We start from the raw sequence: 226,694 nt of genomic DNA on the forward strand, positions 1-226,694 counted from the left end.
TTCGGTCAGATCGTCGAAGAGCCGAAGACCGAACCTGGTCTTTATTTCAAGATCCCGTTTGTTCAGAACGTCGTCTATCTGGACGAACGCATCTTGAATTTGAACATGCCGCCGCTTGAACCGATTTCCTCGGACAAGAAGCGGCTGATCGTGGATGCGTTTGCCCGCTACCGGATCTCCAATCCGGTTCTGTTCTATCAGCGTGTTCAGAACGTGCAGACGGCCAATCGGCGCCTGTCGACCCTGCTGCAGTCCTCGCTGCGTTCGGAAGTTGGCCGGACCAGTTTTGTGGCGCTGGTGCGCGATGACCGCTCCGGCGTGATGGAAAACATCCGCCGGGATGTCAGCGCCAATGCCAAGGAGCTGGGGATCGAGGTGATCGACGTGAAGATCCGCCGGGCGGATCTGCCTGATGCCAACTCACAGGCCATCTATGCCCGCATGCAGACGGAACGTCAGCGTGAGGCGACCGAAATCCGGGCGCAAGGGGAAGAGCAGTCCCGCCGGATCCGCTCCCGTGCGGACCGCGATGCGACGGTGATTGAAGCGGAAGCCAACCGGGATGCGGAAATCATCCGCGGTGACGGCGATGCAGAGCGGAACCGGATCTTTGCGGAAGCGTTTGGCAAGGATCCCGAGTTTTTCGCGTTCTACCGGTCCATGCAGGCCTATGAACAGGGTCTGAAGTCCGGGGATACCAGCCTGGTGCTGTCGCCGGATTCCAGCTTCTTCCGGTTCTTCAAGGACCCGACCGGCGAAAACGCCCCAGCGGTTGCGCCGGTACCGGGCGGTGAGGGCGTTTCGAGCGGGTCCGCCTCGCTCGCCGCCCAATGAATGACTTTGTGACCGCACTTGGTCTGGTCCTGGTGATTGAAGGAGTTCTCTACGCGCTGGTGCCCGGTGGCATGAAAGCCATGATGCGCAGCGCCCTTGAAACATCGGATCAGACCTTGCGCACAGCCGGTCTTGTTGTGGCCGCAATGGGGCTGATAATTGTGTGGATCATTCGCGGATAACGAAAAGTTTCCGGGCGGGAGGCGTTAAAATCTCCCGCCCGTTCTATATTTCGACGAAATGTCTTGAAAATCGCCGGCTGTTCGGGTTCGACCGGCAAGCCCTACCGGCAGGGATGAGGAGAAAGCCCCATGGCTCCAGATTTTGTTCGCCGCCGCATGTCCCGGGTCGCCTTTGCGGCGGCGGGTCTCGTGCTCGGTGGCCTTGTTGTGCTGCAGCCCTTTGAGAGCGCGCAGGCGCAGGGACCGGTCTCGGTCGCCGATCTTGCGGAAAACCTCGCAGATGCCGTTGTCAACATTTCGACAGCGCAGACCGTGCAGGGCCGCCGCTCCGTGCCGATGCCCCAGGTGCCCGACGGGTCGCCGTTCCAGGAATTTTTCGAAGAATTCTTCAACCGGCAGAACCGGGACAATGACCAGCCGCGCCGGGTGCAGTCCCTGGGCTCCGGCTTTGTCATTGATGGCACCGAAGGCATTATCATCACCAACAATCACGTGATTGAAGGGGCGGATGAAATCACCGCCAATTTCAATGACGGCACCAAGTTGAAGGCCGAGATCATCGGAACGGACGAAAAGACCGATCTGGCCGTGCTCAAGGTGGAGCCGGAAACCCCGCTCAAGGCGGTTGATTTCGGCAATTCGGATGCGATCCGGGTTGGCGACTGGGTGATGGCCATCGGCAACCCTTTTGGCCTTGGTGGCACCGTGACGGTCGGGATCGTTTCCGCCCGCAACCGGGACATCAACTCAGGACCGTACGACAATTTCATCCAGACCGATGCCTCCATAAACCGGGGCAATTCCGGTGGCCCGTTGTTTGACATGGACGGCAATGTGATCGGTATCAACACGGCGATCATCTCCCCGTCCGGCGGCTCTATCGGCATCGGCTTTGCGATTCCGGCGAAAACGGCCATGCGGGTGATCGGCCAGCTGCGCGAGTTCGGGGAAACCCGCCGGGGCTGGCTGGGCGTGCGCATTCAGGAAGTGACCGACGAAATTGCCGAGAGCCTGGCCATGGACGAAGCCATGGGCGCTCTTGTGGCTGGAGTAACCGACGATGGTCCGGCGGCAAAGGCGGAGATCGAGCCGGGTGATGTGATCGTCAAGTTCGATGGCAAGGAGGTCGAGGCCATGCGCGAATTGCCGCGTATGGTGGCAGAAACCGCGATCGGCAAGGAAGTGGAAGTCACGGTTCTGCGCAAGGGCAAGGAAGTGACAATCAATGTGATTCTGGAGCGGCTTGAGGAAAGCCCGGCGACGGAAGCCAGCCTCAAGGAAGAGGAACAGACCCAGGAAGCGCCGTCCGCCACCAGTGAAGTGCTTGGCATGATGCTGGCCGAACTGGATGATGAGCTGCGGGAAAAATTCTCCATTGAGGCCGATGTCACCGGTGTTGTCGTGACCGAGGTGAAGCCGGATTCCTCTGCGGCTGAAAAACGCGTCACAGCAGGCGATGTTATCAAGGAAGTCGCCCAGGAGCCGGTTGAAACCCCGGGTGATGTGGAGGCGGAGATCGGCAAGCTGAAAGATGACGGCCGCCGCTCGGCCTTGCTCCTGTTGTCCAACCCGACTGGAGATGTCCGCTTCGTTCCGGTCCGGATCGAGGACGAGTAACGAACTTTCACAATTGAAAACAAAGCATGAAGGGCGCTGACCACAGCGCCCTTTTTATTTGCGGGAAGCCCGCTCAGGCTCCTGCTTGACACCAATTCTTCCCGCAGGATTGGGCATGCCGCGTTGCAATGGTTTCAAACCGTTTGCTGCGTTGAAATCTCTGAGGTCAGTCAGCGAAAGGTGGAACTGACTCGTGCCGACACGTTCTGACCCGTTCTACCGATCAATGTTTGCCGCCGTTCTTTATCTCACGATGCTCTAATCCGGCTCTTCATTTTGGGCTTGCATAAAGAATAAGTATAAACTTATATATTGAAATGATCGAAGATACAATTTTCAAGGCTCTTGGAGATCCAACCCGCCGGGCGATCTTCGAGAAACTGGCAGCTGGACGCATGAATGCGAGCAGTCTCCGCCAAGGCATGAGCATCAGCCAGCCAGCCATGTCCCAGCATCTGGCCGTGTTGCGAGAGGCAAGGCTTGTGCGCGCGGAACGCAGCGGCCGTGTTGTCAACTATGAGGTCGATCCCAAGGGCATGGAGCACCTTGCCCGGTGGCTGGAACGATACCGCGAGTATTGGCCGAAGCGTGTCGATGTGCTGAAGGGCGTTGTGAAGGATATGGAAGAATGAACAAGCGGATACCGGGCCAAACATCTGCCAGGCTCGAATTTGAATACGATCTGGAGGCCCGTCCGGACACGGTCTGGCGCGCCTTGCTTGATAAGAAATTCAGAAAAAAATGGCTGCCAGAAGAAGATTTGGCGATGCCGGATGCCTTTTCTGTCAGGCCGGGGTGTGAGGTCTGTTACCGGATGCGGGCATCTGTGCCTCCTTTTTTGGAGAGCACCGTCATCTTCCGGATTTTTCCGAACGCGGATGGAGGAACAGTGCTGCGAATCATTCACGAGCCGCCAGCTGCCTGTTATCGCCGGAATTTAAGGGCGGACAACGCGAACTGCGTTTTGACCAGCCTTGCTGCATGAGCGTACCGGATTCATCCAGGCCCGGGATTTAAGAATGTTCCGAAGACGGGGAGACTGCCAATGAGCGAAACGATGCAGCTTGTTCCAATGGTTATCGAACAGTCGGGTTTTGGTGAACGCTCCTTCGACATTTATTCGCGATTGTTGCGCGAACGTATTGTTTTTCTGAACGGAGAAGTCAACGATACGGTTTCTGCCCTGGTTTGCGCACAGCTTCTTTTTCTTGAGTCGGAAAGTTCTAAAGAGCCGGTTCACCTTTATATCAATTCGCCCGGAGGTGTCGTGACCAGTGGGTTTGCAATGTATGACACAATGCGCCACATCCGGGCGCCGGTACATACTTTGTGCATGGGAACTGCGCGCTCCATGGGGTCTTTTCTTCTCATGGCAGGCGAGCCTGGGCAAAGGGCTGCTCTGCCAAATGCCAATATTCTGGTTCACCAGCCCTCCGGTGGTGTCCAGGGGCAAGCCTCCGACATTGCCATTCATGCAGAAGAAATTCAGAAAACGAAACACCGGATGACCCGGCTTTATGCTCAACATTGCGGCCAGGCGTTCGATGCGGTGGAACAGGCCTTGGACCGTGACCGTTTCATGTCAGCAGAAGACGCGCTGGAGTGGGGATTGATCGATCGGATTCTTGAGCCTCAGTGATCCTGTATATGCCGGGCCAATACCAAAGAGACTGTGTGTGAACCAAGATTCAGCTCAGCACAAAGTCCTGATCCGCATAGCCCTGTAGATAGAGAAGGGCGGTCAGGTCGCCATGGTCGACCCGGAAATCCGCAATCTCTGCCACAGCGGGTTTGGCGCGGTAGGCAATACCGGCACCGGCCCGCTCGATCATGGCCAGATCATTGGCCCCGTCGCCGACTGCCAGGGTCTGGGAAAAGTCCAGGCCTTGCTCTGCAACAAGCTCTTCGAGCCGGGCGCTTTTGGCGTCCCGGCCCAGAATGGGCTCTCCGACTTTGCCGGTCAGCTTGCCATTGTCTTCCAGAAGCGTGTTTGCGCGGTTCTCGTCAAAGCCGATCATGGCGGCAATGGCCTTGGTGAAGTGGGTAAAGCCGCCAGAGACCAAGGCACAGTAAGCCCCGTTTGCCTTCATGGTCTGCACCAGTGTGCGGCCGCCGGGCATCAGTGTGATCCGGGAGCTGAGTACTGTTTCAATGGCGGAGACCGGAAGACCGGCCAAGAGGGCGACACGCTCCCGCAGGGCCGGTTCGAAATCGATTTCACCGCGCATGGCCCGTTCGGTGATGCCGGAGATCCGGTCCTTGAGGCCGAGTTCGGCCGCCAGCTCATCAATACATTCCTGGCGGATCATGGTGGAATCCATGTCGGCAATCAGCAGGCGCTTGCGCCGTGAGGCCTGTGGCTGCACAAAGACATCCACCGGAGCAGATCCCACGATTTCTCTCAAAGCTGCCGAGGCCATGCTTGCATCTTGCCCTGCAAAAGGGATATCGGCTGCAACACCGGGGCTGAGAACGGCCGCCTGTCCGCCTGCGCCAAGGGCTGTTTGGGCCCGGCGGAGAAGATCCGTATCGACGGCGGGGGCAGTCGGGGTAGACACCAGAGTGGCAACAAGAGACATGAACAGATCCCAGGACAAAAAATGGACGCAGCCGCCAGGCCGCAGCGCCATTCTGATAGCCGGACCGACCGCCAGCGGCAAGTCCGCTTTGGCGCTGGACGTTGCGGCGGCCCTGGATGGTGTGATCGTCAATGCGGATTCCATGCAGCTTTACCGGGAGCTGCGGCTGGTCAGCGCCCGCCCGTCCGCTCAGGAAGAGGCGCGGGTGCCTCACCGGCTCTATGGCGTTCTGCCGGCCTCGACCGCCTTTTCCACCGGCGCCTGGCTGCGGCGGGCTCAGGAGGAGATCGAGACCATCTGGGCGGCGGCACAAACGCCGGTTCTGGTGGGCGGAACCGGCCTTTATTTCAAGGCCTTGACAGACGGCTTTGCCGACATGCCGCCGATCCCGCCTGCCATACGCGAAGAAGCCCGGAAGCTGGCCGAAGAGGAGGGCATCGCTGGTCTCAAGCAGGTGCTCAGCCAAGAAGGAGATGAACGGGCTGCAGCCGAGCTTGCCGATCCGCAGCGCCTTGCCCGGGCGCTGGAGGTGCTCAGGGCCACGGGTAAGCCATTGGCGCATTGGCAAGCCGCAGCCCAGTCCGGGCCGTTCCTGTCCCCAAAGGCTTGTATGTGTCTTGTTCTGGCGCCGCCAAGGGCTTGGTTGCACGACCGGATTGCCCAAAGAGCCAGGCTGATGCTGAGCGAAGACGGACTTGCCGAGGTGCGCGATCTTCTGGCCCAAAACCTGGACCCGGCCCTCCCGGCCATGCGGGCCATTGGTGTTGCGGAGATCGAGGCTTATCTCGCCGGGACTGCGGATCTTGAGGAAACGGCCGAGCGGCTGACTGTTGCGACGCGTCAGTATGCCAAGCGTCAGGAAACCTGGTTCCGCAACCAGATGTCCGCATGGCAACGGATTGATCCTTCTGGGGGAATCGATTTAGAAAACATTTTGGGGTCAAAGTGACACAAATCTGTCAACTTCTGGATGGTGCGGCGCAGCAGCGTATTTTTTCTTAACCTGTTGTTATTGCGTATATATTTTTGCCACTTTTCGGCATATACTTAAGATGGGTTTAAGGGTTATGCACTTTTAAATTGTGCTTTCCGTGGCCGGGATCAAGGAAATCAGGTGGTTTCCAGACAGGGATCGCCTGACCCGGTTGTAGCCTCATGAGGCTTGAGGGACAGACAAGCGCGGCCAGCAAGGCCGGCGGTCCGCAGAGGATGCCAAGTCAATAACTCTGAAGCTTGGGAGGAGTTCGGTGCAGACGATCTTTCTGGAATGCGGTTCCGTGCGTCTGGTTCCCTTGTCCAAGGGGGACATTGCTCTTGTAAAAAATCTTCACGCTGATCCCTTCGGCAACCGGTGTACAGATTTCTCCGGCGAGTGCCAGACGGCCGATGCCTCCGAGCTTGTGGCCTCGGCTCTTCAAACTCAGGCCGATTTGGGGTTCGCCAAATGGAAGGCTGTGTCTCAGGACGGTGCATTTCTGGGCTGGGCCGGGTTCACGCCGGTCAGCGAAACGTCTGAAATCAGCTTGAATTATTGCCTCTCGAACGAGGCACTGGAACAGGATGGGGACCTGGCCCCGCGCCTGTGCGCTGCCTTGACCGGCTGGTTTTTTGACAACACCTATTTCTCGCATCTTGTCGCTGTGGTGCGAACGGACAACCGGGATGTGCGCGAAGTGATGAAGGCGACCGGTTTTGCCCATCGGGAAAGCAAGGTGATTGAGGGCATGCAGGCGGATGTGTTCCAGCTGTTCAGCCCGTCCATGCAATCCTATCTGATGACGGCCTGATCCCAATCTCATTGGAGTGCGGACCGGTCCTCCGGCAATCGCAAAAATGTGCGGGCAGGGCTTGATCCTGCCCTCGGGCGCGGTATGGTTCTACGGCTTCCCTGTACCTTCCTTCCGGCGGTCCCCTTGACAGATATTCTCTTGAAAACCGCGCGGCTGCAGCTTGTGCCGTTCACGGCGGATGACTATCCGCTTTTGTCCAGATTGCACGCAGACCCGGAAGTCAACCGGTTCCTGTCGCCCGGCCGTTACCCGATGGCAGAGGATGAGGTGCACGAGCGCCTTGAAAAATATGTCGCCGATCATCTCCGGACAGGCTTCAGCAAATGGAAGGTTCTGACCCTGGGCGGGACCTTTCTCGGCCGGGCCGGGGTGACCTATATGGCGGATCTTCAGGTCTACGAACTTGGCTACACCCTCATGCAGTCCGCCTGGGGCAAAGGCTACGCAACGGAGATCGCCCGCGGGCTGGTGCCGTGGTTTTTTGACAAGACCGATGAGACCTGCCTGATCGCCTATGCCTATTCGGACAACACCGCCTCCCGGCATGTGATGGAAAAGGCAGGGTTCCAGCATTGGTATGATGCTGAGCGGCACGGTGTTGCCTGCAGCTTTTACCGGATATTCCGGAAGGAAGCTGAAGGTTGAAGCCTGCCGCAAAGCAGGTCCGCTCGCCAACTGCCGTGAAACGTCAAGGGCCGCACATGCGGCCCTTTTTGTTTTGTCAGTTTTTGCTCAGCCGGTCTGACCGGCTTCCGGCCGCCTTCAGACAGCTTTCAGGGCGCCCGGATTGCTGGTCTGCTGGCGCAGGGCCAGCTTGTTCATGGCCGAAACATAAGCGCGGGCGGAGGCGACCAGGGTGTCAGTGTCTGCGCCTTTGCCGGTGGCAATCCGGCCGTCGGCTTCCAGGCGTACGGAGACTTCCGCCTGAGCGTCCGTGCCTTCGGTCACCGCATGTACCTGATAGAGCGACAGGGTGGCCTCGTGGGGCGCGATGGCCTTGATGGCGTTGAAGGTTGCATCGACCGGGCCGTCGCCATTGGCTTCCTTGGTGATGTGCTGGCCGCCCACATCCATGGTCAGGATGGCTTTCTGCGGGCCGCCGGTACCCGCAATCACGGTCAGGGCAATGACCTTGGTGCTTTCGCCCAGAACGTTGATCTCATCCTCGACCAGCGCCTCGATATCCTCGTCATAGACGTGCTTCTTGCGGTCGGCGAGATCCTTGAAACGGCGGAAGGCATCCTGCAGGGCATTGTCGCCCAGCTCGTAGCCCAGTTCCTTCAATTTGTCGCGGAAGGCGTGACGGCCGGAATGTTTGCCCATGACCAGGGAGGTGGCTTTCACGCCGACATCTTCCGGCCGCATGATTTCATAGGTTTCGGCATTTTTCAGCATGCCGTCCTGGTGAATGCCGCTCTCATGGGCAAAGGCGTTCTTGCCGACAATCGCCTTGTTGTACTGGACGGCAAAGCCGGACGCACCTGCCACCATCTTCGAGGCGCGCACCATGAATTGCGGGTCGATCCCGGTGGTATATTGCAGCACATCCCCGCGGGTGCGGATCGCCATGACAATCTCCTCCAGCGCCGCATTGCCTGCGCGTTCCCCCAATCCGTTTATGGTGCATTCGATCTGACGGGCCCCCCCGGCGACACCGGCGAGCGAGTTGGCAACGGCCAGACCCAGGTCGTCGTGGCAGTGTACGGAGAAGACCGCCTGGTCGCTGTTGGGGACCCGGGCGCGAATCTCTTCGAACATGGTCTTGTATTCGTCCGGAGTGGCATAGCCGACCGTATCCGGCAGATTGATGGTGGTCGCCCCGCATTTGATGGCAGCTTCCACACAGCGGCACAGATATTCGATCGGCGTACGGGTGGCGTCCATGGCGGACCATTCCACATCCTCGATCAGGTTACGGGCACGGGTCACCGTGTCGGTGATGATGTCCAGCACCTCGTCTTCCGACTTGTTCATCTGGAATTTCAAATGGATCGGGGAGGTGGAGACAAAGGTGTGAATGCGGCCGCGCTCGGCATGTCTGACGGCCTCGCCGCAGCGGTCGATATCTGCGTGGATCGCGCGGGCCAGCCCGGCAATAACCGAGGTTTTCGCCCGTTTCGCAATGGTGCTGACAGCTTCAAAGTCGCCATTGGAGGCAATCGGGAAGCCGGCTTCGATGATGTCGACGCCCATATCGTCGAGAATTTCGGCAATCTGCAGCTTTTCTTCCAGCGTCATGGAGGCGCCGGGCGATTGCTCACCGTCGCGCAAGGTGGTGTCGAAGATGCGGATATGGTCGCTGGTGGTCGTCATGTCGTTTCGTCCCTGGCTTGGATCGGCATCCCTGGCCTTAGGGGCCATCGGTTTATGCGGCGCGATCCGGAATGCGTGATGCGTTTTTTTGAAGTCGCTCCCCTAAGTGCCCGTTCCGCGAAATCCATGCGGAGCAGCCGACGCTCAGGGGCATCTAAGAAGGAGGAGATCGCCAAGTAGAAGCAGCCCGCCGCGCAAGGACTGCGCGTCGAAATCAGAACCGGTAATGCCGCGTATCGCGATCATGGGTCTTGAACTGGGCCTTTGGTCGTCATCATGCCGTTTCAACCAGCCTAGACGCAAAAGCGTGAGCAGGTGGTTAACGGACCCTGTTCATACGGCAGGAGATGGCCCGTTGCAACAGGGATTTTAAGTTTGCCCCTGTGGCGCCGGATCCGTTTCTGTTGCTAGGGATTTCGCAGCACATCAGGCAGAACACCTCGGACGCGGCTAGAACGCACTATTGGCGAATGCCAAAAAGTCCTGCTCTCAAACAAACAACTCGCCCCTTGCCACCAGGGCGGCCTGGCCGCCGATGCGCACCGCGTGCAGGCCGCCATTTTCGATGTCGATTTCCAGATCGATCAGCGACGGGCGGCCCATTTCAAAGCCCTGTTCAATGCGGATGTGATGGGTTCCGGCGGTCAGGCCGTCATAAAAATGCACGACGCCGGCAAAGGCGGCGGCGGCCGATCCTGTGGCCGGATCTTCCGGAATGCCCATGTCGGGCGCAAACAGGCGGGCATGGAACGCACTGTCATGAGACCGCGTTTCCCGGCAATAGATATAGGCGTCGTTATGCGCGTCCTGACCAAATCCGGCTTTCCATCTGGACATTACCGGTTTGGCCCGGGCCAGCGCATCCAGATCGCGCACGGGCACGAAATTGAACGGAGGCCCGACCCGGAAACGGGACGGGGCGTGGTTTTCAAAGCCGATATCGGACGGTTCCAGATCAAGCGCGGCGGCGATCAAGTCAATATTGTGGGTGGGCCCAGCCGGTTCCGGCAGGCTCGGCACATCGAACTCGGCAAAAGCGGCGGCGTTCTCGCGCAGGATGACGGCACAGCGCACGGTGCCGATCTCCTGTTTCAGGACAACGACTGCATCCTGTTCGCCGCTGACCTTGCCGAAACGCTCGGTCGCCAGCAAAATGGCGGTCCCGACCGTGGGATGGCCGGCAAAGGGCAGCTCCAGCTTGGGCGTGAAGATGCGCATGCTGGCGGATTGGCCGGGATTTTCCGGCGGGAAGACAAAGACGGTTTCCGACAGATTGAATTCACCGGCAATCTTCTGCATCTGCTCATCGCTCAAACCTTCGCAGTCCAGCACCACCGCCAGAGGGTTTCCGGCCAGGATTTGATTGGTGAACACATCCAAGATCGCGTAGCGGCGGCCCATATGTCTCTCCCTGAAGAAGTCTGTCTCACAAGATGGTGAGGTGAGCGGACTTTTGCATTTTAACGCAGCTCCCGCCAGCCCTTAGTCGTATGGGTTGGTGAACAAAAGATTGATCAGGGCATGCGGGGGTTAATCGCCGTCCGGTCGCAAAAGATGCTCCGCCAGCTCGCGGGCGAAGGGGGCAATTGCCGGTGAGACAAGATCGTCCTTCCTGCGGAGAAGGACGATATCCGACAGCTCCTGTTCTTCCGACGCTTTGGAGTGGTCGAGGATCTTCTGGCGCAGGGCTGCGGCTGGTTCAGGACTGTCAAACACACGGGCAACGGAAATCCGGGCGCCGTCAAAGGCGATCAGCAACTGCCTCTTGCGCAGCCCGGCAGCGGTCTGACCGGTTTCTTCTTCCAGCTCCCGCTCGATTGCGCCGAGTATGTCGACCTTGCCGTCCGCCGTGACATCATTCAGATCTAGATTTCCCCCCGGCGGATAGATTTGACCGGCTGTCGCCGTATGGGGTGCCATCACGCCGTAAAGCAGGGCACCGTCCCGTGAGCGGATAATCGCAGAGCCGAAGAGATTGAAGGCTGTGGCGTCCGGCGCGCCCCAATCACGCCAGGTCAAGTGCGCCGCATAGCTGCTTTCGCTCAAAGTCCCCTCAAAGATCCCGTTCTCAAAGCGGTATCCCGTCAATTTCAGGGTGCGGCCGTTCCAAAGGAGAGCGATCTTTTTTTGCGCCTCGGCGAAATGGGCGGCAATTTCCGCTTCGTTGTCCTTCTCGAAGCGCCAGGGTGTATTCGTGCGGCGCAAGGTGATTTTGGAAAGGACATGGACGCCGCGCGTCAACAGCTTTTCCATCAGGGGAACGGCCTTGCCGGGCACCATCTCGCTGAGCCGGGTGGTGAGGGTCTGAAAGCCGTTCTGCTCATAAAAGCCGACCGCATGGGGATCGCTTTCCAGGGTCAGGCGGGCCAGCCTCTTGGCCCTCGCGGCATCTTCGGCCCTGGTGAGCAACAGATTGCCAATACCCCTGCCTTGAGCCTCAGGGGCAACAAACAGGAATTCAATGTGCAAGGTGCTCGCTTGCTGTTCGGCAACGCCGGAGAAGGCCACCGGATGCCCGTTCTGCTCGGCCACCGTCACCTCAAGGCTTTGCAGCGTGGCCGCTGTGATGCGCCAATCCGCCATGAACGCGGTCATCCTGTCCTCCGGATAGCCCCAGGAGGCTTTGGAGCGGCAAAGAATGTCCGTCAGACGCGGCGCATCGGCAAGGGTGGCAGGTCGAAGTTTGAGAGGCATGGGGAAACCGGATGTGACAGATGCCTAAGGCTTATCCGGAATATGTGAATGTTCCAAGGCAGAAAGAACGCCTGGGCCTTTGACACTGGACCGTTCCGAGCAGGCCGGTCCTTGCCAGTTTTAGGGCCAGTTTTAGGGCCAGTATTTAGGGCTGGTTTGAGAGCCTGTTTGAGGACACGTCTCGCAGGTCCGGCGCTTCTCAGGGCTTCGTGCGTAAACGTCCTGCGCGCAGTCCTTTCAGGACAACGCTTTAGCGGATGAAGGTGCCGTTCTGGAGTTCACTCACAGCCTGGATCAGTTCGTCGCGGGTGTTCATCACAATGGGGCCGTGCCAGGCAACGGGTTCCTTGATGGGGGCGCCTGAGACCAGCAGGAAACGGATGCCTTCGCTGCCCGCCTGGACCACGATCTCATCGCCGGTGCCGAAAATCACCAGCGTCCGGTCGCCGGTCTCGTCCCGGATCTTGAGCTCTTCGCCGCCAAATTCCTTCTCCGTCAACACGCCGAAGGGATTGGACGCGCCCTCAAAGGAGCCGGAGCCTTCAAAAATATAGGCGAAGGTCTGTTTGTAAGTGTCGACCTTGAAACGTTTTTTCTTGCCTGCCGGAACATGGATGTCGAGATATTGCGGCTCTGCGGCAATGCCGTCGACCGGGCCTCGCTTGCCCCAGAAATTGCCGCAGATGATCCTTGCCGAGGTGCCGTCATCGTCGGTCACGACGGGAATGTCCTTTGCCTCAACGTCCTGATAGCGCGGTTCGGTCATTTTCATGGAGGAGGGCAGATTGGCCCAGAGCTGAAAGCCATGCATGCGGCCACTGGCATCGCCCTTGGGCATTTCCTGATGCATGATGCCGCGCCCGGCGGTCATCCACTGGACGTCGCCCGCGCCCAGGTCGCCCTTGTTGCCGAGGCTGTCGCCATGTTCCACGGTTCCGGCCAGCACATAGGTGATGGTCTCAATGCCCCTATGGGGATGCCAGGGAAACCCGGCCAGATAGTCTTCGGGCCTCTCGTTGCGGAAATCGTCAAGCAGCAGAAACGGGTCCAGCATCTCCGGGTCCTGGAACCCGAAAACCCGTTCCAGCTTGACGCCGGCCCCTTCCAGGGTGGGCTGCGTAGCACCGATATGGGTGACCGGACGGATGGACATGGGCTTTGCTCTCGCTTGTGGAAGTCGTCGTTCAAAAGATAGCGTAACCCAGGTCAAAACCTAGCCGGGCCCCGACGAACGCAGTGTTTCGCCAGATGAAACAATGCCGTCTTGCCACAAGGGGCCGGATCTGCTTCGAAGACGGCCTTGCATCTTGCCGTCCGCCGGGCCACATGCGAGGTTGCCCGCCTGCTTGACCAGATGGTCGGTCAAACGCTTCAACCGGTTGATAGTTTATGGCTCCGATATTGTCTGTCACTGATCTGGAAAAAACCTATGACGGTGGGTTCCAGGCGCTGAAATCCGTGTCCCTGGACATTCATGAGGGGGAGGTGTTCGCGCTGCTCGGCCCGAACGGGGCGGGCAAGACCACGTTGATCAGCACCATTTGCGGTCTCGTGCAGCCCACCTCCGGCAGCATCACTGTGGGCGGATATGATGCGTTCAAGGAGTTCCGGGCCGCGCGCCGTCTGATCGGTCTGGTCCCCCAGGAAATGCCAACGGCTCCGTTTGAGATTGTCGGCGATACGGTTGCCTTCAGCAGGGGCCTGTTCGGGCTGCCGCCTGACCGCGAGCTGGTCGAGACTCTCCTCAAGGATTTGACGCTTTGGGACAAACGCAAGAACCCGATCATGTCCCTTTCCGGTGGCATGAAGCGCAGGCTGCTGGTGGCAAAAGCGCTGGCCCATGAACCGAAGATCCTGTTCCTGGATGAGCCGACTGCCGGTGTCGATGTGGAGCTGCGCCATGACATGTGGCGCATTGTGGGGGAACTGAAGGACAAGGGCGTCACCATCATCCTGACCACCCACTATATCGAGGAAGCCGAAGAGATGGCCGACCGGGTCGGGGTCATCAACAAGGGGGAGATCATTCTGGTCGAGAAGAAGGCGGAGCTGATGCGCAGTTTCGGACGCAAGGTGCTTCGCCTGCAGTTGACCGAGCCGCTAGACGGGCTTCCTGACAGCTTGTCAGCCTATGATCTGGCCCTGGAGGAGGCCGGCACCTGCCTGACCTATACCTATGACACCCGCGGGCCCCGCACCGGCATCACATCGTTACTGGGGGATCTGTCGGCGGCCGGGGTCCGGTTCCAGGATCTTCAAACCCAACAGTCGACCCTTGAGGATATTTTTGTCGATCTCGTGAAGCAGGGATAAAGCGCCATGCACAAGATTTATTCCATCCGCAATGCGGTGCTTGAGGACCGGGACAGGCTGACGGATCTGTGTCTGCGGTCGAAACAGTCCAATGGCTATGATGAGGCCTTCATGGCGCAATGTGTGGAGGAATTGCGGGTTCGGGACAGCTGGATCACCAAGGAAGATTTCTGGCTGGCCGAGTCGGGTGAGGGCGACATGATCGGCTGCCTGCGCTTTTCCTCTGACGGACAGGGAACGGGGGAGCTTGAAACCTGTTTTGTCGATCCAGACTGGAAAGGCAAAGGCGTTGCCGCCGCCCTCTTCAAGCGGCTGCACGCCCGGGCGCTTGAACTTCGTGTTGCCCGGGTAGGTGTGGACTCTGATCCCTTTGCCGAAGGGTTTTACAGCAAGATGGGCTTTGAGACAGTTGGGCGGGTGCCCTCCGGTTCCATCCCCGGGCGGACGCTGCCCAGAATGGAATTGATTTTGGAAGCCGGGCGGCCCACGTCGCCGGGCGACGCAAGGGGGCAAGGGCCGGAATGAATTTTGGAGCGATCAAGACCATCTACATTTCTGAAATGGCCCGGACCAAACGCACGATTATGCAAAGCGTAATTTCGCCGGTCATTTCCACGGTGCTATATTTTGTCGTGTTCGGTGCGGCCATTGGTTCGCGGATCTCCGAGGTGGACGGGGTCAGTTACGGTGCGTTTATCGTGCCGGGGCTGATCATGCTGTCGCTGATGACCCAGAGCCTGTCCAATGCGGCCTTCGGGATTTATTTTCCCCGCTTCACCGGCACGGTGTTTGAAGTCCTGTCGGCGCCGGTCTCGTATCTGGAAATCACGATCGCCTATGTGGGCGCAGCTGCGACCAAGTCTGTCCTGGTCGGGGTGATCATTCTCATTACAGCCACTTTCTTCGTTGACATAGAGATTCAACATCCGGTCTGGATGGCCGCCTTCTTCATGCTGACGGCGATTACCTTTGCCCTGCTCGGCTTTATCATCGGCATCTGGGCCGACAGTTTCGAAAAACTGCAATTCGTTCCTCTCCTGATTGTCACGCCGCTGGCCTTTCTTGGGGGCAGCTTCTATTCGATCAGAATGCTGCCGGAAATCTGGCAGACGGTGACAATGGCCAATCCGGTCGTCTATCTGATTTCCGGGTTCCGGTGGAGCTTCTACGGGCAGGCGGATGTGAGCCTTTGGCTGTCCTTGAGCGCGACCATGGTGTTTCTGGGCGGCTCGCTCGCCATTGTGCACTGGATTTTCAAGACGGGCTACCGGCTCAGGGCGTGAGTGTCTGCCAAGGGAAGTTTTATGGGGTCACAAACTTTATTGAATAAAATCTGTGCGGTGCTGCTGGCGGTGTCCCTTGCAGCCTGCCAAACTGTTCAGGCTCCGCAGACCGGCGTGCAGTCCCCGGCAGAAGGGGTAGAGACCGCGCAGGTGGATGCCGCTCCGCTGCCGGTTGTGGCCTATGCGCCGTCAACTGCTGTTGAGCAAGGCTTTTCAGCGCTTGTGCTCAATGCTTCCACCGGTGAAGAACTTTATGCCGTTGAGCCTGATGCGCCGCGGTTCCCGGCGTCCCTGACCAAGATGATGACGCTCTATCTTCTGTTTGAAGCGGTTGCGGCCGGGCGCTATCAGCTCTCCTCGCCTTTGACTGTGTCCGCCAAGGCGGCCTCGCAGCCTCCGGCAAAGCTTGGCCTTACCGCCGGGTCCACCCTGACCGTGGAACAGGCGGCACGGGCGCTTGCGGTGAAATCGGCCAATGATGTTGGGATCACGGTGGCGGAGAACCTTGCGGGCAGCGAAGCGGCGTTTGCCCGTCTCATGACCCAGAAGGCGAAAGCGCTAGGCCTGACCCGCACCCGGTTTGTGAATGCGACCGGATTGCCCGATCCGGCTCAGGTGACCACGGCGCGGGATATGGCGGAGATGGGTCTGGCGCTCAAACAACGCTTTCCTCAATATGGATCCTATTACAGGGCCACTTCCTTCACGTATAACGGCCGCACCTTCCGGGCGACCAACAATCTCTTAGGCAAGGTCGCCGGGGTCGACGGTCTGAAGACCGGCTATATCCGCATGTCCGGCTACAATCTTGTTGCGACCGCCAAACGGGGCGGCAAGCGGTTGATTGTGGTGGTCATGGGCGGAAAGAGCGAGGCAGCGCGGGACAGGGAAGTGACAAGGCTGATTGAAGCCTATTCCTGATGGGGCCCGTGTGAGATCAGGGTCGGTCTCCTTTGCCTGCTGACATCGTTGGATCGCATTTGTGGTTGGGAAACACCACGGCGTGCAATCTGCCTCCTCAGCAGACAAAGGAATTCCGGTCAAATAGCTCATCATCAAGTGCGATTGGTATTAGCTGGCCGCAGGCTGCGGAATGGCAAAGGTGATGCAGTTGCGGCCTTTGCTCTTTGACCGGTAGAGGCTCTCATCGACGATCTGCAGGAGGTCGTCCATGACCAGGTGATGGCCGTCGCCGTGGTAGATCCCGGCCGATGCGGTCAGGCGGAACTCTTCCGGGGCAAAGTCGAATTGCAGCTCGGAGATGCGCTCGCGCAGCCGGTCAGCCACTTTGGCGGCGTTCTCCCGGGAGATATCGGGCAGCAGCACGGCGAATTCTTCCCCGCCCAGCCTTGCAAAACAATCGTCTTTTCTCAGCTGGGCGCGGGCGGCGGCGACAACCTTGACCAATGCGGCATCGCCTGCCGGGTGGCCGAACCGGTCATTCACCTGCTTGAAGAAGTCCAGGTCAAAATGAACCAGGCCGAAGGTGCGCTTTTCCGGGCCGTGGAGCAGCTCTTCCAGGCGGAGCTGGAACTCCCGCCGGTTAAAGGCACCGGTCAGGGGATCGCGGCGGGCGGCTTCCTTATGGCGCTGGGCCACCTGCTCGAAGGACAGCGCTGCGGAAAAGGCACCGGTCAGGCTGACAAACAGCATGGCGCTCATCAGGTGCAGATCCTGCATGCTGTCATTGATCATGCCGGGACCTGCCATGGCATCGCCGAACAGGCCGTGGAACAGCCGCAGCCCGCTGGCCGCCGCCAGAAAAAAGAAGGCCAGGACAAGACCGATCACCGAGATCAGCCCGTGGAAGCTGCGGGAGGTATAGGCCCTGATGGTCGCAATGCACAGGATCAGGAAAATGATGTTGCCGCCCACATAGGCAAGCGTGGCATTTGACAGGAGATAGGCTAGGATGCCGACCAGAAGATAGGCCACTGCCGGGGCGGCCACATCACTCAAGCGGGCAGGCAGGTGAGCCAGGACCTTTGCGGCATAAAGGTGCAGTGCAAAGCCGAGCAGCAGCAGGCTGTTGGGCAGTATATAGGCTCCGGGGCCGGGCAGGACGCGCTCAAAGGCAAAGCAGACCAGGGCGGCCGCGAACAGTGCATTGGCACCCGCCCAGCTGCGCCAGTGAATGTTGGAGGTCGCGCGCAGGGACATCGCCTGAAAGGAGATGGCAAAGATCGACAGCAGAAGCAGATTTGCCGCAAAAAGCGTCAAGAGATCCATTGAGACGCACTCCACACACTATTCGTCGAATTCGACTGGTAGGTCAGAGCTTATGTAGAAAACTTTTTAGATGCGTTAGATTTGATGCTGAGTTTTTCATCAAATTGTATTTGTGAGCGGAATGGGGCGAAAGTATCCCGCTAAAAAATATATCTAAGCTCGAGATAGCCTCGGGCGCCTTAAAAAAGGTTGAACGTCACTTTAGAAACTCAAGGGTATTAGACGAATTCAAGCCAATTTTCTCTAAAATGTGAAAATAAAATGAGAGAATCGGCCGGAACACTTGTTCCGGCCGACTCGACTCTGTGCGCGTTGCGCGCTTTAGTTCTTGGTCTTGTCGACCAGCGCGTTGGACTTGATCCACGGCATCATGCCGCGCAGCTTTTCGCCAACTTCCTCGATCTGGTGCGCGTCGTTCAGGCGGCGGGTGGCTTTGAACTTGGCGGCGCCAGCCCGGTATTCCTGCATCCAGTCGGAGGTGAACTTGCCGGTCTGGATGTCAGCCAGAACCCGCTTCATTTCCGCTTTGGTTTCGTCGGTCACGATGCGCGGGCCAGTGACATACTCACCCCATTCTGCCGTGTTGGAGATGGAGTAGTTCATGTTGGCAATGCCGCCTTCGTAGATCAGGTCCACGATCAGCTTCACTTCGTGCAGGCACTCGAAATAGGCCATTTCCGGTGCATAGCCGGCTTCTACCAGGGTTTCGAACCCGGCGCGGATCAGTTCCACGAGACCGCCGCACAGAACAACCTGTTCGCCGAAGAGGTCGGTTTCGCACTCTTCCTTGAAGGTGGTTTCGATGATGCCGGACCGGCCGCCGCCAACACCGCTGGCATAGGACAGGCCGAGATCGAGGGCGTTGCCGGAGGCGTCCTGGTGGACGGCCACAAGGCAGGGGACACCGCCGCCTTTTTCATATTCGCCGCGCACCGTGTGCCCCGGGCCTTTCGGCGCGATCATCAGGACATCAACAGTGGATTTGGGTTCGATCAGGCCGTAATGCACGTTCAGGCCGTGGGCGAACGCAATGGCGGCGCCGTCGCGGATGTTGGCGGCAATGTGATCCTTGTAGATGTCGGCCTGCAGCTCGTCCGGCGTAGCCATCATCATCAGGTCGGCCCAGGCCGCAGCGTCGGCAACGGTCATCACCTTGAAACCGTCGGCTTCGGCCTTCAGGGCAGTGGTGGAGCCTTCGCGCAGGGCAACGGCAATCTCGGTGCAGCCGCTGTCCTTCAGGTTCATGGCATGGGCGCGGCCCTGGGAGCCGTAGCCGATGATGACAACTTTTTTGGATTTGATCAGGTTGAGATCAGCATCACGATCATAATAAACGCGCATGGGTTCCTTTCTCCCGTTTGCAGTCCGTTTCTTCTTGTCGCCCGTCCGGTCATTTGCGCCGGTCCGGTTGGCTCAAAGGGGCCAGCGGTCTGGCTGGCCCGAAAGGGGGCTAGGCGCCGAACAGCCGGTAAAAGCGGTTCACGGCGGTTTCAGCCTGGGACGCAAGATCCTGTTCGGCGGCGCTGGCGGTTTCTCCCAGCAGCAAACGCACATGCACATCGCGGATGGCGAGCCCGTACAACACCTGATAGGCGTCTTCGGCGTCCTCGAATTTCAAAAGGCCCCGGCGGCGGCCGCTTTCCAGCATGGCGCGGGCGCGGGCGGAAATCATGTGTTTGCCGCGCACAAGCAGCAGCTGACCCAGCCGGTTCGAATTGGTGTTCGATTGGCCGATGGACAGGCGGTTGAGCGCAAGCGACGTTTCGGAAAACAGAACGCCGAGCAGGGCTTCTGCGAAGGCGGTCACATGGGCGCGGAACGTGGCCGCATCCGCAGTCGCCCCGGCCTCGGAGGGAAACTGAACCTGGCTCGCCTGATAGGCAACAACGGCGGCCAGAAGGCCGTCCCGGTCACCGAACCATTTATAAAGGCTTTCCTTGGAACAGCTGGCAGTGCGGGCCAGCCCGGCCGTGGTCAGCGCCTTTTCCCCGCCTTCCACCAGCAGCGTCAATGCGTGTTGCAGCACCACCTGCTGGCGCGGCGAGAATTCCGGCGCAGCGTCATGGCGGGAGGTGGCAATGTCATAGGCGGCTGCTGGCATGGTCTTCCGGTTTGGTCGGGTCTGGATCTGAAAGCGTCTGAACCGTACGGTACGGTTCGGTCGAGGTTATGGCACCGGCGGGCAACGAGGTCAAGGGGGAAATGCCGGGAGGTACGTGTCTGGGCAAAGGGCTGGCCGCAGCGCATCTTTTTTCCATGTGAAAGGATGTGCAAAGGCGCGGACACCGGTTCGCATTGCCATCCGTTGTCAGGACGGTTCCAGTTCCAACGCGCTGTTGCTGCCTCTGCGCCGGACTTGTTTTTCCTGCAAAAGTTCAGTTCTTCGGGCGCGGGAGCGGGCGGATTGTTTCGCTGAACCGATCGGTATAAATACGGGCCTGTAGTATCTGCCTAATACCCAAACCATGCCATTGCCTGCTACAACCCTGTGATCGCGGTTGCAGAACGGGAGGTTTGGCATGGGCGCGAAGATCCTGATGATCACCGGGGATTTCACCGAGGACTACGAGACCATGGTGCCGTTTCAGGCGCTGATTGCCATGGGACACAGCGTGGATGCGGTTTGCCCGGGCAAGGCCGCAGGAGAAACAGTTGCGACCTGCATCCACGATTTTGAAGGCGACCAGACCTATACCGAAAAGCGCGGTCATAACTTCACGCTCAACGCGACCTTCGCCGATATGGACGTGGCCAGCTATGACGCATTGGTCATTCCCGGGGGCAGGGCTCCGGAATATCTACGACTTGAGGCCGGGGTTCTGGATGCGGTAAGACATTTCATGGAGACGGGCAAACCGGTGGCTGCCATCTGCCACGGTGCCCAGATCCTGACCGCAGCTGGTGGTCTTGAAGGCCGCACCGTGTCCGCCTATCCGGCTTGCCGCCCGGAAGTAGAACTGGCCGGTGCAACTTATGCAGAGATTGCGCTTGATGCGGCGGTGACGGATGGCAACCTGATCACCGCCCCGGCCTGGCCCGCACATCCGGCCTGGCTGGCCCAGTTTCAATCGGTCGTGGCCGGGGTACAGGCCAAGGCAGCAGCCTGACCGTTTAGATCTCACCGATCTGCCAGGACGAAGGTCTTCCCGCAATTCAGGCCTCTGGCAGGCTACGGTTCCCCACCCGAGACCATCTGATCTCGGGTGGGGTTTTTCTTTGGCGCCAGAGGGGCGCACGATGCGCTAAAGTTGAGGATTAAGGCATCGCAGCGCCTTTTGTGCCCTGTTGTGGTAAGACGGAACGTGGCATTGGATACTTAGAGTTGTCCTAAATGTGCAAAAACGCTGTTCCGGAGACCGAAATGTGCAAGTTATTTGTCGAAGCCGACCCGGGCTGGTGGGAAAGCAGCACGAAATCCGTCCGCATTGGCGGCATGGTAACCTCTGTCCGGTTGGAGGCCTTTTTCTGGAAAGTGCTGGAAGAGATTGGCGCGCGGGACAGCCTGAATGTGCCGCAGCTTATTGCCCGCCTGCACCAGGAAAGCATTGAGGCCGGGCACGATTTGGGCAATTTTGCCAGCTTCCTGCGCGTGTGCTGCGGACGCTTCCTGGCGCTTCAGCTCTCCGGTGATGTGCCGGCGGATTCCAGCCTGCCGATTGCCGGGCTGGATGCGGACAAGATCCTGGAGGCCGAACAGGCCATGCATTGAACCGGAACGCATTTCCGTGGCATTTCCGGTTTGAGTCTGTAAACCGGAAAGTAGGTCCTCCACGATCTGCTTCGACGGCTCTTCCCATGGCGCGGCCCCGGCCCGGGAAGGCATTTCTTGTCTGATGGTAGAATACTGTTCTTGAGCGCTCGAGCCTGCATCGAAGACGACAGAGGGCTCCAGATCTGCTGAGATCTTCACATGTCAAGCATGTCTGCCACATGCCTACCAAGGGCCAGAGCGGATGTGAGGCCCGGAGATTCGATGCCGTAAAGTGCGATCAGGCCACTAAGACCGTGGGTCTTGGGACCATCGATGCGGAAGTCGGCCGCACGGGTGCCGGGGCCGGTGATCTTGGGCCGCAGGCCGGAATAGTCGGGCATAAGAGAACCGTCCGGCAGATCCGGCCAATAGGTGCGGATAGCCGTATAAAACCTCTCTCCCCGGGCCGGATCAACGGCATAATCCGTGTCCTCGACCCATTCCACATCCGGGCCGAAGCGGGCTTGGTTCTGGAGATCCAGCGTTAGGTGAATGCCAAGGCCGCCAGGTTCAGGCGCGGGATAAATGAGATGGGAAAAGGGGGCCTTGCCCTGCAATTTGAAATAGTTGCCTTTTGCGCGCCAGGCACGCGGCGGCTCAGCGCCGGGAAGTTGCGCCATCAGACCCGGGGCGCCATGTCCGGCGGAGACGATCAGCTCGCGGCAGGTGAGGGCGGTTCTGACCCCGTCAGGGTTTGCAACAGTCAGGCGGTATCCGTCCGCATCCGCTTCCAGCCCGGTGACCGTGCTGTTCAGCACCACCTGTCCGCCATGGGCTTCCAGCCCCCCCTGAAGAGCCAGCATGAAGCCGTGGCTGTCGACAATCCCTGTTGAGGGGGACCATAATGCGCCGCAGCCGGACAGGGCCGGTTCACGCTCCGCCAGCCGGGCCTGGTCATGGAACTCCAGATCTGTCAGGCCATTGGCTTCAGCTTTCCGCTGGAGCTGCGCCAGCTCTGGTAACTGGCTCTGCGTTGCCGCTACGATCAGCTTGCCGATGCGTTTGTGGGCAACGCCGTTTTCCGCGCAGAAGGCATAAAGCTGGTGTTTGCCCTCCACGCAGAGCCGCGCCTTCAGGCTGCCTGCCGGATAATAGATCCCCGCATGGATGACTTCGGAATTGCGGGCACTGGTTTCCGAGCCGATCAGGCCGTGCTGTTCCAGCACCATGACCTCACGGCCGCGCAGGGCCAGGTCCCGGGCGATGGCAAGGCCCACCACGCCAGCGCCGATGATGAGAGTTTCAATATCAGGCATGTTCTGTGCCCGTGCTCAAAAGAGGGACATGGGTCAAGCCAGGGCAGCTTACACCCTGAGCACCGCCCCGGCCTTGCGCCGGGGTCTGCTTTGGCGCCGTCGCGCCAGGGTCCCGGATCAGGTCCGGGACGGCACGAAAAGTTCCCGGATCAGGTCCGGGACGGCACGGAAAGCTCCCGGATCAGGTCCGGGAGGCGGAGCGGGGGGCAAGCATTCTGCTTAGCCCCACCATTTTTCCGGTTCGAAGGCACCGGCTGCGTCCTCGATCACTTGCCCGGCCTGGAACAGGGTGCTTTCGTCAAAGGGTTTGCCGATGAGCTGCAGGCCGAGGGGCAGGCCGTCCTTGTCGAGACCGGCGGGCACGGAAATGCCCGGCAACCCGGCCATGTTGACTGTCACGGTGAAAATGTCGTTGAGATACATTTTTACCGGGTCCGCATGAAGATCCTGATCGGCAACGCCGAAGGCGGCCGAGGGGGTGGCCGGGGTCAGGATCGCATCGACCCCGTTCTGCCAGGCGAGCTCGAAGTCGCGCTTGATCAGGGTGCGCACCTTCTGGGCCTTCAGGTAATAGGCGTCATAATAGCCGGCGGACAGAACATAGGTTCCGATCATAACACGCCGTTTGACCTCGTCGCCAAAGCCTTCTGCGCGGGTGTTTTCATACATCTCGACAATGTCCTTGCCGGGCACGCGCAGGCCGTAGCGCACGCCGTCATAGCGGGCAAGGTTCGAAGAGGCTTCAGCCGGGGCCACGATGTAGTAGGCGGGCAGGGCGTATTTGGTGTGCGGCATGGTGATTTCGACGATCTCTGCCCCCGCATCCTTCAGCCAATCCATGCCCTTTTGCCAAAGGTCTTCGATTTCGCCGGGCATGCCATCCATCCGGTATTCCTTTGGAATGCCGATCTTCAGGCCTTTGACGGACTTGCCGATGGCAGCTTCATAGTCCGGCACCTCGATATCCACCGACGTCGTGTCTTTCGGATCGACGGAGGCCATTGATTTCAGAAGGATCGCGCTGTCGCGCACCGTGTGTGCAATCGGCCCAGCCTGATCGAGCGAGGAGGCAAAGGCGACAATGCCCCAGCGGGAGCAGCGGCCATAGGTGGGTTTGATACCGACCGTGCCGGTGAAGGCAGCTGGCTGGCGGATGGAACCTCCGGTGTCGGTGGCGGTGGCACCCATGCACAGGCGCGCTGCAACGGCCGTGGCAGACCCGCCAGAGGAACCGCCCGGCACCAGATCCTGATTGGAGCCGGTCTTGCGCCAGGGGTTGATCACATCACCATAATAGGAGGTCTCGTTGGAGGAGCCCATGGCGAACTCGTCCATGTTGAGCTTGCCGAGCATGACGGCCCCATCGGCAAACAGGTTGCTGGTGACTGTGGATTCATAGGCTGGTTTGAACCCGTCCAGAACGTGGCTGCAGGCCTGGGTGTGCACGCCCTTGGTGGCGAACAGGTCCTTGATGCCAAGCGGAATGCCCTCAAGCGCGCCGCCATCGCCCTTGGCTAGCTTCGCGTCGGAGGCCTTGGCCATGTTGCAGGCCTGATCCCCGGTGACCGCCACATAGGCGTTGAGCTGAGAATTGGCCGCCTCGATGTTGCCAAGAAAGGCCTCGGTCAGTTCAAGCGATGTGTAGTCCTTGTCTTTCAGGCCCTTCCGGGCCTCGGCGATGGTGAGTTTGGTCAGATCGGTCATGATGTGATCTCTTTGTCCGCGACAAGCGGTTTTGAATAGAAAATGGAATAGGGACTGTCTGGATAGTCAAGCACCGGGCCGCATCGGGTGAAACCTGCGCGCTCGTAAACCCGCCATGCGGCATGGAGCGTTGCACCGGTCTCAAGGACCGCTTGCCTGAAGTTCTCCTGCTCGGCTTGCAGCAGAAGCCTCTCCAGTATCCTGCTGGCTAGCCCGTTGCCCTGATAGCCGGGTCTGGTGAACATGCGTTTGACTTCGGCAATGCCACCGCCATGCCGGTGGAGAGCACCGCAAGCCGCTGCTTCTCCTTTGACACGGGCGACAAAAACGGTGGTCTGCTCGCCAGCCATTTCTTCTGCCGTCATCTGAAAGCAGAATTCTGGCGGCGAAGTCCCCGCAAGCGCCTCATTGAGTTCTGCAATCAGGGCGCGCACGTCCTCAGACAAAGGGCTTTCTATGGCTATGGTGGCGGCTGTGCCGGTCATGTGACTTCAGCTCATTCAACCACCTTCGGCACCATGAAGAAGTGGTCTTCTGAGGCCGGGGCGTTCAGGGTGATGTCATCGGCCTTGTTGCCGTCGGTGACCCCATCGGCGCGTTTTTTCATGGTCTGCTCGACCACGGAGGTCATCGGCTCGACGCCGGCAATGTCCACTTCGTCAAGCTGTTCGACAAAGCCTAAAATGGCATTCAGTTCGCCGGTCATACGGGTGGCGTCGTCGTCGCTCACCTTGATGCGGGCCAGCCGGGCAACACGTTTCACCGTATCGGTATCAACAGACATGTTTTCCTCATTTTCTGAAGGCGGCAGTGGTCATCCTGCAGAACGACATCTGCCGTGAAGATCGCTCCTCTTTGCCGCGCTCAAGCCGCAGATGCAACCCCGGTGGCTTGCCAGCGTCCCGCTTTTCAGATAATACGGTTATCACTAGTACCGTAATATGAGTGTCGCCATGACCCAGCATGTTTCTTCACCACGTCCCCTGCCTCTGGTGGCCATTGTCTATCTTGCTTTCGAGCCTGCCTGGCTGGCGCTGTCCAGGCCGGAGCGCACCCAATATGCGGCGGCGATCGCGGCGATCGTGGCGCGCCATCCGGAGGTCACCCTGGAATGGGTTGATGCCGATGCGATGTCCGGCCAGTTTTCCGATTTTGTGATTTGCCGCTTTTCCGATATGCGCGCCTATCATCACCTTTGGGAGGAACTGCGCGACACGGAGATCTTCGCACGGCCCTTTGCCCGGATCGTCAGAGTCTCCACTGGCATTACCGATGGCTTCAAGGACTATGAAGACGCACTTGCGGCGGCACATCCCGGCAATGCCTGAACACATGCGCGGGCTGGCGGGACGGCCACAAGAAGAACGGGTGACGGCAGCGCTGCTTGAAGCAACGCTTTCAGAACTTGCGGAGAAGGGTGTCGGCAAGACAACCATTGCCGCGATTGCAGCCAGGGCACACACCAGCAAACAGGCGGTCTACCGCCGGTTTTCGGACAAGGCCGCGTTGATCGCCGCCGCCGTCGAACAGGCGCTCGCCCGGGCCAATCCATCGCCCCCTCAACGTGGCAGCGTGGCGCAGGACCTGCGGCAGTGCCTTGCCAACACCGTCTCGGCCCTGCAGGAAACCCCGCTTGGCGGGGCCATCCGGGCGCTGGTGCCCTACCGGGAAGACCCGGCCTTTGCCGCCGTTCTGGACGAGGCGGAGGCGAACCGGCGGCTGATTTTGCGCCAGATCTTTATCGTTACGCCCTTTGAAGCGGATATGGAAACCCGGATCGACCTGCTGCTGGGGCTGATCTATTTCCGCCTGCTGCTGCGCTCCCAACCGGTGGAGGCGGGGGACATTGAGACGGCCGTCGATCTGGTTCTGGGGCTGGTGGCGCCGAGAGATCCGCTCCATTCCGGGTTTCCGGGCACATGAAGACAGTGGTGCCCAGGCTGTTCACGCAATCTATCGCAGCAGTTGCGCCTCTGTGATCAAAGGTTATTGGCACTGGGACCGTGCAATCGACATCTTCTCCATAGAAAGGGGCCGGTCGCGCCTCTGGGGTTCCAAAAAGGGAGTGTGTCATGCCGCTTTATACGTCCAAATCTGTTCTTCTCGGGCTTACCGTCCTGTTCTCCGTCACCGGCTTTGCCGTTCAGGCTGATGAAATCACCACCTTCACCAAAAGCGGGGCTGCCATTGGCGGCACGGATCCGGTGGCCTATTTCACGCAAGGCAAACCGGTTGCTGGTACCGATGCGTTCACGGTTCAGTATGATGATGTAACCTGGAAATTCTCCAGCGCTGAAAACCGCGACAAGTTCGCTGCCGATCCGGCCAAATATGCGCCCCAATATGGCGGTTTCTGCGCCTTTGGCGCGGCCATGGGTTTCAAGGTGCCGGTCGTTCCGGAAGCCTGGTCGATTGTGGATGGCAAGCTTTATCTCAACAACTCGCTCACCGTTCAGGAACGCTTCGAGCAGGATGTTCCCGGCCATATCAAAAACGCGACCTTGAATTGGGAAATCATCAAGGACAAGAAACCGGAAGATCTGAAAGAACCGATAATCCGCAACTGATCACGTGACTGACCGGGTTAAGGGCCCGCCCTTTGGACGGGCCCGTGGGCGGCGCTTCAGCGCCCGGGCCTGGCGTTCCGGTTGCGTCTTTCTCTCTTTTCTGCCGCCTCGGTCTTCCATTTTGGCCTCGTCATCGCTAAATCCTGAAGAACATCTTCAGATTTTGAAAGGGCTTTGCCGTGGCTGTCCGTCCGAAACGCCGTCCCCGCTTCCTGACCGTGAAGGAAGCCCGTTTTCTCAGCGCTCACATGATCCGGGTGACTTTTGCCGGGCCGGAGCTGGAAGGGTTTCCGCTGAAACATGAAGGGGCGAATTGCAAATTGATCCTGCCCCGGGATGGGGAAAGCCGGGAGGATTTCGAGGCCTATTGGGCCCCTGAAGGCCCGGAAGCGAAGGTGCATCCGGTGCGTACCTACACCGTCCGCTCCTTCCGGCCGGAAACGCTGGAACTGGATATCGACTTTGTCGCCCATGGGGATGAAGGCCCGGCGACCCGCTGGGCGCAGCGGGCCAGGGCCGGCTCGTTTCTCGGCTTTCTCGGCCCAAGCCAGCCCAAACTCACCGAGTTTTATGCGGATTGGTATCTGGTTGCAGCGGATCTTTCCGCCATGCCGGTGGCTGAGGCAACCCTTGAAGCCTTGCCGGAGGATGCGTGCGGGGTTGCCGTTTTTGAGGTGCCGTCAGAAGGCGATATCCGCAGCATTGCCGCTCCGAAGGGCATTGAGATCTCATGGCTGATCCATGAGGAGGTGCATGAGCCATCCACAGCCCAGCTGGCATTTGTGGAGGCGCTGGACTGGCGTGACGGGGTGGTTCAGACCTGTATCGCAGGGGAAAGTTCGGTGATCCGGGCGCTGAGGGACCATCTTCACAATGACTGTAAGGTTCCCAAGAAGGACACCTATATTTCCGGCTACTGGAAAATCGGTCTTGTGGAAGACGAGCATCAGAAGATGAAACGGGCCGAGGCCGCTTGAGTGCGCGTGCGGCCATGTTCTGAACCGGTCCCTGTTCCTGAAACGAGCGGGGCAGGGATCCACGCGTGCGCCGGGGTCACACGGCGCGTTGCAACCCCTTGTCTGGAAGGCCTGGGGAGGTGAAGCGGCCCGGGTGCTTTTCAATGCCGCAGAAATAGACCATCAGACCCGTGCCCGCTGCAGGCAGAAGAAAACTCAAATACCAGAGCCCGCTTCTGCCCGACTCCCGCAGCCGGTTGAGACAGCTGCACAGGTTCATGTAGAGCATGGCCAGCAGGGTGGAGAAGATGCCCGCATTTTCCGCCGGACTGCGCCCGCCACTTGCAGCCACCGGGTCGGCAAAGAGAAACACGGTGACCATCAGTCCCAGAAATGCCGTCATAAAGATGACGATCTGAGAAAACCACCAGGTGCGGCGTCGAATTTTGCCATAGGCCGGATTGAGCAGTGCAAGCATAGGTGTCTCCCTCGCCTGTTCTCTATAATCCCTTGTGTTTAAATAGTCACTTAAATCTTATTGTTAATTTTACCATCGTCTGTATTGGTGGTGTTGCTTTTTACGTTGCTTGAGGTGCCGTCAGCGGCTTGCGGCCGCGAGTGCCGAGCCGAAGCCGACAAAGAGCCCGCCAGTGACCCGCCGGACCCAGCGGATGCGCCGGGCGGAGGTGAGAAACCGGCGCAGGTGGCTGCCCGCAAAGGCTATGGCCGCATGGTTGGCAAAACACAGGCTGGCATAGGTGAAGGACAGGATGGCGGTTTCGGTGAAGTCAATCGTCCGGGCGTGCATGAACTGAGGAAACAGCGCGGTGATCACCAAAATGGCTTTCGGGTTGGTGACCGATACAAGAAACGCTTCAAGGAAGAGTTTCCAGCTGCTCTTGCGCTGATTTGAGCCGGTTGCTGTGGCTTCAAAGCTGGATGCATCCCGCCAGACCTTGATGCCGAGATAGATCAGATAGGCCGCCCCGATGAATTTCAGCACAGTGAACGCCAGTGCCGAGGTGGCCATCAGGGCGCCGAAGCCGAACGCCACCGCATAGCCGATCACCACCAGCCCGGCCGCATTCCCGGTCGCGGAGGCGAGTGTTGCATTGCGGCCGAAGCGGAGCGTGTTGGAAATGGCCAGCATCACGCCTGGGCCAGGGCTGATCGCGGGCAGAAGAGACACGGCAACAAAGACGAGCCAAAGGTCGAAGGGCATGGATCGGCATCCTGAAACGGGCTGAGGATGGAGAGGGGAAACGTGGAAGGACCGGACTTTGACGGCGTGCTGGGCGGGGATGAGGCCCGGATCAGGAAGAGATCCCGTGAGGAAAGAGCTCAGATTTCTCCCATGGCTTGGCGGAACCGGGAGACGCTTGCGGCAAAGCCATGGATCAGCGCATCGGCGGTAAAGCCGTGGCCGATGGACATTTCTCGGATGAAGGGCACCTTGCCGATCAGCGCCGGAATGTTCTCAATCGTCAGGTCATGGCCTGCATTGACCCCAAGGCCGCAGGTCTGGGCAGCTTCTGCCGTTGCCACCACTTTGGCCAGTTCCTGTCCGGCCCGGGCCGTATCATCATGGCAGGCACCGTAGGGGCCGGTATAGATTTCGATCCGCTCGGCCCCGAGCCGGGCGGCCTGTTCCGGGGCGGCCGGGTCCGGATCACAAAAGAGCGAGACGGTCACCGCCCATTCCTTGGCAGCGGCGATGGCGGTTTCAAGCCTGGCGGTGTCCCCGGAAAAGTCCCAGCCATGATCGGACGTGCTCTGGTCCGGATCATCCGGGACGAACAGGACCTGTTCCGGCCTGGCCTCTTCTACCAGTTTTATGAAATCATCCGACGGATAGCCTTCCAGGCAGAGTTCCTTGTTGGGGAAACGCTCTTCGATCAGTTCCGACAGGTCGAAGACATCGGCTTTGCGGATGTGGCGCTCATCGGGCCGGGGGTGAACGGTAATGCCCTTTGCGCCCGCTTCCATAGCAAGTGCGGCAAGGCCGGTTACGCTCGGCCAGGGCAGGTCACGGCGGTTGCGCAGCATGGCGACAGCATTGACATTCACGGAAAGACGCGAGGCGGCAGACATGGCAAAGGGTCCGGTTGGGCGGTTTATTTTTTGAGTCAAGACGTTGGGTCAGGGTCGCAGAATTGAGAGAAAAGGCATTGAAGTCAAACAGGAAATTGTCACTAGGGACAATGTTTCCGGGTGCTCCAGCCTGGCAGGCGCGGACCGAATGTCAAACGGACGGTGGCTGGATCAGCCTCTTTGCTGCAGCTGGGGCGCCGGAAATTTACGGCGCAGATAAAGGGTCTGAAGGTGCAGGATCACAAGGCAAAGGAGCCAGATGAGCAGCGGCTGCCAATAGACAAAGCTGTGGAGGGCCAAATACGCCCCCAGTAAGGTGCCCACTACGGGAACAACAAGGGTTCCAGCAACGGCCCCTGCCAAAGGTGGGGACAGAAGCGATGCAAGAAGGGCATAGAGCCAACCGGCCTGTCCCGGGCGTCCGAACCATCCTGAAAAACAAAAACCGCACACCATACCGCCGATGGCGGACCGCAGCGCAACGAAGGTCGGGCTCAAGCTTGTAGGGGTGCCATCGGCTCCGATCCTAAGGCCATGTGCCAAGGCGAAGGCGACGAGGCCGCCCGCAAGGCCGATCTCAAAAGCGATGAGAAGCCGGAACCTGTCGTTCAAGAGCCAGGCTTTGGGCTGACCGTTTGTTTCTGGCATGGGGTCTCCTTTCAAAAGACCCTGTGTTGATAGCTGTCAGGTTGGGAGAGGGGGCGGAGAGGGGGTGCACTTTTTCTGCAAATGATGGAGGTGCCGTATCTTGCGTGGGGAGACAGCTTCCCCCGTGCCGTCCCGGCCCATGGGCCGGGACCTTCTGTGAAACTGTGTACGCCTGTGGGCGGTAGAAAATAGTCCGTCGTCCTTTTGGCCAAAACGCCCTACAGCGTGGGCGCCGCCCCCTCATCGGGGGCTTGCTCTGTCAGAAATCCCTGATAGCGCACCAGCTTGCCGATCATGGGCAGGGACAGCTGCACATCAAAGTGAAACCGGCCGTTTTTTTGAAATTCGCGCGCCTCGCTGACCGGAATCAGCCATTTGGGTAAGGGCACTCCGAGGGCGCGGCCCCGGGTCACCGGAAACGCCAGGCACCTGCCGTCAAAGGTGAGGTCAATGTCAAAGACAAGACCTCCAAATTGTTCGCTGATCTTGCCGTTTCCTGATCCGCGCCGGGCCAGGAGCGTGGACTTGAAGGTCTGGCTGCCGAAAACGCGGGTCCAGTGTTCCTTGCTGCCGCACCGCTCAAGTGTCACCTCAACGGGGACATCCTCGGTGGCGGGGGGGAAGCCGATCAGGTGGCAGATCAACTGGCCGAGGCGGGAAGTGCCGCGGCTGACCTTGGCCCGGCCGCGCCAACGGTGCAGGTCAAACGCGGTGTGCAGCTTTTGCACCTCTGGCGGAAGGTCCTGGAACGTGCGGCCAAGGGCGTGTTGAAACAGGCACGGGGCAGGGTGTGTCTCCGTCTTGGTATCGACTTGCAGGTGGGCGGTGGCTGCCTCAATATCGGACAGGCCAAAGGCGCCGAGGCATGGGCGGGCTCCCGGCGGTACGTTGCCATCCGCCAGTTTGCCGCACAGGATTGTGGCGGCGACGGCTGGAACATGGGGCCCGTCCCCGGCCCCGGCAATCAGTGTCCAGCTTTTGGCGAGCGGTTGCTGGTCCCGGCCGAGGCCGGAGAGGCGGACCTCCATGCCCCCTTTATCCGTGCCAAACGGCTCCAGCCTGTCGGCGATCCATTTCAAAGCGCCCGTAAAGGGAACGAGGGAGCGGAACAGGCGCAGGCGCACCAGCCAGCCGAGGACTGCAAGGCCCAGATGCATGAGGCTGAGTTCGAGCCCGGCCTTGAAGAGGACGGAGCGGGCGCCATAGTGATCCGGAAAGAGCTGGAGATCCGGTGCCCCGATCCAGCTGCACCAACGCAGCGGCAGGCTTTCCCGGTCCGTTGTCAGGCGGCGCCGGGCAAGGCCCGACCACCCCGGCACATGCCCCCAGCTCCCGTTCCGGTAGACCTGCATGGGCTGGCCGGTCTGGGCCAGAATGGCGCGGATCACCGCCAGCCCGCGCGGAGCCCGGTTGCCGGGCAGGATCACGGTGTCAATCGTGTCCAGACGGGAGAAGTCTCCCCGCAAGGCCTCCACGGCAGCCGAGGAAAGCGCCGGAACGCTGGAGACGCCGGACAGAACCGCGCGCCCTTTGGCCTTTGCCTGTTCGTCCAGTTGCACAATCCCCTTGGTGAAAGCAGCATCGTCGCACAGGTCCAGATAATGGCTGCCGGCCTCCAGCGCCGCGTGCGCGATCCGGTAGCCGTCTTGATCAAAAGCCTGAAATGGGCCTGTGGCGTCCACGGTGACAAAGGGAGACAGCGCTGCGAGCGCCGGGGCAGCCTCCGGCGATGATCTGTCCAGAACCGCAGGTGTGCCGCCATATGTGTCACAAAACGCTTCGGCTTTCGCCCGGCTGCGTCCGGCAATGATCACCTCATACTGGGGGCTGCGCAGCAGCGCCTGGGCCAGTTTGCCGCCGAACACCCCGTAGCCGCCAAGAATGAGCACGCGGGTCAAAGGTCTTCCGTCAGTCAATCAGCCGGTCCTTGAGCTCCCGGGAAGGCACGGGGCACTGGCTCTTGCCGAACACATAGCGGTTGCGGGCAATCCGGTCATAGATCCAGTCGGCCACTGGCCGGGGCAGGAGATCCAGCACACGGAGCCAGGACCATACGCCGCCGAGGCTGACCATGGCGGCGGTGAAGGCAGCCATCTTGAAATAGGTCTCGCCGTTCAGAACAACGATATTGGTCGAAAAATCCTGCGGATCGAGCTTGTTCCGGAGATAAAGCGACTGGCCGGTGGGAGAGGTGGCGCTGGTAAATCGGAACCGGGCTCGCTCGTCGCGTTTGGCGATAAAGCGGGCAAAGCCGGAGCAAAAGAGGCATGTGTCGTCAAAAACGATCAGATTGCGGGACTGTGGCACGTCCTTCACGCCTATCGCCATCCTTTGCTGTTTCAAGAACGGACCCTATTGCCCAAGTGGAGAATGCGCAACCGGGCCGGTCGGGTCCAGGCGCGTTTCGTCGCGCCGGGCATGCGTGCTGGCCGGTGCGAGCGTATTGGTGTGTCTTTCGAAGGGGGCTGGGACGGTTTGTTTTCGAAAAGGCCGGTGGATCACGCCTTGCACCGGCCGGAAAATGAGTTACATTAGTAATGTAATAACATAACAAATCTCAGATCCGGAGATCCCATGTCAGATACCCGATTGCCCGTGACCGTGTTGTCCGGCTTTCTTGGCGCGGGCAAGACCACATTGCTCAACCGCGTGCTCAACAACCGTGACGGTCTCAAGGTTGCGGTGATCGTCAACGATATGTCGGAAGTCAATATCGATGCCGATCTTGTCCGCTCCGGCGGGGCCGAACTCAGCAAAACCGACGAAACCCTCGTTGAGATGTCCAATGGCTGCATTTGCTGCACCCTGCGCGACGATCTTCTGATCGAGGTTCGCCGTCTCGCGCAGGAGCGCAAGTTTGACTATTTGCTGATTGAATCCACCGGCATTTCCGAACCACTGCCCGTGGCGGCAACCTTCGAATTCCGCGATGAAAACGGCCTCAGTCTGTCGGATGTGTCCCGGCTCGACACGATGGTCACCGTGGTGGATGCGGCCAATCTCCTGAAGGATTACGCGAGCCAGGACTTCCTGAGCGACCGCGGGGAAACCCTGGGCGAAGAAGATGAGCGCACCTTGGTGCATCTGTTGACCGACCAGATCGAATTTTCCGATATTGTTGTCCTCAACAAGGTGAGCAGCGCCACGCCTGCCGAGGTCGATGCGGCTCTCAAGATCATCCGCAGTCTCAATGCGGATGCGCGGATCATCGAAACGGACTATAGCGAGGTGCAGCCGTCAGACATTCTCAACACCGGCCTGTTTGATTTCGAAAAGGCCCATGAGCACCCGATGTGGGCCAAGGAGCTCTATGGTTTTGCGGACCATGTTCCCGAAACGGAAGAATATGGGGTGGCTTCCTTTGTCTATCGGGCGCGGCGGCCGTTTTATCCGGAGCGGATCCACGATCTTCTCAACGGGCCTCTGCCTGGGGTGATCCGCTCCAAGGGCCATTTCTGGATTGGCAGCCGCCCGGAATGGGTGCTGGAATTCTCCCTGGCCGGGGCGCTGTCCACCATTGGCCCGCTCGGCACCTGGTGGGCGTCTGTTCCGGTCAACCGCTGGCCGGATGATGAACGGGCCCATGCCTATGCGCGCTCGCGCTGGGCAGAGCCCTTTGGCGACCGCCGTCAGGAAATCGTTTTCATTGGTGCAGGGATCGACTGGCCGCAGCTAAAGAGCCGTCTGGATGCCTGCCTGATCGGAACGGAAGAGGGTGACGATCTGACGGCCTTTGCGGACTTGCCCGATCCATTCCCGCCGTTCCGCCGGGCGGATCAGGCCGCATGAGCCTCGCCCAGGTACGGGAGGGGGCTGGTCAGCCCCTGGCCCGGGACGTGCTCATGGGCCGGGAGCCGGATATCCTTGCCGATATCGGTTTGCCGGGCGTGGCCGCAGCCATCTGGACCCGCAGCGCCACGCCGGGGTTTCAGAGCTGGATCGACAGTCTTCCGGCAGACAAGCTGCCGGAACTGCGCACGGTCATTCCGGTGCATCTGGCCGAAGCGGCCGCCCGGGCGGCCTGTGAGAGGGCCGGTCTCGAGCCCTCAGAGGAGCTGGACCGGCTGGTGGGGGATATTGGCGCGCTTGCGCTGATGTGCGCCAAGTCTCTTGACGCTCGCCAGATCCGGCTGCGGCTGGATGTGTCTGACGAGGTGATGTGCCCGAAATTCCATGTCGATAATGTGCCCGCCCGGCTTTTGTGCACCTATCGCGGCGCCGGAACGGACTATGTGCCGCTGGGCCAGGAGGCGCAGTCCAACCGCATCCGCCAGGTCCGCCCCCACGCGGCGGCCCTGTTCCGTGGCGGTGCCTGGCCGGGAGCGGAGCGCACGGGCCTGTTGCACCGGTCCCCGGACCCGCAAGGCGCTGCGCGCCTGCTGCTGGTGATCGATCCGGTGGAATGACGGATTTGGTTATACGACACAGCCAAATAGCCGCGTCTGTTGTCAGACGCAGCTGTTTGTCTTAGTCCGGTTTCGCCAGCCTCGTCTTGCGGAAGACGGACGGACAGAATCAGACCCGGTTGAGTAGGCGGGCGCGGATCGTGTTGGGAAGGGCGCGGATTTCTTCCAGGATCTTCACCGGATCTTCCACCATGCTGTCCACGTCCAGAACCACATAGCCGATATCCTTGTGAGATTGCAGATACTGGGCCTGGATGTTCAGGTCATGCCGGGTGAAGAGATCGTTCAGGGTGCGCATGGCGCCCGGCGCGTTGTGATGCACCTGGATGAAACGGGTTGCCTCGGTGCCTTTGGGCAGCTGCACCTGGGGGAACTCGACGGCGCCCACAGTGGAGCCCACATCGGAATATTCCACCAGCCGCTTGGAGACTTCCTCGCCGATCCGGGCCTGGGCCTCTTCCGTTGAGCCGCCCACATGGGGGGTGAGGATGACATTGTCAAGGCCGCGCAGGGGAGAGAGGAACTCGTCCTTGTTGGATTTCGGCTCCACCGGGAACACGTCAATGGCCGCGCCGGCCAGATGGCCGGAGGTCAGCGCGGCGGCCAGCGCCTCGATGTCGACCACCTTGCCGCGGGCATTGTTGATCAGATAGGCGCCCTTTTTCATCTTGGCGATCTGCTCGGCCCGGAACATGTTGCGGGTTTCCAGCGTGTCCGGAACATGGAGGGAGACCACGTCGGCTTCCCCCAAAAGCGTGTCCAGGCTGTCGGTGGGCGCTACATTGCCGTGCTGCAGCTTGTCAACCATGTCAAAATACATCACCCGCATGCCCATGGCTTCGGCAAGATTCGAGAGCTGGGTGCCGATATTGCCGTAGCCGACAATGCCGAGCGTCTTGCCGCGCACCTCGTGGGAGCCGGCGGCGCTCTTCATCCAGCGGCCTTCATGGGCGGCGCTGGATTTGGAGAAGACGCCGCGCATCAGCATGACGATTTCGGCAACGGTCAGCTCGGCCACCGAGCGGGTGTTGGAGAACGGCGCATTGAAGACCGGAATGCCCCGGGTCAGCGTGCCCGTCAGGTCCACCTGATTGGTGCCGACGGAAAAACAGCCAACCGCCACGAGGCTCTTGGCTGCCTCCAGCACCTCTTCGGTCAGCTGGGTGCGGGAGCGGATGCCGACAATCTGCACATTCTGCAGCTTTTCAATCAGGGCATCCTTTTCCAGCGCCCCGGCCAGAACCTCCACATTGGTATAGCCATTCTTTTCAAGAACCGCCTTTGCGGTCGGCGAGATGCCTTCCAGCAGGAGCCAGCGGATTTGATTTTTCGGCCGGGAGAGACCGTGGATCATGAGTTTGAAGCCTTTTTTCTTGGAATGCATTGGCGCGGGGCGGCGCGCAGGTGTCGTATACGCGCTGATCCGCGTCGCGTCTAGGCCGTTCGCCGGGAGGGGATCTTTCTTTCCCGCACCGCACGCAGCGCTTTCAGAAAGAGGCGTTGAGGGCGCGCGCCGGTGCCGCACTGGTGCCCTCATCACCTGTCAGAAAGAGAGGCAGGTCAGGAAAACCAACAGGTGCAGATGATCAGGGGTCATATGAAACGTCTTTTTCAGATTTTGGCATCCGGTATGCTGTTTGCAGCAGTCTTTGTATGGCCAACAGGACCGTCTCTTGCCTTTTCACAAGCAACACAGTTTTTGATGGCACAAGCCATTGCCGACGGCTGCGGCGGCCGCGGCGGGCATTTTACCCAGGAAGGGGTGTTTGAGTTCGATCTCAACGGGGATGGCCGCAATGATCTTGTCCTCTCCCATCAGGGGATCGAGTGCAACGGCCAACCGGGGATGAGCATGATGTGCGGCACACAGGTCTGCTCGATCCAGATCTACTTGCGCAAGGGCGAGCTGCTGAAGCTGGAGGAAGAGTTTCTGGGGCGGATTGTCGGCGTCACCTGGCTGCCCGACCTCCGTTTTCAGATCATGAGCCATGGCGGCACGATCAGCGGCTGGCGTCCGGACTATCCGGGAACGCCCTGATCCTGCCTCCGTTGCCGTTCCGGCCCAAGAGCCGGGCCCCAGTATACAGTTGCCCTGGAACGATCAAAGCGGGCATTGTTTGCTGGGGCCCCATCTGCTTTTAAAGCCCATGGAAAGGGGCAGGTCTAAAGGCCTTCCGGGCCCCTTTGAACCGCAGCAACACCGGTGCGGGAGACTTCCACAAGGCCGAGCGGTTTCATGATGGCGATGAATTGCTCGATCTTGGAGGTGCGGCCGGTGATTTCGAACACGAAATGCTCCGTGGTTGCGTCAATCACCGTGGCGCGGAAGGCATCGCCCAGGCGCAGGGCCTCCAGGCGCTTGTCACCGGACCCGGCTACCTTGATCAGGGCCAGCTCCCGCTCAAGCGGCTTGTCCTGACTGGCCCGGCGGGCGCGCACGGTCAGGTCTGTCACCCGGTGCACCGGCACCAGCCGGTCCAGCTGGTGGCGGATCTGCTCGATGATCATCGGCGTGCCGGTGGTCACGATGGTGATCCGGGACAGGTGCCGCTCATGCTCGGTTTCCGACACGGTCAGGCTGTCAATATTGTAGCCGCGTCCGGAAAACAGCCCGATCACCCGGGCCAGCACGCCCGGTTCGTTGTCGACCAGAAGCGATAGGGTGTGGGTTTCGATTTCATTGCTCATCTCGGCCAGGAAATAGGCGGAGGGCGCATCGACATTCTGTGCGTTCATCTTTCAAATATCCTTAGCCGTGGCTCAAACGAGGGACTTGCCTTCAGCGCTGATCGCGTTGGCGACCGCCTCGTCATTGGCCTCGTCCGGCAGCAGCATTTCATTATGGGCCTTGCCCGAGGGGATCATCGGGAAACAGTTGGCGAGATTGGCCACCCGGCAGTCGAACAGGACCGGCTTGTCGATGGCGATCATCTCTTCAATCGCCCCGTCCAGATCCCCCGGCTTTTCCACCCGGATGCCGACACCGCCATAGGCTTCGGCCAGTTTGACAAAATCGGGCAGGCTGTCGGTGTAGGAATGGGACAGGCGGTTGCCATGGAGCAGCTGCTGCCACTGGCGCACCATGCCCATATACTGGTTGTTGAGGATGAACACCTTGACCGGCAGGCCGAACTGGACCGCCGTCGACATTTCCTGAATGTTCATCAGGATCGAGGCATCGCCTGCAATATCGACGCAGAGCGCGTCCCGGTGGGCCACCTGGGCGCCGATGGCGGCGGGCAGGCCATAGCCCATGGTGCCCAGGCCACCGGAGGTCAGCCAGCGGTTGGGCTCTTCAAAGCCGTAGAACTGCGCTGCCCACATCTGGTGCTGGCCCACTTCGGTGGAAATGAAGGTCTTGCGGTGTTTGGTCAGCTCATACAGCCGCTGGATCGCATATTGCGGCATGATGACATCGTCATTGGGCCTATAGGCCAGCGAGTTGCGGGCGCGCCACTGATCGATCAGGGTCCACCAGTCTTTCATGGCGGCCGCATCCGCCTTCATGGAGGAACTGCGCCAGATCCGCACGAGATCTTCCAGAATATGGCCGACATCGCCAATGATCGGCAGATCCACATTGATGGTCTTGTTGATGGATGAAGGATCAATGTCGATATGGATCTTGCGGGAATTGGGCGAAAACGCATCGGTCCGGCCGGTGATGCGGTCGTCGAAGCGGGCGCCGATACAGACCATCAGATCGCAGTCATGCATGGTCATGTTGGCTTCATAGGTACCGTGCATGCCCAGCATGCCCAGCCAGTTGTCGCCGGAGGCCGGGTAAGCGCCCAGGCCCATCAGGGTGGAGGTGATCGGAAAGCCGGTCAGCGAGACCAGTTCGCGCAGCAGTTGGCAGGCCTGCGGGCCGGAATTGATCACGCCGCCGCCTGTATAAAGCACCGGTTTTTTGGCCGCCGCCATCAGCTCTGCCGCCTGGCGGATGGAGGCCGCGTCCCCCTTCAGTTGCGGGCGGTAGCTCTTGTGGGAGGCCGCCGGGTTCGGGGTCGGGCCCTGATAGGTGCCGGTGGCGAACTGCACGTCCTTCGGAATGTCGACAACAACCGGGCCGGGGCGGCCGGATGTGGCCACATAAAATGCCTCATGCAGGACCCGGGCGAGATCTTCCACATCGCGCACCAGCCAGTTGTGCTTGGTGCAGGGTCGGGTGATGCCGACCGTGTCGCATTCCTGAAAGGCGTCATTGCCGATCAGATGGGTGGGCACCTGGCCGGAAATGCAGACAAGAGGAATGGAATCGAGCATCGCATCGGTCAAGGCCGTCACCATATTGGTGGCGCCGGGGCCGGAGGTGACCAGAGCAACGCCCGGCTTGCCGGTGGACCGGGCATAACCTTCCGCTGCGTGGCCGGCACCCTGTTCGTGTCGAACCAGGATATGCTCCAGCCCTTCCTGCTGAATGATCTCGTCATAAATGGGAAGCACAGCACCGCCCGGGTAGCCGAAGATCGTGTCAACTCCCTGGTCTTTCAGCGCCTGGATGACCATTTCGGCGCCGGTCATTTCCCGTGTCATTCTGTCTGTCCTTGCAGTTCGCGGCCCGGTTGCCGGGCCCTTGGCTCTTTAAGATCGTTTTTCTTGCGTCTTGTCCTGCGGCACGATAGGCGGGAGGGGAAGGGCGGCATCGTCAGGCGGCGGATACAAAAAAAGGCCCCTCGGGGAGCCTTGGTCGCGCGCCGTCTTGATCCGTACGGGGGCTATCCCGCGTCGGAGGCGCGCTTTCCTACCACTACTAGAATGAGCGACATCATCATGCCGTCCCGGTCCTTTGATGCTGCAGGCCGTCAAGACCTGTGTCCGGATATGGGGCGGTCAGTCCCAAAGGGCTGTCCTTTAAAGTCCGTCAGGCCCATCATATCCGCCGGTCCTGACGCCGCGCACACTAGTGAGGCGGCCGGGACCGGTCAAGTCCCAATTTCGATTATTGCGCAAAACAATGGCAAAGTTTTTAAAAGTTGCCTTTTGCCTCTGCGGAACCGCCCGTCCGGCCCTCTGGCGCACCAGAGCGATGGCTGCCGCGCAGAGGGCGCAAAGACGTCCCCCGGGCTCGAGGAAGACCCTGCGTGCGCCTTTTGCACGAGCAGGACACTATGCTGGGGAGGGGCATCCACGGCCCGGTGGACGCTCGGATCTCCGCCGATGCGGGCGGTGTTTCCCCGGCCTTGCGAAAAGCGCATGGCGGCCGTGACAGAAAAATGTCACAATAGGAGTTGCCAGCAGCCGGTGCGCCCTATATACGAAGCGCTCTCCGGCGGGCCACATAGGCACAGCGCTGGCAGGTTGGGTGTGTAGCTCAGTTGGTAGAGCAGCTGACTCTTAATCAGCGGGTCTGGGGTTCGAGCCCCCACTCACCCACCAATCACATCTCTTTGATTTTAAAGATGAAAATTCGCTAAGGCGCAATTATTGCGCCATGAACAAGGCGGGAACATACGAACGCGTGCGACGACTGTTCGCCGGCGCCCTGGTTCTCGGGGCGATCTATCTTGTCTACCGCCTGGAGCGTGAAAGGGGCGCCGGATGATCGGCCGGCTGCTCGACCTGTTCGCTGGCTGGAAGCTCAAGCTGGCCGCGCCCGGGGTGGTGCTGGCTGCGCGACAAGCGGTAACTTCTGTGATGTTGCCTCGCCGATCCTGCCCTCCGTTGAGGACCAGGTTACGGGCATGACCAAGGCTCAAATCACGGCGCATAACGAATACAGCGCCGCAGTGTGCGGGTGGACAAATTAATGGCGGATCAGAAGTTGGGCTGGATACAGCCGGGGATCTCCGTTGGCAACGTGATCGTGCTTGGCACTTTACTTGTAAGTCTGGCGGTCGGATGGACGGGCCTTGAAGCTCATGACGGCCGGATCGTGAAGCTGGAGCAAAGCGCCCAGACGCAGATCGCCGAGCGGGTGAAGCAGAGTAGCGACATGGCGGACATGAAGGCTGACATGCGCTGGACCCGGTTGACGCTGGAGAGACTGGAACGAGATCTGAAGGTGAATTGAAGAGGGGGTATCGTTGAATTGACTTCAGTGTGCTCGTTGCTAATCCTCACGGTACTAATCTTGGTACAACAGCGCTCAGGATTTATTGTTCATGTAAATCTCTAAATGCATTAAAATAACTCGAAAATTCAGACTGTATAAATTGATCAACATTAGATATTACATTGTGAATCGATCCACGTGTTTTAAGATCGGTTTCTTTTTTTATTTCTTCAAAGAAATTGTCCAACGCATACTCTCGTAGATATTTGCAGTTTCCATCGGTGGGGATATCCATGACTACCCGTAGAAATTGCTCTAATCTTTCAGCACGAAAACGCGTGGTCAGTTTTTCGTTTCTCAGCAATTCGCCCGTAGCTTGATAAAGGGTTCTGGTCGCCCAATAAGGAATATTTCCAGAGCTTTCAGCCTGTCCAGCTGTCTCTGGAGCCAAATGGATGTTTTCAGGGGGGAGACGTTTCGACAATCGCACCCAATCCCCTAAACAGAGTTGAGCTTCAAATATTAGCTTGCAACCAAGATTGGGAAATTCAGCGTTGATATCTATAACTTCAGAAGTACAATCTGAGTTTTTTGACAGTTCGCTGATTATATAGCCTAGGTACATTAGCCACATGTGGTGTTCTATACCTTTTTCGGCAGCACGTTTTACCAGAATGTCAAAGAAGCGAATGGTGCAAAAAATGGGGTCTGAGTTTGTTTTAGATTCGTCCATCGGTATTGCTGAGTTTAAGGTATCTCGATAGACTTTATCTTCCTGTATTATTCTAAGTGCTGCGTCGCCGATTGGTTTCCAAACTCCAATTCTCTCTGCGAAAGACATATCTTCAAGAAGGCCGTAGAGAAAAACATTCTTTTCGTCTAAATAATAATAATATTCGATGGTGTTATTTTTTTGTAGATCAATTCTGAGATGGCTCTCGCTCGTTGAGATAGAGTCGCGCAAAAAATGATCTATATAATCAGAGGTAGATACACTTGGAAGCTTGATGAACTCAATTGCAAATTTAGAACTTCTTGTAAGTAAGATTTTGCGAAATTCAGGTGAGTTTGTTAGCAATGATATGATTTCTTCGGCAATTTCTCTTTCGTTGTTAAGCGATGGAGTAATTGATATCATTCCTTTGTATAAGCGCCTGATTTGCTTTGAAGGTGATTTTTTGTTTGCGTTCGCCAATAGTTGCGCGAGACTTCCGATTCCTGCCTTGTTGGCGAGCCAAACATATGCTTGTTGCCTAACAAATTCTCGGGCAAGTAGTTTTCGAATTATGGGTAAATACGAGTCTACAAGAGAAATGATTTCGTGAAACTGTTTCTGGTCGGCGAGAGTGTAAACAAGAACCGAAAGACTTTTTATTTTTCTCAGACGCGGTTTGCTTGTTTTTATCATATAAAAAGATAAGATTCCCCAAAATATAACGACCAAAAATGCTAAGTCTTTATTATTCAACGGATCATCGATTCCACCGAATGGAAATTCGATGAATTTATTTTCCCACTCTTTTGGTAGTATCGATAAAATCGGTAATTGAGATTCGAGTAGAAAAATAAGTAAAGCGAAGGCCGCAGCGATAAATACTTGTAACTTAAGGTCAAGAGATAGGCGAAGTCGAGAAGTTCGGTCTGTAATTGCGTATGCTGCAATAATAAGTCCTATGAAAGTTAAAAATCCATCCAAGCTCATAATCAAAATTCCACAGAGTTGAACTTTCGAGGTATTTTTCCTCGTTCAGAGACAGATAGCACGATTCACGTAGCTACTTTAATAGTTGCAATTCTATCCCGCTGCGCGTCTATGTTTTGTTCTGCACAAATCATTGCGACGCAATTTCTTTTTGGCTTTAGGTGATTGAATTGATTTAGGAAATGTATAACTCTTAATCAGCGGGTCTGGGGTTCGAGTCCCCACTCACTCACCATCAACTTACCATTGATTTTACAGAATAAATTGCGATAAAGCGCAATTCGTGCGCCATGAGCAAGGCGGGAACATTCGACTGTATCCGACAACCATCCGACGTCGCACGCTTTGTTCTGTTCCTGTTCTGTCCGGGCAGGCGCGGCGGGGGAAGGGCGCGGTCCTCTCAGGTTCCCTGGCTGGCCTGATCGGCCAGATGCAGGACTTCCAGGGCGGATCTGGCAATAATGTCTGCGCCGATCCTTTGAAAGTCATTCGGGTGGGACACCACGGCGGCGCCGCCCAGGGCAATGATCGTCGGCCTGGTTCTGACATCCGACCGGCAGCGCTGGATGGCGTGTGCACAGTCCTGGATTTCCTCAAGCTGGCCGATGGACAGGCCGAGCAGCTGATAGGGCCGTTCCGACAGGCGCATGAACAGCGTGTCGCCTATTTCCAGATCCGCGCCGCCATCCACGATCCAGCCCATATCGCGGAAACACATGCGTACCAGTGTCACCCCCAACGTGTGCTGGGTGCCTTGGGAGCGGGCCAGCAGAACCCGTTTGGCGGACGGGTGCGGGTTGGCCAGCAGGCCGCCGGCATGGGTCACATGATTGACGATTGTGTTGAGGCGTGTCGAGGCGACGGTGACCTGTATGAAGTCGGTTTCATCATTGCACCAGTAAACGCCAAGTTGGGTGGCCACGGGGCAAAACAAATGGATCGCGAGGGTCTGCATGGGAATGCCCGCCTGCAGCAATTCCTCGATAATGTCCCGGTGATGCCGCGGGTCCGGGTCGATCAGGGAGGTCAGAAAGGCCTCCCGGAAGCCGATGGCCTGGTCGGCGGAGGGCAGGGCCCGGGCCCGCCGGTCATGTTCAGGATGCAGGCGCATGTCGATATCGGTTCCGGACAGCAGTGCCGGATCGGATGCGGCTGGATCGAGGTGCTGGGAGGAAACCAGTTTTGACACACGCTCCCGGATGACAGTCTCCAGAACACTCATATCCTGCGAGGTCAATTGGGTGTCTTTTTCAGGCTTTACAGTCTGGCCAGTGTCTAGGGTCGAAAACGGCGGCTCTGTTTTTATTGCCGTTGTCTCACCGGTGTCTTTATAGGCCAACTCCCCCTCCCGATAGCTCGGCCCAGGCGGTCAGGCGCTCCTCCGTTCCTCACCGTACTACACACGTGTGTGCGGGCCAAAGACGTTTCGTTCTTCCGTAGCGGCATAAATAGATTGGGATTTTTACCCTTGAAGCTTTCGACGCTGCGCTGTGGTCTCTTTCCGGGGACCGGCCTGAAGCGTGTCTAGCTGCCGCCTGCGCGATTCCCCCTTTCTTTCAGCGCTTCACAGACAACGCTGCTGATCTGGTTTGCAGTCAGCCCGGCGTCCTCATACATGTCCGCTGGTGACGCCTGATCAATGAAGCGGTCCGGCAAGGTCATGGTCCGGATGCCGCAGCGCCCATCCAGAAGGCTGCGCCCCGCCAGGTGGTGGAGAACCAGTGCGCCAAACCCGCCAGTCGCCCCTTCCTCGATTGTCACAAGAAGCCTGTGTGTGTTGAACAGGTGCTCGATCAGGCCGGCGTCCAGCGGTTTGGCAAAGCGGGCATCGGCGATGGCCGCCGATATGCCGAGCGTTTCAAGCTGGGCTCTGGCTTTGAAACATTCACTGAGGCGGGCGCCAAAGGACACAAGGGCAACCGTGGTGCCGTCCGCCATCATCCGGCCCTTGCCGATTGCAAGCGGCTCTGCCGTGCCCGGCAGGCTGACGCCTGTGCCTTCGCCGCGCGGATACCGGAGCGCAATCGGGCCGGTGTCAAAGCGCGCGGCCGTGGCGACCATGCGCACAAGTTCCGCTTCGTCGCTGGCGGCCATGACCGTGAAATTCGGCAAGTTCGCCAGATAGCCGATATCAAACGCGCCCGCATGGGTTGGCCCGTCCGCGCCCACCAGCCCGGCCCGGTCGATGGCAAAGCGCACCGGCAGGTTCTGCAGGGCAATGTCGTGCACGACCTGGTCGTAGCCCCGTTGCAGGAAGGTGGAATAGATTGCGCAGAATGGGCGCAAGCCTCTGGCGGCCAGGCCCCCGGCAAAGGTGACCGCATGCTGTTCGGCAATGCCGACATCGAAGGTCCGCTCCGGAAACTGCTTGCCGAAAATGTCGATGCCGGTGCCCGCCGGCATGGCCGCTGTAATGGCCACGATCCGGTCATCGGTTCTGGCTTCGTTGACGAGCGCATTGGCAAAAACCTTGGTGTAGCTGGGCGCCGTGGCGGCCGCTTTGGACTGCTTACCGGAAGAAATGTCGAATTTGGATACGCCGTGATACTTGTCGTGGGAGGTTTCGGCAAAGCTGTATCCGGCGCCCTTGCGCGTGAGCACATGCAGCAGAACCGGGCCGGTGCTGTCCTGCTTAAGGCTGTCCAGTGCCGCAATCAGCGCCTTCACGTCATGTCCGTCGACAGGACCGTGATAGGTAAAACCCATATGCTCAAACAGGCTCCGGTCCCTGGCACAGGAGCCCGAGCGGGCGGCCAGATCGTTCAGATGCCCCGACACGGCGCCGGTTGGGGGAGAAATCGACATGTTGTTGTCGTTCAGGATCACAAACAGGCGCCGGTTGAGCCCACCTGCATTGTTGAGCCCCTCGTAGGCCATGCCGGCGGTGAGGGCACCGTCGCCGACAACGCAAATCACGTCGTCCGTTTCCTCCAAAAGATCGCGGGCCACGGCAAATCCGAGCCCGGCTGACAGGGAGGTTGAGGAATGGGCTGCCCCGAACGGGTCATAGGGGCTCTCGCTGCGCTTGGTGAAGCCCGACAGCCCGTCTTTCTGGCGCAAGCTGCACATCCGGCTGCGGCGGCCGGTCAGAACCTTGTGGGGATAGCACTGGTGGCTGACATCCCAGATCAGCTTGTCATGCGGAGTGTTGAAGACGGCGTGCAGGGCGACTGTCAGTTCAACAACCCCCAGGCTGGAACCTAGATGGCCGCCTGTTTTGGAGACGATGGAAATGATCTCGGTCCTGAGTTCGTCCGCTAGGGCTGCGAGCGTGTCAGGGGACATGGCCTTCAGGTCCTGGGGGCCCTGCACCCTGTCCAGCAGGGGCGTCGAGGCAACTCTCTTTGATATGAAGCTCATATCATCTCCTCCCGCGCCAGCTGCCGCCCTTGCGGCACCGGATGGTCCATGCTGCCTGGCACCGGTCCCAGCGCGGTTCAGGAAGCAGATCCGGTTTCACCGAAAGGCGGCGAAGCGACTTTCATTCTTGACGATACGGAAGAAAGTGTAAACTTTTTTTTACACATTCTTCCGGAAAGAGGCCGGGCCGCTCCGTTATGTGCGGAGTCCGCGAGGTGGAAGGCCTTGCCTTTCCAGGAGGCGTTCTGACCGGTTTTGAGGGCAGGTGTGGTTCCGGAGGTGCGTTGGTGCGGGTTGCCTTGCGGCGCTGGCGGAGCATACTTGTGTTTGAGCTAATGTTCCCAGGTGCAGGATCTTGATGATGGCCGCCGTAATGATTGCAGTCCTTGTGTTGCTGACCGCCATGAGCGGCGCCGTTTTCAAACCCGGCCCCTGGTATGAAACCTTGAAAAAACCGAGCTGGACGCCGCCCAACTGGGCGTTTCCAACTGTGTGGACGCTTCTTTATATCATGATTGCCTATGCTGGCTGGGAGGTCTGGACCCAGGCCGGATGGTCTCTGGCCATGGCGGTCTGGGGGCTCCAGCTTGTCTTGAACGGCTGCTGGTCCTGGTTCTTTTTCGGACAGAGGCGTATGGATCTGGCGCTGGTTGATGTCAGTGTGCTCTGGCTGGCCATTGTCTGTTTTATGATCGTGGCCTGGCCCGTATCCACGCTCGCCGCGCTGCTGTTCGTGCCTTATTTTCTCTGGGTCAGTGCTGCTGGGGTGCTTAACCTGTCGGTGCTGCGCCTGAACCGGGCGGCGTGATCTCTCAGTCTGGTTGACACGTCAAACACATGGGAAATCAGCGACAGGGTGAGCAACAGGAGGATCCAGATCAGCGCGTCCCCGCGCAGCGCGAGGCCGAGGGCAGAAAGCAGGAACGTGCCTGCAAACGCGCCGCCCGCTAGGGCCTTGAACCGGGGCCATGGCCGCCTGGAGAGCGCGCAGAGAAGCCCCGTTTCGAGCCACAGGAAGGCCAGGGCAGCAAAGGCGAGCCAGCCGGTTTCCAGAAAGGCGAACAGGCTGCTCATTTCTGGTCCACCGGCAGCCGTAGCAAGTGGCCGAGATCCTTGAAAAAGACCCGCAGATGAGCCATCGGATCGCGCCGCACCAGTTTTTTGTTCAGGTAGGATTCCCAGGTCAGGCGCTGGATGTCGGGATCGGCGCACAGGGCGACAAATTTCTCCCGGAACCGGTCGTTGCGGTACCACACACGCTGCATGATCCCGAGAATGAGAAAGATCCTGCCATGGCGGCGCATGAACGCCCGCCGGGCCTCCTTGAGACAGGCGCCCTTGCCGGTGGCAAGACAGGCTGCGGCGGCCTCCGCGCCCAGCTGGCCGCACAGCATTGCATAATAGATACCTTCCCCAGAGGAGGGGGCGACCGTGCCGGCCGCATCTCCCAGCAGCAGCACATTGCGGCCATTGTCCCATCGCCGCATGGGTTTCAAAGGCAGCGGCGCACCTTCCCGGCGCACAATGCGCTGCCCTTCAAGAGCAGACGCCTGGCGCAGGGCGGCGGTTGCGGATCTGAGATTGTGGCCTTTTGCGGCGGAGCCGCAGCCCACCGAGGTCAGATGGCCATGGGGGAAGACCCATCCATAAAAATCGGGCGAAATCCGGCCGTCATAAACAACATCGCACCGGTTTGTCTGAAACCGGTCCGGGGCTGCCTGCTCAGGACTTTCGACAATCTCATGATAGGCAAACACATAAGGCGGTTTCTTGCGCTTGGGGAACATGAGGCGGCGCACGGTGGAATTTGCCCCGTCCGCGCCGATCACGAGGCGGGCGGTCCGGGTCACCGTGTCGGCTGCGCCCGCCAGTCCGGCTGCAGTGTCCGGTCCGGTGGGGGCGATTGTGAGCGCAATCCGGCCGTTTGCGGTTTCTTCCAGATGGATCAGTTTGCCCTGGAGGCGCTTTGCACCGGCATGCGCGGCGCGGGCACGTAAATAGGGATCGAAGGTCGCCCGGTCCACCATGCCCACAAAGCCAATGTCTCCGATACGCATCTCGACCGCGTGGCCGGAGGGGGCAATGATCCGGGCCGCGTTCGCCCTTGAGACGAGCATGTCTTCGGAAATGGCAAAGTCCTTCAGGGCTCTGGACGGAATGGCGCCGCCGCAGGGTTTGATGCGGTTGCCCGGATCAATGAGCACAACGGACCGCCCGGACCGGGCAAGGGCTTCCGCTGCAATTGCCCCGCACGGGCCACCGCCGATCACGGCAACATCGAATGTGGTTTCCATAGCAGGCCTCCTTGCTGTCCGGTCCTGTTCCGGCCGTTCTGTCTATTCTGCGGCCACCACCGGAGCGGTTGGACCTGGGGACTGTGTGTTCTGTGTGCCCGTGCGAATACCGATGCGAAGCGCGACCAGGGCGGATATCAGAAACAGCAGGGCTTCCAGGGCGAACACGAGGGTGAAGGCGGTGTCATCGCGGCCGGTCGACCAGCGGCCGAGGGTCAGAACAATGGTGCCGGCAACGCCGCCCAGGCCAAAAGAAAGCGCCTGGGCCGCCCCCCAGACCCCCATGCGCACGCCCTCGTTGGAGGCTTTGCCCGCGCCTGCCAGAACCATCATGGTTCCGACCGCGGCGACCGCGAAGGCGCCGTTCATGCCGCCAAGGGCGAAGATATTGGCCTCCAGCGGCCAGTTGGGCGCAAAGGAGGCCGACACCGCCAGAAGGGCAAGCGCCAGCCCTGAGCCAAGACAGCCGCAGACGATAAAGGCCTTGATCAGCCCGGGTCGACGCTTTGAAAAGAGCCCGCCAGCGATGCCGACAGCAGCCATGCCGAGGAAGACGCCTGCATGCTGTGTTCCCGACAATTTGGTCGTTTCGCCCGGTGTCATGGCGAACAGAAGACCGGCATAAGGCTCCAGCACCAGGTCCTGGGTGGAATAGGCAAGCATGGACAGGAAGATGAAGAGGGTCAGCAGGCGGGCCTCAGGATCGCTCCAGACCTCTTTGATGCTGTCTTTAAAACTGGCTGCGGGCGCTCGGTTCTGCGGGTTCAGAACCGTGGGGCGGCGTTCAAGGCCTGCAATCGCAAGGGCTGAGACAGCAAGGGCAGCGAGCCCGGTCAGCGCGGTGACCGCAACAAGCCGTGTGTGCGAATACGGATCCAGATTGTGGCCAGTAACGATCGACGTCACCACAATACCGGCAATCATCAGCATCCATGTGATTGTGGCTGCGGAGGCCCGGCGTTCCGGGGCTGTCTTGGCGGCCATCAGGGCCAGAAGGCAGGTTCCGCTGGCCCCGATTCCGGTCCCGATCAGGGTATAGGCGGCAACCGCTGCCAGGAGACCGGCCCAGACGTGGTGGTCAAACAGGAAGGTTGTTGCGGCGGCGGCCGTGCCGCTGAGGGCGAGCACGGCAAGACCTCCCAGGATCCAGCTTGTGCGGGAGCGGCCGACATCCGAGCGGTGGCCCCAAAGCGGCCGCGACAGCTGCACCCCATAATGAACACCGACCAGTAATCCGGGGATGATGGCTGCAAGGCCAAGTTCCACAACCATGACCCGGTTGAGCGTCGAATTGGTCAGCACCACAATCGAGCCGAGTGACGCCTGAACAAGGCCGAGCCTGACAATGGCCAACCAGCTGAGCCCCTGGACGGTGTGCCCTTGTGCCGGGCGGCTGGTAGCTTGGGCGGTCATGGGACAGCTTCCTCACAGGGTTTGAGAAACGGGGGCTGCAAGTGTCCGCAGGCCGAACGCGGCAATCATCATGCCGGTGACATAGAGCCCGACACCGATTGTCGAATACCAGACCGCAAGCCGGACGGGATCGCGGACGAAGCGCACCATGCAGCCGATCTGCAGGACGAGCAGGAATGCGACTACAAAAGCGGTGACCGGAAGCCCGAGATAGAGGAGCAGCCCGGCGACACCGGCCTGGGCGAGCGCCATGATCAGGCAGGCTATGGCTGCGGCGGGCCGGGCGCCGTGGAGAACGGGCAGGGTGCTGATGCCCATTTCCCTGTCCCCGGTGATCGCCTTGAAATCATTCAAGGTCAGGATGCCGTGGGCTCCGGCCCCGTAGAGCAGGGCGGCGATCCAGACAGGGGCCGCCGGGGCCGCGCCTGTCATGACCGTGGCAGCGGTCAGCCAGGGCAGGGTTTCGTAGCTGAAGCCGACAACACCGTTGCCGATCCAGCCATTTTGTTTGAAGCGCAGAGGCGGGGCGCTGTAGCACCAGGCAAAGCACAGTCCGATCAGCGCCGCCGCAAAGATCAGGGAGCCGAGCGCGGCCGCTATCAGCATGGACAGGGCGGACATGAGAAGGGCGACATAAAGCCCCCAGCGCCCGGGCATGCGTCCGGAAGGGATGACCCGGTCCGGTTCGTTGATCGCATCCACATGGCGGTCGAACCAGTCATTGACCGCCTGGCTTGTGCCGCAGAGCAGCGGACCGGCCAGCAGGACGCCGCACAGAACAAATCCCCAGCGGCTGGAAAAACCTCCGCCAGCGGACAGGGCACCACAGGCATAGGCCCACATTGGCGGAAACCAGGTGATGGGCTTGAGCAAGGCAATGAAAGCGCCCGGAGAGGGCCAGCTGGCTTGCGGTCTGTGCCGGATCAGTTCCATAGCTGGAGATGCTATGCCTGAGCCGGGAAAGTGTCAATTTAAATTGACACTTTCGGCTGGTGCCAGCCGTGCGTCATCGGATTTGGCTGCCGCTGTCTGAAATCCAGCATCTCATTGCAAAAGACAAAATGAATTGAACCCATGGGAAAATGGCGCTGAAGGACCGGCTCGGTCTGACAGGCGGCGTTATCAGCTGAGGCGGGTTTCAGGAGCCGGGGCGGTAGTTTTCAAGGCCGTGTCTGCGCAGCTTGATATAGAGGCTTTGCCGGGACAGCCCGAGCATTTCCGCAGCGCTGGCGCGGTTGTTGTTGGTCTGGTCGAGGGCGGCTTCAATGCAGATCTTCTCAACCACGTCCAGGGATTCCCTGATCAGCTCTTTCAGCGGCACCTTGCCGACGAGGGTTGCAAAACCTTCCGCCTGCTCTGGGGTGGCAGGGGACCGCAGCCCGAGGCTCTCCGTCTTCGTCTCCTGGGGAACCAGAAGCAGCTGGACGGTCTGGGATCCGGCCTCATGGCGTGCGGACACCGTGACGGGGTGCTCTCCGCCAATCGTGTCCGTCACTACGGTGGCGTATCCGCGAACGGTGGTTTCTTCCCGGGCGCGGGCATAAAGAACGGTCAGGTCAACGACCGACTTGCCAAGCCAGCTGCTGGCGTTTCTGCCGAGTACCTGATTGAGGGTTGGCGCCTGGACGAGGTCCAGAAAGAGCGCGTTGGCCGCAATCAATGCGCCGTCCTTGTCGGTCTGAAGGGCTGCTTCCGGCAGGGCGTCTAGATCGAGTGCGGGGGGCTGGGCGGCAGCTTCCCGGTCCGCGCGCACAGGTACGTCCGGGCCGCCTTCGGACCAGAAGGTCAGGATCAGGTTCGCAGCGCCATTGTCCCGGAAGGCCCGCAGTTTGGCCTCTAGGGCATGTCCCTTGGCGCTTTTCAGGGACTTGAGGCGTACGGGCTCGCCGCTGTGGCGGGCTTCGCCGATGGCATCTCCCAGCCGGTCCCGGTCCGGCTTGCTGACCAGATCGCGGACCGGCTTGTTGATCAAGGTGCCGGAGGCTCCGGAAAACAGGGCGATGGCCGCAGCATTGGCCTCAAGAATGGTCCGCTTTTCGCCGTCAAGGATGATGTCGGCGGTCTCGGCAAGTTTGAAGGCCACCCGGTATCTGGCTTCGGCCTGGCGCAAATCCCGGTAGTCGGCCTCCATGGCGATCTGGGCTTCGACCAGCCGTTGCTGATCGCGCATCTGTTGCTGCATCTCGCGCCCAATCACGATCGTGAAGGGCAGGTCCTTTGCGGAGAACGCCGCATAGGCAACCGGCAGATCCGGCTGTCCCGGCGCGCTGTGGTTCACCTGATACCCGCGAGGTGGCCGCTTTGGAGCGGGTTTCAGCATCGCGTCGATCTTGGCAATAGACTCGCTTGTCACGCAGTCCCGCAAGGGTTTGCCTGCGAAGTCCGGCAGGTTGTAAACTTCCAAATCGGGATTTTGAACGGATGTGTGGGTGACTGTTCCGTCTGTGCTGACGAGGAAAACTATATCTGCGCCCAGGCCGATCAGCGAGATCAGGTCATCTGCCTTGAGTGTTTTCTGTAATACACCGGCGACCTCAATACCTTGCTGTCCGCTTTTGGGGGCGCTTAGGGTCATGGGATTCGCCAATCAATCCTTTTTGAAACGCAGTTCGATATGCAGCCAGAAGAAGGCGCTTTAAAACTCATTTTTTCCAGTTTGGTGAAAATAACTGCGATCTTTACCGCTGAATACGCAGTATCGCAAACGCAGTCAATCCCCATTTCGACAAGGAAATCAACAGAATCGAGCGCTGCAAATCCGCCCGCTATCACAGGTTGTTTTCTTTCGGGTCTGTTCAACTTTATCTCGTCAAGAAGATGTCTGACCTGGGGTTTCAGGCGTGGAGTGCTCCAGCCGATGCAAACCGCATTTGCTCTGCGCATGGCCGTGGCAAAAGACTGAGCTGGAGCCTTGCGGTGGGAAAGCACCTGATGCTGCCAGCCGAAGGCGTTGAACAGTGCGCCCGTCAAATAGGGCATAAGAGTGTGTTGCTCACCTTCAGGTAGAAGGATGGCGGCAAACGGAGCATGGGGCGCGGTGCCCGGTGCAGCCGCTTCCTGCGCCAGTGCCTGGGCAAGCCCCTGCAACCGCGCGGCGGCTATAGCAACGTCAACGAAACTGGTTATGTCGTCGGACCATTCCCGGCCAAGCTGCCTGGCGGCGGCCTCCAGGATCAGGATCTTGACCAGAGGCGGAGATTTGGGGGGCAGGGTCTGCTCAAGGCTGGACAGCAGGTTCTCAAGACTGCTGCCGGTGTCCAGGACAAGCGAGCGGAGGTTCGCGATGGCCTTTGTACACCGGGGGTGCTTTTCAAGCCCCGTGTCCAGATCGGTGGACAATTGCACGGCCATCCTGGCGGCCACCGGCCCCTGGATCAGATGGCGGAGCGTGTCTCTTTCCGTGCTGAACAGCCGTTCCCGTTTTCGCATGCGCACCCCTGAAGAGGCAAAGGGGGCCTCACAAGCGGCAGGCGTGTGCTGGCCGTGCTTGTTTTTTGGGGCAAAAGCACTGGTGCCGGTCGTCCTCACTTTTCATCAAGCCTCCCTGACCGCTTCGGGTGGACACGTTCCAGAAGGCGGCCCGTGTTGCCTGTTGCACCTGAGGGCCGACCTAGCATGCCTCTCCTTTTGATAAGTGTAAATAAAAATATACGTCATGTTTAGTTGACACTTTTACGCCTGTGGCGTTACGCTTTCCTATCTGCCGTTTCCTGATGTCCAGGGGCGGGGGGAGGAACAAATGTCGTTTGGTAAGCCAAGGAAAACGGCAAAGGCCGGAGGTCTTTATACCGAGGACGAGCGGAAGCGGCGCGACTCCAGCCTCTGGACTGTGGTGCAGGGAATATTGGCCCCGGTCCAGTTTCTGGTTTTCCTGATCAGTCTTGGATTGATCCTGTCCTTCCTGGCCACCGGCACCGGGCAGGGGGCTGCCGAGATCTCGGTGATTCTGAAGACACTCACGCTCTATGCCATCATGGTCACCGGGTCGGTCTGGGAAAAGCATGTCTTTGGCTGCTATCTGTTTGCGCGCCCGTTCTTCTGGGAAGACGTGTTTTCGATTCTGGTGCTGGTGCTCCACACCGCCTATCTGGTGGCGCTTTTCAGCCGCAGTCTGGCACCGGAGGCGCTAATGGGGCTCGCTCTGGCCGCCTATGCGGCCTATGTGGTCAATGCGGGCCAGTTTGTCTGGAAATTGCGCCTGGCCCGTCTGGATCAGGCGTCCCGGGCCAGCCTGCTTGAAGACGGGGGCTTGCCTGCCGGGACTTCGGAGCTGCCCCCTGCGGAGGTGGCCCGATGAACCAGCCTCTCCCAACCTGCAGCCCCCCGGCAGCTCCGATCAAGGAACGCGGGCAACACGCGGTTTTCTGCGGGCTGACGTCGATTATCTGGTTGCACCGCAAGGTGCAGGACGCCTTTTTCCTGATTGTCGGCTCCAGGACCTGCGCCCATCTGATGCAGTCCGCGGCCGGGGTGATGATCTTTTCCGAGCCGCGGTTTGCCACCGCGATCATGGACGAGCGGGACCTGGCCGGTCTGGCCGACATGCATGATGAACTTGACGCCGTGGTGGAAAAGCTGCTGGCGCGCCGGCCGGACATCAAGATGCTGGTTCTGGTCGGCTCCTGCCCGTCCGAGGTGATCAAGTTTGACCTGGCCAAGGCCGCAGAGCGCCTGAACCGCCACCATGCGCCCCGGCACCGGGTGGTCTGTTATTCCGGCAGCGGGATCGAAACAACCTTCACACAAGGGGAAGACAATTTTCTGGCGGCACTTGTTGCCGAGGCGCCCAAGCTGACGGATGTGGGCAAAGAGCCCGCTCTCATTGTTGCCGGATGCCTGCCGGATATCGTTGAAGATCAGTTTCAGCGGCTGTTTGCCGATCTCGGCCTGCGGAATGTGCAGTTCCTGCCCGGGCGGACCAGCACTGCCTTGCCGCCTATAGGCCCCTCAGCACGGTTTGTGCTCGCCCAGCCCTATCTCGGGGCGACCGCGCAGGCGCTGGAAGCCCGCGGAGCCTGCAGGATCAACGCCCTCTATCCGCTTGGGGAAGAAGGAACCACGTCCTGGCTGAGGGCGATTGCGGCATCGTTCGGGGTTGCTGATGAGCGGTTTGATGCGGTGACGGCGGCCCCACGCAAGCGGGCGCGGGCGGCCCTTGCGCATTATCAGCCTCTGCTGCAGGGAAAACGCCTTTTTTTCTTCCCCGACAGTCAGCTTGAGCCGTCCCTGGCCCGGTTCCTGTCGCGGGAAGTCGATGCCGACATCATCGAGGTTGGCAGCCCCTATCTGCACCGTCAGCACGTTGCGGGCGAGCTGGCGCTGCTGCCGCCCGGCACAGCCCTCTGCGAAGGCCAGGATGTGGACCGGCAGATCGACCGGTGCCGTGCGGCGGACCCGGACCTGATCGTATGCGGCATGGGTCTGGCCAATCCGTTTGAAGCGGAAGGCCGGCTGACGAAATGGTCGATCGAGTTCGCCTTCACGCCGATCCAGGGATACGAGCAGGCCGGTGATCTGGCCGAATTGTTTGCGCGCCCTTTGGCGCGCAGACAGGCGCTCGGCGATGCACCTGCAGCGAAGGAGGGCGCGCCATGCAGTTGAGCATGTGGACCTATGAAGGCCCGCCCCATGTCGGCGCGATGCGTATTGCCGCCTCCATGGAGGGGCTCCACTATGTGCTGCACGCGCCCCAGGGGGACACGTATGCTGATCTTCTTTTCACCATGATCGAGCGGCGCCAGTCCCGGCCGCCTGTGACTTATACAACCTTTCAGGCCCGTGATCTCGGGGCTTCGACGGCTGATGTCTTCAAGGTGGCCTGCCGGGAGGCTGCCGCACGCTTCAAGCCCGAGGCCCTGATGGTGGGGGCGTCCTGCACGGCCGAATTGCTGCAGGATGACCCGGGCGGACTTGCCAGCACCCTCGATCTTGAGATCCCGGTGGTGCCGCTCGACTTGCCATCCTATCAGAAGAAGGAAACCTGGGGCGCGTCGGAAACCTTTTACCGCCTGGTGCGGACCTTTGCCGCCAACCGGACACGGCCGCAGACCCTCGCGCCCAACAGCTGCAACATTCTTGGACCAACATCCCTGGGGTTCCGCAACCGGGACGATATCCGCGAGATCACAACATTGCTTGAAGGCGCCGGTCTTGAGGTCCGTTGTGTTGCTCCTCTTGGGGCCCGGCCTGCAGATCTGGCACGGCTGCCGGAAGCGGCCTTCAATATTGTTCTTTATCCGGAAATTGCCGAACCGGCGGCCCGCTGGCTTCACAAAACCTATGGCATGCCGATCTTGTCGACCGTTCCGATCGGCGTGGAGGCGACGCGCCGTTTCCTCAGCGAAGCCCGTGCCCTGGCCGGTCTAGAGGACGGGCCTTCAGAGGCGGTGCCCTTCAGGGCGGCGCAGGCCGACCGGGCAAGCTGGTACGCAAAATCGATCGACAGCACTTATCTGACCGGCAAACGTGTCTTCATCTTCGGCGATGCCACCCATGCCCTGGCGGCTGCCCGCATCGCCAGCCGCGAACTTGGCTTTAAGGTTTGCGGCCTTGGCACTTATATGCGCGAGTTTGCGCGCGATGTGCGCGCTGCGGCCCGGGAGTACGGGGTCGAGCCTCTGATCACCGAGGATCACCTAGAGGTGGAATCGGCCCTTGTGGAGGCCCGGCCCGAGCTGGTTCTTGGCACCCAGATGGAGCGCCATATCGCCAAGCGGCTGCGGGTTCCGTGTGCGGTCATCTCGGCCCCGGTCCATGTGCAGGACTTTCCGGCCCGCTATTCGCCGCAAATGGGCTTTGAAGGCGCTAACGTGATTTTCGACAGCTGGGTGCATCCGCTGATGATGGGGCTGGAAGAACACCTTCTGTCGATGTTCCGTGATGACTTTGAGTTCAATGATGACGCAGCCGCCTCCCATCTGCATGCGCACAGTCCGGTGGCAGACCACAGCCAGTTCGTGGGGGCGGCGGAGCCTGCTCCAAATCCCGCCCCTGATGCATCAGGCAGGGCGGCGCAAGCGATGGCGCTCTGGACCGACGAGGCGGAGCGCGAGCTGAAGAAAGTGCCTTTCTTTGTGCGCGGGAAAGCCCGGCGCAACACGGAAAGCTTTGCTGCCGGCAAGGGCATTCATCCCATTACCGTGGAGACGTTGTACGATGCGAAAGCCCATTTCGCCCGATAGCGGCCACGCCATCCAGGTGGTCTTCATTACGCTGGACAATCATGTTGCCGCAGCTGTCGATGATGCGCGTGCCCTTTTGAAAAACGATCTTCCTGGCCTGACCCTCACCGTGCATGCGGCGACCGACTGGGCGGAGGACCCGGCAGCCCTGGCTGCGTGCCGGCAGGCGATCAGCACGGGCGACATCATCATTGTTTCGATGATCTTCGTGGAAGAGCACGTCAAGGCCATCGCCGATGCGCTCGAAGCGCGCCATCTGGACTGCGACGCCATGGTCTGCTGCATGTCGGCCGGCACCATCATGAAATACACGGCCATGGGCCGGTTCCGCATGAGCGGCGAGCAGAAAGGTCCGCTGGCGCTGTTGAAACGGCTGCGCGGCAGCAGTTCCCGCAAGGGCAAGGAGAGCGGGCGCACGGCCGGAGAACGGCAGCTCGCCATGCTGCGGCGCTTGCCGAAGCTCTTGAAATACATTCCCGGAACCGCCCAGGATGTGCGCAACTATTTTTTGACGTTGCAGTACCGGATCGCGGCCTCGGACGAAAATATTGCGAACATGGTCCGGCTGCTGGTCAGCAAATATGCCACCGGCAACCGCAAGCCTCTCAGATCTGCCATCTCCGCAAAGGCGCCGGAGGACTATCCGGAGGTGGGCCTTTATCATCCGCGTTCGCGCCCGCGGGTGATCACGCAGCCGCAGAAACTGGTCAGGGTCCGGGGCGCGCAGGGCACGGTCGGTTTGCTGTTGCTACGCACCTACATCCTGTCCGGTGACACGGGCCATTATGACAGCGTCATTGCCGCCCTTGAGGCGCGGGGCTTCAACGTGGTTCCCGTATTCTGCTCCGGACTCGACATGCGCGCGGCCATTGAGCGCTTCATGAGTGGCCAGAACGGGGGCGCGCAGATTGACGTGCTCTGCTCGCTGACGGGCTTCTCCCTGGTGGGCGGCCCTGCCTATAGCGATGCGGCGGCTGCGGCGGAAACGCTGCAAAAGCTGAACGTGCCTTATCTGTCGGCCTGTGTGACCGAATTCCAGACACGGGATGGCTGGCAGGCCTCCACGCAAGGGCTGACCCCCATAGAGACCACACTGATGGTGGCCATCCCCGAACTGGATGGCGCCATCGGCTCGATGGTTATTGGCGGGCGCAGCACGTCTGGGCCGCAGGCGAAGAGCTGCATTTGCGCCCGCCAGCTGGGCTCCTGTCCTTCGGGCCGGGCCTGCATGCGCCCGGATGATGAGCGCGTGGGGCTTCTTGCGGACCGGATTGCCTCCATGGCCCGTTTGCGCAGCACACCCCGGGCCGAACGCAAGATCGCCGCGACCCTGTTCAACTATCCGCCCAATGGCGGCAATATCGGCACCGCTGCTTTTCTGGCTGTCTTTGAGAGCCTGCTGGAAACCATGAAGCGGCTGAAGGCGGAAGGCTATGAGGTCGAGGTTCCGCCCGATGCCGAGACCTTGAGGGACATGCTTCTGTGCGGCAATGCGGACCGGTTCGGGACAGAGGCGAATGTGCATGAGACCGTATGCGCCGATGATCATGTGCGTCAGGAGGCGTTCCTTGCCGAGATCGAAGCCCAGTGGGGCCCGGCCCCCGGCCGCATCCTCAGCAATGGCCGCGGCATTCACATTCTCGGCCGCCGCTTCGGCAACCTGCTGATCGCGCTCCAGCCCCCCTTCGGCTATGAGGGCGACCCGATGCGGCTTCTGTTTGAAGGCGGCTTTGCGCCCAACCATGCCTTTGCCGCCTATTACACCTATCTGCGCGAGACGTTCGCAGCCGATGCGGTTCTTCACTTCGGCACCCATGGCGCGCTGGAATTCATGCCCGGCAAGCACACCGGCCTGTCGGGAACCTGCTGGCCCGACCGTCTTCTGGGATCTCTGCCGAATTTCTATTTCTATGCTTCGAATAACCCGTCCGAGGGCTCCATTGCCAAGCGCCGGTCAGCGGCCACTCTCATTTCCTATCTGACGCCGTCAATTACCGAGGCGGGGCTCTACAAGGGACTGCACAGCCTCAAGGCCAGTCTGGACCAGTACCGCTCGACCGCGCCGGAGGTCCGGACCGAGCGGGAACGGCTGCTGGAGGTCATCCGGACCCAGGCGGAGGCCCTGGATCTTGCCAGCGGTGCGGCCGGTCTTTCCACAGAGGGGTTCATCGAGCATCTGGTTTCGGCGATCACGGAAACGGAATATGCGCTGATCCCGCACGGTCTTCATGTGGCGGGCCGTGGCATGGGGCCGAGCGAGCGGGCAGAAACGCTGGCCCATATCGCCTCTGCCATGCCCAATAGCGGGTGTCTTGGTGATGCCGGTGCCCTCTGCCAGTTGATCGTTGCCGGTGACGGGAAGGTGCTGGCGGCGGCGGCTGCGGATCTGACGGCGGAGGGGCAGGAAACCGTCCGGCATCTTCAGGCGATCAACGCCAATCTCAGCTCCAACCAGGAACTGGATGGCCTGGTGCGGGCGCTGGATGCCCAGTTTGTTCCCCCGGCGCCCTCCGGCGACCTCTTGAGAACGCCGGATCTGCTGCCGACCGGGCGGAACCTGCATGGTTTCGACCCCTTTGGCATTCCAAGCCGTTTTGCGCTGGAGGACGGCGCCAGACAGGCCGCCCGGATTCTGGACAGGTATTTGCAGGGCGATGGCAAGCTGCCCGAAACGGTTGCCCTGGTGCTTTGGGGGACGGACAATCTGAAAACTGGGGGGGCGCCGCTCGCCCAGGCCCTGGCGCTCATGGGCGCCCGGCCAAGGCTGGATGCCTATAACAGGGTCTGCGGGGCGGAACTGATCCCGCTTGAGGATCTGAACCGGCCACGCATTGATGCGGTCATGACCCTGTCGGGTATCTTCCGCGACCTGCTGCCGATCCAGGCCAGCATGCTGGCTGAGGCCAGTTTTCTGGCCGCCACCGCAGACGAGCCGCCGGAGCAGAATTTCATCCGCAAACATGCGCTTGCCTATTGCAAGGCCAATGGCTGCGATCTGGAAGCTGCGGCCTACCGGGTCTTTTCCAATGCGGATGGGGCCTATGGCGCGAATGTCAACATGCTGATCGGCTCTTCGGCCTGGACCGATGACGAGGAAATTGCCGACACCTATACCAGCCGCAAAAGCTTTGCGATCAACCGCAAGGGCAAGGCCAGCCGCCAATCTGCACTGCTCGACGCCATTCTGGGTGATGTCGACATGGCCTATCAGAACCTGGAATCGGTCGAAATCGGCGTCACCACCATTGAACAGTATTTCGACACGCTGGGTGGGCTGTCCAAGGCGGTGTCGCGGGCCAAAGGTGGGAGCAGCCTGACGGTCTATATTTCGGACCAGACCCAGGGAGAGGCGAAAGTGCGCACCCTTGGCGAGCAGGTGGCGCTGGAAACCCGGACCCGCACCCTCAATCCGAAATGGTTCGAGGGCATGCTGCAGCATGGCTATGAAGGGGTGCGCCATATCGAGGCGAATGTGACCAACACGCTTGGCTGGTCGGCAACCACCGGAGGAGTGGCGCCCTGGGTCTATCAGAAAATCACTGAAACCTATGTGCTTGACGAAACCATGCGCCGCCGCCTGGCGGAGCTCAATCCGGCCTCGGCGGCCCGGGTCGCCGCCCGGCTGATGGAGGCGCAGGAGCGCGACTACTGGCAACCGGATGCCGAAACGCTTGAGGCCTTGCGGCAGGCCGGTGAGGAACTGGAGGACCGGCTGGAAGGCCTGGTGACGGAGGCGGCCGAATGAACATCTATACCCACCCGAAAACAGCCGAGAGCGAGGCCCGGACGGCGGCAAAACTGCTTGAACGCGCGCAGGACGATGGCAGTGTCCAGGTGCATCTGGATCCGGAAATGGACATTGATGGCGCCAAGGTCTTCGCCATTTATGGCAAGGGCGGGATCGGCAAGTCGACAACCTCGTCCAACCTGTCGGTGGCTTTTTCCAAGATTGGCAAGCGTGTCCTCCAGATCGGCTGCGATCCAAAACATGACAGCACCTTCACCTTGACCAAAAGCCTGATCCCGACCGTGATCGACATTCTGGAACAGGTAGACTTTCACACCGAAGAGCTTCGCCCTGAAGACTATATGGTCGAGGGCTTCAACGGGGTGCAGTGCATTGAGGCCGGCGGCCCGCCGGCGGGCACAGGCTGTGGCGGATATGTGGTTGGCCAGACCGTCAAACTGCTGAAGGAACATCACCTTCTGGATGATACCGACGTGGTGATCTTTGACGTGCTCGGGGATGTGGTCTGCGGCGGCTTTGCTTCGCCTCTGCAGCATGCCGAACGCGCGGTCGTGGTCGCGGCCAATGACTTTGATTCCATCTTCGCCATGAACCGCATTGTTGCCGCGATCAAGGCCAAGGCAAAAAACTACGAGGTCCGCCTGGGCGGGGTCATTGCCAACCGGTCTCGCGAAACCGACCAGATTGACCGTTACAACGCTTCCGTCGGTCTGAAACGCCTGGCCCATGTGCCCGACTCCGACCAGCTCCGTCTGAGCCGCCTGAAGAAATCCACCCTGTTTGAGATGGAGGGCACGGCGGAGATCACCGCAATTCAGAACGAATATCTCCAACTGGCCGAGCAGCTTTGGGCAGGCACCGAGGCCTTGAACGCCGAGCCGATGAAAGACCGGGAAATCTTTGAATTTCTCGGCTTTGAGTGACAGGAGCGCGACGGCCATGACACGCGGAACCTATCTGGAACGGACCGGGGAAATTGAACATTATTTCGACCGCACTGCGCTGGAAGCATGGAAAAGGCTGACGGGTGATCAGCCGGTGAGCGGGATCCGGGCAACTGTCCGTCAGGGCCGGGAAGACATGCGGGCGATCCTGTCCGGCTGGCTGCCGGAAGATCTTAAAGGCTGGCGCATTCTGGACGCGGGCTGCGGCTCGGGCGTGCTGTCGCTGGAGCTGATGGCCCGTGGGGCGGATGTGGTCGGCATTGATCTGTCCGCCCAGATGATCACCTTCGCCCGCCAAAGGGCCGCCGAACATGGTCCTGAAAAAGGGGAGGCGGGCGCCGGAACCGTGGAGTTCCGCAGCGGTGACATGCTGGACCCGCATTTGGGACGTTTTGATGCGGTTCTGGCCATGGATGTCCTGATCCATTACGCTCCGGAAGACGCCAGGCGGGTTCTGGAAGCCTTTGCCACCCGCACGCGCCGGGCACTTCTTTTCACGCTGGCGCCAAGTTCCCATCTGTTGCGCGCCATGCTGATGATCGGCAAGGCCTTTCCGCGCGCGGACAGGGCCCCGGCCATCTATCCGGCCAATCCGGAGCGGGTCGTGCATCAACTGGTGCAGCAGCCCCATATGATGGACTGGATCAGCGGCCGCACACACCGGATTTCAGTCGGGTTCTACACCTCCCAGGCCATGGAGGTGATCCGCTCATGACGCCTGGCGCCGCCAACCGGAAAATGATCCAGTTCTGGCAAAAGGCCGGACCGCGCTTCATGCCGTTTGCAGACGCGGCCTCCAGCCAGGTGCCGCTGTCCAGATTGCTGCGCCTGGCCCTGTTTCAGGTGTCCGCAGGCTGTGTTCTGGTGCTTTTGACGGGCACCTTGAACCGGGTCCTGATTGTGGAGCTGGGCGTCTCGGTGGCCCTTGTCTCGGCGGTGGTCGCCATTCCGGTGCTGGCAGCGCCCCTGCGTCTTTTCATCGGCCACAAGTCGGACACCTATAAGTCGGTTCTCGGCTGGCGTCGGGTTCCCTATATCTGGTTCGGCAGCCTGCTGCAGTTTGGCGGGCTGGCTATCATGCCCTTCGTCCTGCTGCTGCTCCATTCCCAAACGGTTGGCCCTGCTTGGGCAGGCCCGGCCGGCGCGGCGTTGGCGTTCCTGTTGACCGGGTTCGGGCTGCACACGGCCCAGACGGCAGGTCTTGCCCTGGCGACCGACATCGTGCCCGTTGACAAGCGCCCCCGCGTGGTGGCGCTGCTCTATGTGATGCTGCTGGCCGGGATGATTGCCGCCTCCGGCTTTTACAGCCTGGTCCTTGTCGATTTCTCCCACAAACAGCTCATCCAGGTGATCCAGGGCACCGCGCTGTTCACCCTTGTGATCAATGTGATTGCGATCTGGAAACAGGAGGCGCGGAATCCGGGCCGCACGGCCCTGGACCGCAAGGTGGCAAGCTTCTTCAGTGCTTTGAGGGAGTACCGTCAACATCCGGGCACCATGCGTCTGCTCCTGGCGGTCGCGGTCGGGTCGGCGGCCTTTTCCATGCAGGACATTTTGCTGGAACCTTATGGCGGAGAGATCCTGGGGCTGAGCGTTGCGCAGACAACGCTGCTGACCGGATTGTGGGCGGCCGGAACCATGACCGGGTTTGCATGGGCGGCCACCAGCCTGAACAGGGGCGCGCATATGTACCGTGTGGCGGCACGTGGCCTGCTGATTGGAATTGCGGCGTTTTCCGCCATTATTCTGGCCTCGCCCCTCGGGCTGCACAGCCTGTTTTTTGCAGGCGCGGCCGGGGTTGGCCTTGGGGGCGGGCTCTTTGCCGTCTGCACCATGCTGGCGGCCATGGGCATTTCGAAACAGGCCGATAGCGGACTTCTGGTCGGCGCCTGGGGCGCTGTTCAGGCCACGGCGGTCGGGGTCAGCCTGCTTTTGGGTGGCGTGATCAAAAATGCTGTGAACGCGCTGGCCCTGACCGGTGCGCTCGGTCCGGCAATGGACACGGTCGGAACCGGATATATCTTTGTTTATCATATTGAAATCGCTCTTCTTTTTCTCTGTTTGGCGGTGCTGGGGCCTTTGACCGGCGCCCGCTACAGCCAGACGGAGGACCGGGAAATGCGGTTTGGGTTGGCCGAATTGCCGGGCTGAGCCCGGTTGGCCGAGAACGGGAAGGAGAAAGTGTCATGACCGGTTCCCTCGGTGGCAGCCTGGATGTCGCACAGGTTGTGCTCTACGCATTCTGGATCTTTTTTGCAGGTCTGATCTGGTACATCCGCCAGGAGGACCGCAGGGAAGGCTATCCTCTGGAAGACGATGTCTCCGGCCGGTACAGCAAGGATCCCTGGCTCTTTGTTCCAGACAAGAAGACATTTGTGCTGCCCCATGGGCAAGGCACCAGGCAGGTCCCGGATCTCAAGCGGGATGAGCGCCCGCTCAACGCCAGGCGGATGTCCAAGTCCCCCGGATATCCGATCGAGCCGGAGGGAAATCCCTTGCTGGCCGGTGTCGGTCCCGGGTCCTGGGCCGAGCGCTCCGACACACCGGATCTGACCGCCCACGGCGAGGCCCGCATTGTTCCCATGCGCCTGGCGGACGGCTTTGCCATTGCTGAAGGGGAAACAAACCCGATTGGGCTCAAGGTGATGGGATGCGACGGCAAACCGGCTGGCACGGTCAAGGACGTTTGGGTCGACCGGGCCGAGCATCTGATCCGCTATTACGAAATCGACGTTGACGCTGGGTCGCACAGCTCTCTGCTACCGAATAATTTTGTTGTCATCAAGCGCCAGAACGACCGGGTCCGGCCATATCTCTATGTGCATGCGATCACGTCCGGCCAGTTCGCGGATGTGCCGTCGCGGGCCAAGGACGGGGTTGTAACGCTGCTGGAAGAGGACAAGATCGCCGCCTATTTCGGCGCCGGGCTTCTTTATGCGCTGCGCGACCGCAGGGAGGCGTTCCTGTGAAACAGTTTGTCACCCGCGAGCATGAGATCGAGCCTGTGCCGGGCCTGCCAGGGCATCTTCCCGATGGGGAGCAGATGGTGTGGCAGGGCCGTCCGTCCGCCCGGCTTGTGGCACGCCATGTACTGAAGAACCGCTGGATTGCCGGCTATTTCGGGCTGCTGGCGCTGTGGGCGGTTGCAGGCGGTCTCTATGACGGCCGGCCGGTGGCCGGCATCGTCTTTTCCGTTGCGGTGCTGACAGCGCTGGCGGCCATCGTGATCGGGATGCTGGAACTGTTCGCCTGGGGCGTTGAAAAGACGACGCTGTACACAATCACCTCAAAACGGATCGTGCTGCGCTTTGGTGTGGCCTTTGCGATCACGCTTAATCTGCCGTTCAGGCAGATCAGCGCGCTGGCGCTGGGGGATCAGGGCGGCGGCGCAGGAAATCTGGCCGTCCGGCTGTTGCCGGGGCACCGGCTGTCCTGGCTGGTTCAGTGGCCGCATGTGCGCGGATGGCGGTTTTCCAATGTGGAGCCGAGTCTGATCTGCCTGCCGGAGGCCAGACCGGTCGCCGATCTGCTGGCCCTGGCCATTAGCCAGTACACATCTGCCATGTCGGGCCATGCCCGGCTCAAAGAGGTCTCGCCAGAAGATGAACCAGCGGCGCCAAGCGCCGTCGCAGCTGCGGAATAGGAGCGGGGGAATGGGGACGGTATCCCATCTTGGATATTTCGGGTCGCGCGAGGGCAAACGCACCAACACGTTCCCGAAAGGCATTTTGATCGGAGCTGTCCTGCTCCTTGTGTTTGCCGCAGGCGCCGTTGTGTTCGGGCAGACAACCGGGATCGGGGTCATCAAGCACCGGGCCGGGGTGCCCGTCGCGATCCGGGACATCATCATCACCCGGTCCGGTGCAGACGAGGTGATTGTCGCCGACGCCCGCTCCGGGGTCCGCATAGCGGTTTTTGAAAAGGACACGGGCGGGTTCGTGCGCGGATCGCTGCGTGCGTTTGAGCGCATGCGCTTGGTCGCCAGGGTGCCGGAGGCCGCCCCGTACCGGATTATCAGATGGGAAGCGGGCACTGTCAGCCTGTCGGATACGGCGACGGGTGAGCGCATCTATCTGGAAGCCTTCGGCAAGGACAATGCCGCAGCTTTCGAACGACTGCTTGGTCAACAGGGAGGAGCAAGCCAATGAACCCGATTTTCGCACCCCTGCGGCGGACGGAAACCGTCAGCTGCACCGTGGAGATCAACAACACCTTTGATCAGCTCGGCGCGCATGTGCGCTTTGACAACGGCATTGTCGTGCAGCCGGGAGACGAGGTGTTTGTGCATGGAGCACCGATCTCGATCCCCTATGGCCAGAGCCAAAGCTTCCGGCGGCAGGCCACGATCCAGCGCGCAGGCGCGCTTGAACGTGCCTGGACCCGGGCCACGGGCGACTTTGAATTTATGGAACTGTGTGAGTTCAGCTTCACAGAAAGGGCACTGTCATGAACAAGACCGTCACACCGGCCAGCCTGGCCGCCAACGAACCGACCCTTGAAAAACGTACCGCGGCCCAGAACGACACGACGCGCAGCGCCCTAGTGTCCACCATGCTGACACCGCGCTTCTATACCACCGATTTTGACGAGATGGACAAGATCGATGTCGAACCGGTGCGTGCGGAATGGGACGCCCTGATCGCGCAAATGCGCAGCGATCCGAACAGGGGGCATTTCAAACGTAATCAAGACTGGGATGAAATCGATATCGGCGCGCTGCCGGAAGATTTGCGCGAGGAATTCATCGATTTTCTCGTCTCCTCCCTGACCTCGGAATTCTCAGGCTGTGTTCTTTACAAGGAGATGAAACGGCGGGGCAAGAACAAGGAAATCTGTGAGCTGTTCGGCTATATGAGCCGGGATGAATCGCGCCATGCGGGCTTCATCAACGATGCGCTGAAAGATTTCGGCATCGGCGTGAATATGGGCTTTCTCGCAAAGGCCAAGAAATACACCTATTTCAAGCCGAAATTCATCTATTACGCGACCTATCTTTCAGAGAAGATCGGCTATGCGCGCTACATCACCATCTTCCGGCATCTGGAAAAGCACCCCGATCAGCGGTTCCATCCGATTTTCAAGTGGTTCAAGCAGTGGTGCAATGACGAGTTCTCCCATGGAGAGGCGTTTTCGCTGATTATCCGTTCGGACCGGCGCCTGCTGGAGGGGCATAACAAGCTCTGGATCAAGTTTTTCCTGCTGGCAGTCTTTGCAACCATGTATGTGCGCGATCACATGCGCCCGGCCTTTCACAAGGCTCTGGGCGTTGAGATCGACGACTACGACATGAAGGTGTTCCGGTTGACGTCGGAAATCTCCCGTCAGTGTTTCCCGCTGGTGCTGGATCTGGACAATCCCGCGCTGGTGGAAGGCTTCCGGCGCATGGAGCGGATCAACCGGAACCTGCAGGCCGCTGGCGAAAGGGGCGGAGTGGCAGGCCGGCTGGGCAAGGCCTGGTGGGGGCTGGCGGCGGGAGTGAATTTTCTGCGCATGTATGCGATCCCGGCGAAAAAGAACACCTTGCCGGACACCTCCCGCCTGCAGCCCGTGTGGTGAGGAGCGTTCGATGACCCTTGCGAGCCCGCTCACGGCAATCCTGACCGCTATCGGCGTGTGGTGGCTGTCGACCGGGCTCGTGCTGGCTCTGGTGCACTGGTCCACACGGCGCCGTCTGGAGCCCTGGCAGCTTCTGCCCGTGGTCACGGTGATCGGGGTCGCTGGGTTTCTGCTTTTGTATTACGGCAGCCGCCACCTGACGCCGCTCGGTTCCTATGCGGGATTTTTCGGGGCGCTTCTGGTGTGGTCCTGGCACGAGACCACATTCCTCACCGGCATGGTCACGGGCCGCCGGAAGGAGGACTGCCCTCCCGGGCTCACCGGGTTTGCGCGCTTCAAGGCGGCCTGGAAAGCCGTGTGCGATCACGAGATCGCCCTGGCCGTGACCGGGCTTTTTCTGTGGCTGACGCTATCCGGCGGTGGCAATCTGTTCGGTTTTGCCACATTCGGGCTTTTGTGGGGGATGCGGATCTCCTCCAAGGTGCTGATCTTTCTGGGGGCACGCCATGCGGTCAGCGGGTTGATGCCGCCAGCAGTCCTGCATCTGAAGACCTATTTCAACACCGGGCGCACAACCCCGCTGTTTCCCGTCCTGCTGGCCATTGCCGTCGGCCTGTTCGGGGGACTGGCCATAGCGGCGGCACGGGCGGACCAGGACTATAGCGTGGTCGGCCATATTCTGCTGGCCACCTTCATGGCCCTTGCGATCCTGGAACATCTCATTCTGGTGCTTCCGCTCTCGGACATGGCGCTGTGGCGCTGGGCCCTGCCCAGGACACGGCCAGCCGGAGCGGTGTCCACGTCAGCCCATCGGGGACTGCCCCCAGTCGGCAGGGCAGCCAAGCGCCAGCCGGATGCACCTTAGCTGCAGATATTGAGGGAAGAGGAGAGACTGATGAACGTTTTTGAGCATATGGAGACTGCTCTCTCCGAATTGCACAGCGCAGGAAACTACCGTGTCTTTGCCGAACTGGAACGGCACTGCTCGGCCTTTCCGAAGGCGCGGTTCTACGGGGACGATGCCAGCACCCGGGAGGTCACCGTCTGGTGCTCAAATGATTATCTGGGTATGGGGCAGAACCCGGTTGTGACGGGGCGCATGACGGAGATCATCGCAAAATGCGGTGCTGGTGCCGGTGGCACGCGCAATATTTCCGGCACGAACCACTATCACGTTCTTCTGGAACGTGAACTTGCCGACCTTCATGCCAAGGAGGCTGCCCTGATCTTCACCTCCGGATATGTGTCCAATTGGGCCTCGCTCGGCACGCTGCTGGCGAAGATCCCCGGGATCATTGTCTATTCCGACGCGCTCAACCACGCCTCGATGATTGAAGGCATCCGCCATGCGCGCTGCCAGAAACGGGTGTTCCGGCACAATGATCCGGACCATCTGCGGGAGCTGATGGCAGCCGATGATCCGCGGGCCCCGAAACTTGTAGCGTTCGAAAGCGTCTACTCCATGGACGGGGACATCGCCCCGATCCGGGAGATCTGCGATGTGGCGGACCGGTTCGGAGCGATCACCTATCTGGATGAGGTGCATGCGGTTGGCATGTATGGTCCCCGGGGCGGTGGTGTCGCCGAGCGGGAAGGGCTCATGGACCGTCTGACCGTGATCGAGGGGACGCTTGGCAAGGCCTTCGGCGTTCTGGGGGGCTATATCACCGGCCCGGCCGTCCTGATCGATTTTGTCCGCTCCTTTGCCTCCGGTTTCATCTTCACCACGGCCCTGCCACCCGCGCTGGCCGCCGGGGCGGCTGCATCGATCCGCTATCTGAAGACCAGTTCGGCGGAACGGCATGCGCATCAGGAGAGGGTTGCCCAGGTGCGGGACGCCCTGGATGCACGCGGGATCCCTCATATGGACAATCCCAGCCACATCGTGCCGGTGATCGTGGGCAATGCGGCGAAATGCAAATGGATTTCCGATGTTCTTTTGAGCGATTTCGGCATATATGTGCAGCCGATCAACTATCCGACGGTGCCGGTGGGCACGGAACGGCTGCGCATCACGCCGACACCGCTGCACAGCGATGCGGACATAAGGGGCCTCTCAGAGGCGCTGTGCGCACTCTGGTCGCAATGCGCCCTGGCCCGCGCAGTTGCGTGACATGTGAAAACGGACGCTGCAATTCATGAACAGGCATATCATTATCCCGGCGGTGGCCGGTGACGGCTCTCTGTTTCCGGTCGAGAAAATGGCCGCGCATGTTCAAGGGGTCCTGCATCTGGCCGTCTCCGTTTTCGTCTTTGACGGGGACTGCCTGTTGATCCAGCAGCGGGCCAGATCGAAATACCATTGCGGCGGGCAGTGGGCCAACACCTGCTGCAGCCATCCCCATTGGGATGAAACTGTCGAAGCCTGTGCTGAAAGACGCCTTCAGGAAGAGCTCGGTTTCACCCTGCCGCTGACCCGGCACCGGACAGTGGACTACCAGGCCGATGTCGGCGGCGGGCTCCGCGAACATGAGCGTGTGACGCTGTTTTCCGCCCAGGTGGACCGGGCTGCGCTGTCCATCCGGCCAAACCCGGACGAGGTGGACGCCGTGCGTTGGATCCGCCCGGATGAGCTGCACCGCGAAGCCGCCGCAACACCGGACGCCTTTACCCCTTGGTTCCGTATCTATCTTGACCGTTTTCCACAATTGCGGGCCGACATCCGCTGACCGGCGGCAGCCGGCGGGAGACCGCCCCGTAACGGCCTCTGCCTGATCCGAAAAAGCTGTCCGCCTCTTCACGCAGACGATTTCAAAAAATGCCAAAAAACGGGAGCCCGAAAGGCTCCCGCTCAGTTTACGGTCCTGCCGGCCGTTGTCAGTCCTTTGCATCCGCAAGCTTGGTCTGGGGAGGGAGTGCGGATGAGGACGCTGGCAGGTCCGTTTCGAGAACCTGGGTTTCTCCGGGCACGTAGGTGGAGAAATCAGGCACACCGGCCGGCCCCTTCTTGTCGAGGGCATCGACGTAGTCCTGAAGCATGGAGACGCCATAGAGCGGCTTCTGCACGCCATTGTGGCAGGTGGAACAACCGATCTTGAAGACATCGCCTTCCGGCCCCAGGCGGTTGTCCGGGAAGACCGGGGTCAGCCCGACCATATAGTTGGTGTTGAGCGCGCGCGTCATCTTGATACCATGCCAGGCGGTGACCCGTTGCGGCGGGCTCTGATCCCAGTCGTTGAAGGCGCGCGAATTGTGGCAGGTCACGCAATTGACCCCAAGACCTTCCGACATGTGCATCATGAAGGCCCATGTGCTTTCGGTCTCCTTGGTTCCGGCTGGATTCGGGTTTGCCGGATCGGGCAGGGCCGTCAGCGAATGCACCCGGATCGGCTTGTCATCCAGCAGATAATCCATGAGGGCATTTTGCGGCATAGAGGTGTTGCCGACGAACTTGCCAACACCCCCATCGCGGCTCATGGCGCTGGCGGGTTTGGGTTCCTGGTCGTCATACCAGTAATTGACCGGAATATGCTGGCCCCGGTGACAGGTGTAGCAAGTCACCCCGACACCACCGACATGGTCCGCCCAGTCCACATTGATCGTCTGGTTCATCTGGATCATGCGCCGGGCGACGACTTTCGTATAGACCTCGTCGGAGGCGAAGTTCTCAGCATTGTGGCAATATTCGCAGCCTTCCTCCGGGGAGATCCATTCGGTGATGGCCGCCATGAACTGGTTGAACTGGTCGTCGGACAGATCCCCGAGCACCTGGACATTCTCGTAAAGCTCACTGGCCCGGTCCCCTTCAGGGTCGGCTTCCCAAGGCGCTTCGGGCACCTCGTTCGCGGCCCGGAGCGCCCGTTCCTTTTCAATGTCCTTTTCCAGATACATGCCGGTGCCGCGGTAGCCGATCTGGATCGATTCCACCGGTGGTGCATCCCAGTCGGTGCCGACAAAGCTCGCGATGGCAAGGAGGGTGCCAGCGGAGGCTGCAAATGGTATCCAAAGCTGCATTTTCCTTCTCCTTACTGAACGGCCGGGTCAACGACATCCGGATAAATGTCCGGCAAGGGAGCAACGATGCCGTGCTCTATGCCCCACAGGTACCAGTTGTCGACAACGGTGCCCGTCAACAGGATGCCGATGCCGCCGGTCAGGGGGGTCAGAATGGCGAACCACCAGGCCCATCTGTGGACAGATTCCATGGTGGCGTTGAAGCCCATGGTCCAGCGCCAGAACAGGGCCGCCCGTTCCGAGGCCGTGCCGCGGTCCGTGATCTGTTCCAGCTCCCGCTCGCCGCCATATTTGCCGACAGCCAGAATGGTGGCGCCGTGCATGGCAAACAGCAGCACCGAGCCATAGAGGAAGACAATGGAAAGGCAGTGGAACGGATTGTAGTAAAGGTTGCCGTAGCGGATCGAGAATGCTGCCGTCCAGTCCAGATGGGGGAAGATGCCGAAGGGCACGGCTTCCGAGAAATTGCCCATCAGGACCGGCCGGATGAACCCGAGCACCAGGAACAGCCAGATTGCGGAGGCAAAGGCCCAGGCCACATGGGTGCCCATTTCCAGCTGCCGGGCCCGGCGGTAAACGCGCACCCACCACAGCAGGATGGACAGGGTCAGGAAAAAGCCGGCAATCAGCCACCAGCCGCCCTCATTCAGGGGGGGCAGCACGGTCAGGCCATATTTGGCCGGGGGCGGTTCCAGCCCGAGCCAGAACAGCTGGCGCACGAACTGGATGGGGTCCCAGCCGACGGAGGCCCACATGTTGAGGCCGATGATCTCGAAGGCGATCAGGCCGAAGACCAGTGATAGCGTGCCGAGAAACCCCAGATAGATCGGGCCGATCTGCGCGTTGCCGATCCAGCCCAGCAGCCGGGACATGACTGGCGTGCCGGTGCGCTTGCTGTCATCCTTGGGCAGCGGCATGCCCTCCTCGGCAGGGCCGCTGATTTGAACGACAGTCAGAATGTTCTGGTATTGGGTCATTGCTTTTCCCCTCAGTTCCAGATCGGCAGGTTGAGCCACCAGTTCCACCATTGCGGCCAGCCCTGGTTCCAGAATGGCCCGCTGATGACGATGCAGACCGCGCTCCAGAAGCCTGCATTCAGGGCAAGGATCAGACCCAGTCTGTGAATGCCGAGCGTGCCGATGGAGTAGCCGATGATGTCCCTGAAAAACGTGTCTTCATATTCGGGGGTCTTCACCTCGGCCTGCTGGCCGTTGCCGTCCATGGAGGCACCGGGATTGGCCGCCGACAGGATGAGGCCGCCGTGCAGGGACAGGGCCAGCGTCGTCGTGAAGAAAAACGTCACGGCGATCATGTGGGCCGGATTGTAGTGGAAGTGCAGATACTGGTAGCCGACATTCGACACCCAGTCGAGATGGCTGAAAATCCCGTAGGGAAAGCCGTGGCCCCAGGCGCCCAGAAGCAGCGGGCGGATTACCACCAGGGTGACATAGGCGAAGATTGCGAAGGAGAAGGCGACCGGCACGTGATAGCCCATGCCGAGCTTGCGGCAGATCTCCACCTCGCGCAGCGCCCAGGAACCGAAGGCTCCGATCGCGCAGATGGTGATGATTTGCCACAAGCCGCCTTCCTTCATCGGCGCCAGGGCCAGGCCATAGGACAGGTCCGGCGGGGCAATGGAAATCTGCCAGATGTTCCAGGTGGGGCCGATTGCTGCGCCATACAGCACCAGCCCTGTGCCCAAAATGATGAAAAAGGCCCCGGTTATGCCAAAGAAGCCGACATAGAACGGACCGAACCAGAAATCGAAAAGATCTCCGCCAAGCAGTGTGCCGCCCCGTACACGGTATTTTCTCTCGAAGCTGAGCAAAGCCATGAAGTCCTCCCTAGCCGCCGCGGAGCGGTGCGTCTGCTGCTGCTGAGTTTATGAAGCAAGGCCTGGTGGCGGAGAGCGCCGGACTGTGCGCAAGCGGACGCCGGAACAAGGCCTCCGCCACCGGTGATGTTGAACCGTCCGGGCCGCTCAGGCCAAGGCGGTGGTCTGGCCCGGGTGATGCAGTTCGATCTGCAGTCCCGGTCCCCAAAGCGCGGCGTTGTCCAGCCAGTTGTACCTTTCCGAACTCAGCAGGATGAAGTGAATCAGCACTGCCAGGGTGAAAAGGAACACCGCGAGGCCGACGAGCGCCCGGCGTGGATCGAAGAGAAGCCAAACTCTCCACATGTCTTCACATCCTTGTTCTGCGTCGGCCCTAGAGCCACGGTTTGTAGAGCCACATCGAGATGTGGGCGAGGAAGGGGAAGAGCGACATCAGAATCGCGCTTTTGACGAAGTATCGATGAAACTCCTGTGCCTCCCCATGTGAAAGCCCGGTGAAGGACTCTTTGTCTGAAGCCATTGCAATGACCTCCAACGCTTGCCTTTCGGCGGTTACCGCGCACAACCCTCGCGGCGGGGGTCCAGAAAAGCCGGGGGACCGGCCTGCCTGGTCTTTGCCGGCGTAAAGCTCCGGCAAAACACGGGATCACACGTGAAATGCGTATCCCAAGGCGGCGTAGGCAGACGCCTTGGCTTCGGAAAACACCGAACCTTCCGCCCGCGCATCGCGCGCGCTGAACACCGTGCTCAGCCGGGTCAGGGCAATGGCTGTCAGGCAAAGCGGGTAAACGAGGAAAAACAGGCGCTTCATCATGAGGCGGTCGGCTTCCCGTTCCTGGTGGCGGCTGCGGGCCGCCGCATCCTGGGCTGTCATCAAAACCATGCGTTCCTCTCCTTGCTCACGTGAACCGGAATATGACGTCTTGAAGATCATGCGGGCGCTCCCGCCGTCTTTGAGGCGCGTGCGACATGGGCGAAGCTGACTTCACTGACATTGTCAGCCCAGGCCTCAAGCTCGGCCGCCTCCCGCAGACGTTTTGCGGCGGAAATGCGGGCCAGTACGGGTTCTCTGTTGATTCTGGCGTCGAGCGCGGCGAGCGCGTCCGGATGCCATTCCATCTCGGTGTGCCGGCGGGCGGCGGTCGCCTCGATCGCGTCCAGTTCCCCGGCGCGGGGCAGAATTTCAAACAGCACATCGAACAGCGCGTTGCAGATTTCCTGGATCAGCCAGCAGGCGCCGGAATACCCCATTACCGGCGTGCCTGTGTGGCGGCGGACCACGGCCCCCGGATAGGACAGCTGGATGAACTTGCCCCGCCCTCCGGCTTCGGCCATGTACATGCGCTCGTTGAAAGACCCGAACAGGACCATCGGCGCCTTGCTCGCGGTCAGCTCCGCAATTTCGCGATTGTCGGTCTTGGCCCCGGCCTTGCGGGCAACGGCAAAAGCGCAAGGCAGCCCCATCTCCTCTTCAAGGAAGTACTGCACGCCACGCACATAGGTTTCATTGGCGGCAATCGCGAAATTGGCCGTGGCAAAGAAATCCTGGGTCACCGAGCGCCACAGATCCCAGAGCGGTTTCAGCGTCGTGTGCTTCTCCTGTGCAATGAACGGCTGCGGGTCGAGGCCGAGCATTGCACCAAGGGTTTCCAGAAAGGCGGTGGTGGAGTGGATGCCGATGGGCGCCTGCAGATACGGCCGGTCCAGGGTTTCGCACAGGAGGCGGCCAAATTCGCGGTAGAGGCAGATATTGGCATCGGCATCGGCAAGCTTGCGCAGATCCGCAACATGGCTGCCAAGCGGAAAGACCATGTTGATTTCCGCGCCGATCCCTTCGACCAGCCGGCGGATTTCATGCAAGTCCGAGGGCATGTTGTAGGTGCCATAGACGGGGCCGATGATATTGACCCGGGGCTTGCAACCATCCTTGCGTTTGCGCGGTTTTGGGACCCGCTTGGGTCCGAATTCGCTCCAGAGCCATTTCAGGGCCCTGTCCGTGCTCTGCCACTGATCCTCGTCAATGGTGCGCGGCAGGAAACGTTTGATGTTGGAGCCTTCAGGCGTGACGCCGCCGCCGATCATTTCCGCGATGGAGCCGGTCACCACCACGGCGGGAAGATCCGGATCCAGCACCTGGCGGGCCCGTTTGATGGCACTTTCCGTACCGTGCTGGCCAAGCTCGTCTTCCGATAGGCCGCTGACCACGATGGGCAGTTCGTGCGGGGGCAGGGCATCCGTATAATGCAGGACCGAGGTCACCGGCAGGTTTTCGCAACCCACCGGCCCGTCAATGATGACCTGAAGCCCCTTGATGGCGGTGAAGGCGTAAACGCTGCCCCAATAACCGCCCGCCCTGTCGTGATCGAGGATCAGCATCCGACCGACTCCCCGTTGTCGACCGCATTTTGCGATCTTTTGAGGCGTGCTGCGTAGGCCTGCCGGTAGCCGGACTTGTCTTCGGGAACCCCTTGCCAGATCCCGGCGGTGTCGCCCTGGCCAACCCCTCGGAAAAAGTCCTGCATCTTCAGGAACCGGTCCTTGTTGGCAATGGCTGCTGAGAGAACGCCAGGCAAAGAGGCCGTTCCGGCCGGTCCCATCAGGGGCCGGGCCGAAATGAGGTTGGTGAAGTAAAGGGCGGGGGTCGCCGTTTCCTTGGCTTTCTGGACGATGGGGGTCGTGCCGATGGCCAGATCGGGCTCAAACGCCTCGAATGCCGCCAGATCCTCTTCAAGCGACGCGCGGAACCGGACATCGACCCCATGGGCCTCCAGCCAGTCCGCATCGGCTGCGCTGTAAGGTGTTTTGGGGCAGGCGGTGCCGACATAACGCAGATCCGCGCCCAGCTCGACCAGAAGCCGACCGACCAGAAGTTCCGAGCCTTCATAGCCCGACAGCGTGATGCGGCCGTTGATCCGGTTGCCGGTGAGGGCGGCGGATATGGCGCCGCGCATGGCATTACGGCTGATATTGGTTTTCCCGGCCGCAATTCCGCAGGCTTCGCCAATGGCTGAAAGCCAGGCATCCGTCCCGTCCAGCCCAATGGGGGCGGAGCCGACAATGTCGCGGCCTGCGGCTTTGAACTCCCGGAAACTGGCGGTGTAAAACGGATGCAGAGCAGCCACAACGGCGCAGTCGAGGGCCGAATAGAGCTCGCGCCATTCCCGGACCGGAACGGTGGGGCCGGCGGCCAGGCCCATGGGCTCCAGCATGCTGCCGATGACCACCGGATCGGCCGGGAAGACCTCTCCGGCGAGGGTGACGGTCGGCTTGTCCTTCAACCCGTCGCGCGGTGGCAGAACCGGTCCTTCCAGAGCTTCCTGGCGCGCATAGGCGAGCATGGCGCTGGACAGGACGTCCTTGGCTTCTGCGTGAGTGGGGACCCCGAACCCCGGCACGTCAATGCCAACAATGCGCACACCGTTGATCTGGCGCGGCAGCATTTGCAGCGGCACACCGGAGGCCGTGGGGACGCACAGATTGGTCACCACGACAGCGTCGAAGCTCTCCGGGTCCGCCATCTTGTGGACTGCGTCCACAATGTCTTCGAAGAGCTTGCCGGTCACCAGGGTTTCGGAGTTGAACGGCACATAGCCGACCGACCGTTTGGCTCCGTAGAAGTGGGAGGTGAAGGTGAGGCCATAGACGCAGCAGGCCGATCCAGACAGGATCGTCCCGACCCGGCGCATGCGCAGGCCAACTCTCAGTGAGCCAAAGGCCGGGCACATGGACTGGGGCTGGTCGTGGGGCCCTTTGGGATAATCCGCCTCCAGCCGGTCCATCAGCGCGCCGTTGCCGGAGGTGCGCGTGGCTGCTTTTGAAAAATCGGCCGTGTTGTGACACCCGGCGCTCTCGGCCTTGGGGGCAGCGGTCTGACCGGTGGGCGGCAGAGCGGCGGCGCCGGCGGGATCTGTCCCGCCGGTCTTGTCCGGCTCGCGTTCCTTATGATGCGTTTTCATCGTCCTGTCCGGTCGTTAAATGGTGTCGTAAACCACCTCAAGTGAGGGTTTGTCGGTGGCGCCAGCGGCGCACATGTCTTCCCGGGTGGCCGGCTGAAGCTGGATTCCGGCTCCGGTTTCACTGGCGGAAAAGAGGTTCAGCAGGCCGTCCTGGTCGAGCGGGGCGGGCAAGACCGGCGGCGCATCGGCCAGATTGACGGACAGGGACTGAAAGAGCGGTCCCCAGTCTCCGCCGGGCTGGCCGATGATCTGGTAATTTGCGCTTTTGCGGCGGATATCCTCATGCTGTGGGATCGAGGCAAGCACCGGAATGCCGACCGCCTTGGCAAAGGCTTGGGCTTCACCGGTGCCGTCATCCTTGTTGATCACCAGACCAGCGACGCCGACATTGCCGCCTAACTTGCGGAAATATTGAACGGCGGAGCAGACATTGTTGGCGACATAGAGCGACTGAAGGTCATTGGAGCCGACAACAACCACTTTCTGGCACATGTCCCTGGCAATCGGCAGGCCGAAGCCGCCACAGACGACGTCGCCCAGAAAGTCCAGCAGCACGTAGTCGAAATCCCAATCGTGAAAGCCAAGCTTTTCCAGGGTTTCGAAGCCGTGAATGATACCGCGGCCGCCGCAGCCGCGGCCGACTTCCGGTCCGCCTAGCTCCATGGCAAACACGCCATCCCGCTTGAAGCAGACGTCTGAAATCTCCACTTCCGCCCCGGCTTCCTTGCGAGCGGAAGCGGTCTGGATAATGGTGGGGCAGGCCCGGCCGCCAAACAGCAGCGATGTCGTGTCGCTCTTCGGATCACAGCCGATCAGCAGAACCTTCTTGCCGAGCTGAGCCAGCATGTAGGACAGGTTGGCCAGCGTGAAGCTTTTGCCGATGCCGCCCTTGCCATAGATCGCGATGATCTGTGTTTCCTTGGTCACCGGGCCTTTGGCCGGTGCGTCCGGCTCCATGGCTGCTTCCTCGCGGAGGAAGTCCTGCATCCGGTAGCTGTGTCCGGTGGGGTGTTCGCGGATCATGCGGCATTCCTCCAGTCGATGACCATTTTCAGGCAGCCGGGATCGCCGAAAGCGGTCTGATAGGCTTGCGCGGCGGCCGCCGGACCAGTGCGATGGGTGACGAGCCCCTTGAGCGACAGCCGGCCGCGGGCAACCAGGTCCAGCACGGCGTGGATGTCGTCCGGTTTGAATTCGGCGGACAGGGCGACGGAAATCTCGCGCATGAAAGCGGGCGGGAATGCAAAGCTGATGCGCTCGCCATAAAATCCGGCCAGTACCAGCTGCCCGTTGCGGGCCAGTTTTGCGGCCGCTTTGTCGAGGACGGACGGATCTCCGCTGGCGTCGATGATAGCGGTGCAGGCGGTTTGGGTCTCATCCTCTGACGGGTCGAGAACCGGATATCCGTCCGCGCCGCTGCGCCGTTTGGCCTGCGTTTCCAGAACACTTGGCGGCTTTTGGCCGAGGGCGATGGCAATGCGGGCGGCCAGGCGCCCCAGGACCCCGTGGCCGATGATCCGTTGCACCGGTTGCGCGCAGCGTTTCACGGCCCTATGGGCCGTTGCGGCCAGGGCCAGCAGAACGGCGTCCTCTGCCTGAACCGGGCCAAGGGGGATCGTGCGCTCGCCCGGCAGGACCAGCCGGCCGGCGGTGGCGCCGAACAGGCCGGCGGCGTCCGTGTAGCAGCTGGCGCCCGGAACAAACACCTTTTGTCCGATCGTGCGGCCGGAGTCCGGCCCGGCTTCCACCACTTCGGCAACGGATTCATAGCCTGGCACGAGTGGATAACCCAGGCCCGGAAACTGCGGCATAGACCCTTGAAACAGCATTTTCTCGGTGCCGGTGGAGATCCCGCTCAGGAGAGTTTTGACCACGACGTCGCGCGCGTCCGGGGCGGTCAGCGTCAGGCGCTTCACACCCAATCTTCCCGGTTGTTCGAATACGACTGCCGTGGTGTCCATCTGTGTGCCTCCCGCACATTGGATCCAGGTGGTAGGTATGTCATTTTAGATTGACACTATAAAGTGTCAATTATTATTTACATATATTTGCCGGTGCCGATCGCGGAATCAGCGGACCGCAACCACGAGTGTGGCCAGAAGCGGGGTGTGAGTCTTGACGGTGCGCGGCCGTTTGAACCCGGCTTTTGACAACAGGGCCTTGATCTCTTTGTCGCTGCGGCAGCGGCCGGATCCCATCGCGAGAAAGTAGAAACTGAAATAGACGGCCGCGAGCCGGGCGCCCTCGGACGGGCCGGCCATTGCTTCGGCGACCACAACCTGTGTGCCGGGTTTGAGCGCGGCATGAAGGTTGTTGAGAATCAGCACAACCCGGTCATCGTCATGGTCGCACAGAATGCGCACAAGGCAGGCGCAATCTGCCATGCCAGGCAGGGGGCTCGACACAAAGTCGCCTGCATGGATCCGGGCTCGGCCAGCAAGGCCCTTGTCTGCCAGGTTCTGGCGGGCCAGTCCGGCAACGGCCGGCAAGTCGAACAGGTGGAGGAAGAGGTCCGGATGGCGGCTGGCGCAGGCGGCCAGAAAACTGCCATCGCCGCCGCCGATATCCAGCACCGCCGTGTGGCGGCTGAAATCATGGGCATCCAGAATACAGTCTGCCAGCATGCTCTGGCTGGTCTGCATCAGCGCGGAATAGGTCTGGGCGGTGGCCTCATCCAGATCCATAGTGCGGTGCCCGTGGGCATAGGCCCAGAACGTCTTCAGAAGGGTGTCTTTGCCTGGGGCTTTCAGAAGCTCCAAGGGGGCCTCAAGATCCCGGTAGAACATGTCATGATGCAGGATCATCTGGGTGATGCCTGGATCTGCGGCTACAACCGCCCCGGCATCGGCAAGCATCCAGGCGTCCGGCCCGGTCTGGATCACCAGATCCAGGCGTTCAGCCTGCTCCAGCAGAAGCTGCATGGTTTCAGGGGCAATCCCCCTGGACCGGGCAAGCTGGTCTGCCGGAAGGGGGCCGTTCTTAAGCGCGTCAAACACTCCCAGCCGGACACAGGTGCTCAGCACCTGGCTGAAAACGAACCCGGCTGTCAGACGGAATAGTGCTGCCGCTTTTCTGTTGGAGAGGCGGCGCAGGAAGGGCAGCCGCATGGCCCATTTGCGAAAAGAGGCCGAGGCAATGATGCGGTTGCGCCAGGTGCGAAGCCTGGCCCGGGACCAGAACAACTGGGGTACGCCTTGCCGGGGAAAAGGGCTTCCGCTTGGCAGGGGCGTTTGCGGGAGTGTGCGCCGGTTGTTGCTGCTTGCCGCCATGTGGGTCCGCGTCCTTGAATGGGGTCAGGCGGCGCTGGCTGCCAGCTTTTTCGGCATCAGACGCTTGGCTTCCTTATGGATCATGGCCCTGAGCATGTCCGCGCCCCGGCAGTCCGGCACCGCGTCCGCCGCTTTCAGAACCAGGCTGTGCAATTGTTTCAAGGCGCCTTCCACGCCCCGTTCGGCAACCACGTTTGGCTTGCCGTTCAAGGCGTCCTGACCGGCGGGTTTGCCCATGCTGCTGGTCTCATCCAGGGCGTCATAAAGATCATCGGCCACCTGATAGGCTGCGCCGAGCGCATCTGCGAGTGCATACCAATCGAGCGGATTTCCCCGGGATGACAGGGCGCCTGATGCGACCGCGCCGGTAAAGAGCGAAGCTGTTTTGGCTCGGTGATAGGCGGAAATGTTGATCTCCGGTTCGCTCTCCCAGGCCTGGCCCGCAACAAGTCCATAAGGCGAGCCGACGGCCTTGGCGATGGTAGACATCAGCGGGGCTGCCAGGTCAGGGGCGTGCTGGGTCCCGCGTGCAAGGGTTTCAAAGGCATTGACAATGAGGCCGTCTCCCACAAGCAGGGCGATTTCCTCGCCGAATTCGATATGGACGGATGTCTTGCCACGCCGTGTCTGAGCGTTGTCGAAACAGGGCAGATCGTCATGCACCAGCGAGGCGCAGTGCAAAAGCTCAATGGCGCTTGCAGCTGCCGTGGCCGCTTTCGGGTCCCGGTCTCCGCAGGCAAGGGCAACGGCAATGCACAGTCTGGGGCGGATGCGGGCGCCGCCTGGAAAGACCGCATACCGGAACGCATTGGCAAGTTTTTGAGGGCAGCCATTCGCTGTGGCATAGCGAATGGCTGCTTGCATCCCGGTTTCGATACGCTCCGACAGGTCCATCGCGCCACTCCTCAATTTTGCATGGATGTCTATTTAAGTTGACGTTATACTGTCAATTAACAGTGACATATTGCGACAGAATGTCAACTTGAAGGAGCGCATTTGGGCACCCCGCCGCAAAATCGGATCATCATCATCGGCGCCGGCATGGGCGGGCTTGCGGCTGCGTTGCGTCTGGCTGGCGCTGGAGTTCCGGTGCTTGTGCTTGAGGCGGCCAAGACGCCGGGCGGCAAGCTGCGTGAGGTGCTTGCTGGCGGGCGCGCTTTTGATGCGGGGCCGACAGTCCTGACCATGAAATGGGTGTTTGACGACCTGCTGGCCGCCTTTAACACCTGTCTGGAGGATGAAGTCGCGCTGGAAAAGGCGGAGCATCTGGCAAGGCATTACTGGACCGGCGGCCTCTGCCTGGATCTTTATGCGGATCTTGATAGAAGCGCTGAGAAGATTGCCGCCACCTTCAGTGCGGGTGACGCCGCCGGTTTCCGGCGCTTTGCGGCGGACAGCCAGCGGGTCTTTGAAACGCTGAAGAACACGTTCATCTCCGCCCCAAAGCCAAATCCCCTGACCTTGTCCAAACGGATCGGCTTTAACAGGCTGGGGGACATGCTGGCCTTGCGCCCGTTCACAAGCCTGTGGAAGGCTCTGGGTGGATATTTCTGCGATCCGCGTCTGCGGCAGCTGTTTGCCCGCTATGCAACCTATTGCGGCTCTTCCCCCTTTGCCGCCCCTGCCACGCTCATGCTTGTGGCCCATGTGGAGCAGGCGGGTGTCTGGATTCCAAGCGGTGGGATGCACGCGATCGCTCGGCGGTTTCAGTCTCTTGCGCAGGAACGGGGCGCATCGTTCCGCTTCAACGCCCGTGTGGAGCATATCCAGACCGGAGAGGGCGGCCGTAAGGTGACCTCCGTGCGGCTGGAGACCGGGGAGGTGATTGCGGCGGATCAGATCATCTTTAACGGCGATGTCAGTGCGCTTCCGGCCCTTTTGGCGCCACGGGACGGGTCCGGCCAGACCAGAGCCCACAGGATCAGCCCCGGCCATGCCAGTACCGGCCATGCCAGTCGCTTTGGCACCCGGTCCCAGTCCGCGCTGGTCACCTGCGGCCTGGCCCGGGCCGAAGGCGTGCCGCTGGCGCACCACACGGTCTTTTTCTCAGATGATTATGAAGCCGAGTTCCGGGCTGTTTTTAACGAGTGCCGCGCTCCGGCCGACCCGACAGTCTATGTCTGCGCGCAGGACCGGGATGGGGGCGGGCGAATGCGTCCGGAAGGGGCGGGGCAGCCTCAGGAACGGCTCTATTGTCTGATGAACCTTCCGGCAGATGGCGACCGGCACCCATATACAACAAGCGAGTTGGATCGATGCCTCACAGCGATGGACCGCCGGCTGGCGGCAAACGGATTGCGGCTTCAGCGCGACCGGGAGGCACAGGTGCTGACGGCGCCGGACGGCTTCAACCGGCTTTTTCCGGCAACGGGCGGGGCGCTCTACGGTCAGGCCTCCCATGGCTGGATGGCCTCGTTCAAGCGCCCGGGAACACATCTGGGCACATACCTGGGTCCGGGCGCGGGCCCGAAGGGGCTCTATCTGGCGGGGGGCAGTGTACATCCGGGGCCGGGGCTCCCGATGGCGGCCCTGTCAGGGCGGCTGGCGGCGGACCAGATGCTGGCGGAATTGGCTATGACCGGCCAGTCCCGCCCGGTGGCTATCAGTGGTGGTATGTCGACGCAACAAGCGGCTGCGGGCAGTTCGCCCTCACGGTCATCGCCTTTATAGGCTCCGTCTTTTCCCCCTATTACCACTGGTCCGGCAGGCAACGGCCCGAGAACCACGTCGCCTTTAATGTCGCGCTTTATCAGCCATCTAAGAACATCTGGGCCATGACGGAGCGCGGAGCGCGCAGTCTGGTGCGCAAACCCAACGGGGTTTGGATCGGAAACAGCGGATTGACCTGGACCAGCGACGGATTGGAGCTTGAATTTGAGGAACTGGCGCTGCCTTGGCCCGGCCACCGCCTGTTTCCCAAACGCGTCCGGGGCCGTATCTTCTTGCAGCCGGATGCGGTGAACAGAACATCCTATCACCTGGATGCGGCGGGCCGCCATGTCTGGTGGCCGTTTGTGCCGCAGGCGCGGGTGACGGTGGAATGTGATCTTCTGCCTGGGGGCGGCTGGACCGGCGCAGGCTATCACGATCTCAATTGCGGTTCCCGCCCGCTGGAAACGGATTTCCAGGCTTGGGATTGGGCGCGCGGGCGCACGCGGGACGGCAGAACGCTGGTGCTTTATGACGCCCGAATGCGCGGGGGCGCGCGCACAACGCTCGGTCTTTCCTTTTCGGCAGATGGGGGCGCTGAAACCATTTCCCTACCGCCAAGCATGCCGCTGCCGCCGGGCGTCTGGGGTGTGCGCGGCGGGATACAGTGTGAGGAGGGAGAACGTCCGGCCCGGTTCAGATGTCTGGAAGACACGCCCTTCTACACCCGGTCCCTGGTGGACACAACGCTTCAGGGGCAGTGCGTGCACATGGTGCATGAGACCCTGGACTGCGACCGCCTGCAGAGCCCGGTCGTGCGGATGATGCTGCCCTTCAGGATGCCCCGGCGCGGCTGATCCGGGTGCCCTTGTTCTGTCTCACAGCAATCTGGCTGCCCGCTGGCGGGCCTCAAGTTTTTGAAAGCGCAGGTTCTGGCGGCTTTCGTTCTGCAATCGGATCAAGAGACACAATAGCCGTTCTGATGACGAGGTGGCAGGAGTCCCGTCTGCTGCCAGTTCAGCCTGCATTTGTGTCTGCGTTTGGCGCCTGGAGGTGGAAAACGAGCGCGCTGCGGCAGCCACAAGATCCGCTGCGGCCGGGTCTGCAGGCAGGTCTTTGCCGCGGTCCTCTTTCGGGGCTGGGAAACAGGCCGGGCGTCGCGCCCTGGCCAGAAGCGCGGCCTTGCGCCAAAGGCCCGTACGGGCTCTCCGGGTCACGCTGTCATAGCCATTGGCAGCGATCTCAGCGCCGATTTCTTCATAGACAAGCGCTGCGGAGCGGATGGCGTGGCGGCACCCGGCGGGAAGCGCGGCAATCCCGGCATGGCCGAGGCGGTAGTGGTGGTCTGCTTCGTGAAGCAGGCGCCGGACGACCCCGCCAAGTGCGGGTGAAAACCGGGGTGAGCGCAAGAACGGCTCTGGTTCGATCCCGGCCTGCGCCAGCCAGTCCAGCGGCAGATAGAGCCGGCCGTTTCTGGCATCTTCTCCCACATCCCGGGCGATATTGGTCAGCTGCATTGCGATGCCGAGATCAGCGGCCCGAGCCAGGTGCTGCGGCGCGCCGGTGCGCATGATCAGCGACATCATCAGGCCCACTGTGGCCGCAACCCCTGTCGCGTAGCATTTGAGATCGTTGAGGGTCTGGTAGCGCCGGTTGGCAATGTCCATGGCAAAGCCGTCCAGTAGTGCCAGGGGAATGCATTTGGGAATGGCGTGATCTGTCACCGTCTTTTGAAACGCCCGGTCACAGGCATAGTTTGCGGGCGTGCCCTGATAAATCAGATGAAGTCTTTGTTTTAACAGCTCCAGCGAATGCCTGTCTGAGCGCGGATCGTCAATCACGTCATCGGAATGGCGGCAAAAAGCATAAAGGGCAATCGCTGCCTTGCGGGTGTCCGCCGGGAGCAGCAGGGAGGCCAGGTGAAAGGATTTCGAGCCCTTGCGGATGGAGGCAGCGCAGGCTTTCAGATCCTGTTGGGGATCCGGCGGGGCGCCGGAGGCGCCTTGCGGCGGACGAGGCTGATCCGCGTGAAGGGCGAAAGGTTCAAAGCCGTCCAGGGACCGTTGGCTGACTTTTTTCATGAGGCTCCCTCCATGCTCCGGGATGTCTGTGCGAAGGTGGCGGGGTCTGGAACCAGATCCGCCACGATTTGCGCCGAGCACACAACCCCCGGTAAACCCGCGCCTGGATGGGTTCCGGCGCCGCACAGATACAGATTTTCAAGTTCCTCGCTCTTGTTGTGGGGACGGAACCAGGAACTTTGCAGCAGCTTCGGCTCAAAGGAAAACGCCGCACCTTGCCAGGACAGAAGGCGCTCGCGGAAATCGACCGGTGTCAGCACTCTGGAACTCACGATATGCCGGGACAGTCCGGGCAGCACGGTTGCTTCCAGCTGTGCGGCAATGGCCCGGCGATAAGTCTCTGCAAAGGCCTCCCAGTCAGTGCCGCTGGCCAGATTGGGGACGGGGCTGAGGACATAAAACGCATCGCAGCCTGGTGGGGCAACGGACGGGTCATTTGCCGTGGGACGGTGCAGGTAGAGGCTGAAATCCTCCGCCAGATGTTTTTTGATGAAGATATCGTCCAGCAGCCCCTTGTAGCGGGCCCCGAAGAGCATGGTGTGGTGGCCGAGATCGTCATATTGACGGTCGGTGCCGAAATACCAAACGAAAAGGCTCATGGAAAAATCGCCGCGCTTCAGCTTGCGGTCCGTCCAGCGTTTGCGCGGGTGATCCTTCAGCAGCGTGCCATAGGTCATTGCGGAATCGCAATTGGACACCACGATGTCGGCCGGAACGGTCTCACCGGAGGCAAGGCGCACTCCGGTTGCTTTTCTGCCGTCTGTCAGGATGGCGCTGACGGTTTCCTGCAAACGGATCGTGCCGTTGTTTTTCTCCACCAGGCGGGCGATGCCGCAAGCCAGTTTGTTGGTGCCACCCATGGCGTAGTGAACGCCGTGTTTGCTCTCCAGATGGGCGATCAGGCAGTAAAAGGAGGTGGTGGTGAACGGATTGCCGCCAATCAGGAGCGGGTGGAAGGAAAACACCGAGCGAAGTTTGTCATTCTTGAAGTGTTTTGAGACGACACTGTAGACCGAGCGGTAGCCGCCCAACTGGACCAATTTTGCGAAGGTTCCCAGCGTGAAGGCCAGACTGTGAAACGGTTTGTCGGCCAGTTGCAGAAAGGCATATTCATAGATCCGGCGGCTTTCTTCCATAAAGCTGCGGTATCCGGCCACGTCTGCAGGGTCAAACCGGGCAATCTCTGCTTCCATCGCTTCCGGGTCTGCGGAATAGGTGAAGACCGTACCGTCGGAAAAACGGATCTTGTAGAACGGGTCGTTGCCGCGGATGTCCAGATCGTCCGACAGGGTGCTGCCGCAGTCTTCCCAAAGTTTTTCGAACAGCCAGGGCGCTGTGATGATCGTCGGGCCCGCATCGAACACAAAGCCGTCCTGATGGTAGGCATAGGCGCGTCCCCCCGGCCGGTCGAGCGGGTCAAACACCGTGACCCGGTAACCGCGTGCGCCCAGCAAGGCTGCGGCCGCCAATCCGCCAACGCCTGCGCCGATCACCACGGCATGCGGCGCGCCGGCCCTAGCGGAATGGGTGATCGGGGATGGCATGTCCGGGGCAATGTTCACGCTCGTGCTCCTTTCCCCTTCAGGCGTCAGACCGGACGGCCCCCAGGCACGCATGTGGAGGCGGGAGGCGCTGACCGGGCCGGGCGTCAAATGAAGCTCTTCACTTGTGTAAAAATTAGTTTACACTTTTCCGCCTGAGAAAGAAGGCCTGTTTCAGATTATTCTGCGGCATCCAGGTCGAAAGGCCGTCTGCTGCGGGCATTTGCGGTCCGGGTCACAAAGCGGCGGCTGACTTGATGGCGATGGTAGAAGATCAATGCGAGACCGGTTGCAAGGGGAATGGCCCACAGGCCCGGCGCCAGGGCCAGCTCCGGCATCAGCCGAACCGCCCCGAAGGCGAAAAAAGCCGTGTAGACAGAGATGCCGGTGCCGACAATTGCCTTGATGTGTTCCAGCAGCCAGTCAACGGGCCCCGGGGCGCGTTTGAGCAGGAACCAGAGATTTGTTGCCACGGTGGCAAAGCCCACCATGGAGATACCGGTCATCATGGGCTGGGCAATCAGAACCCCTTGAAGGGCACAAGCGGACGAAGCGGCCAGAAGAGCGGCCTGCAGACCCCAGTTCAGGGGCGTCCGGTTCTTCAGGTGATCCCGCTTGTTGACGGCGCAACGCCAGCCATACCAGGCCAGATTGACCGTCAGCAGCCCGAGATAGACCATCATCCAGCCGAAGATCCCGCGCACCAGAACCGGATCGGAGAAGGTCTCATGCCCGGCAAGGTGTGGATGGGTCGCCATGGGAGCCACAAGCGTCAGCGCCGCCATCATCATGGCAACCGTGCCGGTGATCAGCATGGTCATCGCGAACAGGCGGCCCCACCATCTGTGCCGGCCGCCGCCCTTTTGCGCAAAGACCGGCACCCAGAAGCCGATGAGCCCGGGGGCTCCTGTCGCGATGTGAAGTGCAATCAGCACCTTGAAGAGGTCATGGACCGTCATGGGGGCAAGTCTCCGGGAAAAGGATTTGGCCTGATGCAGAGCGGAGGACGGAATGGCAGTGTCTGAGGTCTACGAACCCCCGCGCCCCTCGCGCTTGCCGCCCGTGATGGCGCTGCTGCGCACGGTCTGGCATGGGCAAGGGGATCTTTTGAGCCTGCTGCCCGGATCTGCATTTGCCATGCAAGCGGGCGAACTCGGGTACTCGCGCCGGTCGATCAAGCTGTTCAACGATCCGGACCTGGTGCGGCATATCCTCCATGATCAGGAGGGTATTTTCCCCAAAAGCGACTTGATGGTGGGCGCTCTGGAACCGCTGATCGGCGATTCCATGTTTGTATCCGATGGGGCGAAATGGCGCCGTCAGCGGGCGATGATCGATCCGGCCTTTTCCAAAATGCGCCTGACACATGCCTTCACCGCCATGCAGCAGGCCGTCGATGCCTGTCTGGAGCGGCTGCAGCTGAGTGCGGACCGGGGGGAACTGGTCTCCCTGGACCGGATCATGAGTGAGCTGACGGCGGATATCATTTGCCGGACGGTGTTTTCGACCTCCCTTGCCAGCCGGATCGCCCAGGATGTGTTTGACGATTTCGAGGTGTTTGAACGCGGTGTCGCGCAGGTGAAGATCTGGCGGCTGATCCTGGACCCGGCCTGGACGAGGGTGCCGCAAACCGAAGAGGTCCTGTCCGCCTGCAAGCGGATACGCCATCATCTGGGCGGCTTGATCGACACGCATACCGGACCGGGGGCGGGCCGGTTTGATGACATTGCCAGCGCGGTCATGGCCGCGCGCGACCCGGCGGATAGACAGCCCTTCACACGGGAGGAGCTGATTGACCAGCTTGGGGTTTTTTTCCTGGCAGGGCATGAAACAACCGCAAGCGCGCTGACCTGGGCGTTTTACATGCTCGCCATGTGCCCCGATGTGCTGGCACGGCTGCGTGCGGAAACCGGGCAGGCGATGGGGGGCGGAGAGCTGCCCTTTGAAGCGGCGCGCGGGCTGACCTATACCCGTGCGGTTTTCAAGGAAACACTGAGGCTTTATCCGCCGATCACCTTTCTGCCTCGGGTGGCGCTCAAGGCCACGCGGATCGGCCGCTACAAGGTGCGCAAGGGCGCGCTGTTGATGATCGCGCCCTGGACGCTGCACAGGCACACACGCTACTGGCGTGAGCCTGACCGCTTCGACCCGGAGCGGTTCCTGCCCGGGCGGGACCGGGACGTGGTGCCCGGGAGCTATATTCCCTTCGGCTCCGGCCCGCATACCTGTATTGGCGCCGGATTCGCTGCGGTTGAAAGCGCGCTGATCCTGGCGCGCCTGACGCGGGCCTTTGATTTTGTGCCGGAAGGAACAAGCAATGTGCGCCCGGCAGCGCGCCTGACCACGCGGCCCGCCGAGGAGATCAAGGTGCGTATCAAGAACAGGAGCCATGGACGTTCAACGGGTTAGCGGTCTGTGTTGAGGGGCTGGTTTGGGACTTTGCATCCGGTGGCCAGGCAATGTCGCGGGTTGCAGCTTCTCCAAAGCTGCGGCCCTGAAAAAGCACCTGTTTCAGAACTGGCCAGGAATAGGGCGTCATGAGCGGAAACGGCAGGCGATCGTCGCGGGACCACAAAACATCCTTTGAGGTCAGCATCGCCCGCAGATGCCGCAGGCTGGTTCCAGGCCGCAGGAGATTGCCGTAAACCTGCAAAAGGGTGGTGTGCCCCTCCTGAAAGCGGCGTTCTCGTTTCAGGCCGATGCTGGAGGCGTTTTTGAGATCCGTCACGGCCCGGGCGATGCCGTCCGCTGCCATAAAGTGAATGCCGCTGGTCAGGCGCGGATTGCATTCCAAGGGCCATGGGGTGCCCGTTTCGTCGACCATGAAGTCGAAGGCCAGAAAGTGGGAATAGCCGCCCGCGCGCACAAATTCCGATACCCACTCGTCCACCCGGGGCAGACCGTCCACCCGCTCAAAGCAGACCGCCACTGTTCCGGCAAAGATGAGCCCTTTATATGTCACATGGGCAAGCACTTCGCCGTTGCGGCACAGGGTCAAGGTGCTGACTTCCCGCCCGCGCACCCGCGACTGGACAAGTGTTTCAGGGCCTCCCAGGGGCGTTGTTGCGGCGGCTTCAGGCGACAGCAGGCGCAGGTGCTGACCGGAACAGCCCAACCTGGGTTTCAGGACCGTTTCCCGGGTTCTGGCCAGTTGCACGGCCCGTCTGTCCGAGGCCAGATAGGTCTCGGGGCAGTTCAGCCCGGCTGCTGTGACGATACGGGTAAAGGTGTATTTGTCGTGAAGACCCTGGAGGGTGCGGTTCGGGAGCGAGAACAATCTTGTTCCTTCCGGCAGCCTGTGCTCCAGAAGGCTTACATGCAGGGCTTCTTCAGAGACCGGCATGATCAGGTCGACCTTCTCGCGCGCGGCAAGATCAAGCAGACAGGACAGATAGAGCGCCTGGTCCTTGTGTGGTGAGGGCGTTTGAAACGATTTTTCAACGGCCTTGGAGGCACGGCAGAGATGCCACTTGAACGGGTCCGCCACCAGAACGCGGCAGTCCGCCGCCCGCAGCGCACGGGCAATTTCCAGAGCCTTCGGCAGGCGCCCGAGGGTCAGGAGGACTGTTTTGGGTTTGCCATCTTGCATGACACATGCTCCTGGCCCTTGTGGCTCAAAGCCAGCCGACGGCTGATCCGAAGGCCCTGAAAACGGGCTGACTGGTGCTTCATGCCGCGTCCATTCCGTTTGTCCGGTCCTTGCACACAACGCTTTCCATCCAGTCTTCAATGAGATCCGGAGACGTTTCATGGACCAGATGGCCGCCTGTTGCCGTCAAGGTCAGGCTGCTGTCGCGGGCAAGGCGCGCGGCTGTCTGCGAATGGGATGAAGGCACCATCGGGTCGTCCTGTGCGGCAAACAGATCCAGTGGTGCGGACAGGCGCCGGAGCATGGCGTTGAGATGGCTGAGATCCCAGGACGCCATCATGCCGAGGGCGCCGCGCACATGGCCGGAGGCCCCCAGCAACAGCCGGTACAGACGCTCTCCGTCCGCGTCGATCTGAGATCCGGTCGTTGCAAGGAGGTTGCTGCCGAGCGGTGTTGCCGTCGCCAGCAGGGAAAACAGGGAGGCCGATAGCGGATTGGCAAACAGCGCCTTGGCCATCGGCGATAAAATTCTGCTTCCCCGGATCGGTTTGAGGGCGCCATTGATCCCCAGAACGCGGCGGGGCGTTCCAAGCGGACTGGACGGCGACTTGAAGGCCGCGGACACCAGAGAGACGCCAATCACCGCTCCGGCGGAATGGCCCAGAACCCATTTGGGCTGGATTTCCATCTCGTGGAGCAGCCCCCTTAGCGACACCGTCATGCCTTCCAGCGACAAGTCAGGCGAAGCCAGCGGCTGCGTGAAGCCATGACAGGGCAGATCCGGCACGATCAGCCGGTAGCGGTCCATCAGGCGGGGGATCAGCGTGCGCCAGGAAAAGGACGCCGCCCCGGTCCCGTGGATCAGTAGCAGGGGGGGCGCGTTGCCGGGTCCCAGAAGCTGAACATGCCAGCGGTAGCCGGAGACTTTGACAAACCGGCTGGCTGCGCGATGGGGCCAGGTGCGGCCGACGGTGTCCCAGTCCAGCCAGTCGCCTGCGCGGGTCACCGGCCCGCCTCCTGAAGGGAAGCATGCACCACGCCGGCCATGGACCCGGCATCCGCATGCCGCAGGACATGCAGGTCCGCTCCCATTGTATCGGCCAGAAGAGCGACGCTTTCCCGTGGACGGCGGGCAATGTCGATGCAGATCGATCGCATCCGATGGGCCCGGTATTGACCGGCAATCTGAGTGAGTTCCGCCTGGGCGCGGGGCCGGTCCGGCTGCCCGTTGCGTGCAATGTTGCCGCGCCCGTCCGTCAGAAGCACAAGAACCGGCGTGCTGCCCTGCCTGCGCACGGACAGGGCAAGCGTCAGCCCCTTTTCCAGACCGGACACAAGCGGGGTTGGGCCACCGCCTGGAAGGCCCGCAAGTTTGCGCTTTGCAAGAACCAGCGAGCGGGTGGGGGGCAGCACGGTTTCCGCGCCGGTGCCGCGAAAGGCGATCATGGCCACTTCGTCCCGGCGCACATAGCATCTGGACAGCAGTTGCTCAATGGCGCCCTTGGTTTCCCCCAGCCGCTCCAGCGCTGTCGACCCTGAGGCATCCACCATGAAAATGGCCGTTGAAGGGGTTTCGTGGCGCAGCCGCTGAAAGCGGTAGTCGTCCCGCGTGATCAGTGCCTTTGGCTGCCGGATGGGGTCCTGGTCCCGACCGGACAGGCGGGACAGCAACAGGGCCCGGTTCCGGTTGCGGATACTCTGCCAGGGGGCGGCCGCCCGCAAGGTGGCAATCAGATGAGGCCGGGCGTCCGGGAACGGGGCTGTCCGGGAGATGGCAACGGGCCTGCCCCGGCGGGCATTCTTGTGCGCAGCACCGGCTTTACCGCTCCGGCTGGGGCTGGAACGTGCCGGGCTGCTGGCGGCGAGCTCGGGCAGACCGGTAATCGTCCCGGCTTCCACGGCGGCCAGCATGTCGGAAAGTGCCGCCAGATTTTGCTCAGGCCGCTGCGGGGTGTCTGTTCTGGTGTCCTGAGTGCCTGATTGGGGCGTGGGCGGTGCCTGGGCCGGATTTGGTGCCGGGGCTGGCGCGCTCTCGCCGCTGCCGTCCTTCACTGCCGTGTCTTCCGGCCGGGCGTGGGCCTCGGGCCTGATCCCAAGGCACAGACGGGCGGCTGCAAGAGCGTCCGCGCTGTCCACGCAGTCCCGGCCTTCCATGGCCGCCAGCAGGCGGCTGACAAGGGTCAGATGGCGCAGCCGCCGCAAAGACGTTGCGCCGGCCGCTTGAGCAATCCCGGACAAGAAGCGGGTCACGGGCGCGCTCAGGCTGACGCTTTGCCAGTCCGGTGCCGCGTGCTCATTCAGGGGCACTTCCACAACAGTGACCGCGCTCCAGGAGACTGCGTTCAGATCCACAATCAGTCCCAGACGGTCGGCAAGGGCAGGGGGCAGGGTCTCTTCGGGGGAGGCGGATTCATCCACCGCAATCAACTGAAACCGCGTGTTGCAACTGTCCTCACTGTCCTGTCTGGTCTGCCCGCATTGGGCGCCTGCGGCGGCTTGCGGGCGGGTTCGGCCCGTATCCATAACGGTGCCGATGAGGGCCGCCGTCGCAGGGTCTAGCCGTTCGGCCATGGGCACCTGAAGAGCCCCCTTGTCTGCGCGCGCCAAAAGGCCGGACCTGGTGACGATCCGTCCCATCCTGGCCGTGGCAGGAATATCAAGACTGCCCAGAAGCGTGGACGGACCGGCGGAGGCAGGCATCCGTATCCAGGGCGTTCTGCGACCAAACAGGCGCTCCAGGTGGGTAAGATAGGCCTCGCGCACACCGCCAGCCCGCGCTTTCAGCCATAGGCCGCCAAGGGCCGGGCCTGCGGCTTTCAACAGGCCCGCGGCCAGAAGAGCATCCTGCCAGACGTGCGCAGAGTGAGGATCGGGGGCAGGTGGCAGGAGAGAATTTTGTGCAGGGTCTTGCGCCCGGATCGGCACCGGGGTCGGGGCCGCATCGGCGGCCATCGCGTCGGCCTTGGAGGGACTGCAGACCTTTGTTGGTTTTACGTCATCCATAGCCGGCCCCGGCGCTGACGGCGGCAATGGCGCGTTCCACGCGCGGGACGCTGCCCGCATCGTCCAGCGGATCGCGGCGGAGGCGGTGGCACAGGACCAGAGGCGAAATGTCCGACACGTCGTTCCAACCGACACGCGCGCGTCCGGCAAGCGCGGCGGCGGCCCGGCAGGCGCGCATGAGGGTCAGTTCGCCACGCATTCCGTCAATGCCGAGCCCAAGGCACAATTGGGACATGCGGGTCAGCACATCCTCGGGAATGTCGATCTTGCGCAGCATCTTGCGGGCCTTGACGACCCGGTTGCGGATGGCGGCGTCTTTGCGGGCGTAGCTCTTGCAGAAGGCGTCAGGGTCCGCTTCATAGGCATCCCGGCGCCGGATCACCTCGATCCGCTGTTTCAGGTCCTCAAGTGTCCGGATTTCTACGGCAAGGCCAAACCTGTCGAGCAGTTGCGGGCGCAGGTCCCCTTCTTCCGGATTGCCGCTGCCCACAAGGGCAAAGCGGGCGGCATGACGGATGCTGAGGCCTTCGCGTTCGACCACATTCACTCCGGACGCGGCTGCGTCCAGCAAGAGATCAACCAGGTGGTCTTCCAACAGATTGACCTCGTCAATATAAAGAAAACCCCGGTTAGCGGCGGCCAGTAGCCCCGGTTCAAAATCCTTCTCACCGGCAACCAGCGCCTTTTCCAGATCAAGCGCGCCGCAGATCCTGTCTTCCGTGGCGCCAAGCGGCAGATCCACCATGGGGGTCCGGGTCTTGATCTTTTTTGCCTGGCTGGTCCCGTTCTGCGGCGAGCACACAGGGCAGGCGTCCTGCGGGTGGCCGGGGGCGCAATTGAACCGGCAGCCCTCACGGGTGTCAATCTTGGGGAGCAGTTCGGCGAGGGCGCGCACGGCCGTGGATTTACCGGTGCCCCGGTCGCCAAAAATGAGAACGCCGCCAAGAAGAGGTTCCACCGCAGCCATCAGCAGCGCTTTTTTCATGTCCTCCTGGGCGACGATGGCCGAAAAGGGAAACGGTGTGGACATGGGACCCGCCTGTTTTGAGTGTCAACATAAATTGACACATTTTCAGCGCGGTTTGAAGCCCATTCTTTCAAAAGCAGCGTCGGAGGACGGACGTCGGGTCTTGCCGAGCCAGAAAGGGGGTATTGGCCGCTCATGAGCGAGGACCGGCAAATCCACCTGGGGCATATCTTTCGCAGGAGCGTTTCCGCGCGGCGGTCTTCCGTGACAGCTCCTCTCAGTCCAGCCCGTCCCTCAGGTCCACAAAATACCTGTCCGTGCCGATCTGTCCCCCCTTGAGGGCAATGTCCAGACTGCCGCCATCTGTCCGGTGGGCCGTGCAGACCGGGGAACCGGGAGTGGCGGGCAGGGGCGCGCGCAAGGTGAGGGCGGCAATGGCAAGTTCGCTCAAGGCGTGGCTGGACGTGTCGCCCCCGGCCACGGCAATCCGGTCCAGAGCATGGCGTTTGGTGAGGGCCGCGAGCAGACGGCCGAGGGTCTGCCAAAGCCCGAGGTCGCGCCAGGAATAGAAATAGCCACGCACGATGGAGGCCGGCGGAAAGTCCTTTGGCAGCGCCCGTCACTGACAGCCGCTGCCCGCGATATAAAGGACCGCGTTCACAACTACCCGCATGTTGGTCGTCCGCGGACGTCCGCTGAACTTGGCCGGAGGGATCAAAGGCGCCAAAATCGCCCATTCCCCGTCCGTAAATCGCTTAGAAATCGAAGAGCGTCCCGGTTATGTTGCTTGCGAGTGATATCATTCCTGGGCATTCGACCCTCCATCTTCTCGACAATGACGGTTGCATCAAAAGCCCCACATTTCTGCTCTAATGTAAAATTTTGCCCAGATATATAAAACGGCAATTATTATAACAGTAAAAAGAAAGAAAGAATTTAAAATTTTACGTATTTTTACATTTTTAATGTTATTAATCTTTCTATCTATAATACTCACCATTACTTCAAAAATTTTCTCCTTGAACATCTGCGAGAAACCCTGCAAGAAAATAAATTCACCCTAAACTAGAGCGAAATGAAACTTTCGCTTCGATGTAATCGTTTGATCAAGCACTTAAATATTGCTCGAAATCTCAACATGGCTGCGAAGAGCATTCAATTGTACACACACACGGCAAAAGTGACAGATAGCTAACTAACTGACCTCAACATAATTCCCACCCAACTGTATTCATCCCAAAACGACGATTGCTTATCCCGTTCGCTCAGGGACATACAACATATAGCGATGGAGCATTGGTTTGGCTCTCCGACGCCAATTGCAGGAGAACAGATTCTTCTCCGATCTGACAGGTCGCTGTTGCGCCATCCCCATCAAACAAGATGGTCCCGTTATTGATCTGGTTTACCAGCTTGTCTTAGTGGCGAAGCTCCCTCAGCATGATGCAGATAGCAACGCCACTCAGCGGAAGTTCGAATTGACACATGTCGTAATTATCAATGGTCCGGCAGGGGTGGGAAAGACCTCTGTTTCTTCCAAGCTGGCAGAAATGCTCCCAGGGACTATAAATGTTTCGGGTGATGCCATTCGATGGTTTGCGCCACCTGATGTCGGTCAACACCTAGGCGCTGGTTCAACCTATCGCGCCGGGGCATCTTTGGCTTCTGCATACCTGGGGATGGGCGCACCGCGAATAATTTTCGAGTATGTTTTTGATGCTGCGGAAAAGGTATCGAGATTTTGCCAATGGCTTCCTCCGGACACCCCGGTTTACCTTTTTACGATCTGGGCGCCTATTGAAGCCGTGATCGAAAGAGAAGCCACCCGCAAAGGTCGAGAACCCTTGGGAGATCTTACGATCCAGACTTACCGCGCCGTCGAACGCAATCTGAGATCCCTTGGGTGTACGGTTCAGAACATCACTTCTCCGGAAGTCGCCGCTTCCGAGATTTTCGCACAAATCGCCGAAGCGGAAGGGAAGCCTGCTGCCGAGTTTGTCCGCTGTTAATTCGTGGAATGTTGGGTAGAGATCACAATTCATCCCTTACGCAGGGCGCATCATTTGTTGCTCCGCCCACCATGGCTTCGGTGGATGCGTATATCTCCGCGTCACCCGCCTTTGATCCTCCGGCCGTATTGCCAATATCGGCCGGGAGGGTGATTTCCGCTCATAGGCGCGCCTCTCCCGCGGAAGTTCCGCCAGAACGTCCAGCGCGTCCCTACGCTCAGCTTTCGCGATGAGCTTTGCCGCCTTGAGGCGTTCCGGATCGACGGCACGATAGATTTCTTTCCGGTGCAGGACCTTCCATTCGGAGGTGTCGCCGACGATGTCCCGGTAGGCGACGGGACGGTGCCGAACGCCCAGTCCGAGGAGCGTGTCCGCGCGGTGGACTGTCGCTGACATTCCCTTTCAGCCCAGCCCGTCCCTCAGATCCACAAAATACCTGTCCGTGCCGATCTGGCCGCCCTTGAGAGCAATGTCCAGAAGGGTGCCATCGGTCCGGTGGGCCGTGCAGACGGGCGAGCCGGGGCTGGCGGGAAGGGGGGTGCGCAAGGTCAGCGCGGCAATGGCAAGTTCGCTCAAGGCGTGGCTGGACGTGTCGCCCCCGGCAACGGCAATCCGGTCCAGAGCATGGCGTTTGGTGAGGGCTGCGAGCAGACGGCCGAGGGTCTGGCCGACCCGGTCCGGGTCTTCAGGCCCTGTGGTCGCGCCGGGCTGGGAAAGGGAGAGGGCCGGACCGCCAGTGCCATCTGCCGTATAAAGCAGTGGGCTCTGGCCCTTGGTGAGCGCCTTGCCCGCCAGATCAAGGGCCCGGCCGTATTCCGCTTCCAGACCCATGCCCCCGGCCAGGCTGGCATAGTCCAGCTTGATCCCGGCGAAATTGTTCTTAAGGGCGGTCTGGATCTGGGTGCCGGTTGTCGGCGAGCAGCTGCCTGAAACAACCGCGATGCGCTCCTTCGGCTCCAGGGGTGGCCGGGGCTCTGGCGGCTGGGCCAGCCCCTGCTGCTGCCAGGCGGTGAGCAAGGCATATTCAAGGCCGGAAGACCCGGCCACAAACGGGCCGAATGTGTCCTTGTGCTCTTCCAGAATGGCCCCGGCGGCGGCCTGGGAGGCCGCGTCGTAGACATCGATCAGCACCCCGGCCGGGGTGTTGGCTCCATCCAGTAAATTTCGGCAGACGCCGCTTTGGCGGTAGGTGTCCAGATCCTCAGGGGTGATACAGGCAAGCGGCAGGGCCGTCTGTTTCGAGAGGTGAATCAGAAGGTCAGCCTCGTCCATCGGCGTCGCCGGATGGTTCTGCATCACTGGATGCCGGTCGATCCGGTAAACCTTGCCTTGATAGGCAGCATAAAGGGTGCCGAAAGTGGTGAAGCGGCGCAGCTGGGGTGCGCCCACGACAAGCGCGGCCCGGTTTTGCGCAAAGGTTCTGAGGCCGATTTCCAGAGCGCGCCCGATCGAGCCCTTGTCGGGCGCACTGTCAAAGGTCGAGCAGACCTTGTAGTGGCAGAAGCGGGCGCCAAGATCTTTCAGCCAGGCGAAGATGCCGGGCAGTGTGTCAACCATCCAGGCTGCGTTCTGGCTGCGGCTGGTGCCTGCCAGCCCGATGGCCCGGCAGTGGGCAAACCGGGCGCGCAGGGCTTCGTCCGGCAGGCGCGTGAAGAGGACAGTCTCCACGCCCCCTGTGGTCAGCGCCTCCATCACATCAGTGGAGCCGGTGAAATCATCGCCATAATAGGACAGCAGCAGGGGCGCGCTCATGACGCGGGCTCTGCGCTGGCCTTATCCGCAAAGGCCGCAAGTGCGTCTGCGAGTTCTCCATGGTCTTTGGCATAGTCTTCCAGGGAGATGCCTTCTGCGGCGGCCTCGGCAGCCTGACGCAGGCTGGCAACCCCGCCCGCAACGCCGCCCGGATGCCCCATGATACCGCCGCCCGCGCAATAGATGAAATCCGTGTGGCCGATGGCCTTGTAGGTCGGGGCCATCTGAACGGCTGTCTGCCCGGAGGAAAAGACAGGCATGGCGGGAAAGGGATTGGGCCCCTTGAGCGGCTCACCAAGCGCACGGGCATTTTCCATCACGATATCATCTGCTTCGGTAAATTTGTTGGCAATTCCGTTGACGTGCAGATGGTCGGCCCCCGCCAGCCGCCACAGCTTTTGCCAGACCCGGAAGGCGATGCCGATATCAGGGGACCTGGATTGCAGGCCCCAGCCATTGCGGTGGCAGTGGAGCGGCAGGCTGACATGGCGGCGCATGGCGCTGAGGCCCACAAGCCCGAGGGAAAACAGGCTGACCATAAGGCAGGTACCGCCCGCCTGGGTCACCAGATCCGCATGGCGGCGCATCTCGTCCAGCTCGTCGGTGATGTTGAAGGCATACATGATCTTCTTGCCCGTACGGTCCGCATGGGCATCGATCACCCGCATGACCTTGCGCAGCCGCTCGTCAAACGGGCAATGGGGGCCGTTGGCCTGCAATTCATCATCCTTGATGAAGTCAATTCCACCCTCCGCCAGCTGGCTTACCAGGCGCGCCGTGTCGTCGGCCGTCAGGCCAACACTGGGTTTGACAATCGTGCCGATCAACGGGCGGCCGAACACGCCGGCAAGCTCCAGCGTACCGCTGCGACCGAAGGCCGGGCCAGGATAGGCATTTGAGAAAGTGTCCGGCAGGTCGAGGTCGATCAGACGTAGCGCGGAAACCTCGGCCAGTTCAAAGAGGTTGCCCGCGATCGTCGCCAGCAGATTGGGCAGGGACGGCCCCATATTGTCAACCGGCCAGGACAGGGTGATCTGCCCGCGCGTATAGGCCGGGCTACTGATCCGGCAGGGCAGGGCCGGCGTTGAACTGCGGCCGGTCTCGCGGACCTCTTCCACCCGGGCACCGGACCGTTCCTTCAGCGCATCGGTTTCGCCCGCCAGTTTCAGGAACGTGCCGGAGGATTGTTCGCCGGCAATCACGCTGGCGGTTACATCCAGTGCCAGCGGTGTTTCCAGCTCATAGGTTGCGTAAATCCTCCCCATTCCGGCTCCTCTCCTTGATGGGTACTCCCTTTGAACGGGATCGTCTTTCTCCGCCTCACCCGATCCCGGCTGGGCCATGGGTGGATCGATTTTGTATGAATATCAACTTATCATACCAGTTGACAACATGATTTTACTATGTGTTAATTCTGCCAGCCAATGGGGAGGAACCATGAAAATTGCGCTGATCGGTGCTGGAGGCAAAATGGGAGTGCGTCTCTCCCAGAACCTGAAAGGCTCCCGCTACACTGTTGCCCATGTGGAAGTAAGCGAAGCAGGCCAAGCCCGGCTGAAAGAGGCAGTGGGTGTGGACTGCGTGGACCCGGACGCGGCCCTTGAGGGCGCGGAAGCGGTTATTCTCGCTGTGCCGGACACGGCCATTCAAAAAGTGGCCCACGGGATTGCCGACAAGCTGGAGCCGGGCACGATCCTGATCGCGCTGGATGCGGCCGCGCCCTTTGCAGGCCATTTCCCCGAGCGGGATGACATCACCCTTTTTGTTACCCATCCCTGCCATCCCCCGATCTTCAATGATGAGACGGACATGTCCGCCAAGCGGGACTATTTCGGCGGGATCGCGGCCAAGCAGGCGATTGTCTCGGCGCTGATGCAGGGGCCGGAAGAGCATTATGCGGTTGGCGAGGAGATCGCCAGGACCATCTTTCAGCCGATCCTGAGGGCCCACCGGGTAACCGTTGACCAGATGGCGCTTTTGGAGCCGGGCCTGTCGGAAACGGTCTGCGCCACCCTTCTGGTGGTGATGAAGGAAGCCATGGACGAGGTTGTGCGCCGGGGTGTGGATCGGGAGGCGGCGCGGGACTTCCTGCTGGGCCACCTGAACATTCTGGGCGCGGTTGTTATGGAGGAAGTTGACGGCGTGTTCTCGGACGCCTGCAACAAGGCCATTACAAACGGAAAGACGCGCCTGATGCGCGACGACTGGATCGGCGTGTTCAAGCCGGAGGAGATTGCAGAGAGTATCCGGCAGATCACCTGATCCGGCTGCCTCTATGTGAAGACGTAGGCAGGCAGTACACCACGGGCCGTCAGATTCTGGGAGGGACTGGCGGCTGACTTGAGACTTTGTTGGGAGGACAACATGACTTTTACCCGTAGGACACTTCTGGCCGGGGCTGCGCTCGCGGCCACAGCTCTTGCCCCCGCCGCTGCTTCGGCGGCGGATCTGATCGCCATCATCACCCCGTCCCATGACAACCCGTTCTTCAAGGCGGAAGCCGAAGGGGCCCAGCAGCGGGCCGAGGAACTGGGCTATGAGACCCTTGTGCTGGTCCATGACGATGATCCGAACAAACAGAACCAGCTGTTCGACACCGCCATTGCCCGCGGGGCAAAGGCGATCATTCTGGACAATGCGGGCGCTGATGCCACGGTCGCCCCGGTTCGCCGGGCCAAGGAAGCGGGCATTCCGTCCTTCCTGATTGACCGGGAAATCAAGGAAACCGGCATTGCCGTTTCGCAGATCGTGTCCAACAACTATCAGGGGGCCCAGCTTGGCGCAGAGGAATTTGTCCGCCTGATGGGAGAAGAAGGCAAATATGCCGAGCTTCTGGGCCGTGAGGCCGACACCAATGCGGGCATTCGGTCAGCCGGATATCATGATGTGATCGATCAGTATCCTGATATGGAAATGGCCGCACAGCAATCGGCCAACTGGAGCCAGACGGAAGCCTATGAAAAGATGGAAACCATCTTGCAGGCCAATCCGGAAATCAAGGGCGTCATCTCCGGTAACGACACTATGGCGATGGGCGCCTGGGCGGCCTTGAAGGCTGCGGGCCGCACGGATGTGATCGTTGTGGGTTTTGACGGCAGCAATGATGTGCGCGACTCCATTTTGGAAGGTGGCATCAAGGCAACCGTTCTGCAGCCCGCCTACCGGCAGGCCCAGCTCGCTGTTGAGCAGGCGGACCAGTATCTGAAAACCGGATCCACCGGCCAGGATGAGAAGCAGCTGATGGACTGCATTCTGATCACTCCGGCCAATGCACCGCAGCTGGAAACCTTTGCACTGAAATAACCGCCGGGAGGCCGCACCTGCAGCATGCGCGGCCGCTCCCAAAACCGGCGGGGGCGGCTTGCCCTCAAGCCGCCCGCCCATTCTGCAAGGCGGTTTCTATCCAAAGCCTGTCCATTTTGAAATGGCATCAGGGAAACGCTCCAACCCGTTGTTTTCACGCGACTGCGGACGCAAACCGGTGTCTTCTTTTGCTGAAAATCTTTTGGAGCCGGCCGCATTCAGATGGAGCTAAAACTTTTGTCTTTTGTGCTGACATTTCTGGTGGCTGCCAGCGGAAGGCAAATCCAATGAAATGCGATTTGCGCAAATCGGTCTTTGAGACGATCCGGGAGGTTTAACGTGATCCGTGGTCCAGCCCCATCCCCGTTGGCCCCATTCCCGTTGGTATGCGCCGTTTTTGTCGCCGCGCTTGCCCTTGGGGCCTGCAAACTGGAAAAGAACGAGATTGCTGGCAAGGCGCAGGAGCAGACCACAGTCTCCAGCCAGCCGGGCGGCGACATGACCGCGCTGGTGGCTGGGATCTGGGACGAGCAGGTGCTGCCCCATCTTGCCGAGACGGCGACGGATATGAATACCCTTTATCCGGCTTTGCAGCAGGATGTGGACACGGCGGGGGAAAAGAGCGGCTACCGGCCGACCAGTGAAGGCAGCCCATGGAATTTTGCCACCCGGATTGAGGGCACGATCCTGTCTGCCAAGACTGACACACGGGCGGCGACGGCCGATGTGGATGTGACCGGGGATGGCACGGCAGATGTTATCTTGCAGCTTGGCCCGGTGATCCGGGGCACCGCCCTTCGGGATATTCTGCCCTTTGTCGATTTCTCCTCCTTCACGGATCAGATCGAATTTGCAAAACTCTCCCGCGCCCTCAACACCCGCGCCTATGACACGGTGCTCAAGGATGCCCCAAGGGACGCGCTTGCCGGCAAGCATGTGAGGGCGCTGGGCGCCTTCACTGTGCGCGGCAAGGGGCCGCCCTATCTGGTGACCCCGGTGGAGCTGGAGGTCCGGGAGCAATGACGGTGCAGGTTGACGGCAAAGCGGCCGGCGCCGCCTATGCGCCAGGCACGGAGCATCCTGTCGGCCTGTCCGTCAGGGGGGCAAACAAGGTCTATCCGGGTACTCAGGCGCTGAAGGATGTCGATTTTGATGTGCATCTGGGTGCGGTCAATGTGCTGGTGGGCGAGAATGGCGCCGGAAAATCGACCTTGATGAAGGTGATTGCCGGGGTCGAGCAGCTCACCTCTGGCCAGATCCTGATGGAGGGCGAGGTGCTGACCTTTCCCGATACCCGTGCCGCAGCGGCCCACGGGATCGGAATTGTCTTTCAGGAGTTGAACCTTTTTCCCAACCTGTCGGTGGCCGACAACATCTTCATTGCCCGGGAAAAGACAAGGGGCGGGATTGATATTGCCGCCCAGGACCAGCGCGCGGAAGCTGCCGCGCTGCTCAAGCGTCTGGAACATGATATTTCGCCCGACACCATTGTGTCGGATCTGAGGATAGGCGAGCAGCAGATTGTGGAGATCGCAAAGGCTCTGGCTCAGGATGCCCGCATCCTGATCATGGATGAGCCGACCTCTGCCTTGAGCGCTGCGGAAGTGGAGATCCTCTTCCGGGTGATTGATGATCTGCGCAAACGCGGCGTCGGCATTGTCTATATTTCCCACCGGCTGGAAGAGCTGATCCGGATCGGCGACTATATTACCGTGCTCAGGGATGGCCGGAAAACCGGCGCGCGCTCCATGGAGGGCGTGGATATTCCCTGGATCGTCCAGAACATGATCGGAGCGGCCTCCAAGGATTTCGCAAAGACGGTGGAGCATACCTATGGCGCCGAGGTGTTCCGCTGCGAGGACATCTGCCTGAGGGGCAAGGCGGGCGGCTATCTGGTTGACCATGTCTCCCTGTCCCTGAAGGCAGGGGAAATTGTCGGCATTTACGGGCTGATGGGCGCCGGTCGGTCGGAATTGTTTGAATGCATCATGGCTCAGCACCCGGCCTCGACCGGCGCGTTTTACGTGGACGGCAGGCGCCTCGACGAGCCGGATGTGGCCGGGCGGATCGGCCGGGGGCTGGCGCTGATCCCGGAGGACCGGAAGACGGAAGGGCTCGTGCAGATCCTGCCGATCCGGGAGAACATGTCCCTGTCCAGCCTGTGGAGCTTTGCAAAGGGCTTTCACCTGAACCTGAAGCAGGAGCGGTCCGCGGTGGGCCGGTTCGTCAAGGATCTCACCATCAAGATTGCCAGCATGGAGAACCCGGTCAGTTCCCTGTCCGGCGGCAACCAGCAGAAAGTGGTGATCGGCAAGGCGCTGATGACCGCGCCCAAAGTGCTGCTCATGGATGAGCCGAGCCGGGGAATTGATATCGGTGCCAAGGCGGAAGTGTTCCGCACCATGCGGCGGCTGGCGGCCGAGGGCCTCGGCATTCTGTTCGTGACCTCCGATCTGGAAGAGGTCATGTCGCTGTCCGACCGGATCATCGTCATGTCCAATGGGCGGATCACCGGGGAATTTGAGGGCAGCAGCGCAAAAGAAGAAGATCTAATCGCGGCCTCCGCGGTCGGCCATTCTCCAACGGGCGAGACCGGCCCGCTGAACGGGAGACACCAGGGATGACAACACTCACAGATACGCAGCGTCCGGTTGCGGGCGGCGGGCAGCCCTTGATCCTGCTCGTTCTGAAACTGCGGACCTTTATCGCGCTGATTGCGGTTTTTGCCTTCTTTTCCTTTGCGGCGCCCAATTTCTTGAGCACCGCCAACTTTGTCATCATGTCCAAACATGTGGCGCTGAATGCGTTTCTCGCCATCGGCATGACCTTTGTCATCATCACCGGCGGCATTGACCTTTCTGTCGGGTCCATAGTCGGCCTGTGTGGCATGGTGGCGGGCTATCTGATCCTCAATGGGGTTGATCTGGGCATCGGCTATTCGGTCTATTTCAATATTTTCGAGATCATCCTGATCACGCTGGTGGTTGGTGTCGTGGTGGGGGCGATAAACGGGCTCTTGATAACGCGGCTGAATGTGGCCCCGTTCATCGCTACACTTGGCACGCTCTATGTGGCGCGCGGCCTTGCCCTTCTGTCCTCGGACGGGGCAACCTTTCCCAATCTGGTTGGCAATGAAGCCTATGGCTCCACCGGCTTCAATTTTTTGGGCGCGGGCAGTGTTCTGGGCATTCCGGTCTCGATCTGGCTGCTGATCGCTGTCGGGTTCCTGGCCGCCTATATTGCCGGGCGGACGCCGCTCGGGCGGCACATCTATGCGGTGGGCGGCAATGAAAAGGCGGCGGCTCTGTCCGGGGTCAAGGTTAACCGGGTCAAGATGTTCGTCTATATGTTTTCAGGGTTCTGCGCGGCCATTGTCGGACTGGTGATCTCCTCCCAGCTCGTCGCGTCCCACCCGGCCACCGGAGAAACCTTCGAGCTCAACGCCATAGCGGCGGCGGTGCTCGGCGGTACATCCATGTCCGGTGGCCGGGGGCGGATTGGCGGCACCATTGTCGGCGCCTTTGTGATCGGGGTGCTGTCGGATGGTCTGGTGATGATGGGTGTCAGTTCGTTCTGGCAGACCGTGATCAAGGGGCTGGTGATCATTGCCGCCGTGGTGGTGGATCAGGCCCAGCAGAGATTACAGGCCCGGGTGGCCTTGCAGCAGCAGGCTGCGGCTGCGTGAACAGGACGTTGACAGGGGCATAGCCCCGGGAGGACTTATGAAACAAGGCGCTTTGATCGGATGCGGCTTCTTTGCCCAGAACCACCTGCATGGCTGGGCAGATGTGATGGGGGCAGAAATCACTGCCCTGTGCGACCGGGACCCGGAGCGGCTGGAGGCCACGGGGGCGAAATTCGGGATCACGCGCCTTTACCGGGATGCGGCCGCGCTGTTCAAGGCTGAAGCGCTTGACTTTGTTGACATCGCCACCACGGTTCAGACCCACCGCCCACTGGTAGAACAGGCGGCGGATGCCGGGCTGCATATCATCTGCCAGAAGCCCTTTGCCGATACCATGGAGGATGCCGGCAAGATGGTCGAGGCGGCAGGGCAGGCGGGCGTGACCTTGATGGTGCATGAGAATTTCCGCTGGCAGTTGGCCATCCGCACGGTGCGGGAGGTTCTGGACAGCGGTGCAATCGGCGCACCTTTCTGGGGGCGGGTCAGTTTCCGCTCCCATTACGACGTTTATTCGGGCCAACCCTATCTGGCGACCGACGAGCGCTTCATCATTCAGGATCTGGGCATTCACATGCTCGATATTGCCCGGTTTCTCTTCGGGGACGCAAAATCTCTCACGGCCAGCACGCGGCGGGTCAATCCTGCGATCCGGGCCGAGGATGTGGCCACGGTCTTGCTGGTGCATCAGAGCGGCGTGACCAGCATTGTGGATTGCAGCTACGCAACGGCGCTGCCCCGGGAAAACTTCCCCGAAACGCTGCTGGAGATCGACGGCAGTGCAGGCACGCTGCGTCTGATGCCGGATTACCAGCTGGTGGTGCATAGCCAGGGCAGAACCGGGGAGCGCCAGATTGCGCCGCCCCTGCTGCCCTGGGCCGAGCGGCCCTGGCACAATATTCAGGAAAGCGTCTTCAACATTCAGCAGCATTTCATCGATTGTCTTGAGACTGGCAAAGAGCCGGAAACCTCAGGCGCCGACAATTTGAAGACTCTGGATCTGGTGGAAAGCGCCTACCGTTCGGCGCAGGAAGGCAGCCTGACGATCGATCTGACCGGAGGCGTCTGATGGAGGCCGGGACCGCCTTTGATCTTTATGGCACGGCCGAGCCACCGGCCCCTTACCGTCTCCTGCGGGCGGGACCTCTGGAGGTCCGGTTCGAGGAAGGAAATCTGCGCTATGTGCGTTTTGAGGGACTGGAGGTTCTGCGCGCCATCTCCTATGTGGTGCGGGACCGGGACTGGGGCACTTTGGCGCCGGAGATCGACGAACCGGAAATCGTTGAAGAGGCAGAAGGGTTTCGGGTTGCCTATCGCGCCACCTTTGACCACGGGGGCGCGCGGCTCACGGTCGAGACAGAGATCCGCGGCGCTGCGTCCGGTCATCTCAGCTTTACTGCCAAAGCCTTTGCGAACGGGCCGTTTGAGACCAACCGCTGCGGCTTCACCATCTTGCATCCGATTGACGGGGTGGCCGGAGCGCCGGTGCTGGTGGAGCAGTGTGACGGAACCTTCAACGAGACGGAATTTCCCGACCTGATCGATCCCTGGCAGCCCTTCAAATCCATCCGGGCGCTGACCCACTCTCCGGGCAAGGGGCTGACGGCCTGCTGCCGGATGGAAGGTGACGCCTTTGAAATGGAGGATCAGCGCAACTGGTCCGATGCCTCCTACAAAACCTATGTCCGCCCGCTCGAATTGCCCTGGCCCTATATGTTGCCTGACAAGGAGAGCTTTGAGCAATCCGTCACGCTGACCCTCAAGAAAGACCCGTCCTTTTCCACTCCGCACGGGGCCAGGCTGCAGCAGGACGAAGAGGTGATCCAGGTGGCCCCAGGGGAGGACACCGGAGCGCTGTTTCCGAAAATCGGTCTGCTGGTGGATCCGGAAGACGTAGAGGCCGTTCTCCCCCATCTGGATCTGGTGCAGGAGGTCGCCCCGCAGGCGTTGCTCTGCCATCTGGACCCTTCGAAAGGACATGATGGGGAAGCGCTTAGCCGGTTCCTGACGCTTCAGGCAGCGGTTCCGGCCACCATCGATCTGGAATATGTGGTGGCCTGTGACGGGGATCTGAGGGAAGAGTTTTCGCGCCTGCGGGACTGGGTTGGCCAAAGCGGTCTCAAGCTGGCTTCGCTGATGGTCTGTCCCTCCGTTGACCGTCAATCGACGCCGCCGGGCAGCAAGTGGCCTGACTGTCCGCCCCTGAAGGACATTTACGCGGCCGCCCGGCAGGCCTTCCCTCAGATGGTTCTGGGGGGCGGTATGGTCAGCTATTTCACGGAGCTGAACCGCAAGCGCCCGCCGCTGGATCTGCTGGACTTTGTCTCCCACGGCACCAATCCGATCGTGCATGCGGCCGATGATGACAGCGTCATGGAAACCCTGGAAACCCTGCCGCATATCACCCGGTCTGTGCGGGCGGTCATCGGCCGGGATATGCCCTACCGGCTGGGGCTGACCAGCATTGGCATGCGCCAGAACCCATATGGGTCGCGCACATTCGCCAATCCGCATCAGAGCCGGATTTGTATGAGCCATGAGGATCCGCGACAGCACGGCCGCTTTGCCTCTGCCTGGACGCTTGGCTATGCGGCCCGGGTCGCTCCGGCCGGGATCTCCCAATGGGTTCCGGCCTCGGTTGCCGGGCCAAGAGGCGTGATTGGCGGACCCGGTGGCGGGTTGCTGCCGGTGGGCCAGACCGTGGCCGCTCTGGCAGGCCTGAGCGGGGCAAAGGTCCATGCGGTCACGAGCAGTGCGCCGGACAGGCTGGCGGTGCTGGCTGTGGACCGGGGCAGAGGGAGTGAACTTCTTGCCGCCAACCTTACTTGCGAAACACTGAAGGCCGCGTGGCGGGGGACTGTGGTTCTAAAGCCTTTTGAAATCCTGTGGCTTTAGGGGCGGGCCAACCGGAGCGCTCTCGCGGCGGAGCCGATCACGGGTATAGTGCGGCCAGACGGAAAGGGGGCGAATCGGCGGGTCATGGCAAACTGGAACGGCGCGGAAGCCGGTGACGATAAGATTGTCCGGCGCAAACTTTCCGATCAGGTGTTTGACCGCTTGCGCGAAATGATCGTTCGCGGGGAACTTGCCCCGGGCGATCCGATGCCGTCCGAGCGGGAATTGATGCAGCGCTTCGGAGTTGGCCGTCCGGCCGTGCGCGAAGCAATGCAGACTATGCACACCCAGGGCCTCATTTCGATTTCCCAGGGCGAGCGCTCGCGGGTCAGTGAGCTCTCCGCAGATCTTGCCTTCCGGCAGATGGATCTGGTCGCCAGAATGCTGCTGTCCTCGTCCTCCGACAATCTGGAACATCTGAAGGAAGCAAGGGGCTTTTTTGAAATCGGCATGATCCGGATTGCCGCTGAAGCGGCCACGCCGGACGACGTTGCAGAGCTCAAGCAACTGGTGGCGGATCAGGAAAATGTGCTGGGGTCGCCGCCGGACTTCATCAAGGCCGATATGGCCTTTCATCACAAGATCGCGTCCATGTCCGGCAACCCGATCTTTGCGGCTGTCAGCGACGCCATGCTGAAATGGCTGTTCACCTATCATATTGATCTGCTGATCTGGTCCGGGCGGGAAAACGTGACCCTGGAAGAGCATTCCAGGATCGTTGCCTGCATCGAAAGCGGCAATGTCCAGGATGCGGAAACCGCCATGCGCTCTCACCTGAACCGCTCACAGGACCTCTACCGCCACCATGTGTGATGCGGGACCAGCCGCTGGTCCACAGCAGCCGGCGGGGGGATCCAGCAGCGAAAACACAATGTAACATGTTAGAAAGTTGAGCCTTGGCCCTTGCTCCCGAAGCGCTGGCTTCGTAAGGATAAAGCGTGTTGTGGGGCTGTTCCGCACTCAGTGCTGTTCTGGAGGAGGGCCCGGAACAGGTTCTGTTGCAGCAGGCCCCGAGACCGGTCCCGCCTTTACGTCAGATCCGTCTCTTGTGAGGTGGCATCTTCTTGATTGAACACGACATCTAAGGTCCGGGCCGCGCGCGCCTTGATCCAGCACCTGCCGCCGTTCCGGCTGTCATTGCGGGCCGGAGCGTGGCGGGCGTCTTTCAGAATTGGAAAATGTGAGACAATGAGCACCGAATTGAACTTGCCCGGGGAGGGTGTTTTTGTTGTCCGGGTCTGGCGCCCGGATCTGGCAGGTCCGTCCGTTTGTGCCTTGCGCGGCGCGGATGTGGTGGATGTCACAAGTCCGGAGGTTGCCACCATGCGCGACCTTCTGGAGCTGGACAGCCCCGCCGGGTGGGTGCGTAGCGCACCCGGAGAGCGGGTCTGCTCCCTGGACGAACTGGTTGACAATTCCCGCGAAACCCCGGATCCGTCCCGGCCCTTTTTGCTGGCACCAGCCGATCTCCAGGCTATCAAGGCCTGCGGTGTAACCTTTGTGGCCTCCATGCTGGAACGTGTGATTGAGGAACAGGCCAAGGGAGACCCCAGCAAGGCAGAGACGATCCGCACGCGCTGCACCGCCATTATCGGCGACAGCCTCCGCTCTGTTGTGCCGGGCTCCGAAAAGGCGGCGCAGCTCAAGGAGGCCTTGATTACCGAAGGCGTCTGGTCCCAGTATCTGGAGGTCGGGATCGGCCCCGATGCGGAGGTTTTTACCAAGGCGCAGCCTCTGTCAGCAGTTGGCTGGGGGGCCTCTGTCGGGCTGCATCCGGTCTCCACCTGGAACAATCCGGAACCGGAAGTGGTGCTGGCCGTGGACAGTTCCGGGACGGTCAAGGGGGCAACCCTTGGCAATGACGTCAATCTGCGCGATGTGGAAGGCCGCTCCGCGCTGCTGCTCGGCAAGGCCAAGGACAACAATGGCTCGACGTCCATCGGTCCAGCGGTCCGCCTGTTTGACGGAACTTTTTCCATGGACGATGTGCGCGCACTGGAACTGGACCTGACCGTAACAGGGTCAGACGGTTACCGTCTGACCGGACAGTCCTCCATGTCGGAAATCAGCCGGGACCCGCAGGATCTGGTCCGTCAGGCCTGCGGCCGCCACCACCAGTATCCGGATGGGTTTTTCCTGTTTTTGGGCACACTGTTCGCGCCGACGGAGGACCGGGATACGCCCGGAGAAGGCTTCACCCACAAATTGGGGGATCTTGTTGCAATTTCGTGTCCTGAGCTGGGTACGCTTTCGAACACGGTCCGGCTCTCAACCGAGTGCCCGGAATGGACTTTCGGAACCCGCGCGCTTATGCGCAATCTTTCAACTCGCAAGCTGATCTAAAGGACAACAAGATGCTGAGCGGAAAAAACCTCATCGACGGGGAATGGATCTCAGGCGACGGAACTTTTCAGTCGCAGCCGGCGGACGGTCCGTCGCATAGCTTTTCTGAAGCGTCCGAAGCGGATGTGGACCGGGCCTGCCAGGCCGCAGAAGCGGCCTTTGCCGCCTATAGCACCACAAGCCGTGAGGAACGCGCCGCGTTCCTGCACAAGATCGCCGATGAAATCGAGGCGCGGGGCGACGCGCTGACTGAAGCCGGAACCCAGGAAACGGCTCTCCCCGCAGCCCGGCTTCAGGGCGAGCGCGGCCGCACCACCGGCCAGCTGCGCCTGTTTGCCGACTATATCCTCAAGGGCGATTATCTGGACAAGCGCCATGATGAAGCCTTGCCGGACCGCCAGCCCCTGCCGCGTCCGGAGCTTTACATGGTGCAACGGGCCGTTGGGCCCGTCGCCGTCTTTGGGGCGTCCAACTTCCCGCTGGCGTTTTCGACCGCGGGCGGGGATACCGCCTCAGCGCTGGCCGCCGGTTGTCCGGTTGTCGTCAAGGGCCATCCGGCCCATCCTGCCACAGGAGAGATCGTTGCCCAGGCGATCGACGCGGCTGTCAAGGCTTGCGGCCTGCCATCCGGCACATTCGGCTTCCTGCAGGGCACGACCCACGCGCTCGGCCAGGGCCTGGTTCAGCATCCGCTCATCAAGGCGGTCGGCTTTACCGGCTCGCTGCGCGGCGGACGTGCCCTGTTTGACCTGTGTGCCACCCGGCCGGAACCGATCCCCTTTTTCGGCGAACTGGGCAGTGTCAACCCGGTGTTCCTGCTGCCGGAGGCCATGGCGCAACGCGCGGCGGCCATTGGCGAAGGCTGGGCAGGTTCGCTCACCATGGGGGTGGGCCAGTTCTGTACCAATCCGGGGATCGTTGTGGTCAAGGCCGGGGCTGAATGTGAGGCCTTCACCGCAGCTGCACTGAAAGCGCTGGACGCCGTCGGGCCTCAGACCATGCTGACCGACGGTATCGCCGCCGCCTGCCGCTCCGGTCAGGAGCATCTGGGCAGCCAGGTGGGCGTTGAAACACTCTTTACCGGAACCGGCGAAGGCCGTGCGGCGGCGCCGTCCGTGTTCAAGACCGGCGCAGAAACGTTCCTGAGCAATGAAGCTCTGCAGGAAGAGGTCTTCGGGCCGGTTGGCCTGATTGTCACGGTGGCGGATGACGACGAGATGCGGAAGGTCGCGGCAAGCTTTGGCGGCCAGCTGACGGTTACCTTGCAGATGGAAGACGGTGATCTGGCAGTTGCCCAGTCCCTGCTGCCGATTGTGGAGCGGGTGGCCGGGCGCATTCTGGTCAACGGCTTTCCGACTGGTGTGGAAGTGGCGGAGGCCATGGTCCATGGCGGGCCGTACCCGGCCTCGACCAATTTCGGCGCGACTTCGGTCGGCACCATGGCGATCCGCCGCTGGTTGCGTCCGGTCTGCTATCAGAACCTCTCCGAAGCCCTGCTTCCGGCCGATCTGAAAGCCTGATCGCGGCGGCTCTCAGGGAAAACAAAAAGGCGGGGGCAGCCGCAGGGCTGCCCCCGCCTTTTTCTTTGAGGGCGCTGGCTCAGCCGCGCCCGACAAACGGCATCTTGGTGGCCATCACAGTCAGCGTCAGAACATTTGCATCCAGCGGCAGGCTGGCCATATAGACCACCGCATCGGCCACATGGGTGGCATCGATGGTCGGCTCGGGGGCCAGCTCCCCATTGGCTTGCGGCACACCGCCGCTCATTTTCGCAGTCATGTCGCTGGCCGCATTACCGATATCGATCTGGCCGCAGGCAATATCGAAAGGCCGCCCGTCCAGGGAGGTGGATTTTGTCAGGCCGGAAATGGCGTGTTTGGTCGCCGTGTAGGGCGCTGAATTCGGCCGCGGTGTGGTGGCCGAAATCGACCCGTTATTGATGATCCGGCCACCTTTCGGGCTCTGGGCCTTCATCAGGCGGAACGCCTGCTGGGTGCACAGAAACGCGCCGGTCAGGTTGGTGGCCACGACCCGGTTCCATTCCTCGAAGCTGATCTCTTCCAGAGGCACGGGCGAATTGCCGATCCCGGCATTGTTCACCAGAAGGTCAATCCGGCCGTGTTTCGACTGCAGGGTGTCGAACAGTACTTTCACCGAACCGGCATCGCCGACATCGCAGGTCAGCCAGCTGACCGCATTGCCGGTTTCGCCCGACAGCGCCTCGGCTGCCTGTTTCAGTACCGCTTCCCGGCGTCCGGTGATGACAACACTCCAGCCGGCAGAACTCAGCGCCCTGGAGACGGCCTTGCCAACTCCCGTGCCGCCGCCGGTCACCAGGGCGATCTTGCCTGTTCCGCTCTGTGTTTGTGTGCTCATGCGATGGTTCCTCCCAATTCGTCCTCGATATGAATGCGGATTATGTCGTCAAAGCTCTGTTCGGCCTGAAATCCAAGGGAAAGCGCCCGGCTGGCGTCAAAATCCCGGGGCCATCCGGCAACAATCTGGCGGATCTGCGCATCAGGCTCCCGGCGGATCAGCTTCACAGCTTTCTCTCCGGCGGTTCGCCGCAAAGCGTCGATTTGCTCGCCCACTGTGGCGGACAGTCCGGGCATGGACAGGGTGCGGCGGGCGCCAAGCGTGTCCGTTGCCAGCGTGGCGGCATGCACACAAAAGCCGACGGCTGCGCGCGGGCTGGCAAACCAGTGGCGCACATCCTCGTCCACCGGCAGGACCGCTTCCTGTCCGGCCAGTGGTTCGCGCAGGATGTTGGAGAAAAAGCCTGACGCGGCCTTGTTGGGCTTGCCCGGGCGGACGCAGATGGTCGGCAGGCGGAGGCCGATCCCATCCAGGAAACCCTTGCGGCTGTAATCGGCCAGAAGCAGTTCACAAATTGCCTTTTGCGTGCCGTAGCTGGTCAGCGGGGTGGTGAAGAACTCATCGTCAATCTTGTCCGGGAATGGCTCGCCAAATACGGCAATCGAGGAGGCGAAGACCACGCGCGGGCAATAGGGCGCGCTCTGGCCGTGGCGGCGGATCGTCTCGAACAGCTGGTGGGTGCCGGCCAGATTGATGGCATAGCCCTTGTCGAAATCTGCTTCTGCTTCCCCCGACACGATAGCGGCCAGGTGGAAAATCATGCCGGGCCGCTCTGCCAAAAGCGTTTCAATATCTTCCGCACGGGCCAGATCTAGGGTGAGGGCGGATGTGATGTCTTTCAGTGGCGGCGGAATCTGCGGGGCGATCACATCGGCCAGTGTGAGCCGGGTCAGCGGGGTGCCGAAAAGGTCCGGGTCCTGTGCCAGCCGCTCCACGAGCTTGCGGCCTATCATCCCGGCGGCGCCGGTCACGAGTAAATGCATCCTGGATGCTCCTCCCTGTTTTTCTCCCTGGGCATCAGCCCTAAGCTAGACAGGGGAAGGGCAGCAAGTCCATTTGCAACCTGGAAAGACCTGCCGGAAGACGAATTTGCGGGAGCGGGTTGAGCGGGCTCCGCCCATAATCAGGATCTTGAAGCCTCTTTGGCTGAGCACTGTCCCTCCCGTTTCGAAACGGGAGGGGTAAAAAAGTCCCCGCCGCAAAAGGCGGGGTCAGTCGGTTCGAGCGCCGCGCTTGGTGGCCTCAGGTCTTTTCAGCGGCCGTGACGCCGTAGACCGCTTCAGCGGCCGCTCCGTCAAGCAAGCCGTTTTTCACATCCAGGCGCACTTTTTCAGGATTACGGGTCTTTGGGTCGCCATAGCCCGCGCCGCTGGAAGTGACGACCCGGACCACGTCATCGGTTGTCAGAGGCAGCTCAGAGACGAAGGCATAACGCGTGGTTTCCCCGCCCTTGATCACCTCCACATAATTGCCGGATCCTTCCTGGCCGCCCGCAAGGCCCCAGGGCTTGATCTTCGAGCGGGTGTATCCGGCCGTGACAAAACCTTTGTGGGTACGGATGCGGTATTCCAGCAGCAGGCCCCGGCCGCCGGTGAAGGCGCCTTCACCGCCGGGGGCGGTGTTCAGCTCCATCCGGTCGATCAGAAGCCCGTTGCGGGCCTCTGAGATTTCCGCCGGGGTGTTGAACGTCTCCCCATGGGAGGAGGAAAAAACACAGGTATTGCCGTCTTTTTCCGGACTGCCGCCCCAGCCGCCAATCTGGGGTTCAATAATGGTATATTGTCGGCCAGTGTCCGGGTGAATGCCGCCGATGAATGTGCCGCAAATGGAGGAAAAGTGCCCGGCTGGCAGCCGGTCCGGCATATGCGGGGCAAGGCAGCGCCAGACGAGATCGGACACACGGATGCCGATCTCGTAATAGAAGCCGACCGGGGCGGGCGCCTCGGCATGGAACACGGAACCCGGCCGGGTCAGCACTTGCAAGGGCCGGTAGCAACCGTCATTGGCTGGGGTCTCGGACGAGATCATCGATTTGAACACGGTCTGGACCGAGGTCACCGCTTCATCGCGGCTGGTATTGGTGGGATTGTCGGCCTGGTCGGGATTGTCGCGCAGGTCGACAATGAAGGCCGTGTCGGAAATGGTGATCTTGACGTTGAAAAACCGCCCGTCATCCTGTTCCTCCGTCAATTCAAACGTGCCTTTGGGCAGCCGTTTCAATTCGGCAAGGGTCGTTTTTTCACCAAGGTCCAGAAAGTTTCCGACCGCATCGCAAAAGACATCCGCGCCATATTTTTCGGCCAGCGCCTCCAGACGGCGGGCGCCGACCCGGACAGAGGCAATGGCTGCCCAGACATCTCCATTCAGAAAGTCGGGCATCCGGCTGTTGCATAAAAGGATATCCATCACCGACTGATCGGTTTCCCCTGCCTTGATCAGCTTGATGGCCGGAAGGCGCAGGCCTTCCTGAAAGATCTCCGTCGCCTTTCCGGTCAGCGACCCGGGGGCCATGCCGCCCACATCGGAATTATGGGCGATATTCGCGGTCCAGGCGATCAGGCGGCCATCCACAAAGATGGGCATGGCCAGAACCAGATCGTTCAGGTGAGTGACACCGCCATGATAGGGATCGTTGGTTACAAAGACGTCGCCCGGGGCGACATCGTCACCAAACTTGCCGATCAGATAGGTTACCGCCTTGTCCAGAACCCCGACGAAATGGGGAATGCCTGCGCCGGAGGCCACGATCCGGCCTTCTGCGTCACAGACACCCGTGCCCATATCAAGCACTTCGTAGATGATCGAGCTCATGGCCGTCTTGCGCATGGCGGCGAACATTTCGTCCGCTGCGGCCTGAAGGGAATTCTGGATGATTTCCAGTGTGATGGGGTCCTGCGCGCTCATGACGGGTCTCCCAGCTCGATGTGAATGTTGCGGTAAGCGTCCAGAGTGACCCGGTTGCCCGGGTGAATGACGATGGTTGTTCCGGGATCTTCAATGATGGCCGGCCCCTGAAACGCCATGCCGGGCAGGAGTTTGTCCCCGTCATAGATCTGCGCTTCGTGGCGGCCTTCCAAAGCGTAGTCGACCATGCGCTCGCCTTTGAGTGCAGCGGAAGCGTCTTCCGGCCCGAGCTCCGCCGGTTCCATTTCCAGCTTGCCGATTTCCGCCCGGGCGACCAGATGAATACCGACCATTTCGACCGGGGCGTCCAGCCGGTAGGTGTATTCCTTTTCGTAAAAGACGTGGAAATCCTCCGCGATTCTGGCCAGTGCGGCATCGGTGACCTGCCCGGTCAAGGGCACTTCCGTTGTGTGTTCCTGGTTCTGGTAGCGGAATTTGCCATAGCGCAGGAAGGATAGTTTTTCAGGCTCAATCCCTTCGGCTTCAAAGGTGCTGCGGGCGGTGTTTTCTGCCTCTGCGAAAACCGCTTCAATCAGGCTGGCGCTGCCATCGGCCAGATCCGCAAGCTGGGTGACAAAATAGTCCCGCCGCAGGTCAGACATCATCATGCCCCAGGCGGAAAAGACGGAGGCGGCGGCCGGGACGACCACCTTGCGCACCTGGAGTTCCTGCCCAAGGGCAACCGCATGCATGGCCCCGCCGCCGCCAAACGCCAGCAGCGTGAAGTCGCGCGTATCATGCCCCCGGTTGAGGCTGACCAGCTTCAGCGCATTGACCATATTGTTGTTGGCGATGCGGATAATGCCCTTGGCCGCCTCATCGGCACTGATACCAAGCCCGTCGCCAACCTCCTTGAGGGCTTCTCCCGCGGCGGCCATATCGGCCGTGACCGTACCGCCGCAGAAATAGTCCTTGTTGATGCGTCCAAGCCAGAGATTGGCGTCCGTGGTGGTGGCTTTCTCGCCGCCCTTTCCATAGGCGGCCGGGCCGGGCAGGGCGCCTGCAGACTGGGGCCCCACATGCAATTTGCCGAAATCATCCACCCAGGCAATGGACCCGCCGCCATTGCCGATCTCCACCAGATCGACCACGGGCACCATGATCGGGTAGCCGGCTGAGCTCCGGCTGCGCTCGATCCAGTAATCGGTCATGATCCGGACTTCGCCATTTTCAATCAGCGAGCATTTGGCCGTGGTCCCGCCGATATCAAGGGCCAGGATGTTGGGTTCCCCGATCAGCTTGCCAAGTTCCGCTGCGCCCCAGAAGCCGGAGGCCGGGCCGCTTTCCACCATGTTGATCGGGACGGCAGAGGTCGCCTCCAGGCTGTCGACCCCGCAATTGGACTGCATGATATAGGGGCTCTGCCGGAGGCCTTTGCTTTTCAATCCCGCATCCAGCTTGCCGAGATAGCGGGCGGCCACTGGCTGGACATAGGCGGACAGGACAGCGGTGTTGGAGCGCTCGTATTCCCGCCATTCCCGGGTGATCTGGTGGGAGGCCACGGCAGACACCTCCGGCCAGAGAGAGCGGATTGCAGCCAGAAGAGCTGCTTCATGGGCCGTGTTGGCATAGGCATGCAGCAGGCTGACCGCCACTGCGGCTACGCCTTCGGCCTTGAACGTCTCCAGAATTCTGGCAAGGCCGCTCAGATCGAGCGGTTTGAGCTCCTTACCCTTGTAACTCATCCGGCCGGGAAGCTCGGCGCGCAAATGGCGCGGCACAAAAGGCGCTGGTTTGGTGTAGTGCAGATTGAAGAAGTCAGGCCGGTTGCCGCGGGCGATCTCCAAAGTGTCCCGGAAGCCTTCCGTGGTGATCAGACCGACCTTTACGCCCTTGCGCTCGGTCAGGGCGTTGATGACAACTGTGGTGCCATGGGCCATGAAGTCCACTTCTGCAGGCGGAATGCCGCCCTTTTCCAGGACGTTCAGCACGCCGTTTTCAAAATCTGGCGGCGTGGTATCGGATTTCGCGGTCACGATCCGGATTGCCCCGGTTTCCGCGTTTTTCTCAAAGGCAACGAGATCCGTGAAGGTGCCGCCGACGTCGGTCGCAACACGGCGTGTTGTGTGTGTCATGAGCAATGCTCCGCTTGAAGATAGCCGGCGGCGGCAAAGACTAGTGTGCCGGGGGCAATGAGAGAGCGGGCCCTTTCGATCCGTGGCGGGTCAAAATGGCCTGCCTTGTCGAGGCAGTTGAGCGTTGCACGCACCTTGCCACCGATGGTGACCGGGATGTTCAGGCAGCTTTCGCAGCCAAGGGACTGGATCAGCGCGTGGTCGGAAAAGACCTCGGTGATCTCATTGATTGTGTTGGCGACGAAGAATTCCCGCCGCTCCAGCACCGTTTTGCTCCAGCTGTCCTGATGGAGGGGTTTCTCACCGCTGACAGGGTAGGCCTCGGGCATGTTGGTGAAGCTGCGGCGGGCCACCTGACGGGGCCAGTTGATCTCCATGAAGGTGATCAGCCGGGTATCCAGGGTCTCTGCGACCAGCTGCGCGAGCGCATTATAGGCGGTTTCAGGCTGGCCTGTGCCTGCGGCAACGGCCTCCAGCAAAGGGCTCATGCGGTCTCCGTGAGTTTGTCCCGCAACGCCAGTTCCTCTGGATCAACCACAGGCACGGCCCCGATCAGGGTGCGGGTATAGGAATGTTCAGGGTGTTCGAAGATCTGCCGGACCGGGGCCAGTTCCACCAGCTCTCCGGCCTTGAAAACCGCCACGCGGTCGGCAACGTTGCGCACGACCGCCAGATCATGGGTGATGAAGATGTAGGTCAGCCCTTTGCTTTGGCGTAGATCGTTCAACAGATGCAGGACGCGGGCCTGGACCAGCACATCCAGCGCCGAGGTCGGCTCATCCAGGACGATCAGTTGCGACTGGCAGGCCAGGGCGCGGGCAATGCCGACCCGCTGGCGCTGTCCACCGGACAGGGCCGATGGGGGCCGGTGACGCATTTCCGGCTCCAGACCGACCTCCCGAAGGGCGGTTTCGACAAGGGACCAGCGCTCGGACGGTGCACCGATGCCATAGACATCCAGCCCCAGGCGGATCGACGCGCCGACACTGCGTTTGGGATTAAGCGCCGACAGCGGGTTCTGCTGGACCAGCTGGATGGCCCGGCGCTCCGCCTTGCTCCGCCGGGAGTGGAGCGGGGCGCCGGACAGGGTGATTTCACCGCTGGTCGGGGCAAGAATGCCCAGGATCATATTGGCCAGGGTTGTTTTGCCGGAGCCGCTTTCCCCGACCACCGCCAGGCATTCGCCGGGCTGCACATCCAGGTTCAGGCCCCGGACCGCGTGAACGTTGCCAGCGGGGCCGTGAAAGACCTTGGAAAGGGCCTTGAGGGACAAGAGCGCTGTCATGTGTCAGAGCCTCCGTGATGCACCGGCGCATCCAGAAAGGCGCGGTCAACCTCGGCAATGTCGGGCAGGCCTCCGCCGGTGATGCGCGGCACGGCTGCCAGCAGCGCCTTTGTGTAGGGATGGCGCGGGTCTTCGAACAGGGCGGCGGCAGGGCCGTCCTCCACGATCCGGCCGCGATAGATCACATAGATCCGGTCGGCAAATTCCCGTACTACGCCCAGATTGTGGGAAATGAACAGGACCGATGTTCCGGCGTCGTCGACAAGGGTTTTCATGAGTTTCAGGGTTTGGGCCTGAACCGTCACGTCGAGTGCGGTGCCTGGTTCATCGGCCAGCAGCAGCTTGGGGCGGTTGGCCAGCGCCATGGCAATCATCACCCGCTGGTTCATGCCGCCCGACAGCTGAAAGGAATAGCTGTTCAGAACCCGGGCCGGATCGCTGATGGCCACGAGGTCCAGCCACTGGGAGGCGGTGTCCAGCGCCTCCCGTTTTGGCAGGTTCGGCGTGCGCCGTCTCAGGACGTCGGTAAACTGGCTGCCTATCGGGAACACCGGATTGAGGGACGAGGTCGGGTCCTGAAAGATCATGGAGATGTCGGTGCCGCGCAGGGCCTGCCGCTCCTTGCGCGGCATGTGCAGGCTGTCGCGGCCGTCGAACTGTACCGTTCCGCTGAGCCGGGCGCTGCGCAGTTCCTGAATCAGGCCGAGAATGATACGGGCGGTGACCGATTTGCCCGAGCCGCTCTCGCCGACAAGGGCCACCCGTTCGCCCTTGTGGATCGCAAGGTCAATACCGTGCAGCACCTCGGTCAGACCGCGATGGGATTTGAAAGAGAGCTTGAGGTTGTCGATGTTCAAAAGAGGGGTCACTGCTCATCCACTCCCAGCACCGAGCGCAGTCCGTCGCCCAAAAGGTTGAAGCCGAAAACGGCCAGTAGGATGGCCAGGCCTGGAAAGACGGTCAGCCACCAGCTGTCGGGCAGGTAGCGGGCGCCTTCGGCCACCATGGAGCCCAGATCCGGGGTTGGCGGCTGGACGCCCAGGCCCAGGAAGGACAGGGAGGAGGCAATGATGATCACGAAGCCCATGTCGAGGGTCATCTTGGTGATGACTGCCGGCAGACAATTGGGCAGGATTTCACGGAAGGTGATGTGCACCGGTGAGGCGCCGATCACTTCGGCGGCCAGAACATAGCCTTCTTCGCGCTCTGAGCGGGCGATGTTGTAGACGAGCCGCGCATACCAGGGCCACCACATGACCGTGACTGCCAGCATGGCATTGGTGAGGGTCGGCTCAAGAACGCCCATCATGGCAATGGCCAGAACGAGCGGGGGGATCGACAGGAAAACATCGGTTAGCCGCATCAGGACAGCTCCGGTGAGCCCGCCGAAATACCCAGCGGTCAGGCCAATGATGGTGCCGATGGGGGTTGCGATGGCCAGAACCACAAGGCCGAGGCCCAGAGAGATCCGGTAGGCATACAGAATGCGGCTGAAGAGATCCCGGCCGACCAGGTCCGTGCCCATCCAGTTGCGGGCGGTCGGAGCCTGATTGGCATAGGCAAAATCCACCACGGCGCCGTTATGGTCCGGAAATGGGGCCAGAAGCGGCGCGAACAGGGCGGCCACAACAATGGCGGTCACCACGCCCAACCCGAACAGGGACAGGGGACTGGCGGCCAGAATACGGAGGCTGCGCGTCATGAGCCGGCCCTCGTGGAGTGGCGGATACGCGGGTTCAAAAAGGCGATCAACAGGTCCACAATGATGTTCACAATCAGGAAGGTGAGAGCGATGATCAGGACCGTGCCCATAATGGCATTCAGGTCCTTGCGCAGGATGACGGCAACGCCATAGCGCGACAGGCCTGGCCAGGCGAAGACCGCTTCCACCAGGAAGGCATTCCCCAGCATCGCTGCCAGATCCAGGCCGATAATGGTCAGAGAAGGGATCAGTGAGGGTTTGAAGGCGTAGTGATTGGCGATCCGGGAAGGGAAAAACCCATAGGCCTGAGCCATCTCGATATAGGGTTTGTGGTAGGTTTCCACCATGTTGGCCCGTGTCAGCCGGGCGGCCTGACCGATGCCGGACAGGGCCAGTGCAATCGCAGGCAGGACAATGTGCCAGAGCGCATCGGCAAAGGCAGTCAGGTCGCCGCGCAACAGCGTATCCACCAGAAGAAACCCGGTGACCGGTTCAATGGTGATGCTGTCGGACATCTGTCCGGCAATCGGGAAGAGCGGTAGATAATAGGCAAAGAGCAGCATGAGGATCACGGCCCAGACGAAGCTGGGAGCCGAGACGGTGAGCAGCGCCAGAAGCCTGATGGCGTGATCGGGCCAGCGGTCGCGGAACCGGGCCGACAGGATGCCGAGCGGCAGACCGCAGGCCACCATCACGATGCCGGCAACGATCACCAGTTCCAGGGTTGCGGGCAGGAACTCGGCAATGTCTCGGGTTACGGGCCGGTTGGTATAAAGCGAGATGCCCAGGTCGCCCTGGCTTATATCGCGCAGGAAATAGCCATATTGCACCACAAGCGGTTCATCAAGATGAAGCTCTGCGCGCAATTTGCCGATCTGCTCATCTGTTGCGTTCGGTCCAAGGGCAATGCGGGCCGGATCGCCGGGGATGACCCGGGCAATGCAGAAAATCAGTACGGAAACCCCCAGCAGAACGATCAGGGAGATGCCGAGCCGCTTGAGCAGAAGGCTGAGAATGGGAGACATGGATGGTCTTGCCGGATCCGGGGTGATGCTGGACAGGGCACCGGGCGTCTCCACCCGGTGCCGGTGCTGCGTGAGACAGGTTTATTCGCCGGTCATTTCCATCAGGCGGAAGGAAAAGCCCATGCCATCCAGACCGAAGGCCTTGGAGGGGTCGGACAGAGCCGGAACTTTCACCCGGTTGGAGGCGGCAAAGACCGACTGCCGGTCAAAGCCGTAGATGGTCGGGGCAAGGTCCAAAAGCCGCGTATTCAGCTTGGAATAGGCTTCGCTGCGGGCCGCGTCGGACGTTACTGTCCGGCCTTCATCAAGGTCGGTGTCGACCTCTTTGTCCTTCAGATATTCCGGGGACTGCCAGGTGCCCGCATTGGCTGAATAATACATACCGTAGAGCAGCGTGTCCGGATCGCCGGTGACGGCATTGACAAACAACTGGCTGATATGGAGCGTGTTTTCCGGCTTCGAGACCTGTTCGGCAAACAGGGCCCAAGGCAGCTTCTTGATATGGGATTTCACCCCAAGCTGCTGCAGATTGGACTGGAGCAACAGGGCAAAACGCTCTTCCAGCGGAACTTCAGCAATCCAGCTCACCTCGATATCGATGCCGGAGGGATCGTATTGGCAGGCGGCCAGGTAGTCCTTGGCCTTGGCCATGTCCTGCTTGAGGATCGCGTCTTTCGGGTTTGCGCCATACATGCCGACAGGAATGGCCCCGGTCGCAGGCGATCCGGCGGAGACCTTGTCGGTGATGGCGATCATCTTGATGGCGGTGGCATAATCGAACGCGCTGGAAATTGCGCGGCGGCAATTCACGTCATCAAGTGGCGCCTTGGTGGTGTTCATCTTGATGTAGAACCCGCCGGAGCCGCTTTCAGTCAGAAGCTGGGCCCCTTCCTTGGCCAGGGACTTGATCACTTCCGGCGGCAGCCATTGGGAGGCAATGTCATGTTCACCCCGGGACATCAGGGTGCGGACCGTGGCTGCTTCCAAACCATAGCGCAGGCGCACCGTATCAGGGGCAGCCTCCTGAATGCCAAGGAAATAGCCGCCATTCTTTGCCATGACGGTTTCTTCCTGCGGATTGTGCGCCGTCACGCTGTAGGCGCCGGATCCTGCTCCGTGGGCAGACAGGTAGCTTTCGCCCCATTCGTCATCGCCCTTGTTCGCTTCTACCAGCGCCTTGTCGATGATAGGCAGGCGCACCAGCGACGCCAGGAACGGCGCATATGGTTTGGCCAGGGTGAATTTCACGGTCAGGGGATCGGCCGCCTCTGCGCTCACATCCTGAAAGAGATAGGAAAGGCCCTGACCAAGTGCCTGCATGCGCTTGAGGGAATAGACAACGTCTTCAGCGGTCAGTTTGTTGCCACTCTGGAAGACAACGTCATCGCGCAGGGAGAAGGTGTAGGTCGTCCCGTCGGTCTCCCAGCTTTTCGCCAGATGAGGCACCTGTCCCGGTCCGCCCTGTCTAGGCAAAACCAGCGTATCATAAACGTTGAACATCAAAATGCTGTCGGCATAGTCGGAGGCTTTGGCGGGGTCGAGTTCGCCCACAGCCACTTCGTCGAGCCGCAATACGGTTTCGGCAAAGGTCTGCGTATTAAAGGCTGACATCGCGAGCAGCGCGGCAGCCACTGTTTTCATTCCAGCTTTCATGACTTACCCCTCTGGGATTGTATTTTTACTGACGTTTTTGTTGCTTGTTTTATGGGTTGGTGACGGATGGTCACCGCCGAAGACGTCCATGGTTCCGCACCACAGCATGCGGGTGAAGGCGGCGGTGTGGTTCCAGCTTGAATGGGTCTTGCGGGAATCGAAATGTACGGAGTCTCCTGCTTTGAGAACGTCACGGATGCCATCGATCTCCACCGTCAGTTCGCCTTCCAGAATGAAGAACATCTCTTCCCCCGCATGGCTGATCGGCTCGGATCTGTAGCCGGGCTCCTCATGCACGATCACCGAATGCAGAACACTTCCTGCAAAGGCGGAGGACAGGCGTTCATATTTTTGGACGGCGCCGGGCACCGCGAATCGCTTCCGGGTATCCTGGCGGGTGAGATGGGCCTCGTTCATGGACTGGTCCGGCGCGCTCAGGAAGCGTCCAAGCGGCAGGTCCAGCACCTCGGCGATCGAAACAAGCGAGGACAGGGAGGGAGCGGACAGGCCGCGCTCCACCTGACTGATAAAGCCGACGGAGAGCCCTGCGCGCTCGGCAACGCTCTGCATGGTCAGCTTGAGCGCCTTGCGCTGCTTGCGCAGGGCACTGCCAAGCTGTTCCGCGTCTGAAATGGAGCTGTCAGGTGTTTTTTTTAGCATGGCTAAAAAACAATCATACTGATCAGGCGGCGTCAATCTATTTTAGTCTGGCTAAAAAAATTCGGAGCGCACTCGAACATCACTGGTTTGCACGCTGTTGACCCTTCGCAGCGGGAATACGCAGTGCCTCATCTCGGGGGAATTGGGTCGGGCGGCTTGAGACGCAGCAAAAAAATCCTGTTTAACGTCGGTTGCACGGCCCCTTTTGCGGGGCTGACTCTGGTAGAGTTTCCAACGGATCGTACAACTTATCCACTCCTATAAGTTGTTGAGTGATGCGTAACGAGATGTTGCGGCTGGTGCAATCAGACGTCAATAAACAGGGTGGTCCATGCAGAGACTGGATTTCGAGCTGGATAAGGCACAGGTCAAGCGGGCCTGGGGCGTCATTGACCGGCAGTTTCAGGATCTGGGGCTTACGCTGCAGCGGGGCTCCGACTTTGATGTGGTCGAGGCTTTGGCCGAAGCCAGTGAGGCACCGCCTCTTGAGGGGCATTTCACGCCAACCCTCAACACCTACACACCTTCACAAGCCTTCTGGCTGATCTTGAGTGACCGGGAAGGGCAGATGGTTGGCCGGGTCTGTGCCAGGTTTGACCAGATGCAATATCCCATGACCTTAACGGATTTCTGGCGCAAATATTTCCACCGCTGTTATCCGAATGTGGAGGGCGGACAGGTTCATCTAACGCCCGAACAGCCCCGGGTCGGACGGCGGATCACCGGAGATGTGGTCTATCTGGGCGGAACCTTTGTCGCGCCCTATTGGCGGAGGCACGGTCTGGGCGGACTGTTGAACCAGCTGGCCCAGATTGAGGCGCTCGATGAATGGGGGGCGGGCTATTACTACGGCTGGATCCAGGGTCACAACTTCCTGGATGGCTTCTGGCGCGAATGCGGCTTTACAAGATGCTGCCACCATGCGCTGACATGGGCCGAGCCAATGCCTGATACGCTGGATGCCAACTTGATTTTTGCAGGCAATAGCGTGGATGACGTGTGCGATCTGATAGATCGCGTTGCTCGTGGACTTCCAATAGCTCCATCAGGCAGAAAATCCGGGCGATCCCGGCCCGAGTCTCAAACTTGACCAGAAGGCGCTGCAGCGTCATGTCGGGGACGGCCGGTCCCAGCCGGTCGCCCGTGCGTTGTATATCAAGCCAGGGCGTGCCGGAAAAGGCGGTGTGATAGGCTGTCGCAACGCCCGCACGATAGGCTTTGGGCAGAAAGCTGGTGGCCGGTTTCGGGGTCTCCGGGTCCAGGGCCTCGGGGAAGAACCGCCGAAAGGTGGTGCGGTTACCGGCAAAGGTGATTTTCGGAACTTCCCCCGGCTCGGCCGTGGGCAGGGTCAGAAGCAGCCACGGGCTGAGCTTGGTCATGCGGCTGTCGCGGATCATGATCCCGCTGTTTTCCTTCCAGGTGTCAAGCAGGAACTGGGCCCGTTCCCCAGCCAGCCCGTTTTCCACATTGGAAAGGGGGAGCGGCTCAACAAAGGTAGGTTTGCTCATCAATCTGTCCAAACGGTTCCGGGTTCGGCTGGAAGCCACGCTGGATTGCTTCAGCAAATATATCTGTTCGTGCCGCAACGGCAAGTTCAGCCCGTTCCGCGTCGCTCAACAAGCTGGTCTGTTCATGGTTGAACATGTTGAAACAATGAAAATCGAGCAGATAGAGGCAGTCATATCGCGCCGCGATTTCAAACAGCTCCAGAAATGCCAGCTGTTCTTTGGTAAAGTCCTGTTCGCTCATGCGTCTTGGGTCTCGCTTTTTCTCCAGGGAACCGGCGCAGTGCCTACAACACGCGGCCTCGGGATTACTTCTGTAGTTTCACCAGCGCTTCGTAAACAAAGAAGACGCTGTCCAGGAGTTCGAACTGGTTCATCTGCTTGTCTATGGGTCTGCGGCTGTTTTGTTCCACAACGCTTTCAAGGGCTTTCAGATAAAGCTCCTTGTCCAGGCTTTGTCGGTGGCCGGGGGCTTCAGGGGAGCCGCCGCCGGGCAGGGGCGCTCTCAGTTCCTGTGACAGAAGCAGCATATGCTCGGCGCTGAGGGCCTGTTTGCCCTTCCGGATCCGGGACACGGACGCAGGCGTCAGGCTCAGGAGATCGGCGATCTCCCTGTTTTTCAGGCCACTGGCTTCGATGGCGTCATTGGCCCAGCTGGTAACGTTGAATCGGGGCTCGCCCACGTTTGCCTGCATGTTGCATGTCCCGTAAGGATCTCTTGCCAATCTGCTAACGAAATTTACGCTTCCTGGCAGGTCATTGCAACCGTTACGGCAGATGAATTGGTCCAGGTGCAGGCCGGAATTATACCACCCGCAATAAATATGAGCCTATTCGACCGTGACATGAGAGCGTTCAGCAAGGAGCCTGCCACAGGGCGATGTGGGGCATCGTCCAAGTCGCGCGACACGGCGGAACGCTCTCATGTCGCGGCCTTCGGTGGCTTTTTCAGACCCGCCGGGCTGTGTCACGCCTCTGGCCCGGCCAACCAGGCCGACCTGAATGCCTTTCCTTGCCGGAGAAACTGAAAAACTCATCGAATAAGTTCTTGTTTGTTGAGGTTGGTATTCCGCTCTGGATTAAACATTCCTTCCGCAAGAATGACCGCGCTGCGGCGAGAGAAACAAGCACCCCCGGTTGCCGGGGGTGTTCCGATTTTCTGTCAGAGGACGGGCCCCTTATTTCATGCCAAGTTGAAGACGCAAGGTTTCGGCAAGATTTTTGACGGTTGTCTGCGTATCCGCACCTTCGGTGATTTCCACCAGAGCAGCTGCGATCAGGTCTGTCACGGCAACCCCTTCGGCGCCTGGATAAGCGTACCAGGGGCCCGCATAGTTGGCGACCTGGGTATGGGCGATGAGGGCGTTCGGGTTGTTTTGATAAAATGCGCCGAGATAAGCCTTGTCCTCAATGACCTTGGCATTGGCCGGAGCATAGCCGGTGTTTTCCACGATGATCTTCTGGCCTTCCGGACCGGTGACAAAGGAGATGTAGTCCCAGGCCGCTTTCTGTTTGGTGGCATCATCAGTCAGAAGCACGATGGCCGAACCGCCGGTCGGGAAATAGACCTTCTCCTTGTCGGCAGCAGCAACCGGCGTAGGCTTGACGGTGAGGTCAAAGGCATCACCGGCGCCATCTTCAAACCGCTTCTGCAGGGAAGAGCTTTCGAACATGATGCCAAGTGTACCGGCTGGAAGCGCCTGGCGGGCCTCGTTCTGGCCATAGGACTTCATGCCCGCTTCCTTTGCGAAGCGCTGGTAGAGATTGGCTGCGGCGATGCCTTCCTTGCTGTCGAAGGTAATGTCGGTTTCGTCCGCATTCATCGGCCGGCCGCCATAGGAGCCGAGCAGAGACTGGTAGCGCCAGTCGTGACGGCCGATCCAGATACCATCGATCGTGTCGCTCAGGGCATCGATTTTGGCCGCCAGCTCGATCACACCGTCAAAGGTGGTCGGGAAATTGTCCATGGAACCGCCAGCCTGTTCAACCAGGGACGGATTGACATACATGACCATGGTGGAGGTGGAAGTGCCAAGAGCGTATTGAGCGCCTTTATAAGAGCCGAGGGACAAAAGAGCCGGTGTGTAGCCCATCTCGTTGGCCTTGCCACCGATGAAGCTGTCGAGCGGATGGATCAGGCCCCGGTCTTCCAGAATGCGCCAGCGATTGAGGCCAACATAAGCTACGTCGGGAGTGTTGCCGGCAACGGCTTCACGCAGCAGACGCTGCACTCCGTCAGCATAGCTTTCCGCCGGTCCGTCCAAAGTGATCTTGATGTCCGGATGCTTTTCCATGAAAGCGGCGGCCAGCTTGTCCTGGGTTTCGGCCCAGATGGTCGGGATGGCGTAGTGGACACGGAGTTCTGTCTGTTCGGCGCTGGCGGCTGTTGCGGCCAGGCTGAACGCTGCTGCAATAAACAAGGTCTTCATGAGGAAAGCCTCCTGGGTGGATGAGAGAGGGCCCGGTTGGCTCCGGACTTGTCGGCATGCATTATTCGGCTCATCCCTTCAGGCCTCCAGTTGCGAGGCCCCGGGTGAATTGACGCTGGGCGGCGAGGAACGCGAGCACCAGCGGTGCAGTAATCAAGGTGGCGGCAGCCATGAGCGGACCGACGTCGTTTCCCGACTCCTCGTCGCGAAAATAAAGAATGCCGCGCGGCGGTGTCGCCAGATCCGGATCGGTGGTGGCGATCAGCGGCCAGAACAGATCATTCCAGTGGGCGGTGACGGAAAAGATCGCGAAGGCGGTTGCAGCGGGCAGGGCAAGGGGAAAGGCGATCCGCCAGACAATCGCGGTTTCGCTCAGCCCGTCGACCCGGGCTGCATCGAACAGCTCCGCTGGCACCTGGGCAAGAAACTGGCGGAACAGGAAAATGCCGAAGGCCGTTGGCACGAAAGGCAGGATCAGAGCCCAGTAGGAGTTTAGAAGGCCGAGTTTGGCAAAGCCCAGAAAAATGGGAATGGCGGTGACATGAAACGGCACCAGCAAGGCTGTGAGGACCAGGGAAAAGAGCACGGTCCGGCCCGTAAAGCTGCGCTGGGCAAGGGCATAGGCGCAAGGGACAGCAAACAGGATTTGGAACACCAGAATGCCGCACACAACGATGACCCCGTTCAGGAGATAGCGCGGCACATTGGTTTCGGTCAGCGCCTTGGTGAAATTGCCCCATTCAATATGGCTGGGGAGGAGCTGAAAGGAGGTCGTGAAAATCTCATCCGGGGGTTTGAGGGCCAGAGACAGCATCCAGAAAAACGGCAGCAGGATAAAAGCCGCGCCGATGAGCAAAAGGGCGAGCGACAGGGCTCTTGCAAACACGAGTTGGAGGGTCAACGGTAATGGACCCTCCGTTCCACGAGACGGAGCTGTATCAGCGTCAAGGTCAGCAAAAGGGCAAAGAACACCACGGTGATGGCGCTTGCGTAGCCCGCTTTGAAATAAACAAATCCTTCCCGGTAGAGCGCATAGACCAGTGTGTCGGAGGCAAAGGCCGGGCCGCCCTTTGTCAGGGTGGCCACGGTTTCAAACACACGGAAGGCATTTGTGGCCGTGACAACCAGAACAAACAGCGTCGTTGGACCGAGCATTGGCCATGTGATGGTCCAAAAGCGCGGCCAGCCACTGCCGGCCCCGTCGACTTCAGCCGCGTCATACAGCTCTGGCGGGATGGCGGCGAGGCCTGCCAGAAACAGGACCATATTGTAGCCGACGGTCTGCCAGATGCCGATCACGGCAAGGGTGTAGATCACGAGCCCCCGGTCGCTGAGCCAGTTCTGCGGCGCTTCGCCCAGAGCGGCAAGGGTCTGATTGACCACGCCGAGCGAAGGGTGCAAGACCATTTGCCAGGCAACCGACATGGCCACCAGGGTTGCTGCTACGGGCAGGAAATAGACGGAGCGCAGCACCGTGGAGAGTGAAGGAGCCCAGTCCGTCATCCGGTGCAAGCCAAGGGCCACCAGAAGGCCGAGTGCCAGAGCTCCGGGAATAACGATGGCTGCATAAATCAGTGTGTTGACGATCGCGCGCCGTCCGAGGGGTGACCCGAACAGGTTCTGGTAATTGTCCAGCCCGATCCAGGCAAAATGCGAGGCGCCGAACTGGTAGTCTGTAAAGGACAGGAGTGCGACAATCGCAACGGGTACGAAGATGAAGACCAGCAAGGCAAAGGCCGCCGGACCGACCAGCCAGGCAGTTGTCAGGGCCTCACGTAGGCGGATGGACAGAGAAGAGGACGGAGCAGGAAACCGGCTGGTCATGGCGCGGCCTGCTCTTCCAGGCGCTTGCCTGAGTGCGGGTCGAACAGGTGCAGCCGGTGTGCGGCAACGCCAAGGCGGATCTCGCTGCCCGGTGCAGGGACCTGAAAATCTCCTGGAGCGATTGCCTGAAGTGCTGTGCCTTTGACTGTGCGCAGGGCAAGGATGGTTTCGGACCCCAAAAACTCCGCCCCGTGGAGGCGGGCTGTCAACGCACCATCTGCAGCCGGGGCGAGATGTTCCGGGCGAATGCCGAACAGCGCCGGAGCCGTCTTTGCAACGTCCGGCGGCAGACCGTCTCCGGGTTCGAGAAAATTGATGGAGTTGGCGCCGATAAAGGCCGCAACCTCCGGGCTGGCCGGGCGGTTGTAAAGCTCTCTTGGGGTGCCGGACTGGGCTACCTCTCCCTTGATCATAACGATGATCCGGTCGGCCATGGCCATTGCTTCGGCCTGATCATGGGTGACGTAAACGAAGGGACGGCCGGTGCGCCGGTGCAGACTGGAGAGTTCGGCGCGCATACGCACCCGCAGTCTGGCATCAAGGTTTGAGAGAGGTTCGTCCAGAAGAAAAAGGGCCGGATCGCGCACAAGGGCACGTCCAAGGGCGACGCGCTGTTTCTGACCGCCGGAAAGACTACCAGGTTTTCTGGTCAGAAAGGGGGTCAGGTCCAGGCTCTCTGCCGTTTCCAGAACCTTCTTCCGGATCAGTTCCCGGGCTGAGCCGCTGCCCGGGACCAGACGGCCCAAGCCGGGCAGACGGCTGAAAGGTCCCAGATGGCGCATGGTGAGCGGCAGGGCAATGTTCTGAAACACCGTTAGATGCGGATAGAGCGCGTAAGACTGGAACACCATGGCAATGTTACGCTCATAGGCCGTACGGTGACCGACATCGGTTCCGTTCAGCAGCACCTGACCATGTGTGGGCCGGTCAAGGCCCGCCATGATCCGCAATGTAGTGGACTTGCCGCACCCGGATGCGCCTAAAAGCGCTGTAAAGCTGCCCTCGGCAATGCACACATGAATGCCGTTGAGAACCGTTGCAGGGCCGAAGCGTCTGGTGACGTCCTGCAATTCCAGTACGGTCTGTAAGGTCATGTTCAAGGGCGCCAGTTAATGTAAGATATCTTACATTAATACGCATGGCATGTAGTTATGATGACAGTTTGGCGCGCGCCAGAAGATGTGTGGCCAACCTGTTGACAGCATCTTCAGGTGACTGTGCCAACTCCAGTCCGTCCGCATGGGGGGCTCCGAGTAAACCGATTACGGGTTTGGAAAAGTGCAGACCGTAGGCTATCTCGCTCAAGGTGCCGTAGGACCCGCCGACGGCAATCAGAACTTCGCAGGATTTGGCAATGATCATGTTGCGGGCTTCATTGAGACCGGTGGCAATCGGCAGGCTGATATAGGGATTGGCCATGCGCCAGTCATGGTCGGGGACCATCCCAACTGTCAGGCCGCCAGCCTCCAGACATCCTTTGGCTGCAGCCTGCATGACTCCAGTTTTTCCACCGCACATCATGGTCAGGCCGAGCGCCCCGAGCTTGGCGCCAATGGTCTCTGCCGCCGCCAGCTGGCCGTCCGTTGCCTCGCGGGGACCGATCAGTCCGACGGGCAGGCGTCTGGCCCCGCCAGCCCCATTTAGACGGGTGAGGGCCTCAAGGGCTGTCACCTCACTGGCTTCAGCCGGCCGGGGGGCGGCCTTCCAGGTCCACGACCAGGGGTCCAGCCTGGCGTGAGCGTCGTAAAGTGTGCCCTGGTGGAAAAAATACTGTTTCTGGCCCATTGGCGACTTTCGCAAAATTCTGTAAGATAGTTTACAAACTTTGCATAGGAAGCTGACAGTTTCATGAACCGACTGCTACCGACCCCGGCCTTCAGTGAACGGCAGAACCGGATCATTGCCCTGACCGAGCAGCAGGGCTTTGTCACCATCGAGAAACTGGCCGAGGAGTTCGGGATGTCGGCCCAAACCGTGCGGCGGGACATTATCGCTTTGGCCGAGGCCGGCCGTTTGCAACGCTTCCATGGTGGGGCAGGGGCGATCGGGGAACTGGAGACGATCCGGCTGGATCATGGCCACAAGGAACGGATGGGGGTGGAGGCAAAGCTGGCGGTGGCCCGCCAGGCCAGCGGCTTGATCCCGGATGGAGCCAGCCTTTATCTCGATGTGGGCACGACCATTGAATATACGGCCCGTCAGCTGAATGGCGGCAGCGGCCTGAAGGTCTTCACCAACAGCATCCGGGCGGCCCTGAGCTTTGACCCCAAGCGGCATGATGTGACGGTTCTGGGCGGGCGTATGGCTGGGAAGGATGGTTCTCTCGTGGGAGAGGATATTGTTCTTCTGTTGAACGGACTGACGCTAGACTATGCGCTGATCGCCTGTTCTGCGATTGATGCACGGGACCGGGTGATGGATTTTGACCTGTCGAAAATCGCGGTCAAAAAGGCGGCAATGGCCGCTGCCAATTGCTCCATGCTACTGGCGACTCCGTCCAAATTCGGGCGCACGGCGCTGTCGACCCTAGCCAGTCTTGACGCGTTTGCAAAGGTTGTCACCGGCGAGGCGTGACATCTGCACACTCACCCCGGCTCCGGCCTGTTTGGCCTTTGAACGCCCTGGTCCTCTAAAGGGGCTGGTCAGCCGCTGCCCAAGAGCATGATCAGGGTGCCGACAAGGGTCAGCAGCACATTGGCCAGCGCGTAGGTGCCCGCATAGCCGAGGGCCGGAACCGTGCTGTTTGCGGCCTGCTGGACAATGCCAAGGGCGGGCGTGCTGGTCATGGCACCGGTCAGCGCGCCGAGCAAAAGAGCAGGGTTCATGCCCAGAAACAGCCTGCCGAAAGCATAGCCGCACAGGAGGGGCAGGCAGGTGACAACGATGCCGGACAGGAACAGCACCGGTCCGACGGAGCCCAGTGCGTCTGCTATGCCGCCGCCCGCATTGAGGCCGACACCGACCATGAACAGCAACAGGCCAAGTTCCATCAGGATGAAGCGGGCCGCAGCAGGCATGCGGCCGAAGGTCGGGCGGTTGGCACGCAGAAAGCCGACGCAGATCCCGGCCACCAGAAGACCGCCCGCCGTGCCGATGCCCACATCAATGGTGCCGACCTTGACGGTGATCTGGCCGAGCAGCAGGCCGAAGACTATCCCCGCGGCAAAGGTGAGCAGGTCCGTTTCAACTGCCTTGCGGTCCTCGGCACCGATTTCGGCAATGGCCCGGTCCAGCGCCCGGCGCTCCCCGGTCAGGATCATCACATCGCCCCGCTGCACCACGGTGCCAGGGGAAAGCGGCAGCTGGATCTGAGAGCGGGTTGTCCGGACCAGATAACAGCCGTGTTTTTCATAGATTGCCAGCTCTTCCAGGGTTTTGCCGACTGCACTTGGGTTGGTCACGACCACTTCAGCGACATCTGCCACAGCGTTAATCAGGTCGGCATCCAGGACTTCGGCGCCCAGGTGATACAGTTCGCGCGCCCTGGCGTGCTCGTCCGGGGTGGCAAAGACAGCGATCTTGTCGCCGCTTTCAATGACGGTCTCCGGCGTCGGTTTGATCAGCTCCGCGCCCCGCTTCAGCCGGTAGAGCGAGCGGAAGCTGACGGTTTTAGCGGCCCGGGCCGCCAGCGCCTGGGCGATGGTGAGCCCGTTCAGGTCCGGGGCGTCGATCAGATAGGCGCGCAGGATTGGCCGTTCGATCTTGTCTTCTGCAGCGTCTGCCCTGAAGCCACGCTCTTTGGCAAAGGTCTGTGCAGCACTGGCCAGGTCAACACGCAGCAGGCTGGGCAGCAGCTTGACCACAAGAAGCAGCCCGACCGTGCCGAAAATATAGGTGATCGCATAGGCAACGCTGATGCTTTCGATCAAACCGTTGGTGGTCTCGCCTGCGGGCAGGTCCACAAGGCCGGAGGCAACCGCGTTTTGCGCGCCCACGAGGGTAGGGGTGCTGGTCAGGCTGCCCGCCATCAGCCCGGCGGCAAAGGCATTGTCCAGGCCGGTCATCCAGGCCAGCGCGAGCACCAGAAGGAAGGAGCCAGCACCCATGAACACGGTCAGGACCAGATATCTGGGCCCGTCCTGGCGCAGAACGTTGAGGATCTGCGGTCCGGCCTGCCAGCCGACTGAATAGATGAACAGGGTAAAGCCGATGGATTGCACAACCGGGTCAATTGTGTAGCCGTAGTGACCGAAGACAAGGGCACAGAGCAGCACGCTGCCGGTCACGCCGATCTCGAAGCGGGCGAAACGGATGTTGCCGACAAGATAGCCGATTGCGATGATCGTGAATATCACAAGCACTGAATCTTGCCGGAAAATCTGCGAAAAGTCGATTGTCATTGGTTTTGTCTTGTGTCGCGGGCTTCGGGCCTCTGTCCGGCCGGATCTTAAGGGTGCACAGCCAGGACGTGTCCTGCTCAAGCTGAGTGAGGACCTTCTCTTGTCCTCTCCAAAGGGCGTCATCCCCTGGGCGATGGTTGCGTCAAAATCATGGCACAAGCAAGAATTTTGCCCGTCCGGCTATTGCGCAGCTTCCGCTGGGTAGTGTTGTTCCAGAAGGCTTCCGGTGCTGCGATAGTGGCTGAGCAGCAGTTTCCAGGTGGTATCCGCGTCCCGGTCAATGGCCGCGTTCATGATATCGGAATGTTCCCGGCCAATGTCACGGCCGGAATAGTCGAAGGTTTCCCCGGCCAGATACCGGTAGCGGAGCATCAAGTCGTAGAGCTGGTTGCAGAATTTCAGCAGCACCGGAGACGGACAGGCGGCGAGCAGGGCGATGTGAAAGTCTTTGTGCAGATCCTCGAAATACTCCATCTTGGCGCGCTGCTGGCGTGTCAATTGGTGATGGGCTATCACCAGCCGGTGTTCCCATTCTGCATCCGCATGGGCGATGCTTTCCCTAAGCGCCCGCTCTTCCAGCAGGTAACGAAGGGTCATGACTTCGGTGAAGTTGGCATTGCTGATCTCTGCGGTGCGGAAGCCGCGCTGGTCCAGCCGCTCGACAAGCTGGTCGGAGACCAGCAGGGACAGCGCTTCGCGGACCGGAGACCCCCCCATATCCAATAGGGCCCGCAAGTCTTCAATCTTCAGCTTTTTTCCCGGTTGCAATTCTCCAACCAGGATCATGCGGCGCAACGTGAGATAGGCCCTCTGGGTGGCAGAGGCTTCATGAGCGGAAGCTGACAGCGGTTTTGAAGTCATTCTAGGTGTATCGATTTTTTGCAGGTGGCTGCCTTTGATCGTTCTTTGTGGCGAGGTCCCGTTGGGACATCTGATAATTATTGCAATATATGAAATTGAAGGGAAAGAAATAATCAAACCCAAAATCTATTAATTTGATCAAATAATTTCCCGCGCCGGGAGCCAGCCGGTTCAGACCGGCGTCCGGTCCTTCTCTTTGACATGCGAGAAACTGCGGACTTTCAGAGCGGGGAAACAGGCTGTATAGAGACCCTTTGATCAACAGTCTTTGTCCTCCTGCCGATCAGGAGGCCGAAGGGGCGGGGCTGGTTCGATGCAGCGGCAGCCCAACAGCCCGGGAAAAAGAACGAAACCAATGAGTGATTTTCTGGTCGCGGCCCTATACCTGTTCACGCCGCTGGACGACTATGAAGAGATGCGCGGCGCGCTCAAGGCTTTTTGCGTCGAGCAGGATGTGCGCGGCAGCCTGCTGCTGGCCCGGGAGGGCATCAACGGCACGATCTGCGGCCCGGAAAAGGGTGTGCGGACCGTGCTGGCGCATTTGCGCGCCGATCCGCGCCTCAAGGATCTGACCCACAAGGAATCTTGGACCCATCGGCATGTGTTCAAGCGTATGAAAGTACGCCTGAAACAGGAAATCGTCCGGCTGGCGGTAGACGGCATCAACCCGAACGAGACCGTTGGGGAATATGTCAAACCGGAAGACTGGAACGCCCTGATTTCCGATCCGGATGTCGTCGTGATTGACACCCGCAACGACTACGAATTCGCCTTCGGGACCTTTGACAAGGCGCTGAACCCGCAAACCCAGTCTTTCCGGGAGTTTCCCGGCTGGGTGGAGGGGCAGGAGACATTGAAGGCAAAGCCGAAGGTCGCCATGTTCTGCACAGGCGGCATCCGCTGCGAAAAGGCGACTGCCTGGATGCTCAAAAACGGCTTTGAGGATGTCTATCATCTGGAAGGCGGCATTTTGAACTATCTGGAAAAGGTGCCCGAAGAGGAGAGCCTTTGGAAAGGCGAGTGTTTTGTCTTCGATGATCGGGTGTCGGTGGACCACCAGCTGAAAGCGTGCTGGGGCGAATGGGTTCCCGAAGAAGCCCGGCACATTATCAATGAAGACACGGATTATGAGCTGGGTGCGCGCGGCGACAGCACCGGTGCTCCGGCCGCACAGGCGTGTCCTCCCCAAAAGATTGCGTCTTAACGGGCGTTAACTTTTTGCTTTTCAGGTGCGGGTCACTGCCCCTAAGCTGACGACGCGGAGTTTTTCCGGGCCAGACCGGGGGAAAGGTCATGCGTCGCAGGTTCTGGAGCGCGCTTGGCGCGCTGTTAATTACACTTTTTTCGTCATTTTCCGTTTGGGCCGGCGGCCAGCCGCTGGCTTGCTACCAGCAGGCCACGGTGCCTGCGGTCTACAAGACCGTGCAGGAGCGTGTGCTGCTCAGGGCGGAAAGCAGCCACACGGTGCGTAAACCGGCGGTCTATGGATATCAGACCCGAAAGGTTCTGGTACAGCGGGAGCGGGTGAGCTACCGGGCAACACCGGCCGTCTATCGGACCCGCCACCGGCAGGTCATGGTGCAGCGGGCCAGTGTTGGCTGGGAATACCGGATCATCAGGGGGCGCAAGACCCTGTGCAAGGTCAAGCACCCTGCCGTCTATCAAACCGTGAGCGAACAGGTTCAGGTGCAGCCCGCCGGCCGGGTCAAGATCCGCCATCCTGCAGTCTACAGCCTGGTGAAGGAACGGGTTCTGGTGGAACCTGCCTCCAGCTATGTGGTGCGCGAACCGGCGGTCTACCGGACCGTTAGCCGCAAGGTCCTTGTGCAACCGGCCCGCACCGTCTGGAAGCCGGTGAAGCTTCGGGGCTGCCGGTAGGGCCTGACGGCCCCGGTCATGATCAATTGCGGTTGGAATAAAATGGTGTCTTGGGGTCAGGCTTCTGCAATGCGCCATATGCCGGCGGTGCTTGTTATGTTTGGAATGAACGCCCCGGAATCGAACGGCAGTCCAAACCCCGGGTGGGAAAACAAGTCGCCTTTTTCAAAGCTGGCCGCATGAAAACGCAGCACTGTGTCTTCTCCTCCTGAATCCCGGGAAGCGTGTTCAAACAGTCCAACACAATAGAATGCGACCATGCCCCGTGCCCAGTCGATGTCGTTGAGGCAAAAGGGCTGTTTGACCTGCAATTTCCAGTAAAGCTGTTCGGTGTCCGTGCTCATCGAAGCGATTCGGTCAGATACTTCCGCTGCCTTTTGCGCAACCTTGTATTTGCTGAGCTTCAATCCTCTGGAAATCGTCAATCCGGAGAACGTGAACCGTCCTGTCCAGTCGGCGCTTTTGCTGCGGAATTCAAACTCTGCTGTCTGTGACCAAACCGGCAAGACGGTGGCTGAGGCCGTTTTGAACCGGACTTCCCAATCATCGGCAACCGTGTTGAACACAGGGGGTCTCCCCTCGCTTCAGTCTCGTGTTGAAAAATCGTCCGCCAGGCAGGTTACTTTTGGAAGGCGGCCTGCGGCAAGTGGCATGGCGGGGTCGGCTCAAACCATTTGCGGTCTGGCAGGGTCACGGACGCAAAGGCATGCAAGTGGAGCTGTGCTGCATCCGCTGTGTCGCTGCATCCGCTCTGCCTGTACCGGGGTGCATAAATCGGGGTCTAAACCTTGAATCTATGCGTCTTCAGTCCGGTCCGGCCATGGCCTTCTACGAGGAACAGGCCGCCGGAGAGCGTGTCCGGTTCAAGAGCGGTCGGGTCCGAGGGCTGTTTGATGCTGGTGACGACAAGCTGATCCAGCTCCGGGCCGCAGAAACAGGGCATGGTCGGTTTGTCGACCGGCATTTTGATCGCCGCCAGCAGATTGCCGTCCGGGGCGAAACAGTTCAAAAGTCCGGCCGATACGCCCGCACTCCAGTAATTGCCGTCCGCATCGACCGTCGCCCCGTCCGGACGGCCGGTTTCGTTGGTCTGCTGGGCAAACAGCATTTTTGAGCCAAGGGCCCCCGTGGCCGCATCAAAGGCGTAACATTCGATCCAGCCGGGGGAGGAATCTGAATGATACATGTAGTTGCAATCCGGGCTCCAGGAGAGACCGTTGGAGCAGGACAGCTCGTCCCGGATTTCCTCGACCCGGCCGCTGCCATCGATCCGGTACAGTCCGGCAATCGGCTCGCGCGGGGACTGGATGTCCATGGTGCCGACCCAGAAGGCCCCATCCGGGCCGACCTTGCCGTCATTGAGGCGCGTGCGCGGCTGGTCCGTCTGGACGCTGGCCAGAGGTTCGCTGGCGCCGCTGGCCGGATCGAACAGGAGCACCTGGTCCCAGACACACACGATCAGCCGGTCATCCTCTGTCAGGCCAAATGAGCCGACCTCATTGTCGAAGGACCAGCTGGTGAGTGTCCGGCTGGCCCAGTCGAGGGACTGGATGGACCTGCCCTGAATGTCTGCCCAGAGCAGCCGGTTGTGTCTGTCGTCCCAGGTCAGGCTTTCGCCCAGCTGATAGGTCGTGTCGAGAAAACGGGTAATCGTGTGGGACACCGTGGCAGGTTCCTTGAAGGGCCAAGCAATTTGTGCCGGAAACGTTTTTCGCCGGCAGGGGTGGAAGCGGACTATATAGGCGCGGGCTTGCGGCGTCGAGACTTCAGCGCGGGCGGGTTGGCGGGACCGGAAAACGCCGGCGGCCCGCTTCTTACGGCGTCTCTTCCAGCGGGATGGCCGTGCGTTTGACGATCGGCCGGATGGCGAAGGAGGACTTCATTCTCAAGACCCCGGGCAACTGGGACAGGTGGTCCCGGTGGATGCGTTCAAAATCAATCGGGTCGGCGGCGGTCAGGCGCAGGATGTAATCCGCATCACCCGCCATCAGAAAGCACTCCATGATCTCGCCGGAGCGGGCAACGGCCCGTTCAAAACTCTCCAGGGTTTCCTTGGACTGCCCGGTCAGGGAAATTTCGACAAAGACGTCCATGCGGCGTCCGAGTTTGCGCTGGTCCAGAAGCGCAACGTAATTCTCGATGACCCCGGCATCTTCCAAGGCCCGCACCCGGCGCAGGCAGGCGGAGGCGGACAGGCCGACCCTGTCGGCCAGATCCGCATTGGCGATGCGCCCGTCCTTTTGCAATGTGTCGAGGATCTTCCGGTCGATCCGGTCGAGTTTCATCATGATGCACCGCACATATTGCTCTGGTTTCCTTATATTCTGGTGATATATGCGAGAAAACATCAAAGCGGCGCAATAAAATTGTGCGTGTTGGCGCTGCGCAGCCCTGGAACGCAAGCACATTCGATCAGCGAGGGGATAGACTGTTGGGCAATCAAAACCGCTTCCAGAGGAGTTACGGTTATGCGCATTGGTGTGCCGAAGGAAATCAAGAACCACGAATACCGGGTCGGCCTGACGCCGGACAGTGTCCATGAGATGATTGCACACGGCCACGAGGTGGTTGTGGAAACCAATGCCGGTGCCGGTATTGGCGCAAGCGATGCGGACTATGAAACGGCCGGAGCGAAGATTCTCGCAACTGCGAAGGATGTCTTTGATGCAGCGCAGATGATAGTGAAGGTCAAGGAACCGCAGGCGGTGGAGCGCGCCATGCTGCGCCCGGACCACATTCTGTTCACCTATCTGCATCTGGCGCCCGACGCGGATCAGGCCGCCGATCTGGTCAAATCCGGAGCAACCTGCATTGCCTATGAAACGGTCGTCGACGCCAAGGGCGGCCTGCCGCTGCTGGTGCCCATGTCCCAGGTTGCCGGACGCCTGTCCGTGATTGCCGGTGCCAAAGCGCTGGAAAAGGCGCAAGGAGGTTCCGGAACGCTTGTGGGCGGTGTGCCCGGTGTGGCGCCGGCCAAGGTGGTCGTGATCGGCGGCGGGGTTGTCGGCTCCCATGCCATCACCATGGCCCTGGGCCTCGGTGCTGATGTGACGGTTCTGGATCGGAACACCTCTGTTCTCGGCCAGTTGTCCCAGACCTTCGGTCCGGCGCTGAAAACCGTCTACTCCACCAAGTCCGCGCTGGAAAAGCACGTTCTGGAGGCTGACATGGTGGTTGGAGCCGTGCTGGTGGCCGGGGCAGCAGCGCCCAAGCTGGTGTCAAAAGATCTGGTCAATCGGATGAAAGCAGGGTCGGTTCTGGTGGATGTGGCCATTGACCAGGGCGGCTGCTTTGAAACCTCCAGGGCGACCACCCATTCCGACCCGACCTACATCATCGACGAGGTGGTGCATTATTGCGTGGCCAACATGCCGGGCGCCGTGCCGAAGACTTCCACTTATGCGCTGAACAACGCAACGCTGCCCTTCGCCCTGGCTCTGGCCGACAAGGGCGCAAGCCAAGCGCTTCTGGACGACCCGCATTTCCTTCCGGGCCTCAATGTCATTGGCGGTCAGGTAACCTGCCAGGCCGTCGCCGAGGCGCTCGGATATGACTATGTCGATCCCGCCGTGGCGCTGTCGCAAAAGGACGCCAGCCAGGCGGCCTGAGGCCAAGGGAATGGCAATGGTGTGATTTCCGAACATCGGAAGGGCTGTCATTTGGATCAGCAGATGGTCCAGGGATAGCCCTTTCAGTGCCAGTTTAGAGCCTCGTGCAGACTTATCGCACGAGGTTCTAAACTGGCGTCAAATCTGCCGGAGTTGCTCCGGCGTCTCTACTGGTTTGTTCCCGGAAGCGGAAGACAGACATCTTCTGCCGCGCTCACAGGGAAAGAACACAGTCCGATTCTCAAGAAACCTTAAGGGCAGCGGACCTTGTAAGGGGTGCCGTTCTGGTCGTGGGCAATGCAGTTGCGCGGTGTTGTGACAACGCCGACCAGGCCACCGCCAACGGCGCCCAGAGCTGCACCCGCCAGGGTCGCGTTGACCGTTGAACCGGCGACAGCGCCAATAGTCGCGCCGGTTGCAGCGCCAAGGCCTGCGCCGATCAGCATGCGGTCGCGCTGGCTTTCCGTGTTGACGCAGCCCGCTAGCAGCAGGGCGAGAACCGGGAAGGTGAGAATCGGTTTCATCCGCAGACCCTTGGATCAAGTAAGTTGTCCAAGGGTGCGGATCTATGGTTAACAGAACCTTACCAAACCCGGGTTATCCAAACCCGATCCGCCGGTTGATGCAGGCCGGACGCGCCGCGGAGCTGAATTTCCCGCAGGCCGAACCGTCACGGTGTGGTTGCGGCCCCGATCATGGCACCTGCGCCCGCGCCGATGGCTGCACCGGCCAGAACCGGGGCTGCGCCAGCTCCGACCGCCGCCCCGACAACCGCGCCGGTCGCAGCGCCGATGCCGCCGCCAATCAGGGCCCTGTCCGTTTGCCGGGTGGTGCTGCATCCGGCAAGAAGTGTGGCCGTCATGGCCACCACAAGAAGTTTTTTCATGCTATCCGCCTGTGAAACCCGATAGGCTTCCCATGTGCTCCGCAGAGGCCCAGAAGAAGCGCTAACATTCTGAGTGAGACCAACATTTCAATGCTTACTTCAATCTGATTAAGCATTTGTTGACCTTGTGGACAGCATTGCCTTTTGCACATTTTTTAAACGCAGCTCAGCCACGCCCAGGTCGGGTCTTTTTGATCCGGCCTGCTTTTCAATCTGTATCAGAGAGTTTTGAACGCCCTTAAGATGCGTTACGGGCAGGCGACCCGGTAGGGGTTGCCGTACCGGTCATAGGCGACGCAGTTTTTCGGCGTCGTAGCGGCCCCGACAATCGCACCACCTGCAGCACCAATGGCAGCGCCGGCCAGAGCCGGTCCGGCCCCGTTTCCGGCAGCAGCGCCGATGATGGCGCCAGTTGCTGCCCCAAGACCACCGCCCACAAGGGCGCGGTCCGTTTGGCTGTCAGACTGGCAACCGGCCAGAAAAGCGGCCAGTGCGGCAACAAATACAAGTTTCTTCATCGTCTCATCCATCCTGCCGGCCTGCTGCCGGATCAAGCTTTTTCGAGGCGGGCACAGCATATGCAGTGCCCATCTCAAACGTATCGTTTGGCCTTACGGGCAGGCGACCCGGTAGGGGTTGCCGTATCGGTCATAGGCGACGCAGTTTTTCGGAGTTGTGGCCGCACCGACCACCGCACCACCGGCTGCCCCGATTGCACCGCCGACAAGGGCGCCGCCGACGTCGCCCGTGGCAGCTGCGCCGATGGCCGCACCGGTGGCCGCACCGAGACCGCCGCCAATAAGAGCACGGTCCGTCTGACTGTCGGACTGGCAGCCGGCAAGGGCGCCTCCCAGTGCTGCAAGCAGAACAAGCTTCTTCATCAATGGTAACTCCCTTTGACGCCGTTTCCGTGGCGTGATCAATAGTTTAAAGTCTGCCCGAGACTAAGCTGCTTTGAATGCGGGGGCAATCTATCAATTTCCGCAGTCCGACGTGCAGCCTTGCAAAGGCTCATCCTGGCGACATCTGAGCCGCGATAGAGATCGTGTGCGTTGGGCAAAAATATGACGTTGGTGCGAGCAGGGAGCATGCAGGGGCCGCCGTCGTCCGCATCAGTGCCGGTTTATCCCTTGAGAACAGACAGCAATCCGCGGGTCGAGGCATCCTTACCATCCGTGGAGATCTCTCCCTTGACCATTGGCAGAAGCGCAGTGGCCAACTCCTTGCCGAGTTCAACACCCCATTGGTCGAAGGAATTGATTCCCCAGATCGCGCCTTCCACGAAAACCCGGTGTTCATAAAGCGCAATCAGGCGGCCGAGTGCGAACGGGGTCAGCTTGTCATAGGCAAGGGTGAGGGACGGCCGGTCGCCGGGAAACACTTTGTGCGGGGCCAGGCGCTCCACGTCCTCCTGAGACAGACCGGATGCACTCAAAAGCGCCTTGGCCTCGTCCAGCGTCCGGCCAAGCATCAGGGCTTCCGACTGGGCTAGACAATTTGCCATCAGAAGATCGTGATGATGGGCTAGATCGTCCTCATGCCCGTTGGCAGCGATCAGAAACTCGCACGGGATCACCGTCGTTCCCTGGTGAAGCAGCTGGTAGAACGCATGCTGGCCGTTGGTGCCGGGCTCGCCCCAGACCAGAGGTCCCGTCTCCTGGTCCACCGGGCTGCCGTCGAGACGCACCCGTTTGCCGTTGGATTCCATATCCAGCTGCTGCAGATAGGCGGGCAGGCGGGACAGGCGCTGGTCATAGGGCAGGACGGCGCGGGCGGTATAGCCCAGAACGTCCCGGTGCCAAATGCCGATCAAGGCCATCAGAACCGGCAGATTCTCCTCAAGCGGAGCTGTCTGGAAATGGGTGTCGAGGGCGTGGGCTCCCTCCAGAAAGTCGTTAAAGGCATCCGGGCCAACTGCGATCATCAGGGGCAGGCCGATGGCTGACCAGACCGAATAGCGTCCGCCGACCCAGTCCCAGAAGCCAAAGACACGGCTTTCCTCGATGCCGAAAGCGGCCACTTTATCGAGGGCGGTTGAAACGGCCGCAAAATGCGTACCGACCGCCTCTTCCCCCAATGCTCCCGCAATCCAGGCACGGGCGGTGGCCGCGTTGGTCATGGTCTCAATGGTGGTGAACGTCTTGGAGGCGACGATCACCAGCGTGGTGGCCGGGTCGAGCTTTTCCAGCGTATCGGCAATATGAGCGCCATCCACATTGGAGACGTAATGCAGTTCCGGCCCGTCGTGATAGGGGGCAAGGGCCAGGGTGGTCATGGCCGGGCCGAGATCCGAGCCGCCAATGCCGATATTGACCACGTCAGTAAAAGGGGCCCCGGTCGAGGAGGACAGGTCGCCGGAGCGGACCGCCTCGGCAAACGCTGCCATGTTGTCCAGAACAGCCCGGACATCGGGCATGACATCCTGCCCATCGACGAGAACGGGCGTGCCGGACACATTGCGCAGGGCTGTGTGCAGCACGGCACGCTGTTCCGTTCCGTTGATTTTTTCACCCGCGAACATCGCAGCCCGGCGGCCTTCCACATCGGCGCTTCTGGCAAGGTCCAGAAGGCCGGCCAGGGCCTTGGCGTCGATCTTGGTCTTGGAATAGTCGAGAACCAGATCATCCAGGCTAGCGGAAAAGCGGTCAAACCGGTTCGGGTCGCTGGCAAACAGGTCCCGGAGGGTGGTTGTGGTCAAATGCCCGGCCACCTGCTTGAGCGACACAAATGCTGCTTCATGCGCCATGAAAAGTCCCCTTGAAATCTATGTATAACCGCTTGAATTTCCGTCTATTGGCAGGTGGTGCCAAAGGCATTTGAGCCTCGGCTTCAGATACCACAGCCGCCGGACAGAAGGGAGAAGAAATTCCCGATGGGCCAAGTCCGGTCCGCAGTCTGTCGTATGTCCGGCCTCATATGGTTCTATCCTAAGATTCTGATGCATTTTCAGTATTGAATTGAGAAGATATTAGGGGTTTCAAGCGATGGTCAGTTTCCCTTTGCCGATGAAGACAAACGCCACAATAAACGCAATCAGGACCTCGACAGGACCTTTTCATGAGCCCATCAAAAACCCCTGAAAATCTGGTTCATCTTCTGGACAACCCGGACGCGCGGGAAGATGTGCTTGTTGTGGACTTCGACACACTCGCCGCCATTGAGGGAGTCTTGTCGAATGTAAATCGATGGGGCTGCTGTCTGACGTCGGACCATGTGGGCGATCTCTACAAGAATATCGGCATCAAGCTGGCCTCTTCCAGAAGCCTGACCAAGGCCCTCGTGACCTCGGTCAAGGGCAATGAGGCAGCCGTTGTGTTTTCAACGGCAGAAACGTCGTTCAGCGACAAGCGCCGGGAAAAGCGCAATGATGTCAAAATTTCCGCCAAGATCACCGATCTGGAAGGGTTGACGGAACTGTCGGTCGTGATCGTTGATGCCGCCAATAATGGTTGCAAGATCAAGGGTGAAGGGCTGACCAGCCTGCCGGATGAGATCCTGCTGGCAATGTCGAAATTCGAAAAACCGGTTGTTGCCGAATTCGCATGGCGTAACGACACTTCCGCTGGCCTGCGCCTCCTGTGGGACCGCACCCTGGAAGAAACCGAAAAGCAAGGCGCCGCCTGACGCGCAGGCGGGCGCTTATATGTCCGGCTTAAGCGCTCAGGGCGGCCGCTGCCTTGGCGCGCTCTTCAATGCCGCCCCAGTCCTCGGCGGCAATGGCTTTGGCATCTGCGATCCAGGACCCTCCGACACACAGCACATTCGGCAAGGCCAGATAGTCCGGAGCCTTGTTGAGGCTGACGCCGCCGGTCGGACAGAATTTTGCAGCGGCCAGCGGCGACGACAGGGACTTCAGGTAGGATGCGCCCCCTGCCTGCTCCGCCGGAAAGAATTTCAGCCGCTCATAGCCGCGTTCCAGAAGATACATCACCTCTGAAGCTGTTGCTGCGCCCGGCAGCAGCGGCACACTGTGATCGTCGGCGGCATCCAGCAGGGTTTCGGTTGCCCCGGGAGAGACAATGAACCGGGCTCCGGCGGAGACGGCAGCATCATATTGCTGGCCGTTCAAGACTGTGCCAGCCCCGACGATCGCCCCTTCCACATGCTCATTGACGGCATCAATCGCTTCCAGAGCATGCGGGGTGCGCAAGGTGATCTCAATGGCCGGCAGGCCGCCGCGCACCAGTGCCTTTGCCATCGGAACCGCTTTTTTGGGGTCTTCCACCACCAGCACCGGAATGACCGGTGCGGCGCACATGACGGTTTCGATCTTGGCTATGTCTTGGGCCATCTAAGTCTCCAAAGGTCAGTCAACAGAGCAAGCCGGGGAAACCGGACGACCGGTTTTGCCTGGCGAGCGGGAAATCAACAGGGCAGAGCCTTTCCTGGAAGCAGCGTAAAGGGAAAGGGCTCTCACGCCAGCAGGAAGGCCCGGGCCTGCCCGCCATCACAAGGTCTCAGGCGCCGAACACATGGGCGCCGGTATCGGCGGCGCCGACATTGGCCCGGAAGGCCGCGAAGAGGTCCCGGCCAACCCCGGCCTGATGGGCGCTCAGGTCGGCTGTGGCGGCTGGACGGGCGTTGAACTCGGCTTCGTCGACCAGAACGCTCAAGTCTCCGCTGACCGCATCAATGCGGATTATGTCTCCATCCCGGATCTTTGCGATCGGGCCGCCATTGGCGGCTTCCGGGGTTACATGGATTGCGGCCGGCACCTTGCCGGAGGCGCCCGACATACGCCCGTCGGTGATGAGGGCCACCTTGTAGCCCCGGTCCTGAAGAATGCCCAAGCATGGGGTAAGCTTGTGCAGCTCCGGCATGCCCATGGCCTTGGGACCCTGAAAGCGTACAACAGCAGCCACGTCCCCCTTCAGTTCCTTGTTGTTGAAGGCGGCCAGGAAATCATCCTGGGAGTGGAACACCCGGGCCGGGGCTTCCAGAATGTGCCGCTCCGGGGCAACCGCTGAAATCTTGATGACCGCCTTGCCGAAATTCCCGGTCAGCATTTTCAGGCCGCCGGTCGGCTGGAACGGTTTGGACAAGGGCGCCAGTACGGTCTCGTCGCCGGAGTTTTCCGGTGCATCTTCCCGGTGGATGTTGCCTGTGTCATCCAGCTTGGCCTCCACGGTGTATCCCGACAAGTCCGTGCCATAGACCGTCTTGACGTCCTGATGCAGATAGCCGTGAGATAGGAGTTCGCGGATCAGGAAGGCCAGCCCGCCGGCCGCCTGGAAGTGGTTCACATCCGCCTTGCCATTGGGATAGACCCGGGCGAGCAAAGGCACCACATCGGACAGGTCGGATATGTCGGTCCAGGTCAGCTTGATGCCGGCGGCTGCGGCAATGGCCACAAGATGCATGGTGTGGTTGGTAGAGCCGCCGGTGGCATGCAGGCCGACCACGCCGTTGACAATGGCCTTTTCGTCGATCACTTCCCCGGCCGGGGTGTAGTTGTTGCCAAGGGCCGAAATGGCAAGGGCCCGTTTGGCCGCTTCCTTGGTCAAGGCATCGCGCAAAGGCGTGCCCGGATTGACGAAGGAGGCGCCGGGCATGTGCAGGCCCATGATTTCCATCAGCATCTGGTTGGAATTGGCCGTGCCGTAGAATGTGCAGGTGCCGGGGGAGTGATAGGCCTTGGATTCGCTTTCCAGCAACGCGTCCCGGCCGACTTTGCCTTCCGCATACAGCTGGCGCACCTTGGCCTTGTCGTCATTGGAAATGCCCGTGGTCATCGGACCGGCAGGCACGAAGACAGCCGGAAGATGGCCGAAGGACAGGGCGGCAATGGCAAGGCCGGGCACGATCTTGTCGCAAATGCCTAAGAAAACCGCAGCGTCAAACATCTGATGGGAGAGGCCGACGGCGGCCGCCATGGCGATCACGTCGCGGGAAAACAGCGATAGTTCCATGCCGTCCTGTCCCTGGGTAACACCATCGCACATGGCCGGGACGCCCCCGGCCACCTGGGCGACCGCACCGATCTCATGGGCGGCCGTGCGGATCAGATCCGGATAGGTTTCGTAAGGCTGGTGGGCCGACAGCATGTCGTTATAGGCGGTGATGATCCCCAGATTGGCCACCACATCTCCGGACAGGGCCTGTTTGTCGGACAGGCCGCAGGCGGCAAAACCGTGGGCGAGATTGCCGCAGGACAGGCGCGAGCGCTGCGGGCCTTGGTCGGCCGCCTTGCCGATGCGCTCAAGATAGTGCGAGCGGCCGTCATGGCTGCGTTTGACGATCCGGTCTGTCACCTCGCCAATGCGATCCTGAATTGTCATGCTTCGGGTCCTTTCCTGGCCGGTTCCGGCTGGGTGGGGGAGGCCAAACTCTTCGGGTGTTCAGGCCCGGGGTTATGTTAATCGATTTAGGTGACAGGCAGCGCACAGGACATTGTCCTGTGGCCCGCTCTTGAGTCTTGTTCTCAATCGCCGTCGTCTTCCGCCCAGGTGCGGCCATCCCGCTCCACCAGGGCGATGGAGGCGGACGGGCCCCATGTTCCGGCGGTATAGCCTTTAGGGGTGTCCTTGGAGGCGGCCCAGGCCGCCTGGATCGGATCGATCCAGGCCCAGGCCGCATCCACTTCATCCCGGCGCATGAACAGGGTCTGGTTGCCCCGGATGACATCCATGATCAGACGCTCATAGGCATCCGGATTGCGCACCTTGAAGGCCTCGGCAAAGCTCATGTCAAGCGGCACCTGGCGCAGGCGCATGCCGCCGGGGCCTGGGTCCTTGATCATGATCTGCATCTGCACGCCCTCATCTGGCTGAAGGCGGATCAGCAGCCGGTTGGCGGTGATCTTACCAGCTTCCGTGCCAAAGATGGAATGGGGGATCGGGCGGAACTGGACAACGATTTCCGACACTCGCTGCGCCAGACGTTTGCCGGTACGCAGGTAAAACGGCACGCCGGACCAGCGCCAGTTGGCGATTTCTGCTTTCAGCGCAACAAAGGTTTCCGTGCGGCTGTCCGAATTGCCCAGCTCATCCAGATATCCGGGCACGGCGCCCCCGGCCGACGCTCCGGCCCGGTACTGGCCGCGTACGGTCAGCTTGTCCGCATTGTCCGCAGTGATCGGGGCGAGCGCCTTCAGCACTTTCAGCTTTTCGTCGCGCACACTGTCCGCATTCATGGATTCGGGTGGCTCCATGGCCACCAGGCAGAGCAGCTGCAACAGGTGGTTCTGGATCATATCGCGCAGAGCCCCGGCGGTATCATAATAGCCGGCGCGGCCGCCGACCCCGAGAGACTCGGCCACCGTGATCTGGACATGGTCGATATGGGCCGCATTCCAGAGCGGTTCAAAAAGTGCATTGGCAAAGCGCAGGGCCATCAGGTTCTGAACGGTTTCCTTGCCCAGATAGTGGTCGATCCGGAAGATCTGATGTTCCTTGAACACCGCCCCGACCGTGTCGTTGAGGGCTTTGGCGGACGCACCGTCCTTGCCGATGGGCTTTTCCATGACGACACGGGCGCAGTCATTGACGACACCGATCTTGCCCAGATTCTCGCAGATCGTGCCGAAGAGGTCTGGGCCGACAGCCAGATAGAAGGCCCGGATCACGCCGTCGCGTTCGTCCAGAACGGTCTTGAGGGTTTCAAAGCCTTCGCCGGTGGCAATATCGATCTTCACGTAGCGCAGGCGTTTCAGGAACCGGGTCAGATGGCTTTCATCCAGATCATTGACATGTTCCTCAAGCGCCTTTCGGGCCCAGTCCCGGTAGTCATCGTCGGAATAATCACGGCGCGCGCTGCAAATAATGCGGGCCTCTTCGGGCATCTGCCCGTCAGCATCGCGGTGGTAAAGAGCCGGCAGAAGTTTGCGGTGCGCCAAGTCGCCGGAGGCGCCGAACACCACCAGGTCAAATTCCTGAACTTCAATGACGCGTACCGCCATAAGACATCCTTCCAACAATGAGCCGTTCTACCGCACTGCCGAAGACCGGCCGTTCTGACGGGGTTTTAAATCGATTTAATTCCGTTGTCAGCCCTTCATTGAAGCGCTGACCACTCTTTTTCGAGTTCACCGAGCCGCGGCAGGTCGGCGCCTCTGCGCGAACAGGTGATCCCGGCGGCCGCGACGGCGAACTCAAGAAGGCGATTGAGGCGTGTTTCGTCAAGAGTGCTGAGCGAATTTCTGTCTGTCGCACCAAGTTTTTTCAAACCGGCCAAAAGCGCGGCCTGAAAGGTGTCTCCGGCGCCAACCGTATCTTCCAGCGAGACTCTTGTTCCCGGGCAGGTTGTCTGAAGTCCGGCGGCATAGGCGGTGGCGCCGTCGCCGCCCCGGGTGACGATGACAAGGCTCGCGCCGAGGCTCAGCCAGCGGCGGGCAATCGTATCGGACGAGGTGTCCGGGGCAATCAGATGAAGGTCTTCATCGCTCACTTTGACGATGTCGGTCAGGGGGATCAGCGCTTCTGTGTTGCGGTGCCACAATTCCATGTCCGGTTCAACGGTCGGGCGAATGTTCGGATCAAAGGAAATAAGTGTTTGGGCGTGCTCGCGTTCGATCAGGGCCTTGAGCGCGCCGGCCACCGGCTCCACCAGGGCCGTATAGGAACCGATATGGAGAAAGCCTGGCGGGGTGCTGAAAACCGGCAGGTCGGCGGGTGTCACCATCCGGTCGGCGGCATTGGCCCCGTAGAACGTATAGGCGGGCTGGCCCCTGGCATCCTTTTGCACCAGGCTGAGCGTGGTCAGATAGTCTGTGCGCAGGATGAACGCATCTGAAACGCCTTCCTTGCGGAATTTGGCAACCAGCCGCTCGCCAAGTGCGTCCCTTGAAATGCCGCCAAAAAAGGCGGCCTCTTCCCCGAGCCGGGCCAGCCCCATAGCCACGTTGAACGGCGAGCCGCCGATGCGGGCATCAAAGGAGACGCCGTCTTCAGCACCGTCACCGCCGAACAGGTCATAAAGGGCTTCGCCGCAGATCAGGAACATGAGAGGCCGGACTTTCTGTCTTGAGGGAGGTTGGAGCGGATCAGGCCGCCAGGCTGTCCGGCGGTTCCATGGCCCCGGTCATGATCGCGACCGCATCGGACATGGTGAAGTCGGATGGTTTGATCACGCAGGCGCGGCGGCCGAGCCGGTGAATGTGAATGCGGTCGGCCACCTCAAACACGTGAGGCATGTTGTGACTGATCAGAACGATTGGCAGGCCGCGGGCCTTCACGTCGTTGATCAGATCGAGCACCCGGCGGCTTTCCTTGACACCCAGGGCGGCTGTCGGCTCGTCCATGATCACCACCTTGGAGCCGAATGCGGCCGCACGCGCCACGGCAACGCCCTGGCGCTGGCCCCCCGACAGGGTTTCCACCGCCTGGTTGATGTTCTGGATGGTCAGCAGGCCGAGATCGCTCAGCTTCTGCCGGGCAATCTCCTCCATCTTGCGCCGGTCCAGCTGGCGGAACCAGGCGCCCATGAAGCCCGGCTTGCGCAATTCGCGGCCCATGAACATATTGTCGGCGATTGACAGGGCAGGGGACATGGCCAGGGTCTGGTAGACCGTTTCGATTCCCGCATCGCGGGCCTGGATCGGCGAGGCGAACTGCACCGGCTTGCCATCCAGCAGAATCTCGCCCTCATCGGGAATGACCGCGCCGCTCAGGGCCTTGATCAGGGTGGACTTGCCCGCCCCGTTGTCGCCGATCACGGCGAGGATTTCACCGGGATAGAGCTCGAAATCGGCATGGTCCATGGCCACCACTCGGCCGTAGCGCTTGACCAGTTTGCGCGCTTGCAAGACAGGTTCCATCAGACCGATACCTTTCTGATCCATTGGTCGACCGTTGTCGCCGCGATGATAAGGACGCCAATCAGCATGAAGGTCCATTGCGGGTCTGCCCCGGCCATTCTGAGGCCCAGTTCGAAAACGCCCACAATGAGGGCGCCGAAAAACGCTCCGAGAATGGAACCGCGGCCGCCAAAGAGAGAGATGCCGCCGATCACGACGGCAGTGATGGCCTGGATGTTGCCAATGACGCCTGTGGTCGCAGATGGGGACACGGAGCCGAACCGGCCGATCATGACCCAGCCAGCAAAGGCGCAGATAAGCCCGACCAGCGCATAGACCTGAATGATGGTCCGGTTGGTGTTGACGCCCGCCAGCTTGGCAGCTTCCGGGTCATCCCCGACCGCATAGACATGCCGTCCCCATGCGGTCTGGCGCAGGATATAGGCAAGCACGACCACGAGCACACACATGAAGACAACCCCCATGGTGAAGGTGGCGCCCCAAATTTGGAACTTGGTGCCGAAGAGATGCAGGAAAGGGGCATTGGCCTCAATGTCTTGAGAGCGGATCGTTTCGTTTTGCGAATAGATATAGTTGGCGGCAAGCACGATCTGCCACATGCCGAGAGTAACGATGAACGGGGGCAGCTTGACCTTGGCCACCAGCCAGCCGGATCCGGCCCCGATCAGCGTTCCAGCGATCAGGCCACAGGCAACGGCAACCGGAGCAGGCAGGCCATAGCGGAAGGTAAACTGGCCCATGATGACCGAGGTCAGCACCGCAATCGCCCCGACGGACAGGTCGATCCCGGCGGTCAGGATGACAAGGCTCTGGGCGGCGGCCAGAACCCCGACGATCTGGACCTGCTGCAGGATCAGCGTCATGGCGAAGGGGGAGAAGAATTTCGACCCGAGCAACGCTCCGAAAACGGCAATGGAGAGAACCAGAACGATCAGCGGCACCAGAAACGGGTGCAGGTGTAGCGTGTGCTGGATCTTGTGCCCGAACCCGTGTTGGTCATCTTCAAAGGAGGCGACTGCCTGCGGACTGGACGCAGCGGCGGCTTCGAAATCCGCCGGCCCGCCGGAGGGTCTGCTGTCTGAGGTCATGCCCGTGTTCCCGTTGGTGCGGTGTTGGATGCGTTTTTTCAAAGTTGAAGACTGGCAAAGGCGTCAGCGGTCCGGCGTCAGGCGCTGCTTTGGCAAAGCGCGGTTCCGGACCCTTGAGCGGCTCCAAAAAGGGGCAAGGTTGCCCATGCCCCTTCAGGTGTTTGACCGGATGCGGGCCTTAGCCCCAGCAAAGATCCGTGCCCTTGGCGGTGTCGATGGACTCAACCCCGTCGACCGGCTTGTCGGTCACCAGGGATACGCCCGTGTCGAAGAAGTTCTTGCCCGGGGTAGGTTCCGGCTTGGTGCCGCTGTCGGCCCAGGCCTTGATGGCTTCGATGCCGAGGGAGGCCATCAGCAGCGGATATTGCTGGGAGGTCGCGCCAATGACGCCATCCTTGACGTTCTGGATGCCCGGGCAGCCGCCATCGACTGAGACGATCAGCACGTCACTTTCCCGGCCAATCGCCTTGAGCGCTTCATAAGCACCTGCCGCCGCCGGTTCATTGATCGTGTAGACCACATTAATGAACGGGTCCTTGGCCAGAAGGTTTTCCATGGCCTTACGGCCGCCTTCTTCGTTGCCGGCCGTAACGTCATTGCCGACGATGCGCGCATCGGTCTCATCGCCCCATTTGTTCGGGTCGCCAAGATCAATGCCGAAGCCCTTCAGGAAGCCCTGGTCGCGCAGCACGCCAACTGTTGGCTGGCTGATGGCAAGATCCAGCATTGCGATCTTGGCGTCGGCCGCGTCATCGCCCAATGTGGCGGCTGCCCATTTGCCGATCAGCTCACCGGCCAGGAAATTGTCGGTCGCAAAGGTCGCGTCGGCCGCGTCAATCGGGCTCAGTGGCGTATCGAGGGCAATCACCAGAAGACCGTTGTCGCGGGCCTGCTGCACGGCTGGCACAATCGATGATGTGTCGGATGCGGTCAGCAGGATGCCCTTTGCACCGTCAGCGATGCAGGTTTCAATGGCTGCCACCTGGGTTTCATGATCGCCGTCGACCTTGCCGGCATAGGATTTCAGCTCGATGCCGAGTTCGGCGGCCTTGGCTGAAGCGCCTTCCTTCATTTTCACGAAGAAAGGGTTGGTATCCGTTTTCGTGATGAGGCAGGCGGAAATGTCGGCGGCAGCTGCAGGTGATGCCGCCATGGCGGCAAGAACTGAACCAGTCGCGAGTAGTTTGCGGATCATGTGTGTTACCTCCCTGGCCTTATGTCAATCGGTACGGTCGGGTGCGGCCAGATGTGACCCCAACCGTGCTGCTCTTGCCGGAAAGCTGGCTCGGTCCTCCGAAGTGCCAGCCCCAGCAGGTCCTTTTTCGCGGCCGCCGGTCAAAATGGCGGCCCTGGGTGAGAAGTTGAAAAATTGCGGCAGGCTTGCCGCACCGATGGCGCCCGCATCGTGACCGAAACTCCCGGTTTCAATGCGTGGCGAAATCCTTTTTTCCGGCGCCGCGCGTTCCACATCTGTCTGCAAGGCTTCGCGGAAGGTTTCCGGAAAAGTGCCCCGCAGATCGCTGTCGACCACGATCATCGGAATGTCGATCAGTGCATAGGCCGTGCGCACGGCAAGGGTCAGCGCCGAAACGCAGTCGCGCAGCCATTCGTGGTATTTCGGGTCGTTTGTGTCGGCCGCATGCTGGAGATCGGCGCGGCTTAGCTTGGCGAAATTCTCCGGGGACAGATGCCGTGCAAGCGACACGAGCGACGCCCGCGTGATCAACAGGTCCCATGGGTTTTTCGGTTCCGGGGAGGTGGCCAGACTGCTGGGCGGCACCGGGATCATGGCCACGTCCCCTGCATTGCCGAGCGTGCCGCCGACCACATCCCCCTTCAGGACAAGACCGCCGCCAATGGCGGGGCCCAGAAACATGTAGAGGAAATTGTCGTTCTGGCGGCCGTGTCCGTAAAAGAGCTCCGCAACGGCGGCTGCGGTGCCGTCATTTTCGCGGAAGACCGGCAGGCCCGTTGCCGCTTCCAGACCTTCGGAAATGTCGTAGTCTTCCCATTGCACGAAGTCGGCTTGCGGCAGGCCAAGCTCATGCAGCCAGGCGCCGAGGTTGAAAGGCTGGGCAACACCGATCCCGGTGATCCGGGACTGGCTGTCCGCGCTCAGCTGGCCTTTCAGGTCTTCAAGGTCCTGAGCCAGAAGGTTCAGGGTTTTGTCCGGTGCAGGCAGGATCATGTCGTGGACGCGCCGGTCGATGATCTGGCCGGAAAAATCCATCAGCACCGTTTCCAGAGCAGTCCGGTCCAGCCGGACCCCGAAAGAATAGGCGCCGTCATGAGCAAGTTTGAGGATCGTGGCGGGCTGGCCCCGGCTGCCGTCATGGCGCTTTCCGGCTTCAAAGATAAGGCCTTCTTCGATGAGATCCTGAATGATGGCGCCAATGGCAGCATTCGTGAGCTGGACCGCCCGGGCAAGTTCTGCCTTGGACGCTTCGCCGGCACGGCGCAGGATTTGTAAAACAATGCGCTCATTATAGCGCCGCAACTGGGCTGAATTCGACCCCCGGCCGGATGTGCGGTTGTCCTCCAATGTGATAGCTCCTCCCAAAGCTCTCCGCCGCGCCCATTCAGCAGATACAAAATAATTAATTATGGTGAAACTATTCGCGTGAGGAGGCGGTCTGTCAATTCTATTCTGTGTTGCGCCGCATGGATTCGATGTTGTGCTGCAGCATGATTAGTCTGTTTCAACGCACCGAATTCAAAAGGCTAACAGAAAAAATACCGGTGCGTCAGTTGTTTGTTTTGCCAGAGGCTCGGTCTGACGGAAAGCCAAAGCCTTCATGGTGGTTCAAGTGTTCACATATTCTTGAAGACGGGTTTCCACCCGCTGCGCCATTGCCTGATCGCATAGGAGCCGTATTGTCGGCCTTCAATGGAAGGAATCGGAGTGTCAGGTGATGCGGGTCAAGAAGAACGAGGCGTTTCTAGCGCGGGCCATCAGAACGGGAAGCGGGGAAGAGCCGGCGGATCTGGTTATCCGGAATGTGCATCTTTTGAATGTGATGAATGGCAGTCTTGTGGAGACCGATATTGCCATGACCGGCGACCGGATTGTCGGCACCTATGGCAGGTATTCGGGCAAGGAGACGCTCGACGGGAGCGGGCTGACCGCCGTTCCCGGTTTCATCGACACCCATCTTCATGTGGAATCTTCCCTTGTCACACCGTTTGAATTTGACCGCTGCGTCCTGCCCCACGGGGTGACCACCGCAATCTGCGATCCCCATGAGATCGCCAATGTGCTGGGGGCGGAAGGGATCCGCTACTTTCTGGACGCGTCACTGCAAACAGTGATGGATCTGAAGGTGAATCTGTCCTCCTGCGTTCCGGCGACGTCCTTCGAGACGGCAGGGGCCTGTCTGGAAATCGAAGACCTTCTGCCGTTACGTAACCATCCCCAGGTGATTGGTCTGGCCGAGTTCATGAATTTCCCCGGTGTTCTGGCACGCGATCCCAAGGTTCTGGCCAAGCTGGCCGCCTTTCAGGACGGCCATATTGACGGCCACGCGCCGCTGCTGTCGGGGCTGCCGCTGAACGGCTATCTGGCGGCGGGCATCCGCACCGACCATGAGGCCACCACGGCGGAAGAGGCGCTGGAAAAACTGGCCAAGGGCATGACGGTGCTGATGCGTGAAGGCTCGGTGTCCAAGGATCTGGAGGCGCTTGCTCCCATTCTGACGCCGGACGTCTCCGCCTTCATTGCCCTGTGCACCGATGACCGCAATCCGCTGGATATTGCCGAGGAAGGCCATCTGGACAGCATGATCCGGCGGTTGATTGCCAAGGGCATCCGGCCGCTTGATGCCTACCGGTCTGCCAGCTGGTCGGCGGCCAATGCCTTTGGTCTGAAGGACCGGGGGGTGATCGCGCCGGGAAGACGGGCCGATATCGCGCTTTTGAAGGATTTTGAGGACTGCCGGGTGGAGCAGGTGATCTGCGGCGGCGTTCCGGTCTCTGAGGCCGCCTTTGCAGCGCGCGGCAGCGTGGCGCCGGTCGGGCTCAAGAGTGTCCGTGTGGACAGTGTGTCTGCGGATGTTTTTGACGTCCCGGCCCGCAATGCGGAAACCCCGGTGATCCAGGTGATTCCGGGCAAGATCATCACCGCACATGTGAAGATGACGCTGCCGGTCACGGGCGGGAAGACCTTGGCGGATCTTGATCAGGATGCGCTGAAGGTCGCTGTGGTGGAGCGCCACAAGGGCACCGGGAATATCGGGCGGGGCTTTGTCAATGGCTTCGGTATGAAGGAGGGGGCCATTGCAAGCTCGGTCGGCCATGACAGTCACAATATCTGCGTGGTCGGGGCGGATGAGACGGCTATGGCCCATGCGGTCAACCGGGTGATTGCCATGCAGGGCGGCTTTGCGGTTGCCGGAAAGGACGGGGTGCAGGCCGAACTGGCTTTGCCTCTGGCCGGGCTTATGAGCCTGGAGCCGTTCGAGACCGTGCGCGCGGATCTTGTCGCCTTGCGCGCTGCGGCCAGGGCGCTGGGCTGCGTGCTTGAAGAACCGTTCCTTCAGGTGGCATTCCTGCCTTTGCCGGTGATCCCCCATCTGAAGATCACCGATCTTGGCCTGTTTGATGTGGACCGGTTTGAACTGGTGGATCAGGGGTCCTGAACGGTTTAAGCCGCCGGACCCCGGGTGCCGGGGCCGACATTGCAGCGTATCGCGATTGATCGGATTTGCCTTTCGCAGCCTGACATCAGAGATTTCAACGCAAAACACAAACCGGTTTGAAACGACTAGAACGCGACACGCATTAATACTGGCGCATCCGGGTGCGGAACCTAGACCATCTGCGCGCGCTTCTGACGGCAAGGAGGGCCACGATCAGTCCGATCAGCACGGACCAGAGGAGAACCTGCCCATCAAAGGCGAAATTCTGGAGGAAGCTGGCCGGATAGGCGATGGACGGGTTCATCGGCAGATAGGTGACGGGCATCTGGTCCTGAAGCTCGTCGATCTGAAAATTCTGCCCCGTCTTGAATGCCGTCTGAAGCGTGTCGCCAGCCTCAGTGGTGAATTGCACGGTGATGGTCGCCCCCTTCAGGAGCGCTATGTTTTTCAACGCTTCTCTTGGGTATTGCCGGGCCAGCTGCTTGAGTTCGGCCTCTGTGACCGGGGCCTGCTCGACATCGAGAAGAGTGGCTGTCGTTGTTTCGCCAAATTCCTTGAGCAACCAGTATTTCAAGCCGCTGTCATAGTGGAAATAGATCGATACAAGACAGGCAAATGCTGCAAAAAACAGGATCGCCAGGGACAGGGCATGACTGTCTTCGGCTGCTTCTTTGGGATGAAACATTGCCCCTCACTTTAATGTTGCTTGTTCAGACTATACATATAAAAATTGCAAGTGAACATTTCAAGAACATGGAGGCCGAATGATCCTGACCCTTGCCGTTTCCGGTTATCGCTCGCTCCGCGATCTTGTGCTGCCCCTTGACCGGGTCACCCTGGTGACAGGCGCAAATGGCAGTGGAAAATCAAGCCTTTACCGGTCGATCCGCTTGCTGGCGGATGTGGCGCAGGGGCGTGCTATTGCCTCGCTGGCAGCGGAAGGGGGGCTGCAATCCACGCTCTGGGCCGGGCCGGAAGCCTATTCGCGGGGCATGAAACAGGGGCAGGTGCCGGTTCAAGGAACGGTGCGCAAGGAGGTGGTCAGTCTGAAACTCGGCTTTGCCGATGAAGATTACGGCTACGCGATCGATCTTGGATTGCCCGCAGATGCAGGCATGTCGATGTTTTCAATGGATCCCGAAATCAAGGCAGAAGCCCTTTGGGCTGGCGAGGCCCTGTCGCGTTCCAACGAGATTGCAGGCCGGAATGGCCCCACCGCCAGAGTTTTGAATGCAAAGGGCCAGCGCGTGCCCGTTTATCAGGCCCTCGCGCGGTTCGATAGTATGATGACCCATGCGGCGGATCCCAAAGACGGTCTGGAACTGCTGGTGATGCGCGAGCGTATGCGTGCCTGGCGCTTTTATGATCATTTGCGCACCGACCGGGACGCCCCGGCCCGTGCCCCCAGGATCGGCACGCGCACACCGGTGCTGAGTGCCGATGGCGGTGATCTGGCAGCCGCCCTGCAGACCATCCTTGAAATCGGGGAAAATGCGGCGCTGGCCGAGACCATTGACGATGCCTTTCCCGGGGCCGCCATTGAGATCAGTGTGGCCGACGGCTATTTCGAACTGCTCATGCGCCAGAAGGGACTGTTGCGGCCGCTCCGGGCCAGTGAGCTCTCTGACGGAACCTTGCGCTACTTGCTGCTGACTGCGGCGCTGCTGTCGCCGCGTCCGGCGCCGCTGGTCGTCCTCAACGAACCGGAGACCAGCCTTCATCCCGCGCTGCTTGATCCGCTTGCCCGCCTTGTGGCCAAAGCGGCGGACACCACCCAGATCATCGTTGTGTCCCATGCCGCAGCACTTGTGAGCACCCTTGCAGATCTGCCGGGCTGTGTGCGCTACGAACTGCGCAAGGATCTGGGCGAAACCGTTATAGACGGGGCAGAGGATGTCAAATGGGTCTGGCCGAAGCGGTGATACCCGGCTTCTATAAAGAGCGTGTTAAGCTTCTGATTTCGTTTTTATATTGTCATTCCTTTGCACGGACTTATCTTAAGGGGAGAAGGGGTCTGCCGAAAAAGTTGGCAGGTGCCGTAGCGTCGCAAGTTGACGTGAACGGAAGGTTGCGTCATGTCAGAAGAGCGCAGGGGGCTTTCCCCAAGAGAGGCAGCGCCAGGAGGAAAGGCGGCCGGATCGCAAGACCGTGTTCATGAGCAGACTGTGCACTGATGAACACGGCTTGGAAAGACGCCCGGCGGTTTTGGCGGCAAGACCATGGTGGAGACCGTTATGACGAGTGTGGAGGAATGGAACGCGGCGTTTGAGCCCCGCCCGCTGCATGAATATCTGGAGGAGACCGTGTCCCGATTCGGGGACCGTCCTGCCGCGGATTTCATGGGCAAGGTCTGGACCTATGGGGAGATCGGGGCCCTAGTCGACAGCACGGCTGCCGGCCTGCAGAAAATGGGCGTTGGCCCTGGGGTGAATGTGGGTCTGTGTCTGCCCAACACGCCTTTTTACACGATTTTTTATTTTGCGGTTTTGAAGATTGGCGGCACCGTGGCCAATTTCAATCCGCTCTATGTGGAGCGGGAAATTGCGTTTCAGGCGCGTGATGCGGCTGTGCGCATCATGGTGACCATGGATCTGAAGATCATCTATGACAAGGTGGAGGAGGTGCGCCGGGAGCAGATCCTGGACAAGATCATCGTCTGCCCCATGAGCTTCTGCCTGCCTCCGGTCAAGAAACTTCTGTTCTCGCTGTTCAAACGCAAGGAACTGGCCGAGATCCCGCAGGACAGCGCCCATATTCCCTTTGAGCATTTGCAGCGCGCAGGGGCCACACCCAACCCGATCGCGGTCAATCCGGCCTCGGATATCGCGGTGCTGCAATATACTGGCGGAACCACGGGCGTGCCCAAGGGGGCCATGCTGACCCACAAGAACCTGTCGGCCAATATCGAGCAGATGCGCTGTGTGTTTGAAATGGCCCGGCCGGGGCAGGAAAAGCTGCTCTGTGTGCTGCCGTTCTTTCACGTCTTTGCCATGACGGTGGCGCAGAATCTGGCGGTCATTCTCGGGGCGGAGATGGTGCTGCAGCCGCGCTTTGACCTGGCGGCGCTGTTGAAGGTGATCAAGCGCAAGAAGGTGACCCTCTTCCCCGGGGTGCCGACCATCTACACCGCCATCAACAATTCACCCTTGACCGCGAAATATGATCTTTCCAGCATTTCGCTGTGCCTGTCCGGTGGTGCGCCCCTGCCGGTGGAGGTGAAGGACAGTTTCGAAAAGCTGACCGGATGTATCCTGGTCGAAGGCTATGGGTTGACCGAATCCTCGCCAGTCGCTGCCGTCAATCCGCTGGACGAGAACCGCCGGGCCGGATCCATTGGCCGCTTGGTGCCGGGAACATCGGCGCGTTTTGTCGATATCGAGGACCGGAAAACGGAGGTTCCCGAAGGCGAGAAGGGCGAGCTTCTGCTTAAAGGCCCCCAGATCATGAAAGGCTATTGGAAACGGGAGGAAGCGACGGCCGAGACGATCACGGGCGAGGGCTATCTGCACACCGGGGATGTCGGCTATCGGGATGCGGACGGCTTTATCTATCTTGTCGACCGGATCAAGGATCTGATCCTGTGTTCAGGCTATAATGTCTATCCGCGGGTGATCGAGGAGGCGATCTATCAGCATGAGGCGGTGGACGAAACAATCGTGATCGCCATCCCGGATGAATACCGGGGCCAATCGCCCAAAGCTTTCATCAAGCTGAAGGACGGTTGTTCCCTGAGCGGGCCGGAGATGAAGACCTTTCTAAAGGATCACCTCTCAACCATTGAAATGCCGAGGGAATTTGAATTCCGGGACACGCTGCCGAAAACCATGGTCGGCAAATTGTCCAAAAAAGAGCTGGTCGAGGAAGAAGCGCGGAAACGGGCGGAGGCCGATGTTCAGGCGAAAAGCGCCTGATCTGGTGGCAGCGAAAGACAAATCTCATCAAACGCGATTTGCGCCAAAGCATGCCGCGTTTTTCCGGGGGCAAACTGCTTTGTCTTTTGCGTTGAAATCTCTGATTTCAGGCAGCGAAAGACAAATCTCATCAAACGCGATTTGCGCTAGTGGGAGTCGCTGCGCCCTTCCGCTGTGCGGGCCAGCTGCCGCCCGCGCTTGGCTTCCCTGCGGACGGTGTAGATGGAGGCGGCGATAATGATGGCCGCACCGGCAAGCGTCTCGGCCCGTGGCCACTGGTGAAAGACCAGGGCGCCGAAGACGGTCGCATAGAGAAGGCGGGTATAGTCCAGCGAGGCGATGGCGGTGGCTTCCCCCGCCTTGAAGGCCTGGATATTGGCCATCTGCGCGGCCCAGGAGATGATGCCGATCACCAGCAGCATCCCCCATTCGAACAGTGTCGGTGCCTGCCAGGTCACAAGGGCCGGGACTGTCATGATCAGGCCGACCCCGAAGGCCTGATAGGTCAGGATGGTCACCGGCGTGTCGGTGCGGGTTAGAAGACGTACCACGATCATGACCATGCCGGCACAGGCCGCCCCTGCCAGGGCAAGCAGGGAATAGACTTCTACAACGCCGCCACCGCTTGGGCGCAGCATCAGCACAACACCCAAAAACCCGATAATCGTGGCGCCCCAGCGGTGCAGGCCAACGGTTTCGCCCAGGAACCAGATGGCGAAGATCGTGATGAAGAAGGTTTTGGAAAAGCTGATGGCGGTGGCATCGGCCAGGGGCAGATTGATGACGGCAGAAAACCCGCACAGCATGGCAGTGGCAGCGAACAGGACCCGGGTCAGCTGAAGGCCGGGGCGTTTGGTGGCCAGCGATGCAGGGAACCCGCGCGCGATGACCGGGGCGACAATGGCGAGCATGACAAATTGCCGGACAAACAGGATCTGAAAGACGCTCAGATCCTGGCCGACAAATTTGATCAGTGTGACCATAATCGTAAAGCCGAAGGCCGCCAGCAGGATCCACAGCGCGCCGACCGTGTTGGAGGGCAGGGTTGCCGTCAGATCGCTGATCTTGCGGGTGGCGCGCGCCACTTGGCCCCTGGGGGGCGGGGCAGGCGCACCGGCCGGAGCCGGGCCCTCTGCCGGATCTTTTCCTGGAGCATCCATGCTGTTTCCTGAAACATCCCCGGTGAGCGCCTCTCGCCAGGCCGGACGGAGCCGGGCGGAAGGCCAAACCAGAACCTGCGGGTGCGTGATAGGTGCAACCTAAGACGTTTGTCCTTGAAAGAAAAGCGGGTGCGGTATGGTTTGCCTCTCGCGCTGAAAGGGCTATATTTTGAGGAGCAGCGCGGCTGCGCCGAAGTGTCACCAAGAACAGATCCGCCGGATAATGCGGGCTTCGGGTTTCGATGGAGTGGGGCTTCCCATTGCCATTCATTGTCTGATTTTCCAGGGATTTTCTTCCCAGAACACAGGTCCAGTTTTATGAACCAGATGGTCACTCCGAAATTCGGTGTCGGTGCGCCCTTGCGCCGCAAGGAAGATGCGCCGCTGATAACCGGCACGGGTATCTATACGGCCGACTACCAGCCAGAAGGCTGCCTGCATGGCTTTGTCGTGCGCTCCGCCATGGCCCATGCCCGGATTTCGGTCGAAAATGCCGATGAGTTAAGTGCGCTGGACGGGGTGCATCTGGTCCTGACCGGTGAGGACCTGGCCGGGAAATCCATGCCGACCCTTGCCAGGATGAAGCAGATGGACGGCACGGAGCACTGGGCACCGGAGCAGCCGGTTCTGTGCAAGGATCTGGTGCGCTATGTGGGCGATGCGATTGCCTTTGTCGTTGCCGACGATCTCAACACGGCCAGGAGCGCAGCGGAAACGCTGGAGGTGGATTACGACCCTCTGGAGGTGGTGACCGGGATCGATGGTGCCCTGGCGCCGGGGGCGGTTCAGGTCTGGCCGGAGCATGGCTCCAACGTCGCCTTTACGCTTGGTCAGGGCGATGAGGCAAAAACGCAAGCGGCGTTTCAGGCCGCCGATAAGGTCGTGTCCATTGATGTGGTGAACAACCGCATCGTTGCGAATTACATGGAGCTGCGCGGCTGTGTGGCGGAGTTTGACACCGAAAGCGCCCGCTTCAAGCTGACCCTTGGAACCCAGGGCGGCCATGGCATGCGGGACGTTTTGTGCACCATTCTGGGGCTGGAAAAGGATGCCGTTCAGATCATTACACCCGAGGTTGGCGGCGGATTTGGAACCAAGATGTTCTGCTACCGGGAATACCCGCTGGCCATGATGGCGGCAAGGAAACTGGGCCGCCCGGTGCGCTGGGCCGGGGAGCGTATGGACCATTTTGTCACGGATGCCCACGGCCGGGACAATCTCACCCATGCGGAACTGGCCCTGGACAAGGATCACCGCATCACGGGTCTGAAGGTTCATGTGAAAGCGGCTATGGGGGCATATCTGCACCAGTTCGGCCCGTTCATTCCCTGGGTGGGCACCAGCATGTCCTCCGGCCTCTACGATATCCCCTCGGTGTTTGCGAAGGTCGAGGGCATCTATATGCACACCGTGCCGACGGATGCCTTCCGCGGCGCCGGGCGCCCGGAGGCCGCCTATCTGATCGAGCGGCTGATCGACAAGGCCGGGGAGGAAACCGGGCTCGGGCCGGTGGAGATCCGCAAGCGGAATTTTATTGCCAAGGAGCAATTGCCCTACACCACCCAGACCGGCCGGATGTATGACACGGGCGACTTTGCGGGCCATCTGGACAAGGCGCTTGAGGTGGCCGATTGGGCCGGCTTCAAGGCCCGGCAGGCGGAAAGCGCGCAATCGGGCAAATACCGCGGCATCGGCATCTGCTCTTATATCGAGGCCTGCGCCTTTCCCGGCGGTGAGGAAGCCACGCTGGAACTGGACCAGGAGGGCGGTCTGACCCTTCTGATTGGTACCCAGACCAATGGCCAGGGCCATGCCACGGCCTACAGTCAGGTGGTTGCGGAAAAATTCGGGGTGTCGATTGACGAGATTGAGGTGATCCAGGGCGATACCGACCGGGTGCGCAATGGCGGTGGCACGGGCGGCTCCCGCTCGATCCCGCTCGGCCTTCCTTCCGTGCGCAATGCCAGCGACAGCCTGGTCAAGAAGGTCAAGGAACTGGCCGCTGACCGGCTGGAAGCCGGGATTGAGGATCTGGAACTGGACAGCGGCGTGGTGCGTGTGGTCGGCACCGACCAGCAGGTCACCATGGCGGAAATCGCAGCCGGGGCGGGGGAAACCCTGGCGGCCTGTGAAGAGGTCAAGCAGGACGAGGCAACCTATCCGAATGGCACCCATATCTGTGAAGTGTCCGTCGACCCGGAAACCGGTGAGGTGGCGCTGGAAAACTATGTGATTGTCGACGATTTCGGCGTGACCGTGAACCCGCTGCTTCTGGCTGGCCAGGTGATCGGCGGGGCGGCTTCGGCTATCAGCCAGGCCATGTGCGAACATACGGTCTATGATGAGGATGGCCAGCTGCTGACCGCCTCGCTGCTCGATTATCAGATGATCCGCGCGGCCGATTTGCCTGATATTCATTTCGAGACCCGCAATGTGCCGTCCACCACCAATGCCATGGGCATCAAGGGCGCCGGGGAGGCAGGCACCATTGGCGGTTGCGCTGCGGTTATGAACGCGGTTCAAAACGCGCTGAAAGACGGGGCCGGAGTGACCGAGCTTCTGGACATGCCCGCGACCCCCCTGAGGGTCTGGGAGGCGATTGCAGACGCGCGCTAAACCGGGCGGGGAAGGGGGCGGACCTTCTTCCCCGTTTCTCCGGTCATGGGCTCCGTCTTCTTTTGCAAATGGCACTGCCCTTTGGGCAGGCAAGACGCTCCCCGGGGCAAACCGGGGGTGACTTCATCGGGCGCGGAGGTTTTTTCTTTCGCACGCTTTTGACAGCCCCTGTCTGAGTTGAACATGATCCGCGGGGCCGTTTTGTGTCAGCCGTGCCCGCTTTCCGCCTGCCGTCGGTTTGCTCAAGACTCTGATAGAATGGCCATTTTTCATACGTCCAAAGGCGGTTCCCAAGTTCTGAAACTGCATAGCCGCAGAAAAGCCATGTTCGATTGACACATGCGCTTTCGGCCATGTCCCCGGTTTTATCAAGAAATGGGGCTGATTTCGCTGGTGATTCTGAAAACCTGCGTTAAGACCGGAAGAGGCCCTGAGATGATACGAAACCAGAAACAGGAATGCCCCTGTGTTTAAGTCTTTCTTCCCGCATCCGAAGCTGTTTTTTTCCTCCGCCGTTGTCTGGTCTTTGACAGCTGTGCTCCTGTGGTATGGATTCGCGAAGGATCTCGCAGAGCCGCTTGGGTTCGGGGTGCCGTCCGAGGGGCCTCCACCCATTGATTTGCGCTTTTTTGTAACGCCCGATTTTCTGTGGTTCTATGTCTACTATGCGGCGTTTACGGCTGTTTTTGGCGGGTTCTGGTGGGTGTTCTCGCGAAATCACCGTTGGCAGCTCTGGTCCGTCTGGGGCACTTCCCTGATTATCTTCACAACTTATTTCTCGGTGCAGATTTCCGTTGCGATCAACAATTGGCGCAGGCCTTTTGGCGATACATTGCAAAATGCTCTGGAAGGCGACAAAGGGATCGGGGCGGCGGACTTCTATTCGCTAATGCTGATTTTCGCCCAGATTGCCGGGCTGTCCATGACGCTGTTCATTTTGAACAGGTTCTTCATCAGTCACTATATTTTCCGATGGCGGACGGCGATGAACGATTACTATGTCGCCAAGTGGCGCAATGTGCGGCACATTGAAGGGGCCTCGCAACGTATTCAGGAAGATACGATGCGCTTTGCCTCAATCATGGAAGGTCTTGGTGTGTCCATGATTGATTCCGTGATGACGTTGATCGCTTTCCTTCCTATCCTGTTCACGCTATCCAGCCATGTCACGGTTTTGCCGATCGTTGGCGAGATTCCGGCACCGTTGTTCACAGCTGCTATTGTCTGGTCGCTGTTTGGCACTTTCCTGCTCGCGGTCGTCGGGATGAAACTGCCTGGTCTTGAGTTCCACAATCAGCGGGTGGAAGCGGCCTACCGGAAGGAACTTGTCTACGGTGAAGATCATGAGCATCGTGCCACCCCACCGACGTTGACGGAGCTTTTTGCGAATGTCCGCAAAAACTATTTCAGATTGTATTTTCACTACGTGTATTTCAATCTGGCACGCGGTTTTTACCTTCAGGCAGACAATATGTTCACATATTTTATTCTCGTTCCGACGATGGTTGCGGGAAAGATCACCTATGGAATATTACAGCAGATCCTGACGGCTTTTGGTCAGGTCTCCAACTCTTTCCAGTATCTGGTGAATTCCTGGTCCACGATTATCGAGTTGCTGTCCATCTACAAACGTCTGAAAGGCTTTGAAGTGGCAATCGCTCAGCGTGAGTCCATGTCGCCGGAAGAACTGGCTGAACTGCTCGAAAAGCAGGAGAGCAAACTTTAGACCCTCCGGCAGCCCCTTGCGCTGTGGCGCGGAAGATGGACGTTGACCGGTTCATTCTGCACCCAAAAAAGGCAAAATTTGTCCGGAAAGATTGCAAATTGGTCAGGAACGCGGAAGAGTGTCCACCTGATCGTTTCTTTGTGTGATCCAGCCCTTACCGGTTTGAAAGCAGGGGGCCCTTGTCATGGGGCCCTGGTTTGGGGGCTTGTGTCTTGCGTCTTTCCCTGATCCTTCGGTCCGGTGCGTCGGGAAAGGCACGTCCTGCGCCGGTCCCGGATGTCCTTGATGGCCTTTAAAAGCCTTGCTTCCCGTTTTTCCGGCCCGCCCGCGCCGGCTGGTATGACCCGTCAGGCGCCGCTGCTGGGCATCGCCTTCAAGCTGTCGTCTACCATCGTTTTCTTCATCATGGTCACGGCGCTGAAGATTGCTGCGGAAACCGTGCCTATTGGCCAGCTTGTGTTTGCCAGGAACTTCTTTGGCCTGTTTCCTGTGTTGCTGATGGTGGGCCTGCGCGGCGAGCTGAGCCTGGCCTTTCGCACCACCAATCCCAAGGGGCACCTGTCGCGGGCCGCAATCGGCCTGACGGCCATGGTCTGTTCCTTCACCGCCTTCCATCTGTTGCCGCTTCCCGATGCCACCGCCATCGGCTTTGCAACGCCGCTTTTTGTGGTCGTGCTGGCCTTCTTTCTTCTTGGCGAACAGGTGCGGATCTACCGCTGGGGCGCGGTTGCCTTCGGCTTTCTGGGCATTGTGGTGGTGCTGTCGCCCCATCTGGGGGAAAGCGATCTGGACGCAGGCTCCACCGCCGGGGCCGTGCTTGGTGTGACGGCGGCCGGGTTTGCCGCACTGGCCATGATCACGGTGCGCAAATTGTGCGAGACCGAGCGCACCTCCACCATTGTGACCTGGTTTGCAGCCGCCTCTACGCTTCTGTCACTGCTGACCGTGCCGCTCGGTCTAGTGCTGCCCGGTCAGGCCTGGGTGGTGCCGGATCTTGAAACCGCCGGGCTGCTTGTGCTCATGGGGCTTGGCGGCGGTGCCGGGCAAATCCTCCTGACCCAGAGCTATCGTTATGCAGAAGCCTCCACAGTCGCACCCTTCGACTATGTCAACATGCTCTGGGCGATCCTGGTTGGCTGGCTGGTCTTTTCTGAAGTGCCGGTGCCGGCGGTTGTTGCCGGTGCGTTGATCGTGATTGCAGCAGGTGGTTTTGTGATTTACCGGGAACACAAGCTCGGCCTCGACCGGACCAAGGACCGCCGGGCCTCGACCCCGTCGCGCTCGTGACTGCGGAAAGTCCTGGGGCAGAACGCAACGCCTGCCCGGATCTGGAACCGGGGTCCTGTGAATTGCGGTTGGTCTGAGATGCCGTCAAAGAGCGCGGGGACAATGCCCCGCAACAAAGCGTGCGCAGCATCGCAAGACTTCTGCCCGGCAGGCTATTTCGGTGTGTACTGAAAAGTCTGCACCGGGCTTTTTGAGCCGTCCGGATAGATCAGTTGCACATCGATGCTCTCAACCGAGCCGGGTGGCAGCTCGAGATAGGGTTTGTCTTTCAGGACCGCATTGGGATTGTCCGGATCACACGGGGCCAGCTCCCAGATCTGATCCAGCGCTCCGCCATTTATTCCATAAAACACATAGTCGATGCCGCAGGTCCAGGATTCCAGATGGGTGAAATAGATCAGCTGCTTGCCCTGCCAGTCCCGGAACGACACCCAGTTCGCCTTGGTCATATCCAGAACAGTTTTGATCTGCTCCGGCGGCATGCCCTGGGCGAGGGCGGGCTGGGACAGGGTGGCGGCAAGGCTTGGCAGGGTGGCCGCAAAGGCCAGCAATTTAAAACAGCGCATGCTCATCCTCCAGGTCCGGCACATCGCAATGACGCAGCCAGAGCAAACCGCGTCTCATCTTGTCTGCGTTTCGCTGCCAGACATTCAGAGATGTCGACGCAGGCCGCAAAACGGTTTGAACCCGTTTGACCGTGGCGCCCCCTAGAACGCCTTGAACGTGATAATCGTCTTGGTGTCCTGAATTCCGTCGATCGGATGAACCTTTTCATTGACGAAATGGCCGATATCCGCGCTTTCTTCGACATAGAACTTCACCAGAAGATCATAGTCTCCGCTGGTTGAATAGACCTCGGAGGCGATTTCCGCGTCGGCAATGGCGTTGGCAACCTGGTAGGTCTTGCCCAGCTGGCATTTGATCATCACGAAAAACGGGACCATGGGGTGCTCCAGGATGTTGGCATGAACTGTTCCTGCAAGCACATGGCCGATCTGGCCGCCGCAGTCAATTGCCGCATGGCAGGTCTTCCGGCCGCAAGGCTTGCAATCTCCCTGGAGGCTTGTTAGCAGTGCGGTCTTCTCATGGGGGTGCCCGGCAGGTTTGATCGGGCTGAGAGGCTGCCGCCAACTCCTTGAACCTGATCCGGTTGATCCCGGCGGAGGGAGTTGAGATGAAGACCGTTCCGGCCTCCTGCCAAATGCCTTCCTTCCCTTCTCTCTGATTGGATCATCCGCCTGCTGGAGGCAAGTGCATGAGCCTGTCCGTTGCCGCATCCACACAGCCGCTTGCAGCGGATACCGTCTTCCGCTTGCTTGAGCGGGTGCGCGCGCGCAGCCCCCGTGTTCACACGGTGACCAATGCGGTTGCGCAGACCTTTACCGCCAATGTGCTTTTGGCCATCGGCGCGGTGCCATCCATAACAATTGCGCCGGAGGAAGTGGCCGGATTTGCCGCCAGCGCCGATGCGCTGTTGCTCAATCTGGGCACACTGGATGCGGACCGGCGGCAGGCCATTCCGCTGGCCTTTGACGCTGCCAGATCAGCGGGCCGCCCGGTCTGTATGGATCCTGTTTTTGTCAACCGCTCGCCGGTCCGCTGCGCCTTTGCCCGTGAACTTCTGGGCCGGGGGCCGGATCTGGTGCGCCTGAACGGGGCCGAACTGGAAGCTTTGTGTCCGGACCGGCAAGATGTGGACGCGGTTATTTCTGCTGGCACAGTGCTGGCAGTCACGGGGGCTGAAGACAAGGTGGAGAGCCTGAGCGGAGATTACCGCCTGCAGAACGGCCATCCGCTGCTGGCGCGGGTGACGGCGACCGGCTGCGCGGGCGGGGCGGTTCTGGCCGCCTTTGCCAGCGTGGAGGAGGACCGGGCGCTCGCGGCTGCGTGCGCTCTGTCCGTGTTCAACATTGCCGGGGACGTGGCGGCTGAGCGGGCGCGCGGCCCGGGCAGTCTGGTGCCGGAGCTGCTGGACGCGCTCTATGCTCTGTCGCTGCGCGATATCGAGAGATTGCTGAGAACCGCGTGAGCGGCGTTCCATTCACAAACTGTCAGGAGGGTGTCATGACCGCGATTGCGGTAACCATTGCAGGATCGGATTCAGGCGGTGGCGCGGGAATTCAGGCGGACTTGAAGACCTTTTCTGCCAATGGTGTCTATGGGGCCACTGTTCTGGCCGCGCTGACCGCCCAGAATACGCTCGGGGTCAGCGCCATTCATGAGGTCCCTGTGGAGTTTGTGCGCGCGCAGATGACGGCGGTCTATTCTGACCTCAAGGTGAGTGCGACCAAAATCGGCATGCTGTCGGGCACGGCCATCATCGAAGCTGTGGCGGCTGGTCTGGACGCGGCAGAAACGGGTGCCGTCGTTCTGGACCCGGTCATGGTGGCGGCCTCCGGCGATCCGTTGCTGTCTGACGGTGCGGTGGCGAGCCTGATCGAGTGTCTTTTGCCGCGTGCCGACATCATCACGCCCAATCTCCACGAAGCAGCCCGCATGCTGGAGACAGAAGTTGCGGCTGATGAAGAGGAGATGCGCGCTCAGGCGGAGCAGCTTCTGCGGCTGGGCGCTTGCTCCGTTCTGCTGAAGGGTGGCCACGGGGGGGGCGCTGAGAGTGCAGACCTGTTTGCCGACGGCACGGGCCGGGAGATCTGGCTGCGGGAGACGCGGCTTGAAACGCTAAACACCCATGGCACCGGCTGCACCCTGTCATCGGCCATTGCCGCAGGACTGGCCAAGGGCGAACCGCTGGAGCAGGCTCTTGCAGAGGCCAAACGCTATGTGCATGCGGCGATTGCCGCTGCCGACGATCTGAAGATCGGGGCCGGGCATGGACCGGTGCATCATTTTCACGCCCTTTGGAGCCAGTGACATGCCAGAAGACACCCGTTTATCCTCGAAGTCCTCTTTGAGCCGCCGGGCCTTCGTCGGCGCTGCGACTGGGGGCGCCGCAGCGGCCGGGGCAAGCCTGCTGCCGGCACCAGCGCTGGCACAAGGGGCAGCAGACGCAGTGACCTGGAAGATGGTGACCTCCTGGCCGAAGAACCTGCCGGGACCGGGCGTGACTGCACAGCGGATTGCCGATCAGGTGGCCCGCCTGTCCACAGGGCGTTTCCAGATCCATCTTTATGCGGCCGGAGAGCTGGTGCCTGCCCTTGGTGTCTTTGATGCGGTTTCGGCCGGTACCGCCGAAATGGGCCACTCGGCCTCCTTTTTCTGGCAAGGCAAGATCCCGGCCTCGGTGTTCTTTACGGCCGTGCCGTTTGGCCTGCTGCCCTTTGAGCACATAAGCTGGATCGAGCAGGGAGGCGGCCAGGCGTTGTGGGACGAACTCTATGCGCCTTTCGGGGTCAAGCCGGTCATGGCTGGCAATACCGGTGTTCAGATGGGCGGATGGTTCAAGAAAGAGATCACCTCCCTTGACGACCTGTCGGGACTGAAAATCCGCATGCCCGGGCTTGGCGGCGAAGTAATGCGCCGTCTGGGTGCGGCACCAGTGAGCCTGCCGCCCGGAGAATTGTTTCAGGCCCTTCAGTCCGGGGTCCTGGATGCGACCGAATTTCTCGGGCCCTGGTCCGACCGGGCCATGGGATTTCAAAAGGCCGCCAAATCCTATTATACCCCGGGCTTCCACGAGCCGAACGGCACCAGCGAGGCGCTTTTCAATCAGGCCGCCCTTGAGGCGCTGCCGGAGGACCTGCAGGCGATTCTTCTGGAAGCCTGCCGTGCGGAAAACGGGCGGGCATTGGCGGAAAGCGACTGGCAGAACGCGGGCAGCCTCAAGCTGCTGGTGGAGGAAGACGGTGTGAAGGTCCGGCCCTATCCGGACGCGGTGATGGCGGCCTTGCGGACAATGGCGGCTGAGGTCCTGGCAGACTTTGCCGAAAGGGACCCGCTCAGCCAGCGCATCTATGACAGCCACCGGGCCGCGAAAGAGCGGCTGGCGCCCTGGAGCGATGTGGCCATGCGCAGCTTCTTGTCCGCGCGGGAGGGGGGCGCCTGAGGCCAGTGATCTGTGCAGGAGAGCCGCCCCTTCGGGTGATGGACAGCAGCCCATCGGCAGCGTTGCGCTGCTTGGCCGTTTCACCGCATCGCTCTGCGCAATGCGCCTTGCCGAATAAGCTGTTTTCCAACATCAAAGGGCGCAGACTTATCGTCCGACGCTCTCGCAACGCGTGCCATCAGTTCCGAGTTTGAAAGAGGCTTGGCAAAAGCGCCACTGTTCAGAGCGCAGACTTGCTTCCAAAATCTTCGATTTCCCTATGGGAAGGTGTGACAATGGGGCAACGCTGGAAGAATTAGTGACGTTTGCGGAAGGTGGTGAGTTGTTGCATATTTTTTATGCAATCGAGTGGCCGCCATGTCAGACGTGTGACAAGTGAGCCTATCCGTAGAGTTTTTCAGAATTTTGGATGTGACTGAGTGAGTTTTTGCGGGTATCCGGCGGCTATTTTGCAATGCACAAAGAACTATGCATGCTCTTTGCCCAGAAAATCTATGCTTGAAACTCTGACCTGATTTCGGAAATCCTGTTTTTAGAAATCACGTTTCCTCCGAGGGGAGGGGGATGGGAGAAAACACCATGGTCAGGGCCAATAAAAATCACGCTCTATTTATTTCGACGGCGCTGGGGCTGTCCTTGCTTGCCACTGCGGCGCATGCCGGTGGCTTCGCGCTGCGTGAACAGAGCGCGTATTATCAGGGAACGTCTTTTGCCGGCTACGGCACATCTGGCGGGACGATCTCGTCCATGTACTGGAACCCAGCGTCCTTGATTGGCGCACAGCAGGGTTGGACCTTCGAAAGTCATGGCTCGCTTGTCATTCCCTATTCGGAAATTGATGGCACCTTGAGCGGGGGCGGCCTGGGGACCTCGTCCATCGGCAGCGGGGACATCGCGTCGGATGCGTTTGTGCCGTCAACCTATATTTCCTACCGGGCGGATGAGAAGTGGGTGTTCGGGATCGGCATCAATGCCCCCTTCGGGCTGACGACGAAGCCTGAGCAGAATTGGGCGGCGCAATTCTATTCCCGTTCCTCAAAGGTGTTTTCGGTCAATGTGAACCCAAATGTGGCCTATGAGATCAATGACATGATCGCTGTGGCCGTTGGCTTTCAGGTGCAATATCTCGATGTCAGCCTGAAATCCGCAGATGCGACCTCCGGGGCCGGGTTTCCGAGAAGCAATGAGATTTACGGCGACGGCTTTGGCGTCGGCGTCACGGCGGGCGTGACGATCAAGCCGGTCAAGGGCACGGAAATCGGCATTGGCTACCGGTCCGGCGTCGGGCATGAGCTGAGCGGTCAGCTGTTTTCCGGAGGATCGAGAGCGAATATCAATCTTGATGTTGTGACGCCGGACATGGTGAACATTTCCGCCAAGCAGAAAATCACCGATAAGTTCCGCTTGCTCGGCACTGTGGAATGGACCAACTGGAGCCGCTTGAAGTCACCGGTCGCGACCTCGACCGTGACGGGCAATGCGCTGACCACGCTGCATTTTAACTACGATGATGGCTGGTTCTTCTCGCTCGGCGGCGAATATGACTACAATGACAAGCTGACATTCCGGGCCGGGGTTGGGTATGAAATCTCGCCGATCGACGAGGAGATCCGCTCCACGCGCTTGCCTGACAACAACCGCTGGTGGCTGTCGGCGGGGGCGAGTTATGACTTCAACAAGCATCTGGCCTTTGATGTCGGCTACACGCATATCATCCCGGAATCAACCTCCATCAACATTGATTCCAGCCATCAGGACTTCAACGCGACCTTTGGCACCTTCGTGGCCGACGTGGACAGCAACGTGAATATTCTGTCCGCCGCGCTGCGCTACAAGTTCTAGGGCAAACCGCATTTCATCTTGTTTGCCTTGCGCTGCCTGGCATCGGCGAAATCAACGAAAAAGGCCGGGAGCATATCCCGGCCTTTGGATGGCCTGGGCAGGGCATTGCCGCTGTTGCGGGGCGGTGTCAGAAGGCCGCTGGATAAAGACCGCCATCCATGAGGATGTTCTGCCCGGTGATATACCCGGCGTGGCGGGAGCACAGGAAGGCACAGGTGTGGCCGAATTCAGCGGCGGTGCCGAAGCGCTGTGCCGGAATTTCCGCCGCCTGTTCCGCGCGGATCTCCGCCACGCTCTTGCCGGCTTGTTCGGCCGCGCGTTCAAATCCGCCCTTGAGCCGGTCGGTGTCCATTTTGCCCGGCAGCAGATTGTTGACGGTCACCCCATAAGGGGCGAGCTGGCGGCACACACCTGCCAGGAAGGCGGTCAGTCCTGCGCGGGCGCCGCTGGAAAGGTCAAGCCCTTCAATCGGCATCTTCACCGACAAGGAGGTGATGTTGACGATCCGTCCAAAGCCGCGCGCCTTCATGCCGGGAGCTACGGCCTGCAGCAGTTCAACCGGTGTCACGAAATTCTGTACCGCCCCTTCCAGCATGGCGGCCCGGTCCAGTTCCGTATAGTCGCGCCGGGGCGGGCCGCCATTGTTATTGACCAGGATATCCGGCTCCGGGCATGCGGCCAGCAGGGCTTTCTGGCCCTCAGGGGAGGATACGTCCGCTGCAACGCTTGTAACCGAAACGCCATATTTTGATTGAAGCGCGCTGCGCAGCTCCTCCAGCAGGGCTTCGTTGCGCCCGTTCAGAACGATGCCGCAGCCAGCTTCCGCAAGCGCTTCAGCGCAGCCTCGGCCAAGGCCGCGGCTGGACGCGCAGATGATTGCCTTTTTTCCTTCTAGGCCCAGATCCATGCATATTCTCCTCAGATGGGCAGGCCCGTTCCGGTCAAAAGTGCAAAGCCGCAAGCAGCTCCGCGGTCCATCTTATGATCCTGTTCAACTGGAACGTGGCCGGTACTCTAGACTTAGTCCGGATGACGCAAATTGGCCACAGGGGCAGGGCACCAAGCAGGACGCTTTCCACTTTGTCATAATAATGCAACTTGAATCGCGTCTATAGCGCCCCTAATAGGAATATGGAGAAATGCCATGTCTAGTGCAGAGGCATCGCGTCACTACCGAGCCTTGTTCATCTCAGATATTCATCTGGGCACGCGGGGATGTCAGGCCGATCTGGTTCTGGACTTCCTGAAGGAAAATGACGCTGAAACCATCTATCTTGTCGGTGACATTGTGGACGGTTGGCGCCTGAAACGCTCGTGGTACTGGCCGCAATTGCACAATGACGTGGTTCAGAAGATCCTGCGCAAGGGCCGCAAGGGCGCCCGGATTTTCTATATCCCGGGAAATCACGACGAATTCCTGCGTAACTTCCTCGGCACCCATTTCGGCGGTGTGGAAGTGACCGACAGCATTGTGCATGAATCCGCTTCCGGAAAACGCTATCTTGTCATTCACGGGGACCAGTTCGATGTGGTCATCCGCCATGCCAAGTGGCTGGCCTTTTTCGGGGACAAGGCCTATGTCACCGCGCTCGGGGTCAACACATGGCTCAATGTTGTGCGCCGCCGTCTCGGCCTGACCTACTGGTCCCTGTCAGCCTGGGCGAAGCTGAAGGTCAAGAATGCTGTCAGTTTCATCGGCAGGTTTGAGGAAACCCTGTCGGATGAAGCGCGCCGCCAGGGGGTGGATGGGGTCATTTGCGGCCATATTCACCATGCGGCTGATCAGGATATGAACGGCATCCACTATATCAACACCGGTGACTGGGTGGAGAGCTGCACGGCTGTCGCCGAACACCATGACGGGACGTTTGAGGTGATCCGATGGGTGGACAAGACCCAGGTGGGAACCGTGCCGGCCAAGTCCAAGGAAGCGCCGGTCGCCGCATGAGTTCCATCCTGATCGTAACGGATGCATGGCATCCCCAAATCAATGGTGTGGTCAGGTCCCTGGAGAGGACGGCAGAAGCGCTGGAAGCCATTGGCGTGCGCGTAGAATTCCTGACGCCCCAGGCGTTCAAAACCCTGCCATGCCCGACCTATCCGGAAATCCGCCTGTCGCTGACCCATCGCGGGATCGTGCGCAGGAAGATCCTTGAATTTGATTGCGAACATCTGCATGTCGCAACGGAAGGCCCGCTTGGCATTCTGGCAGCCAGTGTGGCCAAAAAGGCCGGAGAGCCTTTCACCACCAGTTATCACACCCGCTTTCCCGAATATGTGTCTGCGCGGCTGCCGGTGCCGCAATCCTGGTCCTATGCCTGGCTCCGCCGGTTCCACAATGGGGGCTGCGGCTGCATGGTAGCGACCAAATCGCTGGAAAACGATCTGAGAGCCCGGGGCTTCACCAACCTGATGCGCTGGTCCCGTGGCGTGGATGAGGACCTGTTCAAACCTTATGAAGGCTCGGTGCTGCCAGCGGATTTGCCGCGTCCGGTATTCATGTATGTGGGCCGGGTCGCGATTGAGAAAAACATCAGGGCTTTTTTGGATCTGAAACTGAGCGGCTCCAAGGTGGTCGTCGGCGATGGGCCGCAGCTGGACAGTCTGCGGCGGGAATATCCCGACACCTATTTCACCGGCGCCAAGGTCGGCGAAGATCTGGCGCGCCACTATTCAGACGCGGATGTGTTTGTTTTCCCCTCGCTCACAGATACGTTCGGCAATGTCATGCTTGAGGCGCTCGCCTGCGGCGTTCCGGTGGCGGCTTTTCCGGTCATGGGCCCGGTGGATGTGATTGGCGATACGGGGGCGGGGATTTTGTCGGAGGATCTGCGCGTGGCCTCGGAGGCCGCTCTCGATATCCCGCGGGAGCATTGCCGCAAGATCGCTATGAATTACACCTGGGCGGCCAGTGCCCAGCAGTTTCTGGACAATTGCATCGCAGCCCGGGATATTCACAACCGCCAGGAACTGGATGCGCGGGCGGCGGAATAGGCCAATCAGGCAGCCCCGTCCGCTCGAAGAGGCCGTTCCGTTGTGAAAGGCCGGGGCCAGCACCGGGGTAATACATAGCGTCATTCCGGCGGCCACTCTCCTTTTATGCCTCTTGGGGCGTGTGCTACGACCCCGCATCATAGGCTCAGGAGAGTGGCCGCCGGAATTACGCTATGTATAAGTCTACCCTTTCGAGCAAATCGCGTTTGATTGGTTTTGTCTGTCACTGCCTGACATCAGAGATTTCAACGCACAAGACACTGCAGTTTGTATCCGGATGAACACGATACGCTCCAGCCTCTGTCCCGGTGGTCTATTTCCATATTGATGTAGGGTGGAAAGCCCACTACTCCTTCGGGTGTTCCTGCCAGCCCAGAAGGTGTTCCCATGACCGACGCGTCCGTTCCATCTCCCGAAAGCAGAGCTGTTGCCTCAGGTAAGGCTGTGACCATTGAAGATGTGGAGCAGGCGGCCCGCCGGATTAAAGGCCAGGCCGTGTACACACCGCTTCTGAACCATCCCGCGCTGGATGAGCGGGCGGGGGCGACAGTCCTGATCAAGCCGGAAAACCTGCAGCGCAGCGGGTCCTTCAAATTCCGCGGGGCTTTCAATTGCCTGAGCCAGATCCCGGAAGAGGACAGGAACAAGGGGGTGGTTGCCTGTTCGTCCGGAAACCACGCCCAGGGCGTCGCCGCAAGCGCCAGGATCCTTGGTCTGTCGGCGACCATCGTCATGCCGGCCGACGCTCCGCAGATCAAGCTGGACCGCACACGGGACTTTGGGGCAAGCGTCGTGACCTATGACCGGGAGCGCGAAGACCGGGATGTGATTGCCGCTCAGATCTGTGCTCAGACCGGAGCGACTTTCGTTCATCCTTATAATGATCCGGCGGTGATTGCCGGACAGGGGACTATTGGGCTGGAAATCGCCCGGCAGGCGGAGGAGCTAGGGCACCGGCTGGACGATGTTCTGGCCTGTACCGGCGGGGGCGGTCTGTCCAGTGGTGTTGCGCTGGCTCTCGCGCACCGCACTCCGAAGGCCTTGTTTCATACGGTGGAGCCAGCCGGGTTCGATGATTACAAACGCTCGCTGGAAGCGGGCACCCTTCTGTCCAATTCCAGGAAATCCGGATCTGTCTGTGATGCCCTGCTTTCTCTGGCGCCGGGAGAGGTTGGTTTTTCGATCCTTAGGAAACTTGCAGCAGAGGGATTTGTTGTCACGGACCAGGAGGTTCTGGAGGCCGTGGCCTTTGCCTTTACCGAGCTGAAATTGGTGGTGGAGCCTGGCGGGGCCGCTGCACTTGCTGCGGTTTTGTCGGGAAAACTGCCCGTTGCAGGGAAAACCATCGCTCTTGTTCTGACCGGTGGGAACATCGATCCGCATATGCTGAACAAGGCTCTTCAAAGTTAACCTATCGTTAGCCTTCTGCCGGGTAATTACAAACCATAAGATGTGCTTGGTTGCAATGCTTGGAAGTCATTGTAAGCGGCGTCCGGCACGTCTTAGTGCTTTTGCGTTAAAGGTGTGCAGGCGGCCTGAGTTCTTTTTTGCCAAGAAATTTCCCTTGGGCATGAGATCAATGGGCAAGCATCCGGAAGCTGACCGGTTTGAGACCAGCCGGTTCTGTTTTCTTGAGACGGTTGAGCGCCAGATGCTCAAAGTCAGGTTCGGCGGAACACGCCGGAGACGCAAAGTACTCCTTTAGTCATGGGTTGTTTTCCCCGGCATCTTCTGCATTCGGGGCGTGCGGACTGATGGCATTTCATTGAAGAGAGGGCTGAAATGCAAAGCAGCGGTTTGAAGGACCGCCTTCGGTTTTTCAATTTTTCCGAAGACGACGGATCGCTTTCAAAATCAATTTGGCCGGTGCTCAAGGCAGAGCTGCCGCAGATTTTGGAGAGCTTTTACAAACATCTGAAAAGGGAGCCGCATCTGGCGGAGCTGATCGGGACCCAGCAGGACCGGTTGATTGCTGCGCAGGTGGCCCACTGGGAGGCCTTGTTCACCGAAGGGCCAACGGAGATCTACGTGGAGCGGGCGGAGCGGATTGGTCTGGCCCATGTACGGATCGGCCTGGAGCCGACCTGGTATATCGGCGGCTATTCCTTTGCACTTACACAATTGAACACGCTCTTGATTGGCAAGCGCTTTCAGTCCTCGGGCAAAAAGGTGCGGGTAGTCAATCTGGTCAACAGGCTGATCATGCTGGACATGGATATGGCGATCTCGACCTATCACAATCAGATGGTGGCCGAGGCGGTGGCGCGTGAAGAACAGATGAAAAGCGCGGTTGCCAGCTTCGAGCAGGCGCTTGGTGGGGCCGTCGGGGCTCTGGGCGAGGCGTCGCAGGAGCTGCAGGCCTCTTCCGGAGCGCTCAGCCAGGAGACGGGGGCTATCGGCGAGCGCATGTCCGTCATGGATGCATCATCCGCGGAAACGGCCAGCGGCGTCCAGTCCAGCGCAACGGCCACAGAAGAAATGTCCGCCTCCATTGCCGAAATCGGCCGTCAGGCCGGTCAATCGCGTGAAATGGCCCTGAAGGCCGTGGAAGGCGCGCGCAGCACCAACCAGTCAGTGACCAAACTGGCAGGCTTTGCCGATCAGGTCGGATCTGTGATCGGTCTGATTTCCGATATTGCGGGACAGACCAATCTGCTGGCGCTGAATGCCACCATTGAGGCGGCTCGTGCCGGGGAAATGGGCAAGGGCTTTGCCGTTGTGGCTGCGGAGGTCAAGGAATTGGCCAGCCAGACGACAAGGGCCACGGAAGATATCACGGAACAGGTTGCCAGCATTCAGCAGGCAACCCAGCAGTCGGTGAGCGATATTGAAGGTATCACTGCGCTGATCTCCGATCTGTCCGACATTGCTACCGGCATTGCCTCGGCCGTGGAGCAGCAGCGCGCTGCGACCGAAGAAATCACGGCCAACGTCCAGCTTGCCGCCACAGGCACACAGGCTTTCACGGACGAGATTTCAGCCGTGCGCGGGTCTGTGGGCAATGTGGAGGGAACCGCTGGAGCGATCGAAACCATGTCGGCAACCTTGAAAAACCAGGCCGACGGGCTTGGCCAGCAGGCGGAAGAGTTCTTCCGCAAAATCAACACGGTCTCTGCTGGGTGAAGCTGCTGCGGTCGTGCCAAACTCTTGCGTGTCGCGTTCAGATGGTTCCAAACCGTTTTGTCTTTGGCGGTGAAATCTCTGATGTCAGACAGGGGAAGACACAGCCGGTGAAAAACGGTTTGCTCTGGGGTGCGACGTGCTCCAGGGCGATCCCGCAAAAGGGAGCCTGATCAGCCTGCGGACATTGCTTTCAGTTCCCGCTGCAGGACGGGTGGCAGGGCGAGCCCGCTGCCCCTCTGGACAGGCCGGAGGGCGGGAATACCGGATACGAAAAAGGCGCAGCCGGTGACAGCTGCGCCTTATTTTAAGAACCAATCTGGAAACGTCAGTTGAAGAGGGCCTGACGCTCGGCTTCGGAGAGTTGCTCCAGCGGATCGGTTTCCGACGCGTCTTCAGTGGCGGTCTCTTCGGTCATTTCCCAGGCCGCATCCGCATCGGCTTCCGCGTCTGCAGCATCCTCTGCTTCAGCAGTCTCGATTTCTGCGTCTGAGTCACTGCTGGCCTCTGCTGCGCCCGCTTCCACTTCGCTGTCGAACAGTTTTTCAATGGCGGCTTCGTCCAGCGTTTCGTCGGTCTCAGGGCTGTCAAAGACATCGCTGTCCGCATCCGTGTTGTCGTCAGATGGCTGCGGAGCGATCGCTTCTTCCGGGGTGGAGGCGAACATGTCGTCAATGGCAGATGCATCCATCGGCTCGTTGCCGTCCGCCATAATGGCGTCCACATCGGCCTCGCTGGCAGACGCTTCGGTGCCGTCGGTTGCACCGGTCTCGTCCAGAGCAGCGTTGAAGACGTCGTCACTGACGGACATCAGTTCATCGACACTGTTCTGAGAGACTGCAAGCCCATCCTTCTGGGGCCCGTTGAGCAGATGAGCATCCGGGCGGCTGTCGACGGGACCGGCGGTCTCCTCGGCCTTCAACCCGTCAATGCCCCAGATGCCGATCATCAGGTTGATCCGGCTTTCCAGATAGCGGAGCACCTGCACAACCTTGTTGGTGCGCTGGCCGGTGAGATCCTGGAACGAGCAGGACATGAAGATTTCTGTGGCCTTGGCATCAATGTTGTCGCAGGCACCTTCGTCCGCGCCGTTTTCGCGCAGTATCCAGGCCTGTTCCTGGATCTGTTCAGCGGCTTCCAGAATGGACTGTGTAGCGCCTTCGGTCTGGGTCACAATGGCATCAAGCTCGTGGGAGGCATCGACGAACCGGTTGCTGTCGTCACCTTCATCGGCCTTGATATTGGCGATTTCAGCCTTCGTCCGCTCAATGGCTTCATGCATATCGGCAATGTCGAGGCGGATCTTGTCGAGATCTGGCACCTCACGCTGGCGGGTGACGACCTTTTCAAGCCGGTGAATCGCACCCAGAATCTCGGTCGTTTCCGGAGTCTTGTTGCGATTCAGAAACTCTTTCAGGAATCGCCGCCCGCGATCGGATTCCATCAGGGTCTGTTCTAGAGTGTGATATTCGGCCTCGCCGATCACCTCCGGTTCTGCCTGTCGTGCTTCCGCTTTCATATGGACGCGTTTCTCAACTTGCCTAAGGGACGTGTGGTGCCGTAACAAGGCCACCATCGCCTCTATCTTAGGATGAAAAACGTTAACATCCCTTTATAGCGGCCAGGCCTGAGGCCCGGACAATGCACATATGACAAAACTGCCAAGCAGTCTTAGCGCAAAAGTGGCTGCGCTGTTTGCCTGCCACTTTTTCGGGTTCGGTCTGTTTCTTCCGTTCTTTCCTCTTCTTCTGGAATTTCGAGGAGTGAGCGCAGCGGAAATTGGTTTTATTCTTGGGCTGGGCACAATGCTCCGTACGGCGGCCAGTCCGGTTTTCGCAAATATTTCAGATAGAACGGGCCAAAGGCGTCTGTCCGTCCTGGTGTATTCAGTCTTTGGGGGCGTCTTTGTTGCCTTGTTGTTTTTGCCCGGAGGCATTTGGCTCGCCGGGACGGCGGTGATTGGCTACATGGTGCTTAAGGGTCCCGTTCTTCCGCTAAGTGATGCCTACGCGCTGGACGCGGCCCGCAACACCGGCGCGGACTACGCGCGAATGCGGCTTTGGGGATCTGTGGGCTTTGTGCTGGCCAATTTTGCGGGGGGGAGTCTCGCAACGGAAAGCACGAGTTGGCTCCTGCTGGCATTAACCGTTCTGGCCTCCCTTGCAACCGGAGGTGTGGTCATGAGCCTGCCCCGGCAACCGCGCGGCAAGGCGGAAACGGCGCCATCAGGACCTGGCGGGGAGGCGCCGTTCAGGCGTCTGTGGTTTTGGCCGGTGCTGGCGGTTCTGGGTCTGTTTCAGGCCAGCCACGCCGCGCTCTACGGGTTCGGGACCATCTATTGGCAGTCAATCGGGGTGCCCGATGTGGCCGTCGGCGTGTTGTGGGCGGTTGGGGTTGGAGCCGAAATTGCCCTGTTTGCGGTCGCCGGATACCTGTCCAGACGTTTTGACCCGCCGGTTTTCCTGATGGCCGCCGGTCTTGCGTCTGTAGTGCGCTGGGGGTTGATGCCCTTTGCGGATAATCTTGTTTACATCGGTGCCTTGCAGCTTCTGCACGGCTTTACCTTTGGCGCGGCCCATCTGGGGGCTGTTGCGATTCTGGCCCGGGTTGTCCCTGCCCGATGGGCCGGAACAGGGCAGGGGCTTTTTTCTACCTCCATCGGACTTCAAATGTCTGCCGGTCTTGCTGTGTCCGGAGTTCTGTTCGAACGGGATCCCCAGTCGGCTTTTTACGTCATGGCCGCAGCGGCGGCCGTTGGAACGGCGGGCGTGCTCTTTCTGACGCCCCTGATTCGCCGTGAAATGCGGCACAGAGAGGCTGAAGTCACCGCGGCGCACTGAAAAACGCCCGGTACGGGACCGGGCGTTTGAAGGCGGGGCGAAGGATGTGACGCTGAAATCTCAAGTTTCAGCCCCACAGGGCCGCCTCAGGCGGATAAAGCGTGCTTCCCTCAAAGGTCAGGCCGGGCGAGCGGTCTTCTGACAGGAGCAACGGGCCGTCGAGATCGACAAACTCCGCCTTTTGCGCCAGCAGTACAGCCGGGGCCATGGCCAGAGACGTGCCGAGCATGCAGCCGGTCATCACCTTGAAACCGGCAGCCTGGGCGGCGGTCATGAGCGCAAGCGCTTCTGTCAGCCCACCTGCCTTGTCGAGCTTGATATTGACCGCGTCATATTTGTCCTTCAGCCCGTCCAGCCCCTTGCCGGGGGACAGGCTCTCATCGGCGCAGACCGTGACCGGCCGTGCCGTTGTGGCCAGCAACCCATCTTGCCCGGCGGGCAGGGGCTGCTCGACCAACTGGACACCGGTCTCCAGACAGGCAGTCATATTGATGTCAAAACAGCTGGTATCCCATGCCTCGTTGGCATCCACGATCAGGGTGCTGTCCGGGGCGGCTTTGCGTACAGCCCGGATGCGGGCATCGTCTCCGGCCCCGGCCAGTTTGACCTTCAAAAGGGGGCGGTGAGCAGCTTCGGCCGCCTTGGCGGCCATCGTCTCCGGTGTGCCGACGCTGATGGTGAAGGCGGTGGTCACAGGCTGCAGCGCTGCCAGTCCGGCAAGACTGGCTGCGGACGTGCCGGCGCGTTTGGCTTCCAGGTCCCAGAGCGCACAATCGACCGCGTTTCGGGCCGCCCCTGCAGGCATGGCGCCCTGCAGGTCTGCGCGGGACAGGCCCTCTTTCAAAAGCGGTGCGATCTCCTCGATCTGGGTCTGAACGCTTTCAAGGGATTCGCCATAACGCGGATAGGGTACACATTCCCCGCGGCCGCTCAGACCATCTTGCGAGACGGTGGCCATCACGACCTGCGCATGGGTTCTGGTTCCCCGGGAGATGCTGAAACCGCCCGCGATTTCAAATCTCTGAGCCTCGATGCTGACGGTCCGGTTCATGGCGCACCGAAGTCGGCGGCAACCTTGTCGACAATCGCTTCCATGCCGTAACGGACCGGATCGGTGGCTGGAAGCCCATGTTCCTCGCCCACCTTGGCCAGAAACGCCCGGGATTCGGCATCGTCCAGGGAGGATGTGTTTACGGCAATGCCGATGCAGCGGATATCCGGATTTGTCAGGCGGCCGCATTGCAGGGTCAGGTCGATCACCTGCTGAATGCTCGGCAGCGGGGTGTCAACGCCGCGCATCTTGGTGCGGGTCGGCTCGTGACACACTATGAAGCCGTCCGGCTGGGATCCGTGCAAGAGGCCAAGCGTCACACCGGCAAAGGAGGGGTGGAACAGGGAGCCCTGGCCTTCGACGATCTGCCAATGGTCGTCATCAGTGGCCGGGGAGATCCACTCGGCCGCCCCGGAAATGAAATCTGCGATTACGGCATCAAGGGCAACCCCGCGCCCGGAAATGAAGACACCTGTCTGGCCGGTGGCACAGAAGGAGCTTTTGTAGCCCCGCTCGGTCATGGCCTTATCCATGGCCAGTGCGGTGTATTTCTTGCCGACGGAACAGTCGGTCCCGACCGCCAGAATGCGTTTGCCGGAACGTTTGGTGCCCTTGCCGGTGGCAAAGGTCATGTCGTTCTGGCGCACATCAAAGAGTTGCCTGCTATTGCGCTCCGCCGCTTCGCGGATTTGCGGCACATCACCAAGGCGCACATGCAGCCCCGAGGCCACATCCAGACCCGAATCAAGGGCGTCCACGACGGAGGCAATCCAATGGTCGGGCAGGCGCCCGCCCGCATTCACGGCGCCGATGATCATGGTCTTGGCGCCTGCAGCCACCCCTTCCGCGATGGACATGTCGGCAAGGCCGGTATCGGCGGCGCATCCGGGCAAACGGACCTGGCCAATACACCAGTCCTTGCGCCAATCGACGATACCCGTGGCGGTCTTGGCCGCAAGGGCATCGGGAACGTCACCGAGGAACAGAAGGTAAGGGTGGGCAATTTCCATGGAGAGAGCTTTCAAGTGGCTGCTGGACGATAAACTTCTCCATCAGGTATACGGGGGATATAGAACCAGCGGCAAGAGGGCAGCCAGCCGGAATGGCATTCTTGGAAAAAAACATTGCGCCTGAAATGAAACTGCAGCCCGATGACGCGGGCCGGCAGTTTCTGGCCCTGTCCGGCGACTGGACCGTGAACACGGTTGGCGAAGCGGAAACCGGCCTCGACCGGCTGGATGTCGCACGGGACAGGCTGACTTGTATCGACGTTTCCGAAGTCGAGCATCTCGACACAAGCGGGGCCTGGTTGATCCACCGCACGCGCGGGCACCTGGAATTCGAGGGCCGTAAGGTGGGGCTGACCGGCGTCACACCGGTACGGCAGAAGCTGTTTGACGAAATCGAGCACCACCATCCGCCCAACTTCCGGCCGGAGCGGGGCGGGTTCACGATTGCTGCCTTCCTGGAAATTGCCGGCCGCCAGGTGGTCGAAGCCTACAAAGACGCTCAGGCGATGCTGCATATTCTGGGCTCGCTCGGCCTGGTTCTGGCAACGGTTCTGTTGCGGCCGCGCCGTCTGCGAAGCGCCTCCATTGCCGTCCAGTTCGACCGCAGCTGCATCGGCGCCGTACCGATTGTTGCCCTGATGAGCTTCCTGATCGGCGCAATCATCTCCCAGCAGGGTGGGTTCTACCTCAAACAGTTTGGCGCCGATATTTTCGTGGTCGATCTGGCGGGCATCCTGGTTCTGCGGGAAATCGGCGTCATTCTGACAGCCATCATGGTTGCGGGCCGGTCCGGTTCGGCCTTTACGGCTGAACTTGGTTCCATGCGCATGCAGGAGGAAGTGGACGCCCTCAATGTGATTGGCCTCAGTGTCACCGAAGTGCTGGTTCTGCCCCGTATCCTGGCGCTCATGATTGCGCTGCCCGTGCTCACCTTCATTTCCGACATGTCGGCGCTGTTCGGCGCCGGGCTGATCACCTGGATCTATCTGGACATTCCTCCGGCGGCCTTTCTGGCCCAGCTTCAGGCGGCCATCACCCCAAGCACACTGGCTGTGGGGATCATGAAAGCGCCCTTCATGGCCCTGATTGTCGGGCTGATTGCCTGTGTGGAAGGGCTGAAAGTGGAAGGCTCCTCCGAATCGCTCGGCCGCCATACCACCATGTCGGTGGTGAAGGCCATTTTCCTTGTTATTGTGGTGGACGGCTTCTTCGCCGTTTTCTTTGCCGCCATCGGAGTCTAACCGCCTATATGCAGCAGACCGCCCCTGTATTTCCCGACGGACAGAGCGCCGCGACCCATGAGGGGTCCAATCATGTTTTGTCCGTGCGCGGGGTAACTGTCGGATTTGGCGACAAGATCATCCTGCAAAATCTTGATCTGGATGTCCGGCGCGGGGAAGTGCTCGGATTTGTCGGCGGTTCGGGCACCGGGAAATCCGTGCTCATGCGCACGATTCTCGGTCTGACACGGCGGCGGGCTGGTGTGATTTCGGTATTCGGGTATGACCTGTCCACGGCCACGGAAAAGGAACGCACCAGCATTGAGCGCCGCTGGGGCGTTCTGTTTCAGCAGGGCGCGCTGTTCTCCTCGCTCACCGTGAAGCAGAACATCCAGGTGCCGATGCGCGAGCATCTGAGCCTGTCACCGCAATTGATGGATGAACTGGCAACCCTGAAACTCGAGCTTGTGGGCCTGCCCCAGGACGCGGCGGACAAGCTGCCGTCAGAGCTGTCGGGCGGCATGATCAAACGGGCCAGTCTGGCGCGCGCGCTTGCGCTGGATCCGGATCTGGTGTTTCTGGATGAGCCGACATCCGGGCTCGACCCGATTGGGGCGGCCGCCTTCGATTCGCTGATCGAAAACCTGAGCTCCACCTTGGGGCTGACCGTTTATATGGTCACGCATGATCTCGATAGCCTGCATTCTATCTGTGATCGCATTGCTGTTCTTGGGAAAAAGCGCGTTCTGGCCATTGGAACGCTGGACGACATGATGAAAAATGACGATCCCTGGATTAAAGATTACTTCAGGGGTGAACGGGCGTTGCGCCGAGTATAGGTTGGACTGAATGGAAACCCGGGCAAGTTATATTCTGATTGGGGCCTTTATGGTCGCCATCCTGTTCGGGGCGTTCGGGTTCGTTTTCTGGCTGGCGGCCACTGCGGAGTCCCGGCAAAATGTGCCGCTGAAGGTGGTGTATCCGGGACCGGTGACAGGCTTGCCGCTGGGCGGGTCGGTTCTGTTCAACGGCATTAAGGTGGGCGACGTGAAATCCCTGGATTTTCTGCCCAATGATCCGACCAAGGTGGTGGCGACGGTTGGCATCAAGCCGAGCACACCGCTGCGCAAGGACACCAAGGCCACATTGAATTTCACCGGCCTGACCGGCGTTGCCTATGTGGATCTGTCGGGCGGGACGTCCTCTTCTCCGCTGCTGCTGGAGACGGAAGACGGCAAGACGCCAACCATTTACGCGGAGCGGTCCTTCTTTGATGACATTGTTGATGGCGCGCGGGATGTGTTGAAGCGTGCCGACACGACCATGCAGACGATTGAAGAAGTGCTGGTTGAGAACAAACCCTATATCAACGACACCATCAGGAACGTGGACACGTTCTCTGCGGCTCTTGCGGCCAATTCGGATGGGGTCAAGGATTTCATGGCCAATCTCGGCGAAGCCTCCAAGGCGTTTGCCAGCTTGTCCGGCCGTCTGGAAAAGCTGGCAGACCAGGGCGAACGGCTTCTGGCGGCTGTACCGTCCGACAAGGTCACCGCGATTGTGGAGGACCTGAGCACCTTTTCCAACAGCCTGGGCGAGGCCAGTCAGGACATCGACAGCCTGATGGCGGATGCCCAGGGCGCGGCCCAGGATCTGAAGACCTTTACCGGCAAGCTCAATGATGGGCTTGATCAGGTGCAGACCATCGTTCAGGCGGTCAAACCGGAAGATGTTGAGAAGGTCATGCAAGGCGCGGCGGCGCTGGGCGGGGTTCTGGAACAGCGCTCCGGCGAGATTGATACGCTGATCGTCTCCACCAGTCAGACCATGGGCAATGTCAATGAGATCGTTTCTGCGGTCCAGGAGCGCGAAGGGGCTATAGGTGACATTCTGGACGGCAGCAGGGATGTGGTGTTGAAGGTCGACGGGATCGTGTCGCGCGGCGTGGAAATCGCCGCCGCAATCGATCCGCTCAAGGTTGAGGAGGTGGTCCAGTCCGTAAGCACGTTCACGGCCGGACTGAACACGTCGCTCGGCAGCGTTGATGCGCTTCTGGCCAGCGTTGATCCACAGAAGGTGGAGAGCGCGGTCGACGGGGTTGCCAGCGTCATTGACAACTTCAACAATCAGCAGAGCCAGATCAACGAAATCATCGCCTCCACCAAGTCGACGGTTCAGAACTTCGAAGCTGTGTCAGCCACCGTGCGCGGCCAGGATGACCGCATAGCCGCCCTGATCACGGATGTGCAGGCGGCCGCTGAACGCTTTGCCGAGACGCTCCAGACCGCCGACCGGCTCATGAAGGCGGTGGATCCAGACAAAGTTGCCAATATTGTTGGTTCGGTCGAGACCGCCGCTGCGGACCTTGCCAGTGACGATAACGGCATACCTGCCATCTTGAGCAGTGCAAGGGATGCGGCCGACAATGTCCGGCAGTTGACGGAAGATCTTTCGAAGCGCACGCCGGATGTGGACCAGATCATCACCGATGCCAAGCAGATGGCCTCCACGCTGAATGCCACGTCAGTCCGGGTCGAAGGCCTTGTGGAGAAGGTTTCGACCATGGTCGATGGGGATGGCGAAGGTCTGATCAAGGAAGCCACTCTCGCGGCCGAAGCGATCCGCAAGGTGGCGGTTGCCTTTGAAAGCCGGGCTGACTCGATTGCAGGCGGTCTGTCGAAATTCGCAACCCAGGGCTCGGCGGACTTCACAGCGGCGCTTGCCCAGGTGAACCGCACACTGGTGGCGATCCAGCGGGCGGCGGAAAGCTTCGAGCGCAGCCCCAACCGGGTGATTTTCGGTGGAGAAGACGTGCCGACGTATAATGGCGGGCGCCGGCGATGAGAATGACAGGCAACAAGGGCAACGGCTCATGACACAGGCAAAGACCAACATGACCCGCAGGGGTGTCCTGGGGGCGCTTGGCCTCGGCCTTGTCACAACCGGCTGTGCCAGCACCGCGCCGTCCGCCTATTACAGCATCACGTCGAGCGATGTGGGCGCGGTGCCGGGCCGCTCGCGGCGGGCCCAGGTGCTGGTGGCCGCGCCACGGGCCTTGAAGGCGCTCGACACAAGCTATATTGCCGTGGTCGACAAGGGCCCGGTCTATACCTATTTTCCGAAATCGGCCTGGGCGGACACGCTTCCCAATGTCGTCCAGCTCAAGCTGATGGAAACCTTGCGCAACACCGGACGCCTGCGCGGTGTTGGACTTCCCGGCGACGGGCTTTTGATCGACTATCAATTGCAGACGGTGATCCGCGCGTTCGAGCTGCAGGTGAGCGGCACACGGGGCGTGGTGGAAATTTCCGCCCGTCTGGTCAATGACCGCAACGGACGGACTGTCGCTTCAAAAGTGTTCCGGTCCGACACCCGGGCAGGCAGCACCTCTGTCGACAAGGCCGTGGAAGCGATGAACGCCTCCGCCGACCGGGTCTTTGCGGAGATCGCCGCCTGGACGCTGAAGAGCGTCTGACCCTCGCCGGGTCAAACCAGCATCAAGGACAGCCAGGGCACGGCGATCAGCAGCGCCAGCCGGAAGATGTCGGCGGCCCAGAAGGGCAGGACGCCTGCAAAAATGGTTCTGAGCGGCACTTCGGTCAGCACGGAGCGCAGCACGAAGACATTGAGGCCGATGGGTGGTGAGATCAGGCTGATTTCCGTCACCACGACCACCACAATGCCGAACCAGATCAGCACCATGTCCGGATCGCTCAAGAGGCCGGTGCCGAAATCCAGCGATGTGACCAGCGGAAAGAAAACCGGAACGGTGAGCAGGATCATCGACAGGCTTTCCAGAACAGCGCCCAGCACGATGTAGATCAGCACCAGCACCAGCATCACCACATAAGCATTGACATTCAGCGACTGCACAAAGGTCAGCAGTGCATCGGGCACGCCCGCATAGCTGATGAAATTGGAAAACACTTCCGCGCCGATGATGATTGCAAAGATCATCGCAGTCGTGCGGGCGCAGTTGAGACCGGCGGAATAGATCTTTTCGAAGGTCAGGCCGCCGGACAGGAACGCAATGACCAGGGAGGAGGCCGCACCGATGGCCGCGGCTTCGGTCGGCGTGAAAAAGCCGCCATAAATGCCGATCATGATCACGGCGAACAGGCCCAGAACGCCGAGCACGCCCCAGACATCCTTGCGGGTAAGGGCGATGCCGTCCCTGGAGGTGGGGGCGAGGTCCGGCTTGATCAAAACCGTCACATAGATGGCGGCCAGATAAAACAGGACGCCCAGAAGGCCGGGAATGATTCCGGCCACGAAAAGCTTGCCGATATCGGCTTCCGTCAGCAGGCCGTAGATGATCAGGATCACGCTTGGCGGGATCAGAATGCCGAGTGTGCCGCCTGCAGCGATTGACCCGGTGGCAAGACTGTCCGCATATCCGGCCTTGCGCATGGATGGCATGGCGACTTTTGACATGGTGGCTGCCGTGGCCAGAGACGAGCCGCACACGGCTGAAAAGCCGCCGCAGGCGACAATGGAAGCCATGGCCAGCCCGCCGCGCATGCGGTAGAGCAGCCTGTGAGCGGTGCTGAAGAGGGACTGGCTGACGCCCGAGATAGTCAGGAGATTGCCCATCAGAATGAACAGGGGGATCACCGACAGCGTATAGGACAGCCCGGTGTCGAAGGCCGCATTGCCAAGCAGATTGAAGGCTGCATTCCAGTTGCGCAGCGCGGCAAATCCGGCCGTACCGACAATGATCATCGCAATAGCAATGGGCACGCGCAGGAGAACGAGGCCGAACAGGGCCACAAAACCAATCAGAGCTTCAAGCACGGGTCAGGCCTTTTCACGCAGACGTTTGAGAGACCAGAAAATGGCAGTGATGGCGGCAATGGCGAAAGAGGCAGCGCCAAGCCAGCCGATCAGGTAGAGGGGAATTTGAAGGGAGTCCGTCACTTGCTCCCGGCGCTGCAGCTTTTCGGCATGTTCAACCAGCTCCAGGGCAATCACGGCAAAGACAATGACAGTCGAGACACCGGCACAAAGAGCGCCGAGCGCTTTCAGGATGCGGCTCTTGAAGCCGTCGAGCAATTCCACTTCGATATGCTCGCCCGCAGCCGTTGTCAGGGGCAGGGCGAGAAAGATGAGCGTGGCCAGAAGAAGTTGGGTCAGCTCATAGGCCCCGTTCACCGGGCTGTTGAACAGATAACGGGCGACAACATCGACACAGGTCAGGCCGATCATGGCCATCAGCACGCACAGACAGGCAAAGCCGAGCAGGCGGGCGGCGCCGCGCCGGACAGGAGATGTCCAGCGCGGTGCGGCCTTGTCTGATCCGGAAGTGGACATCAGTTTGCGACGCCTGTTTCAGTGCGCAGTTGCTTCAGGGCCGCGGCACCGTCAAACCCGGTCTTCTTGACCGCATCGTCCCAGTCCGCTTCATACTTGGCAGCAAGGTCCTTGACCTTTGCAAGAACCGGGGCCGGTACGTCATAGACCTCGATATCCGTATCAGCGACATAGGCGGCACCGGCCGCATCTGCCTTGTCCCACACGCTTCCGGCAAGCTCTGCCAGGGCCGGGCCGGAGATCTTTTCAATCGCAGTCTGATCTTCCGGTGAAAGGCCGTCCCACACGTCCTCATTCATGACCATGAACCAGGAGGTGTTGTAGATGCCTCCGGGAACCTTCATGGAGTATTTGATATAGTCCGTCAGCTTGAACGCCTTTAGGGCTTCTATCGGGAAGGTGACACCGTCAATCACGCCTCTGGAGAGCTTTTCATAGACTTCACCGGGGCCCATGAACTGGGTGGTGACCCCAAGATCCTGGGACAGATCGGCAATATAGCCACCAGGGGTGCGGATCTTCAGGCCTGCAAAATCTTCAGGGGTTTCGATCTTGCGCTTGTTGTTGTGGAACATGCCCGGCCCATGGATCCAAAGTCCCAGCAGCTTGGTGCCCTTGTGCTCGGCCTGGGCGTCCAGTGTGCCGGCATAGACATCCCAATAGGCCTTGGAGCCTTCGGTGGCTGTGTCGGCAATGAAGGAGAACTGGCCGATACGCGAGCGCAGGAACCGGTCGTCCCGGGTGAAGGAATGCAGGCCATAGGTGATGTCGGCAATCCCGTCAGCGGCCAGGTCATAATGGGCCGGGGGCGGTCCGAGCGGCTTGGGCAGGATGCGCACGGTCACGCGGCCTTCGGTCACCTCGGCCACCTGTTTGGCCCAGGGCTCCATCACACCCGTGACAATCGGATGTTTCGGGGGCAGCCAGGACGACAGCACCAGCTCCTCGGCCGAGGCGCTCGACAGGGCGCTGCCGAGGCCAGTTGCGGCCATCACGGCCAGCATTGAAAGACATTTGATTTGTTTCACGGATATCTCCTCCCGAATACCGGCTCTTCTTTGAACAAGGTCAAAACGTGGCTCGAAAATAGTTGCAATTGAAACTAAGTCAATCCTAAAATCAAGTCTCTTGATTAAGAGGAGCGCAAGCGGACACAAGGGCGCCTTGAAATGTTGACCGCCGGCTAAGGAGGAGCGCATCCTTGGTTGGGGAGCGTGCAGGTCCAAACCGTTTGTCTTTTGTGCTGACATCTTTGATGTCAGGCTGCGAAAGGCAAATCCAACGAAACGCGAGCTGCGCCACTTGGATGCGGGAGGCTCGCGGCACTGAAAAGCACTGGGGCAAGATGAGCGAAGCGGACACAAAGGACAGGGACGGTGCGGCACGCGCTGGCTCTCGGACAGAGCTGGCGGCCGGACAGGGGGACAGACTGGGCCATAATCAGGGGAAGAACGCGGACCAAGGAGCTGCGTTTCAACTCGAGAGTTTCTTTCCCTATCTGGTGCGCGTCTTCTATGCTGATGTGACCCATGCTCTGTCTGCGGTCTATCAGCGGGACTATGGCATGATGCCGGCGGAATGGCGGACCATGGCCATTTTAGGAGCGTCTGCCGGGGGGCTTCAGGCAACGGACATCGTGGCCCGGTCCAGTATGGACAAGGTGGTGGTCAGCCGGGCGGTGAAGCGCATGGCCGAGCGCGGGTTTTTGACCCGGGAAACCAATACGTCCGATGGCCGCAGCTTTCTGCTGCAGCTCTCCAAGGAAGGGCGGGCGGTTTATGAGGATCTGGCGCCGAAACTCCTGGCGGTCGAACAGCGCATGCTGGAGGGGCTCTCCGAGGACGAGATCAAGGGCTTCCTCGCGGTCGCGCAGCGGATCCGGGACAATCTGGCGGGCTAGAGCATCGTGCATCAACCGGCCGTGCCGGTTGGTCTGAAAGAGCGTTTTGTCTACGACAAAAAAGGCGGCCTCCGGGGCCGCCTTTTCTTTTGTCATTTGACCGATGCCCGGTGTCAGTCCAGACGCCCGCTGGCATGGGCCAGCATGGTATAGACCTTGCCGGTGTCGGAGGTCAGATAGGTCTGGCCAAGCATGTTGTCCCGGTCATTGCGGGAGACCTGAGCGAGCAGCTGTTCGAAGTCGCTCACATACCGCTCGACTGCGGTGCGGAATTCAGGGTCGCGGGAATATTTCTGACGGATGTCGTCAAAGGTCTGCTGGCCCTGAAGAGTGTAGAGACGCCGGGTGAACACGTTGCGCTCACCATTCCGGTACCGGTTCCACAAGTCAATGAAGGTCTCGTGGTCGATGGCCCGTGCAATGTCGACGGACAGGGAGTTGAGGCTCTCCACCGTGTGCAGCGGGGTGCGGGCAATGCTCGTGTCCATGTTGGCGTCGTCATCACGCGAGGCGCGCCGCAGAAGATCTGCAACCCAGCCTTTGCCGCCTGCATCCGCGTCCGGCTGCGGAGCCGGCTGACGCCGGTTTCCGGAAGGCCGTTCCTTGGCCTTGCGCGGCTCACGGGCCGGGGCGGTCGGCTGCTGCGCCGGCACTCCCGGATTGAAGGCGGCCGGAGGTGCCATTGCAGCGCCCGGCTGGCTGGCCGGTTGCGGGGCAGGGGCCATGCTGGTGGCGCTTGCCTGGGCCTGCGGATAGGACACGTCCAGGGTGTTGGACTGTTTGGCCACGATTTCCGACAGCTCGGTCAAGGCGTGGATCTGCTCGTTGACAACCTTGCGCAGCGCGGCAGACGATTCTTCGGCTTCGTCCGGCAGGTTGAGCACGCCCTGTTTCAGCTCGTTCCGGGTGGCTTCCAGCTCCTTGTGAACCTCTCGGGCCACATCGCGCATCCGGGTGGCCGCATCGTTGAAGCGGTCCGAAGCGTCGCTGACCGTGCGGGTCATTTCGGAAATGATGTCGTCCTGGGCGGAGCGGATCGCATCGCGGGCCTTCTGGCCTTCCATGCCGGCCGTCAGGCGCATGGATTCGAACTGCTCAGCCACCTGCTTGGAGGCGGCTTCTGCCGCAGCCGAGAGCATGTTGGCGGCGTCGCGCGCGCGGTCGTCTGCAGATTCCAGCGTTTCCGACAGGGTCTGGGTGAAGGAGCGCATGAGCGTATCGACGGCTTCTGTCTTGGCCAGAAGCGTGTCGGCCACTTCCTCGATAGCCGTGCGGCGGTCTGCCACGCGTCCTTCCACAGACCGGTTGGTGTCTTCCAGATGCCGGGCGGCCCTGGTCAGCTCCTCGGACTGGCCGCCGAAGCGGCTGGTCAGGTTCTGGATATCGGCCAGGGTGGTCTGGGTGACATCGCGCAGGTTCGAAACCTGCTCGTCGATCAGGCCGGTGGTCTGGGTGGTCTCCTGAACCGCACGGTCAACGGCGGAGCGGAATTCACCAGCCCGGCGGGCCAGGTTGCCTTCCACTTCGCTGAGATTGTCCCCGGCGGTGGTGACGATGGTTTGCAGGTTGGTATTCGACGCTTCGACTTTCTGGAGAATGTCGGTAACGTCGGCCTCAAGCCGGTGTTTGGTGTCCCTGAGGAGCAGGGCGGCCTGATCACTGCGCTCGTTGATATTGGCAACGATCCGCTCGCCGGCCTCGACCAGCGACCGGGTCGCATCCAGGCCGGTATGGGCGAAGGTGTCGGTGACATCGCGGCCCTTGACCGTGATGGCGTCGAGAATGGCGCCATGCACTTCGGACAGGCGGCTGGTCAGGTCGTTCGCTCGGGCTTCGATGGCGCCAATCAGCTCGTTGCCATCGGTTCCGACCAGGCGGGCCAGTTCGCCGGAGCGGGCCCCGAACGCCTCGTTGAGGCTGGTTGCCTTTTCCAGCAGTTCATTGGCCACATCATTGCCGCGGCCCACCAGCAGATCGGCGGCTTCGGCAACTGCGCTGTTGACCCGGGCCCGGACCATGCCAGCTTCGCTGGACATCTGGCCGCGGATCTCTTCCAGAGTCTTGGCAAGCGTCATGCGCGCCTGTTCGCTTTCCGCCGACAGGTTGCCGGAGATTTCGGCAATGAGGCCGGCCAGCTGGTTGCGGACCTTTTCGCTCTCGCCGGTCAGGGAGCCGGAGAACTCGGCCAGGGTGCCTGCATAGAGCGTGCGGGCCTTTTCGCTTTCGGCCGTCATGGCGCGGGCGGCGTCGCTGACGGCGGTCAGGACCAGATCGCGGATCTTGGTGCTTTCGCCGGACAGAGCGCCAGTGGCCTGGTGCATCGCGGAGCTGACCGTGTCGGCGGCCTTCTGGCTCTCATTGTTCAGAACACCGCGGGCCTCACCAACCGAGCCAAGCACGATCTGGCGCATGCGGTCGCCTTCCCCGGCCAGCTTCTCCGTGGCCTGGGTGAGGGTGGTGTCGACCATCTCAACGGTCTTGGCACGCTCATCTGAGAGCGACTGCCCGGCCGCTGCAACAGCTTCCTGGATCACGTCACGCAGGCGCGTGCTTTCCGTGGACAGGGTTGCACCAGCCTCGGAAATGACGGCGGTCAGGATATCGCGGGCCCGTTCGCTTTCCCCGGTCAAGGTGCCGGAAATGCTTTCCAGGCGCTCGTTGAGCAGGGTTTCCAGCTGGGTGGCGCGGCTGTCGAGGGTTTCGGCAACCTCGAACACCTTGGCCCCGAGGGACACATTGATTTCGGCAATGCGCTCGGACAGGGACTCGGTGAGCTGTTCGCTCTGGCGGCCAAGCACGTTGCCGGCCTCCGACAGGCGGTTGTCGAGGGCGCTGGTCATTTCGTCCTGACCATCCACAAAGGCCTGCGCGATTTCCTTGGTTCTGGAAATCAGGGTTTCGGAGATCTGGCGCGCGCGGGCGTCCAGGGTCTCGTCAATGCGGTCCGTGCCGCTGGTCATGGACGCGGACAGAAGCTCTGCCTTTTCGGCCATGGCTGCTGCGGCGCCGTCGACCCGCTCGGACAGGCTGTCACTGATTTCGGCAGCCCGGTCGGCCAGGTTGTTCCCGGCGCTTTCGATGCGCTGGCCCAGCTGAAGGGTGATCGCGTCGGAGCGGTCCGCCAGCACATCGGTGATGTTGCGGGTCTTTTCTTCCAGCGCGTCGCTGATGCCGGTGGTCCGGTTCTCGATGGCCTCGGCCAGGATCTGGGTCCGGGCTTCCAGCGTGGCCTCAAACGAGGCCGTGCGCTGATCGAGGGTCAGGTCCAGCGTGTTGATGTGGCTGCCAAGCGAAGCATCCATCGTGCTGATGCGCTCACTCAGGGCGCTGTCCATGAAGGCGATCTTTTCGCTCAAGGACCCGTCCATGGAGGTGAAGCGCTGGTCAAGGGAGCCGTCCAGCGTGCTGATCCGGTCCGCAAGCGTTGCGTCGAACGTATTGTGGCGGTGGTCGAGCGACGCTTCGATGGTGGCAATGCGGCTGTCGAGCGATGTGTCGAACGCCGTCAGCCGGTCGCCAAGGGTCGCTTCCATGGCTGCTGTCTGGCTGCTGAGGGAAGCATCCAGAGAGGCGGTATGGCCGCCAAGAGTGGTTTCGATGAACGCGATCCGGTCGCCGAGCGAGGCATTCATTGCCTCGATACGGGTGGAGAAGGTCGTATCCAGCGTCGACAGGCTTGCATCCATGGCTTCGGACAGCAGCAGTGTCTTGGTGTCGAACGCGTCGACCAGCTGGCCACCCTTCTCCGTAACAATGGTGTCCAGTTCACCAAGGCGGGCCGACAGGCCTTCCTGCAGCGCACCTCCGGAGACTTCCAGAGTTTCGGTGATCTGGTTGCTGACCTGGGTGATGTCTGCAGCCACACGCTCGCCCCGGGTGCCGATCAGCTCGGCCAGCTGCGTCCCGGTTTCGGCCAGCTTGTGGGTGAGGGCGCCGGTCTGGTCGCTGAGCCCGGTGGCAAATTCGCTGGACACGCCTTCCAGGGTGTTGCGGAAGCCGACCGTCTGCTGTTCCAGCATGGTGGCCATTTCGTTGCTGCGGGCGGTCAGGCGCTCGTCCAGCTCGGTACCGTTAATGGAAATCGCCGTGTAGATGCGCTCCGAAATGCTGTCCAGCTTCTCGGCAAGCTCGCCACCGCGCACCGAAATGGTGTTGGTGAGGGATCCGGCGGTCTCGTCGAGCTTCGCTGCAATTTCGCCGCCGCGCAGGGACAGGTCGACAACGATGCTTTCGCCCGTGCCCCGCAGGATTTCGGCAACTTCCGTCGACCGGCTGGACAGTGTGTCCACGATTTCCGCGCCACGCATGGAAATCGTATCGGTCACAGTCTGTCCGCGTTCGGAAATGCTGTCCACGACCTTGGCGCCCGTGGCGGCCAGGGATTCGTCCAGATTGGACACGCGGCTGTCCACGGTGGAGACAAGCTCTTCGGTGCGTGAGGTGATCGTATCGATCAGGCGGCCCGAGGTGAGGGACAGGTTGGCGTTGATCTCCTCGCCGCGCTGGGTGATGAGGTCGCCCACATTGGTCCCGGTGTTTTCCAGGGTGGTGCGGAATTCATCGGCCTTGCTGCTCAAGGTCGCAACAACAGACGAGCTCGAAGAGGCCAGCGTTTCGTTGATTTCCGTGCCTTTCGCGGACAGGCCTTCCACGAAGGTCGTCGCGGTTTCCGCAAATTGCTCGTTCACCTGGTTGCCGCGCTCCGACAGGGTCTCCCACATGGTCGTGCCGGTTTCGGACAGATTGTCGACCAGTTCGTGACCGGTGAGCGACAGGCGGGACACATAGTCTTCCGCGCGGCTCGTCAGGCTGTCGACCAGTTCATTGCCGGAGGCGTTCAAGGTGGCGCCCAGCGTTTCGATCCGGGTGTCGACGGTTGAGGTCAGTTCCTCCACGCGGCTGTTGACCGCATCGACCATGCGCTGGGTCGCCTGATCGACCGTTTCCCCGAGCTCGCCGGACGTGTCGGAGAGCTGGGAGGAGAACTTCTCATGGGCACCGGCGATGGTTTCACGCACGCGCTCGGCGTTCATCACGATGGATTCCCGCTGGCTGACCAGTTCCTCGATCAGCGCGCGGATCTTCAACTCGTTGTCATTGTAGGAGCGCTCAAGGGAGGACACTTCGTTGTGCACCAGCACTTCCAGCTCGCTGGCTCTGGCAATCGCCCGCTCGATACCATCTCCCATGGCGGCGACTTCCCGGCGGATGGCCTGACCAACGCTGAGAATGGATTCCTTGGCCATGTCTTCCGGCTCGGCAAGGCGCAGGGCGACTTCGGTCATGCCGCGTGCGACGATCCGCATTTCCTGGGCGCGCCAGATCATCATGGCCATGACGAAGAAGAAGATGATCGGGACAACGATGCCGACGGCTGCCAGAACCACTTCAGGCGAGGCGAACAGGGCCTGGGGGTCGGTCAGAACGTCAACTTTGCCTTCAAAGGCCGACAAGAACATGAAGCTGCCGAGGACCGCCCAGACAACGCTGAGGGTCAGGGCGCCCCAGAAGGGGGCCGAAGAAGGACGGCGCTGCAAGGCGAAAATCAGGTTACCGATATTGCGGCGGTCGTCATTGGCTGCAGGCGGGCGGCCGCCACGGCCGCGCCGGCGCGAAGATCTTTGCTCTTCGCGCGCCGGGGCGCTCTGCTTAGACTGTTTTGATTTGGGGGGCGCTTCCTTTTCAGGGGCAGCACTTGCTTCCGGCGCGATGTCCTCAAGCAGGTCGGACCCTTCAGGTCCGCCAAAATCGAGTTTCAGCGCTTCTTCAACTGCTGACAGTGCTGCTTCCGCCGGATCTTTAGCCTTTGTCGGATTTGCCATTCTAGGATCGCCTCACGTCCGTACTCTCTACAAACCGGTTCAACTGATCGGTGCGCTACCCTTGCAACCGACCAAAGTTACCGGATGCGCCGTCTTGCCTGTACTGCTGGACTGCACAGTACCGCAAAATCTCTGACTGGGAAGGGCCGCCGCTGACCTACCTGCCGGAATTACCCCGACGGTAAGCTCCCCATCTTGCCGCATCAGTAACTGTAATGGCACAATCTCTCCTAACGAACAAGAAACGGTAATAGCGTGTATCACTTAGGGGGCGGTTTCGATGCCTGAATCGGTGAGAAAGAACGTAGCGGAAGATGTCCGGTCCGGGGCGAGGGCCGAGGCACTCAAACCAGGATCGCTGACAGCGCCGCAAAAGCGCTGGTTGCAAAAAGGGCTCGGTCAGCCGGGCGGAAAATTGCCGCTTTTTGATGACAACGGACGTGAAATTCCGGCGCGTACGATCCGCGCCTGTATTTCGGCAGGCTGGGCAGAGCCTTGGTTTTCCAACCCAATCAAGCCTGACTGGCTCGTCTGCAAGCTCACGCCTGCCGCAATCGCAGCGTTGACTTCAAGTCTAAACCGGAAAAAAAGTTAACGCCGATCCGGCGTGTCAGAAATGGGCAGACAATCGGAAACGGCAGAAAGTCAAGGTTTTTTCGAAGCATCATTTCGGGGGCTGGGAGAGGCGCGTTAACCAAAAATTCAATTTTTTGGGGACATTGGCCGAAGTGGAGCGGTTACCGGGCAGGTTTAACCGGGCATTTGGGTGTTGGGCGCACACTTCATGGCAGTTCAAGCCTGCGGCGAGGTGGCTGCAGGCGGTTCATGCAGCGTGGAGCGCCCCATGGCCCCCTCTTCAATGGCCCGCGTCAGCGGCCGTGCCGGTCCTGCAGCCCCGATTGATCTGGTGCAGCTGGCCACTAACACGTTAGGCAACAGGGATCTGGAAGTTCAGGTTCTTCATCTTTTCAAGTCCCAGTCCTGCACCACCATCGAGCGGCTCGCCTATGAGACCGATGAAAAAACCCGGCTGGATCTGGTGCACACGCTGAAGGGGTCGGCCCGGGCGATCGGTGCGGAACGGGTGGCCGATGTTTGCGAGAGTCTGGAAGGCCATATGCGGGCAGCCCCCGATGCGGCCACAGAGGGCCTTGTGGCTGCCGTGGACGAAGCCAACCGTTACATCAAGGATCTTCTGGAAGGCTGAACCCGCACCCGGCAGGCTTCTCCCGCCGCAAGGGGCGGGTGGCACATGCGGGACTATGTCATCATCCTTGACCTTTTTGACGGAAGGTTTATGTCGGATCTGCTGGAACCTGCAAATTCAAGGCTTGGACGCGACTTATGCCGAAAATTACGTTTGTTACCGCCGACGGAAACCAGACCGAAGTCGAGGCTGCCGAAGGCACGACGGTTATGGAAACCGCCATAAAGAACATGGTGCAGGGCATCGAGGCCGAATGCGGCGGTGCCTGTGCCTGTGCCACCTGCCATGTCTATGTTGATGATGCCTGGACGGACAAGACCGGCGCGGCCGAGCCCATGGAAGAAGACATGCTGGATTTTGCCTATGATGTGAAACCGGCGTCCCGGCTGTCCTGCCAGATCAAGGTGACGGCCGAGCTCGACGGCCTGGTTGTCCATGTGCCGGAGCGTCAGGCGTAAGGAGAGACGTCAGATGGTCCAACCGGACAGACCGGCTGGAATTTGAAACAAAACCCGCAGGCAGCGCCTGCGGGTTTTTACATGGGGCCTCGCCGCAGACCGCCTTCGCTCTTATTCAGCTGCCTGGGGAGCTGCTCTGCGAAACCAGACATCGACTTCCCGTCCATCCTCCGGCCGGGAGGGGATCAGGGAGGCCAGGGCCAGGCTGATAACCGCCATGAAGGCGCCTGCCAGGAAGACGGCGGTGGGTGAGATGAGCCAGATAAAGCCGAACAGCACCGGAATGAACACGGCGGCGATGTGGTTGATCGTGAAGGCGACCCCTGCGGTCGGCGCGATGTCCCTGGGATCGGCAATCTTCTGAAAATAGGTCTTCATGGCAATGGCCACGGCAAAAAACGCGTGGTCGATCACGTAAAGGCTCGCGGCCACAACAGCGTTGCTGACAAAGGCGTAGCTGACGAAGACGCCGATTAGGCCGACATATTCCAGCATCAGAGCCCTGCGCTCGCCAAAGCGGACGATCAGCTGGCCGATTTTTGGGGCCAGCAGCATGCTGAAGACGCCATTGAGCAGGAACAGTCCGGCAATCTCGTGCACGTCATAGCCGAACCGCTCCACCATCAGGAACCCCGCAAAGACCGTGAAGATCTGACGGCGGGCACCGCCCATGAAGGTGAGCGCATAATAGAGCCAGTAGCGTCTGCGCAGCACGAGTTTCTTGCGCTGAGGCACGCCTTCGCGGAACTGGGGATAGGCCAGAATGAGAAAGGCCAGGACCAACAGGGTCAGGCAGCCCGCAATGGCAAAAACCAGGGTGAAGGACAGGTCGAAGGTCTTCCAGGCAAAGAAGATCAGTCCATAGGCGATCAGCTGGGCGAAGGCGCCGACGGCAATGATCTTGCCCATGCTGGCGGCCGCCGTTGCCTTGGGCAGCCACTGCAGGGACAGGGACTGGGCCATGGTCTCATAATAGTGAAAACCGATCGACATGATCAGCGTGGTCACATAAAAGCCCATCGCGGTCGGAAAATAGCCGGTCACTGCAACGCCGATGCCCAGAAGCAGCAGGGAGACATAGGCCAGTGTCTGCTCGCGCATCATAAGAAGCAGGTAAACGGCAAGAAAGCTCAGGAACCCGGGGATCTCGCGGATCGATTGCTGAATACCGATTTCCCGGCCGGTGAAATCCAGCTCATGAACGGCGAAATTGTTCATCAGGTTCCACCACGCCGCGAAGGAAAGCTGCATGGCACCGGCCATGATCATCAGCAGAACCGCAGGCGACCGCCAGCCCGTTGTGTCCGTCGTGTGCGCGCTTTTAGAAAAATAGGTCATTCCGTTGCCATTGAAAAATGCGTCATATGTTGGGCAGAGACTTGCTTCTAATCCCAGTTGCCGCTTGCGTGTTAGCGCTGTTTTGTCATGATATATCTTTGAGGCGCCATTTTTGATGCGTCTTTATGTTTGTTGATGCGAAAGCGCACGGCGGGACCCCATGTTCATCCATCCGGAATTGTCAGAATTCCCGAGAGGGGCCATTGCGGCACCGATTATCGGCTATGCCCGCACGCAGCCCCGGGGGGCACTCAATGAATGGCACTCCCATGATGCGGCCCAGCTCTTTCATGTGGTGAGGGGCTCGATTGCGGTCGACACGGATCATGGCACCTTTTTCGCCCCGCCGGAACGGGCGGTCTGGCTGCCGCCGAAGGTGGCCCATCAGACCCGTTATCTGACCGATACGGATCTCAGATATGTCTATGTCCAGAACGGTCACATAGAGGGGCTGCCTGAAACCCCGCAGGTGATCCAGGTGACCCAGCTGCTGCGGGCGCTCATTCTGGAATTCATGTCCTTTCCCCGTGCGGAAACGGCCTCCGGGCCCGCCGCCCGGATTGCGGCGGTCATTCTGGATCAGCTCAAGACGCTGCCGGCAGCGCCGCTGCAGTTGCCTATGCCCCAGGAGGAGCGGCTGCGCAGCCTGTGTGAGGCAATGGTGCGCTGTCCGGCCCATATTCCGGCGCTCGGGGAAGCTGCGGCGCGCTGCGCAACCTCGCCGCGTTCGTTTGAGCGGCGCATGAAGGCGGAAACCGGCCTGAGTTACCGGACCTGGGTGCGGCAGGTGAAACTGTTCCGGGCCCTGGAACTGCTGGCGGCCGGGCGTTCCGTATCCGATGTCTCCCACAAGCTGGGCTATGAGGGGCCGAGCGCCTTTGTGGCCACGTTCAAAAAAGCCTTCGGGGTTACGCCGGGGCGGTATTTTGAAACGGATCCGCACTCTTCCGGCTGATCAGACCGGAGCAGATCTGTTCCCCCCGCGCGTGCCTTCCGCCCGGTTTGATCTGGCTCATGGCAAAGGGGGGCTGGCATGTCCAAGACTGGTGTCCAGAACATCCTGGAGGAAACGCCATGTTTAAAAAAGTGCTTGTTCCCGTCGATCCGGCCGAACCCGGATTTGCCGAAGAGGCTCTTGCCAAAGCAGCGCAGCTCGCCCGAGACTACGGAGCCAAGATCCACCTTCTGGCGGTCTGCCCGGAAGTGCAGAGTTTTGTGGCCAGCCAGCTGCCGGAAGGCTGGCAGCAGCGCGAGATCGACGAAACGACAACGGTGCTGGACAAGATCGGCGCAAAGCTGGATGTGGCGCCCGGAACCGTGGATTGCCAGGTGCGCATGGGCAGCGTCTATCACGAGGTGATTGAGGAAGCGCAGGCATCAGACTGCGACCTGATCCTGATGACTTCCCACAAGCCGGGCCTGTCCACTTATTTCATCGGCTCGAACGCAGCCCATATTGTCCGCCACGCCCCGTGCTCGGTGCTGGTGCTGCGCGGATAGGGGTATCTGGCGGAGGCAGAACCTTAAGGCGTGCGGGTCAGCAGCATGGCTACGGCGGCATAGCGGAACGGGTAGAGATCCGGGGCTTGTTTCAGAATGTTTTCTGCACGCTCATAGATCCGGTTGACCAGATCTGTCCTGCCGGGTGTTTCCGGCAGGGCGCCGGTCAGGACCGCTTCGGTAAAGGTGCGGAAGAAATTGACATAGTCCCGGGCGTAGAGGTCAAGATCCCCGTCCTGCTTGAAGCGTTCGACAAAGGGGACCGGGATTTCATAGTCAAGCGCGTCCTCGATCCGGAACAGGCCGGCATTGGCAGAGCGGCTGTCCCTGACCGGGCCGGTCAGCTCCTCAAGCGTGCGCATATAGACCGGCTGATAGTAGCGGTCATAGAGCTGCCTGGAGATGTCCCCGGCCTCCAGGGCCTCCAGCACGGCATCATTTAACAGATCGTAGAGCCCGTCGCAGGTGCGCACCTCTCCGGCCGCGCCGAACACCTGAACCAGAAGCTTGCCGCCGGGCACGAGTTCGCGGGCGCGGGCGGACAGGAAGGCGGCGACATCCTGCCGGGCCTGAGCGGCGAAGGCGTCCTGGTCCTCCTGGGAGACGAACCCGTTGGCACGGGTCCGGCTGGGGCCGTTGGGCAGAATATATCCGGGCAAGGTGTCAACCGGGCGCCGGGACAGAAAGCCGATGGCGTTGAACGTCGTGGCAAAGTGCACGCTTTGGTCTGGCCGCAGCTGGTCATACATTGAGCCTCCGGCAATGGAGGAATAGATCCGCTCCTGCCCGAAGACGGAGCGGCCATCGGGGCGCAAAGTGCGCAACAGGGTCGAAAAATCATTGGTCGGCAGATCGGAATGCACCGTCTCCACCGGCCGGGACGTGCGCGGCAGCAGGCGCGCCAGCACCTCTTTCATGAAGGCAATGGAATTGCGGCCTTCAGAGCAGCCATAATCGGCAAGTGTCACCGGCTTCCCGCCATCCAAGGGGAGCTCTTCGGCGGCCCGGTGCGCCAGGGGCAGGATGGCTTCAATGGCGGCCCACTGGGGCTGGGAATTGGCATTGTAAAACCCATGCCCTGTCATGCCGGTCGTGGTCGCATGGGCATCGGCCGGGGGGAGCACATCACGCTGCATCAGGATTTGCCTTCCATTGAAAAAAAGTCTGCGATTTCGAGTCTTTCGCGATTATGTCCAAGAGCCCACTTGAGTGAATCCCAGTTTTACTATTGATAAAAATGCTTATTTTTATTCCTTTTGATGTATTTATTCCTTTTGGGGTCCGATTTTAGCTTATTATTATTGTTAGTGGTTTCGTTGGGTTTGTTTTTTAGATTATTTTTAGGAAAAAATCTGGGTGGGAATCAACATGTCTTTTAGTCGTTGGCCGATCGCACTGAAAATCTGTGCGCCGGTTGTTGTCATTGCAGCCTTTGCTGCCATTCTGGCCATCGTGTCCCTGAGTTCCCTCAGTTCTGCCATGTATGAAGAACGGCAGGCCAAGATCAAGGACATCACCCAAACTGCGCGGGCCATTGCAGCCCGGTTCCATGATCTGGAACAGTCCGGAGCCTTGAGCGGGGAAGAGGCTCAGAAACGAGCATCTCGATGCCCTTGGCTCGATGCGCTACGAGGACGGCAAGAACTATATGGTCGTGATTGACTATGATGCGCGCATGCTGGTGCATCCTAGCCCCAAGCTGGTGGGGACCTCGATGCCCGGCCTCAAGGACGTCAATGGTGTGTTGATCAATGAAGATCTGCGCAAGGCGGCCCAGGCCGGAGGCGGCTTCGTCCGCTATCACTGGCCGCGTAAGGGCGAAGAGGTCCCGGTTGAAAAATGGAGTTATTCCGACGGCTTCGAGCCCTGGGGCTGGGTGATCCTGACCGGCGTTTACGTGGATGATCTCAGCGCCGCCTTCTGGCGGCAGGCGATGATCATTATGCTCCTGTCGGTGACCGGGGCGGCGGTCGCTGGGGCCATCGCCTATCTGGCCTATCGCAGCGTCGTGGTGCCGCTCCGGGCGCTGACCGTCAATATGGGCGCGCTCGCGCAGGGTAATACGGATATTCACATTGACGGCTCCGACCGGGGAGATGAGGTCGGTCAGATGGCGCTGTCCATGGAGGTGTTCCGGCGGAATGAAACTGCGCGGCGGGAGCTGGAGGACCAGCAATCGGCCAGCCAGGAAGACGCAGCCCGCAAAGGCCTCGAAATTCAGCAGTTGAGCGGTGAATTTGATGGTCAGATCACAGATATGATGGCCATCATCGACCAGTCGGTTGAAAGCCTTCAAGCCGCGTCTTCGGACATGACCGGGGTGGCGGCCGAAACCAACGAACAAAGCAGTCTGGTGTCCCAGTCCTCATCCCAGGCGGCCAGCAATGTGGAGATGGTCGCAGCGGCTGCTGAAGAATTGTCGGCCTCTGTCAGCGAGATCCGCCGTCAGGTTCAGAGCTCCAGCGACATTGCGGCCAAGGCCTCAGGCGAGGCGGAAGCCACCAATGAGCGCATGAACGGATTGTCCGAAGCCGCAACCCGCATCGGTGAAGTGGTGACGCTGATCCAGGCAATTGCCGAACAGACCAACCTGCTGGCGCTCAATGCCACCATCGAGGCGGCCAGGGCAGGTGAGGCCGGCAAGGGCTTCGCGGTTGTGGCGGCTGAAGTCAAGGACCTGGCGACCCAGACCTCCAAGGCAACGGAAGAGATCTCAAGCCAGATCAGCGCAATCCAGGAAGAGACCAGCCACGCGGCCAGTGCAATTTCCTCGGTGACGGAAATCATCAACAACATGAACGAGATTGCGTCGTCCATTGCTTCATCGGTGGAAGAGCAGGGCGCGGCAACTCAGGAGATCGCGGCCAATGCAACGGAAGCTTCGCGCAGCACGGTGGACGTGACCAGCAGCATTGAATTGGTTGCCAATGCGTCGGAAGGCACGCGGGGCACCGCAGAGCGGGTCGACATGGCCGCCAAGGAGCTGAAGCAGAATGCAGATGTTCTGCGGGATCAGGTGGCCACGTTCCTTGAAGAGGTCCGCATGCGTTCGGCCGCCTGACCGGCAGGATTGATCTCACGATGCTCTGATGCGTGCCGCGATTGATCGGATTTGCCTTTCGCTGACTGACATCAGTGATTTCAACGCGGCACGCGCCAGATCTTCAGAAGAGGCAAATATATCCCCCGAGGCTCTGGCAGGGTCGTCCTGTGGAGGTTTGTTTGGTCCCCGGCGGGTGCTGTCAGGTCCTTGCCAGCACCTTCATGGCCTCGGTCAGGCCTTCCACTGTCATCGGGTACATGCGCCCTTCCATGAGCTCGCTCAGCATTTGAATGGAGTGGGTATAGGCCCAGTGCTCCTGGCGCACCGGGTTCAGCCAGACCGCGCTCTTGTAAAGGCTTGTCACCCGGCCCATCCAGGCCGCCCCCGGCTCCTCGTTCCAGTGTTCCACCGAGCCGCCCGCATAGGCGATCTCATAAGGGCTCATGGAGGCATCGCCGACAAAGACGATCTTGTAGTCGGCCGGGTATTTGTGCAGCAGATCCATTGTGGCGATGCGCTCGGTATGCCGGCGCCGGTTTTCCTTCCACACATATTCATAAAGGCAATTGTGGAAGTAGAAATGTTCCATCACCTTGAATTCGGATTTGGCCGCTGAAAACAGCTCCTCACAGACGCGGATATGGTCGTCCATGGACCCGCCAATGTCGAAAAACAGCAGCACCTTGACCGCATTGTGACGCTCCGGGCGCATCTTGATGTCCAGAAGACCCTTATGGGCGGTGGCGCGGATGGTGCCGTCCAGATCCAGCTCGTCCGCCGCGCCCGTGCGGGCGAAGCTGCGCAGCCGCTTGAGCGCCACCTGAATGTTGCGGGTGCCCAGCAACTGGGTGGCGTCCAGATCCTTGAAGTCGCGCTGGTCCCACACCTTGACGGCGCGCCGGTGGCGGCTCTCCTTCTGGCCGATCCGCACGCCTTCCGGATTGTAGCCATAGGCTCCGAAGGGCGAGGTTCCGGCCGTGCCGATCCACTTGTTGCCGCCCTGATGGCGCTTTTCCTGTTCCTTCAGCCGTTCGCGCAAGGTCTCCATCAGCTTTTCAAAGCCGCCAAGGGCCTCGATCTGCGCTTTTTCCTCCTCACTCAAGTGCTTTTCCGCAAGCTTTCGCAGCCAATCTTCGGGAATGTCCGTGACCGGGACATCGCTCATCAGGTCGAGCCCCTTGAAAACGTGGCCGAACACCCGGTCGAACTTGTCCAGATTGCTTTCGTCCTTCACCAGGGTGAGGCGCGCCAGATAGTAAAAATCCTCCACCCGCCGGCCGGCCAGATCCTTGTCCAACGCCTCCATGAGGGTCAGATATTCGCGCAAGGAGACCGGCAGGCCGGCCGCTTTCAGTTCGCTGAAGAAAGAGATGAACATGGGCTGAGCCTAACGGGAGCGCAAGGGCCTGTCGAGCCGGCACGGATGGTCGGGAAACGGGCCGGCAGGGCGGCGGCCCCGGCTCAAGGTTTGCCACCGTTTGCAGTAGGTTTATCGCCACTTTCAGACGAGGCGACCAGTTCGCCCATGAAGTCCTTCACATTGGGGCCGCTGGTGGCCAGAAACGGTGCCGGGCGGCAGACCGAAATGGCGGCAATGCCGATGCGCGCGGTCAGAAGCCCGTTGATCACTCCTTCGCCCAGCCGGGCGGAGAGGCGGGCAGCAAGGCCCTGGCCGAGAATTTCAGAGGCCAGACTGTCTCCGGCTGCCATGCCGCCGGTCACCGCCAGATGGGTCAGGACCTGACGGGCCAGGCGCAGGAAGCCCAGCGTGCCCGGGCGGCCTCCATAAAGAGCGGAGAGGCGGCGGATGGTGCGCAAATTTTCAAACAGCACCACCAGAAGGTCGACCAGCGCTCGCGGACTGACAGCGGTGATGAGAGACACCCGCTTGGCGCTGTTGAGCACAATCTTGCGCGCTTCCTGATCCAGCGGCGCCAGCAGGTCCCGCTCGGCCAGCAGCACCAGGTCACGTCCGTCAATCACCTCGCGCATATGGGCTTTCAGTGCGGCGCGCCCCTGGGCGGTTTCCGGCCGGTCCCGGTAAAGGTCCAGCAGATCCTGAAGCCCCGTGCGGGCGGCTTTTGTCTCATCGGCTTCGGCTGCCGTGTTGAGCCTCTGGCGCAAGCCGTCGATCCGGCCCAGGCGCCAGAGCCCGGCCAGTTCGCGCAGGACGAGGCCGCAAAGGCCGAGGGCCGCCAGCGCCGCCAGAGCGACCCCGAGCCAGCCCAGCCAGTCGGTGCGGGCAAACAGATCCCGGATCAGGCTGTCGACCGCAAGGCCGATGGCAAGCGAGACCAGGCCGCCAAGACCGACCATCAGCCATTTGCCGAAGCCGGCGCCCGTCTTCGGGGTGCTGGCGGTTCTGGGCAGGCGCAGATCGTCTTCGTCTTCCACCGCCTGGGTGATGACCGCCTCATCGGCCACCGGCTGGCGGTGGTCGTCGTCTGCGCTCAGATGCACCTTGCGGTCATCCAGGCGGAAGGCCGCCGGGCTGCGGCCCTCGTCTGCAGGCTGCGTGCTCATGCCAGGCGGTCTCCAATCAGAAATTCAAGGGCTCGGTCCAGGCGGATATGGGGCAGTGACAGGGGCAGGCCTTCGGCGGTCCTGTCCAGCTCGGGCGGGCGGAAGCGCAGGAAATGCAGCTGGCGCGGGCGCCGCCCGATCTTCGGCCCCGTGGCTTCAGAAACAGATTCAACTTGCCGGAAAACTGATTCAGGATCTTTCGGTAAGTCTCCGGGAAACATGGCAATTTCCGTTTTGCCATCATAGGTGTCGCCGTTCAGCCGCTCGCCGGGCAAGGGCGTTCCCAAAATGGCGGGCAGCGCGTCGGCCCGGTGTTTGACGGTGGCCTCCCGGGTGGCGCGCACGGCGGCCAGCGCCAGCGCCTCCACCTCCGCGCCCTTGAAGCGGGCCCGCTCCCCCGCCCGGGCCACGAGGCGTTTGAGCACGGCTTCCAGCCGGTCGTGATCGGAACTGTGCAGATGATCCGCCTTGGTGGCGGCAAACAGGATCCTGTCGATCCGGCGGGACACAATGGAGCCGAGCCAGCTGCGCCGTCCGGGCCGGAAAGCGGACAGAACCTCGCTGAGGGCGGTTTCCAGATCCGCCACCGCGTCGGGGCCCGCATTAAGGGCATGGAGCACATCCACCAGCACGATCTGCCGGTCGAGCCGGGCAAAGTGATTGCGGAAGAAAGGCCGCACCACATGGGTTTTATAGGCTTCAAAGCGCCGCTCCATCATGGCCCGCAACGTGCCAGAGCGGGCCGGGCCCGCGTCCGCGGCAATCTCCAGCGGGGCAAAGGTGAGGGCGGGGGAGCCGTCCAGATCGCCGGGCATCAAAAACCGGCCCGGCGGCAGCATGGACAGCGCATGGGCGTCGGCCCGGCAGGCGGTCAGATAGGTTTTGAAGCTGGCGGCCAGAGCCTGGGCGGTGGCCTCGCTGTCTGCCCCGTGCGGATCTGCAGCCTCCAGAGCGGCCAGAAACGGCGCGGCGACCTTCTCCCGGCTGCTGTCCCGGGCGCGGGTGAGGGCATCGGCGGAAAAGGCGGCAAAATCCTTGGCCAGAAGCGGCAGATCCAGCAGCCATTCGCCCGGATAGTCGATCAGGTCCACATGGAGCCGCCCGGGGCCAAGCTTGCGGTGGAAGAAGGACGCGCTTTCATAATCGATGGTGAGCCGCAGTTCGGACACCTGGCGGGTGGAATCCGGCCAGATCCGGTCCTTCACCAGGGCGGCCACATGGGCTTCATAGTCGAAGCGCGGCACCGCATCATCGGGCTGGGGCTGCAACCGTGCACCCGTCATGCGCCGTCCGGCGGAGGCGCTGAACAGCGGCAGGCGCCCGCCATGGACAAGATTGTGGACCAGCGCGGTCAGGAACACGGTCTTGCCCGCCCGCGCCAGCCCGGTCACGCCCAGCCTCAGGCTCGGCACCGCCAGCCCGCCCGCCGCATCGGCAAGGTTTGCCAGCGTCAGCCGGGCTTCGTCGGTCAAGGTGGTCAATGAATTCAAGAAAACGGCCTCCGATGCGTTCATGTAGGCGAGCGAAGGGCAGAGTGCAAACGGGAGGGGGCGTTTGCCGGAGAGCCAGGGGCCGCCCAACAAAAAAGCCAGCGCCGGAGCGCTGGCCTTATCTGGTGCATATCTCAGCTTGTTAACGGCTGGACTGCGTATTCTGAACACTACGAAGATTTCAGATTTGAGATGCATCGTCAAGTTGATAAACCTGAGAAAACACCTCCTTCAGAATACGTAGTCCAGCCGCAACTACACACATTTTTTACACTTGTAAAAACTGTAAAAAACTGCGTGCCATTTTTGCCTGTCGAGCTTGTATCCTACAGGACTACCCATTAAGCTAGATCAAGTGTCAAGTTAACCCCCGACTTTGCCTCCAAGTTGGACCTAGGAGAGTCAGGCATGCCATCAAGGTATGCTGTTCATAAATTCCTTTTTGATTGGAGTCAATATGCCTTACACACATTTAAAGTGAAAACGTAACTTCTACGGTAACCAATGACGTTGGACTGCTAGCGTTGGTAACGCGTCGCACGAGTCATTGCGGTTAGCCTGCATATTCTGCACTGCTACCTTTGCGGTTATTTTTGTTTATCCTCGTCACAAGTTGCGGTTGGCCTGCGGATTCTGAACTGCTACCGTCCTCATTTAAGGCATTGCGAACAATCAATCCGGCTGGCTTGAATTTAGACATACAACGAGGGCGCGTGACCAATGATTTCGACACTTGGTCTGGATCTGGGAACAAATTCATTGGGCTGGTGCCTGATTGAAACGGAGGGAGAGCCGGGGGCAAAGGAGAAGGGGCGGATCGTCGACCTCGGGGTCCGGATTTTTTCGCAAGCCGACATGGCGGGCCGGGACCCGAAATCAAAAGCCTCGCTTGCCGTGGCCCGGCGGGAGGCGCGCGGTGCCCGGCGGCGGCGGGACAGATATTTAAAACGGCGCCAGCGCCTGCTGGACCAGTTGATCGCCGCGGGGTTGATGCCGGAGGATGAAGACGGCCGGAAAAAGCTGTTGAAAGAGACTGCCGATGCCAGGGGCGGGGATGTGTCCGTGTCCGTTTATGCGCTGCGGGCAAAGGCTCTCGACAAGGCGCTGGAGCCTTTTGACCTTGGCCGGGTTCTGTTCCAGCTCAACCAGCGCCGGGGTTTTAAATCCAACCGCAAGACGGACAGCAATGACGCTGAACAGGGCAAGATCGCCACGGCCATCACCCGGCTTGACCAGCAAATGGCGGAGGCGGGCAGCCGGACCTATGGGGAATGGCTTTATCAGCGGCGCCTTGCCGGGCTGTCCGTGCGGGCCCGGATGACATCGGACGGCAAGGCCTATGACTTTTATCCTTCCCGGGCTGCGCTGGAACATGAGTTTGACCGGATCGTGCAGAAACAGAAGGTGTTTCACCCCGGTTTGCTGACGGAGGGTCTTATTGCCGATTTGAGGGAGACGATTTTCTTTCAGCGGCCCTTAAGGCCGGTGACGCCCGGAAAATGTTCCTATAATCCGCTGGAACAGCGTTTGCCCAAAGCCCATCCCCTGTTTCAGGCCTTCCGGCTGGTGAAGGAAGTTAACGAACTGGCCCTGATCGGTGACGACAAGATTGCCCGCAAATTGTCGCCGGACCAGCGCGATGCGCTGCTGCTTCTCTTGCGCACCAAGCTGACCAAACAGGGCAAGGCGCCATTTTCCAGATTGCGCAAGGCTTTGAAACTGCCACCGGAAATGCGCTTCAACAAGGAAAGCGAAACGCGCCGGGACCTGGAGGGCGATGTTGTCACGTTCCGGCTGTCCCAGCCGGAGTGTTTCGGCAATCTGTGGAGCAGCCTTGATCTGGAGCGGCAGGCGGAGGTCACGGAAAAATTGCGCACCGAACCGGATTTTGATGCGTTGACCCGGTGGCTTCAGGCCGAGTTCGGATTTGCCGAAGACAAGGCCAGGGTTATTGCCGACACGGCCCTTCCGGAAGGTTTTGGCCGTCTCGGCCCGTCCGCGCTCAGCGCCTTGACCGACGAGATGATGACTGCGGTTGACGAAAATGGCTGTGTCATTTCCGAAGCGCAGGCCTCGATCAATATCTACGGAAAAACAAATTCCCAATCCGCTCCGGGCCGGGAGGCTTTTGATTTTCTGCCGAAATATCAGGAGGTTCTTGAGCGGCATATTCCACCTGGAACCGGCGGAGAGGCGGATCCAAAGGCGCCGGAATGGGATGAAGTCAAGGGCCGGATCACCAATCCGACCGTTCATATTGCCCTTAATCAGCTGCGCCGGGTGGTCAATGCGGTCATCCGCAAACACGGCAGACCGGACCGGATTGCCATTGAGGTTGGCCGGGACCTGAAACTGAGCGACCGGCAGCGGCAGGACGCTGAACGCCGCATTTCCATGAACACCCGTATTGCCGAGGGGCTTTCAAAGGAGCTGACAGAAACCTATCAGCAGCGGGACACCGGCTATAACCGCCTGCGCCTGCGGCTTTGGAAAGAGCTGGACCCGGATGTGACCAACCGGGTCTGTATCTATTCCGGCAAGCCGATTTCCGCTGCGATGGTGTTTTCCGGCGAGACCGATGTGGACCATATCCTGCCCTATTCCAAAACGCTGGATGACAGCGTTGCGAACAAGGTTCTGTGCCTTGCGGCGAGCAACCGGGAAAAGAAAAACCGGGCCCCGGCCGAGGTGCCGCAATGGCGGGGGCAGCTGGCAGATATTCAGGAGCGGGCGTCGGTGCTGCCGAAAAACAAGCAGTGGCGCTTTGCGGAAGATGCCATGGCGCGCTTCGGCGATGAGGAGGGCTTTCTGGCGCGGCAGGTCATCGATATGCAATATATCTCCCGCCTGGCCCTGACCTATCTGTCTTTTCTTTATGACGCGGAAGAGGTGGATCTGGACGGGGTGGTCAGCCGTAACAGCCATGTGCGCGCCTTGCCGGGCCGGATGACGGAAATGCTGCGCCGGAACTGGGCGTTGAATGATATTCTGCACGATCACAATCTGGCCGATGTCACCAAGGAAAAGAACCGGCTGGACCACCGGCATCACACCATTGATGCGGCGGTCGTGGCCTGCACGTCGCGGTCCCTGATCCAAAAGCTGGCGACGGTGTCCGCGCGGGCGGAAGAAGACGGCGCCGAGCGGGTGGCCCGGGAGGTGCCGCTGCCCTGGCCGGGGTTCAGGGATGACTTACGCAAAAAGGTTGCGGAGGTTGTGGTCAGCCACAAACCGGATCATGGGACCGTATCAAAGGCCGGGGGCACTTCCGGCCGCAGCCAGACCGCCGGACGCCTGCATAATGACACCGCCTATGGCTATACGGGGGAACAGGATGCGAAGGGCAATGACATCGTGGTGGTGCGCAAGGCCATCACGTCCCTGTCGCCAAAGGATATCAATACCATCCGCAGCAATGATCAAGGCCATTCGGAGCTTCGGGAGCGGTTGACGGCGGCCACACGGGGTCTGAGCGGGAAGGCTTTTGAGGAGGCCTTGCAGCGGTTTGTGGAGACCGATGAAAAATTCGGCTTCAAGGAATGGACTGATCCGCAGACCGGCCAGACAAAGGTTCGTCAGGGCATCCGGCATGTGCGGGTGAGCGAACCGCTGCGCACGATCCCGATCCGCGACAAGGCGGGCAAGGCCTATAAAGGCTACAAGGGCGACAGCAACCACCGCTATGACGTCTGGCGCCTGCCCGATGGAAAATGGAAGGCGGAGGTCGTCTCGACCTTTCAGGCGCATGATCCGGGCTGGGTGTCTTCTGTCCGGGCCGAGTTTCCTGCCGCCCGCAAGCTTTTGAGCCTTCAGCAGGGGGATTGCATTGCGGTGGAGCAGGATGGAACCCGCAGGATTTGCCGGGTCGTCAAGTTCGCGGAGCGGGGCCAGATGATGGTGTGTGACCTCCATGAGGCGGGGCCGCTGAAAGCGCGGAATGACAACAAGGAAGATCCGTTCCGCTATCTCAGTCTTGCCCCTGGCAGTATGAAGAAAGCGAAGGTGCGGCAAGTCCGGATTGATGAAATCGGGCAGGTCTTCGACCCCGGGGCTTGGTGGGACAGGAAATGAATGCTACTTTAAGGGGAGTATTTTCAATATTTCTCTTGTGTTGCTTTCATGTTGCGTATTGTCGATCTTTCCTCAGACGGGCTTTATCTTTCGGTCAAGAGAGGGTTCCTGATCATTTCACGGGAAGGCAGTGAACTCGGCCGGATTGCCCTTGACGATATCGGCGCGGTCATTGCCCATGCCCATGGTCTTGTATGGTCCAACACCGTTTTTGTCCGGCTGGCGGAACGGGCTGTGCCGGTGGTGCTGTGCGGCGCGAACCACGCACCGGTCTCCTGTGTCTGGCCGATGGAAGGCCATCACTTGCAAGGTGCGCGGCTGAACGCCCAGGCGGGGGCCGGAAAGCCGCTGATGAAACGGCTGTGGCGGGATTTTGTTGCCGCCAAGATCCGCATGCAGGGCGCTGTTCTGGCCTCCGCAGGCGGGGAGGCCGGAGCCTTTGACATGCTGGCGCGCAAGGTCCGCTCAGGCGACCCGGACAATGTTGAAGCACAAGCCGCCCGCAGATACTGGCCTGCCTTGATGGGTCGGGAGTTCCGCCGCGATGCGTCCCTCGACGGCACAAATGCGCTGTTGAATTACGGCTATACGGTGCTGCGGGCCATTGTCTGCCGGGCGATTTGCAGCGCCGGGCTGCACCCGACGTTAGGACTTCACCATTCCAACCGGGGCAATGCCTTTGCGCTGGCCGATGATCTGATGGAACCCTACCGGCCCCTTGTTGACAGGCTGGTTCTGAATCTCGTGAGCGATGGGCATGGTGAGGTTGACCCTTTCACGAAGACCACGCTGGCCGGGTTGACCGGATTTGACCTTGAAGCGGCCCATGGCATGAGCCCGCTGCATCTTCATGCCGCGCGTCTTGCCCAGCAGCTTGCGGACAGTTTTGCCAAGGGGGAGGGCCAGCTTGACCTGCCGGTTGCACCGCCGCCTCTGGTGCTGGCGGCCATGGGCCGGGCGGAAGAGGAAATGGCATGACGACACTTTTTACGCAAACAAGAGGAGAGCGGCGGGACCCGTCCTATCTGTCCGCTTACCGGCTGATGTGGATGCTTGTGACCTTTGACCTTCCGGTGGAAACCAAGAAACAGCGCAAGGCTGCCACGAAATTCCGTGAATTCCTGCTCGATCAGGGGTTCGAGATGAGCCAGTTTTCCAACTATATGCGGCTTGTTAACGGCCGGGAACAATATGATACTTATGTCCGGCGGGTTGAGCGGAACCTGCCCGAGCGCGGCGATGTGTTCATCTTTCAGTTCACGGACAAGCAATATGAGAATATTGTGCGATTTAGCGATCAATCCCGGCGCAAGCGCCAGAAAAACCCGGACCAGATTGCCTTGTTTTGACCATTTTAGCGCTTTTTTGCTCCGTAGAGCGGCGGAAAAATGCTGCAAAAACAACCCTTTCCGCCGGGATCTACGGTAGCAGTTCAGAATACGCAGGCCAACCGCAACATTGGCACTGTTCTTTGGGTAGCGGGAACCACGGTAGCAGTTCAGAATACGCAGGCCAACCGCAACCAGTATTCGGACGTGCTGTGGCGCTGTATGACGGTAGCAGTTCAGAATACGCAGGCCAACCGCAACGCAACGCGGCTATCCTCGCAGGCATTGCCGACGGTAGCAGTTCAGAATACGCAGGCCAACCGCAACCTTCAAGCGAAGGCGGTACCAGCAGCAGCCACGGTAGCAGTTCAGAATACGCAGGCCAACCGCAACGCTGGAATCGACTGGAAGCCATGGCGCAGAACGGTAGCAGTTCAGAATACGCAGGCCAACCGCAACTTCGGACTGCCGCCCCAAATCTGGTTCGCAACGGTAGCAGTTCAGAATACGCAGGCCAACCGCAACACGTAGCCCTTCTTATCGTCGTATCGGACGACGGTAGCAGTTCAGAATACGCAGGCCAACCGCAACTCTTTGACCGCCCCTGTGACCGCGGGCGTCACGGTAGCAGTTCAGAATACGCAGGCCAACCGCAACTCTGCGCGCCGGTGTTGTTGTTGCTGGCCGACGGTAGCAGTTCAGAATACGCAGGCCAACCGCAACCATCAAGGGCAGCGATCCTACTGAAGACCCACGGTAGCAGTTCAGAATACGCAGGCCAACCGCAACCCGGCTGGCGCCGCCCAAAACCAGCCGGGGACGGTCGCAGTACTGCCTAAAGATCCCGCGGCTTTACGAACCGGTCCAGATGGCCGGTTCCGGTTGCGAGTTCTTCCCAATCGGCGATATCGAAATCGATAACGGCCAGCGCTGCGGTCGGATATTTTTCGCGCATATCGGCCAGCGCATCCTTGTCCCCGGTTCCGGCCAGCGTATGGGCGGTGTCTTCCGTTGCCGGATTGTGCCCGATCACCATCAGGGTCTGCGCCCGGCCGCCATGTTTGCGGATCAGGGCGGCGTAGCTGTCTTCGCTCTGCCAGTAGAGGTCGGACAGGAGCTGAATATGCGCTTCCTGCGGCAAAAAGGGGAGCAGGCGGGCCAGGGTCTCCCGGGTCCGCTGCGAGGTTGAGCACAGGATCAGGCTCGGCCAGAGCTTTTGCGCGCTCAAATAGTCTGACATGGCCACGGCCGCCGTCTTGCCCCGGGCATTCAGCGGCCGGTCGATATCGGCAAGATCCGGATCGTCCCAGTCCGATTTGGCATGTCTGAAAAGAAGTAACCGCATATCTTCTCTATCCGATAGGGCTCAAGAGCTTTTGGGTCCGGGCCGGTTTGGGTCAGTCCTGCTGCGCCAGCATCTGCGTGAACGCTGCAACAGCGGGGCCGACCTCGCCTTCCTGGGTCGGCAGCTTGTAGGACAGCCACAAGGTATAGTCTGCCGTTGCGCCCGAAAAATACCACAAGGTCTCGCACAGGCTGATTGGTGTCCAGTTCCGGGTCCTGAAGGAAATGCCGGTGGCGGCCGCGCCGCTCAGCTTGACCGGCTCAAAACCGGCGGCCTTGTAATTGCGGGAGAACTTCACCGCTTCCTTGCGGCCGGTGGCCTGCAGATGTTTGCGCACCACCGCCGTCAAGCCATCTTCGCCTGTATAGACGCAAGCCGCCAGACTGGAGGCGTCCCCCTCCAGGGCCTTGACCCTGTAGAACGGGCCGACCATGTCCGGGCAGCGCAGCCCGGTGAAGTGGCGCAGCCCGGCAACATCGCTCTGCCAGCCGGCCTCTTTTTCGGGCGGAACCTGTGCCCGGACGGGCAGGGACGCAGCCTGCAACAGCAAGGGCAGTCCCAGACACATCAGGACAAGAAGCGATAAAAAGGCGTTATGCCGTCCCAACTGGACCTCCCTGGCTCAACCCCGGTCGCGGCGGTTCATGAAGGCAAGGCGCTCAAACAGATGCACGTCCTGCTCGTTCTTCAACAAGGCGCCATGCAGGGGCGGGATCAGTTTGCTGCCATCTTGTTGACGAAGCGTTTCCGGATCGATGTCTTCGTTCAGCAGCAGTTTGATCCAGTCGATCAGTTCCGAGGTCGACGGCTTCTTTTTCAAGCCCGGGACCTCGCGCACATCGAAAAACAGCCGCAGAGCCTCCGACAGCAGCCTTTGTTTGATGCCCGGGAAATGCACTTCCACAATATCAGCCATTGTATCTGCGTCGGGAAATTTGATGAAGTGGAAGAAGCAGCGCCTTAAAAAGGCATCCGGCAGGTCTTTTTCGTTGTTGGAGGTGATGATCACCACCGGGCGCTGGCGGGCCTTCACCGACTGGCCGGTCTCGTAGACGTGAAACTCCATCCGGTCGAGTTCCAGAAGCAGGTCGTTGGGGAACTCGATATCTGCCTTGTCGATCTCGTCGATCAGAAGCACGGGTCTTTGCTCGGCTTCAAAGGCTTCCCAGAGTTTTCCCTTGCGAATGTAGTTGTTGATGTCCTGGACCCGCTCATCCCCGAGCTGGCTGTCCCGGAGACGGGACACGGCATCATATTCGTAGAGCCCCTGCTGGGCCTTGGTGGTCGATTTCACATGCCATTCGATCAGGCGCGCGTTCAGGGCTGCAGCCACCTGTTCCGCCAGCACGGTCTTGCCCGTCCCCGGCTCACCCTTGACCAGCAGCGGCCGCTCCAGGGCGACCGCCGCGTTGACCGCAACGCGCAGATCTTCCGTGGCAATGTAATCGTCAGTTCCTTCAAAGCGCATGGGACCGTCCATCTTAAAAATCTCCGGCGGAAAGTGGCAGGCCCGGGGCGCGGACGCAAGTCCGCAAAAGGGTCACGGAAAAGGCCCGGCAGGAGGAGAGTCTTGCCCAGGCAAGGGGAAGAAATTGCCTGTTTGGACTGGTTCTGACGTATTCAGGAATCCTCAGAAATAAATGGATGCAAATTATAAATATTTGAAATATATGGAAAAAATTTTGAATCTTTCAAACTGGCACGTCCCTTGCGGAAGAAGGCTGACGATGGGCGCAAGCCCGTGTGAGCAATGCCCGATCTATCAAGAGGACCAAACATGGGTATTTATGGGGCTATCAATGCAGCGGTCTCGGGACTGACAGCGCAGGCGACTGCGCTGGAAAACATTTCCGGGAACGTGGCCAACTCTCAGACAACCGGATTCAAACGGCTGGACACGACCTTTTCCGATCTTGTGTCCGGTGGCGGGGCGACGCAGGCCAGCCAGGTGTCCGGCACCACCTATGCGACCTCCCGGGCGACAAACTCCATCCAGGGCGACATCACCCGGTCGGAAGTCGACACCTATATGGCGATCAAGGGGGACGGTTATTTCGTGGTGACCAAGGCCTCCGACGTTGTCGACGGGTCCACCACCTTTGCCGACGAAACCTTCTATACGCGCGGCGGTGATTTCGAACGGGATCAGGATGGCTATCTTGTCAACAAGGCCGGCTATTACCTGCAGGGATTTCCGCTGGATCCGGATACGGGCAATCCGGTCGGTGACAACCCGGACGTGATCCAGATTGAAAATCAGCCGCTCGCAGCCTCAGCGACGACCCAGATCGATTACCAGGCCAACCTGCCGCGCATTCCTGACACCAGCGACTATGATGGGTCCACGGCCGCGTCGGCGCTTCTGGCAGCATCGGTTGGCACTGGCAACGTCGCCGTTGCCAACGAGCAGGACTTTCTGGACAGCTCTATCTCGGGTGGCTCCATCACGGTCTATAACGAGAACGGCACGGCGATGAACGTTCAGGTCCGCTATGCCAAGACTGCGAATGCGGCTGCCGGCCCTCCCGTAGTCAACGACACCTGGACCATGTATATCAGCTCCGGTGGCGATACGACGAACGCCTATTATGATGTCGGAGATGTTGAATTCGACAGCACGGGTGCCCTCACAAGCATGACGGCGGGCACGATCGGTACGGTGAACTCAACGTCTGATGGCTTTGATATCGCAACCCTGACGATCAACGGCACTACGGCAACCGGCATCGGCGTGTCCTTCGCCAACAATTCCCTGACCCAGTATTCGGATGCGGATGGCAATGCCAGCTCCGTCTCGCTTGACCAGGACGGGTATGCGGCTGGCGAGCTGACCGGTGTGGCAATTGATGAATCGGGCCGGGTGATCGCAAGCTACTCCAACAGCCAGCAACGGGCCGTTTACGAGATCCCGCTCGCGACCTTCGAGGCCGAGCAGAACCTGCAGCGGGTTGATGGGGCAGCCTTCCGGGCCACCACCTCTTCCGGGGAGGCGGATCTGACCGGCGGGGGGCAGATCCTGGCCAACAATCTGGAACTTTCCAACGCGGATATCGCGGATGAGTTTTCCAAACTGATCATCACGCAGCAGGCCTATTCGGCCAACTCCAAGATCGTCACATCTGCAGATGAGATGCTGGATTCCGCGTTGAACATGGTCCGTTAATGCCAATTTGGGCCGGCGGGGGCTGACCCGCCGGCCTTTCCGGTCAGCCGCTCTTTCGTAAAGGACAAACCGCTATGGGTCTCACAAGTGCCCTCAACACTGCGGTCTTCGGGATCACCTACAATCAGCGCCAGCTTGATGTTACGGCGAACAATATCGCGAATGCGGATACGGCCGGGTATTCGAAGAAAACCATTTCCGCCAAAGCCTATTTCGACGGCGAAGGCAATGTTGCCGGCCTGACCGCAACCGAACTGACCCGGGTTGTCGATGAGCAGGTCCAGGCGGACTATTTCAACTCTTTGGCCGACACGAATTATGCCAATCAGATTGCCGGGTATACGGAGCGGCTGGATTCCATCTTCGGTACGATCGGAGACAGCAGCAGCCTGTCCTCTCTGGTTGGGAACATGTCCTCGGCCCTGTCGACGCTTGTGAATGACCCGGGCAATTATACCGCACAGAAAGAGGTGGTGGCTGCGGCCGAGGCAATGGCCCGCGAACTGAACAGCAGCTATGAGCGCATCGCGGACCTGCGCCAGGAGGCCGATGAATCCCTGGCCCTGCAGACGCAGACCGTCAACAATCTGCTGAGTGGCATTCAGGACGTCGATACTGCCATCCGCGATGCGGCCCAATCCGGGATCTCAACGGCGGACATGGAAGATGAGCGGGACCGGCTGGTCGAGCAGCTGTCCGGCTATATCGATGTCGAGGTGACCAAGAACAACAACAACACGCTCTCCATCCAGGCCGCGAATGGCGAACAGCTTTATACGGACAACAAAGCCTCGACCTTGAGTTTCACACGGACCAACCAGCTGCAGCCGGGTGTCTCCGGGCAGACGGTTACCGTGACCACGCCGGGCGGGTCGTCCTATGACCTGATCGATGCCTCCAAATCCGGCAAAATGGTTGCAACAGCCGAGCTCCGGGACGAAATTCTGGTGGAAGCCCAGAAGCAGCTCGACACCATTGCCGCGGAAATGTCCCTGGCCTTTTCAAATGTGCCCGTGGAAAGCACGGCTGTCACCGTGGGCACCGACACCGGGTTTGATCTGGATCTGTCGGCTCTGCAGGCGGGCAACAAGATTACGCTGAACTACACGGATACATCCGGCGCGGAGCAAACGGTCACTCTGGTGGCCGTCTCCGATCCGAGCCTGCTGCCGCTGGACAATTCGGCCACGGCAGATCCGGGAGACACGGTGTTTGGCATCGATATCTCGAGCGGTTCTCTGGCAACCTATATCACCAACATCACCGCCGCGCTCGGCAGCACGGGCCTGCAGGTGAGTAACAACGGCTCCAACGAGCTGCGGGTCCTGGGGGATGGGACCGCGCCGACCAGTGTGGAGAGCCTTTCGGCCAATGTCACTGTGACCGGCAACGCCGACCAGGGGCTGGGCCTGCCGATATTCGTCGACCAGCGGGGCGGAACCGAGATCTTTACCGACGCGCTGGAAAATGGTGGCCAGCGGGTGGGCTTTGCCAACGGGATCAGAGTGAACCCGGATCTTGTGGCCGATAATGCGCTGCTGGTGAACTATCAGACGACGCCTACAGCAAATACAAAAAATGATTCGTCCCGGCCGCAGTATCTTCTGGACGCGCTGAAATCAGGCGAGACCCATTTTGATCCCGAGACGGGCATTGGCAGCACATCCTCGCCCTTTGAAGGCAGCGTGATTGATTACATCAACAACACGATCGCCTTTCAGGGAAACCAGGCGGAGGACACAAAAACCTATGCGACCGCCAAGGAAACCCTGACCAAGAACCTGGCGATCCGCCATGAGGAAAATTATTCGGTGGATCTGGATACCGAGCTGGCCTTCATGGTGCAGCTGCAAAACGCTTATGCGGCCAATGCCCGTGTGATGCAGACCGTCAACGAGCTTTTCGAAGAGCTCCTGAACATCGTTTAAGGTGCGTTATGACCCTGTCTTCGATCACAACTTCCCGGTCCTATCTCACCCAGCAGCTGGGGGAGATGAATGACCTTCTGGCGAAAAAGACCAACCAGCTGGCCACCGGCAAGGTCGGAACAACCTATGGAGAGGTTGGTGACAACCGGCTTCTGGACATCCAGCTGACGCAAAAAGTCAGCCTGATCGACAGCTATCAGGAAACGATTTCGACCTCCAATCTGCATCTCAATACTTTGTCCCTGTCTCTGGAACGGCTGGAAACAATCCGGCGGGATTCCAAATCCGCTCTGGATACCAACGATTTCGTGTTGCAGAGCGATGGTCAGACCCAGACCCAGTCCCGGGCAGAACTGCTGCTGACTGAAGCGCTCAGCATCCTCAACACGGAAGTGGCGGGCTACTATGTCTTTGGCGGCACGGATGCGGTTTCCGATCCGGTGGCCGCGCTGGATGCGATCATGAACGGGTCGGGCAGCCAGGACGGGTTGAAGACCTATCTCAGCGAATATTCCCAGGCCAATCTCGGGGCCTCCAACAATGGCCGGATGTCGATCTCAACCCTGACCACCAATTATGCTGCCGGTGTACCGACAGACAGCACCTTCACCATTGCCGAAGACGGGGCCCATGATTTCGGCTTCGACATTTCAAGTGTCACCTCAGGCCTGAGCAACGTGACACTGACGGGCCCTTCCGCAACGGATCCGGACAGTTTTGATGTGCAATTCACCGGGCAACCTGTGCTCGGGGAAACGATTTCGGTGGACCTGACCCTGCCGCCGGACCATACGGAAACGGTTACCATTGAATTGACGGCGGCAACCTCCAACGAGGTGGAAGGCACGTTTGAAATCGGCGCGGATCTTGAGGCGACGGCGCAAAACCTTCTCACAGAGCTGACATCCGCGATTGAAGAGGAAGCCAAGACAACCTTGAAGGCGGTGTCGGACGAATGGGCCAGCGACGAATTTTTCTCGACCTTCTCCGGGGAAGTTCCGATGCGTGTCTCCGGTCCTCCCTATACTACGGCAACCACCCAGGTGGCCGATTCCACCTCCACCTTGGAGTGGTATACCGGCCGTAACACCACAACGACGGATCCGCGCAGCGACAAGAATGCGGTTGTCGATTCCAATCTGACCGTGAATTACGGCGTCCGGGCGAATGAAACGCCGCTCAAGGAGCTGGTGCAATCGCTCGCAACATTCGTCGCGGCCGACTTTTCCGCTGGCACCCAGACGGATGAGCAATATTACAACCAGCTTTCCGCCAACCTGCGCAGCATTCTGCAGCCTGAAGGCGTGGACCAGTCCGGAATTGTCGATATTGCAACGGATGTTGCCATCACGCAGCGGACCGTCAAGCTCACGAGTGAGCGGCATGTGCAGATGAAAAGCACCTATGAGGGCACGATTGCGGAGATCGAGGGGGTGGACAAGGAGCTGGTCGCGGCCGAGATCCTGAGCCTGAAAAACAATATTGAAGTGGCGTATAATGCCTCTTCCATCCTCTTCAATCTGAAGCTCTCCGACTATCTCTAGAGCAAATCTGGTTTCAACGGATTCAGGTTTCGCAGCCTCTCGGCTGCGCCCTGAACACGAAACCTGACAGGCTCAAGCTTAACGCAACACCCTTTACATCAATGGCGCTTGGTATAACGCGGTTGGTCTGTTCGTCTGACCTGTCCGGAACCATAAAGAGCCGGCTGCAGTCCGCAGGCCGGCTCTTTTGGAATCCTTGTCGGCGACGAGGTGATCTATTCGCTGCCTTCCGCGCGGGCTCTGAGGCCTTCTGCAATTGCCCGGTTTATATTGATCAGAGTACCGAGCTTGGTGCTGTCATCGGTTGTGATGATGGTGATCGTCTGCTTGAACACGAAGACCGCAAGTGATGCGATGTTGTTCTTGATGTCCTGCGGCAACTGGCTTTCTTCGCTGGTCGCCGAAGTGACCAGGATACTCCAGAGCTTGCGGTTATAAACGAGCGCCTCATCTTTTTCCGCGAGGTTCGACTCGTCCCACTCATCCTTGATTAGCTGCAGCCGGGCTGCGGCTTTCATCAGCAGATTCGCTTCCAGCTCTCTCGGCGATACCGCCACCTGGCTCGTTTTCTGGTAAGCTTGCGCTGCCTGCTTGTACATGACCGATCAGCGTCCCTTCATACTCGATGAGCTTGCGTGCTTCTTTCAGTGCTTTATAGAACGCGCCGGTTATTATGGCGTTACTAATCCTGGTAACATACGGGATCGTACTCGGCGCGGCCTTCACGATATCATTAACGAGAGTGAAGTAGTTTTCCTGAATTCTCTCTACGTCCGTGGACAGGTACATCAGCTGCACCGCCAGATAGACCTTCTTGGCAGGGGAATCTGCGGTCGCCGGTGTGAGAATGTCCTTTTCTCGCAGAATGGGTGCCTGGCCTTCGATAAAAAGACGTGTTCGCTGATTGTCATTGGTGATGACACTGTCGCCGATGATAATTCTCTCACCGGGTTTCAGCTCGACCTTGAGCGCCATTCTGTGACCTCCACGTTTAGGAACCGGCAGTGACCGATCATGATTTTAACCATGATCTTAGCCGATACCCTACTGAAATTCATCCTGGCTGTTATCCAAACAGGCTCAAGACGCTCTGATCCGCCTGGTTTGCCAGCGACAATGCGGTTGAGGAAAGCTGCTGCCGTGTCTGCAGGGCAAGCATGTTGGCGCCTTCCTCGTTCATGTCCGCAATCGTCAGCTCTCCGGCCCCCACTTCCAGGGTGTTGATCATGTTTTGGGTAAAATCCGTGCGCACTTCCACCGTGGACAGCGATGTGCCCATGGAGCGGGCTGCCGAGCGGAGCTCATCCAGCGCCGCGTTGATGGCCTGAAGCGTCCGGTCGATATCCGTGTCCGACTTGAACTCGGAGGCGGTGGCCGTCAGGCCCACCGTTCCGGAGGTGCTGCCGAGCGTCGTCCGGTTGAAGTCGGAATTGCTGCTGGAAATGTTGAAGGACACTTCCCCGATCAAGCTGATGCTGCCGCCGGAAACGGTCGCATCAAGGCCTTTCACATTGTCAATGAAGGTGACCAGATCGCTCACTGTTGTTTCAGCGTCGATTTCGATCGAGGCCGGTTCAAAACCGTTGCCATCAGTGATGGTGATCGTGTCGCCAGCCTGGAAGCCGCCCGAGGAGATCAGCGTGGCCGATGCGGTGAGGGCGGTCACCGTAAGGCTGGTTGTCCCGGTGCCCGACGCGCCGCCATTGGTCGCCGTGCCGCCCCCTGCGTTGTCCTTGGCGATCGAGATCGTGTTGTCACCGCCCGATGTGATCGAGATGGAATCGGTTGCCTCATCGAAGCTTGCGTGGACACCGGCCAGATTGTCGAGGGCATCCACATAGTCCTGAACCGTGGTGATATCCGTGCCGACGGTCAAGGTGGTGGTCCCGGAACTGTCGGTAATGGTGACCTGGTCGCCGTTTGACCAGGCGCCCAGATCCGCCAGGTTGGAGGAGGCCTGAAGGCCGGTCAGGGTGAGTGACGTGGAGCCGCCATTCAGGTTAAAGGATGCGGTACCGGTGCCGCCGGTGTTCAGATCATCGAGATTGAGGCCGTCATCCAGCGTCGTGTCCGTAAAGTCAACCGGATTTACTGTGAGATTGGAGGTGCTGTCTTCGTTGAAAATCACTTCCAGCTCATTGCCAGCCCCGGCCAGAAGGTTCTTGCCCTTATAGCTGGAATCGCGGGCCATATCCTCAATTTGTTCAAGAATATCATTGTATTGGGTTGCGTATTGCTTACGCTCATATTCGCTGGAGGTTTGCAGCGCCTGGTTCGCAATCGCCTTGGCGGATTCAACCAGTTTGGTGATCGAGGTAATCCCCTTGTCCGCCGCTTTGATGGTCTGAACCGCCTGTCCCATATTGTCCAGAAGGTTTGACAGATCGCTGGCCCGGTCATTCAGGGACTGGGCCGTAAAGAACGAGTTCGGGTTGTCGAGTGCTGTATTGACCTTGAGCCCTGTGGCCAGCCGGGTCTGGGTCACCGACTGAAGATCTGCCGTTTGCTTGAGCGACAGGAGATTGTCCCGGACGGCGCTGGAGAGAACAATATCAGACATCAGGCTTCACCGCTTTCCTATTCAGTACCCGCCATCGGAGCGCCGCAAATGGTTTCAAGATGTGGGCGCACCTTTGACGTAAATCTAAATGGAAAGTTAATCGGTCCTGCGAGAATTAACGCGATGTAAATAAAGGTTACCAAAAGGTTTCTGTTAAGTCATTGAAATTATTTAAAAAAATTTCGAGCAAATCGACTGTATTTCTCCCGGAAAACGAAAACGGCGAGCCAGTGGCCCGCCGTTTCTGGTTGTCAGCTTGTGAGTCGTGCGTCTGACTGATTCTTCTAGGCTTAGAAGAGGGATAGCACCGTCTGGTCCGCCTGCGACGCGAAGGACAGTGATGTGGACGCCAACTGCTGGCGTGTCTGAAGCGCCAGAAGGTTAGCCCCTTCTTCGTTCGTATCGGCCAAGGTCAACAGGCCCGCACCTTCCTGCAGAGTGTTGATCATCGTCTTGGTGTAGTCTTGACGGATTTCAACGGTGGACAGGTTGGTACCGAATTCAGAGGCCTGGGAGCGCAGGTTCCCCAGAGCGTTATTCAGCCGGTCAACCACCTTGTTAATGTCGGAGTCCGTTGCAAATCCGCTGTCCGACAGGGCGGAGAGGGTGACACCGGCCGTGTTGGCTGTGAAGCTGCTTGACGCAAAGTCAGCATTGTCACTGG

Annotated in this window: 204 protein-coding genes, 1 tRNA gene, 1 pseudogene, 1 CRISPR repeat array and 1 riboswitch (2 of these 208 running past the window's edge); of the genes and pseudogenes, 93 read left to right on the plus strand and 113 right to left on the minus strand. The window is 60.3% G+C overall.

Translation table 11 applies throughout. The features are described from left to right. The 6 genes from hflC to ACXAIC_RS00505 all read left to right on the plus strand — a co-directional run. A protein-coding gene (gene hflC / locus ACXAIC_RS00480) for a protease modulator HflC (protein WP_475172406.1) crosses the window boundary here: on the plus strand, positions 1-834 show its 3' portion. The gene continues 102 nt to the left of window position 1, outside the view; only the last 834 of its 936 coding nucleotides appear in the window; its start codon lies beyond the left edge, outside the window; its stop codon occupies positions 832-834. 8 nt (positions 835-842) lie between these two features. Beyond that, the gene (locus tag ACXAIC_RS00485; protein WP_475172409.1) at positions 843-1,016 is read left to right on the plus strand and encodes a DUF2065 domain-containing protein; all 174 of its coding nucleotides are present in this window, start codon (positions 843-845) and stop codon (positions 1,014-1,016) included. 129 nt (positions 1,017-1,145) lie between these two features. Then, positions 1,146-2,633 carry a DegQ family serine endoprotease gene (locus tag ACXAIC_RS00490; RefSeq protein WP_475172412.1) on the plus strand — a complete coding sequence of 496 codons (1,488 nt, stop codon included), beginning with the start codon at positions 1,146-1,148 and terminating at the stop codon, positions 2,631-2,633. A gap of 317 nt (positions 2,634-2,950) precedes the next feature. Next, positions 2,951-3,265: an ArsR/SmtB family transcription factor gene (locus ACXAIC_RS00495; protein ID WP_475172415.1), complete on the plus strand. Its 315-nt coding sequence runs from the start codon at positions 2,951-2,953 to the stop codon at positions 3,263-3,265. After that, on the plus strand, positions 3,262-3,618 hold the full coding sequence (locus ACXAIC_RS00500) for an SRPBCC family protein (protein ID WP_475172416.1): 357 nt from the start codon (positions 3,262-3,264) through the stop codon (positions 3,616-3,618). Before ACXAIC_RS00495 ends, ACXAIC_RS00500 begins: the two co-directional genes overlap by 4 nt. A 60-nt stretch (positions 3,619-3,678) precedes the next feature. After that, positions 3,679-4,272, plus strand: coding sequence for an ATP-dependent Clp protease proteolytic subunit (locus ACXAIC_RS00505; protein ID WP_475172419.1), 594 nt, complete (start codon positions 3,679-3,681; stop codon positions 4,270-4,272). Between the two features lie 49 nt (positions 4,273-4,321). Here ACXAIC_RS00505 and serB read toward each other — a convergent pair whose 3' ends face one another. Beyond that, positions 4,322-5,212, minus strand: a complete 891-nt coding sequence (serB, locus tag ACXAIC_RS00510) for a phosphoserine phosphatase SerB (protein WP_475172421.1) — start codon at positions 5,210-5,212, stop codon at positions 4,322-4,324. Here serB and miaA point away from each other — a divergent pair. The 3 genes from miaA to ACXAIC_RS00525 all read left to right on the plus strand — a co-directional run bounded on the left by miaA (position 5,211) and on the right by ACXAIC_RS00525 (position 7,647). Beyond that, complete coding sequence (gene miaA, locus ACXAIC_RS00515; protein WP_475172423.1) at positions 5,211-6,161, plus strand: tRNA (adenosine(37)-N6)-dimethylallyltransferase MiaA; 951 nt, start codon at positions 5,211-5,213, stop codon at positions 6,159-6,161. The two genes, serB and miaA, sit on opposite strands and share 2 nt — an antisense overlap. A gap of 298 nt (positions 6,162-6,459) precedes the next feature. After that, positions 6,460-6,999 (plus strand): GNAT family N-acetyltransferase, encoded by a 540-nt coding sequence (locus ACXAIC_RS00520; protein WP_475172425.1) that lies wholly within the window; start codon positions 6,460-6,462, stop codon positions 6,997-6,999. Positions 7,000-7,125: 126 nt separating this feature from the next. Then, positions 7,126-7,647: a GNAT family N-acetyltransferase gene (locus tag ACXAIC_RS00525; protein ID WP_475172427.1), complete on the plus strand. Its 522-nt coding sequence runs from the start codon at positions 7,126-7,128 to the stop codon at positions 7,645-7,647. Between the two features lie 117 nt (positions 7,648-7,764). Here the strand turns inward: ACXAIC_RS00525 and ACXAIC_RS00530 are convergent, their stop codons facing one another. The 4 genes from ACXAIC_RS00530 to ACXAIC_RS00545 all read right to left on the minus strand — a co-directional run bounded on the left by ACXAIC_RS00530 (position 7,765) and on the right by ACXAIC_RS00545 (position 13,162). Next, the gene (locus ACXAIC_RS00530; RefSeq protein WP_475172429.1) at positions 7,765-9,315 is read right to left on the minus strand and encodes a 2-isopropylmalate synthase; all 1,551 of its coding nucleotides are present in this window, start codon (positions 9,313-9,315) and stop codon (positions 7,765-7,767) included. 489 nt (positions 9,316-9,804) lie between these two features. Beyond that, positions 9,805-10,716 (minus strand): PhzF family phenazine biosynthesis protein, encoded by a 912-nt coding sequence (locus ACXAIC_RS00535; protein WP_475172432.1) that lies wholly within the window; start codon positions 10,714-10,716, stop codon positions 9,805-9,807. Positions 10,717-10,845: 129 nt separating this feature from the next. Continuing rightward, positions 10,846-12,009: a GNAT family N-acetyltransferase gene (locus ACXAIC_RS00540; protein WP_475172434.1), complete on the minus strand. Its 1,164-nt coding sequence runs from the start codon at positions 12,007-12,009 to the stop codon at positions 10,846-10,848. A 250-nt stretch (positions 12,010-12,259) separates the two neighbouring features. Beyond that, on the minus strand, positions 12,260-13,162 hold the full coding sequence (locus ACXAIC_RS00545; RefSeq protein ID WP_475172437.1) for a pirin family protein: 903 nt from the start codon (positions 13,160-13,162) through the stop codon (positions 12,260-12,262). 236 nt (positions 13,163-13,398) lie between these two features. Here ACXAIC_RS00545 and ACXAIC_RS00550 point away from each other — a divergent pair, with 236 nt between their 5' ends. Genes ACXAIC_RS00550 through ACXAIC_RS00565 form a run of 4 tightly spaced genes read left to right on the plus strand, consistent with a single transcriptional unit; the run spans position 13,399 to position 16,526 of the window. Further along, entirely contained in the window at positions 13,399-14,322 is a 924-nt protein-coding gene (locus ACXAIC_RS00550) for an ABC transporter ATP-binding protein (protein WP_475172439.1), read from the plus strand. Between the two features lie 6 nt (positions 14,323-14,328). Continuing rightward, on the plus strand, positions 14,329-14,847 hold the full coding sequence (locus ACXAIC_RS00555; protein WP_475172442.1) for a GNAT family N-acetyltransferase: 519 nt from the start codon (positions 14,329-14,331) through the stop codon (positions 14,845-14,847). Next, entirely contained in the window at positions 14,844-15,605 is a 762-nt protein-coding gene (locus ACXAIC_RS00560) for an ABC transporter permease (RefSeq protein ID WP_475172444.1), read from the plus strand. Before ACXAIC_RS00555 ends, ACXAIC_RS00560 begins: the two co-directional genes overlap by 4 nt. A 21-nt stretch (positions 15,606-15,626) precedes the next feature. Continuing rightward, the gene (locus ACXAIC_RS00565; RefSeq protein WP_475172446.1) at positions 15,627-16,526 is read left to right on the plus strand and encodes a D-alanyl-D-alanine carboxypeptidase family protein; all 900 of its coding nucleotides are present in this window, start codon (positions 15,627-15,629) and stop codon (positions 16,524-16,526) included. A gap of 150 nt (positions 16,527-16,676) precedes the next feature. On the opposite strand, the gene ACXAIC_RS00570 is transcribed toward ACXAIC_RS00565, so the two are convergent. From ACXAIC_RS00570 to ACXAIC_RS00580, 3 genes are all read right to left on the minus strand, one after another. Next, the gene (locus tag ACXAIC_RS00570; protein ID WP_475172449.1) at positions 16,677-17,834 is read right to left on the minus strand and encodes a GGDEF domain-containing protein; all 1,158 of its coding nucleotides are present in this window, start codon (positions 17,832-17,834) and stop codon (positions 16,677-16,679) included. Between the two features lie 321 nt (positions 17,835-18,155). Then, positions 18,156-19,175 carry a ketol-acid reductoisomerase gene (gene ilvC, locus ACXAIC_RS00575; protein ID WP_475172451.1) on the minus strand — a complete coding sequence of 340 codons (1,020 nt, stop codon included), beginning with the start codon at positions 19,173-19,175 and terminating at the stop codon, positions 18,156-18,158. Between the two features lie 109 nt (positions 19,176-19,284). Then, positions 19,285-19,935, minus strand: a complete 651-nt coding sequence (locus ACXAIC_RS00580) for a TetR/AcrR family transcriptional regulator (RefSeq protein ID WP_475172452.1) — start codon at positions 19,933-19,935, stop codon at positions 19,285-19,287. Positions 19,936-20,353: 418 nt separating this feature from the next. On the opposite strand from ACXAIC_RS00580, the gene ACXAIC_RS00585 reads away from it, so the two are divergent. Next, complete coding sequence (locus tag ACXAIC_RS00585; RefSeq protein WP_475172455.1) at positions 20,354-20,941, plus strand: DJ-1/PfpI family protein; 588 nt, start codon at positions 20,354-20,356, stop codon at positions 20,939-20,941. 254 nt (positions 20,942-21,195) lie between these two features. Beyond that, complete coding sequence (locus tag ACXAIC_RS00590) at positions 21,196-21,543, plus strand: ribbon-helix-helix domain-containing protein (RefSeq protein WP_475172458.1); 348 nt, start codon at positions 21,196-21,198, stop codon at positions 21,541-21,543. Between the two features lie 197 nt (positions 21,544-21,740). On the opposite strand, the gene ACXAIC_RS00595 is transcribed toward ACXAIC_RS00590, so the two are convergent. The 4 genes from ACXAIC_RS00595 to gatC form a co-directional block, all read right to left on the minus strand. Continuing rightward, the gene (locus ACXAIC_RS00595; RefSeq protein ID WP_475172460.1) at positions 21,741-22,841 is read right to left on the minus strand and encodes an NAD(P)/FAD-dependent oxidoreductase; all 1,101 of its coding nucleotides are present in this window, start codon (positions 22,839-22,841) and stop codon (positions 21,741-21,743) included. A gap of 219 nt (positions 22,842-23,060) precedes the next feature. Further along, on the minus strand, positions 23,061-24,545 hold the full coding sequence (gatA, locus tag ACXAIC_RS00600) for an Asp-tRNA(Asn)/Glu-tRNA(Gln) amidotransferase subunit GatA (RefSeq protein WP_475172462.1): 1,485 nt from the start codon (positions 24,543-24,545) through the stop codon (positions 23,061-23,063). Further along, positions 24,542-25,030: a GNAT family N-acetyltransferase gene (locus ACXAIC_RS00605; RefSeq protein ID WP_475172464.1), complete on the minus strand. Its 489-nt coding sequence runs from the start codon at positions 25,028-25,030 to the stop codon at positions 24,542-24,544. Before ACXAIC_RS00605 ends, gatA begins: the two co-directional genes overlap by 4 nt. 11 nt (positions 25,031-25,041) lie before the next feature. Beyond that, a complete protein-coding gene (gene gatC, locus ACXAIC_RS00610; protein ID WP_475172467.1) occupies positions 25,042-25,329 on the minus strand; it encodes an Asp-tRNA(Asn)/Glu-tRNA(Gln) amidotransferase subunit GatC in 288 nt (95 codons plus the stop codon). Between the two features lie 169 nt (positions 25,330-25,498). Between gatC and ACXAIC_RS00615 the strand changes: the two genes are divergently transcribed. The 4 genes from ACXAIC_RS00615 to ACXAIC_RS00630 all read left to right on the plus strand — a co-directional run bounded on the left by ACXAIC_RS00615 (position 25,499) and on the right by ACXAIC_RS00630 (position 28,089). After that, positions 25,499-25,873, plus strand: coding sequence for a darcynin family protein (locus ACXAIC_RS00615; protein WP_475172469.1), 375 nt, complete (start codon positions 25,499-25,501; stop codon positions 25,871-25,873). After that, positions 25,866-26,468: a TetR-like C-terminal domain-containing protein gene (locus ACXAIC_RS00620; protein WP_475172470.1), complete on the plus strand. Its 603-nt coding sequence runs from the start codon at positions 25,866-25,868 to the stop codon at positions 26,466-26,468. Before ACXAIC_RS00615 ends, ACXAIC_RS00620 begins: the two co-directional genes overlap by 8 nt. A 149-nt stretch (positions 26,469-26,617) precedes the next feature. Further along, positions 26,618-27,112 (plus strand): YHS domain-containing (seleno)protein, encoded by a 495-nt coding sequence (locus tag ACXAIC_RS00625; protein WP_475172472.1) that lies wholly within the window; start codon positions 26,618-26,620, stop codon positions 27,110-27,112. 179 nt (positions 27,113-27,291) lie between these two features. After that, positions 27,292-28,089 (plus strand): siderophore-interacting protein, encoded by a 798-nt coding sequence (locus tag ACXAIC_RS00630; RefSeq protein ID WP_475172475.1) that lies wholly within the window; start codon positions 27,292-27,294, stop codon positions 28,087-28,089. Positions 28,090-28,165: 76 nt separating this feature from the next. Here the strand turns inward: ACXAIC_RS00630 and ACXAIC_RS00635 are convergent, their stop codons facing one another. The 6 genes from ACXAIC_RS00635 to ACXAIC_RS00660 all read right to left on the minus strand — a co-directional run bounded on the left by ACXAIC_RS00635 (position 28,166) and on the right by ACXAIC_RS00660 (position 33,123). Further along, positions 28,166-28,546, minus strand: a complete 381-nt coding sequence (locus tag ACXAIC_RS00635; protein ID WP_475172476.1) for a DUF805 domain-containing protein — start codon at positions 28,544-28,546, stop codon at positions 28,166-28,168. Positions 28,547-28,666: 120 nt separating this feature from the next. Then, the gene (locus ACXAIC_RS00640) at positions 28,667-29,290 is read right to left on the minus strand and encodes a LysE family translocator (RefSeq protein ID WP_475172478.1); all 624 of its coding nucleotides are present in this window, start codon (positions 29,288-29,290) and stop codon (positions 28,667-28,669) included. A gap of 119 nt (positions 29,291-29,409) precedes the next feature. Next, on the minus strand, positions 29,410-30,159 hold the full coding sequence (locus tag ACXAIC_RS00645) for a pyridoxine 5'-phosphate synthase (RefSeq protein ID WP_475172479.1): 750 nt from the start codon (positions 30,157-30,159) through the stop codon (positions 29,410-29,412). Between the two features lie 171 nt (positions 30,160-30,330). Further along, a complete protein-coding gene (locus ACXAIC_RS00650) occupies positions 30,331-30,807 on the minus strand; it encodes a hypothetical protein (protein ID WP_475172482.1) in 477 nt (158 codons plus the stop codon). Positions 30,808-31,025: 218 nt separating this feature from the next. Beyond that, entirely contained in the window at positions 31,026-32,723 is a 1,698-nt protein-coding gene (locus ACXAIC_RS00655; RefSeq protein ID WP_475172484.1) for a DUF4166 domain-containing protein, read from the minus strand. Next, entirely contained in the window at positions 32,716-33,123 is a 408-nt protein-coding gene (locus tag ACXAIC_RS00660) for a thiol-disulfide oxidoreductase DCC family protein (protein ID WP_475172486.1), read from the minus strand. Before ACXAIC_RS00660 ends, ACXAIC_RS00655 begins: the two co-directional genes overlap by 8 nt. A 258-nt stretch (positions 33,124-33,381) precedes the next feature. Between ACXAIC_RS00660 and ACXAIC_RS00665 the strand changes: the two genes are divergently transcribed. Both ACXAIC_RS00665 and ACXAIC_RS00670 read left to right on the plus strand, forming a co-directional pair. After that, on the plus strand, positions 33,382-34,596 hold the full coding sequence (locus tag ACXAIC_RS00665) for a GTP-binding protein (RefSeq protein WP_475172489.1): 1,215 nt from the start codon (positions 33,382-33,384) through the stop codon (positions 34,594-34,596). Continuing rightward, positions 34,593-35,213, plus strand: a complete 621-nt coding sequence (locus ACXAIC_RS00670) for a DUF1826 domain-containing protein (RefSeq protein ID WP_475172492.1) — start codon at positions 34,593-34,595, stop codon at positions 35,211-35,213. Before ACXAIC_RS00665 ends, ACXAIC_RS00670 begins: the two co-directional genes overlap by 4 nt. Positions 35,214-35,322: 109 nt before the next feature. Here the strand turns inward: ACXAIC_RS00670 and serA are convergent, their stop codons facing one another. After that, the gene (gene serA, locus ACXAIC_RS00675) at positions 35,323-36,567 is read right to left on the minus strand and encodes a phosphoglycerate dehydrogenase (protein WP_475172493.1); all 1,245 of its coding nucleotides are present in this window, start codon (positions 36,565-36,567) and stop codon (positions 35,323-35,325) included. 348 nt (positions 36,568-36,915) lie between these two features. Here serA and ACXAIC_RS00680 point away from each other — a divergent pair, with 348 nt between their 5' ends. Then, positions 36,916-37,251 (plus strand): hypothetical protein, encoded by a 336-nt coding sequence (locus tag ACXAIC_RS00680; protein WP_475172496.1) that lies wholly within the window; start codon positions 36,916-36,918, stop codon positions 37,249-37,251. 125 nt (positions 37,252-37,376) lie between these two features. Here the strand turns inward: ACXAIC_RS00680 and ilvN are convergent, their stop codons facing one another. Together ilvN and ACXAIC_RS00690 are read right to left on the minus strand one after the other, a co-directional pair. Continuing rightward, positions 37,377-37,949, minus strand: coding sequence for an acetolactate synthase small subunit (ilvN, locus tag ACXAIC_RS00685; RefSeq protein WP_475172498.1), 573 nt, complete (start codon positions 37,947-37,949; stop codon positions 37,377-37,379). 24 nt (positions 37,950-37,973) lie between these two features. Next, positions 37,974-39,749: an acetolactate synthase 3 large subunit gene (locus tag ACXAIC_RS00690; RefSeq protein ID WP_475172501.1), complete on the minus strand. Its 1,776-nt coding sequence runs from the start codon at positions 39,747-39,749 to the stop codon at positions 37,974-37,976. A 767-nt stretch (positions 39,750-40,516) separates the two neighbouring features. On the opposite strand from ACXAIC_RS00690, the gene ACXAIC_RS00695 reads away from it, so the two are divergent. Together ACXAIC_RS00695 and ACXAIC_RS00700 are read left to right on the plus strand one after the other, a co-directional pair. After that, a tRNA-Lys gene (locus ACXAIC_RS00695) sits at positions 40,517-40,592 on the plus strand. Between the two features lie 370 nt (positions 40,593-40,962). After that, positions 40,963-41,226: a hypothetical protein gene (locus ACXAIC_RS00700; RefSeq protein WP_475172504.1), complete on the plus strand. Its 264-nt coding sequence runs from the start codon at positions 40,963-40,965 to the stop codon at positions 41,224-41,226. Positions 41,227-41,308: 82 nt separating this feature from the next. On the opposite strand, the gene ACXAIC_RS00705 is transcribed toward ACXAIC_RS00700, so the two are convergent. From ACXAIC_RS00705 to ACXAIC_RS00715, 3 genes are all read right to left on the minus strand, one after another. Next, complete coding sequence (locus tag ACXAIC_RS00705) at positions 41,309-42,910, minus strand: hypothetical protein (RefSeq protein WP_475172506.1); 1,602 nt, start codon at positions 42,908-42,910, stop codon at positions 41,309-41,311. Positions 42,911-43,310: 400 nt separating this feature from the next. Continuing rightward, on the minus strand, positions 43,311-44,147 hold the full coding sequence (locus ACXAIC_RS00710) for a cobalamin B12-binding domain-containing protein (RefSeq protein WP_475172508.1): 837 nt from the start codon (positions 44,145-44,147) through the stop codon (positions 43,311-43,313). 287 nt (positions 44,148-44,434) lie between these two features. Continuing rightward, positions 44,435-46,270 carry a 1-deoxy-D-xylulose-5-phosphate synthase gene (locus ACXAIC_RS00715; RefSeq protein ID WP_475172511.1) on the minus strand — a complete coding sequence of 612 codons (1,836 nt, stop codon included), beginning with the start codon at positions 46,268-46,270 and terminating at the stop codon, positions 44,435-44,437. 361 nt (positions 46,271-46,631) lie between these two features. Between ACXAIC_RS00715 and ACXAIC_RS00720 the strand changes: the two genes are divergently transcribed. Beyond that, positions 46,632-47,078 carry a TspO/MBR family protein gene (locus ACXAIC_RS00720; RefSeq protein WP_475172514.1) on the plus strand — a complete coding sequence of 149 codons (447 nt, stop codon included), beginning with the start codon at positions 46,632-46,634 and terminating at the stop codon, positions 47,076-47,078. Here ACXAIC_RS00720 and ACXAIC_RS00725 read toward each other — a convergent pair. The 6 genes from ACXAIC_RS00725 to ACXAIC_RS00750 all read right to left on the minus strand — a co-directional run bounded on the left by ACXAIC_RS00725 (position 47,009) and on the right by ACXAIC_RS00750 (position 53,406). After that, on the minus strand, positions 47,009-47,344 hold the full coding sequence (locus tag ACXAIC_RS00725; protein WP_475172517.1) for a hypothetical protein: 336 nt from the start codon (positions 47,342-47,344) through the stop codon (positions 47,009-47,011). The two genes, ACXAIC_RS00720 and ACXAIC_RS00725, sit on opposite strands and share 70 nt — an antisense overlap. Then, positions 47,341-48,564: a geranylgeranyl diphosphate reductase gene (locus ACXAIC_RS00730; protein WP_475172520.1), complete on the minus strand. Its 1,224-nt coding sequence runs from the start codon at positions 48,562-48,564 to the stop codon at positions 47,341-47,343. The genes ACXAIC_RS00725 and ACXAIC_RS00730 overlap by 4 nt, the downstream gene beginning before the upstream one ends. 42 nt (positions 48,565-48,606) lie before the next feature. Next, on the minus strand, positions 48,607-49,977 hold the full coding sequence (locus ACXAIC_RS00735) for a BCD family MFS transporter (protein WP_475172523.1): 1,371 nt from the start codon (positions 49,975-49,977) through the stop codon (positions 48,607-48,609). 12 nt (positions 49,978-49,989) lie between these two features. Next, a complete protein-coding gene (gene chlG / locus ACXAIC_RS00740) occupies positions 49,990-50,910 on the minus strand; it encodes a chlorophyll synthase ChlG (protein WP_475172526.1) in 921 nt (306 codons plus the stop codon). 205 nt (positions 50,911-51,115) lie between these two features. Further along, on the minus strand, positions 51,116-52,552 hold the full coding sequence (ppsR, locus tag ACXAIC_RS00745) for a transcriptional regulator PpsR (protein WP_475172529.1): 1,437 nt from the start codon (positions 52,550-52,552) through the stop codon (positions 51,116-51,118). After that, entirely contained in the window at positions 52,549-53,406 is an 858-nt protein-coding gene (locus ACXAIC_RS00750) for a cobalamin-binding protein (RefSeq protein WP_475172531.1), read from the minus strand. Before ACXAIC_RS00750 ends, ppsR begins: the two co-directional genes overlap by 4 nt. Positions 53,407-53,716: 310 nt before the next feature. Here ACXAIC_RS00750 and bchF point away from each other — a divergent pair, with 310 nt between their 5' ends. From bchF to idi, 15 genes are read left to right on the plus strand one after another with little or no spacing between them, the layout of a single operon-like run. Next, positions 53,717-54,274, plus strand: a complete 558-nt coding sequence (bchF, locus tag ACXAIC_RS00755) for a 2-vinyl bacteriochlorophyllide hydratase (protein ID WP_475172533.1) — start codon at positions 53,717-53,719, stop codon at positions 54,272-54,274. Beyond that, positions 54,271-55,578 (plus strand): ferredoxin:protochlorophyllide reductase (ATP-dependent) subunit N, encoded by a 1,308-nt coding sequence (locus tag ACXAIC_RS00760; protein ID WP_475172535.1) that lies wholly within the window; start codon positions 54,271-54,273, stop codon positions 55,576-55,578. Before bchF ends, ACXAIC_RS00760 begins: the two co-directional genes overlap by 4 nt. After that, positions 55,569-57,158 (plus strand): ferredoxin:protochlorophyllide reductase (ATP-dependent) subunit B, encoded by a 1,590-nt coding sequence (gene bchB, locus ACXAIC_RS00765; RefSeq protein ID WP_475172537.1) that lies wholly within the window; start codon positions 55,569-55,571, stop codon positions 57,156-57,158. Before ACXAIC_RS00760 ends, bchB begins: the two co-directional genes overlap by 10 nt. Continuing rightward, positions 57,133-60,903, plus strand: a complete 3,771-nt coding sequence (locus ACXAIC_RS00770) for a magnesium chelatase subunit H (RefSeq protein WP_475172539.1) — start codon at positions 57,133-57,135, stop codon at positions 60,901-60,903. Before bchB ends, ACXAIC_RS00770 begins: the two co-directional genes overlap by 26 nt. Further along, positions 60,900-61,829, plus strand: coding sequence for a ferredoxin:protochlorophyllide reductase (ATP-dependent) iron-sulfur ATP-binding protein (gene bchL / locus ACXAIC_RS00775; RefSeq protein WP_475172541.1), 930 nt, complete (start codon positions 60,900-60,902; stop codon positions 61,827-61,829). The genes ACXAIC_RS00770 and bchL overlap by 4 nt, the downstream gene beginning before the upstream one ends. Before the next feature lie 16 nt (positions 61,830-61,845). Then, positions 61,846-62,565 carry a magnesium protoporphyrin IX methyltransferase gene (gene bchM / locus ACXAIC_RS00780; RefSeq protein WP_475172544.1) on the plus strand — a complete coding sequence of 240 codons (720 nt, stop codon included), beginning with the start codon at positions 61,846-61,848 and terminating at the stop codon, positions 62,563-62,565. Next, positions 62,562-64,001: a BCD family MFS transporter gene (locus tag ACXAIC_RS00785; RefSeq protein WP_475172546.1), complete on the plus strand. Its 1,440-nt coding sequence runs from the start codon at positions 62,562-62,564 to the stop codon at positions 63,999-64,001. The genes bchM and ACXAIC_RS00785 overlap by 4 nt, the downstream gene beginning before the upstream one ends. A gap of 35 nt (positions 64,002-64,036) precedes the next feature. Beyond that, the gene (gene puhA, locus ACXAIC_RS00790) at positions 64,037-64,819 is read left to right on the plus strand and encodes a photosynthetic reaction center subunit H (protein WP_475172549.1); all 783 of its coding nucleotides are present in this window, start codon (positions 64,037-64,039) and stop codon (positions 64,817-64,819) included. After that, on the plus strand, positions 64,816-65,493 hold the full coding sequence (gene puhB / locus ACXAIC_RS00795; RefSeq protein ID WP_475172551.1) for a photosynthetic complex putative assembly protein PuhB: 678 nt from the start codon (positions 64,816-64,818) through the stop codon (positions 65,491-65,493). The genes puhA and puhB overlap by 4 nt, the downstream gene beginning before the upstream one ends. Before the next feature lie 10 nt (positions 65,494-65,503). Beyond that, positions 65,504-65,998: a photosynthetic complex assembly protein PuhC gene (gene puhC, locus ACXAIC_RS00800; RefSeq protein ID WP_475172554.1), complete on the plus strand. Its 495-nt coding sequence runs from the start codon at positions 65,504-65,506 to the stop codon at positions 65,996-65,998. After that, the gene (locus ACXAIC_RS00805; RefSeq protein WP_475172555.1) at positions 65,995-66,300 is read left to right on the plus strand and encodes a hypothetical protein; all 306 of its coding nucleotides are present in this window, start codon (positions 65,995-65,997) and stop codon (positions 66,298-66,300) included. The genes puhC and ACXAIC_RS00805 overlap by 4 nt, the downstream gene beginning before the upstream one ends. Further along, positions 66,297-67,406 (plus strand): magnesium-protoporphyrin IX monomethyl ester (oxidative) cyclase, encoded by a 1,110-nt coding sequence (acsF, locus tag ACXAIC_RS00810; RefSeq protein ID WP_475172556.1) that lies wholly within the window; start codon positions 66,297-66,299, stop codon positions 67,404-67,406. Before ACXAIC_RS00805 ends, acsF begins: the two co-directional genes overlap by 4 nt. A gap of 10 nt (positions 67,407-67,416) precedes the next feature. Beyond that, entirely contained in the window at positions 67,417-68,271 is an 855-nt protein-coding gene (gene puhE, locus ACXAIC_RS00815) for a putative photosynthetic complex assembly protein PuhE (RefSeq protein WP_475172559.1), read from the plus strand. Between the two features lie 30 nt (positions 68,272-68,301). Beyond that, positions 68,302-69,519 (plus strand): 5-aminolevulinate synthase, encoded by a 1,218-nt coding sequence (hemA, locus tag ACXAIC_RS00820; RefSeq protein WP_475172561.1) that lies wholly within the window; start codon positions 68,302-68,304, stop codon positions 69,517-69,519. A gap of 25 nt (positions 69,520-69,544) precedes the next feature. After that, the gene (gene idi / locus ACXAIC_RS00825; protein ID WP_475172564.1) at positions 69,545-70,075 is read left to right on the plus strand and encodes an isopentenyl-diphosphate delta-isomerase; all 531 of its coding nucleotides are present in this window, start codon (positions 69,545-69,547) and stop codon (positions 70,073-70,075) included. A gap of 148 nt (positions 70,076-70,223) precedes the next feature. Here the strand turns inward: idi and pufC are convergent, their stop codons facing one another. The 12 genes from pufC to ACXAIC_RS00885 all read right to left on the minus strand — a co-directional run bounded on the left by pufC (position 70,224) and on the right by ACXAIC_RS00885 (position 81,313). After that, a complete protein-coding gene (gene pufC, locus ACXAIC_RS00830; protein ID WP_475172567.1) occupies positions 70,224-71,360 on the minus strand; it encodes a photosynthetic reaction center cytochrome PufC in 1,137 nt (378 codons plus the stop codon). Between the two features lie 11 nt (positions 71,361-71,371). Further along, positions 71,372-72,337: a photosynthetic reaction center subunit M gene (gene pufM / locus ACXAIC_RS00835; RefSeq protein WP_475172570.1), complete on the minus strand. Its 966-nt coding sequence runs from the start codon at positions 72,335-72,337 to the stop codon at positions 71,372-71,374. A gap of 11 nt (positions 72,338-72,348) precedes the next feature. After that, on the minus strand, positions 72,349-73,194 hold the full coding sequence (pufL, locus tag ACXAIC_RS00840) for a photosynthetic reaction center subunit L (protein WP_475172573.1): 846 nt from the start codon (positions 73,192-73,194) through the stop codon (positions 72,349-72,351). Between the two features lie 147 nt (positions 73,195-73,341). Continuing rightward, positions 73,342-73,539, minus strand: coding sequence for a light-harvesting antenna LH1, alpha subunit (gene pufA / locus ACXAIC_RS00845; protein ID WP_475172575.1), 198 nt, complete (start codon positions 73,537-73,539; stop codon positions 73,342-73,344). Positions 73,540-73,567: 28 nt separating this feature from the next. Then, the gene (locus tag ACXAIC_RS00850) at positions 73,568-73,714 is read right to left on the minus strand and encodes a light-harvesting protein (RefSeq protein WP_475172578.1); all 147 of its coding nucleotides are present in this window, start codon (positions 73,712-73,714) and stop codon (positions 73,568-73,570) included. Between the two features lie 126 nt (positions 73,715-73,840). Next, positions 73,841-74,077, minus strand: coding sequence for a hypothetical protein (locus ACXAIC_RS00855; protein ID WP_475172581.1), 237 nt, complete (start codon positions 74,075-74,077; stop codon positions 73,841-73,843). 47 nt (positions 74,078-74,124) lie between these two features. Next, positions 74,125-75,570, minus strand: a complete 1,446-nt coding sequence (bchZ, locus tag ACXAIC_RS00860) for a chlorophyllide a reductase subunit Z (RefSeq protein WP_475172583.1) — start codon at positions 75,568-75,570, stop codon at positions 74,125-74,127. Then, entirely contained in the window at positions 75,564-77,150 is a 1,587-nt protein-coding gene (bchY, locus tag ACXAIC_RS00865) for a chlorophyllide a reductase subunit Y (protein ID WP_475172586.1), read from the minus strand. The genes bchZ and bchY overlap by 7 nt, the downstream gene beginning before the upstream one ends. Before the next feature lie 15 nt (positions 77,151-77,165). Then, positions 77,166-78,173, minus strand: coding sequence for a chlorophyllide a reductase iron protein subunit X (locus ACXAIC_RS00870; RefSeq protein WP_475172589.1), 1,008 nt, complete (start codon positions 78,171-78,173; stop codon positions 77,166-77,168). After that, positions 78,170-79,111 (minus strand): chlorophyll synthesis pathway protein BchC, encoded by a 942-nt coding sequence (gene bchC / locus ACXAIC_RS00875; protein ID WP_475172590.1) that lies wholly within the window; start codon positions 79,109-79,111, stop codon positions 78,170-78,172. Before bchC ends, ACXAIC_RS00870 begins: the two co-directional genes overlap by 4 nt. Positions 79,112-79,219: 108 nt before the next feature. After that, complete coding sequence (locus ACXAIC_RS00880; protein ID WP_475172591.1) at positions 79,220-80,419, minus strand: methyltransferase; 1,200 nt, start codon at positions 80,417-80,419, stop codon at positions 79,220-79,222. Positions 80,420-80,443: 24 nt separating this feature from the next. After that, on the minus strand, positions 80,444-81,313 hold the full coding sequence (locus tag ACXAIC_RS00885; RefSeq protein ID WP_475172594.1) for a polyprenyl synthetase family protein: 870 nt from the start codon (positions 81,311-81,313) through the stop codon (positions 80,444-80,446). A gap of 102 nt (positions 81,314-81,415) precedes the next feature. Here ACXAIC_RS00885 and crtD point away from each other — a divergent pair, with 102 nt between their 5' ends. After that, the gene (gene crtD, locus ACXAIC_RS00890) at positions 81,416-83,089 is read left to right on the plus strand and encodes a 1-hydroxycarotenoid 3,4-desaturase CrtD (protein WP_475172597.1); all 1,674 of its coding nucleotides are present in this window, start codon (positions 81,416-81,418) and stop codon (positions 83,087-83,089) included. 104 nt (positions 83,090-83,193) lie between these two features. Beyond that, positions 83,194-83,925, plus strand: a complete 732-nt coding sequence (locus tag ACXAIC_RS00895; RefSeq protein ID WP_475172600.1) for a carotenoid 1,2-hydratase — start codon at positions 83,194-83,196, stop codon at positions 83,923-83,925. Positions 83,926-83,946: 21 nt separating this feature from the next. Here the strand turns inward: ACXAIC_RS00895 and ACXAIC_RS00900 are convergent, their stop codons facing one another. The 3 genes from ACXAIC_RS00900 to ACXAIC_RS00910 all read right to left on the minus strand — a co-directional run bounded on the left by ACXAIC_RS00900 (position 83,947) and on the right by ACXAIC_RS00910 (position 87,649). Further along, entirely contained in the window at positions 83,947-85,149 is a 1,203-nt protein-coding gene (locus ACXAIC_RS00900; protein WP_475172603.1) for a phytoene/squalene synthase family protein, read from the minus strand. Continuing rightward, positions 85,146-86,693 (minus strand): phytoene desaturase family protein, encoded by a 1,548-nt coding sequence (gene crtI, locus ACXAIC_RS00905; protein WP_475173005.1) that lies wholly within the window; start codon positions 86,691-86,693, stop codon positions 85,146-85,148. The genes ACXAIC_RS00900 and crtI overlap by 4 nt, the downstream gene beginning before the upstream one ends. 176 nt (positions 86,694-86,869) lie before the next feature. Next, complete coding sequence (locus tag ACXAIC_RS00910; protein ID WP_475172606.1) at positions 86,870-87,649, minus strand: hypothetical protein; 780 nt, start codon at positions 87,647-87,649, stop codon at positions 86,870-86,872. Between the two features lie 52 nt (positions 87,650-87,701). Here ACXAIC_RS00910 and ACXAIC_RS00915 point away from each other — a divergent pair, with 52 nt between their 5' ends. Then, positions 87,702-89,099, plus strand: a complete 1,398-nt coding sequence (locus ACXAIC_RS00915; RefSeq protein WP_475172608.1) for a cytochrome P450 — start codon at positions 87,702-87,704, stop codon at positions 89,097-89,099. On the opposite strand, the gene ACXAIC_RS00920 is transcribed toward ACXAIC_RS00915, so the two are convergent. The 6 genes and pseudogenes from ACXAIC_RS00920 to ACXAIC_RS00945 all read right to left on the minus strand — a co-directional run. Then, positions 89,065-90,279 carry an ATP-grasp domain-containing protein gene (locus ACXAIC_RS00920; RefSeq protein ID WP_475172610.1) on the minus strand — a complete coding sequence of 405 codons (1,215 nt, stop codon included), beginning with the start codon at positions 90,277-90,279 and terminating at the stop codon, positions 89,065-89,067. The two genes, ACXAIC_RS00915 and ACXAIC_RS00920, sit on opposite strands and share 35 nt — an antisense overlap. Positions 90,280-90,358: 79 nt before the next feature. Continuing rightward, positions 90,359-91,285, minus strand: coding sequence for an alpha/beta fold hydrolase BchO (gene bchO / locus ACXAIC_RS00925; RefSeq protein WP_475172612.1), 927 nt, complete (start codon positions 91,283-91,285; stop codon positions 90,359-90,361). Next, on the minus strand, positions 91,282-93,282 hold the full coding sequence (locus tag ACXAIC_RS00930) for a VWA domain-containing protein (RefSeq protein ID WP_475172615.1): 2,001 nt from the start codon (positions 93,280-93,282) through the stop codon (positions 91,282-91,284). The genes bchO and ACXAIC_RS00930 overlap by 4 nt, the downstream gene beginning before the upstream one ends. Beyond that, a complete protein-coding gene (gene bchI, locus ACXAIC_RS00935; RefSeq protein WP_475172617.1) occupies positions 93,275-94,312 on the minus strand; it encodes a magnesium chelatase ATPase subunit I in 1,038 nt (345 codons plus the stop codon). The genes ACXAIC_RS00930 and bchI overlap by 8 nt, the downstream gene beginning before the upstream one ends. A 214-nt stretch (positions 94,313-94,526) precedes the next feature. After that, a complete protein-coding gene (locus ACXAIC_RS00940; protein ID WP_475173006.1) occupies positions 94,527-94,730 on the minus strand; it encodes a nucleotide-binding domain containing protein in 204 nt (67 codons plus the stop codon). Positions 94,731-94,769: 39 nt separating this feature from the next. After that, positions 94,770-95,062: pseudogene (locus tag ACXAIC_RS00945) on the minus strand (transposase); the annotation flags it as partial. A gap of 488 nt (positions 95,063-95,550) precedes the next feature. On the opposite strand from ACXAIC_RS00945, the gene ACXAIC_RS00950 reads away from it, so the two are divergent. Further along, the gene (locus ACXAIC_RS00950) at positions 95,551-96,258 is read left to right on the plus strand and encodes an AAA family ATPase (protein ID WP_475172620.1); all 708 of its coding nucleotides are present in this window, start codon (positions 95,551-95,553) and stop codon (positions 96,256-96,258) included. A gap of 402 nt (positions 96,259-96,660) precedes the next feature. Here the strand turns inward: ACXAIC_RS00950 and ACXAIC_RS00955 are convergent, their stop codons facing one another. Together ACXAIC_RS00955 and ACXAIC_RS00960 are read right to left on the minus strand one after the other, a co-directional pair. After that, on the minus strand, positions 96,661-98,010 hold the full coding sequence (locus tag ACXAIC_RS00955; RefSeq protein WP_475172625.1) for a four-carbon acid sugar kinase family protein: 1,350 nt from the start codon (positions 98,008-98,010) through the stop codon (positions 96,661-96,663). Beyond that, positions 98,007-99,275, minus strand: coding sequence for a ribulose-bisphosphate carboxylase large subunit family protein (locus ACXAIC_RS00960; RefSeq protein ID WP_475172627.1), 1,269 nt, complete (start codon positions 99,273-99,275; stop codon positions 98,007-98,009). The genes ACXAIC_RS00955 and ACXAIC_RS00960 overlap by 4 nt, the downstream gene beginning before the upstream one ends. Positions 99,276-99,447: 172 nt before the next feature. Between ACXAIC_RS00960 and ACXAIC_RS00965 the strand changes: the two genes are divergently transcribed. From ACXAIC_RS00965 to ACXAIC_RS01010, 10 genes are all read left to right on the plus strand, one after another. After that, positions 99,448-100,272: a phosphogluconate dehydrogenase C-terminal domain-containing protein gene (locus ACXAIC_RS00965; protein ID WP_475172630.1), complete on the plus strand. Its 825-nt coding sequence runs from the start codon at positions 99,448-99,450 to the stop codon at positions 100,270-100,272. 102 nt (positions 100,273-100,374) lie between these two features. Continuing rightward, the gene (locus ACXAIC_RS00970; protein ID WP_475172633.1) at positions 100,375-101,313 is read left to right on the plus strand and encodes a substrate-binding domain-containing protein; all 939 of its coding nucleotides are present in this window, start codon (positions 100,375-100,377) and stop codon (positions 101,311-101,313) included. 339 nt (positions 101,314-101,652) lie between these two features. Continuing rightward, positions 101,653-102,336: a DUF2291 family protein gene (locus ACXAIC_RS00975; RefSeq protein ID WP_475172636.1), complete on the plus strand. Its 684-nt coding sequence runs from the start codon at positions 101,653-101,655 to the stop codon at positions 102,334-102,336. After that, on the plus strand, positions 102,333-103,937 hold the full coding sequence (locus tag ACXAIC_RS00980; RefSeq protein ID WP_475172638.1) for a sugar ABC transporter ATP-binding protein: 1,605 nt from the start codon (positions 102,333-102,335) through the stop codon (positions 103,935-103,937). The genes ACXAIC_RS00975 and ACXAIC_RS00980 overlap by 4 nt, the downstream gene beginning before the upstream one ends. Further along, positions 103,934-104,998, plus strand: coding sequence for an ABC transporter permease (locus tag ACXAIC_RS00985; RefSeq protein WP_475172641.1), 1,065 nt, complete (start codon positions 103,934-103,936; stop codon positions 104,996-104,998). Before ACXAIC_RS00980 ends, ACXAIC_RS00985 begins: the two co-directional genes overlap by 4 nt. A 37-nt stretch (positions 104,999-105,035) precedes the next feature. After that, positions 105,036-106,064: a Gfo/Idh/MocA family protein gene (locus ACXAIC_RS00990; protein WP_475172642.1), complete on the plus strand. Its 1,029-nt coding sequence runs from the start codon at positions 105,036-105,038 to the stop codon at positions 106,062-106,064. Continuing rightward, the gene (gene apnL, locus ACXAIC_RS00995; protein ID WP_475172644.1) at positions 106,064-107,890 is read left to right on the plus strand and encodes a D-apionate lactonase; all 1,827 of its coding nucleotides are present in this window, start codon (positions 106,064-106,066) and stop codon (positions 107,888-107,890) included. Before ACXAIC_RS00990 ends, apnL begins: the two co-directional genes overlap by 1 nt. 84 nt (positions 107,891-107,974) lie before the next feature. Further along, positions 107,975-108,703 carry a transcriptional regulator NanR gene (locus tag ACXAIC_RS01000; RefSeq protein WP_475172646.1) on the plus strand — a complete coding sequence of 243 codons (729 nt, stop codon included), beginning with the start codon at positions 107,975-107,977 and terminating at the stop codon, positions 108,701-108,703. 375 nt (positions 108,704-109,078) lie between these two features. Next, positions 109,079-110,233: a fumarylacetoacetate hydrolase family protein gene (locus ACXAIC_RS01005; RefSeq protein WP_475172648.1), complete on the plus strand. Its 1,155-nt coding sequence runs from the start codon at positions 109,079-109,081 to the stop codon at positions 110,231-110,233. Between the two features lie 11 nt (positions 110,234-110,244). Next, positions 110,245-111,753, plus strand: a complete 1,509-nt coding sequence (locus tag ACXAIC_RS01010; RefSeq protein WP_475172651.1) for an aldehyde dehydrogenase (NADP(+)) — start codon at positions 110,245-110,247, stop codon at positions 111,751-111,753. A 79-nt stretch (positions 111,754-111,832) separates the two neighbouring features. Here the strand turns inward: ACXAIC_RS01010 and ACXAIC_RS01015 are convergent, their stop codons facing one another. The 11 genes from ACXAIC_RS01015 to ACXAIC_RS01065 all read right to left on the minus strand — a co-directional run bounded on the left by ACXAIC_RS01015 (position 111,833) and on the right by ACXAIC_RS01065 (position 123,913). Then, positions 111,833-112,609 carry an SDR family oxidoreductase gene (locus ACXAIC_RS01015; protein ID WP_475172653.1) on the minus strand — a complete coding sequence of 259 codons (777 nt, stop codon included), beginning with the start codon at positions 112,607-112,609 and terminating at the stop codon, positions 111,833-111,835. Further along, complete coding sequence (gene denD, locus ACXAIC_RS01020; RefSeq protein WP_475172656.1) at positions 112,606-113,592, minus strand: D-erythronate dehydrogenase; 987 nt, start codon at positions 113,590-113,592, stop codon at positions 112,606-112,608. Before denD ends, ACXAIC_RS01015 begins: the two co-directional genes overlap by 4 nt. 259 nt (positions 113,593-113,851) lie before the next feature. Beyond that, positions 113,852-115,513 carry a hydantoinase B/oxoprolinase family protein gene (locus tag ACXAIC_RS01025; protein WP_475172657.1) on the minus strand — a complete coding sequence of 554 codons (1,662 nt, stop codon included), beginning with the start codon at positions 115,511-115,513 and terminating at the stop codon, positions 113,852-113,854. After that, positions 115,510-117,588, minus strand: coding sequence for a hydantoinase/oxoprolinase family protein (locus tag ACXAIC_RS01030; RefSeq protein WP_475172659.1), 2,079 nt, complete (start codon positions 117,586-117,588; stop codon positions 115,510-115,512). The genes ACXAIC_RS01025 and ACXAIC_RS01030 overlap by 4 nt, the downstream gene beginning before the upstream one ends. Next, positions 117,585-118,076: a GAF domain-containing protein gene (locus ACXAIC_RS01035; protein ID WP_475172660.1), complete on the minus strand. Its 492-nt coding sequence runs from the start codon at positions 118,074-118,076 to the stop codon at positions 117,585-117,587. The genes ACXAIC_RS01030 and ACXAIC_RS01035 overlap by 4 nt, the downstream gene beginning before the upstream one ends. Beyond that, complete coding sequence (locus tag ACXAIC_RS01040) at positions 118,073-118,873, minus strand: ABC transporter ATP-binding protein (protein WP_475172661.1); 801 nt, start codon at positions 118,871-118,873, stop codon at positions 118,073-118,075. Before ACXAIC_RS01040 ends, ACXAIC_RS01035 begins: the two co-directional genes overlap by 4 nt. Next, a complete protein-coding gene (locus tag ACXAIC_RS01045; protein WP_475172663.1) occupies positions 118,870-119,742 on the minus strand; it encodes an ABC transporter ATP-binding protein in 873 nt (290 codons plus the stop codon). Before ACXAIC_RS01045 ends, ACXAIC_RS01040 begins: the two co-directional genes overlap by 4 nt. Next, positions 119,739-120,575, minus strand: a complete 837-nt coding sequence (locus tag ACXAIC_RS01050) for an ABC transporter permease (RefSeq protein ID WP_475172664.1) — start codon at positions 120,573-120,575, stop codon at positions 119,739-119,741. Before ACXAIC_RS01050 ends, ACXAIC_RS01045 begins: the two co-directional genes overlap by 4 nt. After that, positions 120,572-121,600, minus strand: a complete 1,029-nt coding sequence (locus ACXAIC_RS01055) for an ABC transporter permease (protein WP_475172665.1) — start codon at positions 121,598-121,600, stop codon at positions 120,572-120,574. Before ACXAIC_RS01055 ends, ACXAIC_RS01050 begins: the two co-directional genes overlap by 4 nt. 81 nt (positions 121,601-121,681) lie before the next feature. Next, on the minus strand, positions 121,682-123,241 hold the full coding sequence (locus ACXAIC_RS01060; RefSeq protein ID WP_475172666.1) for an ABC transporter substrate-binding protein: 1,560 nt from the start codon (positions 123,239-123,241) through the stop codon (positions 121,682-121,684). Between the two features lie 15 nt (positions 123,242-123,256). Further along, complete coding sequence (locus ACXAIC_RS01065) at positions 123,257-123,913, minus strand: helix-turn-helix domain-containing protein (RefSeq protein WP_475172668.1); 657 nt, start codon at positions 123,911-123,913, stop codon at positions 123,257-123,259. Between the two features lie 331 nt (positions 123,914-124,244). Between ACXAIC_RS01065 and ACXAIC_RS01070 the strand changes: the two genes are divergently transcribed. Continuing rightward, a complete protein-coding gene (locus tag ACXAIC_RS01070) occupies positions 124,245-125,003 on the plus strand; it encodes a hypothetical protein (RefSeq protein ID WP_475172670.1) in 759 nt (252 codons plus the stop codon). 395 nt (positions 125,004-125,398) lie between these two features. Here the strand turns inward: ACXAIC_RS01070 and ACXAIC_RS01075 are convergent, their stop codons facing one another. The 7 genes from ACXAIC_RS01075 to ACXAIC_RS01105 all read right to left on the minus strand — a co-directional run bounded on the left by ACXAIC_RS01075 (position 125,399) and on the right by ACXAIC_RS01105 (position 131,456). Next, complete coding sequence (locus ACXAIC_RS01075) at positions 125,399-125,662, minus strand: hypothetical protein (RefSeq protein ID WP_475172672.1); 264 nt, start codon at positions 125,660-125,662, stop codon at positions 125,399-125,401. Between the two features lie 64 nt (positions 125,663-125,726). Further along, positions 125,727-126,113 carry a helix-turn-helix domain-containing protein gene (locus ACXAIC_RS01080; RefSeq protein WP_475172674.1) on the minus strand — a complete coding sequence of 129 codons (387 nt, stop codon included), beginning with the start codon at positions 126,111-126,113 and terminating at the stop codon, positions 125,727-125,729. A gap of 483 nt (positions 126,114-126,596) precedes the next feature. Further along, positions 126,597-127,847: an extracellular solute-binding protein gene (locus ACXAIC_RS01085; protein WP_475172676.1), complete on the minus strand. Its 1,251-nt coding sequence runs from the start codon at positions 127,845-127,847 to the stop codon at positions 126,597-126,599. A gap of 70 nt (positions 127,848-127,917) precedes the next feature. Beyond that, positions 127,918-128,748 (minus strand): carbohydrate ABC transporter permease, encoded by an 831-nt coding sequence (locus ACXAIC_RS01090; protein WP_475172679.1) that lies wholly within the window; start codon positions 128,746-128,748, stop codon positions 127,918-127,920. Beyond that, positions 128,745-129,671 carry a carbohydrate ABC transporter permease gene (locus ACXAIC_RS01095; RefSeq protein WP_475172681.1) on the minus strand — a complete coding sequence of 309 codons (927 nt, stop codon included), beginning with the start codon at positions 129,669-129,671 and terminating at the stop codon, positions 128,745-128,747. The genes ACXAIC_RS01090 and ACXAIC_RS01095 overlap by 4 nt, the downstream gene beginning before the upstream one ends. Continuing rightward, positions 129,668-130,765 carry an ABC transporter ATP-binding protein gene (locus ACXAIC_RS01100; protein WP_475172683.1) on the minus strand — a complete coding sequence of 366 codons (1,098 nt, stop codon included), beginning with the start codon at positions 130,763-130,765 and terminating at the stop codon, positions 129,668-129,670. The genes ACXAIC_RS01095 and ACXAIC_RS01100 overlap by 4 nt, the downstream gene beginning before the upstream one ends. A 55-nt stretch (positions 130,766-130,820) precedes the next feature. Further along, a complete protein-coding gene (locus ACXAIC_RS01105; protein WP_475172685.1) occupies positions 130,821-131,456 on the minus strand; it encodes a TIGR00725 family protein in 636 nt (211 codons plus the stop codon). Positions 131,457-131,519: 63 nt separating this feature from the next. Between ACXAIC_RS01105 and ACXAIC_RS01110 the strand changes: the two genes are divergently transcribed. Continuing rightward, positions 131,520-132,245 carry a DeoR/GlpR family DNA-binding transcription regulator gene (locus ACXAIC_RS01110; RefSeq protein WP_475172687.1) on the plus strand — a complete coding sequence of 242 codons (726 nt, stop codon included), beginning with the start codon at positions 131,520-131,522 and terminating at the stop codon, positions 132,243-132,245. 68 nt (positions 132,246-132,313) lie between these two features. Here the strand turns inward: ACXAIC_RS01110 and ACXAIC_RS01115 are convergent, their stop codons facing one another. Further along, positions 132,314-134,011: an aspartate:alanine exchanger family transporter gene (locus ACXAIC_RS01115; protein ID WP_475172689.1), complete on the minus strand. Its 1,698-nt coding sequence runs from the start codon at positions 134,009-134,011 to the stop codon at positions 132,314-132,316. Between the two features lie 180 nt (positions 134,012-134,191). Further along, a complete protein-coding gene (locus ACXAIC_RS01120) occupies positions 134,192-134,872 on the minus strand; it encodes a GntR family transcriptional regulator (RefSeq protein ID WP_475172691.1) in 681 nt (226 codons plus the stop codon). 355 nt (positions 134,873-135,227) lie between these two features. On the opposite strand from ACXAIC_RS01120, the gene trhO reads away from it, so the two are divergent. After that, positions 135,228-136,076, plus strand: a complete 849-nt coding sequence (gene trhO, locus ACXAIC_RS01125) for an oxygen-dependent tRNA uridine(34) hydroxylase TrhO (protein ID WP_475172693.1) — start codon at positions 135,228-135,230, stop codon at positions 136,074-136,076. A gap of 89 nt (positions 136,077-136,165) precedes the next feature. Further along, positions 136,166-136,750 (plus strand): hypothetical protein, encoded by a 585-nt coding sequence (locus ACXAIC_RS01130; protein WP_475172694.1) that lies wholly within the window; start codon positions 136,166-136,168, stop codon positions 136,748-136,750. A 56-nt stretch (positions 136,751-136,806) separates the two neighbouring features. Here ACXAIC_RS01130 and ACXAIC_RS01135 read toward each other — a convergent pair whose 3' ends face one another. The 3 genes from ACXAIC_RS01135 to ACXAIC_RS01145 form a co-directional block, all read right to left on the minus strand. Continuing rightward, a complete protein-coding gene (locus ACXAIC_RS01135) occupies positions 136,807-137,316 on the minus strand; it encodes a hypothetical protein (protein WP_475172697.1) in 510 nt (169 codons plus the stop codon). A gap of 215 nt (positions 137,317-137,531) precedes the next feature. After that, entirely contained in the window at positions 137,532-138,413 is an 882-nt protein-coding gene (locus ACXAIC_RS01140) for an SMP-30/gluconolactonase/LRE family protein (protein WP_475172699.1), read from the minus strand. Positions 138,414-138,564: 151 nt separating this feature from the next. Then, the gene (locus ACXAIC_RS01145) at positions 138,565-139,035 is read right to left on the minus strand and encodes an Lrp/AsnC family transcriptional regulator (RefSeq protein ID WP_475173007.1); all 471 of its coding nucleotides are present in this window, start codon (positions 139,033-139,035) and stop codon (positions 138,565-138,567) included. 183 nt (positions 139,036-139,218) lie between these two features. On the opposite strand from ACXAIC_RS01145, the gene ald reads away from it, so the two are divergent. Beyond that, positions 139,219-140,358: an alanine dehydrogenase gene (ald, locus tag ACXAIC_RS01150; protein ID WP_475172701.1), complete on the plus strand. Its 1,140-nt coding sequence runs from the start codon at positions 139,219-139,221 to the stop codon at positions 140,356-140,358. Between the two features lie 251 nt (positions 140,359-140,609). On the opposite strand, the gene ACXAIC_RS01155 is transcribed toward ald, so the two are convergent. The 5 genes from ACXAIC_RS01155 to pgi all read right to left on the minus strand — a co-directional run bounded on the left by ACXAIC_RS01155 (position 140,610) and on the right by pgi (position 143,990). Beyond that, the gene (locus tag ACXAIC_RS01155; RefSeq protein ID WP_475172703.1) at positions 140,610-140,882 is read right to left on the minus strand and encodes a hypothetical protein; all 273 of its coding nucleotides are present in this window, start codon (positions 140,880-140,882) and stop codon (positions 140,610-140,612) included. Between the two features lie 146 nt (positions 140,883-141,028). Beyond that, the gene (locus tag ACXAIC_RS01160) at positions 141,029-141,244 is read right to left on the minus strand and encodes a bacteriocin (RefSeq protein WP_475172705.1); all 216 of its coding nucleotides are present in this window, start codon (positions 141,242-141,244) and stop codon (positions 141,029-141,031) included. A gap of 248 nt (positions 141,245-141,492) precedes the next feature. Beyond that, a complete protein-coding gene (locus ACXAIC_RS01165; RefSeq protein WP_475172706.1) occupies positions 141,493-141,762 on the minus strand; it encodes a lipoprotein in 270 nt (89 codons plus the stop codon). A gap of 93 nt (positions 141,763-141,855) precedes the next feature. Continuing rightward, complete coding sequence (locus ACXAIC_RS01170) at positions 141,856-142,125, minus strand: glycine zipper domain-containing protein (protein ID WP_475172708.1); 270 nt, start codon at positions 142,123-142,125, stop codon at positions 141,856-141,858. Between the two features lie 242 nt (positions 142,126-142,367). Next, positions 142,368-143,990, minus strand: coding sequence for a glucose-6-phosphate isomerase (gene pgi / locus ACXAIC_RS01175; protein WP_475172709.1), 1,623 nt, complete (start codon positions 143,988-143,990; stop codon positions 142,368-142,370). Between the two features lie 311 nt (positions 143,991-144,301). Between pgi and ACXAIC_RS01180 the strand changes: the two genes are divergently transcribed. Beyond that, complete coding sequence (locus tag ACXAIC_RS01180) at positions 144,302-144,868, plus strand: PilZ domain-containing protein (protein ID WP_475172712.1); 567 nt, start codon at positions 144,302-144,304, stop codon at positions 144,866-144,868. Between the two features lie 28 nt (positions 144,869-144,896). Here the strand turns inward: ACXAIC_RS01180 and eda are convergent, their stop codons facing one another. The 8 genes from eda to ACXAIC_RS01220 all read right to left on the minus strand — a co-directional run bounded on the left by eda (position 144,897) and on the right by ACXAIC_RS01220 (position 154,628). After that, positions 144,897-145,535, minus strand: coding sequence for a bifunctional 4-hydroxy-2-oxoglutarate aldolase/2-dehydro-3-deoxy-phosphogluconate aldolase (gene eda / locus ACXAIC_RS01185; RefSeq protein WP_475172714.1), 639 nt, complete (start codon positions 145,533-145,535; stop codon positions 144,897-144,899). Positions 145,536-145,701: 166 nt separating this feature from the next. Then, the gene (gene edd / locus ACXAIC_RS01190; protein ID WP_475172715.1) at positions 145,702-147,522 is read right to left on the minus strand and encodes a phosphogluconate dehydratase; all 1,821 of its coding nucleotides are present in this window, start codon (positions 147,520-147,522) and stop codon (positions 145,702-145,704) included. A gap of 143 nt (positions 147,523-147,665) precedes the next feature. Next, the gene (zwf, locus tag ACXAIC_RS01195; RefSeq protein WP_475172717.1) at positions 147,666-149,141 is read right to left on the minus strand and encodes a glucose-6-phosphate dehydrogenase; all 1,476 of its coding nucleotides are present in this window, start codon (positions 149,139-149,141) and stop codon (positions 147,666-147,668) included. Between the two features lie 95 nt (positions 149,142-149,236). After that, entirely contained in the window at positions 149,237-150,184 is a 948-nt protein-coding gene (locus ACXAIC_RS01200; protein WP_475172719.1) for a carbohydrate kinase family protein, read from the minus strand. A gap of 40 nt (positions 150,185-150,224) precedes the next feature. Then, positions 150,225-151,022: an ATP-binding cassette domain-containing protein gene (locus ACXAIC_RS01205; RefSeq protein ID WP_475172720.1), complete on the minus strand. Its 798-nt coding sequence runs from the start codon at positions 151,020-151,022 to the stop codon at positions 150,225-150,227. Beyond that, positions 150,998-152,086, minus strand: a complete 1,089-nt coding sequence (locus tag ACXAIC_RS01210) for an ABC transporter permease (RefSeq protein ID WP_475172722.1) — start codon at positions 152,084-152,086, stop codon at positions 150,998-151,000. Before ACXAIC_RS01210 ends, ACXAIC_RS01205 begins: the two co-directional genes overlap by 25 nt. A 178-nt stretch (positions 152,087-152,264) precedes the next feature. Then, positions 152,265-153,281 (minus strand): substrate-binding domain-containing protein, encoded by a 1,017-nt coding sequence (locus ACXAIC_RS01215; protein ID WP_475172724.1) that lies wholly within the window; start codon positions 153,279-153,281, stop codon positions 152,265-152,267. A gap of 24 nt (positions 153,282-153,305) precedes the next feature. Continuing rightward, complete coding sequence (locus ACXAIC_RS01220; protein ID WP_475172726.1) at positions 153,306-154,628, minus strand: ROK family transcriptional regulator; 1,323 nt, start codon at positions 154,626-154,628, stop codon at positions 153,306-153,308. Positions 154,629-154,998: 370 nt separating this feature from the next. Here ACXAIC_RS01220 and ade point away from each other — a divergent pair, with 370 nt between their 5' ends. Next, a complete protein-coding gene (gene ade, locus ACXAIC_RS01225; protein ID WP_475173010.1) occupies positions 154,999-156,720 on the plus strand; it encodes an adenine deaminase in 1,722 nt (573 codons plus the stop codon). Positions 156,721-156,862: 142 nt separating this feature from the next. Here the strand turns inward: ade and ACXAIC_RS01230 are convergent, their stop codons facing one another. Then, the gene (locus ACXAIC_RS01230; protein WP_475172727.1) at positions 156,863-157,405 is read right to left on the minus strand and encodes a hypothetical protein; all 543 of its coding nucleotides are present in this window, start codon (positions 157,403-157,405) and stop codon (positions 156,863-156,865) included. Positions 157,406-157,484: 79 nt separating this feature from the next. Between ACXAIC_RS01230 and ACXAIC_RS01235 the strand changes: the two genes are divergently transcribed. After that, entirely contained in the window at positions 157,485-158,642 is a 1,158-nt protein-coding gene (locus ACXAIC_RS01235; RefSeq protein WP_475172729.1) for an AAA family ATPase, read from the plus strand. A gap of 312 nt (positions 158,643-158,954) precedes the next feature. Continuing rightward, complete coding sequence (locus ACXAIC_RS01240) at positions 158,955-160,631, plus strand: long-chain-fatty-acid--CoA ligase (RefSeq protein WP_475172732.1); 1,677 nt, start codon at positions 158,955-158,957, stop codon at positions 160,629-160,631. 146 nt (positions 160,632-160,777) lie between these two features. Here the strand turns inward: ACXAIC_RS01240 and ACXAIC_RS01245 are convergent, their stop codons facing one another. Beyond that, on the minus strand, positions 160,778-161,791 hold the full coding sequence (locus ACXAIC_RS01245) for a DMT family transporter (protein WP_475172735.1): 1,014 nt from the start codon (positions 161,789-161,791) through the stop codon (positions 160,778-160,780). Positions 161,792-162,109: 318 nt separating this feature from the next. Between ACXAIC_RS01245 and ACXAIC_RS01250 the strand changes: the two genes are divergently transcribed. The 3 genes from ACXAIC_RS01250 (at position 162,110) to ACXAIC_RS01260 (ending at position 167,420) form a co-directional block, all read left to right on the plus strand. After that, positions 162,110-164,407 carry a xanthine dehydrogenase family protein molybdopterin-binding subunit gene (locus tag ACXAIC_RS01250; RefSeq protein ID WP_475172736.1) on the plus strand — a complete coding sequence of 766 codons (2,298 nt, stop codon included), beginning with the start codon at positions 162,110-162,112 and terminating at the stop codon, positions 164,405-164,407. A 466-nt stretch (positions 164,408-164,873) separates the two neighbouring features. Then, a complete protein-coding gene (gene sbmA, locus ACXAIC_RS01255) occupies positions 164,874-166,133 on the plus strand; it encodes a peptide antibiotic transporter SbmA (RefSeq protein WP_475172738.1) in 1,260 nt (419 codons plus the stop codon). Between the two features lie 285 nt (positions 166,134-166,418). Continuing rightward, the gene (locus ACXAIC_RS01260; protein ID WP_475172739.1) at positions 166,419-167,420 is read left to right on the plus strand and encodes a DMT family transporter; all 1,002 of its coding nucleotides are present in this window, start codon (positions 166,419-166,421) and stop codon (positions 167,418-167,420) included. 152 nt (positions 167,421-167,572) lie between these two features. Here ACXAIC_RS01260 and ACXAIC_RS01265 read toward each other — a convergent pair whose 3' ends face one another. Further along, the gene (locus tag ACXAIC_RS01265) at positions 167,573-167,986 is read right to left on the minus strand and encodes a hypothetical protein (RefSeq protein ID WP_475172740.1); all 414 of its coding nucleotides are present in this window, start codon (positions 167,984-167,986) and stop codon (positions 167,573-167,575) included. A 141-nt stretch (positions 167,987-168,127) separates the two neighbouring features. Beyond that, positions 168,128-168,364 carry an Lrp/AsnC ligand binding domain-containing protein gene (locus ACXAIC_RS01270; RefSeq protein ID WP_475172741.1) on the minus strand — a complete coding sequence of 79 codons (237 nt, stop codon included), beginning with the start codon at positions 168,362-168,364 and terminating at the stop codon, positions 168,128-168,130. Between the two features lie 133 nt (positions 168,365-168,497). Beyond that, a riboswitch (TPP riboswitch) is annotated at positions 168,498-168,606 on the plus strand. Between the two features lie 69 nt (positions 168,607-168,675). Between ACXAIC_RS01270 and thiM the strand changes: the two genes are divergently transcribed. From thiM to ACXAIC_RS01290, 4 genes are all read left to right on the plus strand, one after another. After that, entirely contained in the window at positions 168,676-169,449 is a 774-nt protein-coding gene (gene thiM, locus ACXAIC_RS01275; RefSeq protein WP_475172744.1) for a hydroxyethylthiazole kinase, read from the plus strand. A 35-nt stretch (positions 169,450-169,484) separates the two neighbouring features. After that, positions 169,485-170,291 carry a bifunctional hydroxymethylpyrimidine kinase/phosphomethylpyrimidine kinase gene (gene thiD / locus ACXAIC_RS01280; RefSeq protein WP_475172746.1) on the plus strand — a complete coding sequence of 269 codons (807 nt, stop codon included), beginning with the start codon at positions 169,485-169,487 and terminating at the stop codon, positions 170,289-170,291. Position 170,292: 1 nt separating this feature from the next. Then, the gene (locus ACXAIC_RS01285) at positions 170,293-171,423 is read left to right on the plus strand and encodes a TRAP transporter substrate-binding protein (RefSeq protein ID WP_475172748.1); all 1,131 of its coding nucleotides are present in this window, start codon (positions 170,293-170,295) and stop codon (positions 171,421-171,423) included. Positions 171,424-172,002: 579 nt separating this feature from the next. Further along, a complete protein-coding gene (locus ACXAIC_RS01290) occupies positions 172,003-173,265 on the plus strand; it encodes an OmpP1/FadL family transporter (protein ID WP_475172751.1) in 1,263 nt (420 codons plus the stop codon). A 127-nt stretch (positions 173,266-173,392) separates the two neighbouring features. On the opposite strand, the gene ACXAIC_RS01295 is transcribed toward ACXAIC_RS01290, so the two are convergent. Then, positions 173,393-174,172, minus strand: a complete 780-nt coding sequence (locus tag ACXAIC_RS01295; protein ID WP_475172753.1) for an SDR family oxidoreductase — start codon at positions 174,170-174,172, stop codon at positions 173,393-173,395. A gap of 237 nt (positions 174,173-174,409) precedes the next feature. Between ACXAIC_RS01295 and ACXAIC_RS01300 the strand changes: the two genes are divergently transcribed. From ACXAIC_RS01300 to ACXAIC_RS01315, 4 genes are all read left to right on the plus strand, one after another. Then, the gene (locus ACXAIC_RS01300; RefSeq protein ID WP_475172755.1) at positions 174,410-175,213 is read left to right on the plus strand and encodes a UDP-2,3-diacylglucosamine diphosphatase; all 804 of its coding nucleotides are present in this window, start codon (positions 174,410-174,412) and stop codon (positions 175,211-175,213) included. Beyond that, positions 175,210-176,259, plus strand: coding sequence for a glycosyltransferase family 4 protein (locus ACXAIC_RS01305; RefSeq protein ID WP_475172757.1), 1,050 nt, complete (start codon positions 175,210-175,212; stop codon positions 176,257-176,259). Before ACXAIC_RS01300 ends, ACXAIC_RS01305 begins: the two co-directional genes overlap by 4 nt. A 387-nt stretch (positions 176,260-176,646) precedes the next feature. Beyond that, the gene (locus ACXAIC_RS01310) at positions 176,647-177,669 is read left to right on the plus strand and encodes a threonine ammonia-lyase (RefSeq protein WP_475172759.1); all 1,023 of its coding nucleotides are present in this window, start codon (positions 176,647-176,649) and stop codon (positions 177,667-177,669) included. A gap of 372 nt (positions 177,670-178,041) precedes the next feature. Continuing rightward, positions 178,042-179,382, plus strand: a complete 1,341-nt coding sequence (locus tag ACXAIC_RS01315) for a protoglobin domain-containing protein (protein WP_475172760.1) — start codon at positions 178,042-178,044, stop codon at positions 179,380-179,382. Between the two features lie 325 nt (positions 179,383-179,707). On the opposite strand, the gene ACXAIC_RS01320 is transcribed toward ACXAIC_RS01315, so the two are convergent. Beyond that, positions 179,708-180,898: a protein phosphatase CheZ gene (locus tag ACXAIC_RS01320; protein WP_475172762.1), complete on the minus strand. Its 1,191-nt coding sequence runs from the start codon at positions 180,896-180,898 to the stop codon at positions 179,708-179,710. 130 nt (positions 180,899-181,028) lie between these two features. Here ACXAIC_RS01320 and ACXAIC_RS01325 point away from each other — a divergent pair, with 130 nt between their 5' ends. Continuing rightward, the gene (locus tag ACXAIC_RS01325; RefSeq protein WP_475172764.1) at positions 181,029-182,219 is read left to right on the plus strand and encodes an MFS transporter; all 1,191 of its coding nucleotides are present in this window, start codon (positions 181,029-181,031) and stop codon (positions 182,217-182,219) included. Positions 182,220-182,286: 67 nt separating this feature from the next. On the opposite strand, the gene dgcA is transcribed toward ACXAIC_RS01325, so the two are convergent. Then, positions 182,287-183,270, minus strand: coding sequence for an N-acetyl-D-Glu racemase DgcA (gene dgcA / locus ACXAIC_RS01330; RefSeq protein WP_475172766.1), 984 nt, complete (start codon positions 183,268-183,270; stop codon positions 182,287-182,289). After that, a complete protein-coding gene (gene dgcN, locus ACXAIC_RS01335) occupies positions 183,267-184,280 on the minus strand; it encodes an N-acetyltransferase DgcN (protein WP_475172769.1) in 1,014 nt (337 codons plus the stop codon). The genes dgcA and dgcN overlap by 4 nt, the downstream gene beginning before the upstream one ends. A gap of 92 nt (positions 184,281-184,372) precedes the next feature. On the opposite strand from dgcN, the gene ACXAIC_RS01340 reads away from it, so the two are divergent. From ACXAIC_RS01340 to ACXAIC_RS01355, 4 genes are read left to right on the plus strand one after another with little or no spacing between them, the layout of a single operon-like run. Then, positions 184,373-185,521, plus strand: coding sequence for an ABC transporter permease (locus tag ACXAIC_RS01340; RefSeq protein WP_475172771.1), 1,149 nt, complete (start codon positions 184,373-184,375; stop codon positions 185,519-185,521). 8 nt (positions 185,522-185,529) lie between these two features. After that, positions 185,530-186,339: an ABC transporter ATP-binding protein gene (locus tag ACXAIC_RS01345; RefSeq protein ID WP_475172774.1), complete on the plus strand. Its 810-nt coding sequence runs from the start codon at positions 185,530-185,532 to the stop codon at positions 186,337-186,339. A 10-nt stretch (positions 186,340-186,349) separates the two neighbouring features. Next, positions 186,350-188,344 carry an MlaD family protein gene (locus ACXAIC_RS01350; protein ID WP_475172775.1) on the plus strand — a complete coding sequence of 665 codons (1,995 nt, stop codon included), beginning with the start codon at positions 186,350-186,352 and terminating at the stop codon, positions 188,342-188,344. 28 nt (positions 188,345-188,372) lie between these two features. After that, positions 188,373-188,975, plus strand: coding sequence for an ABC-type transport auxiliary lipoprotein family protein (locus ACXAIC_RS01355; protein ID WP_475172778.1), 603 nt, complete (start codon positions 188,373-188,375; stop codon positions 188,973-188,975). A gap of 11 nt (positions 188,976-188,986) precedes the next feature. On the opposite strand, the gene ACXAIC_RS01360 is transcribed toward ACXAIC_RS01355, so the two are convergent. From ACXAIC_RS01360 to ACXAIC_RS01370, 3 genes are read right to left on the minus strand one after another with little or no spacing between them, the layout of a single operon-like run. After that, on the minus strand, positions 188,987-190,294 hold the full coding sequence (locus ACXAIC_RS01360) for a TRAP transporter large permease (RefSeq protein ID WP_475172781.1): 1,308 nt from the start codon (positions 190,292-190,294) through the stop codon (positions 188,987-188,989). A 3-nt stretch (positions 190,295-190,297) separates the two neighbouring features. Next, a complete protein-coding gene (locus ACXAIC_RS01365; RefSeq protein ID WP_475172783.1) occupies positions 190,298-190,810 on the minus strand; it encodes a TRAP transporter small permease in 513 nt (170 codons plus the stop codon). After that, a complete protein-coding gene (locus ACXAIC_RS01370) occupies positions 190,810-191,838 on the minus strand; it encodes a TRAP transporter substrate-binding protein (protein WP_475172785.1) in 1,029 nt (342 codons plus the stop codon). Before ACXAIC_RS01370 ends, ACXAIC_RS01365 begins: the two co-directional genes overlap by 1 nt. Before the next feature lie 317 nt (positions 191,839-192,155). Between ACXAIC_RS01370 and ACXAIC_RS01375 the strand changes: the two genes are divergently transcribed. Further along, positions 192,156-192,710 (plus strand): MarR family winged helix-turn-helix transcriptional regulator, encoded by a 555-nt coding sequence (locus ACXAIC_RS01375; protein WP_475172786.1) that lies wholly within the window; start codon positions 192,156-192,158, stop codon positions 192,708-192,710. Between the two features lie 113 nt (positions 192,711-192,823). On the opposite strand, the gene ACXAIC_RS01380 is transcribed toward ACXAIC_RS01375, so the two are convergent. After that, the gene (locus ACXAIC_RS01380) at positions 192,824-198,532 is read right to left on the minus strand and encodes an apolipoprotein A-IV repeat region-like domain-containing protein (protein WP_475172787.1); all 5,709 of its coding nucleotides are present in this window, start codon (positions 198,530-198,532) and stop codon (positions 192,824-192,826) included. A 280-nt stretch (positions 198,533-198,812) separates the two neighbouring features. Here ACXAIC_RS01380 and ACXAIC_RS01385 point away from each other — a divergent pair, with 280 nt between their 5' ends. From ACXAIC_RS01385 to ACXAIC_RS01395, 3 genes are all read left to right on the plus strand, one after another. Beyond that, on the plus strand, positions 198,813-199,127 hold the full coding sequence (locus ACXAIC_RS01385) for a hypothetical protein (protein ID WP_475172789.1): 315 nt from the start codon (positions 198,813-198,815) through the stop codon (positions 199,125-199,127). A 249-nt stretch (positions 199,128-199,376) separates the two neighbouring features. Further along, the gene (locus ACXAIC_RS01390) at positions 199,377-199,739 is read left to right on the plus strand and encodes an Hpt domain-containing protein (protein ID WP_475172791.1); all 363 of its coding nucleotides are present in this window, start codon (positions 199,377-199,379) and stop codon (positions 199,737-199,739) included. Positions 199,740-199,876: 137 nt separating this feature from the next. Next, on the plus strand, positions 199,877-200,197 hold the full coding sequence (locus ACXAIC_RS01395; RefSeq protein WP_475172792.1) for a 2Fe-2S iron-sulfur cluster-binding protein: 321 nt from the start codon (positions 199,877-199,879) through the stop codon (positions 200,195-200,197). Positions 200,198-200,308: 111 nt separating this feature from the next. Here the strand turns inward: ACXAIC_RS01395 and ACXAIC_RS01400 are convergent, their stop codons facing one another. Next, positions 200,309-201,535: an MFS transporter gene (locus ACXAIC_RS01400; protein ID WP_475172793.1), complete on the minus strand. Its 1,227-nt coding sequence runs from the start codon at positions 201,533-201,535 to the stop codon at positions 200,309-200,311. Between the two features lie 160 nt (positions 201,536-201,695). Between ACXAIC_RS01400 and ACXAIC_RS01405 the strand changes: the two genes are divergently transcribed. Together ACXAIC_RS01405 and ACXAIC_RS01410 are read left to right on the plus strand one after the other, a co-directional pair. Further along, positions 201,696-202,490 carry an AraC family transcriptional regulator gene (locus ACXAIC_RS01405; RefSeq protein ID WP_475172796.1) on the plus strand — a complete coding sequence of 265 codons (795 nt, stop codon included), beginning with the start codon at positions 201,696-201,698 and terminating at the stop codon, positions 202,488-202,490. 119 nt (positions 202,491-202,609) lie between these two features. Next, on the plus strand, positions 202,610-203,035 hold the full coding sequence (locus tag ACXAIC_RS01410) for a universal stress protein (RefSeq protein ID WP_475172797.1): 426 nt from the start codon (positions 202,610-202,612) through the stop codon (positions 203,033-203,035). 23 nt (positions 203,036-203,058) lie between these two features. Here ACXAIC_RS01410 and ACXAIC_RS01415 read toward each other — a convergent pair whose 3' ends face one another. After that, a complete protein-coding gene (locus tag ACXAIC_RS01415) occupies positions 203,059-204,171 on the minus strand; it encodes a class I SAM-dependent methyltransferase (protein ID WP_475172799.1) in 1,113 nt (370 codons plus the stop codon). Between the two features lie 232 nt (positions 204,172-204,403). On the opposite strand from ACXAIC_RS01415, the gene ACXAIC_RS01420 reads away from it, so the two are divergent. Together ACXAIC_RS01420 and ACXAIC_RS01425 are read left to right on the plus strand one after the other, a co-directional pair. Beyond that, on the plus strand, positions 204,404-204,697 hold the full coding sequence (locus tag ACXAIC_RS01420) for a hypothetical protein (RefSeq protein ID WP_475172801.1): 294 nt from the start codon (positions 204,404-204,406) through the stop codon (positions 204,695-204,697). Beyond that, positions 204,657-206,096 carry a methyl-accepting chemotaxis protein gene (locus tag ACXAIC_RS01425; RefSeq protein WP_475172804.1) on the plus strand — a complete coding sequence of 480 codons (1,440 nt, stop codon included), beginning with the start codon at positions 204,657-204,659 and terminating at the stop codon, positions 206,094-206,096. Before ACXAIC_RS01420 ends, ACXAIC_RS01425 begins: the two co-directional genes overlap by 41 nt. 181 nt (positions 206,097-206,277) lie before the next feature. Here ACXAIC_RS01425 and ACXAIC_RS01430 read toward each other — a convergent pair whose 3' ends face one another. The 3 genes from ACXAIC_RS01430 to ACXAIC_RS01440 form a co-directional block, all read right to left on the minus strand. Then, positions 206,278-207,456, minus strand: coding sequence for a vWA domain-containing protein (locus ACXAIC_RS01430; protein WP_475172805.1), 1,179 nt, complete (start codon positions 207,454-207,456; stop codon positions 206,278-206,280). A gap of 83 nt (positions 207,457-207,539) precedes the next feature. Continuing rightward, positions 207,540-208,601 (minus strand): YcjF family protein, encoded by a 1,062-nt coding sequence (locus tag ACXAIC_RS01435; protein WP_475172807.1) that lies wholly within the window; start codon positions 208,599-208,601, stop codon positions 207,540-207,542. Then, entirely contained in the window at positions 208,598-210,115 is a 1,518-nt protein-coding gene (locus ACXAIC_RS01440; RefSeq protein ID WP_475172809.1) for a YcjX family GTP-binding protein, read from the minus strand. Before ACXAIC_RS01440 ends, ACXAIC_RS01435 begins: the two co-directional genes overlap by 4 nt. Before the next feature lie 696 nt (positions 210,116-210,811). Here ACXAIC_RS01440 and cas9 point away from each other — a divergent pair. The 3 genes from cas9 to cas2 are packed head-to-tail and all read left to right on the plus strand — an operon-like array spanning position 210,812 to position 215,511. Next, complete coding sequence (cas9, locus tag ACXAIC_RS01445) at positions 210,812-214,162, plus strand: type II CRISPR RNA-guided endonuclease Cas9 (RefSeq protein WP_475172811.1); 3,351 nt, start codon at positions 210,812-210,814, stop codon at positions 214,160-214,162. A gap of 48 nt (positions 214,163-214,210) precedes the next feature. Next, complete coding sequence (gene cas1 / locus ACXAIC_RS01450; protein ID WP_475172814.1) at positions 214,211-215,140, plus strand: type II CRISPR-associated endonuclease Cas1; 930 nt, start codon at positions 214,211-214,213, stop codon at positions 215,138-215,140. Continuing rightward, positions 215,137-215,511 carry a CRISPR-associated endonuclease Cas2 gene (cas2, locus tag ACXAIC_RS01455; RefSeq protein WP_475172816.1) on the plus strand — a complete coding sequence of 125 codons (375 nt, stop codon included), beginning with the start codon at positions 215,137-215,139 and terminating at the stop codon, positions 215,509-215,511. Before cas1 ends, cas2 begins: the two co-directional genes overlap by 4 nt. Positions 215,512-215,583: 72 nt before the next feature. Then, a CRISPR array of direct repeats spans positions 215,584-216,279; the repeat unit is 36 nt; unit sequence ACGGTAGCAGTTCAGAATACGCAGGCCAACCGCAAC. Positions 216,280-216,325: 46 nt separating this feature from the next. On the opposite strand, the gene ACXAIC_RS01460 is transcribed toward cas2, so the two are convergent. From ACXAIC_RS01460 to ACXAIC_RS01470, 3 genes are read right to left on the minus strand one after another with little or no spacing between them, the layout of a single operon-like run. Continuing rightward, positions 216,326-216,835 carry a SixA phosphatase family protein gene (locus ACXAIC_RS01460; protein ID WP_475172817.1) on the minus strand — a complete coding sequence of 170 codons (510 nt, stop codon included), beginning with the start codon at positions 216,833-216,835 and terminating at the stop codon, positions 216,326-216,328. A 52-nt stretch (positions 216,836-216,887) separates the two neighbouring features. Continuing rightward, positions 216,888-217,442 (minus strand): hypothetical protein, encoded by a 555-nt coding sequence (locus ACXAIC_RS01465; RefSeq protein WP_475172820.1) that lies wholly within the window; start codon positions 217,440-217,442, stop codon positions 216,888-216,890. A 15-nt stretch (positions 217,443-217,457) separates the two neighbouring features. After that, positions 217,458-218,303 carry an AAA family ATPase gene (locus tag ACXAIC_RS01470; protein ID WP_475172821.1) on the minus strand — a complete coding sequence of 282 codons (846 nt, stop codon included), beginning with the start codon at positions 218,301-218,303 and terminating at the stop codon, positions 217,458-217,460. A 309-nt stretch (positions 218,304-218,612) separates the two neighbouring features. Between ACXAIC_RS01470 and ACXAIC_RS01475 the strand changes: the two genes are divergently transcribed. The 3 genes from ACXAIC_RS01475 (at position 218,613) to ACXAIC_RS01485 (ending at position 223,470) form a co-directional block, all read left to right on the plus strand. Next, positions 218,613-219,998: a flagellar hook protein FlgE gene (locus ACXAIC_RS01475; protein ID WP_475172822.1), complete on the plus strand. Its 1,386-nt coding sequence runs from the start codon at positions 218,613-218,615 to the stop codon at positions 219,996-219,998. 74 nt (positions 219,999-220,072) lie between these two features. Next, complete coding sequence (gene flgK, locus ACXAIC_RS01480; RefSeq protein ID WP_475172824.1) at positions 220,073-221,926, plus strand: flagellar hook-associated protein FlgK; 1,854 nt, start codon at positions 220,073-220,075, stop codon at positions 221,924-221,926. Between the two features lie 8 nt (positions 221,927-221,934). After that, positions 221,935-223,470, plus strand: a complete 1,536-nt coding sequence (locus ACXAIC_RS01485) for a flagellar protein (protein WP_475172827.1) — start codon at positions 221,935-221,937, stop codon at positions 223,468-223,470. Positions 223,471-223,685: 215 nt separating this feature from the next. Here ACXAIC_RS01485 and flaF read toward each other — a convergent pair whose 3' ends face one another. The 4 genes from flaF to ACXAIC_RS01505 form a co-directional block, all read right to left on the minus strand. Next, entirely contained in the window at positions 223,686-224,069 is a 384-nt protein-coding gene (gene flaF / locus ACXAIC_RS01490; RefSeq protein ID WP_475172829.1) for a flagellar biosynthesis regulator FlaF, read from the minus strand. Then, on the minus strand, positions 223,951-224,445 hold the full coding sequence (flbT, locus tag ACXAIC_RS01495) for a flagellar biosynthesis repressor FlbT (RefSeq protein WP_475172831.1): 495 nt from the start codon (positions 224,443-224,445) through the stop codon (positions 223,951-223,953). The genes flaF and flbT overlap by 119 nt, the downstream gene beginning before the upstream one ends. A gap of 91 nt (positions 224,446-224,536) precedes the next feature. Beyond that, positions 224,537-226,030, minus strand: coding sequence for a flagellin N-terminal helical domain-containing protein (locus ACXAIC_RS01500; protein ID WP_475172833.1), 1,494 nt, complete (start codon positions 226,028-226,030; stop codon positions 224,537-224,539). Between the two features lie 290 nt (positions 226,031-226,320). Further along, on the minus strand, positions 226,321-226,694 hold the final stretch of the coding sequence (locus ACXAIC_RS01505) for a flagellin N-terminal helical domain-containing protein (protein ID WP_475172835.1). 1,102 nt of this gene lie beyond the right edge of the window; the window shows 374 of its 1,476 coding nt (coding positions 1,103-1,476); its start codon lies off the right edge, out of view — the gene reads right to left on this strand; its stop codon occupies positions 226,321-226,323.

The organism is Roseibium sp. AWQ4_254 (assembly GCF_056161025.1).

What these genes read in the sequence shown, in the direction of transcription:
- ACXAIC_RS00490 (WP_475172412.1), top strand. Translation starts at nt 1,146, where the DNA reads ATGGCTCCAGATTTTGTTCGCCGCCGCATGTCCCGGGTCGCCTTTGCG.
- ACXAIC_RS00495 (WP_475172415.1), top strand. Translation starts at nt 2,951, where the DNA reads ATGATCGAAGATACAATTTTCAAGGCTCTTGGAGATCCAACCCGCCGG.
- ACXAIC_RS00500 (WP_475172416.1), top strand. Translation starts at nt 3,262, where the DNA reads ATGAACAAGCGGATACCGGGCCAAACATCTGCCAGGCTCGAATTTGAA.
- ACXAIC_RS00505 (WP_475172419.1), top strand. Translation starts at nt 3,679, where the DNA reads ATGAGCGAAACGATGCAGCTTGTTCCAATGGTTATCGAACAGTCGGGT.
- miaA (WP_475172423.1), top strand. Translation starts at nt 5,211, where the DNA reads ATGAACAGATCCCAGGACAAAAAATGGACGCAGCCGCCAGGCCGCAGC.
- serB (WP_475172421.1), bottom strand. Translation starts at nt 5,212, where the DNA reads ATGTCTCTTGTTGCCACTCTGGTGTCTACCCCGACTGCCCCCGCCGTC.
- ACXAIC_RS00530 (WP_475172429.1), bottom strand. Translation starts at nt 9,315, where the DNA reads ATGACGACCACCAGCGACCATATCCGCATCTTCGACACCACCTTGCGC.
- ACXAIC_RS00535 (WP_475172432.1), bottom strand. Translation starts at nt 10,716, where the DNA reads ATGGGCCGCCGCTACGCGATCTTGGATGTGTTCACCAATCAAATCCTG.
- ACXAIC_RS00540 (WP_475172434.1), bottom strand. Translation starts at nt 12,009, where the DNA reads ATGCCTCTCAAACTTCGACCTGCCACCCTTGCCGATGCGCCGCGTCTG.
- ACXAIC_RS00545 (WP_475172437.1), bottom strand. Translation starts at nt 13,162, where the DNA reads ATGTCCATCCGTCCGGTCACCCATATCGGTGCTACGCAGCCCACCCTG.
- ACXAIC_RS00550 (WP_475172439.1), top strand. Translation starts at nt 13,399, where the DNA reads ATGGCTCCGATATTGTCTGTCACTGATCTGGAAAAAACCTATGACGGT.
- ACXAIC_RS00555 (WP_475172442.1), top strand. Translation starts at nt 14,329, where the DNA reads ATGCACAAGATTTATTCCATCCGCAATGCGGTGCTTGAGGACCGGGAC.
- ACXAIC_RS00560 (WP_475172444.1), top strand. Translation starts at nt 14,844, where the DNA reads ATGAATTTTGGAGCGATCAAGACCATCTACATTTCTGAAATGGCCCGG.
- ACXAIC_RS00565 (WP_475172446.1), top strand. Translation starts at nt 15,627, where the DNA reads ATGGGGTCACAAACTTTATTGAATAAAATCTGTGCGGTGCTGCTGGCG.
- ACXAIC_RS00570 (WP_475172449.1), bottom strand. Translation starts at nt 17,834, where the DNA reads ATGGATCTCTTGACGCTTTTTGCGGCAAATCTGCTTCTGCTGTCGATC.
- ilvC (WP_475172451.1), bottom strand. Translation starts at nt 19,175, where the DNA reads ATGCGCGTTTATTATGATCGTGATGCTGATCTCAACCTGATCAAATCC.
- ACXAIC_RS00580 (WP_475172452.1), bottom strand. Translation starts at nt 19,935, where the DNA reads ATGCCAGCAGCCGCCTATGACATTGCCACCTCCCGCCATGACGCTGCG.
- ACXAIC_RS00585 (WP_475172455.1), top strand. Translation starts at nt 20,354, where the DNA reads ATGGGCGCGAAGATCCTGATGATCACCGGGGATTTCACCGAGGACTAC.
- ACXAIC_RS00590 (WP_475172458.1), top strand. Translation starts at nt 21,196, where the DNA reads ATGTGCAAGTTATTTGTCGAAGCCGACCCGGGCTGGTGGGAAAGCAGC.
- ACXAIC_RS00595 (WP_475172460.1), bottom strand. Translation starts at nt 22,841, where the DNA reads ATGCCTGATATTGAAACTCTCATCATCGGCGCTGGCGTGGTGGGCCTT.
- gatA (WP_475172462.1), bottom strand. Translation starts at nt 24,545, where the DNA reads ATGACCGATCTGACCAAACTCACCATCGCCGAGGCCCGGAAGGGCCTG.
- ACXAIC_RS00605 (WP_475172464.1), bottom strand. Translation starts at nt 25,030, where the DNA reads ATGACCGGCACAGCCGCCACCATAGCCATAGAAAGCCCTTTGTCTGAG.
- gatC (WP_475172467.1), bottom strand. Translation starts at nt 25,329, where the DNA reads ATGTCTGTTGATACCGATACGGTGAAACGTGTTGCCCGGCTGGCCCGC.
- ACXAIC_RS00615 (WP_475172469.1), top strand. Translation starts at nt 25,499, where the DNA reads ATGACCCAGCATGTTTCTTCACCACGTCCCCTGCCTCTGGTGGCCATT.
- ACXAIC_RS00620 (WP_475172470.1), top strand. Translation starts at nt 25,866, where the DNA reads ATGCCTGAACACATGCGCGGGCTGGCGGGACGGCCACAAGAAGAACGG.
- ACXAIC_RS00625 (WP_475172472.1), top strand. Translation starts at nt 26,618, where the DNA reads ATGCCGCTTTATACGTCCAAATCTGTTCTTCTCGGGCTTACCGTCCTG.
- ACXAIC_RS00635 (WP_475172476.1), bottom strand. Translation starts at nt 28,546, where the DNA reads ATGCTTGCACTGCTCAATCCGGCCTATGGCAAAATTCGACGCCGCACC.
- ACXAIC_RS00640 (WP_475172478.1), bottom strand. Translation starts at nt 29,290, where the DNA reads ATGCCCTTCGACCTTTGGCTCGTCTTTGTTGCCGTGTCTCTTCTGCCC.
- ACXAIC_RS00645 (WP_475172479.1), bottom strand. Translation starts at nt 30,159, where the DNA reads ATGTCTGCCGCCTCGCGTCTTTCCGTGAATGTCAATGCTGTCGCCATG.
- ACXAIC_RS00650 (WP_475172482.1), bottom strand. Translation starts at nt 30,807, where the DNA reads ATGCCAGAAACAAACGGTCAGCCCAAAGCCTGGCTCTTGAACGACAGG.
- ACXAIC_RS00665 (WP_475172489.1), top strand. Translation starts at nt 33,382, where the DNA reads ATGTCAGATACCCGATTGCCCGTGACCGTGTTGTCCGGCTTTCTTGGC.
- ACXAIC_RS00670 (WP_475172492.1), top strand. Translation starts at nt 34,593, where the DNA reads ATGAGCCTCGCCCAGGTACGGGAGGGGGCTGGTCAGCCCCTGGCCCGG.
- serA (WP_475172493.1), bottom strand. Translation starts at nt 36,567, where the DNA reads ATGATCCACGGTCTCTCCCGGCCGAAAAATCAAATCCGCTGGCTCCTG.
- ACXAIC_RS00680 (WP_475172496.1), top strand. Translation starts at nt 36,916, where the DNA reads ATGGCACAAGCCATTGCCGACGGCTGCGGCGGCCGCGGCGGGCATTTT.
- ilvN (WP_475172498.1), bottom strand. Translation starts at nt 37,949, where the DNA reads ATGAACGCACAGAATGTCGATGCGCCCTCCGCCTATTTCCTGGCCGAG.
- ACXAIC_RS00690 (WP_475172501.1), bottom strand. Translation starts at nt 39,749, where the DNA reads ATGACACGGGAAATGACCGGCGCCGAAATGGTCATCCAGGCGCTGAAA.
- ACXAIC_RS00700 (WP_475172504.1), top strand. Translation starts at nt 40,963, where the DNA reads ATGGCGGATCAGAAGTTGGGCTGGATACAGCCGGGGATCTCCGTTGGC.
- ACXAIC_RS00705 (WP_475172506.1), bottom strand. Translation starts at nt 42,910, where the DNA reads ATGAGCTTGGATGGATTTTTAACTTTCATAGGACTTATTATTGCAGCA.
- ACXAIC_RS00715 (WP_475172511.1), bottom strand. Translation starts at nt 46,270, where the DNA reads ATGAGCTTCATATCAAAGAGAGTTGCCTCGACGCCCCTGCTGGACAGG.
- ACXAIC_RS00720 (WP_475172514.1), top strand. Translation starts at nt 46,632, where the DNA reads ATGGCCGCCGTAATGATTGCAGTCCTTGTGTTGCTGACCGCCATGAGC.
- ACXAIC_RS00725 (WP_475172517.1), bottom strand. Translation starts at nt 47,344, where the DNA reads ATGAGCAGCCTGTTCGCCTTTCTGGAAACCGGCTGGCTCGCCTTTGCT.
- ACXAIC_RS00730 (WP_475172520.1), bottom strand. Translation starts at nt 48,564, where the DNA reads ATGGAAACCACATTCGATGTTGCCGTGATCGGCGGTGGCCCGTGCGGG.
- ACXAIC_RS00735 (WP_475172523.1), bottom strand. Translation starts at nt 49,977, where the DNA reads ATGACCGCCCAAGCTACCAGCCGCCCGGCACAAGGGCACACCGTCCAG.
- chlG (WP_475172526.1), bottom strand. Translation starts at nt 50,910, where the DNA reads ATGGAACTGATCCGGCACAGACCGCAAGCCAGCTGGCCCTCTCCGGGC.
- ppsR (WP_475172529.1), bottom strand. Translation starts at nt 52,552, where the DNA reads ATGACCCTAAGCGCCCCCAAAAGCGGACAGCAAGGTATTGAGGTCGCC.
- ACXAIC_RS00750 (WP_475172531.1), bottom strand. Translation starts at nt 53,406, where the DNA reads ATGCGAAAACGGGAACGGCTGTTCAGCACGGAAAGAGACACGCTCCGC.
- bchF (WP_475172533.1), top strand. Translation starts at nt 53,717, where the DNA reads ATGTCGTTTGGTAAGCCAAGGAAAACGGCAAAGGCCGGAGGTCTTTAT.
- ACXAIC_RS00760 (WP_475172535.1), top strand. Translation starts at nt 54,271, where the DNA reads ATGAACCAGCCTCTCCCAACCTGCAGCCCCCCGGCAGCTCCGATCAAG.
- bchB (WP_475172537.1), top strand. Translation starts at nt 55,569, where the DNA reads ATGCAGTTGAGCATGTGGACCTATGAAGGCCCGCCCCATGTCGGCGCG.
- ACXAIC_RS00770 (WP_475172539.1), top strand. Translation starts at nt 57,133, where the DNA reads ATGCGAAAGCCCATTTCGCCCGATAGCGGCCACGCCATCCAGGTGGTC.
- bchL (WP_475172541.1), top strand. Translation starts at nt 60,900, where the DNA reads ATGAACATCTATACCCACCCGAAAACAGCCGAGAGCGAGGCCCGGACG.
- bchM (WP_475172544.1), top strand. Translation starts at nt 61,846, where the DNA reads ATGACACGCGGAACCTATCTGGAACGGACCGGGGAAATTGAACATTAT.
- ACXAIC_RS00785 (WP_475172546.1), top strand. Translation starts at nt 62,562, where the DNA reads ATGACGCCTGGCGCCGCCAACCGGAAAATGATCCAGTTCTGGCAAAAG.
- puhA (WP_475172549.1), top strand. Translation starts at nt 64,037, where the DNA reads ATGACCGGTTCCCTCGGTGGCAGCCTGGATGTCGCACAGGTTGTGCTC.
- puhC (WP_475172554.1), top strand. Translation starts at nt 65,504, where the DNA reads ATGGGGACGGTATCCCATCTTGGATATTTCGGGTCGCGCGAGGGCAAA.
- ACXAIC_RS00805 (WP_475172555.1), top strand. Translation starts at nt 65,995, where the DNA reads ATGAACCCGATTTTCGCACCCCTGCGGCGGACGGAAACCGTCAGCTGC.
- acsF (WP_475172556.1), top strand. Translation starts at nt 66,297, where the DNA reads ATGAACAAGACCGTCACACCGGCCAGCCTGGCCGCCAACGAACCGACC.
- puhE (WP_475172559.1), top strand. Translation starts at nt 67,417, where the DNA reads ATGACCCTTGCGAGCCCGCTCACGGCAATCCTGACCGCTATCGGCGTG.
- hemA (WP_475172561.1), top strand. Translation starts at nt 68,302, where the DNA reads ATGAACGTTTTTGAGCATATGGAGACTGCTCTCTCCGAATTGCACAGC.
- idi (WP_475172564.1), top strand. Translation starts at nt 69,545, where the DNA reads ATGAACAGGCATATCATTATCCCGGCGGTGGCCGGTGACGGCTCTCTG.
- pufC (WP_475172567.1), bottom strand. Translation starts at nt 71,360, where the DNA reads ATGCAGCTTTGGATACCATTTGCAGCCTCCGCTGGCACCCTCCTTGCC.
- pufM (WP_475172570.1), bottom strand. Translation starts at nt 72,337, where the DNA reads ATGACCCAATACCAGAACATTCTGACTGTCGTTCAAATCAGCGGCCCT.
- pufL (WP_475172573.1), bottom strand. Translation starts at nt 73,194, where the DNA reads ATGGCTTTGCTCAGCTTCGAGAGAAAATACCGTGTACGGGGCGGCACA.
- pufA (WP_475172575.1), bottom strand. Translation starts at nt 73,539, where the DNA reads ATGTGGAGAGTTTGGCTTCTCTTCGATCCACGCCGGGCGCTCGTCGGC.
- ACXAIC_RS00850 (WP_475172578.1), bottom strand. Translation starts at nt 73,714, where the DNA reads ATGGCTTCAGACAAAGAGTCCTTCACCGGGCTTTCACATGGGGAGGCA.
- ACXAIC_RS00855 (WP_475172581.1), bottom strand. Translation starts at nt 74,077, where the DNA reads ATGGTTTTGATGACAGCCCAGGATGCGGCGGCCCGCAGCCGCCACCAG.
- bchZ (WP_475172583.1), bottom strand. Translation starts at nt 75,570, where the DNA reads ATGCTGATCCTCGATCACGACAGGGCGGGCGGTTATTGGGGCAGCGTT.
- bchY (WP_475172586.1), bottom strand. Translation starts at nt 77,150, where the DNA reads ATGAAAACGCATCATAAGGAACGCGAGCCGGACAAGACCGGCGGGACA.
- ACXAIC_RS00870 (WP_475172589.1), bottom strand. Translation starts at nt 78,173, where the DNA reads ATGATCCGCGAACACCCCACCGGACACAGCTACCGGATGCAGGACTTC.
- bchC (WP_475172590.1), bottom strand. Translation starts at nt 79,111, where the DNA reads ATGGACACCACGGCAGTCGTATTCGAACAACCGGGAAGATTGGGTGTG.
- ACXAIC_RS00880 (WP_475172591.1), bottom strand. Translation starts at nt 80,419, where the DNA reads ATGGCGGCAAGCAGCAACAACCGGCGCACACTCCCGCAAACGCCCCTG.
- ACXAIC_RS00885 (WP_475172594.1), bottom strand. Translation starts at nt 81,313, where the DNA reads ATGGACCTGTCGGAGCGTATCGAAACCGGGATGCAAGCAGCCATTCGC.
- ACXAIC_RS00895 (WP_475172600.1), top strand. Translation starts at nt 83,194, where the DNA reads ATGACGGAGCGCGGAGCGCGCAGTCTGGTGCGCAAACCCAACGGGGTT.
- ACXAIC_RS00900 (WP_475172603.1), bottom strand. Translation starts at nt 85,149, where the DNA reads ATGAAAAAAGTCAGCCAACGGTCCCTGGACGGCTTTGAACCTTTCGCC.
- crtI (WP_475173005.1), bottom strand. Translation starts at nt 86,693, where the DNA reads ATGCCATCCCCGATCACCCATTCCGCTAGGGCCGGCGCGCCGCATGCC.
- ACXAIC_RS00910 (WP_475172606.1), bottom strand. Translation starts at nt 87,649, where the DNA reads ATGACGGTCCATGACCTCTTCAAGGTGCTGATTGCACTTCACATCGCG.
- ACXAIC_RS00915 (WP_475172608.1), top strand. Translation starts at nt 87,702, where the DNA reads ATGGCAGTGTCTGAGGTCTACGAACCCCCGCGCCCCTCGCGCTTGCCG.
- ACXAIC_RS00920 (WP_475172610.1), bottom strand. Translation starts at nt 90,279, where the DNA reads ATGCAAGATGGCAAACCCAAAACAGTCCTCCTGACCCTCGGGCGCCTG.
- ACXAIC_RS00930 (WP_475172615.1), bottom strand. Translation starts at nt 93,282, where the DNA reads ATGGATGACGTAAAACCAACAAAGGTCTGCAGTCCCTCCAAGGCCGAC.
- bchI (WP_475172617.1), bottom strand. Translation starts at nt 94,312, where the DNA reads ATGTCCACACCGTTTCCCTTTTCGGCCATCGTCGCCCAGGAGGACATG.
- ACXAIC_RS00955 (WP_475172625.1), bottom strand. Translation starts at nt 98,010, where the DNA reads ATGAGCGCGCCCCTGCTGCTGTCCTATTATGGCGATGATTTCACCGGC.
- ACXAIC_RS00960 (WP_475172627.1), bottom strand. Translation starts at nt 99,275, where the DNA reads ATGGGGAGGATTTACGCAACCTATGAGCTGGAAACACCGCTGGCACTG.
- ACXAIC_RS00965 (WP_475172630.1), top strand. Translation starts at nt 99,448, where the DNA reads ATGAAAATTGCGCTGATCGGTGCTGGAGGCAAAATGGGAGTGCGTCTC.
- ACXAIC_RS00970 (WP_475172633.1), top strand. Translation starts at nt 100,375, where the DNA reads ATGACTTTTACCCGTAGGACACTTCTGGCCGGGGCTGCGCTCGCGGCC.
- ACXAIC_RS00980 (WP_475172638.1), top strand. Translation starts at nt 102,333, where the DNA reads ATGACGGTGCAGGTTGACGGCAAAGCGGCCGGCGCCGCCTATGCGCCA.
- ACXAIC_RS00985 (WP_475172641.1), top strand. Translation starts at nt 103,934, where the DNA reads ATGACAACACTCACAGATACGCAGCGTCCGGTTGCGGGCGGCGGGCAG.
- ACXAIC_RS00990 (WP_475172642.1), top strand. Translation starts at nt 105,036, where the DNA reads ATGAAACAAGGCGCTTTGATCGGATGCGGCTTCTTTGCCCAGAACCAC.
- apnL (WP_475172644.1), top strand. Translation starts at nt 106,064, where the DNA reads ATGGAGGCCGGGACCGCCTTTGATCTTTATGGCACGGCCGAGCCACCG.
- ACXAIC_RS01000 (WP_475172646.1), top strand. Translation starts at nt 107,975, where the DNA reads ATGGCAAACTGGAACGGCGCGGAAGCCGGTGACGATAAGATTGTCCGG.
- ACXAIC_RS01005 (WP_475172648.1), top strand. Translation starts at nt 109,079, where the DNA reads ATGAGCACCGAATTGAACTTGCCCGGGGAGGGTGTTTTTGTTGTCCGG.
- ACXAIC_RS01010 (WP_475172651.1), top strand. Translation starts at nt 110,245, where the DNA reads ATGCTGAGCGGAAAAAACCTCATCGACGGGGAATGGATCTCAGGCGAC.
- ACXAIC_RS01015 (WP_475172653.1), bottom strand. Translation starts at nt 112,609, where the DNA reads ATGAGCACACAAACACAGAGCGGAACAGGCAAGATCGCCCTGGTGACC.
- denD (WP_475172656.1), bottom strand. Translation starts at nt 113,592, where the DNA reads ATGCATTTACTCGTGACCGGCGCCGCCGGGATGATAGGCCGCAAGCTC.
- ACXAIC_RS01025 (WP_475172657.1), bottom strand. Translation starts at nt 115,513, where the DNA reads ATGAGCGCGCAGGACCCCATCACACTGGAAATCATCCAGAATTCCCTT.
- ACXAIC_RS01030 (WP_475172659.1), bottom strand. Translation starts at nt 117,588, where the DNA reads ATGACACACACAACACGCCGTGTTGCGACCGACGTCGGCGGCACCTTC.
- ACXAIC_RS01035 (WP_475172660.1), bottom strand. Translation starts at nt 118,076, where the DNA reads ATGAGCCCTTTGCTGGAGGCCGTTGCCGCAGGCACAGGCCAGCCTGAA.
- ACXAIC_RS01040 (WP_475172661.1), bottom strand. Translation starts at nt 118,873, where the DNA reads ATGACAGCGCTCTTGTCCCTCAAGGCCCTTTCCAAGGTCTTTCACGGC.
- ACXAIC_RS01050 (WP_475172664.1), bottom strand. Translation starts at nt 120,575, where the DNA reads ATGACGCGCAGCCTCCGTATTCTGGCCGCCAGTCCCCTGTCCCTGTTC.
- ACXAIC_RS01055 (WP_475172665.1), bottom strand. Translation starts at nt 121,600, where the DNA reads ATGTCTCCCATTCTCAGCCTTCTGCTCAAGCGGCTCGGCATCTCCCTG.
- ACXAIC_RS01060 (WP_475172666.1), bottom strand. Translation starts at nt 123,241, where the DNA reads ATGAAAACAGTGGCTGCCGCGCTGCTCGCGATGTCAGCCTTTAATACG.
- ACXAIC_RS01065 (WP_475172668.1), bottom strand. Translation starts at nt 123,913, where the DNA reads ATGCTAAAAAAAACACCTGACAGCTCCATTTCAGACGCGGAACAGCTT.
- ACXAIC_RS01070 (WP_475172670.1), top strand. Translation starts at nt 124,245, where the DNA reads ATGCAGAGACTGGATTTCGAGCTGGATAAGGCACAGGTCAAGCGGGCC.
- ACXAIC_RS01075 (WP_475172672.1), bottom strand. Translation starts at nt 125,662, where the DNA reads ATGAGCGAACAGGACTTTACCAAAGAACAGCTGGCATTTCTGGAGCTG.
- ACXAIC_RS01080 (WP_475172674.1), bottom strand. Translation starts at nt 126,113, where the DNA reads ATGCAGGCAAACGTGGGCGAGCCCCGATTCAACGTTACCAGCTGGGCC.
- ACXAIC_RS01085 (WP_475172676.1), bottom strand. Translation starts at nt 127,847, where the DNA reads ATGAAGACCTTGTTTATTGCAGCAGCGTTCAGCCTGGCCGCAACAGCC.
- ACXAIC_RS01095 (WP_475172681.1), bottom strand. Translation starts at nt 129,671, where the DNA reads ATGACCAGCCGGTTTCCTGCTCCGTCCTCTTCTCTGTCCATCCGCCTA.
- ACXAIC_RS01100 (WP_475172683.1), bottom strand. Translation starts at nt 130,765, where the DNA reads ATGACCTTACAGACCGTACTGGAATTGCAGGACGTCACCAGACGCTTC.
- ACXAIC_RS01105 (WP_475172685.1), bottom strand. Translation starts at nt 131,456, where the DNA reads ATGGGCCAGAAACAGTATTTTTTCCACCAGGGCACACTTTACGACGCT.
- ACXAIC_RS01110 (WP_475172687.1), top strand. Translation starts at nt 131,520, where the DNA reads ATGAACCGACTGCTACCGACCCCGGCCTTCAGTGAACGGCAGAACCGG.
- ACXAIC_RS01115 (WP_475172689.1), bottom strand. Translation starts at nt 134,011, where the DNA reads ATGACAATCGACTTTTCGCAGATTTTCCGGCAAGATTCAGTGCTTGTG.
- ACXAIC_RS01120 (WP_475172691.1), bottom strand. Translation starts at nt 134,872, where the DNA reads ATGACTTCAAAACCGCTGTCAGCTTCCGCTCATGAAGCCTCTGCCACC.
- trhO (WP_475172693.1), top strand. Translation starts at nt 135,228, where the DNA reads ATGAGTGATTTTCTGGTCGCGGCCCTATACCTGTTCACGCCGCTGGAC.
- ACXAIC_RS01130 (WP_475172694.1), top strand. Translation starts at nt 136,166, where the DNA reads ATGCGTCGCAGGTTCTGGAGCGCGCTTGGCGCGCTGTTAATTACACTT.
- ACXAIC_RS01145 (WP_475173007.1), bottom strand. Translation starts at nt 139,035, where the DNA reads ATGAAACTCGACCGGATCGACCGGAAGATCCTCGACACATTGCAAAAG.
- ald (WP_475172701.1), top strand. Translation starts at nt 139,219, where the DNA reads ATGCGCATTGGTGTGCCGAAGGAAATCAAGAACCACGAATACCGGGTC.
- ACXAIC_RS01155 (WP_475172703.1), bottom strand. Translation starts at nt 140,882, where the DNA reads ATGAAACCGATTCTCACCTTCCCGGTTCTCGCCCTGCTGCTAGCGGGC.
- ACXAIC_RS01160 (WP_475172705.1), bottom strand. Translation starts at nt 141,244, where the DNA reads ATGAAAAAACTTCTTGTGGTGGCCATGACGGCCACACTTCTTGCCGGA.
- ACXAIC_RS01165 (WP_475172706.1), bottom strand. Translation starts at nt 141,762, where the DNA reads ATGAAGAAACTTGTATTTGTTGCCGCACTGGCCGCTTTTCTGGCCGGT.
- ACXAIC_RS01170 (WP_475172708.1), bottom strand. Translation starts at nt 142,125, where the DNA reads ATGAAGAAGCTTGTTCTGCTTGCAGCACTGGGAGGCGCCCTTGCCGGC.
- pgi (WP_475172709.1), bottom strand. Translation starts at nt 143,990, where the DNA reads ATGGCGCATGAAGCAGCATTTGTGTCGCTCAAGCAGGTGGCCGGGCAT.
- ACXAIC_RS01180 (WP_475172712.1), top strand. Translation starts at nt 144,302, where the DNA reads ATGAGCCCATCAAAAACCCCTGAAAATCTGGTTCATCTTCTGGACAAC.
- eda (WP_475172714.1), bottom strand. Translation starts at nt 145,535, where the DNA reads ATGGCCCAAGACATAGCCAAGATCGAAACCGTCATGTGCGCCGCACCG.
- edd (WP_475172715.1), bottom strand. Translation starts at nt 147,522, where the DNA reads ATGACAATTCAGGATCGCATTGGCGAGGTGACAGACCGGATCGTCAAA.
- zwf (WP_475172717.1), bottom strand. Translation starts at nt 149,141, where the DNA reads ATGGCGGTACGCGTCATTGAAGTTCAGGAATTTGACCTGGTGGTGTTC.
- ACXAIC_RS01200 (WP_475172719.1), bottom strand. Translation starts at nt 150,184, where the DNA reads ATGTTCCTGATCTGCGGCGAAGCCCTTTATGACCTGTTCGGCGGTGAC.
- ACXAIC_RS01205 (WP_475172720.1), bottom strand. Translation starts at nt 151,022, where the DNA reads ATGGATCAGAAAGGTATCGGTCTGATGGAACCTGTCTTGCAAGCGCGC.
- ACXAIC_RS01210 (WP_475172722.1), bottom strand. Translation starts at nt 152,086, where the DNA reads ATGACCTCAGACAGCAGACCCTCCGGCGGGCCGGCGGATTTCGAAGCC.
- ACXAIC_RS01215 (WP_475172724.1), bottom strand. Translation starts at nt 153,281, where the DNA reads ATGATCCGCAAACTACTCGCGACTGGTTCAGTTCTTGCCGCCATGGCG.
- ade (WP_475173010.1), top strand. Translation starts at nt 154,999, where the DNA reads ATGCGGGTCAAGAAGAACGAGGCGTTTCTAGCGCGGGCCATCAGAACG.
- ACXAIC_RS01230 (WP_475172727.1), bottom strand. Translation starts at nt 157,405, where the DNA reads ATGTTTCATCCCAAAGAAGCAGCCGAAGACAGTCATGCCCTGTCCCTG.
- ACXAIC_RS01235 (WP_475172729.1), top strand. Translation starts at nt 157,485, where the DNA reads ATGATCCTGACCCTTGCCGTTTCCGGTTATCGCTCGCTCCGCGATCTT.
- ACXAIC_RS01240 (WP_475172732.1), top strand. Translation starts at nt 158,955, where the DNA reads ATGACGAGTGTGGAGGAATGGAACGCGGCGTTTGAGCCCCGCCCGCTG.
- ACXAIC_RS01245 (WP_475172735.1), bottom strand. Translation starts at nt 161,791, where the DNA reads ATGGATGCTCCAGGAAAAGATCCGGCAGAGGGCCCGGCTCCGGCCGGT.
- ACXAIC_RS01250 (WP_475172736.1), top strand. Translation starts at nt 162,110, where the DNA reads ATGAACCAGATGGTCACTCCGAAATTCGGTGTCGGTGCGCCCTTGCGC.
- ACXAIC_RS01260 (WP_475172739.1), top strand. Translation starts at nt 166,419, where the DNA reads ATGGCCTTTAAAAGCCTTGCTTCCCGTTTTTCCGGCCCGCCCGCGCCG.
- ACXAIC_RS01265 (WP_475172740.1), bottom strand. Translation starts at nt 167,986, where the DNA reads ATGCGCTGTTTTAAATTGCTGGCCTTTGCGGCCACCCTGCCAAGCCTT.
- ACXAIC_RS01270 (WP_475172741.1), bottom strand. Translation starts at nt 168,364, where the DNA reads ATGGTCCCGTTTTTCGTGATGATCAAATGCCAGCTGGGCAAGACCTAC.
- thiM (WP_475172744.1), top strand. Translation starts at nt 168,676, where the DNA reads ATGAGCCTGTCCGTTGCCGCATCCACACAGCCGCTTGCAGCGGATACC.
- thiD (WP_475172746.1), top strand. Translation starts at nt 169,485, where the DNA reads ATGACCGCGATTGCGGTAACCATTGCAGGATCGGATTCAGGCGGTGGC.
- ACXAIC_RS01285 (WP_475172748.1), top strand. Translation starts at nt 170,293, where the DNA reads ATGCCAGAAGACACCCGTTTATCCTCGAAGTCCTCTTTGAGCCGCCGG.
- ACXAIC_RS01290 (WP_475172751.1), top strand. Translation starts at nt 172,003, where the DNA reads ATGGTCAGGGCCAATAAAAATCACGCTCTATTTATTTCGACGGCGCTG.
- ACXAIC_RS01295 (WP_475172753.1), bottom strand. Translation starts at nt 174,172, where the DNA reads ATGGATCTGGGCCTAGAAGGAAAAAAGGCAATCATCTGCGCGTCCAGC.
- ACXAIC_RS01300 (WP_475172755.1), top strand. Translation starts at nt 174,410, where the DNA reads ATGTCTAGTGCAGAGGCATCGCGTCACTACCGAGCCTTGTTCATCTCA.
- ACXAIC_RS01305 (WP_475172757.1), top strand. Translation starts at nt 175,210, where the DNA reads ATGAGTTCCATCCTGATCGTAACGGATGCATGGCATCCCCAAATCAAT.
- ACXAIC_RS01310 (WP_475172759.1), top strand. Translation starts at nt 176,647, where the DNA reads ATGACCGACGCGTCCGTTCCATCTCCCGAAAGCAGAGCTGTTGCCTCA.
- ACXAIC_RS01315 (WP_475172760.1), top strand. Translation starts at nt 178,042, where the DNA reads ATGCAAAGCAGCGGTTTGAAGGACCGCCTTCGGTTTTTCAATTTTTCC.
- ACXAIC_RS01320 (WP_475172762.1), bottom strand. Translation starts at nt 180,898, where the DNA reads ATGAAAGCGGAAGCACGACAGGCAGAACCGGAGGTGATCGGCGAGGCC.
- ACXAIC_RS01325 (WP_475172764.1), top strand. Translation starts at nt 181,029, where the DNA reads ATGACAAAACTGCCAAGCAGTCTTAGCGCAAAAGTGGCTGCGCTGTTT.
- dgcA (WP_475172766.1), bottom strand. Translation starts at nt 183,270, where the DNA reads ATGAACCGGACCGTCAGCATCGAGGCTCAGAGATTTGAAATCGCGGGC.
- dgcN (WP_475172769.1), bottom strand. Translation starts at nt 184,280, where the DNA reads ATGGAAATTGCCCACCCTTACCTTCTGTTCCTCGGTGACGTTCCCGAT.
- ACXAIC_RS01340 (WP_475172771.1), top strand. Translation starts at nt 184,373, where the DNA reads ATGGCATTCTTGGAAAAAAACATTGCGCCTGAAATGAAACTGCAGCCC.
- ACXAIC_RS01345 (WP_475172774.1), top strand. Translation starts at nt 185,530, where the DNA reads ATGCAGCAGACCGCCCCTGTATTTCCCGACGGACAGAGCGCCGCGACC.
- ACXAIC_RS01350 (WP_475172775.1), top strand. Translation starts at nt 186,350, where the DNA reads ATGGAAACCCGGGCAAGTTATATTCTGATTGGGGCCTTTATGGTCGCC.
- ACXAIC_RS01355 (WP_475172778.1), top strand. Translation starts at nt 188,373, where the DNA reads ATGACACAGGCAAAGACCAACATGACCCGCAGGGGTGTCCTGGGGGCG.
- ACXAIC_RS01365 (WP_475172783.1), bottom strand. Translation starts at nt 190,810, where the DNA reads ATGTCCACTTCCGGATCAGACAAGGCCGCACCGCGCTGGACATCTCCT.
- ACXAIC_RS01375 (WP_475172786.1), top strand. Translation starts at nt 192,156, where the DNA reads ATGAGCGAAGCGGACACAAAGGACAGGGACGGTGCGGCACGCGCTGGC.
- ACXAIC_RS01380 (WP_475172787.1), bottom strand. Translation starts at nt 198,532, where the DNA reads ATGGCAAATCCGACAAAGGCTAAAGATCCGGCGGAAGCAGCACTGTCA.
- ACXAIC_RS01385 (WP_475172789.1), top strand. Translation starts at nt 198,813, where the DNA reads ATGCCTGAATCGGTGAGAAAGAACGTAGCGGAAGATGTCCGGTCCGGG.
- ACXAIC_RS01390 (WP_475172791.1), top strand. Translation starts at nt 199,377, where the DNA reads ATGGCCCCCTCTTCAATGGCCCGCGTCAGCGGCCGTGCCGGTCCTGCA.
- ACXAIC_RS01395 (WP_475172792.1), top strand. Translation starts at nt 199,877, where the DNA reads ATGCCGAAAATTACGTTTGTTACCGCCGACGGAAACCAGACCGAAGTC.
- ACXAIC_RS01400 (WP_475172793.1), bottom strand. Translation starts at nt 201,535, where the DNA reads ATGACCTATTTTTCTAAAAGCGCGCACACGACGGACACAACGGGCTGG.
- ACXAIC_RS01405 (WP_475172796.1), top strand. Translation starts at nt 201,696, where the DNA reads ATGTTCATCCATCCGGAATTGTCAGAATTCCCGAGAGGGGCCATTGCG.
- ACXAIC_RS01410 (WP_475172797.1), top strand. Translation starts at nt 202,610, where the DNA reads ATGTTTAAAAAAGTGCTTGTTCCCGTCGATCCGGCCGAACCCGGATTT.
- ACXAIC_RS01415 (WP_475172799.1), bottom strand. Translation starts at nt 204,171, where the DNA reads ATGCAGCGTGATGTGCTCCCCCCGGCCGATGCCCATGCGACCACGACC.
- ACXAIC_RS01420 (WP_475172801.1), top strand. Translation starts at nt 204,404, where the DNA reads ATGTCTTTTAGTCGTTGGCCGATCGCACTGAAAATCTGTGCGCCGGTT.
- ACXAIC_RS01425 (WP_475172804.1), top strand. Translation starts at nt 204,657, where the DNA reads ATGCGCTACGAGGACGGCAAGAACTATATGGTCGTGATTGACTATGAT.
- ACXAIC_RS01430 (WP_475172805.1), bottom strand. Translation starts at nt 207,456, where the DNA reads ATGTTCATCTCTTTCTTCAGCGAACTGAAAGCGGCCGGCCTGCCGGTC.
- ACXAIC_RS01435 (WP_475172807.1), bottom strand. Translation starts at nt 208,601, where the DNA reads ATGAGCACGCAGCCTGCAGACGAGGGCCGCAGCCCGGCGGCCTTCCGC.
- ACXAIC_RS01440 (WP_475172809.1), bottom strand. Translation starts at nt 210,115, where the DNA reads ATGAACGCATCGGAGGCCGTTTTCTTGAATTCATTGACCACCTTGACC.
- cas9 (WP_475172811.1), top strand. Translation starts at nt 210,812, where the DNA reads ATGATTTCGACACTTGGTCTGGATCTGGGAACAAATTCATTGGGCTGG.
- cas1 (WP_475172814.1), top strand. Translation starts at nt 214,211, where the DNA reads ATGTTGCGTATTGTCGATCTTTCCTCAGACGGGCTTTATCTTTCGGTC.
- cas2 (WP_475172816.1), top strand. Translation starts at nt 215,137, where the DNA reads ATGACGACACTTTTTACGCAAACAAGAGGAGAGCGGCGGGACCCGTCC.
- ACXAIC_RS01460 (WP_475172817.1), bottom strand. Translation starts at nt 216,835, where the DNA reads ATGCGGTTACTTCTTTTCAGACATGCCAAATCGGACTGGGACGATCCG.
- ACXAIC_RS01470 (WP_475172821.1), bottom strand. Translation starts at nt 218,303, where the DNA reads ATGCGCTTTGAAGGAACTGACGATTACATTGCCACGGAAGATCTGCGC.
- ACXAIC_RS01475 (WP_475172822.1), top strand. Translation starts at nt 218,613, where the DNA reads ATGGGTATTTATGGGGCTATCAATGCAGCGGTCTCGGGACTGACAGCG.
- flgK (WP_475172824.1), top strand. Translation starts at nt 220,073, where the DNA reads ATGGGTCTCACAAGTGCCCTCAACACTGCGGTCTTCGGGATCACCTAC.
- ACXAIC_RS01485 (WP_475172827.1), top strand. Translation starts at nt 221,935, where the DNA reads ATGACCCTGTCTTCGATCACAACTTCCCGGTCCTATCTCACCCAGCAG.
- flaF (WP_475172829.1), bottom strand. Translation starts at nt 224,069, where the DNA reads ATGTACAAGCAGGCAGCGCAAGCTTACCAGAAAACGAGCCAGGTGGCG.
- flbT (WP_475172831.1), bottom strand. Translation starts at nt 224,445, where the DNA reads ATGGCGCTCAAGGTCGAGCTGAAACCCGGTGAGAGAATTATCATCGGC.
- ACXAIC_RS01500 (WP_475172833.1), bottom strand. Translation starts at nt 226,030, where the DNA reads ATGTCTGATATTGTTCTCTCCAGCGCCGTCCGGGACAATCTCCTGTCG.